Origin of the sequence: Larsenimonas rhizosphaerae (genome assembly GCF_023700005.1) — a bacterium.
Lineage (GTDB): Bacteria > Pseudomonadota > Gammaproteobacteria > Pseudomonadales > Halomonadaceae > Larsenimonas > Larsenimonas rhizosphaerae.
This window is the reverse complement of the sequence record NZ_JAMLJK010000001.1, coordinates 576,715-769,265: the sequence shown is the minus strand read 5'-3', so window position 1 is coordinate 769,265 and position 192,551 is coordinate 576,715. Positions and strand designations below refer to the sequence as shown.

182 protein-coding genes and 2 tRNA genes (1 of these 184 running past the window's edge) are annotated in these 192,551 nt (G+C 58.7%); 81 read left to right on the top strand and 103 right to left on the bottom strand.

What is annotated here, in order from left to right:
* The coding region (locus NAT21_RS03445; protein WP_250935733.1) for a VCBS domain-containing protein at positions 1-1,233 on the bottom strand (1,233 nt) is incomplete at its 3' end.
* A gap of 300 nt (positions 1,234-1,533) precedes the next feature.
* A complete protein-coding gene (gene fabV / locus NAT21_RS03440) occupies positions 1,534-2,721 on the bottom strand; it encodes an enoyl-ACP reductase FabV (RefSeq protein WP_250935730.1) in 1,188 nt (395 codons plus the stop codon).
* Positions 2,722-2,860: 139 nt separating this feature from the next.
* Here fabV and NAT21_RS03435 point away from each other — a divergent pair, with 139 nt between their 5' ends.
* On the top strand, positions 2,861-3,265 hold the full coding sequence (locus NAT21_RS03435) for a DUF7079 family protein (RefSeq protein ID WP_250935728.1): 405 nt from the start codon (positions 2,861-2,863) through the stop codon (positions 3,263-3,265).
* A gap of 46 nt (positions 3,266-3,311) precedes the next feature.
* On the opposite strand, the gene NAT21_RS03430 is transcribed toward NAT21_RS03435, so the two are convergent.
* The 3 genes from NAT21_RS03430 to ybiO all read right to left on the bottom strand — a co-directional run bounded on the left by NAT21_RS03430 (position 3,312) and on the right by ybiO (position 9,529).
* Positions 3,312-5,042 carry a methyl-accepting chemotaxis protein gene (locus NAT21_RS03430; RefSeq protein WP_284732651.1) on the bottom strand — a complete coding sequence of 577 codons (1,731 nt, stop codon included), beginning with the start codon at positions 5,040-5,042 and terminating at the stop codon, positions 3,312-3,314.
* 218 nt (positions 5,043-5,260) lie between these two features.
* The gene (locus NAT21_RS03425) at positions 5,261-6,982 is read right to left on the bottom strand and encodes a methyl-accepting chemotaxis protein (protein WP_250935723.1); all 1,722 of its coding nucleotides are present in this window, start codon (positions 6,980-6,982) and stop codon (positions 5,261-5,263) included.
* 177 nt (positions 6,983-7,159) lie between these two features.
* Positions 7,160-9,529 (bottom strand): mechanosensitive channel protein, encoded by a 2,370-nt coding sequence (gene ybiO / locus NAT21_RS03420; RefSeq protein WP_250935721.1) that lies wholly within the window; start codon positions 9,527-9,529, stop codon positions 7,160-7,162.
* A 243-nt stretch (positions 9,530-9,772) separates the two neighbouring features.
* Between ybiO and NAT21_RS03415 the strand changes: the two genes are divergently transcribed.
* Positions 9,773-10,960 carry an NAD(P)/FAD-dependent oxidoreductase gene (locus NAT21_RS03415; protein ID WP_250935719.1) on the top strand — a complete coding sequence of 396 codons (1,188 nt, stop codon included), beginning with the start codon at positions 9,773-9,775 and terminating at the stop codon, positions 10,958-10,960.
* Positions 10,961-10,988: 28 nt separating this feature from the next.
* Here NAT21_RS03415 and NAT21_RS03410 read toward each other — a convergent pair whose 3' ends face one another.
* A complete protein-coding gene (locus tag NAT21_RS03410; protein WP_250935716.1) occupies positions 10,989-11,474 on the bottom strand; it encodes an NUDIX hydrolase in 486 nt (161 codons plus the stop codon).
* A 69-nt stretch (positions 11,475-11,543) separates the two neighbouring features.
* Positions 11,544-12,182: a LysE family translocator gene (locus NAT21_RS03405; protein WP_250935713.1), complete on the bottom strand. Its 639-nt coding sequence runs from the start codon at positions 12,180-12,182 to the stop codon at positions 11,544-11,546.
* Positions 12,183-12,578: 396 nt separating this feature from the next.
* On the opposite strand from NAT21_RS03405, the gene NAT21_RS03400 reads away from it, so the two are divergent.
* Entirely contained in the window at positions 12,579-12,875 is a 297-nt protein-coding gene (locus tag NAT21_RS03400; RefSeq protein ID WP_250935711.1) for an ElaB/YgaM/YqjD family protein, read from the top strand.
* A 54-nt stretch (positions 12,876-12,929) separates the two neighbouring features.
* Here the strand turns inward: NAT21_RS03400 and NAT21_RS03395 are convergent, their stop codons facing one another.
* The 3 genes from NAT21_RS03395 to NAT21_RS03385 all read right to left on the bottom strand — a co-directional run bounded on the left by NAT21_RS03395 (position 12,930) and on the right by NAT21_RS03385 (position 16,553).
* Positions 12,930-13,448 (bottom strand): lysozyme family protein, encoded by a 519-nt coding sequence (locus NAT21_RS03395; protein WP_250935709.1) that lies wholly within the window; start codon positions 13,446-13,448, stop codon positions 12,930-12,932.
* Positions 13,449-13,947: 499 nt separating this feature from the next.
* A complete protein-coding gene (locus NAT21_RS15565) occupies positions 13,948-15,792 on the bottom strand; it encodes an acyltransferase family protein (protein ID WP_250935707.1) in 1,845 nt (614 codons plus the stop codon).
* Positions 15,793-16,466: 674 nt separating this feature from the next.
* Positions 16,467-16,553, bottom strand: a tRNA-Leu gene (locus tag NAT21_RS03385).
* 112 nt (positions 16,554-16,665) lie between these two features.
* Here NAT21_RS03385 and queA point away from each other — a divergent pair.
* The 5 genes from queA to secF all read left to right on the top strand — a co-directional run bounded on the left by queA (position 16,666) and on the right by secF (position 22,092).
* Positions 16,666-17,718 (top strand): tRNA preQ1(34) S-adenosylmethionine ribosyltransferase-isomerase QueA, encoded by a 1,053-nt coding sequence (gene queA, locus NAT21_RS03380; protein ID WP_250935705.1) that lies wholly within the window; start codon positions 16,666-16,668, stop codon positions 17,716-17,718.
* Between the two features lie 10 nt (positions 17,719-17,728).
* The gene (tgt, locus tag NAT21_RS03375; protein ID WP_434084395.1) at positions 17,729-18,850 is read left to right on the top strand and encodes a tRNA guanosine(34) transglycosylase Tgt; all 1,122 of its coding nucleotides are present in this window, start codon (positions 17,729-17,731) and stop codon (positions 18,848-18,850) included.
* A 76-nt stretch (positions 18,851-18,926) separates the two neighbouring features.
* Positions 18,927-19,265, top strand: a complete 339-nt coding sequence (gene yajC, locus NAT21_RS03370) for a preprotein translocase subunit YajC (protein ID WP_250935701.1) — start codon at positions 18,927-18,929, stop codon at positions 19,263-19,265.
* A 60-nt stretch (positions 19,266-19,325) separates the two neighbouring features.
* Positions 19,326-21,176, top strand: a complete 1,851-nt coding sequence (gene secD, locus NAT21_RS03365; RefSeq protein WP_250935698.1) for a protein translocase subunit SecD — start codon at positions 19,326-19,328, stop codon at positions 21,174-21,176.
* 10 nt (positions 21,177-21,186) lie between these two features.
* Positions 21,187-22,092 (top strand): protein translocase subunit SecF, encoded by a 906-nt coding sequence (secF, locus tag NAT21_RS03360; RefSeq protein ID WP_250935696.1) that lies wholly within the window; start codon positions 21,187-21,189, stop codon positions 22,090-22,092.
* 153 nt (positions 22,093-22,245) lie between these two features.
* Here the strand turns inward: secF and NAT21_RS03355 are convergent, their stop codons facing one another.
* On the bottom strand, positions 22,246-23,049 hold the full coding sequence (locus NAT21_RS03355; protein WP_250935695.1) for an inositol monophosphatase family protein: 804 nt from the start codon (positions 23,047-23,049) through the stop codon (positions 22,246-22,248).
* A 172-nt stretch (positions 23,050-23,221) separates the two neighbouring features.
* Between NAT21_RS03355 and NAT21_RS03350 the strand changes: the two genes are divergently transcribed.
* From NAT21_RS03350 to der, 14 genes are all read left to right on the top strand, one after another.
* Positions 23,222-23,989, top strand: a complete 768-nt coding sequence (locus NAT21_RS03350; protein ID WP_250935694.1) for an RNA methyltransferase — start codon at positions 23,222-23,224, stop codon at positions 23,987-23,989.
* Between the two features lie 25 nt (positions 23,990-24,014).
* Positions 24,015-24,866, top strand: coding sequence for a serine O-acetyltransferase (gene cysE / locus NAT21_RS03345; protein ID WP_250935693.1), 852 nt, complete (start codon positions 24,015-24,017; stop codon positions 24,864-24,866).
* 64 nt (positions 24,867-24,930) lie between these two features.
* Positions 24,931-25,398, top strand: coding sequence for a Fe-S cluster assembly transcriptional regulator IscR (iscR, locus tag NAT21_RS03340; RefSeq protein ID WP_250935692.1), 468 nt, complete (start codon positions 24,931-24,933; stop codon positions 25,396-25,398).
* Between the two features lie 26 nt (positions 25,399-25,424).
* Positions 25,425-26,570, top strand: coding sequence for an aminotransferase class V-fold PLP-dependent enzyme (locus NAT21_RS03335; protein WP_250935691.1), 1,146 nt, complete (start codon positions 25,425-25,427; stop codon positions 26,568-26,570).
* A gap of 44 nt (positions 26,571-26,614) precedes the next feature.
* The gene (locus tag NAT21_RS03330; protein ID WP_250935690.1) at positions 26,615-26,941 is read left to right on the top strand and encodes a HesB/IscA family protein; all 327 of its coding nucleotides are present in this window, start codon (positions 26,615-26,617) and stop codon (positions 26,939-26,941) included.
* 161 nt (positions 26,942-27,102) lie between these two features.
* Positions 27,103-27,531, top strand: coding sequence for a nucleoside-diphosphate kinase (ndk, locus tag NAT21_RS03325; protein ID WP_250935689.1), 429 nt, complete (start codon positions 27,103-27,105; stop codon positions 27,529-27,531).
* Positions 27,532-27,599: 68 nt separating this feature from the next.
* Complete coding sequence (gene rlmN, locus NAT21_RS03320; protein ID WP_250935688.1) at positions 27,600-28,736, top strand: dual-specificity RNA methyltransferase RlmN; 1,137 nt, start codon at positions 27,600-27,602, stop codon at positions 28,734-28,736.
* A gap of 81 nt (positions 28,737-28,817) precedes the next feature.
* Positions 28,818-29,558 carry a tetratricopeptide repeat protein gene (locus NAT21_RS03315; protein WP_250935685.1) on the top strand — a complete coding sequence of 247 codons (741 nt, stop codon included), beginning with the start codon at positions 28,818-28,820 and terminating at the stop codon, positions 29,556-29,558.
* Positions 29,555-30,484: a RodZ domain-containing protein gene (locus tag NAT21_RS03310; RefSeq protein ID WP_250935683.1), complete on the top strand. Its 930-nt coding sequence runs from the start codon at positions 29,555-29,557 to the stop codon at positions 30,482-30,484. Before NAT21_RS03315 ends, NAT21_RS03310 begins: the two co-directional genes overlap by 4 nt.
* A gap of 6 nt (positions 30,485-30,490) precedes the next feature.
* Positions 30,491-31,609: a flavodoxin-dependent (E)-4-hydroxy-3-methylbut-2-enyl-diphosphate synthase gene (gene ispG, locus NAT21_RS03305; protein WP_250935680.1), complete on the top strand. Its 1,119-nt coding sequence runs from the start codon at positions 30,491-30,493 to the stop codon at positions 31,607-31,609.
* 43 nt (positions 31,610-31,652) lie between these two features.
* Positions 31,653-32,948 carry a histidine--tRNA ligase gene (gene hisS, locus NAT21_RS03300; protein WP_250937966.1) on the top strand — a complete coding sequence of 432 codons (1,296 nt, stop codon included), beginning with the start codon at positions 31,653-31,655 and terminating at the stop codon, positions 32,946-32,948.
* 22 nt (positions 32,949-32,970) lie between these two features.
* Complete coding sequence (locus NAT21_RS03295) at positions 32,971-33,627, top strand: YfgM family protein (RefSeq protein ID WP_250935677.1); 657 nt, start codon at positions 32,971-32,973, stop codon at positions 33,625-33,627.
* Entirely contained in the window at positions 33,624-34,772 is a 1,149-nt protein-coding gene (gene bamB / locus NAT21_RS03290; RefSeq protein ID WP_250935675.1) for an outer membrane protein assembly factor BamB, read from the top strand. The genes NAT21_RS03295 and bamB overlap by 4 nt, the downstream gene beginning before the upstream one ends.
* A 147-nt stretch (positions 34,773-34,919) precedes the next feature.
* Positions 34,920-36,329 carry a ribosome biogenesis GTPase Der gene (gene der / locus NAT21_RS03285; RefSeq protein WP_250935673.1) on the top strand — a complete coding sequence of 470 codons (1,410 nt, stop codon included), beginning with the start codon at positions 34,920-34,922 and terminating at the stop codon, positions 36,327-36,329.
* Here the strand turns inward: der and NAT21_RS03280 are convergent.
* From NAT21_RS03280 to NAT21_RS03265, 4 genes are all read right to left on the bottom strand, one after another.
* Positions 36,326-37,963: a diguanylate cyclase gene (locus NAT21_RS03280; RefSeq protein ID WP_250935671.1), complete on the bottom strand. Its 1,638-nt coding sequence runs from the start codon at positions 37,961-37,963 to the stop codon at positions 36,326-36,328. The genes der and NAT21_RS03280 overlap by 4 nt on opposite strands.
* Positions 37,950-38,342 carry a response regulator gene (locus NAT21_RS03275; protein WP_250935669.1) on the bottom strand — a complete coding sequence of 131 codons (393 nt, stop codon included), beginning with the start codon at positions 38,340-38,342 and terminating at the stop codon, positions 37,950-37,952. Before NAT21_RS03275 ends, NAT21_RS03280 begins: the two co-directional genes overlap by 14 nt.
* Complete coding sequence (locus NAT21_RS03270; protein ID WP_250935667.1) at positions 38,339-42,115, bottom strand: response regulator; 3,777 nt, start codon at positions 42,113-42,115, stop codon at positions 38,339-38,341. The genes NAT21_RS03275 and NAT21_RS03270 overlap by 4 nt, the downstream gene beginning before the upstream one ends.
* A 134-nt stretch (positions 42,116-42,249) precedes the next feature.
* Positions 42,250-43,092 (bottom strand): ATP-binding protein, encoded by an 843-nt coding sequence (locus tag NAT21_RS03265; RefSeq protein WP_250935664.1) that lies wholly within the window; start codon positions 43,090-43,092, stop codon positions 42,250-42,252.
* Between the two features lie 96 nt (positions 43,093-43,188).
* Here NAT21_RS03265 and NAT21_RS03260 point away from each other — a divergent pair, with 96 nt between their 5' ends.
* Positions 43,189-43,995, top strand: coding sequence for a M48 family metallopeptidase (locus NAT21_RS03260; RefSeq protein ID WP_250935662.1), 807 nt, complete (start codon positions 43,189-43,191; stop codon positions 43,993-43,995).
* On the opposite strand, the gene aroE is transcribed toward NAT21_RS03260, so the two are convergent.
* From aroE to NAT21_RS03235, 5 genes are all read right to left on the bottom strand, one after another.
* On the bottom strand, positions 43,985-44,836 hold the full coding sequence (gene aroE, locus NAT21_RS03255; protein ID WP_250935660.1) for a shikimate dehydrogenase: 852 nt from the start codon (positions 44,834-44,836) through the stop codon (positions 43,985-43,987). The genes NAT21_RS03260 and aroE overlap by 11 nt on opposite strands.
* 121 nt (positions 44,837-44,957) lie before the next feature.
* On the bottom strand, positions 44,958-45,881 hold the full coding sequence (hemF, locus tag NAT21_RS03250; RefSeq protein WP_250935658.1) for an oxygen-dependent coproporphyrinogen oxidase: 924 nt from the start codon (positions 45,879-45,881) through the stop codon (positions 44,958-44,960).
* Between the two features lie 130 nt (positions 45,882-46,011).
* Entirely contained in the window at positions 46,012-46,569 is a 558-nt protein-coding gene (tsaC, locus tag NAT21_RS03245) for an L-threonylcarbamoyladenylate synthase type 1 TsaC (RefSeq protein WP_250935656.1), read from the bottom strand.
* A gap of 63 nt (positions 46,570-46,632) precedes the next feature.
* Complete coding sequence (gene dprA / locus NAT21_RS03240) at positions 46,633-47,754, bottom strand: DNA-processing protein DprA (protein WP_250935654.1); 1,122 nt, start codon at positions 47,752-47,754, stop codon at positions 46,633-46,635.
* On the bottom strand, positions 47,751-48,818 hold the full coding sequence (locus NAT21_RS03235) for a hypothetical protein (RefSeq protein ID WP_250935652.1): 1,068 nt from the start codon (positions 48,816-48,818) through the stop codon (positions 47,751-47,753). The genes dprA and NAT21_RS03235 overlap by 4 nt, the downstream gene beginning before the upstream one ends.
* A 171-nt stretch (positions 48,819-48,989) precedes the next feature.
* Here NAT21_RS03235 and def point away from each other — a divergent pair, with 171 nt between their 5' ends.
* From def to trkA, 6 genes are all read left to right on the top strand, one after another.
* Positions 48,990-49,496 carry a peptide deformylase gene (gene def, locus NAT21_RS03230; RefSeq protein WP_250935650.1) on the top strand — a complete coding sequence of 169 codons (507 nt, stop codon included), beginning with the start codon at positions 48,990-48,992 and terminating at the stop codon, positions 49,494-49,496.
* Positions 49,496-50,455, top strand: coding sequence for a methionyl-tRNA formyltransferase (gene fmt / locus NAT21_RS03225; RefSeq protein ID WP_250935648.1), 960 nt, complete (start codon positions 49,496-49,498; stop codon positions 50,453-50,455). The genes def and fmt overlap by 1 nt, the downstream gene beginning before the upstream one ends.
* Entirely contained in the window at positions 50,452-51,750 is a 1,299-nt protein-coding gene (rsmB, locus tag NAT21_RS03220; protein WP_250935645.1) for a 16S rRNA (cytosine(967)-C(5))-methyltransferase RsmB, read from the top strand. The genes fmt and rsmB overlap by 4 nt, the downstream gene beginning before the upstream one ends.
* Positions 51,751-51,774: 24 nt before the next feature.
* Complete coding sequence (gene pncA / locus NAT21_RS03215; protein WP_250935643.1) at positions 51,775-52,401, top strand: bifunctional nicotinamidase/pyrazinamidase; 627 nt, start codon at positions 51,775-51,777, stop codon at positions 52,399-52,401.
* A 21-nt stretch (positions 52,402-52,422) separates the two neighbouring features.
* Entirely contained in the window at positions 52,423-52,629 is a 207-nt protein-coding gene (locus NAT21_RS03210) for a dodecin (RefSeq protein WP_250935641.1), read from the top strand.
* Positions 52,630-52,748: 119 nt separating this feature from the next.
* Complete coding sequence (gene trkA / locus NAT21_RS03205) at positions 52,749-54,122, top strand: Trk system potassium transporter TrkA (protein WP_250935639.1); 1,374 nt, start codon at positions 52,749-52,751, stop codon at positions 54,120-54,122.
* A gap of 83 nt (positions 54,123-54,205) precedes the next feature.
* Here trkA and NAT21_RS03200 read toward each other — a convergent pair whose 3' ends face one another.
* The 5 genes from NAT21_RS03200 to NAT21_RS03180 form a co-directional block, all read right to left on the bottom strand.
* On the bottom strand, positions 54,206-54,493 hold the full coding sequence (locus NAT21_RS03200; RefSeq protein WP_250935637.1) for a putative quinol monooxygenase: 288 nt from the start codon (positions 54,491-54,493) through the stop codon (positions 54,206-54,208).
* Positions 54,494-54,525: 32 nt separating this feature from the next.
* The gene (locus NAT21_RS03195) at positions 54,526-55,152 is read right to left on the bottom strand and encodes a LysE/ArgO family amino acid transporter (RefSeq protein ID WP_250935635.1); all 627 of its coding nucleotides are present in this window, start codon (positions 55,150-55,152) and stop codon (positions 54,526-54,528) included.
* Positions 55,146-55,919 carry a tRNA-uridine aminocarboxypropyltransferase gene (locus tag NAT21_RS03190; protein ID WP_434084385.1) on the bottom strand — a complete coding sequence of 258 codons (774 nt, stop codon included), beginning with the start codon at positions 55,917-55,919 and terminating at the stop codon, positions 55,146-55,148. Before NAT21_RS03190 ends, NAT21_RS03195 begins: the two co-directional genes overlap by 7 nt.
* Positions 55,916-56,839: a bile acid:sodium symporter family protein gene (locus NAT21_RS03185; RefSeq protein ID WP_250935633.1), complete on the bottom strand. Its 924-nt coding sequence runs from the start codon at positions 56,837-56,839 to the stop codon at positions 55,916-55,918. The genes NAT21_RS03190 and NAT21_RS03185 overlap by 4 nt, the downstream gene beginning before the upstream one ends.
* Before the next feature lie 63 nt (positions 56,840-56,902).
* Complete coding sequence (locus tag NAT21_RS03180) at positions 56,903-57,625, bottom strand: SIR2 family NAD-dependent protein deacylase (protein ID WP_250935631.1); 723 nt, start codon at positions 57,623-57,625, stop codon at positions 56,903-56,905.
* 149 nt (positions 57,626-57,774) lie between these two features.
* Here NAT21_RS03180 and NAT21_RS03175 point away from each other — a divergent pair, with 149 nt between their 5' ends.
* From NAT21_RS03175 to NAT21_RS03165, 3 genes are read left to right on the top strand one after another with little or no spacing between them, the layout of a single operon-like run.
* Complete coding sequence (locus tag NAT21_RS03175; protein WP_250937964.1) at positions 57,775-58,548, top strand: pseudouridine synthase; 774 nt, start codon at positions 57,775-57,777, stop codon at positions 58,546-58,548.
* 12 nt (positions 58,549-58,560) lie between these two features.
* Positions 58,561-59,361, top strand: coding sequence for a tRNA cyclic N6-threonylcarbamoyladenosine(37) synthase TcdA (tcdA, locus tag NAT21_RS03170; RefSeq protein WP_250935629.1), 801 nt, complete (start codon positions 58,561-58,563; stop codon positions 59,359-59,361).
* On the top strand, positions 59,358-59,594 hold the full coding sequence (locus NAT21_RS03165; protein ID WP_250935627.1) for a DUF1653 domain-containing protein: 237 nt from the start codon (positions 59,358-59,360) through the stop codon (positions 59,592-59,594). The genes tcdA and NAT21_RS03165 overlap by 4 nt, the downstream gene beginning before the upstream one ends.
* 74 nt (positions 59,595-59,668) lie before the next feature.
* On the opposite strand, the gene bfr is transcribed toward NAT21_RS03165, so the two are convergent.
* The 5 genes from bfr to lptF form a co-directional block, all read right to left on the bottom strand.
* Positions 59,669-60,166: a bacterioferritin gene (gene bfr / locus NAT21_RS03160; RefSeq protein WP_250935624.1), complete on the bottom strand. Its 498-nt coding sequence runs from the start codon at positions 60,164-60,166 to the stop codon at positions 59,669-59,671.
* Positions 60,167-60,388: 222 nt separating this feature from the next.
* Positions 60,389-60,589, bottom strand: coding sequence for a (2Fe-2S)-binding protein (locus NAT21_RS03155; RefSeq protein ID WP_250935622.1), 201 nt, complete (start codon positions 60,587-60,589; stop codon positions 60,389-60,391).
* Between the two features lie 298 nt (positions 60,590-60,887).
* On the bottom strand, positions 60,888-62,408 hold the full coding sequence (exaC, locus tag NAT21_RS03150) for an acetaldehyde dehydrogenase ExaC (RefSeq protein ID WP_250935620.1): 1,521 nt from the start codon (positions 62,406-62,408) through the stop codon (positions 60,888-60,890).
* 177 nt (positions 62,409-62,585) lie between these two features.
* Positions 62,586-63,647, bottom strand: coding sequence for an LPS export ABC transporter permease LptG (lptG, locus tag NAT21_RS03145; protein ID WP_250935617.1), 1,062 nt, complete (start codon positions 63,645-63,647; stop codon positions 62,586-62,588).
* Complete coding sequence (lptF, locus tag NAT21_RS03140) at positions 63,631-64,722, bottom strand: LPS export ABC transporter permease LptF (protein ID WP_250935615.1); 1,092 nt, start codon at positions 64,720-64,722, stop codon at positions 63,631-63,633. The genes lptG and lptF overlap by 17 nt, the downstream gene beginning before the upstream one ends.
* A 204-nt stretch (positions 64,723-64,926) precedes the next feature.
* On the opposite strand from lptF, the gene NAT21_RS03135 reads away from it, so the two are divergent.
* The 4 genes from NAT21_RS03135 to NAT21_RS03120 all read left to right on the top strand — a co-directional run bounded on the left by NAT21_RS03135 (position 64,927) and on the right by NAT21_RS03120 (position 68,837).
* The gene (locus NAT21_RS03135) at positions 64,927-66,429 is read left to right on the top strand and encodes a leucyl aminopeptidase (protein ID WP_250935612.1); all 1,503 of its coding nucleotides are present in this window, start codon (positions 64,927-64,929) and stop codon (positions 66,427-66,429) included.
* Between the two features lie 115 nt (positions 66,430-66,544).
* Positions 66,545-67,639 (top strand): branched-chain amino acid aminotransferase, encoded by a 1,095-nt coding sequence (locus tag NAT21_RS03130; protein ID WP_250935610.1) that lies wholly within the window; start codon positions 66,545-66,547, stop codon positions 67,637-67,639.
* Positions 67,640-67,650: 11 nt separating this feature from the next.
* A complete protein-coding gene (locus tag NAT21_RS03125; RefSeq protein WP_250935608.1) occupies positions 67,651-68,397 on the top strand; it encodes a glucose 1-dehydrogenase in 747 nt (248 codons plus the stop codon).
* An 8-nt stretch (positions 68,398-68,405) separates the two neighbouring features.
* Complete coding sequence (locus NAT21_RS03120; RefSeq protein WP_250935606.1) at positions 68,406-68,837, top strand: DNA polymerase III subunit chi; 432 nt, start codon at positions 68,406-68,408, stop codon at positions 68,835-68,837.
* Positions 68,838-68,843: 6 nt separating this feature from the next.
* On the opposite strand, the gene NAT21_RS03115 is transcribed toward NAT21_RS03120, so the two are convergent.
* Positions 68,844-69,746 carry a LysR family transcriptional regulator gene (locus NAT21_RS03115; RefSeq protein ID WP_250935604.1) on the bottom strand — a complete coding sequence of 301 codons (903 nt, stop codon included), beginning with the start codon at positions 69,744-69,746 and terminating at the stop codon, positions 68,844-68,846.
* A gap of 132 nt (positions 69,747-69,878) precedes the next feature.
* Here NAT21_RS03115 and NAT21_RS03110 point away from each other — a divergent pair, with 132 nt between their 5' ends.
* The 4 genes from NAT21_RS03110 (at position 69,879) to NAT21_RS03095 (ending at position 74,979) form a co-directional block, all read left to right on the top strand.
* Positions 69,879-70,325, top strand: coding sequence for a PACE efflux transporter (locus NAT21_RS03110; protein WP_250935602.1), 447 nt, complete (start codon positions 69,879-69,881; stop codon positions 70,323-70,325).
* A gap of 230 nt (positions 70,326-70,555) precedes the next feature.
* Entirely contained in the window at positions 70,556-73,393 is a 2,838-nt protein-coding gene (locus tag NAT21_RS03105) for a valine--tRNA ligase (RefSeq protein ID WP_250935600.1), read from the top strand.
* Between the two features lie 165 nt (positions 73,394-73,558).
* A complete protein-coding gene (locus NAT21_RS03100) occupies positions 73,559-74,269 on the top strand; it encodes a phosphatase PAP2 family protein (protein WP_250935599.1) in 711 nt (236 codons plus the stop codon).
* Complete coding sequence (locus tag NAT21_RS03095; protein ID WP_250935598.1) at positions 74,266-74,979, top strand: phosphatase PAP2 family protein; 714 nt, start codon at positions 74,266-74,268, stop codon at positions 74,977-74,979. The genes NAT21_RS03100 and NAT21_RS03095 overlap by 4 nt, the downstream gene beginning before the upstream one ends.
* A 1-nt stretch (position 74,980) precedes the next feature.
* Here NAT21_RS03095 and NAT21_RS03090 read toward each other — a convergent pair whose 3' ends face one another.
* Together NAT21_RS03090 and gloA are read right to left on the bottom strand one after the other, a co-directional pair.
* A complete protein-coding gene (locus tag NAT21_RS03090) occupies positions 74,981-76,069 on the bottom strand; it encodes a GGDEF domain-containing protein (protein WP_250935597.1) in 1,089 nt (362 codons plus the stop codon).
* A 247-nt stretch (positions 76,070-76,316) separates the two neighbouring features.
* On the bottom strand, positions 76,317-76,760 hold the full coding sequence (gene gloA / locus NAT21_RS03085; RefSeq protein ID WP_250935596.1) for a lactoylglutathione lyase: 444 nt from the start codon (positions 76,758-76,760) through the stop codon (positions 76,317-76,319).
* A 111-nt stretch (positions 76,761-76,871) separates the two neighbouring features.
* Here gloA and NAT21_RS03080 point away from each other — a divergent pair, with 111 nt between their 5' ends.
* A complete protein-coding gene (locus NAT21_RS03080; RefSeq protein WP_250935595.1) occupies positions 76,872-77,279 on the top strand; it encodes a DoxX family protein in 408 nt (135 codons plus the stop codon).
* 132 nt (positions 77,280-77,411) lie between these two features.
* Positions 77,412-79,628: a TonB-dependent siderophore receptor gene (locus NAT21_RS03075; protein WP_250935594.1), complete on the top strand. Its 2,217-nt coding sequence runs from the start codon at positions 77,412-77,414 to the stop codon at positions 79,626-79,628.
* 80 nt (positions 79,629-79,708) lie between these two features.
* Here NAT21_RS03075 and NAT21_RS03070 read toward each other — a convergent pair whose 3' ends face one another.
* Positions 79,709-80,377 carry a uracil-DNA glycosylase family protein gene (locus NAT21_RS03070; protein ID WP_250935593.1) on the bottom strand — a complete coding sequence of 223 codons (669 nt, stop codon included), beginning with the start codon at positions 80,375-80,377 and terminating at the stop codon, positions 79,709-79,711.
* 122 nt (positions 80,378-80,499) lie between these two features.
* Between NAT21_RS03070 and NAT21_RS03065 the strand changes: the two genes are divergently transcribed.
* Together NAT21_RS03065 and NAT21_RS03060 are read left to right on the top strand one after the other, a co-directional pair.
* Entirely contained in the window at positions 80,500-81,555 is a 1,056-nt protein-coding gene (locus NAT21_RS03065; protein ID WP_250935592.1) for a metal-dependent hydrolase, read from the top strand.
* A 73-nt stretch (positions 81,556-81,628) separates the two neighbouring features.
* Complete coding sequence (locus tag NAT21_RS03060) at positions 81,629-82,546, top strand: LysR family transcriptional regulator (RefSeq protein ID WP_250935590.1); 918 nt, start codon at positions 81,629-81,631, stop codon at positions 82,544-82,546.
* 18 nt (positions 82,547-82,564) lie between these two features.
* Here the strand turns inward: NAT21_RS03060 and NAT21_RS03055 are convergent, their stop codons facing one another.
* Positions 82,565-84,205 carry an ATP-binding protein gene (locus NAT21_RS03055; protein WP_250935588.1) on the bottom strand — a complete coding sequence of 547 codons (1,641 nt, stop codon included), beginning with the start codon at positions 84,203-84,205 and terminating at the stop codon, positions 82,565-82,567.
* A 3-nt stretch (positions 84,206-84,208) separates the two neighbouring features.
* Positions 84,209-84,919: a winged helix-turn-helix domain-containing protein gene (locus NAT21_RS03050; protein ID WP_250935586.1), complete on the bottom strand. Its 711-nt coding sequence runs from the start codon at positions 84,917-84,919 to the stop codon at positions 84,209-84,211.
* A gap of 626 nt (positions 84,920-85,545) precedes the next feature.
* Between NAT21_RS03050 and NAT21_RS03045 the strand changes: the two genes are divergently transcribed.
* Positions 85,546-88,422 (top strand): ribonucleoside-diphosphate reductase subunit alpha, encoded by a 2,877-nt coding sequence (locus NAT21_RS03045; RefSeq protein WP_250935584.1) that lies wholly within the window; start codon positions 85,546-85,548, stop codon positions 88,420-88,422.
* Between the two features lie 89 nt (positions 88,423-88,511).
* Positions 88,512-89,606 (top strand): ribonucleotide-diphosphate reductase subunit beta, encoded by a 1,095-nt coding sequence (locus NAT21_RS03040; protein WP_265896296.1) that lies wholly within the window; start codon positions 88,512-88,514, stop codon positions 89,604-89,606.
* A 177-nt stretch (positions 89,607-89,783) separates the two neighbouring features.
* Here the strand turns inward: NAT21_RS03040 and NAT21_RS03035 are convergent, their stop codons facing one another.
* The 3 genes from NAT21_RS03035 to trpB are packed head-to-tail and all read right to left on the bottom strand — an operon-like array spanning position 89,784 to position 92,223.
* Positions 89,784-90,119 (bottom strand): I78 family peptidase inhibitor, encoded by a 336-nt coding sequence (locus NAT21_RS03035; RefSeq protein ID WP_250935581.1) that lies wholly within the window; start codon positions 90,117-90,119, stop codon positions 89,784-89,786.
* Positions 90,120-90,154: 35 nt separating this feature from the next.
* The gene (trpA, locus tag NAT21_RS03030) at positions 90,155-91,006 is read right to left on the bottom strand and encodes a tryptophan synthase subunit alpha (protein WP_250935580.1); all 852 of its coding nucleotides are present in this window, start codon (positions 91,004-91,006) and stop codon (positions 90,155-90,157) included.
* On the bottom strand, positions 91,003-92,223 hold the full coding sequence (trpB, locus tag NAT21_RS03025; protein ID WP_250935579.1) for a tryptophan synthase subunit beta: 1,221 nt from the start codon (positions 92,221-92,223) through the stop codon (positions 91,003-91,005). Before trpB ends, trpA begins: the two co-directional genes overlap by 4 nt.
* Positions 92,224-92,382: 159 nt before the next feature.
* On the opposite strand from trpB, the gene NAT21_RS03020 reads away from it, so the two are divergent.
* Positions 92,383-93,261, top strand: a complete 879-nt coding sequence (locus tag NAT21_RS03020) for a LysR family transcriptional regulator (RefSeq protein ID WP_250935578.1) — start codon at positions 92,383-92,385, stop codon at positions 93,259-93,261.
* On the opposite strand, the gene NAT21_RS03015 is transcribed toward NAT21_RS03020, so the two are convergent.
* From NAT21_RS03015 to NAT21_RS02990, 6 genes are all read right to left on the bottom strand, one after another.
* Positions 93,236-94,912, bottom strand: a complete 1,677-nt coding sequence (locus NAT21_RS03015; protein ID WP_250935577.1) for an amidase — start codon at positions 94,910-94,912, stop codon at positions 93,236-93,238. The genes NAT21_RS03020 and NAT21_RS03015 overlap by 26 nt on opposite strands.
* Positions 94,913-95,097: 185 nt before the next feature.
* Complete coding sequence (locus tag NAT21_RS03010; RefSeq protein ID WP_250935576.1) at positions 95,098-95,349, bottom strand: helix-turn-helix domain-containing protein; 252 nt, start codon at positions 95,347-95,349, stop codon at positions 95,098-95,100.
* A complete protein-coding gene (locus tag NAT21_RS03005; RefSeq protein WP_250935574.1) occupies positions 95,349-97,631 on the bottom strand; it encodes an FdhF/YdeP family oxidoreductase in 2,283 nt (760 codons plus the stop codon). Before NAT21_RS03005 ends, NAT21_RS03010 begins: the two co-directional genes overlap by 1 nt.
* Positions 97,632-97,657: 26 nt before the next feature.
* Positions 97,658-98,437 carry a formate dehydrogenase accessory sulfurtransferase FdhD gene (locus tag NAT21_RS03000; RefSeq protein WP_250935572.1) on the bottom strand — a complete coding sequence of 260 codons (780 nt, stop codon included), beginning with the start codon at positions 98,435-98,437 and terminating at the stop codon, positions 97,658-97,660.
* 104 nt (positions 98,438-98,541) lie between these two features.
* The gene (locus NAT21_RS02995; RefSeq protein ID WP_250935570.1) at positions 98,542-99,429 is read right to left on the bottom strand and encodes a LysR family transcriptional regulator; all 888 of its coding nucleotides are present in this window, start codon (positions 99,427-99,429) and stop codon (positions 98,542-98,544) included.
* A gap of 2 nt (positions 99,430-99,431) precedes the next feature.
* Positions 99,432-100,097 (bottom strand): HAD family hydrolase, encoded by a 666-nt coding sequence (locus NAT21_RS02990; RefSeq protein ID WP_250935567.1) that lies wholly within the window; start codon positions 100,095-100,097, stop codon positions 99,432-99,434.
* Positions 100,098-100,291: 194 nt separating this feature from the next.
* On the opposite strand from NAT21_RS02990, the gene NAT21_RS02985 reads away from it, so the two are divergent.
* The 5 genes from NAT21_RS02985 to NAT21_RS02965 are packed head-to-tail and all read left to right on the top strand — an operon-like array spanning position 100,292 to position 105,783.
* Positions 100,292-101,518, top strand: coding sequence for an isochorismate synthase (locus NAT21_RS02985; RefSeq protein ID WP_250935565.1), 1,227 nt, complete (start codon positions 100,292-100,294; stop codon positions 101,516-101,518).
* Positions 101,515-103,206 (top strand): (2,3-dihydroxybenzoyl)adenylate synthase, encoded by a 1,692-nt coding sequence (locus NAT21_RS02980; protein WP_250935563.1) that lies wholly within the window; start codon positions 101,515-101,517, stop codon positions 103,204-103,206. Before NAT21_RS02985 ends, NAT21_RS02980 begins: the two co-directional genes overlap by 4 nt.
* 25 nt (positions 103,207-103,231) lie before the next feature.
* Complete coding sequence (locus tag NAT21_RS02975) at positions 103,232-104,107, top strand: isochorismatase (protein ID WP_250935561.1); 876 nt, start codon at positions 103,232-103,234, stop codon at positions 104,105-104,107.
* A 21-nt stretch (positions 104,108-104,128) separates the two neighbouring features.
* Positions 104,129-104,992 carry a siderophore-interacting protein gene (locus NAT21_RS02970; RefSeq protein ID WP_250935558.1) on the top strand — a complete coding sequence of 288 codons (864 nt, stop codon included), beginning with the start codon at positions 104,129-104,131 and terminating at the stop codon, positions 104,990-104,992.
* Entirely contained in the window at positions 104,989-105,783 is a 795-nt protein-coding gene (locus NAT21_RS02965; RefSeq protein WP_250935557.1) for a 2,3-dihydro-2,3-dihydroxybenzoate dehydrogenase, read from the top strand. Before NAT21_RS02970 ends, NAT21_RS02965 begins: the two co-directional genes overlap by 4 nt.
* Before the next feature lie 24 nt (positions 105,784-105,807).
* Here NAT21_RS02965 and NAT21_RS02960 read toward each other — a convergent pair whose 3' ends face one another.
* The 3 genes from NAT21_RS02960 to NAT21_RS02950 all read right to left on the bottom strand — a co-directional run bounded on the left by NAT21_RS02960 (position 105,808) and on the right by NAT21_RS02950 (position 109,165).
* A complete protein-coding gene (locus NAT21_RS02960) occupies positions 105,808-106,419 on the bottom strand; it encodes a YqaA family protein (protein WP_250935556.1) in 612 nt (203 codons plus the stop codon).
* Between the two features lie 126 nt (positions 106,420-106,545).
* Positions 106,546-108,723 (bottom strand): TonB-dependent siderophore receptor, encoded by a 2,178-nt coding sequence (locus NAT21_RS02955; protein ID WP_250935555.1) that lies wholly within the window; start codon positions 108,721-108,723, stop codon positions 106,546-106,548.
* 310 nt (positions 108,724-109,033) lie between these two features.
* Positions 109,034-109,165: an entericidin A/B family lipoprotein gene (locus tag NAT21_RS02950; protein WP_250935554.1), complete on the bottom strand. Its 132-nt coding sequence runs from the start codon at positions 109,163-109,165 to the stop codon at positions 109,034-109,036.
* Between the two features lie 117 nt (positions 109,166-109,282).
* Here NAT21_RS02950 and NAT21_RS02945 point away from each other — a divergent pair, with 117 nt between their 5' ends.
* On the top strand, positions 109,283-109,723 hold the full coding sequence (locus tag NAT21_RS02945; RefSeq protein WP_250935553.1) for an HIT family protein: 441 nt from the start codon (positions 109,283-109,285) through the stop codon (positions 109,721-109,723).
* Between the two features lie 23 nt (positions 109,724-109,746).
* On the opposite strand, the gene NAT21_RS02940 is transcribed toward NAT21_RS02945, so the two are convergent.
* Positions 109,747-110,112 (bottom strand): hypothetical protein, encoded by a 366-nt coding sequence (locus NAT21_RS02940; RefSeq protein WP_250935552.1) that lies wholly within the window; start codon positions 110,110-110,112, stop codon positions 109,747-109,749.
* On the bottom strand, positions 110,109-110,663 hold the full coding sequence (locus NAT21_RS02935; RefSeq protein ID WP_250935551.1) for a hypothetical protein: 555 nt from the start codon (positions 110,661-110,663) through the stop codon (positions 110,109-110,111). Before NAT21_RS02935 ends, NAT21_RS02940 begins: the two co-directional genes overlap by 4 nt.
* A 113-nt stretch (positions 110,664-110,776) precedes the next feature.
* On the opposite strand from NAT21_RS02935, the gene NAT21_RS02930 reads away from it, so the two are divergent.
* Both NAT21_RS02930 and NAT21_RS02925 read left to right on the top strand, forming a co-directional pair.
* Positions 110,777-111,925 (top strand): glycerate kinase, encoded by a 1,149-nt coding sequence (locus NAT21_RS02930; protein WP_250935550.1) that lies wholly within the window; start codon positions 110,777-110,779, stop codon positions 111,923-111,925.
* Positions 111,926-112,006: 81 nt separating this feature from the next.
* Positions 112,007-112,483, top strand: a complete 477-nt coding sequence (locus NAT21_RS02925; protein WP_250935548.1) for a Dps family protein — start codon at positions 112,007-112,009, stop codon at positions 112,481-112,483.
* 72 nt (positions 112,484-112,555) lie between these two features.
* On the opposite strand, the gene tal is transcribed toward NAT21_RS02925, so the two are convergent.
* Both tal and NAT21_RS02915 read right to left on the bottom strand, forming a co-directional pair.
* Entirely contained in the window at positions 112,556-113,506 is a 951-nt protein-coding gene (gene tal / locus NAT21_RS02920) for a transaldolase (RefSeq protein ID WP_250935545.1), read from the bottom strand.
* 391 nt (positions 113,507-113,897) lie between these two features.
* Positions 113,898-114,722, bottom strand: coding sequence for an ion transporter (locus NAT21_RS02915; RefSeq protein ID WP_250935542.1), 825 nt, complete (start codon positions 114,720-114,722; stop codon positions 113,898-113,900).
* A gap of 120 nt (positions 114,723-114,842) precedes the next feature.
* Between NAT21_RS02915 and NAT21_RS02910 the strand changes: the two genes are divergently transcribed.
* From NAT21_RS02910 to NAT21_RS02900, 3 genes are all read left to right on the top strand, one after another.
* Positions 114,843-115,157, top strand: a complete 315-nt coding sequence (locus NAT21_RS02910) for an FxsA family protein (protein ID WP_250935540.1) — start codon at positions 114,843-114,845, stop codon at positions 115,155-115,157.
* Positions 115,158-115,289: 132 nt separating this feature from the next.
* The gene (locus NAT21_RS02905; protein WP_250935538.1) at positions 115,290-116,282 is read left to right on the top strand and encodes an LLM class flavin-dependent oxidoreductase; all 993 of its coding nucleotides are present in this window, start codon (positions 115,290-115,292) and stop codon (positions 116,280-116,282) included.
* 237 nt (positions 116,283-116,519) lie between these two features.
* A complete protein-coding gene (locus NAT21_RS02900) occupies positions 116,520-118,382 on the top strand; it encodes an EAL domain-containing protein (protein ID WP_250935536.1) in 1,863 nt (620 codons plus the stop codon).
* A gap of 13 nt (positions 118,383-118,395) precedes the next feature.
* Here the strand turns inward: NAT21_RS02900 and NAT21_RS02895 are convergent, their stop codons facing one another.
* Genes NAT21_RS02895 through NAT21_RS02885 form a run of 3 tightly spaced genes read right to left on the bottom strand, consistent with a single transcriptional unit; the run spans position 118,396 to position 122,160 of the window.
* Positions 118,396-120,552 (bottom strand): TRAP transporter permease, encoded by a 2,157-nt coding sequence (locus NAT21_RS02895; RefSeq protein WP_250935535.1) that lies wholly within the window; start codon positions 120,550-120,552, stop codon positions 118,396-118,398.
* 27 nt (positions 120,553-120,579) lie between these two features.
* A complete protein-coding gene (locus NAT21_RS02890) occupies positions 120,580-121,089 on the bottom strand; it encodes a DUF1850 domain-containing protein (RefSeq protein ID WP_250935534.1) in 510 nt (169 codons plus the stop codon).
* A gap of 6 nt (positions 121,090-121,095) precedes the next feature.
* Positions 121,096-122,160 (bottom strand): TAXI family TRAP transporter solute-binding subunit, encoded by a 1,065-nt coding sequence (locus NAT21_RS02885; protein WP_250935533.1) that lies wholly within the window; start codon positions 122,158-122,160, stop codon positions 121,096-121,098.
* A gap of 336 nt (positions 122,161-122,496) precedes the next feature.
* Here NAT21_RS02885 and NAT21_RS02880 point away from each other — a divergent pair, with 336 nt between their 5' ends.
* On the top strand, positions 122,497-123,021 hold the full coding sequence (locus NAT21_RS02880) for a hypothetical protein (protein ID WP_250935532.1): 525 nt from the start codon (positions 122,497-122,499) through the stop codon (positions 123,019-123,021).
* Between the two features lie 23 nt (positions 123,022-123,044).
* On the opposite strand, the gene NAT21_RS02875 is transcribed toward NAT21_RS02880, so the two are convergent.
* The 4 genes from NAT21_RS02875 to NAT21_RS02860 all read right to left on the bottom strand — a co-directional run bounded on the left by NAT21_RS02875 (position 123,045) and on the right by NAT21_RS02860 (position 126,240).
* A complete protein-coding gene (locus NAT21_RS02875; protein ID WP_250935531.1) occupies positions 123,045-123,902 on the bottom strand; it encodes a D-amino-acid transaminase in 858 nt (285 codons plus the stop codon).
* A gap of 32 nt (positions 123,903-123,934) precedes the next feature.
* Positions 123,935-124,915 carry an N-acetyl-D-Glu racemase DgcA gene (dgcA, locus tag NAT21_RS02870; protein ID WP_250935530.1) on the bottom strand — a complete coding sequence of 327 codons (981 nt, stop codon included), beginning with the start codon at positions 124,913-124,915 and terminating at the stop codon, positions 123,935-123,937.
* Positions 124,909-125,910, bottom strand: coding sequence for an N-acetyltransferase DgcN (gene dgcN / locus NAT21_RS02865; protein WP_250935529.1), 1,002 nt, complete (start codon positions 125,908-125,910; stop codon positions 124,909-124,911). Before dgcN ends, dgcA begins: the two co-directional genes overlap by 7 nt.
* Positions 125,911-126,084: 174 nt before the next feature.
* Positions 126,085-126,240 (bottom strand): hypothetical protein, encoded by a 156-nt coding sequence (locus NAT21_RS02860; protein ID WP_250935528.1) that lies wholly within the window; start codon positions 126,238-126,240, stop codon positions 126,085-126,087.
* Positions 126,241-126,454: 214 nt separating this feature from the next.
* Between NAT21_RS02860 and trhO the strand changes: the two genes are divergently transcribed.
* Positions 126,455-127,378 carry an oxygen-dependent tRNA uridine(34) hydroxylase TrhO gene (gene trhO / locus NAT21_RS02855; RefSeq protein ID WP_250935527.1) on the top strand — a complete coding sequence of 308 codons (924 nt, stop codon included), beginning with the start codon at positions 126,455-126,457 and terminating at the stop codon, positions 127,376-127,378.
* Positions 127,379-127,430: 52 nt separating this feature from the next.
* Here trhO and glnE read toward each other — a convergent pair whose 3' ends face one another.
* From glnE to NAT21_RS02835, 4 genes are all read right to left on the bottom strand, one after another.
* Positions 127,431-130,316: a bifunctional [glutamate--ammonia ligase]-adenylyl-L-tyrosine phosphorylase/[glutamate--ammonia-ligase] adenylyltransferase gene (glnE, locus tag NAT21_RS02850; protein WP_250935526.1), complete on the bottom strand. Its 2,886-nt coding sequence runs from the start codon at positions 130,314-130,316 to the stop codon at positions 127,431-127,433.
* Positions 130,317-130,467: 151 nt separating this feature from the next.
* Entirely contained in the window at positions 130,468-130,899 is a 432-nt protein-coding gene (locus tag NAT21_RS02845) for an OsmC family protein (RefSeq protein WP_250935525.1), read from the bottom strand.
* 73 nt (positions 130,900-130,972) lie between these two features.
* Complete coding sequence (gene tpx / locus NAT21_RS02840) at positions 130,973-131,476, bottom strand: thiol peroxidase (protein ID WP_250935524.1); 504 nt, start codon at positions 131,474-131,476, stop codon at positions 130,973-130,975.
* A gap of 125 nt (positions 131,477-131,601) precedes the next feature.
* Positions 131,602-131,976, bottom strand: a complete 375-nt coding sequence (locus NAT21_RS02835; protein ID WP_250937963.1) for a diacylglycerol kinase — start codon at positions 131,974-131,976, stop codon at positions 131,602-131,604.
* A gap of 165 nt (positions 131,977-132,141) precedes the next feature.
* Here NAT21_RS02835 and NAT21_RS02830 point away from each other — a divergent pair, with 165 nt between their 5' ends.
* On the top strand, positions 132,142-133,122 hold the full coding sequence (locus NAT21_RS02830) for an acrylyl-CoA reductase family protein (RefSeq protein WP_250935523.1): 981 nt from the start codon (positions 132,142-132,144) through the stop codon (positions 133,120-133,122).
* A gap of 15 nt (positions 133,123-133,137) precedes the next feature.
* On the opposite strand, the gene NAT21_RS02825 is transcribed toward NAT21_RS02830, so the two are convergent.
* The 5 genes from NAT21_RS02825 to NAT21_RS02805 form a co-directional block, all read right to left on the bottom strand.
* Positions 133,138-133,959 (bottom strand): undecaprenyl-diphosphate phosphatase, encoded by an 822-nt coding sequence (locus tag NAT21_RS02825; protein ID WP_250935522.1) that lies wholly within the window; start codon positions 133,957-133,959, stop codon positions 133,138-133,140.
* 130 nt (positions 133,960-134,089) lie between these two features.
* On the bottom strand, positions 134,090-134,959 hold the full coding sequence (locus NAT21_RS02820; RefSeq protein ID WP_250935521.1) for a universal stress protein: 870 nt from the start codon (positions 134,957-134,959) through the stop codon (positions 134,090-134,092).
* A 14-nt stretch (positions 134,960-134,973) separates the two neighbouring features.
* Positions 134,974-136,461, bottom strand: coding sequence for a SulP family inorganic anion transporter (locus NAT21_RS02815; protein WP_250935520.1), 1,488 nt, complete (start codon positions 136,459-136,461; stop codon positions 134,974-134,976).
* A gap of 455 nt (positions 136,462-136,916) precedes the next feature.
* Positions 136,917-137,510: a Yip1 family protein gene (locus NAT21_RS02810; RefSeq protein ID WP_250935519.1), complete on the bottom strand. Its 594-nt coding sequence runs from the start codon at positions 137,508-137,510 to the stop codon at positions 136,917-136,919.
* Between the two features lie 258 nt (positions 137,511-137,768).
* Positions 137,769-138,605, bottom strand: coding sequence for an inositol monophosphatase family protein (locus NAT21_RS02805; RefSeq protein WP_250935517.1), 837 nt, complete (start codon positions 138,603-138,605; stop codon positions 137,769-137,771).
* 132 nt (positions 138,606-138,737) lie between these two features.
* Here NAT21_RS02805 and NAT21_RS02800 point away from each other — a divergent pair, with 132 nt between their 5' ends.
* Complete coding sequence (locus NAT21_RS02800; protein ID WP_250935514.1) at positions 138,738-139,217, top strand: DUF2501 domain-containing protein; 480 nt, start codon at positions 138,738-138,740, stop codon at positions 139,215-139,217.
* A gap of 81 nt (positions 139,218-139,298) precedes the next feature.
* Here the strand turns inward: NAT21_RS02800 and NAT21_RS02795 are convergent, their stop codons facing one another.
* Positions 139,299-139,445, bottom strand: a complete 147-nt coding sequence (locus NAT21_RS02795; protein ID WP_250935512.1) for a hypothetical protein — start codon at positions 139,443-139,445, stop codon at positions 139,299-139,301.
* A gap of 266 nt (positions 139,446-139,711) precedes the next feature.
* Here NAT21_RS02795 and NAT21_RS02790 point away from each other — a divergent pair, with 266 nt between their 5' ends.
* From NAT21_RS02790 to NAT21_RS02770, 5 genes are all read left to right on the top strand, one after another.
* Positions 139,712-141,214 (top strand): OmpA family protein, encoded by a 1,503-nt coding sequence (locus NAT21_RS02790; protein WP_250935510.1) that lies wholly within the window; start codon positions 139,712-139,714, stop codon positions 141,212-141,214.
* Positions 141,215-141,244: 30 nt separating this feature from the next.
* Entirely contained in the window at positions 141,245-142,801 is a 1,557-nt protein-coding gene (locus NAT21_RS02785) for a hypothetical protein (RefSeq protein ID WP_250935508.1), read from the top strand.
* The gene (locus NAT21_RS02780; RefSeq protein ID WP_250935505.1) at positions 142,798-143,643 is read left to right on the top strand and encodes a hypothetical protein; all 846 of its coding nucleotides are present in this window, start codon (positions 142,798-142,800) and stop codon (positions 143,641-143,643) included. Before NAT21_RS02785 ends, NAT21_RS02780 begins: the two co-directional genes overlap by 4 nt.
* Before the next feature lie 117 nt (positions 143,644-143,760).
* Positions 143,761-144,678 (top strand): EamA family transporter RarD, encoded by a 918-nt coding sequence (gene rarD / locus NAT21_RS02775; protein WP_250935502.1) that lies wholly within the window; start codon positions 143,761-143,763, stop codon positions 144,676-144,678.
* Positions 144,679-144,915: 237 nt separating this feature from the next.
* Complete coding sequence (locus tag NAT21_RS02770) at positions 144,916-145,998, top strand: GGDEF domain-containing protein (RefSeq protein WP_250935500.1); 1,083 nt, start codon at positions 144,916-144,918, stop codon at positions 145,996-145,998.
* 6 nt (positions 145,999-146,004) lie between these two features.
* Here NAT21_RS02770 and NAT21_RS02765 read toward each other — a convergent pair whose 3' ends face one another.
* On the bottom strand, positions 146,005-146,229 hold the full coding sequence (locus NAT21_RS02765; protein WP_250935498.1) for a DUF2835 family protein: 225 nt from the start codon (positions 146,227-146,229) through the stop codon (positions 146,005-146,007).
* A gap of 271 nt (positions 146,230-146,500) precedes the next feature.
* Between NAT21_RS02765 and NAT21_RS02760 the strand changes: the two genes are divergently transcribed.
* On the top strand, positions 146,501-147,103 hold the full coding sequence (locus NAT21_RS02760; protein WP_250935496.1) for a LysE family translocator: 603 nt from the start codon (positions 146,501-146,503) through the stop codon (positions 147,101-147,103).
* Positions 147,104-147,112: 9 nt separating this feature from the next.
* Positions 147,113-147,853: an AraC family transcriptional regulator gene (locus NAT21_RS02755; RefSeq protein WP_250935495.1), complete on the top strand. Its 741-nt coding sequence runs from the start codon at positions 147,113-147,115 to the stop codon at positions 147,851-147,853.
* A gap of 140 nt (positions 147,854-147,993) precedes the next feature.
* Here NAT21_RS02755 and NAT21_RS15620 read toward each other — a convergent pair whose 3' ends face one another.
* Positions 147,994-149,052: an SDR family oxidoreductase gene (locus NAT21_RS15620; RefSeq protein ID WP_250935494.1), complete on the bottom strand. Its 1,059-nt coding sequence runs from the start codon at positions 149,050-149,052 to the stop codon at positions 147,994-147,996.
* Positions 149,053-149,154: 102 nt separating this feature from the next.
* On the opposite strand from NAT21_RS15620, the gene NAT21_RS02745 reads away from it, so the two are divergent.
* Positions 149,155-150,093 carry a LysR family transcriptional regulator gene (locus NAT21_RS02745; RefSeq protein ID WP_350355149.1) on the top strand — a complete coding sequence of 313 codons (939 nt, stop codon included), beginning with the start codon at positions 149,155-149,157 and terminating at the stop codon, positions 150,091-150,093.
* 282 nt (positions 150,094-150,375) lie between these two features.
* Here NAT21_RS02745 and NAT21_RS02740 read toward each other — a convergent pair whose 3' ends face one another.
* From NAT21_RS02740 to NAT21_RS02730, 3 genes are all read right to left on the bottom strand, one after another.
* Entirely contained in the window at positions 150,376-150,765 is a 390-nt protein-coding gene (locus tag NAT21_RS02740) for a hypothetical protein (RefSeq protein WP_250935493.1), read from the bottom strand.
* Positions 150,766-150,804: 39 nt separating this feature from the next.
* Positions 150,805-151,335 (bottom strand): GNAT family N-acetyltransferase, encoded by a 531-nt coding sequence (locus tag NAT21_RS02735; RefSeq protein ID WP_250935492.1) that lies wholly within the window; start codon positions 151,333-151,335, stop codon positions 150,805-150,807.
* Between the two features lie 64 nt (positions 151,336-151,399).
* On the bottom strand, positions 151,400-151,960 hold the full coding sequence (locus NAT21_RS02730) for a GNAT family N-acetyltransferase (protein ID WP_250935491.1): 561 nt from the start codon (positions 151,958-151,960) through the stop codon (positions 151,400-151,402).
* A 194-nt stretch (positions 151,961-152,154) separates the two neighbouring features.
* On the opposite strand from NAT21_RS02730, the gene NAT21_RS02725 reads away from it, so the two are divergent.
* Positions 152,155-153,315, top strand: a complete 1,161-nt coding sequence (locus NAT21_RS02725; protein ID WP_250935490.1) for a GGDEF domain-containing protein — start codon at positions 152,155-152,157, stop codon at positions 153,313-153,315.
* Positions 153,316-153,644: 329 nt separating this feature from the next.
* Here NAT21_RS02725 and NAT21_RS02720 read toward each other — a convergent pair whose 3' ends face one another.
* From NAT21_RS02720 to NAT21_RS02710, 3 genes are all read right to left on the bottom strand, one after another.
* Positions 153,645-154,715: a hypothetical protein gene (locus NAT21_RS02720; protein WP_250935489.1), complete on the bottom strand. Its 1,071-nt coding sequence runs from the start codon at positions 154,713-154,715 to the stop codon at positions 153,645-153,647.
* Between the two features lie 104 nt (positions 154,716-154,819).
* Entirely contained in the window at positions 154,820-155,440 is a 621-nt protein-coding gene (locus tag NAT21_RS02715) for a hypothetical protein (RefSeq protein ID WP_250935487.1), read from the bottom strand.
* 564 nt (positions 155,441-156,004) lie between these two features.
* Positions 156,005-157,219 (bottom strand): MFS transporter, encoded by a 1,215-nt coding sequence (locus NAT21_RS02710; protein WP_250935485.1) that lies wholly within the window; start codon positions 157,217-157,219, stop codon positions 156,005-156,007.
* An 88-nt stretch (positions 157,220-157,307) separates the two neighbouring features.
* Between NAT21_RS02710 and soxR the strand changes: the two genes are divergently transcribed.
* A complete protein-coding gene (gene soxR, locus NAT21_RS02705) occupies positions 157,308-157,739 on the top strand; it encodes a redox-sensitive transcriptional activator SoxR (protein ID WP_250935482.1) in 432 nt (143 codons plus the stop codon).
* A gap of 50 nt (positions 157,740-157,789) precedes the next feature.
* Here the strand turns inward: soxR and NAT21_RS02700 are convergent, their stop codons facing one another.
* Positions 157,790-158,221 carry a carboxymuconolactone decarboxylase family protein gene (locus NAT21_RS02700; protein ID WP_250935480.1) on the bottom strand — a complete coding sequence of 144 codons (432 nt, stop codon included), beginning with the start codon at positions 158,219-158,221 and terminating at the stop codon, positions 157,790-157,792.
* 202 nt (positions 158,222-158,423) lie between these two features.
* Here NAT21_RS02700 and NAT21_RS02695 point away from each other — a divergent pair, with 202 nt between their 5' ends.
* On the top strand, positions 158,424-158,960 hold the full coding sequence (locus NAT21_RS02695) for a DUF3237 family protein (RefSeq protein ID WP_250935478.1): 537 nt from the start codon (positions 158,424-158,426) through the stop codon (positions 158,958-158,960).
* Between the two features lie 19 nt (positions 158,961-158,979).
* Here the strand turns inward: NAT21_RS02695 and NAT21_RS02690 are convergent, their stop codons facing one another.
* The 5 genes from NAT21_RS02690 to NAT21_RS02670 form a co-directional block, all read right to left on the bottom strand.
* Positions 158,980-159,195, bottom strand: a complete 216-nt coding sequence (locus NAT21_RS02690; protein ID WP_250935476.1) for an AlpA family phage regulatory protein — start codon at positions 159,193-159,195, stop codon at positions 158,980-158,982.
* 263 nt (positions 159,196-159,458) lie between these two features.
* Positions 159,459-159,935, bottom strand: a complete 477-nt coding sequence (locus NAT21_RS02685; protein ID WP_250935474.1) for an SMI1/KNR4 family protein — start codon at positions 159,933-159,935, stop codon at positions 159,459-159,461.
* 525 nt (positions 159,936-160,460) lie between these two features.
* Positions 160,461-160,691, bottom strand: a complete 231-nt coding sequence (locus NAT21_RS02680) for a hypothetical protein (RefSeq protein ID WP_250935472.1) — start codon at positions 160,689-160,691, stop codon at positions 160,461-160,463.
* A 337-nt stretch (positions 160,692-161,028) separates the two neighbouring features.
* Positions 161,029-161,105, bottom strand: a tRNA-Arg gene (locus NAT21_RS02675).
* A 57-nt stretch (positions 161,106-161,162) separates the two neighbouring features.
* Positions 161,163-161,849, bottom strand: coding sequence for a type 1 glutamine amidotransferase domain-containing protein (locus NAT21_RS02670; RefSeq protein ID WP_250935470.1), 687 nt, complete (start codon positions 161,847-161,849; stop codon positions 161,163-161,165).
* Between the two features lie 182 nt (positions 161,850-162,031).
* Here NAT21_RS02670 and NAT21_RS02665 point away from each other — a divergent pair, with 182 nt between their 5' ends.
* Positions 162,032-162,712 (top strand): DUF4396 domain-containing protein, encoded by a 681-nt coding sequence (locus NAT21_RS02665; RefSeq protein ID WP_250935468.1) that lies wholly within the window; start codon positions 162,032-162,034, stop codon positions 162,710-162,712.
* A 201-nt stretch (positions 162,713-162,913) separates the two neighbouring features.
* Entirely contained in the window at positions 162,914-164,332 is a 1,419-nt protein-coding gene (locus NAT21_RS02660) for a sugar porter family MFS transporter (protein WP_250935466.1), read from the top strand.
* 73 nt (positions 164,333-164,405) lie between these two features.
* Here the strand turns inward: NAT21_RS02660 and NAT21_RS02655 are convergent, their stop codons facing one another.
* The 6 genes from NAT21_RS02655 to NAT21_RS02630 all read right to left on the bottom strand — a co-directional run bounded on the left by NAT21_RS02655 (position 164,406) and on the right by NAT21_RS02630 (position 170,456).
* Positions 164,406-165,287, bottom strand: a complete 882-nt coding sequence (locus tag NAT21_RS02655) for an oxygenase MpaB family protein (RefSeq protein ID WP_250935464.1) — start codon at positions 165,285-165,287, stop codon at positions 164,406-164,408.
* A gap of 1 nt (position 165,288) precedes the next feature.
* The gene (locus tag NAT21_RS02650) at positions 165,289-166,023 is read right to left on the bottom strand and encodes a FadR/GntR family transcriptional regulator (RefSeq protein ID WP_250935462.1); all 735 of its coding nucleotides are present in this window, start codon (positions 166,021-166,023) and stop codon (positions 165,289-165,291) included.
* A gap of 246 nt (positions 166,024-166,269) precedes the next feature.
* On the bottom strand, positions 166,270-167,031 hold the full coding sequence (gene madM / locus NAT21_RS02645; RefSeq protein WP_250935460.1) for a malonate transporter subunit MadM: 762 nt from the start codon (positions 167,029-167,031) through the stop codon (positions 166,270-166,272).
* A gap of 12 nt (positions 167,032-167,043) precedes the next feature.
* The gene (madL, locus tag NAT21_RS02640) at positions 167,044-167,454 is read right to left on the bottom strand and encodes a malonate transporter subunit MadL (protein ID WP_250935458.1); all 411 of its coding nucleotides are present in this window, start codon (positions 167,452-167,454) and stop codon (positions 167,044-167,046) included.
* A gap of 85 nt (positions 167,455-167,539) precedes the next feature.
* Complete coding sequence (locus NAT21_RS02635; RefSeq protein WP_250935456.1) at positions 167,540-169,081, bottom strand: malonate--CoA ligase; 1,542 nt, start codon at positions 169,079-169,081, stop codon at positions 167,540-167,542.
* A 25-nt stretch (positions 169,082-169,106) separates the two neighbouring features.
* Positions 169,107-170,456 (bottom strand): malonyl-CoA decarboxylase, encoded by a 1,350-nt coding sequence (locus tag NAT21_RS02630; protein WP_250935455.1) that lies wholly within the window; start codon positions 170,454-170,456, stop codon positions 169,107-169,109.
* Between the two features lie 165 nt (positions 170,457-170,621).
* Here NAT21_RS02630 and NAT21_RS02625 point away from each other — a divergent pair, with 165 nt between their 5' ends.
* On the top strand, positions 170,622-171,290 hold the full coding sequence (locus NAT21_RS02625) for a GntR family transcriptional regulator (protein WP_250935454.1): 669 nt from the start codon (positions 170,622-170,624) through the stop codon (positions 171,288-171,290).
* Positions 171,291-171,319: 29 nt separating this feature from the next.
* On the opposite strand, the gene NAT21_RS02620 is transcribed toward NAT21_RS02625, so the two are convergent.
* The 5 genes from NAT21_RS02620 to NAT21_RS02600 form a co-directional block, all read right to left on the bottom strand.
* The gene (locus NAT21_RS02620) at positions 171,320-172,897 is read right to left on the bottom strand and encodes an aldehyde dehydrogenase (NADP(+)) (RefSeq protein WP_250935453.1); all 1,578 of its coding nucleotides are present in this window, start codon (positions 172,895-172,897) and stop codon (positions 171,320-171,322) included.
* A gap of 67 nt (positions 172,898-172,964) precedes the next feature.
* Positions 172,965-174,296: a glucarate dehydratase family protein gene (locus NAT21_RS02615; protein ID WP_250935452.1), complete on the bottom strand. Its 1,332-nt coding sequence runs from the start codon at positions 174,294-174,296 to the stop codon at positions 172,965-172,967.
* A gap of 145 nt (positions 174,297-174,441) precedes the next feature.
* Entirely contained in the window at positions 174,442-175,356 is a 915-nt protein-coding gene (kdgD, locus tag NAT21_RS02610; RefSeq protein ID WP_250935451.1) for a 5-dehydro-4-deoxyglucarate dehydratase, read from the bottom strand.
* Between the two features lie 277 nt (positions 175,357-175,633).
* A complete protein-coding gene (locus NAT21_RS02605) occupies positions 175,634-177,295 on the bottom strand; it encodes a BCCT family transporter (protein WP_250935450.1) in 1,662 nt (553 codons plus the stop codon).
* 126 nt (positions 177,296-177,421) lie between these two features.
* Complete coding sequence (locus NAT21_RS02600) at positions 177,422-177,622, bottom strand: hypothetical protein (RefSeq protein ID WP_250935449.1); 201 nt, start codon at positions 177,620-177,622, stop codon at positions 177,422-177,424.
* A 126-nt stretch (positions 177,623-177,748) separates the two neighbouring features.
* Between NAT21_RS02600 and NAT21_RS02595 the strand changes: the two genes are divergently transcribed.
* On the top strand, positions 177,749-179,395 hold the full coding sequence (locus NAT21_RS02595) for a dihydroxyacetone kinase subunit DhaK (protein WP_250935448.1): 1,647 nt from the start codon (positions 177,749-177,751) through the stop codon (positions 179,393-179,395).
* Here the strand turns inward: NAT21_RS02595 and NAT21_RS02590 are convergent.
* Positions 179,392-180,588 carry an MFS transporter gene (locus NAT21_RS02590; protein ID WP_250935446.1) on the bottom strand — a complete coding sequence of 399 codons (1,197 nt, stop codon included), beginning with the start codon at positions 180,586-180,588 and terminating at the stop codon, positions 179,392-179,394. The two genes, NAT21_RS02595 and NAT21_RS02590, sit on opposite strands and share 4 nt — an antisense overlap.
* Positions 180,589-180,756: 168 nt before the next feature.
* Here NAT21_RS02590 and NAT21_RS02585 point away from each other — a divergent pair, with 168 nt between their 5' ends.
* The gene (locus NAT21_RS02585; RefSeq protein WP_250935444.1) at positions 180,757-181,560 is read left to right on the top strand and encodes a DUF1206 domain-containing protein; all 804 of its coding nucleotides are present in this window, start codon (positions 180,757-180,759) and stop codon (positions 181,558-181,560) included.
* Positions 181,561-181,655: 95 nt separating this feature from the next.
* Positions 181,656-182,699 (top strand): nitrate- and nitrite sensing domain-containing protein, encoded by a 1,044-nt coding sequence (locus NAT21_RS02580; protein WP_250935442.1) that lies wholly within the window; start codon positions 181,656-181,658, stop codon positions 182,697-182,699.
* A gap of 48 nt (positions 182,700-182,747) precedes the next feature.
* Here the strand turns inward: NAT21_RS02580 and NAT21_RS02575 are convergent, their stop codons facing one another.
* Both NAT21_RS02575 and NAT21_RS02570 read right to left on the bottom strand, forming a co-directional pair.
* Positions 182,748-185,078, bottom strand: a complete 2,331-nt coding sequence (locus NAT21_RS02575; protein WP_250935440.1) for an ATP-dependent DNA helicase — start codon at positions 185,076-185,078, stop codon at positions 182,748-182,750.
* Positions 185,075-186,724: a VRR-NUC domain-containing protein gene (locus tag NAT21_RS02570; RefSeq protein ID WP_250935438.1), complete on the bottom strand. Its 1,650-nt coding sequence runs from the start codon at positions 186,722-186,724 to the stop codon at positions 185,075-185,077. Before NAT21_RS02570 ends, NAT21_RS02575 begins: the two co-directional genes overlap by 4 nt.
* Positions 186,725-186,890: 166 nt before the next feature.
* Here NAT21_RS02570 and NAT21_RS02565 point away from each other — a divergent pair, with 166 nt between their 5' ends.
* On the top strand, positions 186,891-187,163 hold the full coding sequence (locus NAT21_RS02565) for a hypothetical protein (RefSeq protein WP_250935437.1): 273 nt from the start codon (positions 186,891-186,893) through the stop codon (positions 187,161-187,163).
* Between the two features lie 44 nt (positions 187,164-187,207).
* Here the strand turns inward: NAT21_RS02565 and NAT21_RS02560 are convergent, their stop codons facing one another.
* Positions 187,208-187,579 carry a hypothetical protein gene (locus NAT21_RS02560; RefSeq protein WP_250935436.1) on the bottom strand — a complete coding sequence of 124 codons (372 nt, stop codon included), beginning with the start codon at positions 187,577-187,579 and terminating at the stop codon, positions 187,208-187,210.
* A gap of 121 nt (positions 187,580-187,700) precedes the next feature.
* Between NAT21_RS02560 and NAT21_RS02555 the strand changes: the two genes are divergently transcribed.
* Positions 187,701-188,012: a hypothetical protein gene (locus tag NAT21_RS02555; protein ID WP_250935435.1), complete on the top strand. Its 312-nt coding sequence runs from the start codon at positions 187,701-187,703 to the stop codon at positions 188,010-188,012.
* 86 nt (positions 188,013-188,098) lie between these two features.
* Here NAT21_RS02555 and NAT21_RS02550 read toward each other — a convergent pair whose 3' ends face one another.
* The 5 genes from NAT21_RS02550 to NAT21_RS02530 all read right to left on the bottom strand — a co-directional run.
* Positions 188,099-189,388: an Nramp family divalent metal transporter gene (locus NAT21_RS02550; protein ID WP_250935434.1), complete on the bottom strand. Its 1,290-nt coding sequence runs from the start codon at positions 189,386-189,388 to the stop codon at positions 188,099-188,101.
* 288 nt (positions 189,389-189,676) lie between these two features.
* Positions 189,677-190,417 (bottom strand): tRNA (guanosine(46)-N7)-methyltransferase TrmB, encoded by a 741-nt coding sequence (trmB, locus tag NAT21_RS02545; protein ID WP_250935433.1) that lies wholly within the window; start codon positions 190,415-190,417, stop codon positions 189,677-189,679.
* A gap of 23 nt (positions 190,418-190,440) precedes the next feature.
* Positions 190,441-191,241, bottom strand: coding sequence for a thiazole synthase (locus NAT21_RS02540; RefSeq protein ID WP_250935432.1), 801 nt, complete (start codon positions 191,239-191,241; stop codon positions 190,441-190,443).
* Between the two features lie 47 nt (positions 191,242-191,288).
* Entirely contained in the window at positions 191,289-191,489 is a 201-nt protein-coding gene (thiS, locus tag NAT21_RS02535) for a sulfur carrier protein ThiS (RefSeq protein WP_250935431.1), read from the bottom strand.
* Positions 191,490-191,591: 102 nt separating this feature from the next.
* On the bottom strand, positions 191,592-192,551 hold the 3' portion of the coding sequence (locus NAT21_RS02530) for an alanine/glycine:cation symporter family protein (RefSeq protein ID WP_250935428.1). Its footprint extends 507 nt past the window's final position; only the last 960 of its 1,467 coding nucleotides appear in the window; its start codon lies off the right edge, out of view — the gene reads right to left on this strand; it ends in the stop codon at positions 191,592-191,594.

The following is a 192,551-nucleotide window of genomic DNA, read 5'->3' as shown; positions in this document are numbered from 1 at the left end:
GGTCTGCACGCCGGTAATCTCGGCGGCATCATCCGTGCCGTTGATCGTGACGGTGACGGTCTCGCGATCGCCGCCGGCGGTGATGACGGTAAAGGTCTCGGTCAGTGTGTTGCCGTCGCCCAGCGCCTGAACGTCGCCGTTGGTGTTGTCGAGCATGTAGGCCCAGTTGCCGGCCTCGTCGATCGCGAAGTTGCCGTAGGCGCCGGTGGTGTTCGGTTGGGCGACGAACGTGGACTCACCCGCATCGGGGTCACTCACGGAAAGCGTACCGCTGGTCGTCAGCACCGTATCTTCGGCCACATCGCCGGTCTGTACGCCGCTGATGGTAGCTGGATCATCGGTGCGAACCACCGTGATGTTGTCGTTGGCCGAACTTGTATTGGCATTGACGTCAGTAGCCGTCACCGTAATCGACAGGTTATCCAGATTCAGGTCATCATTATTGATGGCGTCAACACCCGCCTGAGTCAGCGTGATGTCTCCCGTTACCGAATCAATGGCAAGATATCCCGCCCCATTATCGGACAATGCATAAGCAACCGGGCCACCATTGGCTGCCGTTGAAGAAGCAGTACCGATGCGCTGACCAGCCACCACACTGTCTTCCACAAGAGGATCGAGAGATAAAACAGGGATGGAGGGACCGGTGTTTTCTGTATTGTCCGCACCAATCTCCACGAATGTATCGTCGGTATTTTCAGTATCGTCTGCACCGGTATCCGCGACTGCATCGTCTGCGTTTTCAACCGGAGCATTACCGGCATCGCGCTCGGTGATGGTAGCTGACGAGCCATTATCCGCTGCATAGGTATACGTTGCCGCTTCTTCGCGACCTTCCCTGGATATTCCAAATGGCTGTGAAAAACCGCCCTCTTCACCACCGCCGGTATCACCGCCTGCCTCGGCACCCGCTGCGGGGCCTTCCTGTACGAGCGTGGGGTCATCCCCTCGAGCAATGGCAGCCAGCAGCTCTGCTACATCACTGTCTCCTCCGGGAATGGAAGGATTGATGATGTCCTGAGCTTCCAGCACCGTGGTACCGTCCACCAGTGACAGCAGCACTTTCTGTCCTGCGGCAACATCCAGCACCGTGCCATCTGCAAGCACCATACGGGCGCCATCAGGGGCGAAAAGCAGCGATCCGGTTTCCACCGATGCGCCGGAAATAATTACCTGGCGAGGATCAACGGTGAACAGGGCGCCATCAATGCGTTCAATGGTGATGTTAGCCATAAGGAATCCTCTCGAGGCAGGGATGGAATGACATGCAAGCAATCCGGTTCAGGAAGCGATGCCTCCCAGCACCCATTTGAAACATTTTGTTACTTTTTTTCATTAAAAAAATTAACACTATTAGTCTAATGCTTCACTACTTCAAAAAACCAGATACTGACATTTTTTACGCCACTCAATCTGTAAAAAACAGTACTTTAACGCCACATGAAGGGAGCGTAATGCAGGCGATTACGTTTTATATCGACAAAAAAACGCCGACCTGTCGGTCGGCGTTTGAAAAAGAGCGAGCCTGGAGGACTAAAGTGTTACAACATCGAAATCGATGTCGGGGTTAACATCCGCGTCATAGTCAACATCGTTGCGCTCAAATCCGAAGAGCTTCAAGAACTCGCGCTTGTAATTGGCATAATCGGTCACCTCAAACAGGTTGTCATCGGTCACTCTGGGCCACAGCGCCTTGCACTCATTCTGTACGTCGTCACGAAGCTCCCAGTCATCCAGACGGAGGCGGTTCTGGTCATCCGTTTCGATGGGGCCCTCGGCGTACAACCGTTCACGGTACAAACGATTCAGTTGATCGATGGTGCCTTCATGGAGCCCTTTCTCCTTCATGGTCTGATACACCATGGAGATATAAAGTGGCATGACAGGAATAGCCGCGCTGGCCTGGGTAACGACGGACTTCAGTACGGCAACGCGTGCACTGCCGCCGATTTTTTCATCAATGGCCGCTGCGGCCCGATCGAGGTCTTCCTTCGCCTTGCCCAGCGCCCCATGCCAGTAGATCGGCCAGGTAATCTCGGTACCGATATAGCTGAACGCGACAGACTGCGCGTTATCGGCCAGAACACCCGCCTCATCCAGCGCCTTGATCCAGAGCTCCCAGTCTTCGCCACCCATCACGGTAACAGTGTCATCAATCTCTTTTTGTGTGGCAGGCTCGACAGACGCCTCAATGATACGATCCTTGTTGGTATCGATCGCAGTTGAGGTATACGTCTCACCAATCGGCTTGAGCGCAGAACGAACCACTTCACCGCTGTCAGGAAGCTTTCTGACCGGTGAGGCCAGGGAATATACCACCAGGTCTATGGGCCCCATGTCCTGCTTGATCAGCTCGATGGCTTTCTCACGAGCTTCGTGGGAAAAGGCATCACCATTGATCGATTTACTATAGAGCCCTTCTTCCTTGGCAAATCGGTCAAAGGCAGCCGAGTTGTACCAGCCGGCAGTCCCGGGGCGAGTCGGCGTACCGGCCTTTTCAAAAAAGACGCCCAGCGTGTTGGCACCATATCCGAAGGCAGCGGTAATACGCGCAGCCAGGCCATATCCGCTTGATGCCCCGATAACCAGCACATTTTTGGGACCATCGTTGCGTACGCCCTGCTTTCGGGTGGCCTCGATCTGTTCCTGAACATTCTTTTCGCAGCCAACAGGGTGCGTCGTTGTGCAAATGAAACCGCGAACTTTGGGTTGGATGATCACGCTGAACCTCGTTATCTGATCATTGAACGGAAGCCCTCATTGAGGATCCCGGTTAATGGCCGGTATTTTAGCGGCAAAGGGCGTATTGTGTCCGGAACCGGCCTACGCTTCAATTTTTCATGCTGGATGGATGTTGCTCATGATCGACCGTGCCACGCTACTGGCTTCCCGACAAACACTCTGGCTGTCGCTCACTCGCCTGTGGCTGGACAGTGAACCAGGTATCAGGGACTACGAACAGATGGCTGAGGAAATCCTTCGCCATGACTATACGCATAAACAGCTTGAATGGATTTATCGCATCGAAATGGCTCCTGTCATGGTGAAGTATCAGGTATCCATAACCCAGGGCTGGAAACAGTTTGAAGCACAGCGCATTCTTCCGCCGCTGGTTCGCCACACGGAACGACTTACCCCGATGAAACGCCGCTTCTGGCTCCTGTTTTCAGGGCTGACCACCTCACTGTCCCGCCACCGATGGGTAACACTGATGCAGGAAGTTCAGCACCAGCAAGCGATGGCCACCAGGGATATCGACACATGAAAAAGCCCGCTCAAGGCGGGCTTTTTCATGTCACAGCCATCACTATCTAGAATGTTTCCCAGTCATCATCACCGGCAGCCACCGGCTGAGGCGAGGATTTTGAAGATGTTTTGGCTGGAGCGGCAGCCCGCACGGGCGCTGGCTTTCTGGTACCAGTAGATGCAGAGGGGCGAGGCGAAACACTTTCCGAAACAGGTGCAGGAACCACCCTTCCCTGCGGCACATCGTGCTGATGCGTTCGGAATACAGCGACCTGCCGGATCAGCTGATCGGCCTGCTCCCTGAGGCTATGACCGGCAGCAGCAGACTGCTCAACAAGTGCCGCATTCTGCTGTGTTACGCCGTCCATCTGGGAAATGGCCAGATTGACCTGTTCAATGCCTGATGCCTGCTCTCGCGTGGCATGATTGATTTCGCCAACGAGGCTATTGACCTGGTGAGCACTGGCCAGAAGCTCTTCGAGGGTTTTTTCGGACTGCCCGACAAGCACCACGCCGCTTTTGGCCTTCTCGACATTCTGCGCTACCAGACCACGGATATCCTGCGCAGCCGTGGCTGAACGAGTTGCCAGATTCCGCACTTCAGACGCTACTACGGCAAAGCCTCGACCCTGCTCACCGGCACGGGCTGCTTCAACCGAGGCATTCAATGCCAGCAGGTTGGTTTGAAAGGCAATGCTGTCGATCAGCCCGATAATATCCTCGATACGCGCGCTGGAATCATTGATTTCGTTCATTGCCTTGCGGGTACGACCGATGGCTTCACCACCTTCACGGGCCTGATTGTTCATCTGCTCGACCAGAGTTGACATGCTGTCCATGCTGTCACTGTTCTGGCGCACGGTTGACGTCATCTCCTCCATGGAGGCCGCCGTTTCCTCAAGGCTGGCAGCCTGCTCCTGAGTCCGGCTGCTCAGGTCATCGTTACCGTTGGAGATTTCGCTCACTGCACTATGCACGGATTGTGTACTTTCACGTACACCGTTGACTATCGAGACCAGTCGCGCCTGCATGCCCTTCATGACGTTGAGCAGCTGGCCGAACTCATCTTCACGCTTGATGGTAATACTGCGCGTCAAATCGCCCTGTTCAATGGCAGCGGCAATGTCCTGGGCCTGCGCAAGCGGCTTCAGAATGCTGCGTACCAGCCAGACACCCATTACAGCCGAAAGCACAAGCGCCAGCGCAATTGCGCCAAAGATCAGCCTGGACAGGAAAACATAATCTTCCTGGCCGGCCTCGTAATCCGCCTTGATGGAAATATCATCCTGGGCAGCCATGGCATCCGACGCTTCAACAAAGCCTCGATAGGCGGGTGAGACCACGTTGTTGCCAATATCGGTGGCCTGATCAAAGTCACCAGCCCTCATCAACCCGATGACCTTTCCATAGGCGCCCCAGAATTGATCAAGATTGGACTGCATGTCCTGCTTCAAGGGCACAGGCCTATCAGAAGCCTCGGCCAGTGCCAGGTAACGCTGCCAGGCGGCCCGGGTGTTCGTTTCCATCTCCTGAATCACCTGTTCAGCACGGTCAAATCTGGCTTCATCGCGATACCCATATGCCGCAAGCACTGCAATACGTGCCTGAAACAGATCAGTGGTAATGGCACCCATCGTTTGCTGCTTTTTCATTTCAAATTCGTAAAGGTCCTTCCTGCTTTCATTGCTGGCTTCAAGACATAACTCGGCCAGCACAGCCACTGCCGTAAGAAGAATGGTACTCACGGCCAGCGTTAGTACGAGCCTGATTTTCACACTTTTGTTGAGTCCCAGCATATCGTGCACCGCCGTTATCGTTTAAGTATCGTTGACCAGTTGATTCAAGGAAATGTCATCCCGCTGATGAGTTATCGGACCATCCGAAACAGTCTTTACATCGAAAATGGAAAATGTTAGCCAACTACTTTGAACGAGACGCCTCGATAAGAAAAAATGCTATAAAAACCAAAAAAATAGCCGCCCGTGGGCGGCCATGAATAGTTTCGATTACGGGTTTAAAAGGTTTCCCAGTCATCCTGACTGGCCGGTACGCTACGTTCAGGTGCCTTGCGCGGCGCATCGGGAGCGGGTCGACCTGGCGCATCATGCGTGCTTGTGGAAACAGCACGTTCGGAGCTTGCCCTTTCAGGCACCACCCTGTTCGGAGATGGCGTTAACTGCTCATCATCAATCCTGAAGAAATCGATCAATTCACGCAGGGCCTGCGCCTGCTCGGACAATACCTGGCTGGACGCCGCGGCCTCTTCCACCAGTGCCGCATTTTGCTGGGTAATACCATCCATTTCGCTGACAGCGATATTGATTTGATCGACCCCCTGAGACTGCTCCCGACCGGCTGCGGCCATTTCACTCATAAGATCATTAACGCGCTCGACATTCTGGACGATCAGCTTCAAGGAACCTGAGGTCATTTCCACCTGCTCCGCGCCCTCCTGCACACGCCCCACGCTTTCAGTGATAAGCGAACGTATCTCCTGGGCGGCCGTGGCCGAGCGATTCGCCAGGATACGCACCTCGGAGGCAACCACGGCAAACCCACGCCCCTGCTCACCTGCTCGCGCAGCCTCTACCGAGGCATTGAGGGCCAGCAGATTGGTTTGAAACGCAATATCGTCCATGACACTGACAATCGATACGATCTGATCACTGGATTCACGGATGGAGCCCATCGCCGACATCGCACGTCCCACGACCTTGTCACTCTCGCGTGTCTGACTGGTCACGTCCTGCACCAGTCGCTCTGCCTGGCGTGTATTTTCACTGTTATGACGGATTGTTGACGTGATCTCCTCCATCGAGGCAGCTGTCTCCTCCAGGCTGGAAGCCTGCTCCTGAGTCCGGGTACTCAATTCGCTGCTGCTGGAGGCCACTTCATCGGAGATGGCGGCGACGGTGTGGCTGCTCGTTCTCGCTGAACGAATGATATCTTTCAACCTTGCCTGCATATCGACGAGCGAATGCAGTACACGGCCGAATTCATCCTGGCCCCGTGCGGCGATCCGGTAGGTCAGATCACCCTCGGCGGTTGTACGAGCGGCCTGCTCTGCGTGCATCAGAGGTCGTACAATGCTTCGAATCAACCACCCTCCCGCCGATGCACACAGCAGCAATGCCAGCAGGCAAACCACCAGAATCACATTGCGCTCGGTGTGAAAGCTCTGTTCGGCATGCTGATAGGACGCCTCTATATCCAGATTGTTGAACGCAATCATGTTTGTTGCCACTTCCTGTAACGCGATATAGAGACCGGTCTGGTCGGCGAGCCGTGCAGCATCCTGTTCGACAGCACTCTCATCACCGGCCAGAACATGCTGCGTTACCGTTGCAAAGTTATCCCAGTAACGCTCCTGAAGAGCCTGGAGCTGCTGCACATCCTTCGATTGGCGGCGCGCCGGCGAGAGCGATGCAAGGTACTTGTCCAAAAGATCACTGAAGGCTCGCTGGTCCTGTTGTCCGCGCGTCTCAAGCTGCTTGATGGCACTGTCATTATCGGCATTGATGGCGCCCAGCAGCATGATGTGTGCATCCTGCATTTTGCTCTGAAGACTGGATACAAATTCGATGCGTTTTACATCCGTGTGATAGACATGATCCAGATCCTTCATGACATTGCTCATTCCCCACACACCGGCCCCACCCACAATGACCATGATGGCAAGCGTGACACCAATCACGGTGTAAAGACGTACCTTGACGCTGCGGTTCAAAAAATTCATGTGTTGTCTCCAGGGCCCGGGAAGGTAGTCCAGCGCCTTCATGATCCGTTGCTCATATTATCGAGACTATGGGTATCGGCAGACCGGACCTGCAGTGAATGGCTGTCGGGTACTGCTCATAAAAAAAGCCTCGACCCGGAGGTCGAGGCTTTTAGCGCCACGCTCTGACGAAGCGACTCAACGGTCGCCGGCGTCTCCAGCGTCATCATTATCTACATCCGGCATGCTGTTGCGGCCGGTAGTTGCCGTGGGTTCCGTAGAGGCGCTCTCTTCATCTGAGGAGGCCTTTCTCTCGGAGGCATTTATCACCTTTTCACGCTGCAGCACGCGAATATTGGCGGGTGGTGCCTTGCCGTCATGATCCTCGCCAAAGTACATGGTGAGATGCGGGAACGGAATCTCGATACCCGCAGCGTCGAAATGCTTTTTCACCAGGCGATTGAAGGCACGGCCCAGTGCCCACTGCGTTCCGGGAGTGGTCTTGATCATGATCCGGATATTGACGGAACTGTCCGCCAGCGCAATGACACCCGGCACCGTCATGTCTTCCATGATGTTGCCGCTCTGCGTTTCGTCTTCCTTCAGCTCCTTGAAGGCGTCCTGCAGCTTCTCTATGGCAAAGTCCACATCCTCGCGATAGGCAATACCGTATTCACCAACGTGATAGGCAAAGTCACGCATGTAGTTGGATACGACATCCACCGAGGAAAAAGGCACGACATGATAAGTTCCGGACAGGTCACGGATGCCGACAGACCGTATGGTCAGACGTTCGGCTGTACCGGTAATCCCGCCGGCGGAAACCACATCCCCGGTATTCATCGCATTTTCAAGCTGAATGAAGACCCCGGTAATGACGTCCTGTACCAGCTTCTGCGCCCCGAAACCTACCGCAAGCCCGACCACACCGGCACCGGCAATCAAGGGCCCGATATTGATGCCGATCTGCGAGAGCACAATCATGATGGTCATGACGGCCAGCGCAATGGCAATGGCATTTCTGAACAGTGACAACAGGGTCTTTTCGCGTGCACTGGGCATGCGACCGTTATCACCAGGGTTCAGACGATGCTCGATAAAGCTGGCAAGGCCCGTCCATACCAGTGCTGCGATGAGCAGAATGATAGCCACATGAATGATCATGCCGATTGTATGCTGGCCTGCATCCGATGCCATCCAGCCTGGCAGGTCAAAGGCCTTCCACGCATCCATGACAACCAGCAGAACCGCGATCAGCAGCAGGGCACGTACAGCCTTGAGCGCATTGGGCACATAGGCGTTGAGGCGCTGCTCCAGCTGCGGCAGGCGCTGCCCCAGATTATTGGGAAGCTCAAGACGACGGCTCAATACACGCGTAATCATGCTTGAAATCAGCATGCCAAGGCCTACGGCAACCAGCGTCTGAAGTGTCGCTCTGGCCATGAAGGGCAGGGCCTGCTCAGGATAGACCTGACTTATGATCAAAAGTACCGTGAAGTACCCGATGGCAAACAGGTGCCATACCTTGCCCAGAATCCGCATAAGAATACCGAAGGCCCCCATGGAGGCGGCGCGGGCGCGGGTTTCAAGGCGTTGCTGCAGGTCTCGTCGATTGCCCAGAATGACTGTCAGAGCGTAAACGTACGCTACAACCATGATCAGCATATCAACCAGACGAGCCAGCGAGGGCGATACCATCCCTTCAACAAATGGAACGGCAACCATCATGCCGTAACCTACCAGGCCGGCAAGAATAGCCAGAAACCGGTTCCAGTAGCGCGCTACGCCCGAATCCATGTCGAACAGGCGAAGGCCATCATAGCGAGAGGCAAAGACCATGCGAATCAGGGCCTTGATCACCTCAACCATGGCAAAGGCATTGATGAACAGGGACTGATAGGTACCAATGCTGGCCTTGTCACCCGCCGCAAACAGCCCCAGCGCATACCCGACCACAAAGGCCAGTGCGATAGCCACCAGATCAAGTACCAGACACAGGAGCACGGCGCCCAGCCGCTTCAGGACACTGGAGGCGCCCTGCTCGGAACATACCCAGGCATCAGCCCGTCGAAACAGCGGGCTGATGGCCCGACGTAACAGGAAAAAGGCCACGATAGTGCCGCCGATGACGATTGCCAGACCAACCATCTGACCAGCCAGCCTGCCCCAGTCGGCCCCCTTTCCATCGGCACCGTCACCAATCGAGGTGATAGCGTCCCAGGACCCGGTCACATTGGCCGCGAGCGACTCGGCAAAGGCTTGCGTCGTATCAGCCACTTGGCGGGGCAGACCACCCAGCCCTCCATCCTCGTCTTCAGCGGCGGCCTTGTCCTGAGCCACCTCGCCGGACTTGTCACTGCCATCAGCGACCTGACGAAGCTGCTTGATCAGCTGCTGGCGTGTTTGATCATTTTCAAGCATGTCCGCCAGAGCTGCAGCATCCGGGCTGGCCGAATCCTGTTCTGCACCGGCGGGGGCAGCATGAGCGATGGGGACGGATAAGCACAGAACTGCCATCATCATGGCGAGCCAGCGCAGAATACGTGGGTAAAAGCCGTTCAGGACCACGCAACCACTCCTTTAATCATGTGGACGAAACCTCCTTGTCAAGCCGCCTGGCACATATACCGCCAGAGGCCACCCAAGCAAAACAGGGTACCTTATCCTGACGAAAAATCCCCCCCTGTTAAACACCTTGATCTCTTCCGGGCATTCCTGTTGATGACTTGCTGCGCTCTTCCTATGGTTAAACCCGGATACGGGCTCAGGGAAATGGCCCGCCTCACTCTCGATACGACTCAAGGAGCGAGCATGAAAGACACATGCGATTATCTCATCATCGGCGGCGGCATGGTCGCAGCCACTACCGTCAAGGCGATCAGGGAAAGGGACACGCACGGCTCGATTGTCATGCTGACAGAAGAGCCCCAGGGGCCGATTGCCCGCCCGGCACTCTCCAAGAAACTCTGGACCGATCCGGACTTTACTCAGGAAGATATCTGGCTGCTGTCAGATGACGATAACGTCGCGCTCCATACGCGCACCGTGGCGACAGCCCTTGACCGGCAATCACGGACAGTCACTACGCAGGAGGGCGAAACCTTTGCATACCGCGCGCTGCTGCTGGCGACAGGAGGCACGCCCAATACCCTGCCCGGCCTTTCAGCCAGCCCGGAAGTTCTTTATTTTCGAAGCCTGAACGATTACCAAACGCTGAGAGAGCACGCTGCCGCTAAAAAAAGCATGGTGGTGGTCGGTGGCGGATACATTGGTTTCGAGCTGGCCGCCGCGCTGGTTCAGCAAGAGTGCAAGGTTACCCTGATCACACCGGACGACACCCTGGGTGCCGCCTTGTTTCCGTCTGAATTTGCCAGTCATTTTGAAGACACCTTCACCCGGCACGGCGTTACGGTCATGACTGGGTGTGAAGTAACCGAGGGCACACAGGATGACGGCGGCGTCACGGTCACTCTGGATAGTGGCGAGACCGTCCATGCCGAAGTACTGGCCGCCGGACTCGGCATTTCGCCCAACACACAGCTTGCAGAGCAGGCCGGGCTTGAAGTGGAGGATGGCATAGTCGTCGATGAGCACCTGACCACCAGCGACCCTCATATCCTTGCTGCGGGCGACGTTGCCAGCTATCCGGACAAGCGAATGGGCCGACAGCGAGTAGAGCATGTGGATAATGCCAACATGATGGGGCCGGTAGCCGGTCATAACATGACAGGGAGCACCGAGCGCTATACCCATACGCCCTACTTCTATTCCAATGTGTTTGATATCAAGTTTCAGGCGGTCGGCCTGGCAGACAGCCGCCTTGACGTAATCGAGGACTGGAAAACACCGATGCAGGAGGGCGTGCTTTACTATCTGGAGGGCGATCAGCTGAAAGGTGTCATGCTGATCAATCTGGAAGACCGTCTGGACAAGGCACGTGCGTTGCTCGAGTCGCCGACAATCACGGACAGCAAGACACTATCTGGAGCGCTGCATTAAGGGGCCACAGGCATCAGAGGCCTACCTATCAAAGAGCCTGCCTGCCCTTCAGCGGGCAGCTCTCCTGACGCAACCACAGCATCAATGCTTCACGACTATCCGGAGTGACATGTTCACGAGTGAGCACCGTTTGGATATCGAGCCATTCAACGTGCGTTACCTCTTCCGGCTGAGGGGTAATCTCCCTTTCCCAGCGCAGCCAGTACACGGCACCATGCACGTTCAAGGGCGGATAACAGAACTGTCCGACCGGGTTCAACTGCCCGGAAACTCCAAGCTCTTCACTGGCCTCCCGCGCTGCGCCCACATGGCAGGTCTCCCCTGCTGCAACAACGCCACCGGCACATAGATCCAGCATGCCGGGAAAGACGTCCTTGTCATCGGTTCGATGCTGAACACACAGCTCATCCCGTCGATTGATCACAAATACGTAGCTGGCAAAATGCCAAAGCCTCAAACGACGAAGCATCGCTCTGGACGTCGAACCGCAACATGCGCCCAACGAGGTAGCCAACTGTACACGCTCCCCTGCAGCACGCCTTGAATACACTGACACGTAATAGATATCCTTTTCTGACCTGCCTTACAGTGGCCCGACCATCATGAATGTATCCAGAAACACGCCGGCCGCCAGAGCAAGCAACACCCAGCCTGTCAGCCGGTCTATCACGGACTCCCGCTGACGCAGCCAGCCAAGCGGCCGAGGACGCGACAGAACCAGCGCCACCATGACGTACCAGAGGCCATCAATAATCAGGGCGGTGAGGACAATCGTCGCGCGATCGCTCGTAGTTGAAGTCGGATCGACAAACTGGCTCAACAACGCCAGAAAAAACACGATCAACTTGGGGTTGGCCAGTGCAATGCATATCCCATCCTTCCAGGGGGATGGGTCAACCGTGGCTGGCACGGCCGTGGCATCAGTAGCTGATGGTTGCCGAGCGGCGCTCAATGCCTGCACCCCAACCCATGCCAGATAGCACGCGCCCAGCAGTGACACCCCCTGATACAACATGGGCCACTGCTCAAACAGCCAGCCGATGCCAGCCACGGTCAGCAGAGCATATGCTCCCACACCCAGTGCATGTGATACTGCTGCCATCATACCGCGGGATGCCCCACCCTTGAGGGTGTGTCGCAAGACCATGGCCAGGCTGGGTCCTGGCGATACCGCCCCCAGGCTACATACCACGGCCAGAGGCAGCCACTGCGTCAGTGTCATTGTTCACCGAAAGAAATTTGAAAATAAACATCGTGGGGATGGATACCCCCTGCCTTCTTCACAGGAACTACTAGACAAAAAAAAGCGGTTTGAAAGCAAGCTTTCAAAACCGCCAAAGGGCCATTCTGCCGACAGGCAGGTGATCAACACCTGCCTGTTCAGATTCGTCATATCCAGACACGAAAATGATTAACAACTACTAGTACAAAAATATTAATACATTAGAAAAATTACAGCAGTCCACCTGCATATGCACTTTTCTTTTCATGTCTTTTTGAAACAATATGTAAATACCTCTGAAGACTGGGCAAAGGCCCCTGTTCAGGGCTACGCTATGAGCCAGTCATGACATCATGACCGGATTTTTTTATCCCCCATCCGTCAGGAGGACACTCAATGGGTATATTTCGCTCTAGCCGCGATCGTCGTCGAGCCATGGAACGCTGGCATGATGAACTGGCCTCAGGCACGGAACGGTCACGTCATCGCCTGGAAGAACTGGGCAGCGATGCCAGTGAGCACCTTGGCCGCGCGCGCGCAAGGCTCGGAACTGATGGCCGCCGTGCCTACGAATACGGGCAGCGCCGGGCATATGATCTTGACCGTCATGTCCATGACAACAGCTGGTCCTACATCGCTGCAGGAACTGCTGCAGGCTTGATTGCCGGTATTCTTTTGGGCCGCCGCCGCTGATTGACCGGATTTACTACGTATAAAACCCGCCCTGCGGCGGGTTTTATCCTTATGCTACTGCGTAATGTCAGAAAGGCTTTCGAGTCCTTCAATCAATGCCATACATTCTTCCCGCTGCTGATCTCCCCATGCCGGCCCACTCGCAATGAACCTGAGCCGACGGGCGCACAGTGCCAGCACCACCCTTGAAGGCTCTTCTGAATGCCAGGCTTGCCTGAGATGGGCACCAATCCAGCCATCGGCACGCATCCCCAACGCATCCTGTAGTAACCGAAGCGCATTATCAGCACCGATCGCCAGCGCGGTATCAAGATAAAATACTGCAAGCTCAACCGGCATTCCCTCCATATCCAGAGGCACCCAATACCGGGAATAATAAGCATGAAAGATATCCGGCCGGCTTAACTGCGCCAGACTCAGATGCGGATGAAAACAGGCATAAAGGCCGGATTGGCATCCCTTCAGTTCCCCCTGCCCGAGTTGAGCGCCCGTCCAGTGCATGGCATTGCGATAATCTGCACGAAACCCTTTCCTGAACCCAAACAAACGTTCCGCCGTCTCTTGAAAGGACATTGACGTCTCCTGCATCTCAGCGTGTTAAAGGTATGACAGGGCGCCATACCAAAGCTGTAACGCTAAAAGACGAAAAAATTAATTATAATTAGAGTACACCATTATTTAGTACCACAAATCGGGCAATCAACTGCACCTTCCGATATCAAGGGAAATTCACAAAATCAGTTAAAACTCATGTGCAGGAAAAATCACGGAGCCGCTGTATTCAGTCATGGCAGTGAAGTCGTGCGGTTACCGCATACTGACAGGGAACGTTAAATTCACATGAACCGACAGAACCGGATAACCCATGTTAATTAAAGGCGAGAGCGAGACAGTGTGTACTACCACATCAAAAAGGCCCGAAAACACGTAAGGATCCGATGGAAAAGAAAGCATATAAAGCAACGAAGAAATGCGAAATGAAAAAGATGGATCAACGCTGGTGCATAAATACTGAATAATAAAAAGCGCCAGTGTTTTCACACTGGCGCCGAGATATGAAACACAAAATGTCTTACAAAAGAGGAACTACATAGTTTTTGGCAACAAACCGGGAAGCTTCAACAGTCAGATGTCCATAATCAAAGGTTATAAGACTATCGCCCACCCTCGCCCGACAGCTTAAATGACCTCTGTCATTGGTAAAACACAGGTGATCCAGCATATCGACGAATACAAAATCATCATTTTTGGCATGCAGCGCTTTCAGATAGTTATTACTGTCGATCAACGATCGAGTAAATGTAAAGTCTGAAATATATTTCTCACCCATATGCCTTGTAACATACGCTTGAGGCAAGGACGGTTCCCATTGTGGGAAGGGGCCCATTATAATTACACGAGGCACACCCATATCATGCAGTCTGGAAACCGTTTCACTCCAGTCAACACTCTCATGATGAGAAGCAGCACCCAGTATGACAACTTCAGGCCTGGCTTTCATGATGGCCCTGTAGGCCATTCCATTTGAATAATCACACCCCTGATCAAACCGGTCCGATCCGTTTCTTTTCATGGTAAAGGATGGCGGACAACCGGATGAGGTCAATTGACTAAAAGGCATGCCCTTTGGCATTTCGTAACGCAATCCCGTCGACAGGGACCCCATATGTGAATCGCCCCACAGGAACACACCGCCTGTAGTTGAACTGATACAGATATCATCCACCTGCGGCTTGCCGGTATCACGCATCTGCAATGAGGCATTACATTTATTGAATAATCCGGTCGGATCCATCTTGTAATTATTATAAGAGGTTATGAACTGGTTTCCCGCATCATTGGACCTGTCCCTGATATCAAAATGGCCATTATTCATATATACAATACCCGCAGCGCCCAACGCTGCCAGCCACAATGCCAGCATCGCTTTTCCTGACGCCTTTCGCTCGACAAACATGTTGGACAACATACCCAATATGATTGATAAACCTATCAGCAAAAGGCTGTTAACGGCAGTGATGGCCATATAGCTATACATGTATACAACCAGCGGCCAGTGCCACAGGTAAATCGAGTAGGACCAGGCACCCAGCTTCTGAAACAGGACATTTCCCGTTATCAAACTGTCATTGCGCTGTGCCTGAAGAACAAAAAAGGCACCCAGCACAGGCAGAGCCGCCAGATAGCCCGGCCATGGGTTTTCTTCGGATACCAGAAAACAGGAAATAATGATCAACGCCAGACCGACCCACTCCAGCGGCTTTTTCCACTTCTCTCCTGAGCTGAAGGGATAAAGGCAGGCCACCCCCCCGACCATCATTTCCCAGGCCCTGGTAGACAGCAGGAAATAAGCCGCATCAGGTGCTCTTGACGTAGCAACGGCACAAAAGACAAATCCTGCCACAGCCCCCAGCAGGATGATTACTCTTGTTGCCCCTGCCGACATCAGCTTTCGCAGGACAACAAGTACCAGGGGATAAATTATATAAAACTGCCACTCAACGGATAACGACCAGGTATGTAATAACCACTTCTCATGGGAAGAGGCATCAAAGTAACCTGACTCACGCCAGTAAATGATATTTGAAATAAATCCGAGGGAGGCAATAATGTGTTTTGATATGGTCTTGTAGACCACATCGTACTCAAAAAACCAGCCGAATAATGCAAGTGCCAAACAAAGCACGGCCAGAGCGGGTATTATCCTGTCTGCACGTGCCTTGTAAAATTTCCAGAGGGAAAAGGTCTGGCGATCGATCCCCCTGAATATTATTCCGGTCATCAAAAATCCGGAAATAACAAAAAACACATCAACACCAGCAAAGCCGCCCGGCACCCAGAACGAATTAAAATGGAATAAAACAACAGCCATTACTGCAATGGCCCTTAGACCATTTATGTCCTTCCTGAATTTCACGGTATTTTCCCTGAACCTGAAGCATAACTTATTCTAAAGAAATGACGCATTGGAGCAATACAATAAAAGACTGAGTTCAAAGTATTAGAAAATAAACACCCGATATCGCCAGGATTTTTTTTTGAAAATATGTTATGGAAAACAGCCTTTCAAAAAAGATCGATTGACCCTTGCTGCATGTTTATCTTTTTATTCAACATCTTGGGCATGAAAAAGGTATCAGCGCACTCATTCATATAAGAAAAACCCATATACACATCGATATAAGCCCGCATCCCTGTCGACTGAGGTGCTCGCCAGGATAAATGTAGAAATTGATCGCATCTGAAGAGGCATATCCAAAAATCACACAAAAGGATATTAGATAAGCAGGATTAATAGTTGCGTGCGAAGTATATGGAAAGCCCGTTGATATATCGAGGCTAATACGCACAGCGGCATGACTTTATCGCACTCTCGTGCCAACGATCAGCGCATTAAATACAGGCAGTGACCCGGCGCGAGGGACGCAATAATCCTGCGACACCGAGCGGTCTGCAGGGCAGCGGATCGAGAATATTCAAACAAGGGGAGCGTTATCGCTTGAGAGGCAAGGCCAACAAGCTGGCAGGGAATCTGCACTGGCAGCCTGAAACAAAAAAATCGCCTTGATGGCGATTTTTCAGATTCATATCTGGTACCGGAGGTCGGACTCGAACCGACACGGGGGTTAGCCCGGGGGATTTTGAATCCCCTGCGTCTACCAATTTCGCCACTCCGGCATATGAGGACGGAGCGTATTATACGGGCATTGAGCCCCGCGTCAATGACTTGCGCGCGAGAGGCAGGTATCATGGCCCTCCTTTTTAATGCCGGATGATGCACAGGCCTTTCATGCAGCGCGCCGATTTCCAGTTTGACCTCCCTGATGAATTGATTGCCCGTTACCCCAGCGAGCAGCGAACCGATTGCCGCCTGCTTTGCCTGGACGGTGCCAGTGGCGATATTGATCATCGCCACTTTGAAGAAATCCTCGACCTGGTCGAGCCGGGCGACCTGCTGGTATTCAACGATACGCGTGTTATCCCTGCCCGCCTGTTTGGCCGAAAAGCCAGTGGTGGCAAGGTTGAAATGCTGCTGGAGCGCCCCCTGGACGCTCACACCGGGCTGGCGCACCTTCGCTCCAGCAAGTCTCCTCGCCCAGGCACGCACCTCCTTTTTGAAGGGGGAATAGAGGCTGTTGTAGAGGGCCGGCGTGACGCACTTTTCGAGCTGCGCTTTCTGGGTGATACGCCCCTGGTGGAACTGCTTAACCAGCACGGCCACATGCCACTGCCGCCCTATATAGAGCGAGAGGACGAGCTCGGCGATCGCAGCCGGTATCAGACCGTCTATGCTCGCCATGACGGAGCCGTTGCCGCACCAACTGCCGGCCTGCATTTTGATGAGGCCCTGATGGCGCGCCTGGCACATCAGGGGGTAAATACCGCCTATGTCACCCTGCACGTCGGCGCGGGCACCTTTCAGCCGGTACGGGTCGACAACATTCAGGACCACCAGATGCACAGCGAGTGGCTCAATGTCAGCCAGGCAACCTGTGACGCCGTGGCCGCCACGCGCGCCAATGGTGGCCGCGTCATTGCAGTGGGTACAACCAGTGTTCGATGCCTTGAAAGCGCCAGCAGGGAAGATGGCACCCTTGAACCATTTCAGGGAGATACCGCCATTTTCATTTATCCCGGGTATCAGTGGCACTGCGTTGATGCGCTGATCACCAATTTTCACCTCCCTGAATCCACACTGCTGATGCTGGTCAGTGCCTTTTCCGGTACGGCAGCCGTCAAACAGGCCTATCAGGCGGCGGTTGAACAGGGCTACCGTTTCTTCAGTTACGGTGATGCCATGTTCCTGACCCGAGCCCCCAAGGAGTCTCCTTCTCATGCGTGACCAGTGCGACATGACGTTTGAAACATCGGCCACGGATGGCCGCGCCCGGCGCGGCCGTCTGACTTTTTCCCGTGGCACGGTTGAAACACCGGCCTTCATGCCGGTAGGTACCTATGGCACCGTCAAGGGGATGTCCCCTGAGCGAATCAAGGCCATCGGTGCTGAAATCATACTCGGCAATACCTTTCACCTGTGGCTTCGCCCAGGTACGGAGGTCATCGAAGCACACGGTGATCTTCACGACTTTGCCCAGTGGGACAAGCCGATCCTGACCGATTCCGGTGGCTTCCAGGTATTCTCGCTGGGCGAAATGCGCAAGATCACCGAACAGGGCGTCCATTTCAGATCACCAGTTGATGGCTCAAAGGTTTTCATGGGCCCCGAAGAATCCATGGCCATCCAACGCTCACTGGGCTCGGATATCGTCATGATCTTTGACGAGTGCACGCCCTACCCGGCCACGCATGACGAGGCAGAACGCTCGATGGAGCTGTCACTTCGCTGGGCAGAGCGTTCGAAGAAAGCCCATGGCGATTCTCGTGCGGCGCTGTTCGGTATCGTACAGGGCAGCATGCACCGTGATCTGCGCGAACGCTCGCTCAAGGCCCTTGAAGCCATGGACTTCGACGGCCTGGCCATCGGAGGCCTGTCGGTAGGTGAGCCGAAGGAAGAGATGATCAAGGTGCTCGACTACCTGCCCGACATGATGCCGGCCGATAAACCGCGCTACCTGATGGGCGTCGGCAAGCCCGAGGATCTGGTTGAGGGCGTACGCCGGGGTGTGGACATGTTCGACTGTGTCATGCCGACCCGCAATGCACGTAACGGCCATCTGTTCACGGCGGATGGCACTGTCAAAATTCGCAATGCACGCCATCGCCATGACACGTCACCGCTGGAAGAAGGCTGCGACTGCTATACCTGCCAGAACTTTTCAAGAAGCTACCTTCACCACCTGGATCGCTGCGGTGAAATGCTGGGCGCGGAGCTCAATACCATCCATAACCTGCGCTACTATCAGCGGCTGATGGCCGGTTTGCGCGGGGCTATTGAAGCGGGTACATTGTCGGACTTCGTAAACGAGTTTTACACGCGACGCGACCTGCCGGTACCGGCACTGGCTTCGACCTGAAGCCGGCGCGACGTTCCAACTGCGGGCCCGACACTGGTCGGCCCCTGTTTCACCATGCTCTTGAAGAGGACTTTCCATGCTGGACTACCTGATCTCCACAGCTCAGGCGGCCGACGGCGGCGCGGGCGCCGGCGGCGCGGGCGCCATCGGCCAGATCGTTATGCTGGTCGGTTTCGTGCTGATTTTCTATTTCCTGCTGTGGCGCCCCCAGTCAAAGCGGGCCAAGCAGCACAAGAAACTCATTACCGAACTTTCCAAGGGTGATGAGATCGTAATCGGCGGAGGCATGGTAGGTCGTGTCAACAAGGTAGGCGAAGAGTTTCTAACTCTGGAAGTTTCCGAAGGCGTTGAAGTCAACGTTCAGAAGAACGCCGTCGCTGCGGTCCTGCCCAAGGGCACCCTCAAGTCTCTGTAAGCCTGAAGGGCCGGTCATGCCGGCCCTCCTCGATCCGTCAGCAACCAGGACAGAGCCCCGATGCTCAACCGTTATCCCATCTGGAAGTACCTGATTGTACTTCTTGTGCTTGCCGTGGGCTTTATCTATGCCCTGCCCAACCTGTACCCGGAAGACCCGGCCATCCAGATCAGCGGCGAACGCGGCGTCAAGGCCATCAGTCAGCAGAATATAAGTCAGGCCACCAGTGCGCTTGAGCAGGCCGGTATCGACGTCAAGGCCACCGAGATCAACCAGGGTAGCGCCCTGATTCGCCTTGAACATGCAAACCAGCAGCTTTCGGCCAGAAGCGTTGTCACCGATGCGCTTGGTGAAGGCTATGTGGTTGCCCTGAACCTGGCAGACTCCACGCCGGACTGGCTTCGCGCCATTGGTGCCAAGCCCATGAAGCTCGGACTGGACCTGCGTGGCGGTGTTCACTTTCTGCTGGAAGTCGACATGGATGCCGCTGTCACTCAGCGCATGAATGTTGATGCCAGTGCCATGCGTGAAACCCTGCGTGATGAACGCATTCGCTACCGCGACAACAGCGTTCGCGACCGGGCCATCACCTTCTCGTTCCTCAATGAAGGCGAGCTGGAAAAAGCCGAAGGCGAACTGCGCTCCCAGTACAATCAGTTCGAATTCACGACACGGCAACAGGGGCGTGAGCACCAGCTGGTCATGACGCTGACGGACAAGGCCGTGACCGATATCCAGGATTACGCGGTCAAGCAGAACCTGACCACCATCCGAAACCGTGTCAACGAGCTGGGCGTATCCGAGCCTCTGGTACAACGTCAGGGACCAAGCCGCATCGTGGTTGAGTTGCCCGGCGTTCAGGACACGGCAGCCGCCAAGCGCGTGGTGGGTGCAACAGCCAACCTGGAGTTTCGCCTTGAAGCCCCGGCGGATGCTCAGGCCAGTGAAGTGGAAACGTTTGGCTTCCGGAACGACCCCTCGCGCAAGGCCAACCTGTCCAATGATGTCATCATCACGGGTGACAGCGTGTCCAGCGCCAGCCAGGGCTTTGATCAGAATGGCCAGCCTCAGGTCAACATCAATCTGGATGGCCCGGGCGGCTCAAAGATGAATCGCGCCACTCGCTCGAACATCGGCAAGAACATGGCCGTGCTCTATATCGAGCACAAGAGCCGTACTCGCACGGTGATGGAAAACGGCAAGCAGGTCGAAAAGCGCACGCCGTATACCGAAAAGGGCATCATCAGTCTGGCAACCATCCAGAGTGCGCTGGGCAACCGCTTCCGCATTACCGGACTTGACTCTCCAACGGAAGCCTCTGAACTGTCGCTGCTGTTGCGTTCCGGCTCGCTGGCTGCACCTATCTACTTTGCGCAGGAACGTACCATCGGGCCAAGCCTTGGGCAGGAAAACATCAACCGGGGTGTTCTGTCGGTCGAGGTAGGCCTGGTACTGGTCGTCCTGTTCATGCTCCTGCGCTACAAGGCCTTTGGCCTGATTGCCAATACATCCCTGGCCATCAACCTGAGCCTGCTGATTGCTGCCATGTCCCTGCTGGGAGCAACACTGACGCTGCCGGGTATTGCCGGTATCGTGCTGACCCTCGGGATGGCGGTGGATGCCAACGTACTGATTTACGAGCGCATCAGAGAGGAACTGCGAAACGGCATGAGCCCTCAACAGGCCATTCACGCCGGCTATGAGCGCGCCTTCACTTCGATTCTTGACGCCAACATCACCACCCTGCTGGTAGCGCTGATTTTGTTCTCGATCGGCACCGGGCCCGTAAAAGGGTTTGCGGTCACGTTGTCACTGGGCATTCTGACCTCGATGTTTACCGGCATCATGGTGAGTCGTGCCATTACCAACCTCACGATCGGCGGAAAGTCGCTGAAAAAACTCTGGATTTGAGGAGACGGTAATGACAAGTTTCGATTTCATGGGCAAACGGGTGGCGGCCTTTGTCGTCTCCATCCTGCTCACGCTGGTCGCCATTGGCACTTTGGCAGTTCAGCACCTTAATCTGGGGCTGGATTTTACCGGTGGCACACTGGTGGAAGTCAGCTACGACAAGGCACCTGAACTCGATGTGGTTCGGCAGTCACTGTCTACGGCGGGCTATCAGGATTTTTCGGTGCAGACCTTCGGGGAGGCCAACGACATCCTGGTGCGCCTTCAGCAGAAGTATGACCAGAGCGTCGGAGACAGTGTAACCAGTGCCCTGAACAATGCTGACAACCCGGTCAGTCTGGTACGCGCCGAATTTGTCGGTGCGCAGGTCGGTGACCAGCTCCGCGACCAGAGCGGCCTCGGCATGCTGGTCGCCCTGGGTGTCGTCGCCCTGTATGTTGCCTTTCGGTTTCAGTACAAGTTTGCCCTTGGCGCACTGCTGTCACTGGGGCATGACGTCATCATCCTGCTCGGCGTGTTCTCTCTGTTCAAGATCGAGTTTGACCTGACAGTGCTGGCAGCCGTGCTGGCGGTCATTGGTTACTCGCTCAATGACACCATTATCGTTTACGACAGGATTCGCGAGAACATCCGCAAATCCCAGACCAGCGATATGCCAAGGATCTTCAACAACGCCATCAATCAGACCCTGGCACGTACCCTTTCGACCTCGGGCACAACCCTGCTGGTACTGCTGGCGCTGTATTTCCTTGGCGGGGACATGATCCACAACTTCTCGCTGGCGCTGATCATTGGTGTCGTACTGGGTACCTTCTCGTCAGTATACGTGGCATCTGCCCTGCTTCTGGTTTTCAAGCTGCAGCGCGAAGACCTGATTCCTGCCAAGAAGGAAGCCGTCGACGACGAGCTGCCCTGACTGAAAAGCCACTGACAGGCTCATGGCCCTGCCGACATGTCTTTCCATGTCGGCAGGGCGTACGCCGCTTTCCCCCTCCAGCGTCCTGCGAGACCAGGAAACAGACACAAAAAAGCCCGGCCAATTGGCCGGGCTTTTTTGTGTCATATCCGCTCAGGTACGGATCAGGTGCGGCTGAATCTGTCTGACCAGCTGCTTGTAGAGCCGCGCACCGGAAGCCATCAGGGCACCATCCACTTCAACCTGTGGAGCACCGTTCGGAGCACCAATCAGTGCACCGGACTCCTTGAGCATCAGCTGACCGATGGCCAGTTCCTGCTCGTCGATTCCCTGCACGATGGCAGCATCCACGCGACCGGAAGAGACTTCGGCAATATCAAGGATCGGACAACCAAGGGTACGAATAACCGATGCCTGCGCACCAAGGCGCTGAGTCATGACCATGTAATCCGGGAAATAGCGCTGACGCACACGCATTTCCGGCAGACCCAGCGCAATTCGCGCATTATCGGTGGAGACGGCGTTGCTTACTCGCATCCGCTTGCCGTTGTAGTGAGCACCACGACCACGACTGGTGATGTATTCGTCATCGGTAAACGGGCTGATAATGACGGCATGTTCCGGGCGCCCCTTGAACAGGCACACCATGGAAATGGCACAACCGGTCGCGTTGATCGACAGGTTTTCATACCCGTGGAAAAGATCGATCTTCCAATGGTAGTCAGCGCCTTCGCCTTCACCATCCTTCCAGGGAATATAGCGACCACTGATACCGTGCAGCGGATAGCCCTTGGCAAACTGCCGGGCAATCTGTTCTTCGATGAAACGGGCCGTGTCGGCGAGGAGCGTATCCTCGGACTGGGTTTCACGAGCAATGTCCAGGCGGTCCCGGACACGATTAAGCTGTTCAGATGCGCCGCGCAGTGCGCGCAACGCGAATTGGACCATAGGGTGCATGATCAGGCCTTGAGCGGTGAAAACAGGATGTTAAAGAACCCGGCGATTCTATCAAAAAAAGCGCTCTACGGCGAGCATGTCTCGGTGCAATAGATACGCGATGCGCGGTCAGGCGGCGTTGACCATGCTAGAATGCCTCCTTTTTACAGCACGCCAATGGTAGCCTGACACCATGCTTGATCGTATTCGCATAATTCTGCTGGGAACCAGCCATCCCGGCAACGCCGGTGGTGCCGCCCGCGCCATGAAGACCATGGGGCTGAGTGACCTGGTTTTCGTCAATCCCCGCTGTGAACCCGTTGAAGGTGAAGCCATCGCTCGCTCATCGGGGGCCGAAGATATCCTGCACCAGAGCCGCACGCTGGATAATCTTGATGATGCCATCGGCGACTGCACCCTGGTGGTGGGCTGCAGCGCCCGTTCGCGAACGCTCCCCTGGCCCATGATTTCCCCTCGCGAGCTGTCAACACGGCTTCCGCGTGAAATCATGCGTGACGAAGGCGAGCCACAGGGTCGAGTGGCCATCCTGTTCGGTCGCGAGGACTCCGGGCTGACCAATGACGAGCTGCAGCGCTGCCACCTGCATGTGCATATCCAGGCCAACCCGGAATACAGCTCACTCAACCTGGCCGCCGCCATTCAGGTCATAAGTTATGAATGCCGTCAGGGCATGCTGGCCGCCGAAACGTCCGCGGACAGTGGCAGTGAATACTTCGGCGTCGCCTGGGACCGCCCCCCGGCCGCTCAGGAAGATGTGGAGCGACTGTTCGTGCATCTCGAACAGAGCATGATTCGTTCGGGATTTCATGACCCCGCCATGCCCCGCCAGCTGATGGCAAGAATGCGGCGCATGCTGATGCGTACTCGGCTTGATGACATGGAGGTCAACATCCTTCGCGGCATGCTGAGCTCCTTTGACAAGTTTACCCCACCTCGCTGAAATGCCATTGCGCAGGAACATCGACATGCTGTCACAGCTCAAGGAAGACATTCAAAGCGTGTTCTCGCGCGACCCGGCAGCCCGCACCACCTTTGAGGTGCTAACCACGTATCCGGGACTTCATGCGGTCATGGCACATCGCGTTTCTCATGTAATGTGGACACGCAACTTCAAGTGGCCCGCCCGCGTTCTCTCGACGCTGGCACGCTGGATTACCGGCATAGAGATTCATCCGGGAGCGACAATCGGACGGCGTTTTTTCATCGACCATGGCATGGGTGTCGTGATCGGCGAGACAGCCTGCGTCGGTGATGATGTCACGCTCTATCACGGCGTAACGCTCGGAGGGACAACCTGGAACAAGGGCAAGCGTCACCCGACACTGGGCAATGGCGTTATCGTCGGTGCCGGCGCCAAGATTCTGGGCCCCATCGAACTGGGTCACAACAGTCGGGTAGGCTCCAATGCGGTAGTGACCAAGGATGTACCCGAGGGCGCTACGGTGGTCGGCATCCCAGGCCGCATCGTCAAGACGCGCCAGGAAACCGATCCACCCTCCAGTGAAGATGAAGTGCGTCGCAAGGCCATACAGGACAAATTCGGCTTTGATGCCTATGGCATCGGCGAATCCATGCCGGACCCGGTAGCACGCTCCATGCATGCCATGCTCGATCATATGCATGCCATGGATCAGCGCATGGATCAGATGTGCAGTGCCCTGCGTCATATTGATGACAGCTTTCGTTCCGGCGACATGCCGCACCTTGACCGTGCAGACTTCATCGCGGTGCTGGATGAACTTGATTATCCCTGCGCCCCTCGACACGACGTCCCACCGGATGGGGAAGCGTCCACGACATCCCCCCCCGAAAAATAGTTGACTAATCCACTCGGGATTAACACAATAACCTGACTTTTTCAGGGTTATTACAGGAAATGCCATGCGTCTCACGACCAAAGGGCGGTACGCCGTTACGGCCATGCTGGATCTTGCGATTCGCCAGAACCAGGGCCCCTTGAGTCTCGCCGACATTTCAAAACGCCAGGAAATTTCCCTATCCTACCTGGAGCAGCTGTTCTCCAGGCTGCGCCGACAGGGACTGGTCAAAAGCGTCCGCGGCCCGGGCGGTGGCTATCTACTCAACCACGCCCCCGCCGATATTACCGTGTCAGCCATTATTGATGCCGTTAACGAATCAATCGATGCGACCCGCTGTCAGGGGCTTGGCGACTGCCATCATGGCGACACCTGTCTGACACACCACCTGTGGTGCGACTTGTCCGAGGCAATCCATGACTTTCTCGATGGCATCACGCTGGGAGAACTGCTGGATCGCCGCGAGGTGCAGCAGGTAGCACAGCGTCAGATTGATGACACGCCCCAACCACTGACCATCACGTCAGCCTGACAGGCTTATCACACAGGGTTCCTTTCATGACAGCGCCGTTGATTTATCTGGACAACGCCGCGACCACCCCGGTTGACCCCAGGGTAGCGCGCCTGATGATGGACTTTCTGACGGAGGATGGCACCTTTGCCAACCCCGCCTCCCGAAGTCACATGGCCGGCTGGCTCGCCGAGCAGGCCGTTGAAGGCGGGCGACGCCAGGTCGCGGATACCATCGGTGCCGATCCACGTGAAATTGTATGGACGTCCGGGGCGACAGAAGCCGATAACCTGGCACTGACCGGATACATGCGAGCCCACCGTGACAAGGGTCACCATCTGGTGACCTCATCCATCGAGCACAAGGCCGTGATTGATACGGCCATGGCACTCGAAGCTGAAGGATTCGAAGTGACCTGGCTTGCTCCGGATCACGAAGGGCGCATCTCTCCTGAATCGGTACAAAATGCCCTGCGCAGCGATACCACACTGGTATCATTGATGTCAGTCAACAATGAACTGGGCACCGAAAACGACCTGATGGCCATCGGCCGGATCGTCCATGCCCACGGCGCAGTATTCCACGTGGACGCGGCTCAGGCGGTCGGCAAGACTCCCATTGATGTTCAGCATCTGCCAGTGGACATGATGTCGCTGTCAGCCCACAAGGCCTACGGACCCAAGGGCATCGGTGCCCTGTTTGTACGCAGGGGGCTTCAGATCGAGCCACTGATTCACGGCGGTGGCCATGAGCGTGGCATGCGCTCGGGCACGCTGCCTACCCATCAGATTGTCGGCATGGGTGAAGCGTTCAGACTGGCCGGTGAAGACTATGCGCGGGATCATGATCACCTGCACATTCTGAATGCCCGGTTCCGTGAGGGGCTGGCGGCACTGACCGGCACTCACGTTCATTCACCGCTGATGGGCAGTGTGCCCAACATCATCAATGTCGGTTTCAAGGGGGTCGAGGGCGAGTCACTCATCATGGCGCTCCGCAAGCTGGCCATCTCCACCGGTTCGGCCTGCAATTCAGCAAGCGTGGACCCGTCCTATGTGCTGACCGGCATCGGCGTTCCTCGCGAAGATGCACTGGCCTCGATCCGCTTCAGCTTCGGCCGCTTTACCCGAGAGCAGGATATCGATAATGCGCTTGCTGAACTGTCGCATGCACTGACTACACTACGGGCATGAACAATGCCCCACTTTCTCACTCACAGGCTCACCGGGAGGTGAACATGGCCCGGATCGGAATTACCACTGCCGCTGCCAGGCAGATCAATACTGTCCTTGATGAACGCGGAAAAGGCCTCGGCCTACGTGTCAACGTCAAGCCCAGCGGTTGCTCAGGCTACAGCTACGTGCTCGATTTTGCCGATGACACCCAGCCCGACGAACACATGTTCGAAGAACATGGTGCCAGGGTATTCATCGGCGATGAAGCACTCACTATCCTCGACGGAACGGAAGTTGACTACGTCAACGAGGGACTGAACCGGTTTTTCAAGTTCAATAATCCCAATGTCAAGGACGAGTGTGGCTGCGGCGAAAGCTTCAGCGTATAGCACCGCTCCCCGCAGGCAGTGCAAGGCGCCGGGCAAGTCGCTATAATGCCGCGTCGCGCGCAGACACTGTCTGCTGTTATCTGACATGGTGCGCCGTCATCGAACGACGCACATGCTCGTATTGTCCCAGGACATCCATTTTATAAAACAGGAGCCTTATCATGGCTGTTGAACGTACACTTTCCATCATCAAGCCTGACGCCGTTGCCAAGAATGCCATCGGTGAAATCTACGCGCGCTTCGAAAAGAACGGCCTGCGCATTGTTGCAGCCAAAATGATGCAGCTGAGCCAGGCTCAGGCCGAAGGCTTCTACGCCGAGCACAAGGAACGTCCGTTCTTCAACGACCTCGTTGGCTTCATGACGTCCGGCCCGGTCATGGTTCAGGCGCTTGAAGGCGAAAACGCCATCGCTACAAACCGTGAACTGATGGGTGCCACCGATCCGCAGAAGGCTGACGCCGGCACCATCCGCGCCGACTTCGCCCAGTCCGTTGAAGCCAACGCCGTTCATGGTTCCGACTCTTCCGAGTCAGCTGCACGTGAAGTAGCCTTTTTCTTCGAAGACGGCGAGATCTGCTCGCGCGGTTAATCTGTCGAAGAATGCACTTCTTCCCAAGTGGCGACGCAAGTCGCCACTTTTCTTCCTGTGATGACCCGATGCCCATGACAACTTCAGCTACCGCTCCTTCACGCACCAACCTGCTGGGCCTGACCAGGCGGCAGATGGAACAATTCTTCATTGATATGGGGGAAAAGAAATTTCGCGCCACCCAGGTCATGAAGTGGATCCATGCCGAAGGCTGTGACGACTTCTCTCTCATGACGAACCTGTCCCGGGGATTGCGTGAAAAGCTTGAGGCCGTTGCTGAAATTCGTGCGCCCGGCATTGTATATGAAGGCCAGTCAAAGGACGGTACCCGCAAGTGGGTACTGGAAGTCGGGGATGGAAGCTTCGTTGAGACGGTTCTGATTCCTTCGGAGAACGGGCAGCGCCGTACGTTGTGCGTATCCTCCCAGGTTGGTTGCTCACTGGACTGCAGCTTCTGCTCAACCGGCAAGCAGGGTTTCCAGCGAAACCTGACCAGCGCAGAAATCATCGGTCAGGTCTGGGTCGCGACCAAAAGTGGTGGCGGACTCAAGGACTCGACACACCGCCCGGTCACCAATGTGGTCATGATGGGCATGGGTGAGCCACTGCTCAACTATGAACCGGTAGTCGCATCCATGCACCTGATGCTGGACGACAATGCCTATGGTCTGTCGAAGCGTCGAGTTACCCTGTCAACGTCCGGCGTCGTCCCGATGATTGACCGGCTTGGCGATGACATCGAAGTCAGCCTGGCCATTTCGCTTCATGCCCCGTTCGATGAACTGCGTAACACGCTGGTCCCCCTCAACAAAAAGTACGATATCCGCACACTGCTGGATGCCTGCAAGCGCTACCTCGACAAGTGCCCCGGCATTCACATGATCACGGTCGAGTACACCATGATCAAGGATATCAATGATCAACAGGAGCACGCCGAAGCACTGGCGACATTGCTCGACGAACTGCCCTGCAAGATCAATCTGATCCCCTTCAACCCGTTTCCCGGATCAGGCTATGAAAAGCCGTCGCGCAATCAGATCATGCGGTTCCAGAAATGGCTCTTCGAACGAGGTTATGCGGCCCCCGTCCGCATGACACGTGGCGATGACATTGATGCCGCCTGCGGCCAGCTGGTAGGACGCGTCAAGGATCGTACGCGCCGCCAGGAGCGTTATATAAAGACATTGTCCATTGATGCAGGCTAGCACCGCTTGACTTGCGGACCTGTCAGCGCTTTTATGAACATGTATTCATACCAACGACTGACTTAACCTGGTGGTATTTTAATGATTCGGCACCGACGCCTGCTTACCCGGCTGATGATTACTGCCGTCAGCGCGGTACTGTTGATCGGCTGTGCACACCAGGGGGCCCTTACGCAGGAAAGTACGTCGGAGGCCGCCGCCGGGGCCTATACGGATCTGGGGCTTGCCTATCTGAAGCGCGGAGATGTCAGCCGAGCCCGTCAGGCGCTGACTCATGCCATCGCGCTGTCACCAACCGATGCCAACGCCCTCCAGGGGATGGCCCTTCTGTCACAGCGTCAGGGCGATTCGGCCCTGGCCGAGCAGTATTACCGGCAGACGCTCGCCGAAGCGCCGTCCATGACTCAGGCGCGGAACAATTACGCCACCTTTCTGTTCAGACAGCAGCGCTATTCCGAAGCCTGTGATCAACTCGAGCGTGCCTCCGCAGATACGGAGTATGCGCGGCGCGCCCAGCTCTATGCCAACCTGGGCCAGTGCCGACTGGCCACGGGACAGCTGGACCAGGCCGCGACCAGCCTTGACCGGGCCAGAACCCTCGACCCACGCTATGCTCGTACCTACCTGCTTGAAGCACGCCTCGCGCAGCGCCTGGATAACAGGGCCGCTGCACAGCAGGCCGTGCGCCAGTACCAACGGCTCGCCGGTGTGGACCAGGAAAGTCAGTCGCTGCTTGATGAACTTCAAGGTAAACGGCTCCAGACCGTATCGCCCCAGACACCCGTACCGGCCCCCATAAATAACAAGGACACTGCTGAATGACTGAGCGCCACGACACCCCGATCCAGGACACCCTTCACATGCCGGGCACACTGCTGAAGGCAGAGCGCGAACGTCAGGGGTTAAGCGTCGACACCGTGGCGCGAAAGCTGAACCTGAAGCCGTCGCTCGTGGACGATTTTGAACGTAATCAGTTCGACAAGGTTCAGATAGCAGCCTATCGCCGCGGCTACCTGCGCTCTTACGCCCGTCTGCTCCATATGGACGAAGCCATCATTGTGGATGCGCATGACCGTCAGTTTGGACGTGAGGATGCCAGCACCCCTCGCGCTGCCCCCATCCAGACCATCAAGCCGCGAAGTGGCCGGCCGGGGCGGCTGGGCCGCATCGTCTTCCGCCTGTTCACCCTGCTCGTCATTGCAGTACTGGCAGGGCTGACCCTGGTATGGTGGCAAAGCCGCGACAATACCCCGGACGTTACGGACGATGGCGTCGACACAACGGCCCTGCCTGCCTCTGAATCGATCACTCAGATACCCACGCCAATCGAGATACCGGATACGACGGCACAGGTGTCCCCTACCCCGGAACAGCAGGACACCGCGCCAACCACTGAACCGGCGACCCCGGCGACCGAGGAGACTGCTCCATCCACGCCGGAAGTGGCTGACAGCGCAACGCCTGATACCTCATCAGCCCCAGTCGCGACCGACGCTGACACGGCCGTACCGACCCTGGCCATGTCCTTTGCTCAGGATTCCTGGGTTCGCATTACAGACAGCAGTGGTAAAAACGTCATCAGTGGCCTTCAGACTGCCGGGACGACAGCACAGGCCGAAGGCACACCTCCATTCAGGTTAACCATTGGCAACGCCAGTCATGTTACTCTGCGTCTAAACGGCGAGCAGGTTAACCTTGCCCCCCATACACGCAGCAACAATGTCGCCAAATTCACTCTGAATCAGTAGAAGACCATGAATAACCAAACACCGATCATTCGCCGGGTATCGCGGAAAATTCATGTCGGTTCCGTTCCGGTCGGCGGCGACGCCCCGATTTCGGTTCAGAGCATGACCAATACCAATACCCTCGACGTGGATGCCACCGTCGATCAGATCGAACGCATCGCCGCCGCCGGCGCCGATATCGTTCGGGTCAGCGTCCCCGACATGGACTGCGCCGAAGCGTTCGGCAGGATCAAGAAGCGGGTCAGCGTACCGCTGGTGACCGATATCCACTTCGATTACCGTATTGCCCTGCGCGTCGCCGAGCTGGGTGCAGACTGCCTGCGAATCAACCCGGGTAACATCGGGCGCGAGGATCGTGTCAAGGCAGTAGTGGAAGCGGCCCGAGCCAATGGCATTTCCATCCGGATCGGCGTGAATGCAGGCTCTCTGGAAAAGGACCTGCAGAAAAAATATGGCGAACCAACTCCGGCCGCCCTGGTCGAATCCGCGATGCGTCACATCGACTACCTTGATCGCCTGGATTTTCAGGACTTCAAGGTGTCACTGAAAGCCAGCGATGTCTTCATGGCAGTAGAGGCCTATCGCCTGATCGCCGATCAGATCGAGCAGCCCCTGCACTTGGGCATCACCGAAGCCGGTGGCCTGCGTTCGGGCACCGTCAAATCCTCGGTAGGCCTTGGCATGCTGCTGATGGACGGCATCGGCGACACCCTCCGCGTTTCACTGGCGGCTGACCCGGTAGAGGAAATCAAGGTAGGCTTCGATATTCTGAAAAGCCTCAAGCTCAGAAGTCGGGGAATCAACTTTATTGCATGCCCCAGCTGCTCGCGGCAGAATTTCGATGTCATCAGCACCATGAATGCCCTTGAAGAGCGTCTGGAAGATGTCATGACCCCCATTAATGTGGCCGTGATTGGCTGCGTGGTGAATGGCCCGGGCGAAGCCAAGGAAGTAGATCTGGGCCTGACCGGTGGCAGCCCGAACAACCTGGTCTATATCGATGGCAAGCCAGCCAGTAAACTGCGCAACGACCATCTGGTCGATGACCTGGAAAAGCTGATTCGTGACAAGGCCGCTGCCAAGGAAGCCGACATGGCCCGGCTGATCACCAGCGACGGACAATAATCTTCAACCGGCCCGCCACCGGCCGGATCTGGTTCAGGAGTAGATTTTGAGCAAGGTACAAGCCATTCGTGGCATGAATGACCTTCTGCCGGAGCAGTCCCCGCTCTGGCAGTATTTTGAAGGACATATCCAGGCATTGATGAGCCGCTACGGCTATCAGGAAATACGCACCCCTGTTCTTGAACAGACGTCGCTGTTCAAACGCTCCATCGGCGAAGTGACCGACATCGTCGAAAAGGAAATGTATACCTTCGATGATCGCAGCGGAGACAGCCTGACGCTGCGTCCGGAAGGCACCGCTGCCGTAGTGCGAGCAGCCATTGAAAACGGGATGCTGCACAACCAGACCCAGCGCCTGTGGTACACCGGTCCGATGTTTCGTTATGAACGTCCCCAAAAGGGCCGGTATCGCCAGTTCCATCAGGTCGGTGTCGAAATCTTCGGTCTGGATGGTCCCGATATCGATGCTGAAGCCATTCTTCTGACAGCACGGCTATGGAAACAGCTGGGGCTGAATGAGCACGTAACGCTTGAACTGAACTCGCTGGGCTCCAACGAAGCGCGCAGTGCCTATCGTTCACTGCTGGTGGATTATTTTACCGCTCATGAAGACCAGCTCGACGAAGATTCCCGGCGGCGCCTGACCTCCAATCCACTGAGGATTCTGGACAGCAAGAACCCGGCCATGCAGGACCTGATCGAAGGCGCTCCTCAGCTGCTGGAGCACCTTGACCGTGAGTCGCAGGACCATTTTGAATCACTGAAACGCCTGCTTGATGCCGCTGGTATTGCCTACGTTATCAACCCGCGCCTGGTGCGTGGGCTGGATTACTACAATCGCACCGTATTCGAGTGGACCACGACAGCGCTGGGCAGTCAGGGTACCGTCTGTGCCGGCGGGCGGTATGACGGCCTTGTCGAACAGCTTGGTGGAAAGCCCACCAGGGCCGTGGGCTTTGCCATGGGCATCGAACGTCTGGTGCTTCTGCTTGATACGCTGGGACTCGTACCACCTGAGTTGCATCACAACGTGGATGTCTATTTGATGGCCATGAGCGATCACGGCCAGTCGCAGGCACTGCTGCTGGGTGAGACATTGCGTGATGCCCTGCCCGGTCTGAGAGTACAGGTGCATTGCGGAGGCGGCAGTTTCAAGAGCCGAATGAAGAAGGCCGACCGCAGCGGTGCATCGCTGGCCCTCATTCTTGGCGAAGACGAGCTGTCCGAACATACCGTAAGCGTTAAATACCTGCGCGACGACACCGACCAGACCACGCTGGATCAACCGTCACTGGTGGCATTGCTCACCGAACGGTTCCCGGCCGCTACCGAGCACTGACAGCCCGGACAAGGAGCCCCCTGTGGTTGATGAAGTACGAGATGACAGTGAACAAATCGACGCGTTCAAGCGCTGGTGGAAATCCTCCGGCAGCTCGATCGTGGTGGGTGCACTGCTGGCCGGCATTGCCGTATTCGGCTGGAAATACTGGCAGAGCCATCAGGAAAGCCAGGCTGCGGCCGCTTCAGCCCGTTATCAGCAACTGATTCAGGTGGTCGGTCAGTCCACCAATGAACAGGCGCGTGGTGAAGCCAACACGCTGATTGACCAGATCCTGCAAAAGGATGACGGATCACTCTATGCCGAGCTGGCGCGACTGATTCAGGCCCGGCTGGCCGTGGATGATGGCGAACTTGACAGTGCCCGCAGCATTCTCGCCGATGTAGTCTCAAACAGTGATGACAACTACGTCACGCAGGTAGCGCGGCTGAATCTGGCACGCCTGCAGTTGGCTGCACAGACACCCGACAAGGCCATGTCAACGCTTGAGAACGTCACTATAGACAGTCTGAATGCACAGGTGCTGGCACTTCGCGGCGACATCTGGAAGGCTCAAGGGGACGCCGACAAGGCGCTTTCTGCCTATCAGCAGGCCCAGAAGGCCGCCACCGACAGTGACCAGCCCATCTTCGGACTCCAACTGAAAATCGATGACCTTGCGCCCAAGGAGGCCCCATGAGCCTGACTCGCCTGATTGCGCCGGCGGCGCTGGTTGCCCTGCTCGCCGGCTGTGCCGGTAACCCGCCCGAAAACCCGCCGACACCGCTTAAGGACATCAGCACCAGCGTGTCATTGAACACGGTATGGGCAGAAGGGGTCGGTAGCCTGGGCCGCGCGCGCTACCCGATCTCACCGGCCCTGGGCGGCGGCATGATCTATGCCGGCAGCGCCGAAGGCCACCTTGAAGCCATCGACACGGCCTCTGGTGAAGTGCGGTGGGAAACGGACCTGGATTATCACATTTCCAGTGGCCTGACTCTGGATTCGGGCAGGCTGTACTTCGGTACCCGGGACGGCCATATCCTCTCGGTGGACGCCACCAATGGTGATATTGCATGGAAAAGCAACGTTGCCAGTGAAGTGCTTGCCCCTCCGCAGCTCAACAGCGGCCTTGTCGTCACACAGGGCATCGATGGCACGCTGACGGCTCTGGATCGGTTTTCCGGTGAACAGAAATGGCTGTATACCGCCTCGCAGCCGGCACTGACGCTTCGGGGCACGGGTACGCCCCGTACGATCGAGCCGGTGACCTTCGCCGGGTTTTCGAATGGTCGCCTGACCGCCTTTGACAACCGCAGCGGCGCGCCACTCTGGAGCCAGCAGATTGCCGTTCCCAGGGGCCGTACCGATGTCGATCAGCTGGTGGATATCAACGGCCAGCCGCTTCTCACCAAGGATGGTCGTCTGTTTGTCACCAGCTACAACGGCAGGATCGTCGCCCTGAATGCCCGGAACGGGCAACCGATCTGGCAACGTGACGAGTCCAGCTACACGACGCCCTTGCTGGCCGGTGACTACCTCTTCACGATCAATGACAAGAGCGACATCCTCGCGCTGGACGCCAAGTCCGGGCAGGTCATCTGGCAGACGGACGATCTGCAGGGCCGCAAGCTCAGCGCACCGGCCCTGATCGATGGCAAGCTCGCAGTAGGCGATTACAAGGGATATGTTCATGTGCTGGACGCCCGCAGCGGCGAACTGATCGGCCGTGACAACATCGGCGGAGACGGTATCAGCGTCGGCCTTCTCAGTGACGGGCAGCATCTCTATGCCCTGAACAATGATGGCACCCTGGTCGCCTATACGCTCAAGGCGCGCCAGTAATCAGGCAACTTCGGCCATTCTGATATCAGGATGGCCGGAGCCTTTCCCTCTTGGCCCGGATTTGCGGTATCATGCCGCCATATTATCCAGTTGTGCCATATCCTTCATGCTTTCAAGTCAGTCACGCCAGCGTCCCGTCGAGGCCCCATGAATCCTGTCATCGCTCTAGTTGGCCGCCCCAACGTCGGCAAATCTACCCTGTTCAACCGCCTGACCCGTTCGCGGGATGCCATTGTGGCCGATTATGCCGGGCTGACCCGCGACCGACACTATGGTAACGGCAAGCTGGGCAACAAGCCGTTTACCGTCATTGATACCGGCGGGATCAGCGGCAACGAGCAGGGTATCGATGCTGCCATGGCCGAACAGTCCCTGCTGGCCATTGATGAGGCTGATATCGTCTTTTTCATGGTGGATGCCCGGGCCGGCCTTACACCGGCAGATGAGGCCATTGCCAACCACCTGCGCATGAACCAGAAAAAAACATGGCTTGTCGTCAACAAGAGTGATGGCACGCAGGAAGAAATTGCCACGGCCGAATTCTGGACCATGGGTCTGGGCGACCCGGTAGCCATTGCCGCCGAACATGGCCGTAACGTCACTCAGCTGATCGAGCATGTGCTTGAGCCCTACCCAGAGCTTGATGACGAAAGCCTGCACCCGGAGCTCAATGTCGATCAGGGAATTCGTATCGGCATTGTCGGCCGGCCTAATGTTGGCAAGTCGACCCTGGTCAATCGGATGCTGGGCGAGGAACGGGTGGTAGTCTATGACCAGGCAGGCACAACGCGCGATGCCATCGAAATCCCCTTCGAGCGTCGCGGCAAGCCTTATGTCCTGGTGGATACGGCCGGTATCCGCAGGCGCAAGAATGTCAGCGAAGCCGCCGAAAAGTTTTCCATCATCAAAACGCTTGATGCCATCAAGCAGTGCCACGTGGCAATAGTGGTACTGGATGCGCGTACCGGGCTGGTCGAGCAGGACATGCACCTGCTGGATTATGTTCTCGAGTCAGGCCGCGCCCTTGTGCTGGCCGTCAACAAGTGGGATGGACTGGAAAGTGACGTGAAGGAAAAGATGCGCGCCGAGCTGAAGCGCCGTCTGGGCTTTACGGACTACGCAGACATGCACTTCATTTCGGCGCTCCATGGCACAGGTGTGGGCGACCTGTATACCTCGGTCAATAGTGCCTTCAAAAGCGCCACATCGCGATGGTCAACCAATCGTCTGACCACCCTGCTGCAGGATGCGATTACCGAGCATCAGCCGCCACTGGTTCGTGGTCGGCGAATCAAGCCACGCATGGCGCACCAGGGCGGTACGAACCCGCCGATCATCGTGGTACACGGCAACCAGGTTGATGCTCTGCCCGATGCCTACAAACGGTTTTTGATCAATACCTTCCGTAAGGTCCTCAAGGTTCGCGGCACACCGATCCGGTTTGAATTTCGCACGAATGACAACCCGTACGATCACCAGAAGAATGACAGTGATCGAGAAAAGGCCAAGTCACGTGAACTGGCCAAGACTCGTGAAGCACGCCGCAACCGCCGTTAATCCGTCGGTTCACTGACGCACACCTTGTTACGTCCGCCGGTCTTGGCCTGATACATGGCCTGATCGGCGATCTCAAGCAGCACACTGCCCTCTCCGCTACTGGCGGTTGTGGCAATGCCGGCACTGAACGATACGCGAAAGCTTTGCTCCCCCGAAACACAGTCAAGCTGACTGAAATTCATCCGTATCTCATTGAAGATACGCGCAGCATTTTCCGCATCACAGTTCGGCAGAATCGCCACAAACTCCTCACCGCCATAACGGCCGACCGTATCGACCTTGCGCAACCGCCGCCGCAGCAAATTGGCCAGCAGCCGAATGACATAATCCCCGGTGGCATGCCCATAAGTGTCATTGACCGACTTGAAGTGATCGATGTCGATCATGACCACACTGGCGGGCTCACCACTGCGCTGTGCACGTGACACCTCAATATCCAGCTGTTCCTTGAGCGCCGCATGCTTCATGAGTCCGGTCAGCCCGTCACGCTCCAGCGCCTCGCTGAGCTGTCGGGAACGCTGAGAGCGCACCTTGACCGCATTGATCAGATCCAGATCGCTGATGGGCTTGGCCAGGAAGTCATCACCGGCCTGCCGCAGCGCCACCGTTCGCCGATCCTGATCGGTTTCTGCCGAAAGATAGATGATCGGTACCTTCAGCCAGTCGTCATCCAGCCTCAGCACCTGCGCCAGCTCCGGTCCACTGCAGCCTGGCATGTTGATATCGACGATGAGAATATCCGGCATATGATCATGCAGGGCAGCCACGACCATGGAGGGCGTGTTCACGACCCGACTGTCGATACCCGCGGCCTGCAGCACCAGTCGAAAATGCTCGGACAGCTCGACGTCATCATCAACAATGACCACACGATACGGGTCCTGGGTATGGCGTGTGGCCAGACGGCGCAGGCGCGCCTCCAGCCGCGGGATATCGATCGGATAGGTAAAGTACCCCTGAGCACCACAACGCACTGCATGCAAACGTCGCTCGAAGGTATCGAGCCGGTTGAGCTGAATCAGCGCCGTGGGAACATCATCGCGGCTGATATAAGCGCGGAGCGACATGGTCAGCACATTCTGATCGGCCACCAGTACATCCGGAGCAGGAGACATCGACAGAATGTCCCCCGCCTCTGCAGCAAATCGGATGGCATAGCCGAATCCCTTCAGCGCATCTGCCATGTGCTCGCCTTCATGGGTGGAAAGCCCCAGCAGTACCACGGTCACTGCGGCATCGGTATATTCAGAGCCGGCATCAAAGTCGATACGCGGCGGCGTGTCGCCGTCGGATGCAGCCTTGTGCATATGCCCTATCAGCGCCCGAAGCCGCGCCCGGATCATCTCCAGCGCTTCCGGCGCCACATCGTCAGCACGCTTCAGCCAGATCTGCGTCTGCTGCTCCATCTCTCGACAGGCCGCACCCACCTCTGTCCAGCCGAATGTTCCGGCAGAACCTGCGATACGGTGCAGCGACTGACACAGTGAGGCCATCATCTCCCGGTTGCCCTGCTCCGCCAGCATCGCTGTCGTACAGCGCTCCAGATCGACAAGATCCTCGGCCAGTCGATGCTTGTAGCTTTCCTTGAGGTTGGCAAGCTGCTGCTGAACCAGCGATGCGTCAGGTGTCGCCATGAACGTTCTCCCATACTGCCCGCAGCCGCTCTGCCAGCGTCATGGGGTCAAAGGGCTTTTCGAGCACATCCACGGCACCCAGTGCCCGGTACTGCTCCACTTCTGCCGGCTGAATCCTGGCCGTCATGAAAACCACCGGGATGGATGCCAGCGCCTCATCCTGCTGCAGGTGCTTCAGGGTCGTTGGACCATCCATGTTGGGCATCATGACGTCCATCAGAATCAAGTCCGGCCTGAAGGTTGCAAGAACGTTCAGCGCATGCTGACCGTCGTCACAGCCTGTCACATTGAATCCCCCTACCGTCTCAAGGGCCACACGTGCAACAGCCTGGATGGAGGGATCATCTTCGACGTGTAAAATAGTATCCAGAGGTTTCACTGTAGGCTTCCTTTTTGAATAGACCGACCATCAAGGATCTGTTGTAGCGTCTGCACAAAGGCTTTATTGGAGATACGCGACTTCGCCAGCGCCCCCTGCACTATCGAACGCTGCTCCGCGGTTATTTCATTGCCGGAAAGCACCACCACCGGCGGTGGTTTTTCCAGGGAATTGATCATCGACATCAACTCCCAGCCGGAACCATCCGGCAACCCCAGATCCAGAAGAACAAGATCATATGTAATGCTGCCAAGCCTTTGACGTGCCTCCTGCAGGGTCTGCGCCACATCCAGTACTGCGATGTCGCGGCACATGGCTGAAATGACCTGGTGCAGGTCACTGTCATCCTCGACATGCAGAATGCGGCCCATGGCCTGACCTGGCGTGATTACGCCTCGCAGCACGTCCAACAGCATGTCCTGGTCAATGGGCTTGCTTAACCAGCCCCGCGCTTCAACGCCACTGGCAAGCTTCAATTCACCGTTGGACTGATGCGCCGAAATCACGATGACCGGCATATCACACTCAGGATCCATCTCACGCAACTGGCGCATGACTTCCTTGCCACTGAAATCCGGCAGGATCATATCCAGCGTCATGGCATCAAAGCGCTGCTGGCGCAGGCGGTCCAGCGCCGACTGACCACTGTAGGCCGTTTCTGCGTGGAACCCCCACTTCTCGACCAGCTGCTTGATAAGCCAGGCGGTATCCGGGTCATCCTCCACGATCAGGACCAGTGGCCTGTCGCCTTCCCGCGCCCCGTCAGCCGATGACAGCTCCGCCAGCCCTGCAGGCATCGCATCCTGATGGATCGGCAGCTCAAAATAGAAGGTGGAACCCTGCCCCTCGATGGAATCAAATCCGACACGGCCTTTCATCCGCATGATCAATTCACGCGTGATGGCAAGTCCCAGCCCGGTGCCACCTTTCTTTTTGGTATTGGAGCTATCTGCCTGGGTGAATTTTTCAAACAGACTCGACTGAAAGGCTTCCGGTATACCCGGCCCCTTGTCACGCACTTCAACCCGGACACCCAGTGCACAGGGCACAACCCCCACCGTCACCTGACCTGACTCGGGAGAGAACTTGATGGCATTGGACAGGAAGTTGGACATGATCTGCTGGAACCGGCTCGCGTCCACGGCCACCTCACAGTCAAGGGTTTCACCGACACACAACGTGATGCCGAACTTGTCGGCATAGCCACCATTATCCTTCAGGGACTGCTCGACCAGAGGCATCAGAGGCTGCTGTACGACGTCAAAGCGCATCTTGCCAGCGACCAGCTTGTCCATGTCCAACAGATCGTTGATCAACAGGTTCAACCGATTGGAATTGCTGTAGGCAATGTCCAGCATGCTCTTGAGCTGGACCGGCAACTCACCGAAGGCTCCGCCGGTAACAAGACCCAGCGAACCGGAAATGGAAGTCAATGGCGTACGAAGCTCATGACTGATGGTCGATACGAATTCGTTCTTCATTCGTTCGATACGCTTTTGCTCACTGATGTCCTGGGCCAGTGACAAATAACCGGTAGGGACGCCTTCCTTGTCACAAATCGGTGAGATGGAGAGGCTGACCATGATTTCATCGCCCTTTGCCGTGATGCAGGTCCACTCGGTGACATCGACATGACCGCGGCGCGGTTTTTCCAGCAGCACCGAGGACAGGGACACGCTCTCGCCCAGCTCCTCTTCCAGTGCGGCGCGATAATGCTCCAGCTCATCGGGTACATGAAACACATCCTGAGGTTGCTGCCCCAGTATTTCCTGTGAGGAGTAGCCCAGAATGCGCTCGGCACCGGTATTGAACAGGTTGATACGCCCATCCAGATCCATCGCCATGATGGCGACGCTGGTCGAGGCATCGATCAACGCCTCGAGACGCTGTCGATCCTGCTGTACCTGCTCTTCGGTCTGCTTCTGTTCAGTCACATCATGCATGAAACCATGCCAGGTGGTACCGCCATCCATGTCCCGCTGTGGTGACGAGCTGCCGCGTACCCAGTGAACACTGCCATCGGCATGAGTGACACGAAACTCGGTATTCCAGCGTGACAGATTCAGGCGGGACTCCGTAATGGACTCGATAATGGCCTCCAGATCGTCCGGGTGAACGATCTCAAAGACCTTACCGGCATCAAAGCGGACCTCCTCGGGCGTCACCTGGTAGATATCCTGAATGCCTTCACTGCTGTACGGGAAGGAAACGTGCCCATCGGGATCTTCCCGGTACTGATAAAGCGTGCCCGGCACGTGCTGGCTGATACGCGCCAGTCGCGTCATTAATTCATTACGCTCGCTTTCTTCATTCATCGCATTGATCGTGGCACCAACCCAGCGCGACAGGGCCAGCATGAACTCTTCCTCTACCTGATCAAAGGGCGTGCTGCGCGCCTCGCCACTGGAAAAATTGAGCGTGCCATAACGGAGCCCCCCTACCCACAGCGGCACCCCTATATAGGCCGTGACAAGCATTTTCCGGTGACAGGGGTGATCGGCGTACGGGGTGTTGTTTGCATCATTGAAAGCCAGCATCGTGTCCTGTTCGAGCGTCAGGCAACAGAAGGTATCGGCCGTACTGAAGCGCATGCCGTTTTCGAGGGCACCATCCCGGGATTGCTGAAAACGCACCAGGTATTCATCGCCGTTGATACGGCTGACAATGGCGTTGGGCATCTGCAGGAAATTACAGCCAATGGCCAGGGCATGTGCTACGCGCTTTTCTGTATCCAGGCGACGGTTGGCAGATATTTCATTGAGCGCTCGCAGTGCCTGTGCCTGGCGCTCCAGCTGTTGCTGGACGTGCATCATCTGACGCCGCGTCGCCTTGCCATAAGAGAAGATCAGCAGTAAAAGGCCAAATTCCGTCAGCAATAGCCCAATGATCCAGCGACCCGCTGTCTGCCACTGATGTCGCTCATGCTGTCGGGCCTCATCGGTAATATCTTCCCACAACAGCAATCGAACACCCGGCGTATCGGCAAGCTGGAGACTACCGGCCAGCAACGTGCGTTCATCAAGGTCAATCACGCGTTCATTAATGCCTGGACGTTGAGATGCACGGTCCTCGAACTGCGTCAGAATCCGCGAGCCCGTTGCAGCCGGATTCAGCAGCGTTCCCTGGGGTCCGATCAAGACAGCACCCAGCCCCAGCTCACGGGCCCTGTCCTTCAAAAGAGCAGAGACTGAATGGGTCAGTGCCACATAACCGTGGGCGGGTGTATCAGCCGAGGTGGCTGACGATGATCGAAGCCGGTCTACTGCCGTCATCAGAAGAGCCTGCTGCCCCAGCCGCATATCGATCACTGGCGCCTTGTCAGGCATGTTGGAGCGTATGTACGTCCTGGAGGTGAGCGCCATGTCCGGCGCACCGCGCTCGATAAGAAGGGTCTTGCCATCACTGCCAATCAGTGCCAGATGGCCGATGTCACCCAACGACTGGTAGTGCGTCATTACCTGAGCCAGTTGGGCCTGTATTTCCGGCAGCGTGCTGCTGGTGGAGGATAGCGGCAGGAGTCGTTCGAGCAGCGTGTCAAGGGTCGGGTCAGCCGTCACCACGGCGACCTGATGTTCCAGATCAGCCTTCATGGTAATCAGCGCCTGCTCCATGGCACGGCGCTGGAACTGGCCTTCCTTGTTCAGCGCATTGAACCACTCCTCATCGCCGTGCTTCAACGAGGCCATGAGCATATAGCCAAAGAAGGCCGCCAGAATAAGTGCGCCGGCACCAGCCAGAATGCCAGGCGAACGAAGGTCCCGAATTCCTTTCATCTGCATCATCCACAGTCCAATTGGAGTAGCTATCGGCTGTGGATGACCTTAATACACCTTTCGCACATGCAAATGGACAAATAAAGGCTAATAGCAGTGCATCATTGGCCATCGCCCTGTAGACAGAATACCTTTCATTCGCTGAGCCACTGCGCCGCAAACTGCCATGCAGCCCGACCGCTGCGAACGCCACGTTGAGTGGCAAAACGCAGTGCCGCCCTTTCTGCTTCATCCCCCCATTCGCTGCCCAGCTCGGTAACCCAGTACCGGCAGGCCTCGAGAAAGGTGGCCTGATCAAAGGGATAGAAACTCAGCCAGAGGCCGAACCGATCGGACAGGGATATCTTCTCTTCAACGGCGTCACCGTGGTGAAGCTCCTGACCCACCACTTTGGTCGCCTGGTTATCCTCCATTGACTCCGGCAGCAAATGGCGACGATTGGACGTCGCGTACAGCAGCACGTTCTCCGGAGGGCCGGTCAGCGTCCCGTCAAGTACGCTCTTGAGCGCCTTGTAGGCATCATCACTGCCTTCAAAGGAAAGATCGTCACAGTACACGATGAAGCGCCAGGGCTGATCACGCAGCTCATTGACCAGTGCCGGCAGACTGACCAGATCATGGCGGTCCACTTGAATCAATCGAAGCCCGTCCGCCCCCAGGTCATTGATCAGGGCACGCACCAATGACGACTTGCCGCAACCTCGAGCGCCCCACAAGAGGGCATGATTGGACGGACGTCCGGCCATGAAGGCTCGTGTATTACGCAGGAGTGCCTCGCGCTGACGCTCGATGCCCACCAGAGACGCCATGCTCAGGCTGTCACGTGGTGAAACCGGCACCAGATAGCCCCCCAGAGGATGACGCACCCACAATGCCGCGGTATCGGATGACCAGTCGATCGGAGGGCGTTTGGGGGGCAGAAACGGCTCAACACAATCAAGTAGCTGCACTAACCGGGTAACCAGGGCGTCGTTCATGATGTATTTCCTGACAAGAAGTTTGACCCTGCGTTACAGGGCCGTAAGGTATGATACTTCTGCGATCTTATTCTGCCACTCAAGGAATCAGAGGGTATGCGTCATACTACATGGAAGCATGCAGCGCTTGGCTGCCTTGTCGTAATGGGTCTTGCAGGCTGCACTACGTCGCCACTGGGACGCTCACAGCTATCCCTTTTTTCTGCAGACAAGCTGGATCAGATGGGCCAGCAGAGCTTTGAAACCTACCAAAAGAAACTGCCCGAGGTACAGGGCCGGACGCGCCAGTACGTGGAGTGCGTTGCCGATGCCATTACCGAGCAGGTCAACAGCAAGGACGCACCGAAAAAATGGAACCTGGCGGTATTCAAAAGTGACCAGGCCAATGCGTTCGCCCTGCCCGGAGGCTATATCGGTGTCTACAGCGGCCTGCTGAATGTGGCTGAAAATCAGGATCAGCTGGCAGCGGTTCTGGGCCATGAGGTATCTCACGTGCTGGCCCATCACGCCAATGAACGGGTTTCAACCCAGTCCATTACCCAGTCAGGGCTGAGCGTGGTTCAGGCGGTGGCCGGTCAGGGCGGCGAACAGCTGGCCACACTGCTGGGTGCTGGCGCCCAGTACGGTGTACTGCTGCCCTTTTCACGAAAGCAGGAGTCCGAGGCCGATCTGCTGGGACTGGACCTGATGGCCAAGGCCGGCTTCAATCCACAGGCCAGTATTGCCCTGTGGAATAACATGAAGGCCAGCGGCGGGCAGCAACCGCCGGAGTGGATGTCGACTCACCCCGGCAATGATCATCGTATTCAGGACCTTCAGGGCCGCATGGCCAGTGCTCAAGCGCTTTACCAACAGGCGAAGAAGGCCGGGCGCACACCGAACTGCAACCGCTTCAGGCCCTAGGCGCCTCGGCATCAAGTGACGCGGTCAGGGCCTGCCGAATGGCTTCCCTGACCGGGCCGGTGTCCGGATGCACACCGCGCCAGGTCATGAAGGATTCCGCAGCCTGCTCCACCAGCATGCCCAGCCCGTCCTCACATCTGGCCCCCTCTCTGGCTGCCCAGTCCATGAATACGGTTGGGGCAGCTCCGTACATCATGTCATAGGCCAGGGTGTCAGGGGTCAGGCGGACGCCGGGCAGGGCCGGCAGTGCTCCGGCAAGGCTGGCACTGGTACCGTTGATGATGACGTCAAAATTACCGGTTACCTCATCGAAATGTCCGCCAGTGACTGCCGAGGCGTCCGACCGCCCGAAGGCCTCACTCAACAAGCGCGCCTTGTCCGGCGTACGGTTGGCTATCACCACTTCCCGTGGCATTTCATCCAGCAGTGGGCCAAGCACACCACGCACGGCACCGCCCGCCCCCAGAATCAATACCCGCCCACCGTCAAGGCGTGCGCCGAGCCGAATCAAATCACGCACCAACCCGACGCCATCGGTGTTATCCCCCAGGACAGTACCATCGGGCATCAGCTTGAGCGTGTTGGCAGCACCGGCACGGGCGGCACGGTCCGACAACTGATCCGCCAGCCGCCACGCCGCTTCCTTGAACGGCACCGTGACATTGGCGCCCTGCCCGCCGGCCTCGACAAAGGCCTGCCAACCGGTCAGGAAGCCATCGGGGCCAGGGTCGCGGGCCTCATAATGCACCGCCTCACCGGTCTGTGCTGCAAAGGCGGCATGCAATGCCGGCGACCGGGAATGATGAATGGGATGGCCAAAAACGCAGTACAGATCACTCATGGCATAACTCTTGATGGTGGCAGCATAAAGCCGTCACATTAGCATGTCTCACGGCAGCAAGAAGGAGGGCCGGCATTGCCGACCCCTTTTTCATTGCCACAGGTGCTTCCTGCTACCGGACTCAGCCGTCTGCTTCACCAAGCCAGTCCCGGGCATGCAGATAGTCCCGATACAGGTGATGCTCTGCGGATGCTTCATCCGGCGCCCAGTGATAGCGCCATTCCGCCATGGGGGGCATGGACATCAGGATGGATTCGGTACGTCCGCCACTTTGCAGCCCGAACAGGGTGCCCCGGTCGTATACCAGATTGAATTCCACATAACGCCCTCGCCGATATGCCTGAAACGCTCGCTCGTTCTCACCGTAGGGTTCATTGCGGCGCGCCTCGACAATGGGCAGGAACGCATCAAGAAAGCAATGGCCCACGCTTTGCTGAAAGGCAAAACAGGTCTCGAAGCCCCATTCGTTAAGGTCATCGAAAAACAGGCCGCCCACCCCGCGCGTTTCATCCCGATGCTTGAGATAAAAATACTCGTCACACCAGGCCTTGAACCGGGGATAGACCTCTTCACCGAACGGATCGCAGGCAGCCTTGCAGGTACGGTGCCAATGCAACACATCTTCATGCACCGGATAATACGGCGTCAGGTCCACGCCTCCGCCAAACCACCATACCGGGTCTTCGCCTTCCTTTTCGGCAATGAAAAAGCGGATATTGCCGTGGCATGTCGGCACATGGGGATTGTGGGGGTGCAGTACCCAGGATACTCCGGTCGCGTGAAAGCTGCGTCCGGCAAGCTCGGGCCGCGCCGCAGTGGCTGATGCAGGCAGCTGATCGCCACTGACATGAGAAAAATTGACGCCGCCCTTCTCGAACAGGGCACCGTTTTCAATAACACGAGTGCGTCCACCGCCGCCGGCCTCGCGGGCCCAGGCATCTTCGCGAAACTCGGCGCCACCGTCGGCGTCAGACAGCTGCTTGCACATGCGATCCTGAAAGCCCAGCAAAAATTCCTTTACGTGATCGAGATAGGCGTGGGACATGAGGCGGTCCTTGATTCAGTGGCCGGATAACAGAGTCGGGGCGCTCGGCCCCTGTGTCGAGCCATTGTCCGTGATCCTGTAGGCAACGTCAGCCCGCTCACCTGTTTTTTAACGTGAAAGATTGCCGCACTCAGCGAAGGACCCGGCCTGTCAGCAGGTCCTGAATGCGGCTGGGCTCGTGTCGACCACCCAGCGCGCCATCAAGAATGGCCAGTGCCGGTGCATGCCCCAGCTGGGTCTGCACATCATCACGCGTCATGCAGGGGGGGCGTCCGGCCAGATTTGCCGAGGTGGATACCAGTGGCCCGCCAAAGGCATGACACAGGGCCTGTACCTGAGGATGATCCGTCACCCGCAGTGCCACCGTGGCATGATGGCCACGAACCAGGGGGTGGGCACGACCGTTGTCCGGTACCAGAAACGTGACCGGGCCCGGCCAGTAAGCCATCAGCGTATCGTGCAGCGCCGGATCCAGCCCATCAAGCCAGGGCGCACACTGTTCTACGCTGGCAGCAATCTGGATCACGCCCTTGGCAGGGTCACGCGCCTTGAGCGCCAGCAGGGCTTCAAGGGCAGCCGGGTTATCCGGATCACACCCCACGCCCCAGACGGCTTCCGTCGGGTACGCCAGCACACCACCCTGGAGTAACCACTGTACCGCCTCATCAAGATTGACCACATTGGCCATCAGTTTTCTCCTTCACTATCCCGGGATATGCCCGTCTGCGAGCGGCCTCATGATACGCCGCACTCAGAGGGTACGCACCCAGCCACCGGCGGCCTGCCCAGCACGACCTTCTATTTCAAGCATCAACAGCTCACTGGATACCTCGCCAATCGCGCGACCGGTCTGCTCGATCAGGGTATCGATGGGCACGGGCACCTCGCCCAGCAGCGCCAGCAGGCCTACCGCTTCCTCCGGCGCCGATACAGCGCGGGTTGACTCTACCGAGTCCACCAGCGTCAGCGGCAATTCATCGAATATTTCTTCCGGTGTGCAGGTCAGGCGGGCCCCCTGCTGAATCAACCACAGGCACCCGGCCGCCTGAGGGTTCGACAGGCTGCCTGGCAGGGCAAATACATCACGGTTCTGCTCAACAGCCATCCGGGCACTGACCAATGACCCGCTTTTAAGCGCCGCCTCGACCACCAGCACGCCCATGGCCAATCCGGTAATGATTCGATTACGGCGCGGAAAGAATTGCGGGCGCGCCATCACCCCCGGCGGATGTTCGCTGATCAGTAATCCGCGCTCGGCAAGCAGGCGGTCACGCAGGACCTGGTGCTGCCGGGGGTACAGCGTGTCGATACCGCATCCGAGCACCGCAATGGTTTCACCTCCGGCGTCCAGCGCCGCCTGATGCGCCAGTCCATCGATCCCCAGCGCCAGACCGCTGACAATACACAGCCCTCGTCCGGCCAGAGCATGACTGAAATGACGAGCATTACGGCTGCCTTCACTGGTCGGCTTGCGCGTCCCGACCACTGCCAGTGCCGGGGCTGACAGTAGCCCGACATCTCCCCACACCCACAGCAGGGGGGGCGGGTCGGCAATTTCGTCCAGCAGGGCTGGCCAGTCGGGATGACCGGGATGAATGACACCCCGGTGGGGGCCCTGATCGCACCAGGCCAGCAGTCTGGCGGCCTGAGCCCCTGCCCGACTTTGTTCACCATGTGCCAGATACTCACGCAATGCCGGTTGAGCCGCGACCGGCAGCGCTGCAAGCCAGCCCTGAGGCCAGGCTGGCTGTTGTTCCCGCAGTCGATATAGTCGCCGCGCTCCTACCTCAGGCAGCAACGTGAGCACCAGCCAGTCCAATGCAGTGGCCGGTTGCACAGGCAAGCTGTCCCGCTCCCACATATCCAGCATCATGGCAGGGAACCTCCTGTCGGTGAGGCGACCGGGGCCCCGTCGCTGATCGGGCGATTGCTTGACACCACCAGCCCCAGCGCAACAGCCGGGAATACCTGAAACACCACCAGTCGACCGGCCAGCTCTCCCGGCAGCACTACGGGTGTATCACTGCCTGGCAGCGTAACGGCCTCGGGGCGCGAATAAAGACTCAATACCTGGCCTGGCGCCAACCCTTCCTGACTGCCGCCATCGACCAGCACAATATCGCGACTACCGGCGAGCGTACTGGCCTGCGGCAATAAAGACAGCCGACTTCTGAAGCCCTCCGGAGCCGGCTGCAAGCGAAGTTCGGCGGCGGCATCAAGCGCCGGCAGGCGGGCTTCCTGTGCAACCAAGGTGGTACGGTCAACCGGCCGGGAAGCTTCAAGTATCCTCAACACGGCCAGCCCCTGATGCATGCGCTCGACCCGGGCGCGGCCGGTGCGCTCGATCAACTGTTCACCACGTCCAGCCAGCAGGCCGGGATAGCCGCCGGGCTGATACAGGGAAACCTCTTCGCCAACGGCCCAGTGGCCGCGAGCATAGACCCGGCTACCGGCACCGCTGATCAAATGCTCTCCTTCATCAGCCAGCACCGACGGCAACCGACGGCGCTGGGCCTCATCCATCAGACGAAAGGTACCCAGAAATGCATCGATCTGTCGGCGCGGCACCACCGTCACGACATCACGCTGAGGGATGCGGCGCATCGACGGTGACAGGGTAATTACTCGCTGACCGCGCACCAGAGTCAGGGTCGGCACACCATCCTTTTGTTCCAGCCGAAGCTGGTCACCGGGATAAAGCCTGGGAGGATCACTGAACTCGGGATTACGGGCCCACAGGGCACGCCACGCACCGGGGTCGTCAAGGTAACGTGCCGCCAGCGAATACTGGCTGGCCCCGTCCGGTACGATCAAATGGGTCGGAGCATCCGGCTTCAGGGTCACGGCATGCACCGGTGCAATCATCACACCGGCCAGCGCAAGGCCGACGCCCCAGATCCGGACGCGCTTCAAACGATGTAAACAGTTCAGGGTCATGAGAGTGCCATCACAAGGCGCGCACGCCGGTTCCGTTCGACGCACGCCCACATTACAATAGGCACAACGCCAACGCTCAAGGTCTGCCGAATCACCCCGGCAACTCCTGCCTATTTACGGCGGGGAACTTCCCGACCTTGAAGCCACTACTTTCTTGAACGGTACCTGCCCATGGCTCTGTTAGACATTCTGGAATACCCCGACCCGCGCCTTCGCACCAGGGCCGCGCCGGTGGAACAGTTTGATGATGAACTTCAAAAGCTGATCGATGACATGTTCGAAACCATGTACGACGCTCCAGGCATCGGCCTGGCCGCCACCCAGGTCGACCAGCACCGTCGCCTGGTCATCATGGATGTCAGCGAAGACAAGACCGACCCGCGCGTATTGATCAACCCGCGTTTTACCCCGATCGGCGATGACATGGAGCCGCTACAGGAAGGCTGCCTGTCCATCCCGGACTCCTATGTCGAAGTGCCGCGCTACCTGAAGGTCAACCTGGAAGCGCTGGACCGCCACGGCAACCCTTACGAACTGCAGGCCGAAGGGCTGCTGGCCCACTGCATTCAACACGAGCTGGACCATCTGGAAGGCGTATTGTTCGTGGATTATCTCTCGCCGCTCAAGCGCGAGCGCATCAAGAAGAAGATGATCAAACGCCAGAAGCAGTCAAGCTGATGCCTGATACCCTGCGAATTGCCTTTGCCGGCACACCGGACTTTGCTGCAGAGAGCCTGAAGGCCCTGCTTGCCAGCCGCCACGATGTGGTCGGCGTATGGACCCAGCCGGATCGCCCTGCCGGACGGGGACGAAAACTGATGCCTGGCCCGGTCAAGGCACTTGCCCTTGAACACGGCCTCCCGGTACACCAGCCCCTGTCACTCAAACATCCCGAGGACAGGGCAGCCCTGAGCGAACTGGCGCCGGATATACTGGTTGTCGTGGCCTATGGGCTGATTCTGCCGCAGGCCGTGCTGGACCTGCCTCGCCTGGGCGCCATCAACGTTCACGCCTCCCTGCTGCCGCGCTGGCGCGGGGCTGCGCCGATTCAGCGCGCCATCGAAGCCGGCGATACCCACAGTGGCGTCACCATCATGCAGATGGATGCCGGGCTTGATACCGGAGCCATGCTGATCAAGACCACCACGGCACTTGATGAGCACACCACCGGTGGCGCATTGCATGACAGGCTGGCTGCCGACGGTGCAGGCGCCCTGCTCGAGACCCTGGAGCAACTGGTTGCCGGCACGGCACGGCCGACCCCTCAGCCCGAAGATGGCGTCACCTATGCCCACAAGCTGTCCAAGGCTGACGCACGGCTGGATTTCAGTCAGCCTGCGGCCCACCTTGCCCGCACCATCAACGCCTTCAATCCGTGGCCGGTAGCCTGGACCACGCTGGGTGATGACACCCTTCGGCTCTGGCAGGCCCGCGCCGAGGCCCATGATTCCGGCCTCACGCCAGGCACCCTGCTGGAAGGTGATCGGCAGGGCCTGCGCATTGCCTGTGGCGAAGGAACCCTTGTGGTCACCCGCGCCCAGCTGCCCGGCGGTAAACCGCTGCCGGTACAGGACCTACTCAACAGCAAGGGCGAGCGCTTCACGCCCGGCACTCGACTTCAAGGATGTACTTCATGAGCCAGGCACGTGTTCAGGCTGCCCGTACGCTTGCCCAGGTCCTCAGGGGCCAGGCCTCCCTGGCCGCCATGACCACGGTGGATCTGCCACCGCGTGATCACGGGTTCTACAAGGCGCTGTGCTTCGGCGTATGCCGAGAACTGCCACGGCTCGAGCATCTGGCCGGCCAGCTCCTGAAGCAACCGTTCAAGGTCAAGGATCAGGACATTCAGGCGCTATTGTTGCTGGGCCTTTATCAGCTTTACTACATGCGAGTGCCTCCCCATGCGGCAGTAGGCGAGACCGCCGGGGCCGCACGTACCCTCAAAAAGCCCTGGGCAACCCGCGTGCTCAATGGATGCCTGCGCCGGGCGGACCGGGAACGAGACACGCTGCTCGCCGCTGCCGATCAGGACATGGAAGCCTCGCTGCGCCATCCGGCCTGGCTTGTCGACACCCTGAAGCAGGCCTGGCCTGCTCACTGGGAAACCATCGTGGCAGCCAATAACGAAGCGCCTCCGATGACACTTCGGATCAACGCTCGCAGCGATCAGACCCGCGACGCCTACCTTGCCAGACTGTCCGAGCAGAGCATTGATGCCACGGCAACGCCTTTTTCCAGAGACGGCATCACCCTTGCCGTGCCCTGCGATGTGGACAGCCTGCCCGGCTTCGAGGACGGTGATGTCAGCGTTCAGGATGAGGCAGCCCAGCTGGCCGAATCCCTGCTGGCCCCCCACCTGAGCGAGAGCTGTCATTTTCTGGATGCCTGCTGCGCCCCGGGCGGCAAGACTGCCCACCTGCTCGAGCGACACGCCGGCCTTAACATGATCGCTCTGGACAATGATGGTGCTCGTCTGACCCGGGTCAGCGATACCCTGACCCGGCTTGGGCTCGAGGCCGAGTTGTGTGAAGGCGATGCCACCACTACCGACTGGTGGGATGGCACTGCCTTTGACGCCATCCTGTGTGACGCACCCTGCTCGGGCACCGGCGTCATTCGCCGCCACCCCGACATCAAGCACCTGCGTCAACCGGAAGATCTTACCGGACTGGCGACCCTCCAGGGCGAGATGCTCGATAGCCTCTGGAGCACCCTCGCGCCGGGTGGCGTCCTGCTGTATGCCACCTGTTCGGTGATTCCGGCCGAGAATGCAACTCAGATCGACCGGTTCCTCGCACGCACCGCCTCGGCCTCGGCCCTGCCACTACCTCTTGAATGCGGCGAACCCGCTGGTGCAGGCCGCCAGCTGTTTCCACAGACCGGTGGTCACGACGGCTTTTTCTATGCGCTGCTGCACAAGGCAGCCAACTAGGCCATTGCCATACAGGAGGCCCTCATGAGCCATGAACGTGCGTTGATTCTTGTTGATGTTCAACCGGACTTCATGGCGGGAGGGCCATTGGCCTGCCATGACGGCGAGGCAGTCGTGGCAGGCATCAATGCCGCCATGAACAGCGGCCGGTATGGCCATATCGTGGCAACCCAGGACTGGCATCCGGCAGGTCATCTGTCGTTTGCCGAGCGCCACCCTGGAAAGGCGCCCTTCGACACGATGATGCTTCACGGCGAATGCCATACCCTCTGGCCGGCTCATTGCGTTCAAGGCACCCCGGGGGCCGCCATACATCCCGGCATTGATCAACGCGCCATCGATGTGATCATCCGCAAGGGAACACACCCCGAGATCGACTCCTACAGCGCCTTTCGCAACAACACGGGCCCCGATGGTCAACGCCGGAGCACCGGCCTGGCGGGATGGCTTGAAGCTCGCGGCGTTCGCGAGGTCTACCTCTGCGGGCTGGCTCGGGATGTATGCGTACTATGGAGCGCCGAAGACAGTCGCTACTTGGGTTTTCAAACACATGTGCTATGGTCATTGACACGCCCCGTGACGCCGGAAAGCGATCAGGCAATCAAAACACGGTTGCAGGCCGGCGGCATCACGGTGACGGACAGGGATTAATACTGACGCAAGGAGCGCCACATGAGTGACCACGTTTACAAATCCGTAGAATTGACCGGTTCATCCACGACCAGCATCGAAGACGCGGTCGAGCGTGCGCTTGAAAAGGCACGCCAGAGCATTGATAACATGCAGTGGTTTCAAGTGACCTCCACTCGCGGCCATATCGAAGATGGCAAGGTCGGTCACTGGCAGGTCAGCATCAAGGTCGGGTTCACTCTCGAATGATCTGAAAGGGGCGCCACACGGCGCCCTTTTTAACGCCTGATTTTTCTCATCTGCTTTCGCATTGCTCGCCTCGCAACACCCCGTTACCATGAGCGCCTTGTCACGGGATACAACGCTCCATGAAAATCATTATTCTCGGTGCCGGTCAGGTCGGCGGTACGCTGGCTGAACATCTGGCCCATGAAGACAACGACATTACGGTTGTCGATACCGATAATGACCGCCTGCGGGATCTGCATAACCGGCTGGATATCCGTACCATTCTCGGCCCCTGCTCCTACCCGATGATCCTGCGTCAGGCTGGCGGCGAAGACGCCGACATGCTGATTGCCGTTACCAGCTCCGATGAAGTCAATATGGTTGCCTGCCAGGTGGCCTACAGCCTGTTCCGCACACCCACCAAGATCGCGCGTGTGCGCTCCACAGCCTACCTGACCCGCAAGGGCCTGTTTTCAAACGACGCCATCCCGATTGACGTACTGATCAGCCCGGAACAGGTGGTCACCAACCATATTCGTCGCCTGATCGAGTATCCCGGTGCACTGCAGGTGCTGGATTTCGCCAACGGGCTGGCGCAGCTTGTTGCCGTCAAGGCCTTTTATGGCGGTCCGCTGGTGGGACAGGAGCTGCGCTTTCTGCGGCGCCACATGCCGAATGTGGATACGCGGGTCGCCGCCATTTACCGGCGCAATCGACCAATCATCCCCCGGGGCGACACCGTTATAGAAGCCGATGATGAAGTCTTCTTCATTGCGGCACGCAAGGACATCCGTGCTGTCATGGGCGAGCTTCGAAAGCTTGAACGCCAGTTTCGTCGGGTAATCATCGCCGGGGGGGGGCATATCGGCGAGCGGTTGGCCGAAACGCTTGAGCATACCTATCAGGTCAAGATCATCGAACAGAGCCTCTCCCGATGTACAGCCCTGTCTGAGGAGCTTGATCGCACCGTGGTCCTGCATGGCAGCGCCACCAGCAAGCAGCTGATGGTCGAGGAAAATATCGAGGACTGCGATATCTTCTGCGCACTGACCAACGATGATGAAGTCAACATCATGTCATCAATGCTGGCCAAGCGACTCGGCGCCAAGAAGGTGATGACACTGATCAACAATGCCGCCTATGTCGATCTGGTTCAGGGCGGTGAAATCGATATCGCCATCTCCCCGGAACAGACCACCATCGGCAGCCTGCTGACCCACGTTCGGCGCGGCGACATCGTCAATGTGCACTCCCTCCGGCGCGGCGCAGCAGAAGCCATCGAAGCCATTGCGCACGGCGATCATCGCTCATCGCGGGTAGTGGGCCGAGCTGTCGAGGACATCGAGCTGCCTGATGGCGTCACCATGGGAGCGATCGTACGAGGCAAGGAAGTGCTGGTTGCACACCACGACCTGGTGGTTGAAACCGATGATCACGTCATTCTCTTTGTGGTCGACAAGCGTCGCATGAAGGAGGTCGAGCGCCTGTTCCAGGTCGGGCTGTCCTTTTTCTGACCCGACGCCCGCCACGACGAACCCGGTCTTCACCCATGAAAAAAGGGCCCTTTCGGGGCCCTTTTTCCAGCGTTTTCTGCCGACTAGATCAATACATCCAGCACCTGGATATCTACACTCACCAGCTTGCCCTTGAGGGTACTCATCAGTGTCTTGTAATGGGGAGTCTGCTCGTGCGCCTTGAGCGCGGAGCGGTCCTTCCAGCGCTCAAGCATCACGAACAGGGAGGAATTATCCTCATCCCGGCTCAGCACGTACATCTCGCAGCCGGCGTCATCACGTGATGGCGACACCACATCGCGGAGCGCCTTTTCAACCGTTTTCTCGTGGGCTTCTTCGGCCTCAATGGTGGCAATCACCGTTATACTCATGTCCACCTCCCTGAAAACACGTTTTTGAAACATTATGTCAAAAGGGGATCGTCCCACACTTCATACCCCAGGCGCCATGCCAGCCACCACATAATCACCGCGATCATCGCATCAATTACCCGCCAGGCAGCCGGCCGTGCCAGCACCGGCGCCAGATAACGAGCGCCCTGACCCAGTGCAAGAAACCAGACCAGCGAGGCCAGCATGGCCCCGCCCGAAAACCACGGTTGAAGCGGCAAGGGCAATCCTGCCGTCATGCCCCCCAGCAATACCCAGGTATCAAGATAGACATGCGGGTTGAGTAGCGTGACGCCGGCCAGCTGCATGACCAGTGCCATTCGGGAGGATATTCCGGACCTCGAGGCTTCCAGAGCCGCAGGAAAAAATACCCGTCGCCAGGCCAGCAGACCATATAGAAACAGCACCATGGCAGCGACGAGATTCATGCCCAGCAGCCATGATGCATGACGCGACAGCCAGGGGCCCAGACTTAGGGCTCCGCTGGCAATCAGCAGGATATCCGCACCGGCACAGCATCCGATCGCCAACCCTACGTGACGCCGCAACAGTCCCTGCTTCAGCACCAGCGCGTTTTGCGGACCAATGGCCACGATCAGACCGAGTCCGGTCAGGAACCCGTGCAGTAACGTCGTCAGCATCCGTTCTCCCTGTTGTCGGCGTTAGTGCAGCACTCCTGCAATGCCGTCAAACGGCGCATGGCCGGCGTAGGTCGCTCGATCAATTCGTAACGTCGGCTCGCGGCGTAACTGTCGTTGAAAACATCGAAATAGTCATCCAGACGCACCGAAGCCACCGTATCACCGCTTTTTTTCAGTAATTCGATGGCCACCTCCACCGTACACAGATGAGCGCTCGAAGCGGCCTTTCTAAGCCGATAGCGTGTCAGCCGCGCCGTATTGAGTGGTAATACAGGAAGGCCGCTGAGGTAGGTACTTCGACGAAACATGCGCCGCGCCTGACGCCAGGTACCATCCAGCAGAATGAACAGGGGTGTTTTACCGCCGTCGAAGGCAGCATCAATGGCGGTATCATCAATCACGCGGTCGGCATAATCCGGCTGATCATCGGGAAAGATGATCATGGGTGCCATGGCCGGGTCTTCCAGCAGGGCCATCAGGTCCGGGTCATGCTCGGTACGCGACCAGGTGAAAACCTGAGTGTCCGGCAGGCAGTCCTGAATCAGGCGTCCGGTATTGGTGGGTTTGAGATGCTCAAGCCGATGCATCAGCACCACAAAGCGCGCTCGACTGTGGGTCAGTACCCGAAACGGGCAAAGGCAGTTGAGCGACGGCAGTCGACAGCCCTCACACCGAACCACAAAGCTGCCTCTGGCCTTGAACACGCCCGCACCGGGCATATCCGGTTCAAGGGACGCAGAACCATCGACAGGCGAACCATCACTCATCGCTCGCCCCCCGGCACGGCACGGCGTTTCCAGTAGCCCGCCAGCAACGAGCCTGAAATATTGTGCCACACCGAAAACAGTGCTCCGGGCAGGGCTGCTCCCGCCGAAAAGAACTGGCTGGCCAGCGCTACGGCCAGCCCCGAATTCTGCATTCCGACCTCGATGGCAATCGTACGACACGTTCGCTCATCCTGCTTCATCAAACGCGCCGCACCATACCCGCCCAGCAGACCGGTAAGGTTGTGCAGGACCACCGCCAGCGCCACCAGCGGGCCCAGCGAAAGAAGTCGGCCGGCATTCAGCGCCACGACAATGGCGATGATGGCCACAATGGCAATCATGGCAATCGTGGCGAGCGCTGGCTCCGCACGTCTGATATGTCGCGCGGCGATATGATGCACCACCAGACCGGCCACGATCGGCAGGATGACCAGCTTGCCGATCGACAACAGCATCGATACCACTGGCACGGCAATGCTTTCCCCCATATAAGCCCAGACCAGCAGCGGCGTCATGCCGATCGACAGCAGCGTCGACACCATGGTCATGCTGACCGACAGGGCCACATTGCCTCCGGCAAGCCAGGTCATGACATTGGAAGCCGTTCCACCGGAAGTAGCACCTACCAGCACCATGCCGATGGTCAGTGCCGGTGACAGCCCCAGCACATGAGAAATGCCCCAGGCTGCCAGCGGCATCAGGGTGAACTGCAGACACAGTCCGATGCCGATCGGTAGCGGTGATTTAAGCACCCTGGCAAAGTCATCCTTTGAAAGCGTCAGCCCCATCACGAACATGATCAGCGCCAGCAGTGGCTGAATCGCCGGTTTGGCGGACACGAACAGGGCAGGAAAAAAGGCAGCGATAACGGCGAGCAGAATGGCCCACACGGGGAACAGGCGGTTCAGGGCTTCAAACATGAGGTTTTCCGGCAACAGAAGCAAACAGGGAAAGGCGTCACTGATCCGACGCCACAGGACACACTACTGACCGCGGGCGGGCTGCTCGAAAACACGGTGCGCGATGAAATGCTCGACCAGCTCCGGCACGATCTCCGAGGCCTTGCCGGCCATCGGTATCGCATCCGTTCCCCGGGCAAGCGCGACGGCATCAGGGTCAATCACCATGCGTGTTACATGGGCAGGAGCCTCATCCAGAAGCGCCGCCGCCGGCATGACCGACAGCGATGTACCAATGACCAGCACCCAATCCGCATCGGCCATGATATGGCAGGCCGTATCATAAAGCAGAACCTGCTCACCGAACCAGACAACGTGCGGCCGCAGCTGGTAATTGTGATCGCACATATGGCCGATTTCGATGGTCTCCTCCCCCCGCAACCGGTACAGCAGGCGAGGGTCCACTGAAGAACGGGCCTTGCCGATGTCACCATGCAGGTGCAACACATCCCGTGAACCGGCACGCTCATGAAGGTCATCAATGTTCTGAGTCACGATACTGACGCGGCAGTTATGCCGCTCAAGGCGGGCCAGCGCCTCATGCGCCGCATTGGGTTGCGCCCTGCGGACCTCGCGGCGACGTTCGTTGTAAAAGGCCAGCACCCCTTCAGGATCGCGTTCCCAGGCTTCGGGGGTAGCCACGTCTTCAAGGCGATGTGACGCCCAGAGCCCGTTATTGTCACGAAACGTACTGATGCCACTTTCGGCACTGATACCGGCACCGGTAAGCACAACAACATGGGGCATGATTGGCGGACCCTCTGGCATGGCGTAGACTCGCGCGATCTTCTCATCGGCGTAATGTAAGGTGCATAAAGAGTGCCATTAAACCCGGACAAGGTAAAATGCCGGTCAATACCTGCTGCCCGCCACTGTGCCCCTGGACCCTGTTGCCCATGATATCCCTGCCGGTCCTTTACCAGGACGATCACCTGGTCGTCATACACAAGCCTTCCGGCGCGTTTGTCCATCGCAGCGCGCTTGATCCCCACGTCACCGAGGTAGTGCTTCAGACCCTGCGAGACCAGCTGGGATACTGGGTCTATCCCGTTCATCGTCTTGATCGCCCCACCTCTGGCGTCATGGTATTTGCGCTGTCTTCCGGAATCGCACGCCATCTGGCAACGCAATTCGAGCAGCGCACCGTCGACAAGCGCTACCTGGCCGTGGTCCGCGGCTTCGGCCCGGTGTATTCCCGCATCGAGCGCCCTCTGAAGGAGGAGGATGGCAGGCGACCCAAGGCAGACCTGCCGGCACTGGAGGCAGTCACCACAGTGCGTCGGCTGGCTGAAGTGGAATGGCCGGTCAAAATCGAGCGATTCAACACCACACGCTACAGCCTGATGCAAGCCTGCCCGCACACGGGGCGACGCCACCAGATTCGCCGCCATCTAAGCCATGCAGGCTACCCCATCATTGGCGATGCCAAGCACGGCAAGGGGGTTCATAACCGCTATTTCAAAGACCACCTCGGAGCCGGACGACTGCTGCTGGCCGCCACGCACCTGGCCTTTGACCACCCTGTCAGGCCGGTTCGGCTGAGCATTCAGGCTCCCGTGGCAGAGGACATGGCCGCGCTGATGACCCGCTTTGGCTGGTCATCCCACACCGGTCGCCATGATGTGCGAGAATGCTCGCCTTCTTTCGAACCGCTATCATTTCAGGATTGATGTCGCTTTTTCATGGATACCGATTACGATTTTCGCTTTGGCGGCATTCGCCGCCTCTACGGTCAGCGTGCCGTTGAGCAGTTCAGGCAGGCCCATGTGGTTATCATCGGCATTGGCGGGGTGGGCAGCTGGAGCGTCGAAGCACTGGCCCGCTCCGGCATCGGACGGTTGACGCTGATCGACCTTGACGATGTCTGCACCTCCAACATCAACCGACAGCTGCATGCCCTGGATGGCACGGTGGGCAAGCCCAAGGTAGAAGTAATGGCAGAACGTGCCCGGGCCATTTTTCCGGGTATCGAGGTCATCACCCAGCATGCCTTTGTCACTGCGGCCAACCTGGATGACAAACTGCCCGAAGAGGCGGACGTTATCATCGATGCCATCGATAACGTCGATGCCAAAAGCGCGCTGATCAATTTCTGCCAGAGGCGCCGCCAGCCGCTGGTGGTTACCGGAGGCGCAGGCGGCCTGATTGACCCCACCCGCATCAAGGTAGCGGATCTGACGCGCACCGAGCACGACCCCCTGCTGGCCAAGGTGCGCTATCAACTACGACGTCAGTACGGTTTCAGCCGTAATCCCAAACGCCGTTTCGGCGTGCGCTGCGTTTACTCCGACGAACAGCGGCGCTACCCCGATGGCGCTGGAGAGATCTGCGCCAGCAAGGCCGGTCTTGGAGACAGCACTCGCCTCGACTGCGCCTCGGGATTTGGCGCCGCCACCTTCGTTACCGGCAGCTTCGGCTTTACCGCCGCTGCCCAAGCACTGGAAATGCTGGTTCATGCCGCCCACAGGGAGATAACCCCATGAGTTCACCGATACGGCCGGTTCCCGGCATTTACCAGCATTACAAGGGCCCTCAATACGAAGTTATCGGTCTGTCCCGGCATAGCGAAACCGAGGAGGAACTGGTGGTCTACCGAGCACTTTATGGAGACTACGGATTGTGGGTGCGCCCGCTGTGCATGTTCACCGAGACGGTGGAGGTGCAGGGTGAGCCCCTGCCCCGCTTCCAACTCGTCAAGGCCTTCACTGATGGCTGAAGCCGTGTCAGCCCCGTCGACCGGACACAAAAAAGCCGCCCTTCAAAGGCGGCTTTTCGACCGGCAGTAGCAGCTTAGCTGCCGCCTTCTTCACGGTCGTTGGCAGGATTCATCTGCTTGGCATGATAGTTTTCGATGCCAACCTTCTTGATCAGTTCAAGTTCGGTCTCGATGATATCGATATGCTCTTCTTCATCAGCCAGAATCTGCTTGAGCAGGTCATGGCTGACCCAGTCTTCAACAGATGCACAATACTTGATTGCCGCAAGCAGGTCCTTGTGACCGGTATATTCGGCAGCCAGATCGCACTTGAGCATTTCCACGGTATCTTCACCGATGCTCAGCTTGCCCAGATCCTGAAGGTTGGGCAGGCCGTCCAGAAAGAGAATGCGTTCGATCAGCAGATCGGCATGCTTCATTTCTTCGATGGATTCTTCATATTCCCATTTTGCCAGACCTTGCAGACCCCAGTTGCGATACATGCGGGCATGCAGAAAATACTGGTTAATGGCGACAAGCTCGTTGCCAAGGATGGTGTTCAGATGATCAATAACCTTGGGATCGCTTTTCATGAATCTATCTCCTCACTGTTCTGCTTTAGTTATATAACGGCTGGCCACAGGGCCGTCCATCCGTTCAATGAGGGTAGTATCAAAGATCCAGAACCAAAATTCGAGCGTTTTTTAAACTTTTTTAACCGTGGTTTAAAACTGAAAATACGAACAATTCGTAGTGCTTCATATTGACGCAGTCAACACTGCTCGCAATACACCGTCATCAGCCGGATCGTCAGGCTACACCGCATACCCCAGCCCAAGATCCGCATATTTCTGTGCAAGTGCATCATCGACAATACCCTTGGCTGTACAGGCACACTTGCCGCACTGCGTCGCGCATTCAGTCTTGAGCCGTACGGCCCGCCAGCTATCGGCCCCGTCTTCGACAGCCTGTTTCAGCTGACGGTCACTCACATTCTTGCACAGGCATACGAACATGGTCTTCCTCCAAAACCGGAAAGCCAAATGTAAATAATTCGCATAACTGATTGCAAATAGAAAAAGGACTGATTCAGTCCTATTTTCCATTGATAAAAACTATTCGGCGGATCAAATGGCTCAACTGCCTGTGTTGCTGACGGGTCGTCTGCATGCCGATACTGTCGAAAATGCCCGGTCACTGGCCGGTCCATGTCTGTGGCCCGGCCCTTTCAGATAACCACCTTCCTGTGAAACAGGGCCTGTAGAGGCGAACAAGGGGAGCCGGGCTCCCCTTGAAATTCCACATGTGAAAGAACTAGTAAAGACCGGCAGGGCTACGGTCATAGGAGATCAACTGACACTTGACCTGCTGATAGTGCTCAAGCATCTGCTTATGGGTTTCACGTCCGATGCCGGATTTCTTGTAGCCGCCAAAGGCAGCATGCGCCGGGTACTGATGGTAGCAGTTGGTCCAGACACGACCGGCCTTGATCGCGCGCCCCATGCGGTAGGCTCGATTGAGATCGGTTGTCCAGACCCCGGCACCAAGCCCGAACTCGGTGTCGTTGGCGATCGCCAGCGCCTCGGCCTCATCCTTGAACGTGGTCACCGACAGGACCGGTCCGAAAATCTCTTCCTGGAAGACACGCATGTCGTTTTTGCCCTTCATCATGGTGGGCTGTACGTAAAAGCCGCCGGCCAGATCACCTTCCAGAGTGGTCTTGTCGCCGCCAATCAGGAATTCGGCCTTGTCTTCCTGGCCGACCTTCATGTAGGACATGATGCGGTCAAACTGCTCCTTCGAGACCTGAGCCCCCAGCTCCGTGTCCGTATCCAGCGGGTCCCCCTGTTTGAGGGTTCTGGCGCGTTCCAGCGCACGCTCCATCAGGGCGTCGTAGATGTCTTCCTGAATCAGGGCCCTGGAAGGACAGGTACATACTTCCCCCTGATTGAGAAACGTCATCATCAGTCCTTCCACGCACTTGTTGATGAACTCTTCACCATGGTCCATTACGTCGGAGAAATAGACATTGGGTGACTTGCCCCCCAGCTCAAGGGTAACCGGCACGATCCGCTCGGCAGCCTTGCTCATGATGATACTGCCGACCGGCGTCGAACCGGTGAACGCCAGCTTGGCAATACCCGGGTGCGAAGCCAGTGCGTCACCAGCCTCTTCACCCAGGCCATGTACCACATTCAGCACGCCGGCAGGCAGCAGGTCCTGAATCAGCTCAAGCATGACGCAGATCGAGGCCGGCGTTTGCTCCGCAGGCTTCAGCACCACACAGTTACCCGCAGCCAGCGCAGGCGCAATTTTCCACGCCCCCATCAGCAGCGGAAAATTCCAGGGAATGATCTGCCCCACCACACCAAAGGGTTCATGGTAGTGATAGGCCACCGTATGCTCGTCAATTTCGCTGATGCCGCCTTCCTGTGCACGAATACAGCCTGCAAAGTACCGGTAGTGGTCGATCATCAGCGGAATATCAGCCGCCAGACATTCACGAATCGGCTTGCCATTATCCCAGGTTTCCGCCACGGCCAGCATTTCAAGGTTCTGCTCGAGCCGGTCTGCTATACGCAACAGGATATTGCCACGCTCAGCCGGCGCCGTTTTGCCCCAGGCCTCGGCAGCACGTTCGCCGGCCTTCACGGCGCGATCAATATCGTCACTGTTCGAGCGTGGCACTTCACAGAAGACCTTGCCCGTCACCGGCGACACGTTATCAAGATACTGGCCGGATGCCGGTGCTACCCACTCCCCACCGATAAAGTTCTCGTAGCGCTTTTTAAAGCTGATCATGGCGTCAGCGTTGCCTGGGTGTGCGTATTTCATGCTGTTCTCCAAAGGTCAGGGTAAACGGGTCGGTCTACCCGAAATATAACGTCCCCTTTTACTTTAGAAACAAGCAGCCACCTTGTGCAAAACGCGTTTGGTCGTATGGTGTATTGGCATAAAAAAGAGCACGATTCGCCGCGCGAATTCGTGCTCCTTCATCACCTGCACCCGGTACTACCCTGTTCGTCTCAGCATCAGCAGCCCAATGATGAAGCACAGCGCCGTAGGCAGCAGCACCGCCCAGATGGGTGAAAAGCCGAAGATGGTAGACGCCGGCGCCAGCAGGTCCTGCAGGTACTTGAAGACCAGCCCGGTAATGATGCCGTAAAAGACCCGCGTCCCCGCCGCCACGGTACGAAGTGGCCCGAAAATGAAGGACGCTGCCACCAGCACCAGTCCGGCGAGCATGGCCGGCTGCAGCAGCTTCTGCCAGAAATAAAGCCATGTCGTGCTGGCCTGCAGTCCCTGGTCGTTCAAATAACGGCCGTAGCGCCACAGGTCCACCATCGACTGACTTTCCTTCTTGTTGATGATCAGCTTCAACAGAGCAGGCTTCAGCTCGGTATCCCAGTCGGCCTGTGCTTCATGGTTGACCACCGTGCCCTTGTCGGAAAAGCGGGTACGACTTACATCCTGAAGCTGCCAGCTGCCTGAGTGGTAGGTTGCTCGGTCGGCATGGGTGGCCTCGACCAGCCGGTTACCGTCGAACCGATAGCGATTGACGTTGATGAGGGTGCTGTCACCCTGGATGGAACCGAAATTGTAATAACTGTTCCCCTCACGCTGCCAGCCACCGTCTTCGGTGACCACATGACCACGCCCCTGTTGCAACTGATCACGCCATGATGCTGCAAACTGCTCGGTATGTGGTGCCACCAGCTCACCGGTGGCCATGGTCACGAGTATCACCAGGCCCAGCGGTTTCATGACACCCCAGATAATACGCACCAACGACCAGCCGGCGGCTCGCATGATGGTCAGCTCATTGCTTGACGCCATGGCACCAAGCCCCAGCAATGCACCCAGCAGCACACCGACCGGTGCGTACTCGTAAAATCGGTATGGCAGACGAATCAACAGGTAAATCAATACCTGAAAGGCACCGTAATCGCCTTCCACATCACTCAGGTCATTGATGTAGGTGATAATGAAATCCAGTCCCAGAATCAGCAACTGCACCACCAGCATGGCGGACAGCACATTCCGGGCAATATAGCGATCAAGCTGCTTGAACACGACGACGCCCTCCTGGCCGGCCACGCATGAACAGCCATAATCCGATCAGAAAATAAACCAGGTGAATGGGCCACATGCCGATCCAGGCCGGCAACTGACCAGCCCCTATCGCATTCTGGGCAGCCAGTAACAGGCTCAGATAGCTCATGTGCAGGATGATGGCCGGCACCAGCTTGGCAAATCGGCCATGACGCGGATTGACTTTCGACAGTGGCAGGGCAATCAGGATCAGGACCGGAATCATCACGACCAGGCTGACACGCCACTGCAGCGCTGCCATGCTCTTGTCCGTTCGGTCAGCCATCAGCGCCGACGTGGACTGAAGCTCCACATCGTCGAGTTCTGCACGCAGGCTTGACCGTTCCTGCCGCACACCGTAGGTATCGAACGTGAGACGATCACCTGCCGGCTGACCGGGTGTCACCGCGTAACGCTCGCCCGTTGAAAGCACCAGAAAGCGTGAATCCGTCGTGTCATCGTTCACCTGAAAACCATGGTCGGCGTGAGTGACTATCTGCTCGGGTGCCATGCCGGGACGCTTTCTGGTTTCTGCAATGAAGACATTATTGAGCATCGAGCCGTGATCGGTAATCGAGGAAGTATATACGGTGCGATCTCCGATCTCCTGAAACCGGCCCGGTGACAAGGCGCTGAAATCTGCCTGTTGCTGCTGGTTCTTGAGCAGCTGCTCATTCTGGGACAACCCGGCCGGCGTCAGCCACAGGGAACACAGGGCCACAATGACAGCGACCAGCGCACCAGGCAGCAGCGTCACCGACAACAGCTTCTTGTTGCTGACGCCGCAGGCCGTCAGCACCGTCATCTCGCTGTTGAGATACAGCTGTCCATACGCCAGCAAAACGCCCAGAAACAGCGCCAGCGGCAGTACCAGCTCGATAAAGCTCGGCAGGTGGTATGCCATCAATGTACCCAGCAGCCGGGCGGGAATATCACCATTGGCTGCGTCGGTAAAATAGCGAATAAACCGGCTACCCATGATCACCAGCAACAATACGCCGGCGACGGCAGCCATCGTTGCCAGGATCTCGCGGATCAAATAACGAAAAACGATCAAGCGCTGACTCCCTTCATGACTCTCGAGCACCACCGGTACCCGGGTTGTACGACGTCGCAGACGGCGTTACGTTCACCCATGCAAAGCCGCCGGCCTTTGCGTACACTTATATACATCCAGCCAGGCGACAAACGATCGTACGTTATAGCCTATCGTCGATCCGCATTATCGCGAATCCCTCTTTCCTTGTCTTGTGGAGACACCATGGATTTTCCTGTTCTCACCGTAAATCCGGCCAAAACCGAAACTGACTGTATCATCGTCCCGGTCTTCAAGGACGGCCCGTTACTCTCGGCCACCGACAAACTTGACGATGCCAGCGAACGTCTGATCGGTCAGTTGATCGAGCGCGGTGATTTCGAGGCAGACCCCGGTCACACCCAGTTGCTGCCGTTTGCACCGGGCCTCAATACCGACCGGCTGCTGCTGGTCGGTTGCGGTACCACCGACAGGATGACTCCGGCCGTATTTCGCAAGGCCCTCGATGCGGCACTGGCTCACGCCCTGACCCTGCGCATCGATAATGCTGCCATTGCATTTACCGATATCGAACTGGCAGACCATGACATCACCTGGAAGGCGCACGCGATTGCCGAAGCAACGCTTTACGCCCTTTACCATTTCGATGACTACAAGATCACCAAAAAGACCCGGCCCACGCTTGAGCAGATGCAGGTACTGTTGAGCGATTCCAACCAGAAGGCAAAGGCAGAAGCCGGGCTGGCCCGCGGCAAGGCCGTCGGTCAGGGCATCAATCTGGCACGCCAGCTGGGTAACCTGCCAGCCAATATCTGCACACCACGCTACCTGGCAGAGCAGGCAGAAGCGCTGGGGCGCGACAGCGCCCTGAACGTTACCATTCTGGATGAACAGGAACTGGAAAACCTCGGCGCCGGTGCCCTTCTGGCCGTAGGGCGCGGCAGCGAAGAACCCTCTCGTCTGATCATCATGGAATACCGGGGCGCCGGCAATGAGGAAGCCCCGCATGTTCTGGTCGGCAAGGGCATTACCTTTGATTCGGGTGGCATCTCGATCAAGCCGGGTGCCGACATGGATGAAATGAAATTCGACATGTGTGGCGCAGCCAGCGTCTTCGGCACCATGAAAACCCTGCTGGAAACCCGACCGGCCATCAACGTGGTCGGTATCGTGGCCGCAGCGGAAAACATGCCGGATGGCCGAGCCTTCAAGCCAGGCGACATCATCAAGACCCTGAAGGGGCTGAGTGTTGAAATCCTCAATACCGATGCAGAAGGCCGCCTGGTCCTGTGCGATGCATTGACCTATGCAGAACGCTTCAATCCGGCCAGCGTGATCGATATCGCCACCCTGACCGGCGCCTGTATTGTGGCACTGGGCGACCACGCCGCCGGATTGCTGTCCAACGATGATGACATTGCACTGGACCTGCTGGAAGCCGGCGAGCAGGCGTGGGACCGCGCCTGGCACCTGCCCTTGTGGGATGAATACCAGAGTCAGCTCGACTCCCACTACGCAGATCTTGCCAATATCGGCGGCAAGAAGGCAGGCACCATAACCGCGGCCTGCTTCCTCTCTCGCTTCACGGACAACTACCCCTGGGCGCATCTGGATATTGCCGGCGTCGCATGGAACGGCAAGAAAGGAGCCACCGGTCGGCCGGTCGGGCTTTTGAGCCAGTACCTTTTCAACCGGGCCGAGGAAATTGCCCAGTTCAACGAAGAATGATTGATCTCGCCGCGCCCCTTTCCGGGCGCGGCGTGCCTGTGTCATTCTCATTTTGTTGGCTAGCAGCCTAATCTCTTCACCACCTGTACATTCGGATATCAGGGAGAATCGTTCAGTGAGCACTCAAGGGTTTTACGTCCGTCCCACCACCTGCGCCACCGAGGCCGGTATTCGGGACAAGATTCTGGCCAACCCCGGATTCGGCAGTTATTTTACCGACCACATGGCACACGTCCGCTGGACAAAAAACGGTGGTTGGGAGCCGGGTGAAATCGTGCCCTATGGCCCGATCATGCTGGACCCGGCAGCTTCGGTCCTGCACTACGCCCAGGAAATATTTGAAGGTATCAAGGCCTACCGCCATGCCGATGGCAGTGTCTGGACCTTCCGTCCCGAAAAGAACGCCGAGCGCTTTCGTCGCTCCGCGCGCCGCCTCGCGCTGCCCGAGCTCGATGACGACACCTTCCTTGGCTCGGTCAAGGCCCTGGTCGGACAGGACAAGGCCTGGGTCCCCACGCCCAAGGACGACACCGAGGAATGCAGCCTCTACATTCGCCCATTCATGATCGCCAGCGAGAAGTTTCTCGGCGTCAAACCGGCCAAACTGGTGGACTACTACGTCATCGCCTCGCCGGCCGGCTCCTACTTCAAGGGCGACCTTGACGCCGTCTCCATCTGGCTGTCCCAGAACTACAACCGAGCGGCGCCAGGCGGCACCGGCGCGGCCAAGTGTGGCGGCAACTACGCCTCCTCGCTGGTCGCTCAGCAGGAAGCCGAAGCCAATGGCTGCGCCCAGGTCGCGTTCCTCGATGCCGTCGAAAACAAGTGGATCGAAGAGCTTGGCGGCATGAACCTGTTCTTCGTCTACAAGGACGGTCGCATTGTCACTCCGGAACTGACCGGCACCATTCTGGAAGGCGTGACCCGTGACAGCATTCTGCAGCTTGCCCGGGAAGAAGGGCTGACGCCCGAAGAACGGCGCATCAGCATCGATGAGTGGCGCGATGGCGTGAAAAGCGGCGAAATCTCTGAAGTCTTCGCCTGCGGCACCGCTGCCGTCATTACCCCGATTGCCGAACTGGTCACGCCGGAAGAGCGCATCGCCGGTGGCAGGCAGACCGACATCGCCTCCACGCTTCGCAGGAAGCTGCTCGACATTCAGTACGGTCGTGCCGAAGACCGGCACGGCTGGCTCACTCAACTGGCATAAGCGAGATCCTCATGGACAAGGTCATGCTGATTACCGGCGGAAGCCGCGGTATCGGCGCCGCCACCTCCTCCCTGGCCGCGCGCCAGGGATATCGCGTAGTGATCAATTACCGCAGTGACAGAACCAGCGCCGAGGCGCTGGTTGATACCATCACGCGCGAAGGTGGCACTGCCATTGCCGTTCAGGCCGACATGGCGCACGAAGCCGATATCGTGGCCCTGTTCGATACGGTCGACCGTGAGTTCGGACGCCTGGACGTGCTGGTCAACAATGCCGGTATTGTCGATCAAAAAAGCCGTGTCGAAGACATGAGCATCGAGCGGATCGACCGAATGATGCGAATCAACGTCACCGGGCCCTTCATATGTGCCCGTGAAGCCATCCGTCGCATGTCCACGCGTCATGGCGGCCAGGGCGGCGCCATCATCAATGTCTCATCGGCAGCGGCCCATCGTGGCAGCGCCAATGAGTATATAGACTACGCAGCCTCCAAGGGTGCCATTGATACCTTCACTGAAGGCCTGGCGAAGGAACTGGCCGGTGATGGCATCCGGGTCAATGGGGTGCGCCCCGGCGTGATCGATACCGATATTCATGCCAGCGGCGGCAATCCGGACAAGCCCACGACATCAGCAGCCAACATCCCCATGGGGCGTGCAGGCAGGGCCGAGGAAGTGGCACACGGCATTCTCTGGCTGGCCAGCGATGAAGCCTCGTTTACCACCGGGGCCCGTATCGATATTGACGGAGGCGTTTAAGCCCCCTCATGACGCACATCGACTTTTATATCCTGTCACAGACAACGCTCGATGGTCGGCTGGCCTTTGCCTGCCGGCTGGCCGAGACCATCTTTGCCAAGGGATACCGGCTGCATGTTCACTGTGAGGATGAAGCCATGGCCCGTGACATGGATGAGCGTCTCTGGTCATTTCGGCCCGACAGCTATGTCCCCCATGCGCTGGTGGTCGAACCGCTGACGCCCGAGGCACCGGTCACCCTGGGCTGGAACCATGAACCACCGCCAGGCGTGGATGCCCTGCTGAACCTCCACCCTGACATCCCGGACTGGTTTTCCCACGTTGAGCGGGTGGCCGAAATCATCAACCAGCATCAGGAGGTACTGGTGGCCAAACGGGCCTGCTGGCAGACCTATAAATCACGCGGCTACCCGGTCAAGGCACACCAGATCAAGGGTTGAGCATGATCAGCCCCGCTCCAGAGCGACCGGCGGCGCCAGGGGCTGTGTCAGGAAGCGATCTCGCAGCCAGCTTCCTGCCACACCCAGCCCTCGGCCGGCATGCCAGCCAAGCTCCAGCGCCACCCAGCGTTCAAGTGCCGGGGCAGTCAGGGTGACCAGCGACGGACGCGCCGGTGACGCCGCAATCACATGATCGGACATCAGCGTCCAGCCTACCCCGTGCTTGACCAGCTCAAGCATCACGAAGTGGCTTTCAACCCACCACACATCCGCGCCAATGCGCTCGGCCAGACGTGAGCCCGGCTGACCACGCGTGGCCACGATCAACTGGCGGTGCTGCTTCAGACAGTCAGGCGTCACGCTTTTCTCTTCGGCCAGCGGGTGTGTCTGACCACACACCAGCCGTAGCGGCACGCGGCCGATCGGACGGGTCTCAAGTGCCGGAAACAGAGGCTGCGGGCGGCAGATCACCCCCAGATCCGCCTGACCGGAATTCAGCATGCGCCCCACATCCTCCAGCAGTGGAAAATGCATTTCAATTTCGACGCTGGGAAACTGACGAGCAAAATCCTGCATCAACCCACCAATCAGATGTTCGGGATAAAACTCGTCAATGGCCAGGCTCAAGCGTGGCTCGATATGCGCTTCAAGGTGGCGCGCCACCCCCAGGAAACGCTCTCGCTGGGCCAGCACGCTTCGTGCCTCGGCCACCATACGTGTCCCACCAGGCGTCAGTACCGGCAGGCGAGCGCTGCGATCAAAGAGTGTCAGCCCCAGATCGAGTTCCAGGTTGGCCACGTGTGTACTGATCAACGACTGTGCCTTGCCCAGACGTCGCGCGGCCGCCGAAAACGAGCCGGTATCCGCCGTGGCGACAAGGGCACTGAGCTGTTCAAGCGTTGGGGTCATGGCGCGCTTCCGGGACAGGGAGTGGCTGACGATACATGGCATGAACCATCACTGAAACAGATGGTATCCAACTTGGTTTTGGCACTTTCATGGATGATAGTACGCCGTATCACTTACCGGAAGCTCGACACCATGCGCACTACCCTTGACCGTATTCGCCACGCATTGATGTTTGAAATCATCGGCCTGTTGATCGTCATGCCGCTGGGACACCTGCTTTTTTCATTGAGCGTCGGCCATATGGGCATGGTCGGAGTGATCAGCGTCGTGGTGGCCACCGTCTGGAACTACTTCTACAACCTGGGCGTGGATCATGCACTCAAGCGCTTGCGCGGCCATGTTCACAAGACCGTACTGATGCGGGTGGCTCATTCCATCTGCTTTGAACTGGGGCTGATCTGCGTCCTGCTGCCATTGATTGCGCTTTATCTGGGTCAGACGCTGACCGAGGCCGCACCACTGGTTACCTCGCTGGCCGTCTTCTATGTGGCCTACGCCTTGATCTTCAACTGGGTTTACGACGTAATCTTTCCCATCCCGGACAGCTCGACACACGGGGCACCAGCCACTCAGGCCTGAGGGCGTTCGATACCGGGACCAAAACGGGCGCGTTGACGATGAGTATCCGCGCCCGTTACCCCCCTGCCGGCCAGATGACCTCGCCACTCAGCCTGTTGTTGTCGCTGCTCGCCCCTTGCCGATGACGCCTCCCCCCTCCAGGCGCTATACTCCCCGCCATCCCTCATTTTGCCACTCACAACAGAGCAGCTCTGCACCCTGCACCCTGCTCTATGCTATCGAGTCAGTACATGGACAAGACCTACCAACCCGAATCAATCGAACGCCGCTGGTATGACCAATGGGAAGCCGATCAGCGCTTTGCTCCGTCAGGCCAGGGCGCGCCGTTTTCCGTCATGATTCCACCACCCAATGTGACCGGTAATCTGCACATGGGCCATGCGTTTCAGGACACCCTGATGGATACCCTGATTCGGTTCAAGCGGATGCAGGGCAACAATACGCTGTGGCAGGTAGGTACTGACCACGCCGGTATCGCTACCCAGATGCTGGTAGAACGCAAGCTGCAACACGAAACCGGCCAGAGCCGCCATGACCTGGGACGCGAGGCCTTCACCGACAAGATCTGGGAATGGAAGAACGAATCCGGCGGCCACATTACCCGTCAGCTTCGTCGCATGGGGGCCAGCGTCGACTGGAGCCGTGAGCGCTTCACCATGGACGATGGCTTTTACAAGGCGGTGCAGGAAGTCTTCATTCGCCTTTACAACGACGACCTGATCTACCGTGGCAAGCGGCTGGTCAACTGGGACCCGACGCTGCATACCGCCATTTCCGATCTTGAAGTGGAAAATCGCGAACAGCAGGGCCAATTCTGGCACTTCCGCTACCCCCTGGCCGATGGCGTGACGACTGATGCCGGTGACGATCACCTGATCGTGGCCACCACACGTCCGGAAACGCTACTGGGCGATACCTGTGTTGCAGTCAATCCGGCGGATGAGCGCTATGCCTCGCTGGTCGGCAAGTACATTGATCTGCCGCTGGTCGGCCGACGCATTCCGGTGGTCGCGGACGAACACGCCGAAATGGACAAGGGCTCGGGCTGTGTCAAGATCACCCCGGCGCACGACTTCAACGACTACGCCGTCGGCAAGCGCCATGACATGCCGCTGATCAACGTGTTCAGCAAGGATGCAGCGATTCTGACGCAGGCCGACATCTTCACGATGGACGGCAAGCCGTTATCCGACATCGATGCCACGTTGCCCGAGGCTTATCACGGCCTGAACCGTTTCGCGGCCCGCGAGAAGCTGGTGGCCGACATGGATGCGCTTGGCCTGCTGGCTCAGGTCGAGACCATCACCAACACCCTGCCCTATGGCGACCGCTCCGGTGACGTCATCGAGCCGCTGCTGACCGATCAGTGGTTCGTGGCCGTCGAAGAACTTGCCAAACCAGCCATCGCCGCTGTCGAGAATGGTGATATCCAGTTCGTGCCGAAAAGCTACGAGAACATGTATTTTGCCTGGATGCGCGACCTGCAGGACTGGTGTATTTCCCGCCAGCTATGGTGGGGCCACCGTATTCCAGCCTGGTATGATGCCGATGGGCACTTCTATGTAGGGCGCAGTGAAGCGGAGATTCGCGACCAGCATGGTCTGGGCGATGACGTGGTCCTGACCCAGGACGACGACGTCCTTGATACCTGGTTCAGCTCCGGACTCTGGACCTTCGGCACCCTCGGCTGGCCGGAAAAGACGCCGGAACTTGAAACGTTCCACCCGACCGGCACACTGGTAACCGGCTTTGACATCATTTTCTTCTGGGTCGCCCGAATGATCATGATGACCCTGAAGTTCACGGACCAGGTCCCCTTCAGGACCGTCTACGTTCACGGTCTGGTACGGGACAGCCAGGGCCAAAAGATGTCGAAGTCCAAGGGCAACGTGCTCGACCCGATCGACCTGATCGATGGCATCGAACTCGATACCCTGCTCGACAAGCGTACCGGTAACATGATGCAGCCACAGAAGGCCAGGGCGGTCGCCAAAGCCACCAAGGCCGAATTCCCGGATGGCATCGAGCCTCACGGCACGGATGCCCTGCGTTACACCTTCCTGTCGCTGGCCTCGACCGGACGCGACATCAAGTTCGACATGGGCCGGCTCGATGGCTACCGCAACTTCTGCAACAAACTGTGGAATGCAGCGCGTTATGTCCTGATGAATACCGAAGATCAGGACACCGGCGCTGGCGGTGGCGAGGTTGAGCTGTCACTGCCCGACCGCTGGATCATTTCCCGGTTACAGCAGGTTGAAGCCCAGTTGACGCGCGCGCTGGATGAGTACCGCTTCGATCATGCCTCCCAGGCCCTTTATGACTTTGTCTGGAACGAATACTGCGACTGGTATCTGGAACTCTCCAAGCCGGTACTGTGGGATGAGGAAGCCGAGCCGGCAGCCAAGCGTGGCACGCGCCGCACGCTGGTACGGGTGCTGGAAGCCATTCTGCGACTGGCCCATCCGATGATGCCGTTCATTACCGAAGAGATCTGGCAGCGTGTCGCCCCGCTGGCCGGTGTCGAGGGCGACTCCATCATGATCCAGCCCTGGCCGGCAGCCGATACAAACCGGGTCGACGATGAAGCCACCGCCAGCGTCGAATGGCTCAAGGGCGTCATTGTGGCAGTACGAAACATTCGTGCCGAGAAGAACATCGCCCCGGGCAAGCCGCTGGACGTGTTGCTCGACAAGGGCAGCGATGCCGACCGCCAACAGCTTGACGCCAACCGGGTCTTTTTGACCAAACTGGCCAAGCTGAGTGATGTGCAGTGGCTCGACAGCGCACAGGAGCCGCCCGTATCAGCGACCCAACTGGTGGGGCATATGGAAGTGCTGGTGCCCATGGCCGATCTGATCGACAAGGATTCCGAGCTGGCCCGTCTGGACAAGGAGATCAAAAAGCAGGAGGGCCTGATCGGCGGTACCGAACGCAAGCTTGGCAATGAGGGCTTCCTTGCCAAGGCACCAGCAGTCGTGGTCGAAAAGGAACAGGCCAAGCTGGCCGATTTCCGTGATGCCCTGGCGGCACTGGTCAGCCAGCGTGAAAAGATTGCCCGCCTTTAAAACAGCCATCCCTTGATCAGCAAACGGCCGCCTTGTGCGGCCGTTTTTTGTGACCATCCACGCAGAAACTGCATACCTAACTTAACACAATGTTAAAAAACACTGTTCTGTTTCGGTATATTGCCTTATAGTAGTCTTACCTCAGACTTAACAGATACGTGCGTCATGAACATACCCCGCATTTTCTGCCTCAACGCATCAGGGCTACTGCTCGTCACCAGCTGGTGGATACCTCAGGTCACGCTCTGGACGACGCTGGATGACAGCGTGTTCTGGTTCTTCAACCACTTTATTACGCTGGATAACCCTCACTGGGATACGGTGCTGGCGGCACTTAACAGCCGTCGCTTCGATCTGGCGATCATCGCCGGCATGCTGGCCATCATGCTATGGGCCTGTCTTCGCGATCAGCAGCGTGGATGGCAGCGCTGGGTGGGCATCGGGATGACAATGCTGATTACCGCCGGACTGATGAATGAAATCGTACGTCACCTGCCGATTCATCATCCAAGCCCTACCCGGTTCTTTCCGGAGGCGTCACTGGTGTCGGATTTCGTACATTTTGCGACCAAGGACAGCGCCGGCAACAGCTTTCCCGGTGATCACGGCATCATGGCCATGATCTTTGCCGGCTTCATGCTGAGTTTTGGCGACCGAGTAACACGATTGGCCAGCATCGGGCTGGTAACCTGCGCCATCGCTCCTCGCATCATGGTCGGAGCACACTGGCTGAGCGATGTGATGGTCGGATCCCTGTCACTGGCGCTGTTGCTGCTGCCCTGGGTACTGTGCACACCACTGGCGAGCCGAACAAGCCGTTGGATCAGCGCCGGTTTGACACGATGGATGTCGCCAGAAAAGGGAGATGTCTCATGACCCTTGCCCGAATCCTGTTGTGTAACGTGCTTGGCGCCCTGCTGGTATTCAGCTGGTATCTGCCCCAGTTGACCCTCTGGACCACCGTGGACGACAGCATCTTCTGGTTTTTCAACCAGTTCATCACCCTGCGTCACCCGGACTGGACCATGATACTGGCGCTGCTGAACACGCGTTTCTTTGATGCCGCCGCCTTTGGGGTCATGGGGATACTGTTTGTCCTGGCCATGAAGCATGATCCCTCACCGAAACGAGGGGTCAAGTGGACAGGCATCGGGGTTGTGATGCTGCTGACCGCCGGATTGCTGGCGCTGTTCACCAATGATGGCATTCAGTATGGTCACGCGAGCCCGACGCTCTTTTTCGCCGAGGCACATCACCTGACCGATATCGTATCGATTCCGGCCAAGGACAGCGCGCACAACAGCTTTCCCGGTGATCACGGACTGATGCTGATGGTGTTTGCCGGCTTCATGCTCAAGTTTGCGTCACGCCGGCTGGCTACATTGAGCGTCGCGCTGGTCGTATTGCTGAGCGCGCCACGCATCATGGTCGGCGCGCACTGGTTCAGTGACGTCTATATGGGATCACTGGCCATCGCCCTGATCGTGCTTCCCTGGTGGCTGGGTACGCCGCTGGCGTCCACCTTGACGCAGGCATTCGCCAACCGATTACAGCATATTATTCGACGCCTGCACCTGCACCGCTGAGTCAGGTGACAGACGCTACTGGCGTCGTCGAAACAACCCGATTGCGCCCCTGATGCTTGGCAGCATACAGCCGCTGATCTGCCTGCTCGATAACCGCCGCCAGCCCCTGAGGGTGATGTTCCGAGCAGGCAACACCAATGCTTACCGTGACATTGACCGGCTCTCCCTGAGGCAGCACACAGGGGCTGCGCTCGATCTTCTGTCTCAGGCGCTCTGCGATGAATACCGCGCCTTCAATCGACAAGTCCTGCAGTAAAATAAGAAACTCTTCCCCACCGACCCGGCCCAGGGCATCGCCATCACGCGTACTATGCTTCATGCAGCGGGCAAGATGGCGCAACACCTCATCGCCACTGGCATGGCCACGCGTATCATTGATGGATTTGAAGTAGTCAACATCGAGCAACAGCACCGCATATTGCCCTCCCATGCGATGGTAGCGTTCGCCTTCTGCCAGCACTCCGCGCCGATTCAATATATCCGTCAGGGAATCACGGGTAGCACTGTGTCGATACTGTTTTTCCAGCCGATTGGCCACACGCCCCACGTGGTACATGACCAGCCCGACCAGCGCACATACGGCGATCAGATTCAGCAACTGCAGTGTCTGGCGAAGCTCGTAAGGCAGGGGCGACAACGGCAATGAAGACTGTACCGAAAAGATCGTTCCTACCGTAACCAGCAGAAATCCCGTCGAACAGACACACTTGAGCGCCAGCGGAAAATCGGCAATGAAGACCAGAACCACCGCCAGTACCGCCACGATGCTGAACCCGCTTGCAATGCCGAAATAAAGGGTAGCCGCCAGCGCCTGCCCCAGCAGGGCCGCCGGAAGAAGCACCACGGATATATCAATGAAGCCCCGACGCAGCGCGAACAGGGATATCAGAAGCAGAAGCACACTACCCAGCCCGATCCCGATCATGACCGGTTGTCCCAGCACACCATAGACCGGTACATAAAACAGCAGGCAGGCACCCAGTACGACCAGATGCAGCCGCGCAAAGATCTCGAAATAGCGGCCATTTTGCGTCGAGGCGTTATCCGGCACCTCCAACAGCCACTGGTGAAACCGGTCCAGTATGTTCATACCGATCATCCTTGATCGCTCTCGCATCGAAAGCAGTGTCCGTAATAGTGCGCAGGCATCACATGGACCCTGCAGGCATGACGCCCCGTTAAACGTAGTCAAATACGGCCGGACAGGCGCCAGCTGAAGGGAGAGCATGCCGCCCTGTGGTGGCAACCGGTGTGTGAAGTGGAGTGGCGGGGCACATCGGCGCGACGAACACGCCGCACCGATGACAGGTTTCGGGCCAGGGATCAGCCCTGGCAGCTTACCAGCTGCCGGTATTTTCCATGCTGTCCCAGGGTGCGGCCGGCGCCTTTGCATCGCCCTTTTGCAGCAGCTCGATGGAGATGCCATCCGGTGATTTTACAAAGGCCATGTTTCCGTCGCGCGGAGGCCGATTGATGGTCACGCCGTTATCCATCAAATGCTGGCAGGTGGCGTAGATATCATCCACTCGGAAGGCCAGGTGACCGAAGTTGCGTGCACCGGTGGTCAGCTCCTCCGGATCCCAGTTCCAGGTCAGCTCCAGTTCCGGTGCGCTGTCCTGCTCGGAACGGGCGACATCTTCATCAGCCGCCAGAAAAATCAGTGTAAAACGCCCTTGCTCGCTTTCCTTGCGACGCACTTCCTTCATGCCGAGCAGGTCGCAGTAAAAGTGCAGCGACTGATCGATATCGGTAATCCGGACCATGGTGTGCAAATATTGCATACAATTTCATCCTTAACGTGGTAGGCAGGGCCAGTGTATTGCACTGGCCTGCAGTATGGAACAATGGCACAGTATCTGCCGCCACCTGTGCGGCTTTTCAAGGAGCACCCCGTGTCTCTCTTCGCTTTTGCCAATGACCACACCGGCCGGTTGCTGTTGCGACTCGGGATCGGCTTCACCCTGCTGCTGCATGGCGTGGCCAAGGTGGGGGAACATGCCGTGCTGTCGGATATCGCCACCCACCTGCAGCAGATACACCTGCCCGGCTGGCTGAGCCATGGCGTGTTCGTGGGCGAAATCATTGCCCCCATCATGCTGCTGCTGGGTTTTCAGACCCGTCTGGCGGCAGCGCTGGTCATCATCAACATGCTGGCCGCGCTGGGCCTTTATCATCTCCCTCACATCCTTACGCTGACGTCTCATGGCGGCTGGCGAATAGAGCTTGAAGTCATGTGGCTGTTCGGCGCCTTTGCCCTGCTGCTCATGGGCAGCGGGCGCTACGCGATTCGGCCCGACTGAAACGCTGTCTATCACACGTGTAAAGTCTCGCCAGCCGGTGTAAGATTGCCCACCAAATGATATTGACTATCAATAAGATTCGCATTAGCGAACTTCTTCTTATACGGCATTCCTGCAAGGAACGAGACAACCATGTCATCATTGCCCTACATCCATGCATCGACCGGCAGCTCTCTATTACTGAGCGCCCTGCTCGGCACGTTGTCGTCATCGACACTGGCCGACGAGAACATCACTGCGATAAAGGCTGATCCAGCTGCACAGACCGGCGCTCAGCGCCTGACCGTGACCTCGAGCCGGCTGTACGATGCACTCGGCCCGACCGAGGGCTACACCACCAACACCAGCCTCAGTGCAACAAAGACCGATACACCACTTGTTGAAACTCCACGCTCGGTCTCGGTGGTGACCCGACAGCAGATCGAGGATCAGGGCGCCGAGTCGGTTCAGCAGGCGCTTCGCTACACGCCCGGCGTTTTTGCAGGCGGTAGAGGGGCTGGCGCAAGCCGATACGATTTTGTGACCCTGCGCGGCTTCGGGGGCACAAGCAGTCTCGACACGACCTACCTCGACGGCCTGAAACTGCTCGGCGATGCAGGCGCCTACAACACACCGCAAATCGATCCTTATTTTCTGGAGCGTGTTGATGTCTTCAAAGGGCCGAGTTCGGTGCTCTATGGTCAGAATCAGCCCGGTGGACTGGTCGCCCTGACCAGTAAACGACCACACTTCACGCCCTACCGCGAACTACAAGTCACTGCCGGCACCAACGGCAAACGCGCCGTTCGCTTCGATATTGGTGGTCCGGTCGATCATCAGCGAACCGTGGCCTACCGGCTGGTCGGGCAGGCAGATGCCTCGGATACCATGTATCACCACAGCGCGCGTGAGCGTTATACCCTTGCGCCGTCGGTGACATTTGAACCTGACGCCGATACTACGCTGACCCTGATGGCCTACCTTCAGCACGACCCCGCCAGCGGGTTCTATGGCTTCGTTCCGGCAGATGGCACTCTTCACGATCGCAACGGCCGCACCATCAGTCGTCACTTCTTCGATGGCGAGCCGAACACCAATCGGTTTGACCGCTATCAGCGGATGGTGGGCTATCACCTTGAACACCGCCTCAATGAAGCGCTCACGGCGCGCCAGAACTTTCGCTATCTCTCGATGGATATCGATTACGACCAGATCTATGCCCGCACCTTTATTGATGACAACAGCGATCGGCTTGAACGCGGTGCAGCCCGCTCCAATGAATCACTGAACGCCTATGCCCTCGATAACCAGTTGCAGTTCGACATCACCACCGGCCCGGTCGAGCACACCCTTCTGGCCGGGCTGGACTATCAGCACAGTCGGAATACGGGCACCTGGCAATTTGGCTCTGCCAGTACGCTTGACGCCTTTGCGCCGCGCTATGGCACGCCAAACATCGAATACGGCACCGCGACAAGATGGCGCCACAAGGTGGAGCAGACCGGTGTCTACCTGCAGGATCAGCTGGCCATTGGTGGATGGCGCCTTAGTCTGGGCGGGCGCCAGGACTGGACCCGAGCGACCAGTGACACGCGCAACACAGACACCAGCTCCCGCGATAATCAAAGCCAGTTCAGCGGCAGCGCAGGCCTGCTCTACGCTTTCGATAATGGCCTGTCGCCCTACCTGAGCTATTCGGAATCCTTTAACCCGAATACACGCTCAGACGCCAACGGCGATATTCTGGGGCCAACCGAAGGTCAGCAGTATGAAGCAGGCATCAAATATCAGCCGCCTGGCACTCAGGACCAGTACACCGCCTCGCTCTACCGACTGACGCAAACCAATGTCGCGGAGGCCGCCGACGTGCCGGCGGGAACAGCGACCTATTACGAGCCCATCGGCAAGGTGCGCACTCACGGCGTGGAGCTATCGGCAACAACTCACCTCACCAGCCAGCTCTCTCTGCTGACTGCTTATACCTACACCGACATGGAGTATGTCAAAACCAACGACAACACCGAGGGCAACACACCCTATGAAGCACCGCGACACATGGCCTCGGTCTGGGGAAGATATGATATCGAGAAAGGGCTGTTGAAAGGGCTGGAGGTGGGGGCCGGCATACGCTATGTCGGCAGCAGCTGGGCAGACAACGAAAATACCACCCAGGTAAGCGCCCACACGCTGGTCGATGCCATGCTCGCCTACGACCTTGGGAGGTTGACCCCTGACCTGTCCGGAGTCCACGCCCGCATCAATGCGACCAATCTGCTGGATGAGATCTACGTTTCTTCCTGCACCAGCCTTCGTAACTGCTACTACGGTCAGGAGCGTAGCGTTATCGCCACCATCAGCTACCAGTTCTGACCACCGTCTGACATTCGCGGCGTTTTCACGAAAAACGCCGCGTTCTGCTGCGCATCATGTCTTCAAGGAGCCGGCAGCCGCTATAGCGTCATATCATCCAGGCTCAATTCCACCTGATCGAGGCGCTGTTTCAAAAGCGCCGGAAAACGGCGGTACCAGACCTGATTGAGCGGCGAGGGATGCGGCAGCGGATAAAGCGTGAAGGATCGCCGGTTGCCCTGAGCATCATCCAGCACTACCTCACAGTGGGCCTCGAATCGGTCATCCCGCTTCCAGAACGCCGCCAACCGATCCCGCACCTCTTTCGATTGATCGATACCGAACCAGAAAAACGCCTCTCGCCCCAGCGTAACAAGCGTGGTGCCCTTCCACTGCTGGAGCAGAAGTTCACGGACCAACGGGTGAAATCGACGTTTGACCGCCATCGACCAGGCCTTGTTGCCGACAGGCTTATACGGGACCGTGTTAGCCCAGAAGACATGTTTCCCCACATCTTTTGAGGCGTCAAAATCAGGCATGGCTTCATGATAAAGGTGCTCATGAAGCGCCCGGCGTATCAGCTGGCCGCCGGCCCCAATGAACGCCTCACCGTATCTCACCTCATCGCGGCCCGGGTCCCGTCCGAAAAACCCCACACGCAGATCACATCGGCCCATGCCGATAATCGGTACCAGTGGATCCTTGTCATGGCGATGATAAACCGCCTCGTCGATGCCGTTCGTCTCAGCGGCGGCGTGTCGAAAACGCACGGTGAGTCCTTCTGAAAGCGCCATGGGGGATATGCCATCAAGTCGTTGAAAATAACGAGTCTAGTCCAACATGACCCTGCTAGGCTGTCACCATTCCCCGACACGATGGTGAAGACCAGCTTATGGATTCGATCACACAGGCGGCGCTGGGCGCCACCCTAGGCGGCGCCGTGCTCGGCCGCCCGCTGGGCAGAAAGGCCCTCATCGGAGGTGCCCTGCTCGGGACGCTTCCGGATATGGATGTTCTGATAAGCCATGGCAGCGCCATTGCCGACTTCACCGGTCATCGCGGGTTCAGTCACTCTCTGCTGGTTCTGACCGTGCTGGCCGCACTGATGACCCTGGGGCTGTCACGCTGGCGACGAACGCGCCATATCCCGGCCCACCTGTGGTGGTGGTTCTGTTTTCTACCCTTGATCACCCATCCATTGCTGGATGCCCTGACCGCCTACGGCACACGCCTGTTCTGGCCATTGAATTCACCGCCCATTGCCCTTGATACGCTTTTCATTATCGATCCGCTGTATACACTACCGTTGCTGCTGGGGGTATTGATCACGCTCGTTCGTCCCTCCCTTCACCGAAGCGTGGTCATCGGTCTGGCACTGTCCACCCTGTATATGGGATGGGCCATTACTGCCAAACAGATCATCAGGGCCAGCATCTCACCCGTTTTGATCGACCACCGCTGGCAACAGGCCGACCGCTTTATTCAACCCATGCCGATGACGACATTCCTGTGGCGCGTCGTCGTGCTGGAGGGCGATCGGCGCCATGAAAGCTATGTCAGTATTTTTGATGACGCGCCGCCTCGGTTTGATACGTTCAGACGTTTTCCGGAGAACGCCGTGGCGGCCACACACTGGCCGGAAGCGCGCCGGTTGCTCTGGTTTACTCAGGGGAGACTGATGTTTCGTGCACAGGGAGACCAGCTGATAGCCACTGACCTACGCATGGGGCTGCCGGGGCGCGAAGCGTTCCGCTTTGCCATTGCCCGCCGGGATAACACCCATTGGACACCAGTGGACTCTACGCAGGCTCAGGGGCCTGGCTACAGTGCAGACCAGTTGTCACGGGTCTGGCAACGCCTGTTTACGCCCGGTGCTCTCTGCCCGGCCACCTATGCTCCCCCCGCGCTGGTGATCGAGCGACAGTGCCAGCCGCCTGCCGACCGATGACGATCTCTGACAACACCCTGTTCATGAGTAATAATCAGCAGTGATCACTCCCGAATGAAAAAGGTTCACTAATATGCTGGAGCTTCGCCATCTACGCACTCTGGTGGCACTGAGAAATGCCGGTTCGCTGGTCGATGCAGCCGAGCGGGTACATCTGACTCAATCAGCACTGTCTCATCAGATCAAGGATCTTGAGGACCGTCTGGGCAGCCCTCTTTTTTTTCGCAAGACCCGTCCGGTCAGGTTTACACCGGCGGGGCAGCGCCTACTGACGCTGGCCGATCAGGTAATGCCGCAGTTTCGGATGGCCGAGCGCGATATAGCGCGAATGGCGGGCGGAGAAGAGCGTGGCCGGCTGCACATGGCCATTGAATGCCACAGCTGCTTTCAGTGGTTGATGCCGACCATCGATCAATTCCGGGATCACTGGCCGGATATCGAAGTCGATATCCCAAGCGGCAATGCGTTCGACCCGTTGCCAGCCCTCGCCCGTGGTCAGCTGGATCTGGTAATCACCGCCGATCCACAGCCACTGCCGGATGTGCATTACGAGCCGCTTTTTCGCTACGAGGGCCTGCTGGCTGTTGCCAAGCAGCATCCCCTGGCAAAGCATGCGTTCATTCAACCGAAGGATCTTGCCAGCCAGACGCTGATCATTTATCCGGTGGAGCACACTCGGCTGGATGTGTTCACGAAATTTCTTACCCCTGCCGACGTGCATCCCAGGGAAATACGCACCGCCGAGCTGACCATCATGATGATGCAACTGGTCGCAAGCGAACGTGGAGTCTGTGCCCTGCCCAACTGGGCCATGACCGAATATCTGGAACGGGATTACATCAAGGCGCGTCCAATGGGAGAAACAGGCCTGTGGGGGACGCTGTACGCCGCCGTACGACGGGAACTGATGGAACATCCCTGGATGACTGACTTTTTAAGCACGGCGCGAGACACATCATTTTCGGTGCTTTCGGGCATTCGCCCGACCTGACGGTCGGGCTGTTCGGCTTCAGCTCTTGCGAGGCCGCGTCGATGACATGTCAGGCAGGTCACCGGTGTAGGTGGGAATTTCAATGGTAAAGCGCGCGCCGCTCAAGGTGGGCGCATCCCCTACATACACATCACCCTGGTGCCAGAATACAATCTTCGACACGATGGCAAGCCCCAGCCCATAACCGCCGGAGCGTCGCGCCCGGCTATCGTCAAGCCGCGCAAACGGCTTGAAGATGCGCTTGCGATCACGTTCGGGAACCCCCGGGCCATCATCATCGACATGAAACTGAACCCGGCCATCCTTCTGCTCAAGGGATACTTCAATGCGCTCCCGACCGTGGGCACAGGCATTACCTACCAGATTCTGCAGGGCACGTTGCAGATAGCGCTCATCAGCCGCGACCAGCGGCGCCTCGAAGCAGTTATTGACCAGCGTCAGCTCGGCATGCAGCGGTTGAAGCGTATCGATTACTCGCTTGACCACGGCCTCGCTGTCCACGTCGGAAATGGTCAGCGGCACCCTGCCATCGCCGGCGCTGTCGAGGCGGGCATAGGTCAGGATTTCATCAATCAGATTATCCAGCGCTTCGATGTCTGCATCAATTTCGGCAATCTGACGCTTGATCGACGGCGACTCACTCATGTCATCGACCATCTGGATCGCAAAGCGAATCCGAGCCACCGGCGTTCTGAACTCGTGTGACACCGCCCGCATCAGATCCTGCTGCGCAGACAGGACTACCTGCACCTGAGAGGCCATGTCGTTGAAGGCATGGCCCAGCTGGCCCAGATAATCGTTGGAATTGACGTTGACTCGAGTATCCAGATGACCAGCGGCCAGACGTGACGCTGCCTTTTCAAGCCGCTTCACCCGCACCTCGACCCGGCCGACAATCAGGTAAATGGTACCTGCCAGCACCAGCAGCATACCGATCATCAAGATGGCAATGGTCGCCGTCGGAATGGGCTCAAAGGGATGAATGGGGCCGGCAGTAATCCATCGACCGTCGGAAAGCTGGGCAAACAGGCTGATAAAGGGGCGGTCCGGCGCAATGCTGATCACGACGTTACCCGCATTGAGCTGCTCGCCCTGCGCCACACTCAACCCGACCGGGGTGCCGCTGCCCATGCCCATGGGCAGTGCACTGGCATCACGCAACTGCTTGAAGCGGTTTTCGCGCTGTTCGGTGGGCACTTCCTCAAGCCAGCTTCGCAACAGTGACATCAGCTGTTGGGGCTGCTGCTCACTCAGCCCACTGAAGTGGGCTACCAGCACCTGGTCGGACCCCTTCATTGATCGATAAAGGCGCCAGCCCGACTCACCTTCCACACGGGAGGCCAGCACATGCTGACGACGCAGGCGCCGTCGATCCCAGTAATCCAGCATCAGGGTTTCGGAATCGGACAGCGCCAGCCCCATGCCGAGAGAGGCCTCGTATTCGCGCAACCACTGATCGCGGTCGTCCTCCGGCTGCTCGCGTACCATGAAGGCCAGCAGTGCCATCGGGGCACTGGCCAGGTTTTCACGATACTGCTGGGCACGCATATCGTTGACGAGCGACACCCCCACCAGGCCGAGGATGAAAATCACCAGCAGGGCGGCAAAGATCGCCAGGTAGACATGGAGGAATACACCTCCCCGAGAGGACTGCCTCATCAATCAGAAATCCTTGACGAACAGATAGCCCTTGCTGCGGACGGTCTTGATCCGCTGCGGATGGTGCGGGTCATCACCGATCTTGGGCCGGATGCGCGATACACGGACATCGATGGAGCGGTCCTGTCCGTCATATTTGATGCCTCGCAGGGCAGAAAAGATTTCCTCGCGAGTCAGTACGCGGCCGGCATTGGAAGCCAGCAGCCACAGCAGATCGAACTCGGCACTGGTCAGATCGATGCGCTCACTGTTGAGCCATGCTTCGCGCGTGCCGGAATCGATCACCAGATCGCGGAACTCGATACGCGCATCGGAGCCGCTGGCTTCCGGAATGTCGGACCGGCGCAGCAATGCACGCATGCGGGCAAGCAGAACCCGCGGAGGAACCGGCTTGGGCACATAATCATCGGCCCCCATCTCCAGACCCAGCACCTGATCCATGTCGTCGGTGCGAGCCGTCAGCATCAGGATAGGGCCTGAATACTGATCGCGTACGCGGCGGCAGATGGACAGACCATCTTCGTTCGGCAACATCAAATCCAGAATGACCAGATCCGGGCGAAGCGCCAGAATGCGCTCTACCCCGTTGGCTCCATCATGCTCGACACTGACCTTGAAGCCGTTGCCTTCAAGGTACTCACAGGTCAGGGAGGCCAGACGTTCATCATCTTCGATGATCAGAATATGATCCTGGGCGGTGTTCGTGGTATCCAAGGAGCAATCCGTCCAATGGTTAACTAATAGAAAAAACCGGCGACAGCCATCTTGCCTTTCGTCAGCTGTCACCGAGCATATTCATGCCGGATAACAACATCCATGACTGCACTTATAGCGCCATCATAGCTGATTCCGTTCTTGTAACGTGAGTCCCACGTTATCAAATACACGTTCAATAAACCATTTGAGGCACTTCTGCATACACGGTGGATGCGAAAGCCCTCAAAAAGACCTGGCGTTACTCAGACCATTCCTTAAGAAAAAGTTCTTTTTTCAGTGTACTCAAGCCATCAAAAATCTGGCGTCGGCAGGCCCTCCCCACAATGCGGATTATCCCCTTGCCGCAACCCCCGGCCACGCCTCGCCCCCTGCCTTTTTACACACAGGTTTACCCACAGGAAGACACCATCCAGCACCCCGAACACGCTCTTGATAGGATCACGTTAATGGCTTATCTTGTGCCCACAGATTCAAAAACCCCTACATATGGGGTTTGAACCATTTTTTGCTTTCTCCGTCAAGCCCCTGTTTCCCCGTACCTTCAAGCGTTTTGTCGCACAGACAGCGCAGGCGCGGCGTGGCGAGAAATAACCGGTACATCTTGTACATATAAAGGTGAGTCCATGAGTTCGACGCTGTCAGAACAGATCAACGATATCGGCATCGAGGATGTCCAGGCACCGAAGCATTTCCGCGTCATCAAACGCGGCGGTGATGTGGCCGAGTTTGATACGGCCAAGATTTCGGTAGCCGTCACAAAGGCCTTTCTGGCCGTTGAAGGTGACAATGCGGCAACCTCTTCCCGCCTGCGCGAACAGGTGCGCGAACTGACTCAACAGATCGTCAGCGCCTTTTCACGCCGCATGCCCGATGGTGGCACGCTGCATATCGAGGATATTCAGGACCAGGTTGAACTGGCCCTGATGCGCTCGGGGGAGCACAAGGTCGCCCGTGCCTACGTTCTGTACCGTGAAGAGCATGCCCGTCAGCGCGCCTCACGCGCCCAGGGAATTGACAAGCCGCATCCCACCATCAATGTGACTCAGCCGGACGGCAGCCGTCAGCCGCTGGATCTGGGACGTATCGAAGTACTGGTCACCGAAGCCTGCCGCGGACTCGAGAATGTCGAGATCAAGCGCGTGGTCGATGAATCCCTCAAGAACCTGTACGACGGCGTGACCGCCGAAGGTGTGGCAACGGCGCTGATGATGACCGCGCGGATGCTGGTCGAGAAGGAGCCGAACTATACCTTCGTGACCGCTCGCCTGCTGCAGGACAACCTGCGCCGTGAAGCCCTGTCCTTTCTCGAAGTGGCGGATGAAGCCACCTACGGCGAAATGGAAGCCCTCTACAAGCCGGCCTTTCAGGCGTATATCGCCCGCGGTATCGAGTTTGAACAACTTGACCCCAAACTGGCCGAGTTTGACCTCGAGCGCCTCGGCGACGCGCTGAACCATGAGCGTGACAGTCAGTTCACCTATCTGGGCCTGCAAACCCTCTATGACCGGTACTTCCTGCACCGTGAAGGCGTTCGCTATGAACTGCCGCAGGTCATGTTCATGCGCGTGGCCATGGGGCTGTCGCTGAATGAAGCGAACAGGAATGACAGCGCCATCGAGTTCTACGAGCTGCTTTCAAGCTTTGACTACATGGCCTCCACGCCGACGCTGTTCAACGCCGGCACGGTCCGCAGCCAGCTGTCGAGCTGCTACCTGACTACCGTACCCGACGCGCTTGACGGCATTTATGGCGCCATCCGTGATAACGCCATGCTCTCCAAGTGGGCCGGCGGCCTGGGTAACGACTGGACGCCGGTACGTGCACTGGGTTCCTACATCAAGGGCACCAACGGCAAGTCCCAGGGCGTCGTACCGTTTTTGAAAGTGGTCAACGATACCGCCGTCGCCGTCAACCAGGGTGGCAAGCGCAAGGGCGCCGTCTGTGCCTACCTTGAAAGCTGGCACCTGGACATCGAGGAATTCCTCGAACTGCGCAAGAACACCGGTGATGACCGTCGCCGTACCCATGACATGAATACCGCGAACTGGATTCCGGACCTGTTCATGAAGCGGGTCATTGAAGATCAGGAGTGGACCCTGTTCTCTCCTGCCGACACCCCGGACCTTCATGACCTGTATGGCGCGGCGTTTGAAAAGCGGTTTGCCGAATACGAGGAAATGACCCGGACCGGCCAGCTCAAGCTCTTCAAGCGGGTCAAGGCCAAGGATCTCTGGCGCAAGATGCTGACGATGCTGTTTGAAACAGGCCATCCGTGGATTACCTTCAAGGATCCGTGCAACCTGCGCAGCCCGCAGCGCCACACCGGAGTCGTGCACTCGTCCAACCTGTGTACCGAGATCACCCTGAATACTTCCGTGGACGAGATCGCCGTCTGTAACCTGGGGTCTGTCAACCTGGCCGTTCACATCGTTGACGGCAAGCTTGATTCCGAAAAACTGGGTCGTACGGTCAGAACCGCTGTTCGCATGCTCGATAACGTTATCGACATCAACTACTACGCCGTGCCGCAGGCCAAACGCTCCAACTTCCGTCATCGTCCGGTAGGTCTGGGCCTGATGGGCTTCCAGGACGCCCTTTACAAGCAGGGCATCGCCTACGCTTCCGAGCAGGCCGTCACCTTTGCCGACCGCTCGATGGAAGAGATCAGCTACCACGCCATCAAGGCGTCAAGCGACCTGGCCGCCGAACGCGGATGCTATGAAAGCTACGAGGGCTCTCTCTGGAGCCAGGGCGTACTGCCGATCGATTCACTCGAAATGCTGGTTGAAGAACGTGGCGAGCAGTACATCCAGGTCAACCGTGATCAGACCATGGACTGGACCAGCCTGCGCGAGACCGTCAAGACACAGGGCATGCGTAACTCCAACGTCATGGCCATCGCGCCGACGGCCACCATTTCCAACATCTGTGGCGTATCCCAGTCCATCGAGCCGACGTATCAGAACCTGTACGTCAAATCGAACCTGTCCGGCGAATTCACGGTCATCAACCAGCACATGGTCAATGACTTCAAGGAAGCGGGCCTGTGGGACGAAGTCATGGTCAATGACATGAAATACTTCGACGGCAGCGTTCAGGGCATCGACCGGGTTCCCGACGAGCTGAAGGCTCGCTACGCCACCGCGTTTGAAGTCGAGCCGAAATGGATCGTGGAAGCAGCGTCCCGTCGCCAGAAATGGATCGATCAGGCTCAGTCCCTGAACCTCTACATTGCAGGCGTATCCGGCAAGAAGCTGGATACCACCTACAAGATGGCATGGGCCCTCGGCCTCAAGACCACCTACTACCTGCGCGCCCAGGCAAGCTCACGGGTCGAGAAATCCACCCTCAAGGGCACTGATGGCAAGCTGACCGGCGTCAAGGTACCGCAGGCAGAGGCAGCGCCCAGTGCGCCGTCCCCGCAGGCAGAAGCCCCGCTGGGCTCTGCACCGCCGCTGGCCTGTTCCATTGATGATCCGGACTGTGAGGCCTGCCAGTAAGGCAGTCCTCTCCCGGCAGGTCTCCCCTGCCGGGTTTACCTCATTAAAAGCTGCCGGCCATGCCCGGCAGGGCAAGCAAGGAGCGTTTCATGCAAGCGACCACGACCGACGATCAGATCGATACCACCGGGCTTGGCAATATCGTTGCCGGCGCCCAGCGCATTGATGCCAGCGAAAAGGCCATGATCAATGGCCGCAGCGACGTCAATCAGCTGCTGCCCCTGAAGTACACCTGGGCCTGGGAAAAGTACCTTAACGCGTGCAACAACCACTGGATGCCTACCGAGGTATCCATGCAGGCCGACATCGCGACCTGGCGTGCGCCGATCAACAGCCAGCACGGGTTGACCGAAGACGAAGTACTGATGCTCAAGCGCAACCTTGGCTTTTTCGCCACGGCGGAATCGCTGGTCGCCAATAACATCGTGCTGGCCATCTATCGCAACATCACCAACCCCGAGTGCCGCCAGTACCTGCTGCGCCAGGCGTTCGAGGAAGCGATTCACACGCATACGTTCCAGTACATCTGCACCTCGCTCGGCCTTGATGAAGGCGAGCTGTTCAACATGTACCGTGAAGTACCGGCCATCACTGAAAAGGATGCCTGGGCACTGCAGTACACCCAGAACCTGGAAAGCAATGAATTCCAGACTGGCACGCCGGAACGGGATCAGGCATTTCTGCGTGACCTGATCGCCTTCTACGTCATTTTTGAAGGCATGTGGTTCTACACCGGTTTTGCCCAGATCCTGTCACTGGGTCGGCGCAACAAGATGGTGGGCATCGCCGAACAGTACCAGTACATCCTGCGCGATGAATCCATCCACCTGAATTTCGGTATCGACTGCATCAACCAGATCAAGGTCGAGAACCCGCACCTGTGGGATGAGGCATTCCAGGAAGAAGTACGTGGCATGCTCAGAAAGGCCTGCGAACTGGAAGTCGCCTACGGTCGTGAAACCATGCCTCGCGGCATCCTCGGCATCAACGCCGAGCTGTGCGAGGAATACATGCACTTCATTACCAACCGTCGTGCCGAACAGATCGGCCTTGCCCCGCTGTATCCGGAAGTGGACAACCCCTTCCCATGGATGTCTGAAATCATCGACCTGCCAAAAGAGAAGAACTTCTTTGAAACACGGGTCACCGAATATCAGACCGGCGGCGCACTGAGCTGGGACTGATCGGGCATTCTTGAGCTCGTTCTCCCGTCCAATCGACAACGCCCGGTACGCCGGGCGTTGTCGTGAGACGGCAATGCCTTGTTCATCCTGTGAAAGTGCTGGCTGCCTGACATACAGCACACGGAAAAACGCCCCGCACTGCGGGGCGTTTTTCATGGACGTTCGGCAGAAAGGCACTCAGCCGCAGGAAAACCGGCTGATGAGCTCGTTATCGATCGTGATATTGAGTCGATCAGGATCATACTCCTGCGTTACTACCGTATCAGGACGCAGCATTCGATAAGAAGTCGCGCCGCTGTCATCCACAATCGTCTGACGTGCATCAGGCGTCAGAGGCTTGCCGACCAGCGCATCCAGCCGGTCGGTTGAACACCTGACCTCGGGGACAGTATGACTGGTGGCCGTGTCCGTCGCTGATTCATTATCGGACACCGGTGAATTGCCGAATAATGAGCAGCCTGACAGGGCCATCCCCAGCGCGGCCACATAAAGCCCCTTTTGAAACACTCTCATGGCAGACTCATCTCCCTGATCGTCAAATGTCCGGCTTATCCGGTGTGGCGGGCACCACGTACGCCTTCAGCCAACTCGGCCGTCAGCGCATGTACAGCCCTGATCGCGTCTTCACGCGTAGCGGCCTGCTCAATGCAATTGACCAGTGCCGAACCCACGACCACACCATCGGCTGCGCGCGCGACATCGGCCGCCTGCTCGGAGGTCTTGATGCCAAACCCTACCGCTACCGGCAAACGGGAATGCAGTTGAAGACGTGCGACCGCACGCTCCACCGCTTCGCTCGAGGCCGAACCGGCCCCCGTCACACCAGCCACTGACACGTAATATAAAAAGCCGGATGTGTTTTCCAGTACCTTCGGCAGCCGTGCATCGTTGGTGGTCGGCGTGGCCAGGCGAATGAAATTCAGCCCATATTCGGCCGCCGGCAGGCACAGCTCGCTGTCGTGCTCGGGAGGCAGATCCACCACGATCAGCCCATCAACACCCACGTCCCTGGCCTCGCGCAGAAATGCATCCACGCCAAAACGATAAATCGGGTTGTAATAGCCCATCAGCACGATCGGGGTATCCTGATCGTGTTCACGGAACCTGCGTACCATATCCAGCGTTTTATGCTGGTCCTGACCGGCCTTCAAGGCACGCTGCGCCGCCTTCTGGATGGATGGGCCATCAGCCATCGGATCCGTGAACGGCATGCCCAGCTCGATGATGTCGGCCCCGGCGGCGGGCAGTCCGTCAAGAATGGCCTGAGAAGTGGCCGTATCGGGGTCGCCCGCGGTCACAAAGGTGACCAGCGCAGCGCGATTCTGCTGTTTCAGCGCCTCGAAACGACGCGTAATGCGAGACGTTACTTCAGCGTGTGTCACGGTGGCCTGCTGGCTCATGCGTTATCTCCTTTTTCCATCGTCTCACCCAGATAATGCGCCACGCTCATCATGTCCTTGTCACCACGCCCGCTCATGTTGAGCACCATCAGGTGGTCCGACGGCAGTGACGGCGCCCGCTTGACGATCTCGGCCAGGGCGTGAGCGGTTTCAAGCGCCGGAATGATACCTTCCTTGCGGCAGCACAGCTGGAAGGCTTCAAGTGCTTCGCTGTCGGTAATCGATACGTACTCGACCCGGCCATTGTCCTTCAGGTAGGCATGCTCCGGCCCGATGCCCGGATAGTCCAGCCCGGCCGAGATGGAATGAGCGTCCTTGATCTGACCATCATCATTCTGCAGCAGGTAGGTACGGTTGCCGTGCAGCACGCCCGGCACCCCACCATTCAGACTGGCTGCATGCTCGCCGGTCTCGATACCGTGCCCGGCCGCTTCAACACCGATCATGGCAACGCTGTCGTCATTCAGAAACGGATGGAAGATCCCCATGGCATTGGAGCCACCGCCGATACAGGCCACGATCGAATCGGGCAGACGCTGTTCCTTCTCAAGCATCTGATCACGGGTTTCACGCCCGATCACCGCCTGGAAGTCACGCACCATGGCCGGATACGGATGCGGGCCTGCTACCGTCCCGATGATATAGAACGTGCTGTCAACGTTGGTCACCCAGTCGCGCAACGCTTCGTTCATCGCATCCTTCAGGGTACCGGTACCGGAGGTCACCGGAATGACCTCGGCACCCAGCAGACGCATGCGAAACACGTTCTGCTGCTGACGCTCGATATCCGTCGAGCCCATGTAGATCACACAGTCCATGCCAAACCGTGCCGCTACGGTGGCCGTTGCCACGCCGTGCATGCCGGCGCCGGTTTCGGCAATGATGCGGTTCTTGCCCATCCGCCGTGCCAGCAGGATCTGGCCGATACAGTTATTGATCTTGTGCGCGCCGGTGTGGTTGAGCTCTTCACGCTTGAAATAGATTTTTGCTCCGCCCAGATGCTCGCTCAGCCGCTCTGCGTAATACAACGGGTTGGGCCGACCAACATAGTCGCGCTGAAAGTAGGCCAGCTCTTCATGAAAGGCCGGATCCTGTTTGGCAGCGTCGTAGCAGCCCTGAAGCTCGAGAATGAGCGGCATCAGGGTTTCTGCCACAAACTGGCCGCCAAAATCGCCGAAAAAGCCGTTGTGGTCCGGCAGGGATGCCAATGCGGTCATGAAATACACTCCAGTATTCATAAATATGGGTACAGCATGGCACAGTGGCCTTGAAATAAAAGCGAAGTTTTATCACTGACAGGTTAAAAAAAATCACCTATTTTACGAAGCAATGCGTGGCCTGGAGCCACACTCTTCAAAAAAACTGACGGACATGCCATGCCTTCACTGCCTCCTCTCAATGCACTGCGCGCCTTCGAAGCCACGGTGCGGCTTGGCAGCGTCAAGGCCGCGTCCGACGCCCTGCATGTCACTCACGGGGCGGTCAGCCGCCATCTGAAAACACTGGAAGCCCATTTTGGCTGTGCCCTGCTGGTGCGTGCCGGGCGTGGCCTGCGACCGAGCGCCGAAGGTATCCGCCTTTACGAAGGAGTGCATCGCGGGCTGACACAGCTTCAGGAAAGCTGTGACCAGCTATCGCTTGAACAGACCACACGCCCGCTCGTACTGCGCTGCCCGGGCAGCTTTCTGGCCCGATGGCTGATCCCTCGCTGGGAAGCGCTGAAGGCAGACGTGCCGGATATCGATGTTCAGGTCGCACATCAGGAGGACGCCGCGTCACCGGCCCACCGCCCACAGGAAACCTCTCTGCTGTTTATTGATACCCTGCCGGAGGATGCCCGCATCAGCCCCTTGCAGGCAGAATGCATCGGGCCGGTCACCACTCCGGCGCTGGGCGAACAATGGCAGAAAGTGCCGGCCTCTGCGCTTTCCGGCACGCCCCTCCTTTATACTGCGTCACGCCCGTCGGCCTGGCCCCAGTGGGCCTCGGCCTGTGGTGTCGATCCTGACAGCCTTGTCTATGGCCAGGGGTTTGAACATCTCTACTACCTGCTGGAAGCGGCAACCTCCGGGATCGGCATGGCCATCGCCCCCAGGCTTCTGGTCGAAGATGATCTACGGGCGGGTCGGCTGGTGGCCCCCTGGGGCTTCGTTGAAACGCCAGGACAACTGGTACTGTGGTCGGGCGATCAGGTGCCTGCCGCTCGCCATGATGCCCTGACCCACTGGTTCAGGGCGGCGCTGTCGTCGCAATGACCTGTGAGCGCCAGCCGGTGGAAAGGGGAAGGTCCGGTGTCCAGCGCGGCGCAGGAATCGCCTGCTCAAGCGGTGTCGCCAGCTGAAACAGCGTCGTTTCCTGAAACGGTCGCGCCAGCAGGGATACGCCCATGGGCAGCCCGGCCGTGGTCATCCCCATGGGGAAGGTGATTTCCGGAAAACCACTGACCGTCGCCAGATAGGCCATCGGCTCATGGGCGACCGTGCGACATTCAAAGCCTTTTTTACCTGCCGGCGTACGGGGATATGCCGGACAGTCTCGCGTGGGAAAGGCCAGAGCGGTGACATCAGCAGTATCCATCAGCTGGTGCAGCTGTCTGCGAAGAGCCGGCAGTCGCCAGGAAACATCGTCCAGATAGTTGGGCGACGCCGTGGCATGTCGATTCAAAGTGGCCTCCATGCCACGAATACGCTCCGGATTGACCTGGCGATGGGGATGAACACGGTTGTTTTCCTCGCATCGCTTGATGATATTGCTCATGTCCGGCGGCCCCCCGGTCACCTCCTCACTGAGAAACCGTTCCACGCCGGGACGAAATTCAGCGTTTTGCACCGGCGCGATAACGCTGGCCCACAGATCGCCGAATGCGGCCGGCAGGCTAATCGGGACGACGGTAGCGCCCTGCCGTTCAAGCCGCGCCACAAACGTCTTCATCGCCTGGTCTACCTGCTGGTTGGCACCGCCAATGCCGCTGATGACACCAATACGCTGGCCGGCCAGTGCGGTCCCGGCCACCGGATAATAACGGGTCGACGTGTTGTCGGGAGCCAACTGGGTTACCTGATCCCCGGGATCCCGCCCGGCCATGACCTGCGTGATCATGGCACTGCCGCTCACGGTACGAGTAATCGGCCCCGGGGTATCAAAGGACGGCGACAACGGCAGAATACCGCTGCGGCTTATCAGCCCGATCGTGGGCCTGAGCCCGACCAGCCCGGTCACGCTCGCCGGGCCGCGCACCGATCCTTCGGTATCCGTGCCGATGCCGAAGGCTGCCAGATCAGCGGCCACACCGGCGGCCGGGCCACTGCTGGAGCCTGATGCGTAGCGGTCCGGGTTATAGGGGTTGCGCGTGGTACCTCCCAGCGAACTGTACCCTGGCTTGCCGAACGAGGAAGCAAATTCGGTCATGTTGCCCTTGGCCAGCACGATGGCCCCGGCCTTTTTCAGGCGCGCCACCAGCGTGGCATCCTGCCGTGGCATGGCATTACGCAGCGCCACCGAGCCCCCGGTGGTCGGCAACCCCTTGACGTTGATATTGTCCTTGACGATGAATGGCAGCCCGGCCAGTGGCCCTACCGGCCGCCCCTCACTGCGCGCCCTGTCGATCCGGCGCGCCCGGGCAATGGCATCCGGGTTGACCCGCAGCAATGCATTGATGGCCGGGCCGTTGTTTTCAAAGCGATCAATGCGCCGCATGTAAAAACGGACCAGTGCTTCGGCGCTGATCCGTTGGTCATCCAGGGCCTGTTTGAGTTCCGGCAGGCTTTTTGAGGCAGGAGAAAATGTGGACGCGGCATGCGCTGCCGGCAGGGCCACAGACAATAAAAACGCCAGTGCGCTGCTCGCAAGGGCGAACCGTTTCGTGACATGCGCAACTCCTCGGCTGCGTCCTGAAACCATGGCCATGGATGCCCCCGATAATGGATGTCTCTCGGGCGCTGTTATGGTTGAAGTTGACGCCCGCTATCGAAGCTTAACCACGCAGGCGGGCGCGTTGACCATAAACCATATGCTAATAAGACACGATTTACCGGAAGCAGGCCCGCCATGGCGGGCTGTTTTAAATTGTTTGCAAATGAAACGCCCGGTTATCAGGGGCTTTCAAGGAGGGTAAGTCGCATGCCCGGGCTGCGGCCGGATGAAGGCTCGCAAGCTATCCATCCAGCCTCTTCCAGCCGAGATGCAGACCGCCGAACCAGTGCATGCTCCAGCGCCATCCTACGGGCCAGGGTACCAGTGGCCTGGGGCGAACGTTCGGCCAGCAGTGCAAGAACCAGCCCTTCGAGCGCGTCCACGCCGTGGGCTGCCACGATGCGGCCGGCCTGATCGATCAAGTCATCCATCAGGCCAGACGCCGGCTGCGCTCAAGTCGAATCGCTACCGATTTCGAATTCGGGGTATTACTGCGCACACCGACGCTATCAAGCGGAATCAACGGGTTGGTTTCCGGGTAGTACGCCGCGGCACAGCCTGCCGGGGTGTCATAGCGCACCACCTTGAAGTGGTTGGCGCGGCGAACCTGGCCATCACTGTCATCCCCGATCAGATCCACAAATTCGCCCGCCTCGACGCCCAGTCGTGTCATATCCTGCTCATTGAGAAAGATCACCTGGCGTTGCCCTTCCACACCCCGATAACGGTCGTTATAGCCGTACACCGTGGTGTTGTACTGGTCATGACTTCTCAATGTCTGAAGGGTCAGCCAGCCGGTGCGCTCGCGCATCTTCTGATGAAGCACTTGTTTCGGCAGGGCGGCCGCACTGAATCGGGCCAGACCGGTGCCCGTCGGAAACATGCGCTCCGCACCGGGATTGCCCAGCCAGAATCCACGCGGCTCACGAACGCGCTGATTGAAGTCGTTAAATCCTGGCACCACGCCGGCAATATGCTCACGAATCACATCATAGTCTGCCCGCAGTGATGCCCAGTCGACCACCTCGTTCCCCAGCAGCCGCTCGGCAACCTGAGTCAGTATCTCGACTTCACTTCTAAGCGCCTTCGACGCCGGCTTATGGATACCGCTGGACCCGTGCACCATGCTCATCGAGTCTTCTACCGTAATGAGCTGTGCCTGGCCATCGGCCTTGCGGTCCACTTCAACCCGGCCGATACAGGGAAGAATCAACGCATCCCGGCCAGTGACCAGATGACTCCGATTGAGCTTGGTACTGATGTGAACGGTCAGGTTACAGCCGGACAGCGCCTGTTCACAGACCTCGGAATCCGAGGTAGCACGAGCAAAGTTGCCGGCCAGCCCAATAAAGACCCTTGCCTTGCCATCGCGCATGGCACGAATCGAATCCACCGTATCCACGCCGTGCTCACGCGGCATGGGGACGCCGTAATACGCCTCCAGTGCATCCAGAAAGCCCGGGGAGGGTTTTTCATAGATACCCATGGTGCGATCACCCTGCACATTGGAGTGCCCCCGCACCGGGCAGGTGCCCGCCCCAGGCTTGCCGATATTGCCTTTCAGTAGCAGAAGATTCACCAGTTCACGAATCGTGATGACCGAGTGCTCATGCTGGGTCAGCCCCATGGCCCAGCAGAAGATGGTCGCGCTGGAGCGCATGTAGACCTCGGCGGCACTGGTGATCTCATCGCGACTCAAGCCGGACTGGTCTTCAATGTCCGCCCAGGACGTGGCTTCGACCACCTGCTGCCAGTCTGCCAGCCCATCGGTATGGCGAGCGACAAAGTCATGATCGATGACATTACCCTGCTGGGCGTCCCGCTCGAACAGCACCTTGGCCATGCCGCGTGCAGCAGCCATGTCGCCGCCAAGTGCCGGGCACAAATACAGCGAACTGATCTGACCACTGCCGGCCCGCGCCATTTCCAGCATGCGCTGCGGGTCAGCGAAGCGTTCAAGCCCACGTTCCTTCAGGGTATTGAATGCCACGATCTCGCAGCCACGGTCGGCCGCCTCACGCAGCGTTCCCAGCATGCGGGGGTGGTTGGTTCCCGGGTTCTGCCCGAAGGTAAAGATAGCCTCGGCCTGTTCGAAATCCTCCAGCAGCACGCTGCCCTTGCCGGAGCCCAGCGCATCTTCAAGCGCCGCACCGCTGGCCTCATGGCACATGTTGGAGCAGTCCGGCATGTTGTTGGTGCCATAAAGCCGAGCCAGTAACTGGAAGACCCAGGCTGATTCATTGCAGGCCTTGCCGGAGGTGTAAAACAATGCCTCGTTGGGGTCATCCAGTGCCCGGAGGTGATCGGCCATCAGGTCATAGGCAGCTTCCCAGCTGATCGGCTCATAGTGATTCGTGTCAGCGTTATAGCGCATGGGCGAGGTCAAACGCCCCTGATCCTCAAGGCGGAAGTCGTCCCAGCCCTTCATCTCACTGACGCTGTAACGGGCGAAGAAACGTGGCGTCACTCGCTTCGCCGTGGTTTCCCAGGTCACGGCCTTGACGCCGTTTTCGCAGAACTCGAACGATGAGCCGTGTTCCGGGTCGCCCCAGGCGCAGCCGGGGCAGTCAAATCCATCGGGTTGATTCAGCTTCAACATTGCCCGCACATTGGTCACCGGGGCTCTGCTCTGAAGCAGGAAGCGGCTGACGGATTTCAGCGCTCCCCAGCCGGCGGCCGGGTGGTGATACTCGAACGTGCGTTCCTTGCTCATGAAGGCTCCTGAAGCAGATCTCCGCATTATCTGCGGAATAGTGAAGACGGTGTACGCCCTCGACTCAGCAACTGAAGGCGCTGGCCGCGGTGGCAGCACACCAGATTGAGGCCACACAGGCGGGCGGTATCCACCGCCAGAGTCGAGGGGTGTGAAAGTGTTCCAAGTGTTGTCATGCCGGCACGCACGCTTTTCTGAATCAGTTCAAGGCTGCAGCGGCTCGACACCAGCCCGGCAGCCGGCATGACACCGGCCTGCAATCCCTTGCCGATCAGCTTGTCCAGCGCGTTGTGCCGACCAATGTCCACGCCGGTCACGATACTGCCCCCAGGGTCCAGGCCCAGCGCCACATGAAGCCCTGGGCGGCTGGCCTGATCCAGCGCCTCGAACAGGCGATGCCAATCGGCCATGGACGGCAACTCCGACGGAGGGAGCTGACGCAGCCCCTCGAACATCAGGCCTTCATCAGCCGACCCGCAGCGGCCGCAGCTGCTGGTTGAGGCGCCAACCCGACGACGCTCCATGGCCTGCTCCGCCAGATGAGGCGCCATGGTGAGCTGCACCCGAAGGCCATGACGCAGCGGCGATTGATCGACACGCTCTATCTGTGAGATGCGACTTATCAAGCCTTCACTAAAGGCAAACCCCACCGCCCAGGCCTCAAGGTCGACCGGCGTTGCCAGCACCGAGGCAAAGGCCATGTCATTCAGGGCAAGCGTAATGGCCTGCTCCTCCGGGCCCTTGAGGTCGGTAGCGGGCATATCGGTTGCCCATTCATAGTCGGTAAATTCGGTGCGGGACGTCATGACGGAACCTCACTCGGCCAAACCACCGTGCCGGCAGGCACACGTGGTAATTGAGTCACAGTGTATGGAGAGAATGATATGCAGGCTAATGGAAAACGACGATACTATGATAGACACCGTCTATCATTGAAGTCCGCCAGGGCATCGAGAACGGCCTGCAACCGCCTCGACTGCCGATGGGCACGCTTCCAGAGCAGCCCGAGCCGGGCAGGATGCGTCAGAGCGGGCAAGGGCCAGGTCACAAGCCCCTCAAGCGGCAGGGCACTCACAAGTCGCGCTGGCATGACCGCGATGGCCTGGTCCGTGCGCAGCAGGGCCGCCAGAAGCGCCAGTGACCCCGCTTCGACAACCGCTTCTACCGCCATGCCCTCCTCTTCGAGCCGGCGACGCACCAGAGAATGGTGCTGCATGTCACCGGTCAGCATGTAGAGCGGATGATGGGCCAGCGTGGTCCAGTCCGGCGGGGTCTTGAAGGACAGGCCGGCGGCAGCCATCAGCACGTAGTGCTCCTCGAACAGCGGTCGGGCCACAAAGGGCTCGGCCGCCGGCACGTCCAGATACCCGAGCGCCAGTGCTATCTCGTCATCGGCCAGCGCCTGCATGAGCGATACGGTAGTGTATTCCCGCACGCGAAAACGCAGGGCGGGAAATCGGCGACGAAGCTCCGGCAGCAGCGTGGCCATGTCTCCCAGAGCCGATGGCACCAGCCCGAGGGATAACCAGCCACTTGGCCCCTGGGCAGGGTCAAGCTCGGCATGCAGTTCGTCGAATTCCGCCAGAATGCGTCGTGCATGGAGCAGAACGCGCTGCCCTTCCGGTGTAAATCCTTCAAAACGGCGGCCGCGGCGAATCAGTGGGGTTCCCAGTTCCGTCTCAAGCTGCTTGAGACGGGCTGAAAGGGTCGGCTGGGTCACATGGGCACGCTGTGCTGCGCGCCCGAAATGCCGCTCCTGAGCAAGAGCGACCAGAAACCTGAGCTGGCGATGATCCATGGTCAGCTCACACGATTGGCCTGAATCCAGGCGATGGCCGCCTCAAGATCATCCACCACGGCCACCGCGCCATCGAAATCGTGCTCACGGGAATAGGCGTTGGGAATGGCGATGACCTCGACGCCGGCGGCAACTGCCGAGCGCACGCCGTGGGACGTATCCTCAAGGGCAATGGCCTGCTCCGGAGCAATATCCAGCAACGCCAGGGCCCGCAGGTAGCTGGCCGGATGGGGCTTGCTGTGCTCAACGTCCTGACGTGCCACCAGGCATTCAAAATGACGGTGCAGATCGTGCTGCGACAGGATCGGGGCAATTTCGTCATGGCCACTGCCGGTCACCAGTGCACACCGAAGCTGCTGCTCACCGGCCCATGCAAATGCCTGATGGACACCAGCCATCAAGGGCACCGGCTCGCGGGCAAATCGGGCCGTGGTCTCCGCGGTCTTGCGCCTGATCAGCGCCTCGGCACGCTCATCGATATGGGGATGGCACTCCAGCAGGTATTCCACGCTGGTATTCACCGGGTTACCGGAATAATGCCGACGATATTCCTCTTCGCTGATCACCACATCAAACGGCGCCAGCACCTCATTCCATACCACGCGGTGCACGCTTTCCGAATCCACCAGCGTACCGTCACAATCAAACAGAAGTGCCTTGAGCGCCATTTCCAATCCTTTCGCGGGGAAAATAAACCTGTGTCCCTACCTTAGCATGCCCCTGGCATGGATGGCGGCCGGACCGTCTGCTGGCGCCACATGGTAAACTCAATACAAATGATTTTGATAACTCTTATCATTTAGAATAAGCTGTGGTCACCCAATGCCCGGTCGAGGCGCATGTACTGAAGGGAGAAGACCGCATGAGTTCCGCACTTGTAGACGATGGCGCGACCGAAACGTGTGATGCCATTGACCCTGTCACGGCCTATCGCGCCAGGGATTTCCTGTTTTGCTCATCGCACCATACGCTGCACGCCCGAGGGTGTCTGATCAATGCCCAGAGTAATCGCCCGGCGTCACCGGACGTGCTTGATGCGCAGGCGACCACCCTGTTTGAAAAGGCGCGCCGGCGCGGTCAGTCCAACCCGATCATCGTGGGCGCCCTGCCCTTTGATGTCAGCCAGCCCGCCCATCTGTACGTGCCGGAATACTGGAGGCGGAGCGCCGCACCCGACGCGGCCGAGCGCCAGGCTCTGGTGCGCACCCCGGTCGCATTGACGGTCAGCGAGAGTGCGCTGTATCCGCGCCCTCAGGGCTACCGGGAGGGGGTGAAACGTGCACTTCAGGCCATGGCTGAAGGCCGGGTCGACAAGATTGTTCTCTCGCGCACCCTTGAAATCAATGCCAGCACCCGGGTCGATCTGCCGCCGCTGATGAAACGGTTGATTGGCGTCAATCCGCACGGCTACAGCTTTGCCCTGCCACTGACGCCGGACCAGCCCGATGGCGCACCACCCCATGCCTTTATAGGCGCCAGCCCGGAACTGCTGGTAAAAAAGGAAGGCACACGGGTTGTCGTCAACCCACTGGCAGGCTCCATCCCTCGCCACCGGGACACGGCGGAAGACCAGCAACGGGCCGAAGAGCTGGCCGTCTCGGAAAAGGATCTGCACGAACACAAGGTCGTGATCGACGCCATCCTTGAGGCGCTGACCCCCTATTGCAGCAGCATGACAGTGCCGGAGGGACCCAGCGTCATCAGCACCGACACCCTGTGGCACCTCTCGACCACCATTACCGGCGAGCTCAGGGACCCCGCCGTCAGCTCACTGGCCCTGGCGGCGGCCATGCATCCCACTCCCGCGGTATGTGGCCACCCCCGCCGCGAAGCCTATCGCGACATCAATGCCATTGAATCCTTCCATCGTGGCCACTTCGGCGGCGCAGTGGGGTGGTGCGACAGCGACGGCAATGGTGAATGGTCGGTTGCGATTCGCTGCGCCGATGTACATGACACCCATGTCCGACTGTATGCCGGCGCCGGTCTGGTGCCAGGCTCTGACCCGCAGAAGGAACTGATCGAAACCGGCACCAAGCTGCGCACCATGCTCAATGCCATGGGGCTGGAACATCTGGATACCGTATGAACACCTCATCGCCACTGATTGCCGCGGACCTGGACACGATTTACCAGAAGTCACCGGATTATCCCGAAGACGCCAAGGCCCGTTACCGCGACGCTGGCCTCTGGACCGACATGACCCTGGGCAATTTCCTGCGTGAGGGTGCAAGGAGATTTGCGACCCGCCCGGCCATTGTCGAAGGAGGCACACGCTGGAGTTACAAGGCGCTGGATCATGAAGTGGACCGGCTGAGCTTTGGCCTGCAATCCCTGGGGCTCCTGAAGGGTGATCGCGTGGTTTTGCAGCTGGCCAATCGGGCCTCGATGATCATGACCACACTGGCCTGCTTTCGACTGGGCCTGCTGCCGGTATTTGCCCTGCCCGCCCACCGAAGCCATGAACTCATTCATTTCTGCACGGCCTCCGGGGCACGGGCACTGATCACCATGGCCGACCAGGTGGCCGGCCAGCCCGATGTAGACTTCCGGGCCCTCGCCCGGCGGGTCATACGCGCATGCCCCGGGCTTGAGCATGTGCTGATTGATGGCACCCCGGAAGAATTCACGTCACTGGACAGCCTTTATCAGGATACGCCCGCCGTGGCTGACTGGCCGGCGGTCACGGCAGATGAGCTGGCCTTTTTCCAGCTGTCCGGCGGTACCACCGGGCTGTCGAAGCTCATTCCGCGTCGCCATCAGGATTATCTCTACAGCATCCGCGGCAGCATTGAACCCTGCGGTATCAACGAGCACACCGTGTATCTGGGCGCCCTGCCGCTGGCGCACAACTTCCCCATGAGTTCACCGGGATTTCTGGGCGTACTGTACGCCGGCGGCTGTGTGGTCATGGCTCCAGCTCCGACACCTGACCACTGTTTTCCGTTGATCGAGGCTGAAGGGGTCACCCATGCCAGTCTGGTACCGCCGCTGGCACTGCTGTGGCTGAACAGCCTGCCCCAGTACGCCCACCTTGACCTGTCATCCCTGCAGGTGCTTCAGGTCGGTGGCGCACGGTTCAGCGCCGAAGCAGCACGACGTGTGAGACCTGAACTGGGCTGCACCCTGCAGCAGGTCTTCGGCATGGCCGAAGGGCTGGTCAACTACACCCGGCTGGACGATGACCCGGAAACGATTGTTCGCACTCAGGGCCGCCCCATTTCCCGCCTGGATGAAGTCCGTATTGTCGACGCAGCCGGCCGGCCCGTGCCGGATGGCACCCCGGGGCTGCTTGAAACCCGTGGGCCCTACACCATTCGTGGCTACTTTGATGCCCCGGCCCATAACGCGGCAAGCTTTACCGACGAGGGGTTTTATCGTACCGGCGATGTGGTCTCGCGCACCTCCACTGGTTATCTGATCGTGGAAGGCCGCGACAAGGACCAGATCAACCGGGGCGGCGAAAAGATCTCCCCGGAAGAAGTCGAGAATCTGTTGCTGGCCCATCCCGAGGTACATGACGTCGCTGTGGTCGGCATGACCGATGCATACCTCGGTGAGCGTCCCTGCGCCTTTATTGTGCCCCGCGGTGACGCAACGCCCAGGGCAGGCGAACTGGCGCAGTACCTGAAGGACACGGGTCTGGCCACCTACAAGGTGCCGGATCGTTTTCGCATCGTTGAGGCCTTCCCCGAAACCCGCGTTGGCAAGGTCAGCAGAAAAGTGCTGCGCGAGCAGTTGAAGGACACCTACGCCACCCCTCACGCCTCGGCATGACCCGAGACCGGAACAAGGACGCATCATGACTATTCCCGCGCTGCCCTCCTACGCCATGCCGACTGCCGATGAGGTGGCCGCCAATCGCGTGGACTGGTGCATTGACCCGAACCGAGCCGTACTGCTGATTCACGACATGCAGGACTACTTCATCGACAAGTATGACCGCACCCAGGCACCGATCCCGGCACTGATTCAGGCCATCGGGGAATTGCGCCGCGCCGCGGACCTGGCCGGCATCCCGGTGGTCTATACCGCCCAGCCGACCGACCAGCCCGACAGCGACCGCGCCCTGTTGAACGACTTCTGGGGCCCCGGCCTTCCCGGCGCGCCAGAGCAGGTGAATGTTGTCGACGGCCTCACCCCGGCCGACCACGACACGGTATTGACCAAATGGCGCTATAGCGCCTTTCAGCGCTCACCGCTGCGCCAGATGATGAGCGATCAGGGACGCGATCAGCTGATCATCACCGGCGTCTATGCCCACATCGGCTGCATGGCCTCGGCCCTCGAGGCCTTCATGCAGGACGTTCAGCCCTTTTTCATCGTGGACGCACTGGCTGACTTCTCTCGGGAAGAGCATCTGATGGCCATCAACTACGTGGCCAGGCGCTGCGGTGTCAGCCTTGACCGACATACCGCCCTGGCCGCCATCGGCCAGCCTGCATCACATTCGGCCCCTGACACACTGGGCTGGTTGCGTCAGGAAGTGGCACCGCTTATCGAGCAATCTCCCGAGGACATCGACCCGGACGACAACCTGCTGTTCATGGGACTTGACTCCATGCGCATGATGACTCTGGCCGAACAGCTCACCCGCCAGGGTCGCCCGGTGTCCTTCATGGCCCTTGCAGAAAACCCGACGCTCAATGACTGGGTCGCCCTGCTGGACGCGGCCTGATCCTGTATTTCTGGAGCATTCATGACAACGATCACATCTCCGTCTCCGGCACCTGGTGTCCGAGGCCCCAGGGGAAAAAAGAAACCGCCACGCCTGCTTGATGTACTCAGCGTGACCCGGCTGACGCCCAGAATGATGCGAGTGGTGCTGGGAGGCGAAGCTTTGGCTGGATTTCCGGACGACGCACCGGGTGGCCACATCAAGGCCTTCTTTCCCCGGGACCATCAGCACGAACCCAGTCTGCCGACCCTGACCGCCGATGGCCCGGTCTGGCCGGCGGCCGAAGAACGTCCGATTACCCGAACCTACTCGGTACGCCACATGGACTGCGAGCGCCAGGAACTGGCGATCGACTTTGTACTGCATGGTGATGACGGCCCGGCCTCGCGCTGGGCGCTGTCCGCCACGCCGGGAGACCGGCTGGGGATCGCAGGGCCCGGCGGCCCTCTGCCCCTGCTGAAACCGGCCAGCCGCTATGTGCTGGCCGGCGACCTCACCGCCGTGCCGGCCATTGCTGCCCTGCTCGAAGCCCTGCCGGAAGATGCCACGGGCGATGTCTTCATCGAAGCCGTGGACCCGGCCGATACGCTCCCTCTGGCCCACCCGGAAAGCATTCAGGTGCACTGGCTGTATCGGGAAACACTGAGCGCGGGCGAGTCCCCCCTGCTGATCAACGCCGTAAAGGCGCTGGGCATCACTGATCCGGAGGGCCTCTTTGGGTGGGCCGGCGGTGAAAACAGCGCCGTGCTGGCCATCAGGGAGTATATGCGCCACCAGCTGGGCATGAGCAAAACGCAGGTCTATGCCGTGCCTTACTGGAAGGATCAGTTCACCGAAGAGCGCTACCACGAGGAGCGCCACCGCATCATGGATGACGCCTTATGACACCGTCGCCTGACACTGGATTTGCCGAACGTACAATCGTGGTCAGTGGCGCAGCACAGGGAATCGGCCGCAGGCTGACCGAACGCCTGGTCGCCGCCGGCGCCCGGGTAGCCGCCCTGGACCACGATGACGCGGCACTGGCTCACATGGTGACCGCCCTTGAGGCCGGCGACAGGCTGAGCACCCATCACGTCGATGTCGGCCGGTCAGCGGACGTCGAGGCCGCTGTCGAAGCGGCCGCACAGCAGCATGGACAGCTGGATTATCTGGCCTGCGTGGCCGGCATACTGCAGATGGGCCGGTTGAGCGACCTGAGCGACGAGCAGTGGCTGTCGACCTTTCGTGTCAACACCGATGGCGTGTTTTACCTGTCTCGCGCCGTTGCCCGGCGCATGATGGCGCAGCAGGCCGGCGCCATTGTCGTGGTCAGTTCCAACGCGGCGTCCACTCCCCGCATGGGCATGGGCGCGTATTGCGCTTCCAAGGCAGCCACGACGCAGATGATGCGCTGCATGGGGCTTGAACTGGCCGAGCACGGCATTCGCTGCAACATCGTCTCACCGGGTTCGACCGATACCGACATGCTCAAGGGCATGTTTTCCCACCCGGAAGACCGCGAGCGGGTTATCAAAGGCTCACTGGCTACCTTCAAGACAGGCATACCACTGAACCGGATCGCGACGTGCGATGATATCGTTGATGCCATCCTGTATCTGCTGTCGGATCAGGCCCGGCACATCACCCTGCATGACCTGCGGGTCGATGGCGGTGCCACTCTCGGCCAGATCTAGCGCGGCCAGATCCAGCCCGTGCTGTCAGAAGGGTCGGTGCAGGTGCGCAAGTACCCAGTACGCACCAACACCCGCCACCAGCAGCACACCGATCCCGCCGGCAAGCCGGCCATGGCGGTGACAGAACGTCACCGCCGCCTCCCCACCAAAATAGATCAGCAGTGCCAGGCCAAAGAACCGTGCTCCACGCCCAAGGGCACAGGCCAGTAGAAACCAGACCAGCGGATAATGCGCAGCGCCTGCACCCAGCAATGCGATCTGAAACGGAATAGGCGTAAAGGCGACCATGGCAATCGCCCAGAAGCCATGATCACTCATTTCCTGAACGAAATGCGCGTAGCCGCCGCTGGCACCGGTCATCGTCAGCAGTGAGTGCCCGAACCCGTCCATCGCCCAGGCTCCGATGCCGTAGCCTGCCAGTGCTGCCAGCAGGTTACCCGCCAGCGCTATACCGGCCAGCATGAAGCCTCGCCGGGGCCGCGCCAGCATCCACGGAATCAACAGTGCATCAATCGGCAGGGGCAGAATCAAAATCTCGAAGGCCGCTGCCATGAACAGCAGCCAGTGCGCCCTGGGCGAATCAGCGCTGTCTCGCAAGCGCTGCAAGCCGGCCTGTGCCCACGCCTTGATCGTCATCGTACAAGAGATCTCTGTTGCGTGTACGCACCGGTATGGCGCATACAAAAACGCCCCGGCAGTGGCCGGGGCGTTTGTGATACCACGCAGACTCATGGGCAGCAAGCAGGCTGCCCCGACGACCGGTTAAAAGTCGTAGCGCAGGGACGCCATCACGTTCGACGGGGCACCATACATGTTGAAGGTGCCTGTTGATCCGACACGCTCGTAATAGGACTTGTCGAGAATGTTGTTGAAGTTCAACTGCCCCTTGAACCTGGGCGTGAAATCGTAACCCACCATGGCATCAACAACAGCGTAACCCGGTGCATTAACATCCTGACTGGAACTGAAGTCACTCATGACCGTAACGCCACCGCCGATGTGAAAACCGTCAAGCGTGCCACTGGTAAAGCCATACTGGGTCCACAGATTGGCCATGTTCTTCGGCATCAGCAGGAAGGTTGCATCGGTGTCGCCACGCTCCACATCGGTGTCCATATAGGTGTAGCCGGCAATGATGTCCCAGTTGGGCAGCGGCGAGCCGGTGACCTCGAACTCGGCGCCCTGAATCCTGCGCTTGCCGATGGGGGCCGAATAGGTCTCACCCGGCACACTGGCAGCGTAGTTGTCATCATAGAGACGGAAGGCGCTGATACGGGCGTTCAGATCGCCGTCAAAGTAACTGCCCTTGACGCCGACCTCGTACTGGGTACCCTCACGCGGCTTGATCAATTCACCGCTTGAGCCGGTTGCGCTCTGAGGCTTGAAAACCTCGGAATAGCTGGCGTAGAGCGAATGATGGCTGTCGACGTCATACACCAGCCCCGCGTAGGGCGTGAATCGTGCATCGTTGCTACGACGACCTACCGAGCCATCATCATTATTGGTGACCCGCTGGTCGTAGGAACTGACCCGCCCGCCTGCAATCAATGCCAGCGGTTCAAACGGTCGGAAGGTCAGCTTGGAGTACAGGCCATATTCTTCGAGTGTCGTGCGCTGATCAGTAACGCGAATGCCGGGCCGCTGTGAGCTCAGGAAGTCGATTTCGCTGATGTTTCGAATCTCATCGAACGAGGTGGTGCCCCCCAGGGCAGCCCCGGAGACACGAGCACGGGCGGTATCGGTTTCATAGCGTTTATAGTCAGTCCCGACCACGAATTCACTGACATTGCCGAAGGTCATGAAGGGCTGACTATAGCTCGCGTCCATTGTCAGCGATTGCTGATCGATGTCACCTGCCGTACCACGCGGTTCAAAGGTGCCGTTCTGGTCAACGCCATTGCCACCGAAAATGTAGTTATAGTCTGCGGAGCGATCAGAATAACGTGCGGCAAACCGTCCGTACCCGCCATTGTCAAAGCGGTGAGTCAGCTCGGCAATGTAGTCATTGCTCTGCATGGTAAAGCTGTTCCAGTCCGCTCCGGCAAAAGTCGAGCGAGTGACATCAAGCAGGTTGCCGTCTGCATCCGTCGGCAATCCATTGTTGACCACGATGTCCTTGTGCTGACGTAAAAATGCCAGCCCCAGCGTGGTAGCGTCATCGAGGTCAATGTCGAGCGCGCCGTAGAATGTCTGGCGCTTGTTGTCATTGTCGTCAACGAAGCCATCGGAACCATTATTGCTGACAACCATACGCCCGCGCACACGACCGGCCTGATCGATCGGGCCGGACAGGTCAACCTCCTCATAGTGCTGATTCCAGCTGCCATAGCGGCCGGTCACATGCCCCTGAAAGGTATCGGTGCCGCGCTTTCTGACCAGATTGACGATGCCACCCATCTCGCTGGTGCTGTTGAACAGGCCGGAAGGCCCCCGCATGATCTCGACCCGATCGAACGCCGACAGGTTCGGCACCGTACCATTGATGCTTGCCATCGGCGCAGGCAGACCATCAATGTTGTATTCGTCATACTCATAACCACGCGCGTAGATCGACGAACGTCCTTCATCGTTGGACAGCACACGCATGCCTGGCGTCCGCTTTGCCAGCCCGTCAAGAGAGTCGAAATTCTGATCATCCATTGCCTCGCGCGTCACGACGCTGACCGACTGGGGAATGTCGCGAAGTGCCGCCGGCGTCTTGGTGCCGACCGTGGCAGCATCTGCGGTATATCCCCCGTTTTGCTCGGTGGATACCATGTCGTACAGGCGATTGCCCTGAACCGTGATCGTATCCTGACGATCAGCGGATGCCGTGGCCGTCGTCGTGGTGACTTCGGCAGCAGAGACCTGAAGCGCGATGGATGAGGCAGCAAGCCCAACGGCAACCGCCAGAGGCGTGCGGGCCGGATGAAACGGACGACGGGAAGATAGTGAACGCATGAGTAATCCTGAATAGACCCTTGACTGGCCACTGTGATCCCTTGCCGGACGTGTCCTGGCAAGTGTGGGCCATGTTTATCGTTGGTACCGGAAATGTGTCGTCGAAAGGCAACAGGCCGACAACGCGAACAACATTAAAAAGAATGATAAACATTATCAAGTGAAAATAATGAACAAATGCCTGTTTTTATTGTCGGGGCAAAAAAAGGAGGGAGCGTCAGGTATGTCCACGGATATCAAAGAGGCAGGTACAGGCAGATGAGCAAGCAAACCGACGCTGCTCAGGCAGCGCCGGGAACTGACAGGTCAGTTATTCAGAAGCGTTCTGAATGGCCTCGCCACCGTCTTCAATATCCTGACCGGCACCATTCATGGTGTTACAGCCGCTCAGTGCAACGGTAGACAGCGAGGAAACCACCAGCAGCATCAACAGTTTTTTCATCGAATACACTCCTTTGACAACGAATGGAAAACAAGGCCACATGCATCCTGTGCCTTGCATGAGCCTGGCAGATTACGCTGAAAATACCATCACATCCCTTGTCTTCCGGAGCATGCCATGGCCCTGTTCACCCTTGACCCCCGACTTGCCGCCGACACTCACCTGCTTGGGCGGATCTCCCTGACGGATGACCTCCCCTGCCAGGTGAGATTACTGGATGATGTTCGCTACTCCTGGCTGGTACTGGTGCCCGAGCAGCCGGAGTGCACCGAGGCCTTCGATCTGCCGGCAGCGGGATGGCTCTCGCTGATGGAATACACGGCCCGGTGGTCAAGAATACTCAAGCAGCATCATGGTGCCGACAAGATCAACATCGGCGCACTCGGCAATGTCGTCAGCCAACTGCACCTGCATCTGGTCGTACGGCACCGCACCGACCCTGCCTGGCCGGGCCCGGTATGGGGCCACAGCACTGCCGTGCCCTATACGCCGACACAGCTTGCCGAGCAGAAGAACATCATGTGTCGCTTGCTGATTCCTGATAACCAGACCACATGACATCGCATGGCGGCTGCAAAAGGCTAGGGCGCATCAAGCCGAGCGCCGGTGTCATCAAGCAGCCGTGCCAGCGAGGGGGCGGCAATGGGCTGATGACCATGCTGCCCCTCAAGCATCAGACGAGTGGCCCCGGCCTGCCTGGTGCAGTGCGCCGATACCTGCCAGGGCGGCCTTGCAGCAAGCTCGGCACGCAGTTCACATAGATCGACATTGGCATGCGGCACCGTAAACCCTCGCATGACAAGGGCTGTACCCAGGGCGCTCAGTACGGCATCCGGCGATGCATTGTAGCTACGTTCGGCGCTCACTGGCTGAATGCGAGTCGTGGCGCAGCCAGCCAGCAGTGACAGGCCCAGCAGAACCGGCATGATTCCGAGGCAGGTTTTCATGGTGCTTCCCCGCTGGTGGTGCTGGCGGTAACAGACAAGTCGGCCTGCAGCTGATTGAAAAACGGTACACAAAACGATGGCCTCGCCAGCGCACGGGCATCAATCGGGTAGTTTTGATCCGACATGACCGTACTGCTCCGCGCCAGCAATACTTCGCCGCTGCTTTCCCAGAGCGTGACCGCCTCGATTCGCCGGGGGTCTCCCCGGAACACCTGCCATGGGTCCCCCGAAAGGCTGCCATGCAGGAATGGACCGCCCACAACGCCTGCATTGACGGCACCCAGCCCAGGCATATCGATCACCCGCGAGGCGCTGACCAGCCCCAGGGCCACGTCGGTTTCACCCACATCATAGTGATGTCGCTCGAACAGCCGGCCTGCGGCCTTCATCCAGTCAGTAGTCGTGCGGTCAGGAGGCAGCGCCATGCGGCATTGCGGTGCCATGCTGCCTGTCGTTGCTGCCAGCGGGTCGGTTTGAGTCACGGCGCACCCGCCTGTCAGTAATACCAGCCCCGGCATGAAAAGTGCCGTCAGCCATCTGGCCCTGTACATGAGGCATTCCCTCGTGTGATCACACCGCGGATAGACAGGTACATCCTGGCACAGGGTGCTAAGGTAAACCGTACACATTTTGTTCTCTCCTGCCCTTAACAGGTGACCTGCCAATGATCATTCTTGCCCCGGACAGCTTCAAGGATGCCCTGAGTGCGCGCGACGCCGCTCAGGCCATGGCCAGCGGTATACGCCGTGTTCAACCCGAGGCAACCCTGCTGTGCTGTCCGATGGGAGACGGTGGCGAGGGCACCCTGGATGCCATCATCGCAGCCACCGGCATCGAACGCCGCATAACCACCGTGGTCGATGCGCTGGGCCGACCGATCGATGCGGCCTGGGGCTGGAATGAGGCCGAACAGACAGCCATCGTTGAACTTGCCGAAGCCGCGGGCCTGCAACAGATCGCACCCGATGAGCGTGACGCCCGGCACACCACCACCGAGGGGGTAGGCCTGTTGATCAAGGCGGCACTGGATGCCGGAGCACGCCATCTGGTGCTGACCCTGGGAGGAAGCGCTACCAATGATGCCGGCAGCGGCATGATGCGCGCCCTGGGGCTTGAGCTTCTGGATGATGCCGGCACTCCCCTGCCCCCCGGCGGCTCAGCGCTGGCACGGCTGGCACGGGTCAATACCGACCATCTGGACCCACGCCTTGAAAAGCTCACCGTTCAGGCCGCCGTCGACGTCAACAACCCATTATGCGGCCCGCAGGGGGCCAGCGCGGTTTTCGGCCCCCAGAAAGGGGCGGATGCCGATACCGTCGCCGAACTGGACAAGGCACTGGCCCACTTTGCCGAACAGCTAGGCCCCTTCAACGGCCCTGACCACGCCAATACTGAAGGGGCCGGCGCGGCAGGAGGCATGGGCTTTGCGGCACTGGCGTTCCTGAATGCCACCCTGGTGCCCGGCATTGAACTGGTCATGGCTCAGGTCAACTTCGATGAGGCGCTGTCGGATGCTTCACTGGTGATTACCGGGGAAGGACGCGTGGATGGCCAGAGCCTTTCCGGCAAGACCCCTATCGGCATCGCTCGCCGCGCACGTGATGCAGGCGTCCCGGTCGTGGTACTGGCAGGAAGCCTCGGCGAGGGCTGGACTGCCATCCATGACGAAGGCGTCACCGCCACCTGGGCCCTGTCAGACCGCCCCATGGCACTTGAAGAAGCTCTGGCGCGCTGTGCAGAGTTGCTTGCTGATCGAAGCGAGGCAGTCTGGCGATTGTGGCAACAGGCTGCCCGTGGCCAGAACAGGCAGTAAACGCCGGCCAGGCACGTCCGCGGTTGAAAAACGCGCGCATGACAACCATGTTGGATGTATTACCGACGCAAGGAGGACACCATGTCTGATACCAACGCCATTGGACTCCAGTCAGCCAATGCCAATCGACTGGCTGAAAAACTCAACGAGCTGCTGGCCAACTATCAGGTCTTTTACATGAACGCTCGCGGGTGTCACTGGAACGTCAAGGGTCCCCAGTTTTTCGAGCTGCATAATCAGTTCGAGCTGATATATACCGATCTGCTGACCAAGGTTGATGAGATCGCCGAACGCATCCTGACCCTGGGCTACACTCCGCTTCATGCCTACAGCGATTACGCCCGCCTCAGTACGGTAAGGGAAGTGACTAACGTGCACGATGCCGCCCAGTGTGTTCAGACCATGCTCGATGGGCTTTCCACACTGCTGCAGATCCAGCGGGACGTCCTGGATACCGCCAATGACGCCGATGACGAAGGTACGGCGTCACAGGTCAGCGACTATATCCGCGAGCAGGAAAAAACCGTCTGGATGCTGTCGGCCTATCTGGGCAAGTAAGTGATGTACGGCGCCCTGGATGCATAAAAAAAGCCCCGCTGTTGCGGGGCTTTTTACGCTTGCCATCTGCCGTTACAGCAGTTTGGCAATCTGCTCTTCCAGCGTGTCCTGGTCTGCCGCGAACTTGCGAATGCCCTCGGCCAGCTTGTCATTGGCCATGGCATCTTCGTTATGGGCAAATCGGAATTCGCTTTCGGTAATGCGTGGCAGGGTTTCAGCGCCCTTGCCTTCGTCAGAAACCTTGCGTTCAACCTTGCCTTCCGTCGCGCTCAGCTCTTCAAGCAGTTGCGGCGAGATGGTCAGCCGGTTGCAACCGGCCAGGGCCAGAATCTGTCCGGTATTACGGAAGCTGGCGCCCATGACCACGGTCTCGTAGCCGTAGTCGCTGGCATACTGACAGACGTTACGCACGAACTTCACACCTGGGTCTTCCTCGGCGGTATAGTCCTTTCCGGTTTCCTTCTTGTACCAGTCGGTGACGCGGCCGACAAACGGCGAGATCAGGAACACACCCGCTTCAAAGCAGGCTCGTGCCTGAGCATCGGAGAACAACAGGGTCAGGTTGCAGTTGATGCCTTCCTTCTCCAGAGATTCCGCAGCACGAATGCCTTCCCACGTGGATGCCAGCTTGATCAGTACGCGATCCTTTGACACACCCCGTTCTTCGTACAGCTTGATCAGGTGATGCGCTTTTTCGATGCTTGCTTCAGTATCAAAGGAGAGTTTGGCCGACACCTCGGTCGAAACGCGCCCCGGTACAATCCCGGCAATTTCACTGCCGATGGCAACCGCAAGATGATCTACCGCAGAGGCGATCTGCGCATCACGGTCGCTCTCTTCCTTCTTGACTCGCTCAATGACGTCCTTGATCAGTGGCTGATAGCTTTCCAGATCAAACGCCTTGAGAATCAGGGAAGGATTGGTCGTGGCATCCATGGGCTGATATTTACGAATCGCATCAAGATCGCCGGTATCGGCTACCACATGGGAAAGTTCCTTCAACGCGTCCAGTTGCGTTGCCATATCAAGCCTCCAAAAGATCAATATCCGGGGGTTTTCCCGGCAAAACATTCCGACACGCGAAACCACCGTGTCAGACGACTCGTTCCAGCATAGCGTTTTTGCAGGCAAAATCGATAACTGAACACAATGGATCGGAACAAATTGTATTCGGGGCAGCTGCGTCAAACGCTCGCAGCCGCACACATCACATTAACTAGACATATCTAATTAAATACTATCTAATACTTTTGCCTGCAAGGCATTATAAATGATCAGGACAGCGAGCCAGAGAGGCCTTTGCTTCAGGAATGGAAGCCGTTGTTCAGGGAGCGGCACTGCCAGGGAAGGCACCTTTCAATGCTATCCATCCGGATAGCTTCATGTTCCGCCTTCACTCCTTCGACCTGCATGCTCATGGGTCATCCCTTGCCGGTGACCGAGGCCTGGCTTCATTTTCTCCGGCCTCATCAGACAGTGCGCTTCGATTATCCAGCGATGCTCGCAAACCGGCAATTTCATGTCGCATTTCCTCCATTTGCCGATTGAGATGACGCATCATTTCGCGCTGGGCTCGCTGCTGCCGGTCAGCATCATCGTTTTCGTCCGCAACAAAAAGCGACCCGATATAGGCCGCAAAGCTGCCGAACAGCCCTACCCCGCCAATCATTACAATTACAGCCACGATACGCCCTCCCAGCGTCACCGGGTAGTAATCGCCATAGCCTACCGTGGTGATGGTCACAAAGGCCCACCACAGGGCATCTTCCGCAGTATTGATACGACTTTCAGGCACCGGCCCCTCGATCAGCAGCATCGCAATGGCGCCGAAGGCCACCAGCAGCACTGTCGCCGTGGCTGCCGTGGCAAATACACCTTCGGCCCGGTTGCGAAACACCACATCAATAACGGTCTGAATGGATCGCAGCGCCCTGATCAATCTGAAAATCAGAATAACCCTGAAGACACGGGCCGCCTGGAACTGCCCCATGACCGGCACACTGGCCAGGAGATCAATCCAGCCCCACTTCATGTAACGAAGCTTGCTTTCCGCACGATAGAAGCGCTGGCAAAAATCGATGAAAAAGAAAAAACACACCAGATAATCGAGATAACGCAACAGTCGCTGCATTTCCGACGAAAGGTGGAAAAATGTTTGTGCGCCCAGTGCCAGAAGCACATAGAGCGACAAAAACAGCAGGAATATCTGAAATGGGGTAATACGCTCCCGTTGATCCACGTGTACCTCGCTGTTGTCATGTTCAGACTTGATCGAGCCTGAAACCCCGAGTGGCAAAGGAACGGATCAAGCGTAGGGTAGTCAAAGTATCTGACACATCCGTATTGGAGTGGTAAATCAATGATCGATCCGCGTAATAATCATGCCTGGCAACGGGCCGAAGCGCTCAAGTCACGCATGAATCAGCATGCCGGTCAACGCAGCCATAACCCGCTCAAGGGCGTGCTTGTCTGGTTAAGCGTCGCCGCATTGATGGTGACAGGACTGTTCATGGCGTCCATTCTTCTGCTGGTCGGTCTGGTGACCCTGCCGTTCCTGCGTCACCGGATCAAAAGACAGACGAACACCTTTTCCGGCACATTTTACGAACATCACACCGGCACGTCCCGCGATTCCCACCGAATCATTGAAGGCGACTATCAGGCCCGGCCCTGACATGACCTGAATCATGAGCATCCTGCGGGATGCTTTTTTATTATCTGACCGGCTGCCGACCGCTTGCGATAAGGGCCTTTCACCCCCACATTGTAAGCAAGCTAACATTTAAAGCAGGCACACGAGGCAGTCATGACGACACTCTCCGAGGTTACACTTTCAGTACTGGACCTTGCTCCCATTCGAAAGGATGGCTCGATTCGGGAAACCCTTGATAATACGGTCACGCTTGCTCAAACCGTCGAAGCGCTTGGTTACCACCGGTTCTGGATGGCTGAGCATCATAATATTTCAGGCATTGCCAGTGCAGCGACCTCGGTACTGATCGGTCATGTGGCAGGCCAGACCAGCACCATGCGTATCGGCTCGGGGGGCATCATGCTGCCCAATCACCCTCCGCTGGTCATCGCCGAGCAGTTCGGCACGCTGGCCACACTGTATCCGGACCGCATTGACCTGGGCCTGGGTCGGGCACCCGGCAGTGATGGTGTGACCATGCAGGCGATGCGTCGCCACCCCCGTGCCGGCGTGGATGACTTTCCGGAACAACTGGCGGAGCTACAACGCTATCTTGGGGATGCCTCGCCCGGCCAGCGCGTCCAGGCCGTGCCCGGCCAGGGAACGCATGTACCGATATGGCTTCTCGGATCCAGTGGCTACAGTGCCCAGCTTGCTGCACGGCTGGGGCTGCCCTTCGCCTTTGCCGGCCAGTTTGCGCCGGGATACATGCACGAGGCACTGCGTCTTTATCGGGAACAGTTCCAGCCCTCCGAGACCCTCAAGGCCCCGTGGGCGATGCTGGGAATTCCGGTACTACTGGCCGATACCGATGAGCGCGCCCACTGGCTTGCGACTACGCAACAGCAGAAGTTCCTGAACCTGATGAGGGGCCAGTCCACGCATCTGCTGCCGCCAGTGGATAACATGGACTGGATGCCCCACGAACGCATGGCGGTGCAGCAGAACCTGGGCGCTACCATCGTGGGCTCCCCGGATACCGCACGGCAGCAGCTGGACAGGCTTCTGGAGGAGACCGGCGTCAACGAGCTGATGATCAACACCGATGCCTACTCACTGGAAGACCGTCTGACCAGCTATCGCCTGCTCGCCGAACTGCAGCAATGACGCCATGGATACAAGAGTGCAGGCCCCGCTATCAGGGCCTTTTTTCATTCTTTACAGCACACTTTCTCATTCCCTTGAGGTGCTACTTTTTTACAGCTTTTTGATTAAACTATTCTAATTAAATAGACACCTGCCGATAACACCGTAACGGCAGCCGTCTGCTCGATATCAGCTTCGGTCACCGTGCTTCATCACGGCGCGGCCTGCCTGATGGATAAACAGGATAGAGGCTTCGTCATGACTTCTTGGCTTACTGAACTTCCCATGAGCAAGGACCCTCTCATGCGACTCGACAATGGCGCCGTTCCGGCCGTACCACATGAACATGAGGCGGCACGACTCAGCGAGCTGAAGGCTCTGTTCGTGCTTGATACGCCGCCTGAGCAGCGATTTGATCGGTTGACCCGTCTGGTAAGCCGTACCTTTGATGTCCCTATTGTTCTGATCTCCCTGATTGACGAAGACCGACAGTGGTTCAAATCCTGCGTAGGGCTTACCATCACCGAGACCCACCGTGACCTGGCGTTCTGCAGTCATGCGCTCCATGAAAAGGACGTCATGGTCATCGAGGATGCCCTGCAGGACCCTCGCTTCGTCGCCAACCCGCTGGTCACCGGGCCACCCAATATCCGCTTTTATGCAGGCGCCCTGATCCGTTCCACCAGCGGCCTGCCGATGGGTACCCTGTGCCTGATTGACGATATTCCAAGACGCTTGAGTCCTCACAAGCGTGATTTGCTTATCGAGTTTGCCCACTTCGTCAGTAGTGAGCTGAACCACGATGTGACCCTGGCCAATGAGCAGACCGAGTCCAAGCTGCGCAACTCGCTGGACCCGCTGACTCATTACCTGCAACCCGGTAACTTTGAAAAGCGCATCAATGACTATTTCAGGCTGGCCGAAACCCAAAGCGCCCACTATTCGCTTGCCATGGTGCAACTACCCACACTGAAACAGGTCAGCGCTCGTTACGGCATTGCAGAATCCACATTGGCTCTGGTGGAAGTATCACGCCGATTACGGCACGCCTTCAGAGGCCACGGTTTATTGTTTGGCCGTATCAAGGACGACACGCTGTGTGTGTTTTTTGAAGCACCAACTCAAAAGCACCGGGAAAAACTCATGAATCGGGCCGCTGACGAGCTGCATGCACGCCATGAAGGCACAGCCGACGCCTTTGACTGCCCACCGCATATCAGCTGGCTGGATGACTGCCGCCTGTTCGATGATGCCAGCGCCATGATGGTTACCATTGAGCGCGCCATGAAGGAAGATGCTGCCGATACCCCCTCACTGCATCTGCTGGACACCGATGAGTATCGTCAGCCGCTGATACGCTCGGTAGCCATTGCCCGGCGCTTGCCAACGGCGCTCAGCAACAGCGAACTCTACCTGCACTATCAACCCATTCATGACCTCACCAGCGACACCGTGATCGGTCACGAAGCCCTTTTGCGCTGGTACGATACCGACCTTGGGCAAATTACCCCGATAGAAATACTTCGGGCAGCACAGGAGCGCCGACTCGAAGAGCAACTGGATCGGTGGGTGCTGAGCCAGGCTGCTACCCTGCTGCTGAAGGCTCGTCAGGCCGACCCACCCACCCTGCCCATTACCGTTAATCTGGGCAGCGCCTGGTGCATCCAGCCGGATTTCAGCGATGCCGTTGTCAATCTGCTCAATCGCCACGGCGTCCCACCGCACTTGCTGGTCTTCGATATTCCGGAAGATGTCATGGCTGGTCGTGACGCGATCCTCTATCGCAATATCCGCGCACTATCCACCATTGGCATCCGCTTCATGCTGGACAACTACGGGCGGAACTACTGTGACCTGCTGGGATTGATGGACCTGCCCATGGCCGGTATCAAACTGCATCAGGACTGGAAAACAGCCATCGGCCCCAGCACTGACGTGCAGCGGCACAAGCTGGAAGCGGCGGTTGATATCGCTCGTCGCGCAGGCTGGCGCATTTGTGCCAAGGGCATTGAAACCGTTGAGGAATACAACGACTTCAAGGCCCTTGGATGCCACGAGGGTCAGGGCTTCTGGCTGGGCCGACCGGCCGCTTACGATACCCTGCAAGACCTGTCAGGGTAGTGCGAAAGGCAGCCTAGCCAGGCTGCCTTTTACCCATCAAAAACAATCCACCCAGTACAGCAATACCCAGCATATCGGTCGGCCAGCCGGGATACATCAATGCCAGGGCGCCGATTGCGGCCAGTACCCGGCCGCCCCATCCCAGTGCGCGCCTGAAATACCCTTCCACGGCGATGGCCAGCATCAACACACCCAGCAGACCACTCAGCGCTACCCAGATCACGGAGACCACACTGGCATCTATCATCAGCATGCTGTGGGCGAACACAAACATGTACGGAACAACGAAGCCGGCTACCGCCAGTTTCATGGCCTGTACGCCAGTAGCATTTGGTGACCCGCCGCTGATCCCGGCACCGGCATAGGCAGCCAGGGCTACGGGGGGCGTCAGATTGGCAAAAATACCGAAATAGAACACGAACATGTGCGCCACGAACATGGCGGTATCACTGCTGCCCGCCAGTTCACGGAACAGCGGCAGATTAAGCAGGATCGGTGCCGCCATGGTGCTGGTAATGATGTAGGTAGGAATACTGGGCAGCCCCATCCCGAGCACGATGGATGCCACCATGGTCAGCATCAACGTCACCATCAATTGAAGCATCGGCCAGGCAATATGGCTGCCCAGCTGAACCACTGCATCCGCCGCCTCAAGCGCAATCCCGGTCAGGGTAGCCACCCCTACGATAATCCCGACAGCCCCACAGGCAATCGCCACAGGGATGGCGTTTCTGACCCCCTCGGTCATGGCATCACGACATTCGTGAACATCCATCACCTCAGCCACTAGCCCGAGCCGGGCACGTACCAGGTTGATGACCACCGGCACCACGATAAAGGCAAAGAGCCACCACCGGTCTGTCGAAAACGATGGCAAGGGCTGACCCGCCAGCACCGCCTGCCACAGGGGCTCAAGGATGAGCAGAGTCAGGATGGCCGACAATCCGATCAATACACGTGGAGTCGCGCAGATCAGAATGGTCGCGGCAATGGACCAGAAGGCGGCAAAGAAAGGCGCGCGCCCCTGAAACAGCAATAGCATCAGGACGGCCATGGGCACCAGAAGATGCCCTCGGGCCACCAGCACTTCACGTACAGGCGTCAGTTCACTGCGAGGAATACCTTCCAGGCCGTTGCGAGAAGCACGTAGATGCACCTGGAACAATACGCCCGCGTAATAAAGCAGGGCCGGAATAATGCCGGCCAGTATGACCTGGGTGTAGGGGACAGAGAGAACTTCCGCCATGATGAACGCTGCCGCGCCCATGATGGGTGGCAGAATCTGCCCCCCCACGCTGGCCGATGCCTCGACGGCACCGGCAAAATTGGCCTTGTAGCCGGTTTTTTTCATCAATGGGATCGTAAAGGCCCCGGTGGTCACCACGTTGGCGATGGCCGACCCGTTGATGGACCCAAGAAAGCCGCTGGCGAGTACTGCCACCTTGGCCGGCCCACCGCGAGTATGCCCTGCCACCGCCAGAGCCAGATCATTGAACAGCTGGCCCAGGCCGGACTTGCCGAGAAAGGCCCCGAACAGAATGAACAGCATGATATAGCTGGCTGACACGGCAATGGCCGTCCCGAGCAACCCCTCGGTAATAAACACCAGATGCGATACGATTTGACGCCCCACCGCCATCACGATGTTCTCATTGAGGGCCGGATAGAACGACAGTTTGGCGTAGATACCATAGCCCAGAAAAAAGACAGCCAGCAGGGTCAGCCCCCAGCCGGTAACGCGACGCGCAGCATCGATCACCAGCAGAATGGCCACTATCCCGACGACCATATCCAGACTGGTAATGCGTCCAGCCGAGGCAATGACACGGTCAGAAACGACCAGCATGTAGACACCAACACCCAGTGCCAGTACCGCCAGCAAGGCATCGCTCCAGGGCAGGCGGGTACGGTCACCGCGACGCGTGGCGGGATAAAGCACAAAGGCCAGCCCCAGCAGCGTATACAGGTGAATACTGCGCTGCGCTACATCCACCAGCGGGCCGGAAAAGGAGGTGTATAGATGAAAGAGCGCCAGCAGGACGCTCAATATCATGACTATATTCGAAATCGTACGGGGCAGGTCGTGGCGAATCGCGCTCTCGCGATCAAGCTGCTCCAGGGTTTTCTTTGCCAGCTCTTCATCAACGGCTGGTGGTGAAGGAGATGTCATGCAGCGGCTCCTTGCCGAAATGAAACATCAGGAAGATTCAAGTGACCACAGCGGCCGAAGCAGTGCTGCCAGATAATGCCCGGGCGGGGCATTGACTGTCTGAATATGGATTACCGCATCACGCCCGGACACGTCGAGCGACCAGGTGTCACCTGCCTGTTGAAACAGGTAATGCTCCCGTGGGGCGGCCTGGATATACAGGGGGTCGACACGACGATGCAGGCCTCGCATCACCACCCAGCCATCTTCAAGTGTCGTGTGATCCCCCGCCTGAGCCGGAACCCCGGCGCCGAAGGTCTTGAAACGCGTCGAAATCACATACAGGCTCCGACCTTCTACCCTGAACGTTTCCTCCCAGGGTTCCTTTTCGACCGAATGAGTCCAGCGAACCTGGAAGGTCGAGCCCTCCCCGGCATGAAAGGCAAGCCAGGGCGTGCCCTGATGCGAAACGACCACCATCTGTACCGGCACCAGCATTATTGCCAGCACCAGCACGCTCATGGCCGTAGCCAGTACCCAGAAACTCAGGCGGCGCATGATGGATTACTGCGCTGCGTCGTCCTGATCGGATGACTCCTTCAGCGTATCGTAATAGGCCTGAGCGCCCGGATGAACCGGCAGCACCAGATTCGCATCAAGCTCAGCAGGATCAACCTGTTTCAACGCACCGACGGACACCTTGTCACTGCCCAGGTAATCATGGAAACGGTGGGCAAGCTCTCCGGCGACCTTGTCGTTCATGTCAGCCGGCACAATCAGCATGTTCCGGATGGCAACCGTATCGACCTGCTCACCCAGGTTGTAGCGCTCAGGAGCATTGGCAGGAATCGTGTACTGCTGATAGTAAGGATACTTCTCAAGCAGGCGGTCAGCGACATCACCGGTCACCGGCACGAAAACAATATCACTGGACTGCATCAGGCCGGTAATGCTGCTGTTGGGCACGCCTGAAGTGAAAAAGGCCGCGTCCAGGTTACCGTTACTCATTTCCGTCACGCTGTCGGCATACCCGGTGTGACTGACCCTGGCAAGGTCACTTTCCTTGATGCTCGCTGCTTCAAGTACTTTCTGGGCACTCTGCTCCACACCGGACCCCACCTTGCCGACCCCGACCCGCTTGCCTGTCAGATCTGCAATGGTTTCAATACCACTGTCACGCGTGGCCACCAGCTGAACCACGTTGGGATAAAGGCCGGCCAGTGCCTTGATATCGGCAGGCTGTCCATCGAACTGTCCCGTGCCCTTCATGGCATCGTAGGCCACGTCACTCATGACGATCGCTATCTGGTTCAGCCCATCGGTAATGTTATTGATGTTTTGAACGGATGCTCCGGTCGATACCACCTGTACGTTATCAACCAAGTCGCTGGCCTCGAAAACCGTCTTGAGCGCTCCGCCAATGGGGTAATAACTTCCGGAGGTGCCGCCAGTACCAAAGATCAGATTGACCGGTTTAACCTGTTGATCGGCGGAAGCAGTATCGGCCGTACCTTCGGTGCTGCTTCCACCAGCGGCACTCTTGTCGTCATCACCGCTTCCGCAGCCGGCAAGCGCCACCGCCAATACACCTGCTACCGCCCAGCCTGTCAGGCCTGTCTTGTTCGCCATTGTGCAACCCCTGATATTTTATTGTCGTGATGGTAAATCAGCCTACCCCGCACCCTGGGGAGAGGCCATGACTATAACAAGCTACTTTAGTCGAATATAAGAATTAACATAGCGCAACTTCACGACGGCATCCTGAAACCAATTGCCACAATTGGGCTGCCTTGTTATCCCTTCTCGGGCATAGAGGGGGCTGGTGTCGTTATCGTCCCGGCTTTAAAATGAACCTCTACTCCAGATGAGTATCCATGAAGTAATCGTCCTGACTGCTTCGTGACGATCCTCACCGGACCTATCAAGATGTCCGTCCATTTCCCGACATGACACTGGATTTTCTCCATGGCAAAGCATTTCATCCGCGTGATGCCGATTCTTGGCCTGCTTCTGATGACGGCCGGCCTTACCGGCTGCGCTTCCGGTCTGAGCGAGCAGCAGCAGCGTGAGTACGCCATTTACAAGGAACGAGGTCAGGCCCGTGTCGTCAAGGACCCGGACTCCGGCGCCATTCTGGGCATGCTGCCCGGAGGCGGTTCCTGGTATACGGGCAATTACGGGGCAGCAGCGCTCAATACCGCGCTGTGGCCGCTATCGATGCTCTGGGACCCGGCCAACGGCTATAACGCAGCCACCTCGGCCAATTATCTGGCCACAAAATCCTGGCTGCAGGAGCAACAGAGCAAGGAAACGGCCAGGCTCAAGGACCGGCGCAAAAAGGGTATGGTCAATGAAAGCCAGTACCAGCAGGAACTTCAGAAGATCAAGGCCAAGTACATTGTCAGCCCGATGAATCAGATTTCAACCGGCGTTGTGGCCACCCCTGAAAGCACATCACGCAACCTGGTCAGCAACTCAACCAGACAATGAGCCCGAGGGGTGGCCCCCTTTGGTTATTCTGCCTGCCTCAGGCTTTCCTCGATGTAAAGGGTCCGCAGCCGTGCAGCAACGGCGCCGGGCCTTCCATTGCCCAGCGCCTGTCCATCAATGGACACCACTGCCGTCACCATGGAAGTGGCCGAGGTCATGAAGGCTTCCTGCGCCATGCAGGCTTCTTCCGGCGTAAAGGCACGCTCCTCGATGACCAGCCCGACGTCTCTGGCCAGCCGGAGCACCGCAGCGCGGGTAATGCCATGCAGAATATCGCTGGATAGCTCACGGGTGACAAGCCGTCCATCCCGGGTCACGATAAAGGCGTTACTGGAAGAGCCCTCCGTGACCAGACCATTTTCGACCAGCCAGGCATCATCGGCCCCGGCAGCTCTGGCCGCCATCTTGGCCATTGATGGATACAGCAGTTGTACGGTCTTGATGTCCCGACGCCCCCAGCGCAGATCAGGCTGAGTAATGACGTGCGCGCCTCGATGAGCCAGCGGGCTGTCGATTACGGCCTTCGCCTGGGTAAACAGAACCAGGGTGGGCGGCGTTTCCGAACCGGGATAGGCAAAGTCCCGGTCAGCCACACCCCGGCTGAGCTGAAGATACACAAGCCCTTCCCTGAGTGCGTTGCGCCGGACCAGTTCCTGATGAACATGCAGCAGTTCATCATTATCCAGCGTCTCCGGCATCGACAGGGCCGTCATCGAGCGACGTAACCTGGCAAAGTGGCCTGGCGTATCCACCAGTCGCCCTTCAAGCACCGCACATACCTCATAAACGGCGTCGCCCATCAAAAACCCACGGTCAAAAATCGATACCGTGGCCTGATCCTCGGCAAGGTACTCGCCGTTGACATAAACAGTGCGTGTCATGGTTTCAAGCCTTGTAGTTCCGTCATCAATCACTAGCCCCACAGCGCACGAGCGGCGGGATGAATGCCCTGCGCATCAAAATGCATGCCATGTGCCCGGTCCTCGGCCAAAAGCAGCGGACCATCAAGGTCCACCACACGGGCCCCCTGAGCGACCAGCAACGCCGGCGCCATCGACAGCGATGACCCAACCATGCACCCGACCATGACCTCGAAGCCCGCCGCCAGAGCCGCGTCTCGCAGGCCCAGCGCTTCGGTCAGTCCACCGGTCTTGTCCAGCTTGATATTGACGATGTCATAACGCCCTGCAAGCGAAGCCAGCGAGTCGCGGTCATGACAGGATTCATCGGCGCATACCGGCAACCACCGCTCAAGCCGTTCAAGCGATTCGTCATCGCCTGCCGGTAGAGGCTGCTCGACCATCTCGACACCCAGCGCCACCATCTCCGGCGCCAGACGCTGATAATCCTCAAGCTGCCATCCCTCATTGGCATCGATGATGATACGCGCATGAGGGGCGCCTTCCCGAACTGCTCTCAGGCGCTCAAGATCCCCTTCGCCCCCCAGCTTCAGCTTCAACAGGGGCCGGTGAGCATGGCGACGCGCCTTGTCATACATTACCTCCGGAGGCTCAAGGGACAGGGTATAGGCGGTGATTTCGGGTCCGGGTGCAGACAGCCCCGCCAGCTGCCAGACCGGCCGGTCCTGCTGTTTGGCTTCCAGATCCCAGAAGGCACAGTCCACGGCATTTCGAGCGGCTCCGGGCGGCAGACGCTGCTGAAGGCCATGGCGGTCCAGCCCGGCCCTCAAGGCATCGGCCAGCCCGTTGATGTCGTGGATGACGCTTTCGACCGTCTCGTCATACCGAGCGTAGGGAACACACTCACCGCGTCCGGTATGGGTGCCGTCACTCAAGGTCACGGTCACCACTCGCGCATGGGTGCGCGAACCACGGGAGATGGTAAATGCTTCAGCCAGCGGGAAGATCGTTTCCTCGGCCGTTACTGTCAGCATGCCAGCAGGGCCTCCGCCAATCGCGCGGCACCATGCCGGAACGGATCGACACAGGGCATCTTCATTCGCGTCTCAAGTTCCTCGAGATAGGCCGTCGCCTCTTCATCGCTGAAGGCCGCAGTATTGACGGATACACCAATCACCTGACACGCCGGATTGACGATCCGTGCCAGGGGCAGCGCCACCGCCATGAGCTGCTCAAGGGTCGGTAATTCATAGTGAGGCAATCCGCGCATATGGGTGCGGGTCGGCTCATGGCACAGCACCAGAGCATCCGGCTGGCCGCCGTGGATCAGGGCCATGGTCACGCCGGAAAAGGACGGATGATACAGGCTGCCCTGACCTTCAATGATATCCCAGTGCTCCGGCGTATTGTCCGGTGCCAGCCATTCTACGGCGCCGGCCATGAAATCCGCCACGACGGCATCCAGAGGCACCCCCTGCCCGGTGACCAGAATCCCGGTCTGACCGGTAGCCCTGAAGTCAGAAGGTACATTGCGGGCCTTGAGTGCCTTGTCGATGGCAAGCGCAGTGTACATCTTGCCGACCGAGCAATCGGTACCGACCGGCAGGCAACGCTTGCCTGTCCGCTTTTTACCATCACCGATCGGATAGCTGACCTGAGGCACCCGCACATCAAAAAGCGCCACCTGATGCCTTGCAGCGGCATCGACAAGGCGGGGTTCATCGGTCAGCAGGTTGTGCAGGCCGGAAGCGATATCCATACCGGCGGCCATGGCCTGTTCCAGCACATCCAGCCACCGCTCGGAGATCACGCCACCGCGATTGGCCACCCCGATGACCAGCGTGCGCGCACCCTGTTCGACGGCCTCCGCAATGGTCATGTCCGGCAGACGCATATCTGCCTGACATCCCTCGAGTCGAAGCTGACCGAGAGCATGCTCGGGTCGCCAGTCCCTGATCCCCTGCGCCACCTTCGCAGCCAGCGGATCAGGCGCATCACCCAGAAACAACAGGTACGGGGTCTTCAGCATATTCAGTGCTCCTGAAACAATGTCATTGTCGTTCTTGTTCGGTGAAGGGCCTTTCCCGAGCCAGACCCGAAGGGCATCTCATGAAGATAGCCCGATCGAAGCAGCACGGGAAAGGGCTGTTCCGAAAAAGCATTTCCCCTCCAAACAGGGAACCTGCGCCCGGGGGTGCCAGTACTAGCGCCGCCGAGAAAGCCCCGCTCCCATTCGACGCACCAGGGCGGTAACGCGAGCCGGCGAGGGCATGGAAACCAGTGCCATGAAAATACCAAGTATCGAGAACACCCCCATGATGGCGAGGATGACAACCCCCATGGATTCAAAAAATGACATGACTTAACCTTCTGAATTAAATGTTATTTTATATATTGATAATACTAGGCTCATCCATAAGTTCAATACACGCCCATCTGCCCACATGTCTGCGACATGCCGCCGCTTGCCATACCGCCCATGGCCGATAAACTAGGCCCTCCGGCGAGCTGGCCGGTCATATCGATCACTGTTCTGGTCCGTCCTTTACGCGGATGACCACTGGAGACATTTCATGAGTTCACCTGTCATCGTGGCGGCGATGTATAAATTCGTCACCCTTCCGGATTTCAACGCGCTGCGCGCCCCTCTTCTGGAGGAAATGAAGTTACATGACGTCAAGGGAACGCTGCTGCTTGCCGAAGAAGGCATCAATGGCACCATTGCCGGCACGCGAAACGGCATCGATGCCGTACTGGCCTGGCTCAGAAGCGACCCGCGCCTGGCGGATCTGGAGCACAAGGAATCCACGTGCGACGAGCAGCCCTTTTATCGCACCAAGGTGAAGCTCAAGCAGGAAATCGTCACCATGGGCGTGCCACAGATTGACCCCAACCGTCGGGTGGGCACCTATGTCGATGCCCATGAATGGAATGACATCATTGCCGATCCCGAGGTACTGGTGATCGATACGCGCAATGACTACGAAGTATCCATCGGGTCATTTGAAGGTGCCGTGAACCCGCAGACCAAAACCTTTCGCGAATTCCCCGACTACGTGAAGGCGCATTACGACCCGGAAAAGCACAAGAAGGTCGCCATGTTCTGTACCGGCGGCATTCGCTGCGAAAAGGCCTCGAGCTATATGCTGGGCGAAGGGTTTGATGAGGTTTACCACCTCAAGGGGGGCATCCTTAAATACCTCGAAGAGGTGCCCCAGGAAGAGTCACGCTGGAACGGCGACTGCTTTGTGTTTGATAACCGAGTGACGGTCAAGCATGACCTGAGTGAGGGAGAATTCGAGCAGTGCCACGCCTGCCGAATGCCGATTTCAGTAGAGGACCAGCAAAGCGAGCACTATCTTCCGGGCATCAGCTGCCCCCACTGCTGGGACAGCCTGCCGGAAAGCAGCCGTGAACGCGCCCGCGAACGCCAGAAGCAGATTGATCTTGCACGCCAGCGCAATGAGCCGCACCCGATCGGCCGCACTCAGGGCTGATACCTGCCCGCATCAGAAAAAGGGCCCCTGCCGGGGCCCTTTTCAATACAGGTCATACGTTGTCCGGCTCCATCCAGCGCTGCCACAGCCGGGCGACGGCTCGACGGTGCTCATCAAAGCCTTCACTGGATGTCATTTCACCGGCCTTTGACAGCGCCTGGCGATGCGTTTCTGCCCGGTAAGCCAGATAGGCATCGCGCAATATCGCCGCTTCCTCCTGCGAAATCTGACCACAGGACTCCAGCGTTTCGATCAGCCGTATATTGTCGGTGTAGGTCAGCAGCGCTTCACTCTCATGGCTCAGGGCCAGCACGGCATACTGATTCAGGAACTCGATATCGACCAGCCCCCCCGGGTCCTGCTTGAGGTGAAAACGCCCTTCTGCCTGGTCCTTGCTGCTGCCCGCCAGATGCGTCCGCATCTTGTGACGCATTTCAACCACTGAGCGACGCAGCGCAGGAAGATCACGCGACGTCGACAGTATTTCCCGCCGCAGGCCATCAAAACGCTCAAAGAGCTCTCGATGTCCGGCCACCGGACGTGCCCGCACCAGCGCCTGGTGCTCCCAGGTCCAGGCCTGCTGACGCTGATATTCGGCAAAGGCATCGAAGGTAGATACCAGCAGCCCGGAATTGCCCGATGGCCGCAACCGCATATCCACTTCATAAAGCGCCCCGGCCGGCGTAATGGCCGTCAGCAGATGAATGATCCGCTGTCCGAGACGCGTAAAGAACACGGGGGAGTCGATGACTCGCGGCCCGGGTGTTTCCGGTCGAAGCGACGGCTCGAACAGAAACACCAGATCAAGATCCGAGCCATACCCCAGCTCGATTCCCCCCAGCTTGCCATAACCGATCACGGCAAAGCGTGGCCCACCCTCGTGGCCAGTCGGCACACCATGCTTTTGAATCAGGCTGCGCCAGGCCATCTGAATGACCGCCTCAAGCACCACTTCGGCGATATCGGTCAGGCTGTCGCTGACATTCATTATGCCGTGTACCCCGGCCACGTCTCCGGCAGCGACGTGCAATACCCGGGCATGTCGGAAATGGCGCAGCGCTTCCAGCAGCGCCTCTTCATCCTCGGCAGGGATACGCGCCAGACTCTGACGCAACTCATGCTCCAGCGAGGTTCGGCTCGGCCGACTGGTCAATAGCGCCGGTGACAACATCTCATCAAGCAGCATCGGATGACGCGCAATCTGCTCCGCAATCCAGGGGCTCGCAGCACACAGCCGAACAAAGTGATTGAGGGCATCCGGGTTTTCACGCAGCAACGACAGGTAAGCCGTGCGTCGAAGTACCGATTCCACCAGGGGCAGCACACGCTCCAGCGTGCTGGAAGGCGCATCGGTCGCCGCCACCTGAGCCAGCAGGGCCGGCATCATGGCATCCAGTCGCTCAAAGGCCACGCGCTGCATATTGATCACGGCACGGGAACGACGCAGGCGATTCAGACGGTGCACACCATTGGCCGGATCCTCGAAGCCACTGCGCAACAACAGTGACCGGGCCTCCTCCTCCTCCAGACTTTCTTCCCACAACGCGCGCCACTGGTCGAGCGGAATATCACTGTCCTCGTGCTCGTGCTCCTCGTCATCAGGCGCGGCGACGACGGCATCAAAGTGATGGCGCACTCGAGTACGGACCTCGTCCAGTGCCGCCAGAAAGGCGCGCCAGTCAGGACACTTCATCGCGCGGGCCAGACGCAATCGGGCCAGATCATCCTCCGGCAGGGTCTGGGTCTGCTTGTCCTGCTGGGCCTGCAGGGCATGCTCGGCATTACGCAGAAACACATAATCCCGTGTCAGTTCGGTCATCACGGCCTCGGGCAGTAGCTCAAGCGCGGCCAGCTGGCTCAGGGCATCATGAAGAGAGGGGGTCTGCAGGCGGGTATCCCGTCCGCCACGAATCAGCTGGAAGGCCTGAACGATAAACTCGACTTCCCGAATTCCGCCACGCCCCAGCTTGATGTTATCGCCGATATTGCGCCGCCGTACCTCACGGTTGATCAATGCCTTCATTTCCCGGAGCGAGGCGATGGCGCCGAAATCGATGTACCTGCGGTATACAAAGGGTTTCAGCATCATCAAAAGACGCTCGCCGGCGGCCAGATCGCCGGCGACCGGGCGGGCCTTGAGCAGGGCATAGCGCTCCCACTCTCGCCCCTGATCCTGGTAGTAACTGGCCGTGGTGCTGAAAGGATTGACCAACGGGCCGCCTTCGCCCAGCGGGCGCAGGCGCATGTCCACCCGAAACACAAAGCCATCGGCGGTCACCTGGTCCAGTGCGGCGATCAGCTTTTGCCCCATGCGAGTAAAGTATTCCTGATGATCCAGCTGACGGCGACCACCTTCGGTAGTGCCGCGGTGCTCAAAGGCAAAGATCAGGTCAATGTCGGAGGAGAGGTTGAGTTCGCCGGCGCCAAACTTGCCCATGCCCAGCACCACCAGCCGAGGCCGCTCCCCCGACTCATCGGCCTGGGGTCGCCCCCAGCGAGGTACACAGAGCTGCTCAAGCCATGTCAGCGCCTGCTCGAGACAGACTTCGGCCAGCGTCGTCATGGCCTCGCCGGTAGCCCAGGCACCGGCCTCACCGGCCAGATCCCGCCAGATGATGCCGATCTGGCGCTCACGGCGAAACCGGCGCAGCACGCGATGAAGCCCGGGCTCGTCGCTTGCCTGCTCGAGCGCATCAGACAGTCGGGCAGTCATGGCATCACGGGAAAGAGGAGCTTCCCACTCACCGGTCTCCCCCAGCACGCGAAGCAGATCCGGTTCACGCCGTATATGATCGGCCACCCAGGGGGACAGGACAGCGACCTGCTTCAATGCCGTTCGCTGAGTGCGAGGCAGCCAGGCATCTATCTCGGAAGGCAAGGCATCCATGACCGCATCAACGTCCTGTTCCAGACGTGCCTGCAACTCGGCATCCGACATTCTGTCCTCCTGATATGAAATCCAAGCGCGTCCATCTATCCGGGCTGGACAGACATACCCTTTTGTATGTTCCTTTTACCACGCTACCTGATGATCCGGCATAAAAAAACGCCCCGACAAGGTGGGGCGTTTTTGAAATGCCTTGTGATGATCACGACACCAGACGCGCGTCCAGAGTGATATCGGCATTGAACAGTTTCGATACAGGGCACCCGGCCTTGGCCTTGTCAGCCGCGGCCTTGAAGTCATCTTCACTGGCGCCGGGCACGCTGGCCTCGGTGTCAAGATGCACTGCCGTGATGGTAAAGCCATCATCCTGCTGTTCGAGCGTCACCGTCGCCTTGGTCTTGATGCTTTCCGGCTCGAGCGAGGATTCACCCAGAATCATCGACAGGGCCATGGAGTAACAGCTGGCGTGGGCCGCACCGATCAGCTCTTCCGGGTTGGTACCGGGCTGGCCTTCAAAGCGGGTATTGAAGCCGTAGGGATTGTCCTTCATCGCACCGCTTTCGGTGGAGACGGTTCCCTTGCCCTTCTTGAGACTGCCCTGCCAGTGTGCAGATCCTGATTTCTTGATGCTCATGCTTCCTCCGTGAAGTATCCGGTATCAAGTAACCTGTAAAGCGTAGCCAAATGCGCCGCGTTCGCCAGTCCGACTAGCCGTTGAGAGCCGCCAGGGCATCTTCATAGCCGGGCTCGGCCTTGATCTGCGGGCATAATTCGCTATAGAGCACGGTATTTTTTTCATCGAGAACGATCACACCACGCGCACACAGCCCCGTCATCGGGCCATCGGCAATGAGCACACCATGGTGTTCAGCAAATTCGGGATGGCGAAACGTCGATAACGTCTTCACGTTCTCAAGCCCTTCGGCACCGCAAAAGCGGGCTGCCGCAAAGGGAAGATCGGCAGATACCACCAGCACGACGGTATCAGCAAGCGAGGAAGCCTTCTGATTGAAGGTCCGCGTCGAGGTAGCACACACTCCGGTATCCACGCTCGGGATAATGGAAATGACCTTGCGCTGCCCCTCGAAGTCAGCCAGCGATACTTCGGCAAGGTCCTGACCGGTCAGGGTGAAATCCGAGACCTGCTCGCCCTTTTCCGGGAAATGACCTTTTACACTGACATCTGTATCGCCCAGTTTTACCTGACTCATTTCATGCTCCCCTGAGGGCATGGTGCCCCGTTGGTAATGGATCGACCGATGGGTCGGACATCAAGCGTGGCACAGGCAGACGGCACCTCGCCAGTACCGATCGCAACAGGTTCGCACTACAGGGCCTAGACCCAGCCCAGACGCACCAGCAGCAACCCGCCCCAGACCAGCCCTGCCAGCAGGGAAGAGGTCAGTACCGCCGCCGACCCCAGATCCTTGGCCCGGCCGGACAGTTCATGCTTTTCAAGCCCGATACGGTCCACCACGGTTTCGATGGCAGAGTTCAAAAGCTCGACGGAAATCACAAACAGGGCACTGGCCATCAGCAGCATCCACTCCGTAGGTGTGCGACCGATCCAGAAGGACAGCGGAAACAGCACCGCCAGCAGCACAAGCTCGAGACGAAGCGCCGCTTCGTGGCGCCAGCCCGCGGCCAGCCCCTGCAGGGAGTAACGCGTAGAGTGCAATAAACGGCCAAAACCGGTGTGTTGGGGTTTCATTGAAGGCATGGCATGAATCACGGCAATAGGAATGAATACAGCGCAGTCCATCCCTGTAACAACAGAAAATGGCGTACGCAGCTTGAACCATCCTAGCAGAGGCCCGCCTCAATAGACTATTGTCGTGTCGTTGAGCAGTTACACAGGCTACCGATGGAGAACCCCATGTCTCGCGCCATGATGATCCACGAAGATGAACCCCGCCTTCGGCTGACCCACCCGGATACGCCCTCTCCTGCCCAGGGTGAGGTCGTGGTGGATATCGAATACTCCGGACTGAATTACAAGGATGCACTGGCCCTCACCGGCGAAGGACGCATCATTCGCCAGTACCCGCTGATTGGCGGCGTCGATGCCACGGGTATTGTCAGGGAAAGCCGGGATGAGCGCTTCGCGCCCGGTGATCGCATCATCGCGACAGGCTGGGGGATTGGCGAGCAGCACAGCGGTGGATTTACCACCTGCCAGTGCTTCAAGGGCGACTGGCTGGTGCATTGCCCCGATACACTGTCACCCGAAAATGCCATGCTGGCCGGCACTGCCGGTTTTACGGCCATGCAGGCGCTGACAGCGCTTGAGCACGCCGGAGTAACGCCGGCTGACGGCCCGATGATAGTCACCGGTGCCACCGGCGGCGTCGGGCAGTGGGCCGTTCTGTTACTGGCTCAGGCAGGTTTTGACGTACATGCCGTGACCGGCAAGGCCTCGCAGCACGAATTACTGAAGGCACTGGGCGCTACCGAGGTGATCGACCGGCACGGCTTCACCGAGAAATGCCGGCCACTGGACAAGGCCCGCTGGGCAGGCGGCGTGGATACCGTGGGCGGCGTAACCCTGTCGGCCCTGCTGTCCAGAATAAAGGACAATGGCGCGGTGGCGGCCGTGGGCCTGGCCGGCGGCATGGAACTCAACATGACTGTGGCCCCCTTCATTCTTCGCGGTGTATCCCTGCTGGGCATCAACAGCGTGTCGGTCCCCTTCGAACAGCGTCAGGGCATCTGGCAGCGTCTGGCAGGCGTTGACGCCTCACTTTATCAGCCGCTGCATGCCGGCACGCTATCGCTTGAGGAACTCGCTCCCACGGCCCGCCGCATGATCGACGGTGAAACCCTGGGCCGCTACTTGGTCAACCCGGGGCAGGCGTAGCCGCGTCAGCATCTTCTACCAGGAAAGATGCAGCATGGGGGCGAGCAGCAGTGCGCCCCCGAACAGGATGCGGTACCAGCCGAAGACCGACAGCGAGCGGGACTCAACAAACCGTACCAGCAGGCGTACTACCACCAGCGCACTGATGAAGGCAGAAATCAGCCCGACCACAATGGCAGCCATGTCATTGGTGGTAAGGCCGCTGTGATACTTGATCAGATCCAGCGTAGTGGCACCAAGCATCGTCGGGATAGCCAGAAAGAACGAATATTCGGTGGCTGCCTTGCGGGACATTTTCGACAGTATCCCCCCGACAATGGTCGACCCGGAGCGAGACGTCCCCGGAATGACGGCAAAACACTGCGCGACCCCGACCGCCAGCGCCTGTCGCCAGTGCATGTCGGCCGCATCTTCCGTCGTTCTCCGCGTGGCAAAGCGTTCGGTCAGAATGATCACGACACCGCCAATCACCAGCATGGTGGCGACCACCGTCGGCCTGAACAGCACGGCCTGAATCTGGTCGATGAACAAGAACCCGATCACGGCCGAAGGCACAAAGCCGATAATGACATTGCGAATGAACCTGAGAGAGACCGGATCACGCTGGATAGCGCCGCGGCACGTGGTAATCAGCCGCTGATGATACACCCAGAGAATGGCCAGAATGGAACCCAGCTGAATCACCACATCGAAGACCTTGTTACTGCCGGCATCAAAGTTCAGCAACTGCCCGGCCAGAATCAAATGGCCAGTACTGGATACCGGCAGAAATTCGGTTACGCCCTCGACAATGCCCAGAATAAGCGCCTTGACGAGGTGCAGGGTATCCAGTGTCATGCGTTGTGCTCCGTTGGTCATATATGTTCAGGAGCAGGTTATGACTACAGCCTTAAGATTTTATTCAGTTCAAAAATAAAAAAAGCGCTCACGGCACAGGACCGGAGCGCTTTTACTCATTACTACAGGTCTAACGCAGCACAAGCAGCGGAATCTTGGTCCGCTGAATCATGGTGGTTGTGGTGCTGCCCACCAGGAGGTGACGGATCCTGGAATGTCCGTAGGCCCCCATGACCGTCATGTCGATGGCATTGTCCTCGACGTAGCGGGTCAGCACCGACTCGATGTCATCGCCTTCCCGCACGGCACAGGTAGTACGGATGTCGGCGGCGCTCAACACCTGTTCAACCCAGGGCAGCCCCTTCCGCGCAGCCTCCGAATCCACACCCACGGTTACCACATGTACCCGGGCATTGCGAAACAGCGGGCTCGCGGCCAGTTTCTGAATTCCCTTGCGGGTCGATGCGCTGTTATCAAAGGCAAACATGATTTCCTTCGGGGCCTTGAACGCATCCCCCGTGGCAATCAGCACCGGGCGATGCACGGCACGCAGCACCCGCTCCAGATTGGAACCCAGATGGCCACTGGCCGATGTGGGATGGGCATCTTCACCACGCTTGCCCACCACCATCAGGCGAACGTTCTGCTCAAGCTCACTGAGCGTTTCCACCAGCTCCCCGTGACGCTGCAGCGAGCTCACCGTCTCGACACCATCGGCACGTGCCAGGTCCACGGCAGCGGCCAGCATCAGCTTGCCCTGTTCACGTGCCACCTTCGCCCGCTGCTCATCCAGCGACACCAGATGGCTCAGCAGCTGCTCACGGGCACCCAGCCCGATATTGCCGCTGTGATCGGAGCCATCAATGGCCTGACGTTCACGATCAAGTACATGCAGGAAGGTCAGCGGCGCTGACAGTTCGTTGCCGGCCCAGCAGGCGTAATGGCATACCAGTTCAGCAAAACGGGACCCGTCAATGCAGGCCATGATCTGTTCAGACATGAAAGACGCCTTCTTCAGTGTTCCATGGGTTTGTCGAGTGCATCGGGTTTATCGTGAGTGCCCAGTCGATCAACCAGGGTCTGGCTGGCCTTGTTGAGCCCAACGACCGTGACATCATTGCCTTCCCGGCGGAATTTAAGCACGACGTTATCCAGAGCATCCACGGCAGAAATATCCCAGAAATGGGCCTGACTGACATCGATATTGACCCGTGACAGCGACTCCTTGAAATCAAACTCGGCGGTAAATGCTTCGGTCGAGGCAAAAAATACCTGGCCGCGTACCTGATAATGCCGCGTCTCGCCATCGTCATCCAGCGTGGATGTCACACTGAGGTAACGTGCAATCTTGTTGGCAAAGAACATCGCAGCCAGCAGCGTCCCGACGATGACGCCGATGGCCAGGTTATGCGTGGCGACCACCACCGCTACCGTGGCGAGCATGACCACGTTGGTCGTCCATGGTTTTTTGGGAATATCCCGAATGGAGCCCCAGTCGAAGGTACCGATGGATACCATGATCATGACCGCCACCAGCGCTGCCATCGGAATCATCGACACCCAGGGGCCCAGAAACACCACCAGAATCAGCAGACCGACACCAGCCACCATCGTAGAAAGGCGGGTGCGCCCCCCGGATTTCACATTGATCACGGTCTGACCGATCATCCCGCAGCCTGCCATGCCGCCGATGAATCCTGTGGCGATATTGGCAATGCCCTGCCCGCGGCATTCACGGTTCTTGTCACTGCCGGTATCTGTCAGGTCATCCACGATAGTAGCCGTCATCATGGATTCCAGAAGGCCTACCATCGCCATGGTCAGCGAATACGGAAGAATGATGAGCAGCGTTTCAAGATTGAACGGAACGTCAGGAATCAGGAAGGTCGGCAGGCTGTCCGGCAGCTCACCCATATCGCCCACCTGGCGAATATCCATGCCCATCACCGCCGCCAGAACCGTCAGCACCACAATGCACACCATGGGAGACGGAATGACCTTGCCGATTTTGGGCAGGTAGGGAAACAGATAGATAATCCCGAGTCCGGCCGCGGTCATCCAATATACCGTGACCGGCACATCAGTCAGCTCCGGCAGCTGCGCCATGAAAATCAGAATCGCCAGCGCATTGACAAACCCCGTCACCACCGAGCGGGACACAAACCGCATCAGCCGTCCGAGCTTAAGGTATCCGGCCAGAATCTGAATGACCCCGGTCAGAAGGGTTGCCGCAAACAGGTACTGAAGGCCATGGTCGCGCACCAGCGTGACCATCAGCAGCGCCATTGCGCCTGTCGCCGCGGAAATCATGGCGGGCCGACCGCCGGTAATGGCGATCACGACCGCCATGGAGAAGGACGCGTACAGGCCCACCTTGGGATCAACGCCTGCAATAATGGAAAATGCGATCGCTTCAGGGATCAAGGCCAGTGCGACGACAAGACCCGAAAGCACGTCATTACGCACATTGGAAAACCAATGTTGTTTTAATGAGCCAATCATTGTTTCTATCCGGATTATTTGATTTATAGCCGTGTAGTCCGACCGCTCGCACCATGAAGGAGCCAGGTCACGAGTATTGCAGCGTTGCGTTGGACGTTACTACACAAGGAGACGTCGTGCCCGCATTACAGGACGACAAAAAGCACCGGGAGGCACTCGCTTCCCAGAGGGGGGGAAAGCGCTAGGGCGGCACGGGCCGGCCGGATGTCACTGTGACGCGAAAGGGCATAGAAGCAGATCCGTTCTGGAAGGTTGCCGAGGCCTGAAAGACAGTCGTTTCAAACCGGCGCACAGTCTATCAGCCCTGCCGGCCGAGTGCATTCCGGATTTCCTCCCCCGGGATACCGGTTGCAGGCGGTTTCTGCCTTTGGTACCTGTCAATCAGTGCCCCGTCCCTGCCATCTCACCCATGAAAAAGCCCCGGTACACCGAGGCTTTCATGACCCACCTCATGCTCAGGAAATCATCGCGGCCCCATACCCCCAAAGAACGACGGTCAGCGCCAGCAGCGCTTCCAGCACCAGTACGCCCACTGCCATGGTCGTGCTGAATACCAGCATGCTTTCCTTGCGGGTGATGTTGAAAAAGGCCGGCAGGCCGACATACAGCAGATAGGCGGAATAACAAAGCCCGACGACGACGGCCAGAGAACACAACCATACGATCGGATACAGCGCCACGACACCGGCGACAAACATCGGGGTCGCGACATAACCGGCAAAGACAATACACCGGTTGCGGGTTGGACGGGTTGGAAAATGACGGGCGCTCCAGTGAAGCACTGTACCCATGAATGCGACGGCCAGCAGTATGGCCAGGTAAAAGGTGACGGCCAGGGCAATGGCACTGCCCATGCTTAACGCCACTGCGCCCCCCTCGCCGAAATTCCATCCGACCGTAGTCGTACCGATCAGTGAACAGACGACAGGAATCAGCGCCATGATCAGCACATGGCTGACATACAGCTGAGTGACGGAATCGCCTTCATGCTCTATCTGACGCCACTCCTGATTTGGATGGGCCAGCAAACCCCAGACATGATGAATCATGAGACACCCCCTGCAGGTTGTTACGACCGCCCCGCACGGCAAACGCCCTCTGACCGCACCGCGACCGTGCCGAAAAGTATAGAACGTCCTGACGGAAAGTCAGGCGCCCGGCCAGTCGTCTCGTGCCGCATGTTCACCCCTTTATTCCATCACCTTCCAGGGTTCTGCCGACAAATCAATCAGTAACGATTCATATAATGCGCCAGCAGGCGCCGGCATATTTCTCGGAAAAATCCGGCGACCTGTCAGTCGGACGTATCAGGTGCGATGACGATCAAACAGTGCATCACGCACTGCATGCCAGGTCGCTTCATCCGGCGCGCACAACAGCCCGCCACTCAGTTGCGTTGGCCGATACGGGGTACCGTCCAGATGCGCGCTGTAACCTCCAGCCTCCTTGTGCAGCAGCCACCCGGCGGCATGGTCCCAGGGCATCAACTTGTTGTAGAAAAGAACCTGACTGAACCCCTGAGCAGCCTGACGATAATCGTGTGCCGCGCAGCGCAGCAGTTGAATCATCCCCAGCGCCGACAACCGGCCGTTCACTTCGCTGCGCTCGGGCTCGGTCAGCGAGCCGGTCGAAATCATGCCGACCAGCGTATTCACCTCGCCGCCCTCACCCACCGACAGGGGCACGGAGGTACCCTCCTCGTCTTCAAGCCAGGCGCCTTCACCCTCGAGTGCATAGGCGATATCACCGCATACCGGGTCCATGATGACACTGCCAATCACCTGCCCCTCGGAGGTAATGGCCGCCATGACCCCAAACACCGGCAGGTTGGTGGCAAAGTTTCGCGTGCCGTCGATCGGGTCGACAATGAACGCCAGCGGCGCATCGGCTATACGCTCAAGCAGGGACGGGTCGCGCGTTGCCTCTTCCTCGCCAATCACGATACCTTCCGGAAAGGCCGCCAGCAGCTCCCGGGTGATCAATCGCTCGGCAGCCTCATCTCCTTCGGTGACCAGATCAAAGATCGAGCTTTTTTCCTGAACCTGCTGCCGGCTTAAATGTCGAAATCGCGGCATGATTTCCTCGACGGCCGCCTGGCGCAGAATGGCGCCTACCTGGTGAAGCTGGTCGCTGGTTATCTTCATCGTGTACTCCCTGTGACGGGCTTGATTGGTCAAACCCGGTATGTATCTTCACAATAGTGCCCCGTCGGCCGCGTGCCGGCACCCTCATTTACGCAGTGTCGCCGTTACCGCGCTGCCTCCCGGGAGAATGTCATGTCCACGCTTTCACGCATCGCGCTTACCGCCGCCCTTACCGTGGCTATCCTGCCTGCAGCCCAGGCCAACAGCCTGACAGAAATGGGTAACAAGGCCTCCAGCATGCTTTCCGGCCAGTCTGCCGGCGCGGAAACATCCAGCGGTCAGGGCGGTGCGGCCAGCCTGCTGAGCAACCTTGGCAGCGGCAACTTCAACTTTGCCAGCCCACAGAATGTGGCCGGTGTGCTGGGGTATTGCCAATCCCAGGGCTATTCCAAAAGTGCCACCGATACCGTCAAGGACAAGCTGATGAACAGGTTCGGCCTTCAGTCCACGGAAAACACCGACACCAGTGAAAGCTACCAGCAGGGGCTTGCGGGATTGTTGAAAGGCGAAAACGGCCAGGCCTTCAGCCTGTCGAGCATCAAGGGCAAGCTGGGGAAAAAGGCCTGTGGCATGGTGACAGATCAGGCCGCGTCTCGTCTGCTGGGCATGTAAGCCCGATGACATGAACAACGCGCATGAAAAAGCCCGCTCAGGCGGGCTTTTTCATTATCAAACAGTGCGGGAGCGCGTGCCTCACTCTTTGGACGCGCGCTTCTTGTTTTTACGAATGAAATAAAGCGTGCCGAAAATCGCCGAGAAAAAAAGCACATAAGCAAATACCAGCCCGCCCTGTAATACCCAGCGATAGGCATCATAATTGGCTACAGCGTCGCCGTTCATTGCGCTCTCCTTACTGATCCGATAAGCATTCCCGACCGGGAACAAGAAATAGCTTCATCTTCCTTTAGCCTACCGACTATACCCGCCGACGTCACCTCTTCGAAGTGACAATTGGCCGCCCCAGAGGCAGTCACGCGCCCCTCGCCGTGGATTGCGGTTCTTTCGCTACTGATTGGCAGGCAGCGTGAGTTGAAGCAGATAATCGTTTCACTTAAAGTCTCGCATCATCTTGATTCACTACATAATAAATATCTTAGGGAACAGCCATGAAAAAGCCTCTGGTAGCGATCTCCATGGGTCCTCTGCTGCTGAGCGGGTGTGCTTCCATGCAGGATAGCTGGGACTCCGTTTCCGAGTATGCCGGCCGCGCTACAGGGGCAACATTGGGCGCTGGACTCGGATACCTGGCCTGCCAGCATAAAAGCGATCTTGAGAAAGCCGCCTGCATGACCGTTGGTGCTTCAGCAGGCTGGGCCATCGGCAGCTGGGTCGATGACAGACGGCAGGCTGTGGAGGACGCAGCACGCCGCAACAACATGACGGTGGTCTATCAGGAAGTGAATGCGTCACCAGCCTCGGGCGATGAAAAAGGACTGAGCGCCACCATCAACGACAATCAGATGTTTCCTTCGGGCTCATCCCGGCTGACACCCCGTGCCCGGCAAGCGATGTTGGATATCGCCCGCGCATACAAGGATACCCCTCAGAAAATCCTGATCATCGGCCATACTGACTCAAGCGGTTCGGGCGCCCTTAATCAACGTTTGTCCGAAGCCAGAGCACGTACGGTAGCAGCATTGTTCAGCACTGCTGGCATTGGCAAAAGCCAGCTTTATTATCAGGGTGCAGGGCTGTCTCAACCGATAGCAAATAACGATACAGATGCAGGCCGTGCCAAGAACCGGCGCGTTGAAATTGTCGAGATCACCTCTGAGCAGTCACTGACTCAGTACTCAGAGCATCGCCAGAGGCAATTATCAAACCTGAGCTATTCCACCCTGCACAACAGCGAAGCAGAAACACGTGCACGCAAAGCCAGTACCGTTGCCAGCATACCCTCATCAACACCTGACAAGCCACGCACCACAGAGGACACGGCACACAGCAGACCGTCCAGCACTGCCCCCGAATCGACCGTTACTGCACGCCCCGCTTCATCACGTGAAACATCTTCCTCCCTGCTGGCCCTGGGCGGACAACCGGTCGGCACGGCAGACCTGTCGCTTTATGATAATTTCAGGCTGGCTGGGGCTTCATCGCTATTAAAGCGACTGTCACCCATCGGTTCTGCCAACGCCGACACACTTTCACGTCTTCAACATGCCTGCTATATGGACAATTACCGCCCAAGTGGCGAGATACGTGCACTTTCCAGCGGAAAGTCCATTAAGCACGCCGCGACAGACTACCTGCGAGGCCTCAATCAAAGCGTGTTTGTAGCGCAACTTGAAAACAGCATGGTCGGTGTCGGCCCAGTGGCCATACTTCGGGACTACACCCCGGCCTCAACTCCTTCTGTTTATATTTATAAAAAAGCCGGCGCCCGCAAGGCCGACTTCAAACTGGCTACTCACGTCAACGTATACGAAGGGGATAATCGCATTCTGTATCGCGCGTTCGTCGATCAGGCCGATGCTCCCGTGCAGTGCCTTGACCTGGTATTTGACCGGGAGGGTGGGAATCGCGCTCGCGACGGACAGCTTTTTTATCAGGGCTCTCAGGGACTTATGACCACCCGTTACCAGCCGGCTCGTCCAAAGCGCCATTAATTTTAATCCGAACTCAAACAAGGGCATGAAATGAACGAGCTGCTTTCAATGATCAACAGCTACCGTATTATTCTTGGCGCGCTGGCCGTGCTGATCGTCACAACGCTGTTGATCCGGCATTACTGGGATCAGGTCAGCTTTTTCTGGCTGCGTATCTGGTGCGCTGTCCCGTTGGTTGGCAAGGTCGCGTCACTGGCCAGAAACAGCCGCTCTTACGACAGTGAGAAAAAGTGGTTCAGTAGTGAAACCGATCTTTGCAGCCATTTTATTCAGCATCTGGAGGACCGCGAAAAGGCCAGTCCTGGATTTTTCATCAAGTGTCAGCGGTATTTAAACAAGGTACAGGAAACCGGCCGCCGCAATTTACCCATGGTGGGCTGGCTGTTGATCATTGCCATGGTTTTTGTCGAGGCCATGGGATTTTCCTACGTACTGGCCGGATGGACCATCCCAGGGGCCAGTGAAGCCCTTCAGCAACAGGGCGCCATCGGTATTGCCTTTCTTATCTCTACACTGCTGGTTTATCTCACGCACAAGACCGGCCACGAACTCCACCGTAATCGATTGATCAGCAAAGCCAATGCCTGGTCAGCCAACCGTACCCAGGCATTGATTCCAGACCTTAAAATCAGCCTGGATAATAACGATGCCGACGACAGTGCACCCAACCATCAGCAATTGATCAACCGATTGGATACCAACGGTACGGTATCTTCCAGTTGGGTTATTACCATCATTACCGCCGTTTTCATCGTTGCCATCGCAATTGGAGCAACCTATGTGCGCGGCCAGGCACTGGACGAAATGCTTTCCAGCCAACAGATGTCAGCCTCCTCAAATACGGGTGGCTATGAAGATCCCTACAGCAATACCGCGCTGCCCGATGAGCTTTCAGATATTCAGCAGGCCGCCGATCAGCAGGCCCAGCAGAGCATGGTAGATCACCAGCGTAAAGGCGGATGGGGCACCTTCATTGTGCTGGCCTGTATTTTTGTCTTTCTGCAGATCATGGGCATCATGCTCGGCTTCTTTACCGGCTTTGCCGGCAAGGAATCAGCCAATGCCCGCAGCTACATTGGCCGCTTTCGAAGCAAGGAAGAATTTACTGCCTATCATGAGCGCCAGCGCAACAAGGTCGGACACATCGCGCAGAAGCACCTATCAAGCCTGCAACAGAAAATGCTGAAAAAGGCCCAGAAACATAATATCGATGGTGAAAGCACCCAACTCCTTCTGGAGGCCAGCAAACGCACTTTTCAGGCCTACGCTGAAGAAAAGGAAGAGGAAGCCCTGACTGCTCGCGAGCGCTATCACCATGGCCAACAACGGCGCGCCAGGCTACAGACCGACACCGGCTCAGCAACACCGGATGCCCCTCAGCATGAAGCATCGGAAGTTGCTGCCCCTACAAAGGATGACGGTGATAATGAGCGTCGGGAGAAGATTCGCCGTCGCCTTGAAGCTGAACGGGCTCGTAAGGATGCCGAGGCCAAAGCCCTGAAGGTGTCCCGCCAGCAGGAAGACGACGATGCCTACGAAGCTCGACTGCGACGTGAAATGGGCCTGGATGACGGAGAAACATCATGACCTCAGGCTGGCGACTGGGCACTGCGTTATCAATGCTGATATTGACCACAAGCCTCATTGCCGTTGAGGCGCAGGCGCGAAATGACATCCCGAGTTGTTATGGCACCCTCGGTGCAGATGCCCCACCGATCTCTCCATCGGAACGTTCCCTTTTTGTCATTATCGACGAAACCGTGCACGCCGATAAGCCTTTAAAACAGGCATTTGCACGCAAGGCAATCAGGTTTATCGGCCCTGGTGACGAGCTTCACGTGCTCAAGTTTGGCGCCTATATCGACAATCATTACACCACTCAGCCGTTTGAAGGGCGGATCGATCCAGCAGTGACTGAATCCCAGCGTTACGCCATTTCCAAACGCTCGCTGAGCAAGTTTGATACTTGCCTTTATCGCCAGGCCGGTTTTGTCAAAAAACGACTCGCAGCAGCTATCACGGATAACTTTGGGGACGGGGCCACCGACATTCCCAAAACCGAACTGATCGGCAACCTATCGATACTTGGCCGTCTGGTCGCACGCAGTGATGCCAATGAAAAGGTAGTACTTCTTTTTTCCGACATGCTCGAGAACTCTGACATCACAAGTTTCTATCATCGAGGCCAGGTCAAGAGAATCACACCGGAAGAAGAGCTTGAGAAGCTGAAGGCATCCGGTATTGAAAGCGACTGGGGCGGAGCCAAAGTGTACGTGATGGGTGCAGGTCTGGTAGCCGACAATGCAAAAGCATACCGAAGCCAAACCACCATGGACGCGCTCGAAGACTTCTGGCACGACTATTTCACCCACAACAATGCGTCTCTTGCAGGATGGGGCACGCCCATGCTGCTGATTGACCTTCCCTGAGTGAGCCAGCCGGCCGGTAATGCCTCCCGGCCCGTCATTTAGGCTACGCTGTCAGCACTCCACCCCTGACGATGTGCACATGGGCGCCAGGGCCTGACCGACATTTCGGATGCACCAATGCCTCATTCCTCCCCCTCCAGACCACTGGCCGGGCTGACCGCCGGCTTCAGCTGCTTTTTACTGTGGGGCGCCCTGCCGCTTTATTTTCACCTGATCGGCAGTGGCGTCTCCGCGTGGGAAATCCTGCTGCAGCGCATGATCTGGGCCGCCGCCCTGCTGACCCTGTTCATTGTCGTGACCGGACGGATGGGGCCGGTGCGCGAGGCCCTCGGTCAACGGCAACTGGTCCTGACACTGGCGGTCACTGCCCTGCTGATCAGCTGCAACTGGGGCACCTTCATCTGGGGCGTCACCCATCAACATATCGTGCAAACCAGCCTTGGGTATTACATCAACCCACTGCTGAACGTGATACTCGGGCTGGTGTTTTTCAAGGAACGCCTGAGGCCGATGCAGATCGTTGCCATTTTGCTGGCAGCCGTGGGGGTCATGATCATGATCATCGGCTTCGGGAAGGTGCCGTGGATTTCGCTGATGCTTGCAGCCAGCTTTGGCCTTTATGGCATGCTGCGCAAGAAACTCGACGTGGGCAGTATCACCGGGCTTTATATCGAAACCATGCTGCTTCTGCCCTTTGCCCTTATGTGGCTGGGCTACCTGTACCAGCAGGGAGATGCCGCCTTTCTGCTGCAGGACCGCCTGACCGACACCCTGCTGATCGGCTGCGGCCTGGTAACCATCATCCCGCTGGTTCTGTTTACCATGGCCGCGCATCGGCTGAAACTCAGCACTCTGGGGTTGATTCAGTACATCACGCCGACCCTTCAACTGCTTACCGGCGTACTGATTTTCGGTGAAGCCTTTACTCACGACAATGCCATCACCTTTGCCTTCATCTGGGCCGGGCTGATGCTTTATACCCTTGATATGCTCTATGCCAGCCGTCCTTCAGGACGAAAGGCCCCCGCCCAATAGGTGATGCCTCTATCACACTCACGGACTCGATAGCCCTGGGTTATCGAGTTCGCTCTGTCATTCCTTTTTATGCAATAACACGCGCCAAAAGTGCGGCTCGGCACAATGCAGACTTACAACCTCTCGTAAAGAAGTGTAATTTAAGGTGTCCTGAAGTCACTATTTAACGTGCATTATTTACACACACCGCAGCACGTTGAGGACACGCGGTATTACCCTTTCGGGAAGGCAGGCTGGATGGACAAGGTACGTGGGTTGAACGATGGAATTCATCAAAGACACGTCATTCAGGGATTGCTGGTGATCACCATTCTGATCGATGTCGTTGCCATATTTTTTCATGCAGACAGGCAGCTATGGCAGATGGTCATCATCAATCTGGTGATGCTGGGTTACTGTCTGGCCTTTCTGGCCTGTCTCAGGCAAACCGCTCACCTGCATCGGTGGGCGCTGGGCTATGTCCTGTTATTCGTGACCGTGACACTGGACGCCTTTTACCTTACCCGCTTTCAGACCGGGGGCGGTGTCTGGATCATCCTGTTTCCGCTCACGTCCTATCTCCTGCTGGGCAAGCGCACCGGCGCCCTGGTCACGGCGCTGTCCGTCACTGCCGGGCTGGGCCTTTTCCTGTGGATCGACAACAGTGATTACCACTACGGCAGCCTTGCCAACCTGACGGGCTCCGCGGCTGTGAGCTGGGCACTGAGCCATCTGTACGAAACCCGCCGTGTCAGAACCATCGATCAGCTTCAGCATGACGCCTGGCACGACCCGTTGACAGGCCTCTACAATCGTCGTCATCTGGCACAGGCCTTTGACCGCGCATGCGATATTCATGATGCCTCGGGCTCCGGGTTTGCCCTGCTGGTCATGGATATCGATCATTTCAAGCGCATCAATGACCGCCATGGCCACGACGTGGGAGACCAGGTACTGGTCACCACCGCCTCGCGCATCCAGGAACACCTGTTTGATAATGACCGGGCCTTTCGTATCGGCGGCGAAGAATTCTGCCTGCTGCTGTTTGATACGCATGCCCTGAATGCCCGACAGATCGCCGAAGCCATACGTGCGCACCAGGCATCGCCCTGCATCATGACAGGCAAGGGCCCGCTGGAATCCACCCTGAGCATTGGCATTGCCATGTGGCCCGATGACGGACGTGCCCTGGATGACATTCTGCGTACGGCGGACATGCGCATGTACGACGCCAAGCAGGCCGGCCGTAACCGGGTTGTGGATGCCAGTGGCCCCGCCCTCACCTCCACGTACCCTTCCCCGGTGGCTCGCGGCGCATCCCGAGGCGGCGCCGCCACGTAATCCGGCTTATCCCGCTACCCGTATCAGGGATTCAAACCGGCCTGACGGATTGAAGGTCAGCCGGTAGATGCCATGTACCCCCTGCGGCCCCACCACCCGATGCAGCGCCCGCGCGGGAAACTGTACCCGTCGCCCATCCATGCTGCGGGCATGCACCACCTGCGCTTCACCGGCGTAATACTCCCGGCATTGCTCCACTGACAGGGACAGCGAGATATCGATGCTGGGCATTGCGCTCCCCTTTCTGAAAAATAATCGACGACTTGAGCAGGCTGCTGCCAGGCCATGTCCGGCACATGCCCGCAGGCCAGTGTACCCGGCCTCGATTATTTCCTGATACGTGAAAAAGGACGGTGTTCAACACAATACGCGTCGTTTCCACACATCATGGGGTGCGCTTACGCACCCGGCCGCCCCCAACGCGCGGCAGGATCGTTCAAGACGCCTTCCCTCTTGCCGCCTTACCCTGCCTGCTGATGACAACTACCGGATGAGGTCGGGCATGGAGATCGTACTGTACGCATTGACGGTGATGTACACCCCCGGGCCGGTTAACCTGCTGGGTCTGAATGCAGGGCTGACCTCACGCTTCAAGGAGGTATGGGGATTTTTCGCAGGGGTGGCGCTGGCCATATTCTGCTGGTTTGCCGTCATCGGCTACGCCGGGCAGCAGCTCATCGTTCAGGGGCTGATGCCCTGGATTGCCCTGGCCGGAAGTGCATATATTCTTTACCTGGCATGGACGGTATTCAGGGCCACACCGCCCGATACCGTGAAAGAGCATCCGGCCCCACGAGCGCTCGGGTTCCGAGACGGGCTCCTCATGCAACTGTTGAACCCCAAGAACACCCTGCTGGTTGTCCCGATCACCACGGTCATGTTTCCGGGACGAGGCATTACCGATACCTCGCTGGTACTCTGGTCACTGGCCATCTCACTGGGCGGTGGGGGTGCCCCCGCCCTTTACCTTGCGGCAGGCAAGGGAATCGGCGCTCGCATCACCGAGACCAGGTACATTCGGCGCTGCAATAGCGTCATGGCCGGGCTACTGGTCGTCGTGGCCCTGTTGATGCTGTGCGATTACGTCATTCTTCCTGTGCTATAGGCCCGAGCCATGACCACAACACGATCTGACTGGTGCGTTCAATCGCCGCTGGCGCATATCGAACGAATCGAAGCCCGCTTTCAGGGCCATGCCTACAGCATGCATCGGCACGACACCTACGCCATCGGCATCACCCTGCAGGGAATTCAAAGCTTTCACTACCGCTCGACCCACCTGAGCAGCGTGCCGGGCACGGTGATTGTGGTACATCCGGATGAGCTTCACGACGGCCATGCCGGCGATGAGCAAGGATTCCAGTACCGCATGCTGTATGTGCGCCCGGCGCTGATTCAATCCATTCTGGGCGGGCGCTCCCTGCCTTACCTGGAAGGTGGGTTATCCCGCGATCCGCGGCTGGTTCGCGCCGTGCAGGCCCTGTTGAGTGACATGACGCACGCCACCTGTGCGCTGGAAGAAACGGATGGCCTGTTCGATCTGGCCATGGCGCTGGACGCCACCGGTGATACAAAAGCGCCCAGGACGCGCCAGTCGATCAACCACACCGCTGCCGAGCGGGTTCGCCAGTATCTGGATGCCCACTGGCAGGACAACGTCAGCCTTGAACTGCTGGAAACCCTGGCCGACCGGGAGCGCTGGTCATTATCAAAGGATTTTCGCGCCCTGTTTGGCACCAGCCCCTACCGCTACCTCACCCTGCGACGGCTGGACCATACCCGGCAGTTCATCGCCGAGCAGGCGTCGCTGTCCGAAGCCGCCTTTCGTGCAGGCTTTGCCGATCAAGCCACATGAGCCGCGCCTTCAAACGCGCCTTCGGCATCACCCCCGCCCGATGGCAGAAGCTGATCACGCCACGTCAGCAGGGCACCATCCACGAAAAGGCCCGCCCCTCATGACAATGGGCGGGCCGTTCAGTGCAAAACCGTGGGCGATTACGGAATCACCTTCTCCGCCCGCAGCCGGGTGAAGAGGTCGAAAAAGGCCGCCCGCGTCTCACGAAACGCATCAAAGCCGAAGTCACGGCATTTGACGATATCGTTCACGCACTCCTGCTCGCGGCCAAGGTCAGCATCGGTGTGCCACCAGGAGGCGAGCTTCGTCACGTCCGATTCGGCCAGACCGTGCTGCTCGGCAATCCTTTCCCATTCGGGCTCAAGACCGGCCATCTGCTCTTCCAGCGGCTGCGGCGTTTCGGGGCAATCTGCCACCTCGAGGCCGAAGAACTCACCGAGTTCCTGCCACATGCGACGCCAGCGGAAGGTATCCCCATTGACCGTATTGAATGCCTGATTGTGCGCGCCCGGTGTCAGCGCGGCCCACTCCATCTGACGAGCCAGCAGCAGCGCATCGGTCATGTCGGTCAGCGCGTTCCACTGCAGCTGCGAACCGGGGAAGACAAACGGCTTGCCGGTGGCCTTGCAGATCGAGGCGTACACCGCCAGGGTGGTGCCCATGTTCATCGCATTGCCGCGGGCATGGCCGATCACGGTATGCGGGCGGTGCACGTTCCAGGCAAAGCCGTATCTGCCAGCGGCTTCGATCATGATGTCTTCCAGGGTGTAGTAGAAGTTCTCCCCCGAGACCCGCGGAGCCGATTCACGAAACGGCGTTTCAACCCGGCCGCTGCCGTAGCTTTCAAAGGACCCCAGATACTGCTTGGTGCCGGTGACCAGCGCCGCATGCACGAGCCTTTCCGGGTCCAGCGCGGAGAACAGGTTATTCATCATCGCGCCATTGGCCTCGACGTTTTCCTGCTCGGTATCGCGCCGCGTCCAGGTGCAATAGAACACATGGCTGACCGGCAGCCCCTTGAGGGCCCTGGCCGTGGCATCGGCATCAAGCAGATTCGCCGATACCGGAATCACCCCCGCCTGCTGTGACGGCGTGCGCGACAGCCCGTATACCGTCCAGCCACTGGCGACCAGATACGTGGCCAGATTACCGCCGGTAATGCCGGTGGCACCTACGACCAGTGCGACTCCTGTCTGCATGTTCAAGCTCCCGTGCTCATTCATTGATGAGGGGGAGTATGGCCCTTGCATCCTGTTGTCGAAATCGCACATGCTGCAAATGATTATTGCACCAGGCGCAACATGATGGATCTCAACGCATTACGTACCTTCGAGCGGGTCGCGGCCACCGGCAGCTTTACAGCGGCAGCGCGCCATTTTCACCGGGCCGTCTCCTCCGTATCGCGCCAGATCAGCGCTCTGGAGCAAAGTCTTGGCGTTCGGCTGCTGTACCGGCATACCCGGGCAGTGACGCTGACCGAGGCCGGCCGGCAGTACTACGAGCAGATTCGCGGCACCCTCGAACAGCTCGACCAGGCCACCGAGGCGCTGAAAAGCCCGACGCTCGAACCTTCCGGCACACTGCACATCAATAGCCCGGTGGCCTTCGGGCGCCATCAGGTCGTGGGGCTGGTGCGCGGATTTCACGCCCGCTACCCCGCCATAGGCACCGAACTGCTGCTGACCGACACCATGACCGACCCGGTGCGCGAAGGCAGCGACATCACCTTTCGGGTCGGGCGGCTGGCCGACTCCTCACTGATCGCCCGGCCACTGGCCCCCATGCACTATGTGGTCGCCGCTGCCCCTGCCTACCTGGCCGAGCACGGCACACCGGATACCCCTGACGCGCTGCAACACCATGACTGCCTGCTCTATCAGGGGCAGATGGGCCGGCAGCGCTGGTACTTTGAATCCCCGCAGACACACATCCCCCAGGCTCATGAGCTGACCGGCAGCCTTTACAGCAATGACGCCGACAGCCTGCTGCAGGCCGCCCTGCTCGGCCAGGGCATCGTGGCCTTTCCCACCTGGCTGATCGGCCAGGCCCTGGCCACCGGGCAACTGGTGCCCCTGCTGCGCACGTGGCGCTGCGAAGTGGTGCCGGAGCGCCGCATGATTCATGTACTGACCACCGACGGACGGCTGCGCACCCCCAAGGTACAGGCCTTTTTGAACTACCTTCAGGACACCATCGGCGACACGCCGCCCTGGGATCAATGGCACGCCCCCGCCACCTGAGCCCTGCTTCACACCGGCCTCATCACACGGCCCTGGCCCGCCCTCCAGCGAAACAGACACCACCAGGGCCATGCATGCCTGGCGCCTGGCCCTCGCGTTAACAATCCCTGTCCGGAACACACCAAACCGAACAGAAGCTTATCCATTTCAGACAATACCGAAGCGCATTCCTGCAAGACTGAAAGGGCGCAACCAAAGCGCCCACGGGCAGCCATTTCCCAGGGCATGTTCTGATGACCGGCACGCAGCGGAGGCTTCATGAAATTCACATCGCTTCTTTTTTCAACACTCCTGGTGGCCTCGGCGCCACTCATCAACATGACCGTCATGAATCACGCTCAGGCCCAGGGGGCGGGCACCGAGACCGGTACGGCCCTCCCTCACGGGGACAGCCACGGGGCACAGGGTCACGATGGCAGTGACGGCGGACATGGCGGTGCCGGTGGCCGTGGTGGAGATGGGGGCAATGGCGGTGCCGGTGGCCGTGGCGGGGATGGCGGTGACGGGGGCAATGGCGGTGCCGGTGGCCATGGAGGAGATGGCGGCGACGGCGGACATGGCGGTGCCGGTGGCCGTGGTGGAAACGGCGGTGCCGGATGGGCAGGAGCCGACGGCACGCCAGGTCAGAATGGTGCCCCGGGGCAGGATGGCCGCGATGGCACCAATGGGCATGACGGATAAGGCCCCGCACGTACCACCTGCATGGGCGGGCTACACGGCTGGAGTACTGGCCCCCGGCGCACTCCATTCCTCGGCGGTGATCGCGTAGCGCTCGTGATCCCGCCACTGCCCGTCAATATAGAGGTAGCGCGGTGAATAGCCTTCCAGCCGAAACCCCAGCGCGGTGACCAGCCCCACCGAGCGCGCATTGGCCGGCTGAATGTTGGCTTCCAGCCGATGAAGCCGGTGCGTCTCAAAGGCGCGCGATATCACCGCCCCCAGCGCCGCCTTCATCAACCCCCGGCCCTGGTTCGGGGAAAAGGCGTAGTAACCAAGGTACGCCGACTGAAGCGCCCCGTGCACCATGTGGTTCACATTGATGCAGCCCACCAGAGAGCCATCCCCGGCCCGGGCCAGGTAACTGCAGTGCGCATCCGAGCCATAGCGGCGCAGGTACTCGACGTACTGCTCCCGCGTGCTCGGCGGGCTGACCCAGCCCGCCAGCAGGGCCTCACTGCGGCGCACTGCCGCCAGAAACGCGGAGGCATGCGCCGGCCCGGGATGAAATATTTTCACGGTCATCATCACAGCCTGTGTGTGAACATGCCGGTGTACCCGGCCAATAAACGAAACAGGGCAGCCCGGTTCATTGCCCGCCCTTTCCCTGCGAGGGGCTGACGCCTCGTTCAGAGGACTGCCACTGCCGCTGCGTCAGCCGATAGACCCGCACGGTACGGTCATGAAACGGCTGAAGCTCGAAACTGCCGAACCCGACCTTCCCGACCACCTTCTGCGAGGCCACGTGATCAGGTGCAATGATAGCCACGACCGAAGCACACTGCTTACGGCCGAAGGCATGATCAAGTACCGCAGCGGCCGCCTCGGACGCCAGGCCCTGCCCCCAGTAGCGCCGGGCAAGCCGATACCCCAGGCTGATTTCCTCCACGCCGGCCACGTGCTCGGGCCCGATGCCACAAAACCCCACCAGTGCCCCATCGCGCCTGTCCTCCAGCGCCCAGGGGCCGAAGCCGTGGGCGATATAACCGGCCAGGCACTCCTCGACGAAGTGTCGGGTGGCGGCTTCATCGCACACGCCCCTGACCGAGAACGTCATCACGTCAGGGTCACTCAGGATGTTCGTCAACGCCGGCACATCCTCCAGCACCAGAGGCCGTATCACCAGCCGTGGTGTCTCGCATATCGGCATCATCTCCTCCGTGCCTGTCTGATTCCCTGCGTTGCCTCATGTAACGCGCTACCCAGTCGATAATGAACAGGTAGTGAACGCACGATGGTACCAGCGCCGGCCCGACAGGTTTCCGCGCGTAGACGCCACGGCCAGCCGCCAGTCATGAGCATGGAAGGCACGAGCCCCTTTCGTGCGTTATACAGGGTAAACCGATGATAAAGGTGATCAGAAAATGCTGGTCTCCGGGAGTGGCAGGCAACCCGGGAAAGCTGCGCCGCCAGATAGAACTGTGCAACCAGCTGGGGCTTTTCTGCGCAACGGCCACCCTTCCGTACCAGCTTTTCTATTACTTCCATGGTTACGCCATGTACCGCGGCGTGTTTCTATCCAATAGTGTATTCATCGTGTTTTATCTATCGGTGCTGCTGCTCAATCACCTGCGCTGGCATACCACCGCCAGTAACCTGCTGCTGCTGAACAGCGTGACCCAGTTGTTTGTCGTTACGTCCTTTGTGGGCACGAATACCGGCGTCAGCCTGTTTTATTTCAGTTTTGCCTCCGTTGTCATCTTTCTTTACCAGAACCTTCGCAAATGGGCCTATACCGCCATCATGGCGTCCATCGGCCTGCTGTATCTGCTGTTGCAGTTTCTCTACCCCGGCGAGGAGGCCTTGACCCCGGTTCCCCCACCCTGGCGGGAAATAATGTACGGCGGCAGTGTGACCGGCGTTCTGCTGCTTTCCGGCACGATTCTCTACCTGCTTCACCGGGAAGTGAGCCGGGGCGAGGAAGAGCTGACCCTGAACAACCAGTACCTGGAAGCCCTGAGCCATACCGACGCCCTGACCGGGCTGGCCAACCGCCGCGCGCTGGACAAGGCCCTTGAGCGGGAGTGGTCCCGGCTTTCACGGTATTCCGGGGTGCTGACCGCCATCATGTGCGATGTAGACCACTTCAAGCGCTTCAATGACTACCACGGCCACGACGGCGGCGACCGCTGCCTCCAGCAGATTGCACGCGTGCTTGAAGGCATGCTCTCCCAACCGCCGGACCTCGCCGTGCGCTACGGCGGGGAAGAATTTGCACTGGTGCTGCCGGGCACAAACGCACAGGGGGCGCGCCTTCTGGGCGAACGGCTACGCAGCGCCGTCGAGCGCCTGCGCATTCCCAACAAGGGCCTTGGTGAACACGCCGTGGTGACCGTGAGCATCGGGATCTCGAGCATCGAGCACACCGACATACACCCCAACACCGACACCCCCAAACAGCTGCTCAAGCGAGCGGACGAAGCGCTGTATCAGGCCAAGGCCAACGGGCGGAATCAGGTGGTTTATCTACCGTATCAAGGCTTGGCTTATCGGAAGAGCGAGTGATGAGGAAGGGGGCGGCAGGGGGCTGGCAAGAAGTGGCAATACATAAATATTATAACTAAGTTGAAGAGCTATGGTATTTAATATTAAGCCGAACCAGGACTATAAAATAGTTTTATACCGTTGAATTAAAAGGGTAAAAATATTTGAAATCAAAAAAATATACTCAAAAGTATACCATTTACTCATGAAATGCCCCAACTGCACCTGCTCTGTCCTCCTATTATATGATGGAAAATATTTATGAGGCTAGAGTCCGTCTACGGCTAGAGCAGGTATAACGCTTGGCTGTGGAATTGCATTAAGTGCAGTGCAATGCATACTTTTATTTTTTAAACTTCCTGAGCATAGACGATGACTCGCTCTCTCGATGCATCCTCTAAGTAATCGCTGTAAAGCTTGGTTAACTCTGTATAAGTCATATCACGAGAGCCAATCTTTCCATTATTGAATAAAAATTCAAAAACTTCACTCGAAAGCGATATTTCTTTAATTTTATCGTACTCAAGTTTTTTTGCACCGCGATCGCTAAGCGTTGCACATTCGTTAATTTTGCATATTGGAAGATGCTCTCCAGTAGAGAGAAACTTCTGATCGGCCTTTTGCAGTTTGTCTGTCGGCCTAATAAATGCTGAACAGCAAGGAAACCTATACCCATGATCATTCTTCGCCGACTTACATATTTCCTTATTGCACAGGAAAGTTTTCATCTTATCAATTTGACCAAGCATGCGTTCATCAGATAGATATAACTTCCGATTTTTCCAAATCTTATATTGCACAGCTACAACAGAGGCCATTTCATTTTTAGGGTGATGTCGCTCATAAATCAAATCAGCCCCGGTGATATGTTCTACCTTATCAGGATGAAGTACTCTCAGCCTTAAAACTCTACCGTTTGGTAGTTCAAAATCTCTACACCCGCGATCATTAGCAATAGTGGGAATAACCCTTGAAACATTATATGCGTCTCTAAAGATCAATTGATTCTCACTATGATCCTCCGGGTCAAGCTCTTTCTTAGACTTGTAAAATTGAGCAAGCTTCCTCTTTAACTGATCGACTTTTTGTTCGTTTCTTTGGGCTGTAGCTATCGACAAAAGACCCTCATACACAACGATATCCAAAGATACTAAATTAAAAGGGGAGATGTGCTTTTTATCTCTAATAGAGCATAGCTCAGCCTTTTGCCTGTACTCTTTTGTCGTATCACTTTCTCTTTCTCTTTTTAGCAGACTAACTTCATCTCCAAGCAATTCGGGATAAATCTCCCCTCCAAGCTGCAAGGCATTATCATAAGTAGATTTTACCATATCGCCTCCGGAGGCGATTTTAGCTAACCCTCTAAATGCATTTAATGAAATCCACTCTGCATTTAATCTATCAATATTTTCCGTTGTCATTTAGTTTCTCAAAGCCGGCAAAAACAACAATTTCAGCAAATTAATGAAGCAGAGCGCAGTAACACTCAGCCTCATATATTAACCAACAAAAATTATAGATAAACTCAGTTCTCCAACCACTTTTTTGTCTGTTCGATCAGCTCATACATGGTCGTATGACTTCTTTTGGCAAATCCGGACCAATAAGTGACACCGGACATAATTTTAAAAGTCAGATGAACTGTATTACGCTTACTCCGCATACTATTTAGATTTTGTGTGAGCTGTGCATCAATTATCCCAGACTCTTCTGCAACCTTGATTCTCCATTCAAATGTCGTTTTATTTACTGAAATCAAAGGGTTCGCATTATTCCAGCTCATTAGCCGACTTTGTCGAGTATCAAAAAATTGGTACTGCTGACCATTGATCCGATTGCTTTTATAGGCTTGGACAATAATATCGGCTAGCAAAGCTTCGCAAATCGAAGCGTAGTCAATTATTTGGGCCCTAACGTGGGCATATTGCTCTTCCTGCCTTGCCAACAATGCTAAGCCAAGCTTATAAAGCCACCTCGCTCCATAAAGTGTTTCTGACAAAGATTTTTTAATATCTTGGTCTTGAACATGTGAAAACTCATCACTCTCAAGCTCAGAAGTAGTTTTTATATCTTTCTTTGCAAATTCTGCCATTGCATCAATTAGCACTTGGCCGAATTGCTCTTGGATTTTTTTTATTAGCCACATAATTTCCTCTTAAAGTGCTAACTGGTATTAGGTAGCACGTGCATTTAATATTTCAGCATCGCAGCCTATAACAGCTTGATTTAGTTTCGACCAAGGATGTCAAATAGCATTGATGAAAGATCTTGCCCCTTTATCTAAAATTCTGCTTTGGGTCAAATACTGCCAAATTTATAAATTGAAAGTTGCACAGTTCTATACACTTAGTTTTCACCCAAGACGCTCTATCGACTCCCCGCCCCGCCTGCGCGCTAAATGGGTCGGTTTTATTGCACTCTTACAGATAGCACTAGACCGCCCCACTACTGGGCTGCGTGGCGGTTTGGGGGCGCAGATTCGCTTGTGATTCCCTGCACACTCGAGCCCCATCACACATACGCACCCAATGCCATCGGCGAGCGGTGTTTCATCCTTAAGCTACCCCTTTAAAAATTTACACTCAATTACACAAAGGGTGATTAACTGCTCTTTGGCGGCGGTGCATTGCCGCAGGCGGTCTATTCAAAAAACGCCGTGCAAGTGCGCGGCGGTTGGATTAGTGGGGCAACCAGTCATAAGGCTGCTTCTTTACGCAGCAACCGCGGCGCCGAGGGAGTGGGCGCGACGCGCCACGCGGTCGTTATCAAAGCGCAGCGCCAGCCCCATCAGCCCGAGGAACACGCCGCCGAGCACCAGCCAGGCGGGCTGGAAGCCGCCGAGAGCGTCTTTCATAACACCCGCAACGAGCGGCGAGAGTGAGGCGATCACGTAGCCGATGCCCTGCACCCAGGCGGTGAGCTGGCCGGCGGCGGCCGGGTCATCGAGGTGATCCATCGTGATGATGAGACTCATCGGGAACAGCCCACCGATGCCAAGGCCGATCAGCGCCGTTGCGAGCCAGCCGGTGGCCTGGGGCATCAGACCGAGCAGCAGAAAGCCGGCCACCGCAAGACCAAGCACGGTGAACAGCACAGGCCGCCGATCCCCCATCCGCTGGGCCAGCGCTGGAAAGAGCAGCCCGGCGATAACCTCAAGCACCGTCAGCCAACTGAGCGCCAGCCCGGCTTGCGTCGGCGGCCAGCCAAGGCTTGTGAAAGTCGGCGGCACCCACGCCAGCACGCAGGTATAGCCTGCGGTACCTAGGCCGAAGAAGGTGGCCAGCGCCCAGAACCGCGGCACGCGGGCTACCTGTCGAAGGCTAAGCCGGGCGCTCGAGCGCTCCGGCGGCGCGGGCATGAGCGCCCGGCGGCCAAGCCACACGGCAAGCGCCACAACCGCCGGTACACTCCAGAGCGCAAGACTTCCCTCCCAGCCGATCCAGTGGCTGAGCGCGGGGGTCAGAAATGATGCCAGCGCCGCACCGCCCATGATGGCGGCAATATAAAGCCCCATCACCAGCGGCGTTTTCACGCCCGCCGCATGCTTGATGATGCCGGGCAGCGTGGCCTGAATGAAGGCAATCCCGATGCCTGCGCCAAGGGCGCTGATCATCAGGCCGGCCTTGCCAAGCCCGAGCCAGTGCAGGGCATCGGCCAGCGCAATGGCGGCCAGCGCCAGCGCGATCACCCCGCTCATGCCCAGCCGGCGCACAAGGACTGCGTTCACGAAACAGCCAAGACCCATCGCCAATACCGGCAGCGTGGTCAACAGGGCGATTTGGGTGAAGGTAATGGCGACATCAGCGCGAATTGCCTCGACCAGCGGCCCAAGGGCGGCCATCGAGGGGCGAAGGTTGAGGCCAATCAAAATGACGAGAAGACAGGTGCCGAACAGACGGCGCGACGATGATGAAGACAGGCTCACGGTTAAACTCCCGGATAAATGCAGTGATTGCTCGATGCGTTGGCGCGCCCTACTGTGAAACCTCGAGTTCACTTGAGGTCAAGCGATCATGTCAGACCGTCGTATCGATCCGAACAAGCACGCGCTGAGCGTGGGCGAGGTTGCTCGCCGCAGCGGCATTCGGGTCTCGACCGTGCATTACTACGATACCGAGGGGCTGATACGAAGCTGGCGCAGTCCGGGCAACCAGCGGCGGTTTTCCCGCGATGTGCTGCGGCGCGTCGCCCTGATCAAGGTGGCCCAGCGGGTCGGGGTGCCGCTGGACGAGATCCGCGCGGCGCTTTCTGTGCTGCCGGAGCACCGCGCCCCGACCAACCCGGAGTGGCAGGCGCTGTCGCGCCAGTGGCGCAGCGTGCTCGATGAGCGCATCGACGGGCTTTTGATGCTGAGGGATCAGATGGACGACTGCATCGGCTGTGGGTGCCTGTCACTGACCCAGTGCCCGTTGAGAAACCCCGGCGACATCGAGGCCGAGCGTTGAACTCAGGGAAGCGCACCGGGCGGCCGTGCCGCCCGGTGCAGGTGCCCGCCCTACTGGCGCATGCCGATGGCGAGGCGGTTGTAGGCGCTCATCAGAGAGACGGCGAAAGTGAGGTCACTGATCTCGGCATCAGAGAAGTGGGTCTTCAGCGGCTCGAAGTCCTTGTCGGCGGCGTGGGAGCCGGTGATGTTCACCAGCGCCTCGGCCCAGCCAAGCGCGGCGCGTTCGCGCTCACTGAACCGGGTACTGACCCGCCAGCCGGCGAGGCTATCGAGCTTGGCGTCAGGCACGTTTTTCGCCCGCAGCGCGTCGGCGTGCATCTCGAGGCAGAAGGCGCAGCCGTTGATCTGCGAGACGCGCAGGTACACAAGCTCGATCAGTTCCTTGCCGAGGCTGCTGTCATCGAGGGCTTGCTTGGTGGCACTCAGCCCCTTGTAGGCGTCCGGGGAGAGCGAGGCGTACGGCAGGCGCGGGGTAGACATGGCAAGGCTCCTTCAGTGAAGAATGCGATTGAATACGAAGAACGCAGTAAAGCTTAAGCGCAGGTACCGGGGCGGACGCAAGTACGGGTTTGCCAATACTGGATACTGGTGCGCCGGGTAACTGCGGTAGGTTCAGAGGTGGCGGGGCCTTTGGCCCTGCGACGGCATTACCTCAACAACAACACAACAGAGGCACTTCCGAATGAAAACATTGACGCTTCTTCTAACCCTGGTGCTTGCCATGACGAGCTTTAATGCGCTCAGTGCCGAGAAAAATCCGAACCGGGACAACCGGCTGGAAACCCGGTTCGTGTACGAGTCTCGTGTGACCATTGACCCGAACCGCGCAACGGTCGGCCAGAGCAAGTACGGCGAACGCGGCATCGTCTGGATCACCGGCGGTGACGTAAAAGGCCCGAAGATCAAGGGCAGCGTGCTGCCCGGCGGGGGCGATTGGCAGCTCGGCCGCCCGGATGGCGTGCTTGATCTGACCGCGCGTTACGCGCTCAAGACCGACGACGGCCACATTATCGTGGTGACCAACAAGGCCCTCATTGATCGCCGCCCGACGAAGGAAAACCCGGAAAACGACTACGTGCGAAGCGTGTTGAGCTTCGAGGCCCCGATCGGAAGCCCGTACGAATGGATGAACAAGTCGGTCTTTTTGGGCACGGTCGAGCGTGGCCCCAACTTCAAGGAAGATCCGGCTGTAATTATTCGCGTGTGGGAAGTGCTGTAAGACGGGTTTAGGAACACCGTTAACCCCGCTCGCCATGGAAGAACGGACAGGCGACGCTGTTATCGCCAATCGGGACTGGGGCTGGGAAGGTGCCATCACTCACACCCTTATATATCGATGAGCGGCTTTTGCCTGTCTTGAGCTCCACCTCTCGGCGGCGCAGCAGACGGTTGCCAAGCTGGATCCGCTCGACGTGCTGGTAAGCGCCGGTGTTGGAGTGTGTTGATGCCGTCATGGGCGTTTCCTGTCGTTGTTGGTTCGAGCGGCGCAGGTGCCGCCGGGGACAGGATCAGCTTGCCAAGGGATGGTGGGGACTTCGAGCGGCTGCCGTTGTAAAACCGGGGTTTTACAATGAAATACAACATTCATTGTCATCAGGGTACAAAAAAGCCGCTGCGATCTATCGAAAGCATCGGCTCAAGGCTGATTAAGAACGCCAAATCGACTGAAGCTTTCAACGTAGTTGGAACGGTACCGGTTGAACATTCACCATTTTTGTTAAAGGGAAGACCTGATCCGGTCTAGGAAGAAAACGCCAAAATCCTTGAATAACACCTCGTTCTTATCGAGGTTTTCTTCTTCTGAGGCACTCGGCCACCAGATAATGACAGGGCATTCCTTGTCATCTGAAACGCGTCCACAATCGAGTGAGTAATATGAGCCATCACCTCCAGCGCTCACAACAACCAGGCGAGAAGGCAAGTTGGAATCTACTCGCTCACGAAGTGTTAACCATATGGCGTCAGGGATACCAGAATTGGAAAAATCAGGTCCAATAACGCCATAAAACTCGTGCCCTGCAATATCTCCACAGCCAAATGACAGTAAAAAATCTCTGTAGCTTGGCGGAAAGACGATGCCTAAGGCCTGCTCCGCAGCTTCAATGAGGCTGGCTGGCTTTTTTCCTTCGAGATCAATCTCGAAACCATGTTCAACAGCTAAGTCGATCCCTTTAAAAACATCGATCAAGGCCATGTAGTGTCCTATAAAAAGCGCCTTGGATAGCCGGCTCTCATCGGCTTGTATAACCACAAAACGTCAGTTGGTATGAGAGTGCAGGCAAATCCGCCATCCGGACATCAGTACTGAACCGCTTATCGCAGTCAGGAGGCACGCAATCAAGATAAACCGTTTTGCGGTTTCTGGAGATACGCCGACTGGAGCGAATCCGTAGATTGCTGCCACACCCAAGGCAGGTAAAACCTAACCCTGGTGGGTTTCTGTCTGGCCTATGCCCGTAAATATTGGATAGATTCTTGCGCCAGAAAGGCCACTGATCGTAAGTGTTTCTCGATAACCTGGAGCGGGATGTCTGTTCACTCTGATAAGCACGCACGGGCTTTATAACCAGTTCGGCCTTGAGACGTGAGCTACATCCATGCCCGCCGCATCGTAACAAGACCAGGTCGTGGTTCTTTCCGAGCCTGCCTATGTATGTAATCAACATCAGGGCGCCACAATCGCAGCATTTTTCACCTGGCCCATGCATTTTCAGGATGCCTAACCGGTTGAAAAAAGCCTGTCTGCCCAGGCCTGCATCATGGCGGGGCGTTGTTCGAGAGCCATATGCTCGGGATGGGTATAAACGCCCTGAATGCCCGGTAGCTTGTGCGAGAGCTGCATCTCGATCCACCCACCGGGGCAGCCCATTTCCTTCAAACCGGTGGCCACGGCGTGACATGTACCATGCGGTACATGGCGGCCCTCGAATCCCATACGCTTCAAAGCCATGCCAAAAGTCATATACGAGATGATTTTTGATGCGTTGTTGCGACCTGGAAACAGATGAGGGTAATGGCCAGAGATTCGCTTGATGCGATGAAGAGCTGCGATAGCCTGTTGAGGAAGGGGCACCTTATCACCTGGCCTGGTTTTCTCTATCTGGCGGGCAGTTAGGGGCATGAGTGGTATACCGAACTTTTTCTAACAGGACAATAGGCCAGAAAGTATACCGGGAGTATGCCAGATTCGGTAGGAATTGCTCGGAACGCTCAGGACATAATCCAATGAAATTCTCTTCATTTTCATCGTCTTACTGGAACGTTTTGGATTGGTTTGGAAGGGTCAGTGGCGCCCGAGGCAGGATTCGAACCTGCAACCCACGGCTTCGAAGGCCGTTGCTCTATCCAGTTGAGCCACTCGGGCGAGGCGCACAGTGTACCGGGGATAACGCCCCGACACAAAGTGCCGGGGCGTTGAATATTACTTGATGGCCGCGAGCAGCTTTTCCGCCACGGCTTCAGAACTTGCCGGGTTCTGGCCGGTAATCACCAGACCATCCTGCACGGCGTAGGGGCTGAAGTCGTCCACCTTGTTGTACTCGGCGCCGCGCTGTTTAAGCTCGTCCTCGAGCAGAAACGGCACCACGTCGGTCAGGCCTACCGCGGCTTCCTCGCCGTTGGTAAAGCCGGTGGCCTTTTTACCTTTCAGCACGAACTCGCCCTGTGCGTCCTTGATGTTCAGGAATGCCGCCGGGGCGTGGCATACCGCGGAAATCGGCTTGTTCTGAGCCAGAAAATCCTGCAGCAGGGCTATGGATTCGCTGTTGTCGGTCAGATCCCACAGCGGGCCATGGCCGCCGGGATAGAAGACGGCGTCGAATTCATTGGCCGATACGCCGCTGAGCGGTTCGGTCACCTTGATCAGCTGCTGGGTTTCCTGATCGGCATAGAAGCGGCGGGTAGCCGTGGTCTGTGCATCCTCGCTTTCGCTGTTCGGGTCGATCGGCGCCACACCGCCTTTCGGCGTAGCCAGCGTGATGGCACAGCCTGCATCCAGAAACGCATAGTACGGAGCGGCAAATTCCTCGGCCCAGAAGCCGGTCTTGTGGCCGGTATCGCCCATCTGATCGTGTGAAGTCAGAACCATCAAAATACGTGGTGCACTCATGAAAAGTACTCCTTAAGGGGTGAACTGTTCGTAGAGATGGTAGCTCAGCGCGGCAATATCAACCCCCCGCGCCTGAAACCCGGGAGTAACACCAGGCTTGCGCTGCGGGCCAAGGGCTTCTAAACCATGATCTGACTTTCACCCGGACTCGTCATGACAGACACGACAAGGAGCGTCATATCATGCCCCCCGTTATCGCCTGGTGCCTTGTTGCCTCAGGCCTTGTAACCGCCACCGCCATTGCGGTGGATATCGCCAGACGTCCCCAGCACATGAAGGTCATGAACGTGACCTGGCCGATCACGGGCCTTTACATGCCGGTGATCGGCTGGTGGGCCTATACCGCCATGGGCCGTGCGCCCACCCGCAACCAGCAGGGCCACCACGACAACCACGGGCATCATCACCATCACGACAGCAAGCCGAAGTGGCAGGGGGTGTTCGTTTCCGCCACGCACTGCGGCGGCGGCTGCACGCTGGGCGATGTCATTGCCTCCCCCATCGCTACCCTGACGGCCTTTTCCCTGTTCGGCTCGGCCATGGCCGGCCATTTTCTGCTGGCGTTCCTGTTTGCCTATGCCTTCGGCGTGCTGTTTCAGTACCTGCCGATTCGGGCCATGAGCGATCAGCCTCCCGGTGCGGCATTACGCGATGCCATCAAGGCCGATACCCTGTCGCTGATCGCCTTTCAGGCGGGCATGTACCTGTGGATGCTGATTGCTACCCCCCTGTGGCTGGGCGAGATGAACGCCTTTACCCCCGAATTCTGGGCGATGATGCAGATCGCCATGCTGGTGGGTTTTTTGACGTCCTACCCGGCCAACTGGGTGCTGATCAACAAGGGCATCAAGCACGCCATGTAAGCCCGTGCGGCACGGGTTACCCACCCTGCCGATGGCGCTGACCGCAGCACGGGTGGCCTGATGACAGGCCACCCTCCTTTTTTTCTAAACCAATAGTCTAATTGGCATGGTGGTCACGGCGACAATTCATTAGGCTGGCGTGGTTTATAAGAGAAGACCGTTCCAGCGCTTTGCTGAAACGATTCAGCACAAGGAGTAAGCATGTCTACGTCAGCCAGCGCGCGCCCTGCACGGGGACCGCGGGGAAAATTTCTGGTCATCCTGGTGTCGGTAGTGGCCGCGCTCGGGGGCCTGCTGTTCGGCTATGACACCGGCATTATCGGTGTGGCACTGCTGGGGCTGTCCAAGCAGTTTGTGATGGACGATACCACCAAGCAGCTGGTAACCGGCGCGATTATCTTTGGTGCCATTTTCGGGTGTCTGGGCACAGGCCCGCTGTCCGACAAGCTGGGGCGTCGGCGCTCCATCATGCTGCTCGGGCTCATGTTCATTGTCGGCTCCCTGCTCTCGGCGCTGGCGGAAAGCGTTGAAATGCTGATTCTGGCGCGCTTCATTCTGGGCCTGTCGGCCGGTAGCGCCACCCAGATCATTCCGGTGTATATCGCCGAGGTCACCCCGCCCAAGCACCGCGGTAAACTGGTGGTGATGTTTCAGATGATGGTGGTGTTCGGCATTCTGGTGGCCTATTTGACAGGCTTTGCCCTGGGCGATGACTGGCGCTGGATGTTCGGTCTGGGCACGGTGCCGGCCATTGTGCTGATACTGGGCATGCTGGTACTGCCGGAAAGCCCGCGCTGGCTGCTGGGCAAGGGCCGCGAGGAGGAAGCCTTCAGCGTGCTGGAACGTGTGCGTGAAAGCCACGAGGGCGCCCGGAATGAAATCAACGAGATCAAGGAAATTTCGGCCCGCCCGGAAGGTACCTGGCGTGACCTGTTCAGTGACTGGGTGCGTCCGGCACTGATCGCCGGGTTCGGGATCGCGATGTTCTCCCAGATTACCGGCAACAACGCCATCATCTATTACGCCCCGACCATTCTCAGTAACGCGGGCCTTGATGAAAACGCCTCGGTACTGGCCTCCATTGGCGGTGCGGTGCTGATCAACATTTCAACCATCTTCGGCATTCTGATGGTCGATCGCATCGGCCGTAAGCGCTTTTTGCTGTGGATGGTGCCCGGGTCCATCGTGGCGCTGATCGTGATGGGCTTCCTGTTCATGGATGGCGCCCCGACCTCGACCACATCCCAGTGGATTCTGGTGGTGTGCCTGGCCCTTTACATGGCGTTCAACTGCAGCTTCGGGGTCTGCCTGTGGCTGATCAATGCCGAAGTCTATCCGCTGTTTGTGCGCGGCAAGGGCGCAAGCGTGGGGGCGTTCAGCCACTGGGTGTTCAACCTGCTGGTAACCCTGACAACGCTGACCCTGATCAATGCGCTGGGAACGTCCGGCACGTTCTGGCTGTACGCGGCCATCTCCACACTGGCGCTGGTCTTCGTGGTGCGGTATATCCCGGAAACCAACGGCCGCTCGCTGGAGCAGATCGAAGCCGATCTCAAGGCCGGCACCTTCTTCCCGAAGGATCGACGCCACAAGGCCTCACCGGCCACCTCGCACAGCTGACAGCGATGATGTTCCGGTACGAAAACAGCGCCTTCGGGCGCTGTTTTCGTTTCCGGCGTTCATCCCGTGCACGTCAGGCTGCAGGGCCATGAGGGCCCTGCGCAACACGGGCCTCGGCCCGCGCCCGGGCACCATCCTGCACGGCCCAGCGCAGTACCGGGGCCACGCCACGAATACCGCCACGCACCATCGCCTGCTTCCACGGCCCGGGGGCAATCCCCAGTGTCTGCTGCGCCCACACCGGCAGCAGGTCCACGCCGGCCCACAGAAAGAGGTTGTACCCCAGCCCCACTGCGCCGAACTGTGCCCGGCTTTCAAACAGCAGCCTCACCACGTCATGGGTGCGCTCATCCACGACCAGCGCCGGACGCATCCGTTCCAGATACGCGTCGATGGCCTCGGCCGTTTCCGGCACATCAACGGCACCAAGGCGGTAGGCGGTCAGTGCGCTTTCACGGTAGTAGCGGTCCTGCTCTTCCCGGGTCAGGTGCTTTCGGTAGTAGCGCAGGCAGGCGGTCAGAAAGCTGCGCGCCTCGGCCACATGCACCCAGGTCAGGAGGGCCGGATCGTCTGCCCGGTAGAAACGTCCATCGGTGTAGTGGCCCTGTACCTGACGATGAATGGCAATCACCCGGTCTATCAGACGATCCGCGGCCGCGGTGGGGCCAAAGGAGGTCACCGCAATGAACTGGCTGGTGCGGCGCAGCCGGCCGAGCATGTCTTCGCGAAAACTCGAGTGATCCCACACGCCGGCAAGCGCCAGCGGGTGCATCATCTGAAGGAGAAGCGCTGAAATGCCGCCGCACAGCATCGCGGTAAAGTCACCGTGCACGCGCCAGACCATGGAATCCGGCCCGAACAGGCCAGGATCGCCTGGCGGTGTGGCGTAATCCACCCCGCCCAGCGACAGCCCGGTCAGGCCGTGAATGCGCTGTTCAATCAGCCGGCGCACCATGTCAGCGGGTCTGGTAGGCGCTGTAGGTGCGTGTGGCCCGCTCCAGATGCTGGTTCATGGCATTGCGGGCGCCCTGCTCGTCCCGGGCCAGAATGGCCTGCAGGATACGGCCATGTTCCTCGCCCACCTGGGCCAGATACTGCCGGGCGGCCACCGGGTCTACATCGGAATCCAGCAGTTGCGCCCGGGGAATGGCGCCGGTGTGCAGCGGCTCGTAAAACGCGAGCAGAAACGGGTTATGGGCTGCTTCAATGATGGCGTGGTGAAAGAGGTAATCCTCGCTGCGGGCCAGAGAGGCCTCCCCTTCTGCGGCAATGAAGGCGCGGTGGGCTTCTTCAAGCGTCATGGCATCGGCCGACGTGTGGCGCCGGGCCGCCAGCGCCGCGGCCTGGGGCTCGATGGTCAGCCGCAGTTCCAGCACATGCAGGATATCTTCCACCGTGGTGGCATTGATGCGGCGCGCCGGAAAGGCCTGCTCCGGGGCCTTTCTGAGTACCCGCGTGCCCACGCCACGACGGGTTTCGATCAACCCCATCGAGCGCAGGTGGGCAATGGCTTCACGCACCGCGGTGCGGCTGACGCCGAACAGGTCACACAGCTCGCTTTCCGTTGGCAGCTTGTCCCCCACCGCAATCCGGCCCTCGCAAATCAGGGCCTGTAGCTGTTGTGCGATCTGCCCCGACAGCGATTGCTGATTGGCCACCGGTTTGACCTGCCAGGCTGAAATATCGGCCATTGCTTCCTCCTGAGACATGCTCGGCGTGCCCGCTGTATGGTTGTCATACAAACTGTAAATCACCATACCCTGCCCGCCGTGAAAGCGCATCCCCCACCATAGTCCGGCGCATCTGCTGCCCTTCCGGCCGGCTCATGCTGTCGTCTGGACGATAGATACCCAACAAAAACGGCATGAACCGAAGAACGGTTCATGCCGAGATCCTTCCCGCTGGCAGCGGGGGTTACCGGGCTGACGGCATGGCCCTTACACCAGGGCACTCACCGCCAGAAACAGCACGGTCGGGGCCAGCAGAATCCCCAGCCCGGTATAGAAGGTGGCGGTCATTGCCCCGTAGGGCACCAGGCGGGCATCGGTGGCGGCAAGCCCGGCCGCCACGCCACTGGTGGTGCCGATCAGGCCACCGAAGATCATCGCCGAGCGCGGATTATCCAGCCCGATCCATTTGGCGGTCAGCGGGGTAAAGATCATGGTGAGGATAGACTTGACCAGCCCGGCCGCGATGGACAGGGCAATCACCTCGGAACTCGCGCCCAGGGTGGCGCCGGTTACCGGGCCGACGATATAGGTCACGGCACCGGCAGCAATGGTGGTGATATCAACGGCGCTGGTGTAGCCAAAGCTCACCGCCACCACGGCCCCGGCCACAAAGGAAATCAGCACCCCGGCAAACAGGGCAATGACGCCACGCACACCGGCCTGCTTGATCTCCTGAAAGCGTACCCCGTAGGCGGTGGCAATGATGGCCAGATCACGCAGCATGCCGCCGCCCATCAGCCCCAGCCCGGAAAACAGGGTGACATCCGCCAGGCCGTGCTTGCCGCCGGTCATCACGCCGCCCACCCAGGCCAGCGCCAGACCGACAAGAATGGCAATGGCTGACCCGTGCAGCCGCCCTCGGGTAAACCGCTTGCTGACCCAGTGCGCCAGAAACATGGTCAGACCGATCACGGCGAAGGCCGCAATCAGGTGATACTTGTCAAACACCGTCATGATGGAATCGTTCATGGCAGGATATCCTCAGTGTGTGCGGCCGGGCGCTGGAGAGGTCGTGCTGGCGTCACCCGACGGCAGCGGCTCACGACGATGACCGGTCAATACCGGCACCAGCAACAGCCCGAGCGCCATGGCCAGCGCGCCGGCAAGCAGCGCCACCAGCCCGCCACTGAACGCTGCCGCCACGTTCTGGCTGGCCGCCATGGCGACCACGATCGGGATGTACATGGCGTTCCAGAAGGTAATGCCCTGCTCGGTACTTTCCGGCAGGTGGCCGCGCTGCTTGAGAATGCCGGTCACCAGAATCAGCAGCAGCATCGCGATCCCGACGCCACCGAGGTTGGCATCGATGCCCAGCAGGGTGCCGAGAACGTCCCCGGTTACCAGTCCGACCAGCATGCAGCCGGCCAGCAGTCCTACACCGTAAATCACCATGAGTATGTCCCCATCATCATTGTTGTTGTGCCGGGCCGGCCACGAGTGCAGCCGGCAGGGCCATTGTGGTGTGGTGAATCAGGTACTACTTGTCATGTACCGCAGTGCCGGTCTGATACAGATCGGCATGCGCCTCGCGCAGCAGGTTCTTCTGCACCTTGCCCATGACATTGCGCGGCAGTGCGTCCACAAACACCACACGCCGGGGCTGCTTGTAGCGCGCAAGATGCGGTGCCAGTGCGGAGGTGATGTCCTCCTGAGTGACCTCGGCCCCCTCGTTCAGGACCACGGCAGCGGCCACGCCCTCGCCCAGGTCCGGGTGAGGCACGCCGATGACCGCAGATTCCCTGACGCCTGGCAGCTCATCGATGAACTGCTCGATCTCCTTCGGGTACACGTTGTAGCCGCCGGAAATCACCAGATCCTTGTCCCGGCCGACAATGTGCAGGTAGCCATCGTCGTCGAGCATGCCCAGATCACCGGTAATGAAAAAGCCATCCGCACGAAACTCTTCCCGGGTCTTTTCCGGCATCCGCCAGTAGCCCTGAAAGACATTGGGGCCGCGAACTTCCACCAGCCCGTTCTGCCCGGCAGGCAGCTCGGCGCCACTGTCACGGTCAACCACACGCACTTCGCTGCCCGGCAGCGCGAACCCGACCGTGCCCGGCCGCCGCTCGCCCTCATAGGGATTGGACGTATTCATGTTGGTTTCCGTCATGCCGTAACGCTCCAGAATCATGTGACCGGTACGGGCATGAAATTCCCGGTGGGTTTCAGCCAGCAGCGGCGCCGAACCGGAAATGAACAGCCGCATGGCAGCGGTGCTGGTACGGTCAAGGCCGGGCTGGTCCAGCAGGCGGGTATAAAAGGTCGGTACGCCCATCAGCACCGTGGCCTGCGGCATCAGCGACAGCAGCGCCTGGGCATCAAAGCCCGGCAGCAGGGTCATGGAGGCCCCCGCCGTCAGAATGATATTGCAGGCCACGAACAGGCCATGGGTATGAAAGATGGGCAGCGCATGCAGCAGATGATCATCACGGGTGAACTGCCAGGTATCCACCAGTGCCTGGCTGTTGGCAGCCAGATTGCGGTGGCTCAGCATGGCGCCCTTTGAGCGGCCCGTGGTGCCGGAGGTATACAGGATCGCCGCCAGATCATCAGCGCCCATCTCCGCGATGGTTCGATCCGGTGCTTCGTCGGCAACCTGTGCCATCAAACTGCCACTGCAGTCATTGCCGAGGGTTTCCACATGGGCAACGCCGTGTGCCTCGGCCAGCGCGCGATGACTGTCGCGCCGCGCCGGGTCACACACTACCAGGCGGGGCTCGGCATCCTGCAGAAAGTACGCCACCTCGTTATCGGTATAGGCGGTATTGAGCGGCAGATAGACCGCTCCGGCCCGCAGGCAGGCCAGATACAGCATCAGTGCCTGGGCACTTTTCTCAACCTGCACCACGACCCGATCCCCCTGGGCCACTCCCAGCCGGCGCAGCACACCGACCATTTTCATGGCCGTGTCCTGCACCTCCCCGTAGGTATGGGTATCACCTTCGAGGGTGGCCATCAGCACCTTGTCCGGTTGCTGATCAAAATGCGTCTGAAACTGTAGATAAAGATTATGATTCACAATTCATCTCCTGAGATAAGCGGTATCAGGCCTTGTCCCTGCTGCGGGTAAAGCGTTGCTGGCCCTGTTTGGCCGCACGCCGAACCTCGGAGGAGCAGGCAATGGTGCCTTCGCGACTGAACGCTTCGTGATTTTGTTCAATGCGGCCGGGTTCATAGAGGTAATTCACCATGACGCCATGGGACTGCTGGCGCCCCTTGACGGAGGTATCCCCAGGCCAGTTGATGCGGTGAAGACGTGCCCCGTTCCCCAGATGAAATCGCGCGACCGGATCAGCCGGCGCGCCGCGGCGCCTGGCATCCAGCAGGTAATGGCCGGCCAGGGCCGTCACGTCGGAGGCCATCTTGCTGCGGGAGGCCTTGTCATCAAGCCAATCCTCGGCTTCCAGCCGCTCCAGCACATCGCTGCTGCCGGGCAGGCCACCCTCGCTGCGGGTCTGGTCCAGCCATTTGCGAAGCCCGGGCACCGGAGACAGGGTCACGAAGTTCTCAAGCTGCGGCAGTTCACGCTGCAGTTCCTCGACCACCTGCTTGATGAGGAAGTTACCGAAGGAAATACCTTTAAGGCCCGCCTGACAGTTGCTGATGCTGTAGAACACCGCCGTGTCGGCATCCTCCGGTGCCACGTGTTCATCACTTTCCAGAATCGACTGGATGTTGTCGGGGATGCCACGACACAGGGCCACTTCGACAAAGATCAGCGGTTCATCCCCGGTGGCAGGATGGAAAAACGCGTAACAGCGCCGATCGCCCGGGTCCAGCCGCTGGCGCAGGTCGTTCCAGTCGTGAATGGCGTGCACCGCCTCATACCGGATGACCTTTTCAAGCACAGCGGCCGAGGTATTCCAGTCGATGGCCTCCAGCATCAGAAACCCCCGGTTGAACCAGGAGGCAAACAGGTGGGCAAAGTCTGCATCGAGGGGGGCAAGCTCCGGGTGGTCCTTCAGCATGGCCAGCAGGTCCGAACGCATCTGGACCAGTTCATAGGTGCCCCCAGGGCACTGGTTCAACCGCCGAAACAGGGACTGCCGACGCGGCTCGCAGGCACTGCCAAGCGCCTGAAGGGCCGTGTTGTCTTCCGTCTCGCGGTAGCGTGCGTAGGCGGCATGAATCGCGGCCGGATCCGCGGCATACTGATCCGCCAGCAGGTGAAAGAAGGCGCGTTGCTGCTCGGTATCCAGGGTGCGATAGGCGGAGAGGGCCTGCCGCGCAATCAGAATACGGGAGGCTTCACCGCCATGGTGCATCAGGGTGTCACAGGCGGATTCCAGCCGGGCCAGACCGCTCTCTTCCCGTCCACTCTGTCTACTGACGAAGACCCCATTCTGGCGCGCCTTGGCTTCAAGGCTCGACAGCAGTTCCTGCAGAAAACTCATGTTAACGTTCATGCTCTATCTCACCCCCGGTAAGCGCGATCGACACGGCACGCCAATGCCACTATTTAACCCTCAGAATCAGCCTTTTTATATTCTTCAAAATGATATGTTGTATACAACAATCAGCCTGCACCGTCGGGGTGTCAACATGGGAGAAAGTCTAATATGTCTCGGATACCTCAATCGCAGCGCCTGCGCGACCAGCTCGAAGACGCCATTGTGGAGGGGCTTTATGCGCCGGGAGACCGACTGGATCCCGAGGCGCTGGCCAGTGAATACCAGTGTTCGCGCACGCCTGTCCGTGAAGCGCTACAGCAACTGGCCACGACCGGCATGGTGGAGGTAAAGCCGAAAAGGGGGACCTTCGTCGCACGACTAAATGTCATGGAGGTGGTCGAGCGATTCGAGGTGATGGCCGAGCTGGAAGGCATGTGCGGGCGTCTGGCGGCGCGACGCATCACCTCTGATGAGCTGACGGCACTGGAAGCCGCGCACGAGGCCTGTCGGCAGGCCCGTGATGCCGGTGACAGCGACGAGTATTACTACCGTAACGGGGTTTTCCACGAATGCATTTATACCGCCAGCCATAATGACTTTCTGGCTAAAGAGGCACTGCGACTGCATGCCATGCTCAAGCCGTATCGGCGGCTTCAGCTGCACGTGCGCAACCGGGTGAAGGATTCATTTGATGAGCACGAGCGCATCGTTCATGCGCTGCGCAGCGGCGATGCCGAGACGGCCCGCCGTGAACTGATGGATCATGTCCGCCTTCAGGGCGACCGCTTCAATGACATGGCAGCCTCCATACAGCGGCTGCCCCCGCCCCGGGCCTGATGCCCGGGACGAAGACCATGCCGCGTTGGCTAGCGTTCGCGACGCCCGTCCACCAGACGATCAAGCCCCAGCGGGTTAACGTCCCTGAGCGCTTCCGGGCGCAGGACGTCCGGCAGGTTCTGGTAGCACACCGGGCGCAGGAAACGGTCGATGGCGGCTGTACCCACGGACGTGGTACGCGCATCGGACGTGGCCGGGAACGGGCCGCCATGCACCATGGCATCACAGACTTCGACTCCGGTCGGCCAGCCGTTGACCAGAATACGGCCGGCCTTGCGTTCCAGCACCGGCAGAAGGGCCTTGACGTCCTGGGTGTCAGCCTCGTTCATATGCACCGTAATGGTGAGCTGCCCTTCAACCTGCTCGGCCACCTGTCGGGCTTCATCTAAGCTGTCGCATTCAACGATCAGCGAGGTGGAACCGAACACTTCCCGAGACAGCGCCTCATCGTTGATGAAGTGCTGCGCACTCGTCGCGAATAGCCCCGCCTGGCAGGCGTTTTTACCCTCGCTTGCCGGGCCCTGGCCCAGTCGCTCGGCCTTATCGGAGGCGTCCAGCGCCTTGACCGCCTCGACGTAGGCATCGTGTATGCCCGGCGTCAGCATCGTCTGCGCCGTGGCGCCATCAAGCGCTGCCACGGCAGCGCGCTTGAAGGTATCAAGGCCGTCACCCTTCACGGCAATGACCAGCCCCGGATTGGTACAGAACTGACCGGCATTCATGTTCAGTGAGCCGATGAACGCCTCACCAAGGGCCTGCGCCTCGCTTTCAAGCTTGTCGGCCATCAAAAACACCGGATTGATGCTGCTCATTTCCGCATAAAACGGAATCGGCTCGGCGCGCTGTTGCGCGGCCTTCCACAGCGCCAGCCCGCCGCTGCGCGAGCCGGTAAAGCCGGCCGCCTTGATACGCGGATCACTCACCAGCGCATGACCAATGTCGCGACCAGCGCCGTAAAGCAGCGAGAACACACCCTCCGGCAGGTTGCAGCTGGCCACCGCCCGCTGGATCGCACGACCAACCAGCTCGGACGTACCGGGGTGCGCACCGTGCGCCTTGACCACCACCGGACACCCGGCCGCCAGTGCCGAAGCGGTATCACCGCCGGCCACCGAGAAGGCCAGCGGAAAGTTGCTGGCACCGAAGACCGCCACCGGGCCAAGGCCGATATGGCGCTGGCGCAGATCGACACGTGGCATTGGCTCGCGGTCGGGCCTGGCCGGGTCCACGCGCACATCGAGCCACTCGCCATCACGCACGACACGGGCAAACAGACGCAGCTGGTTGCAGGTACGGCCGCGCTCACCGTTCAACCGCGCTTCCGGCAACCCGGTTTCAAGAGTGCCACGCTCGGTCAGCTCATCACCGACGGCCTCGATTTCATCCGCGATGGCTTCCAGAAAGCGCGCCCGATCCTCGAGCGAGGTCTCCCGGTAGGCATCGAAGGCAGCCCAGGCCAGTTCACAGGCCCGGTCAACCTCATCACGGGTGCCGCCGGGATAGCCGGGCTCAAGAGCCTCGCCCGTGGCTGGATTGATCGCATGGACAACCTTCTGACTGCCCTTGACCGCCGTCTGGCCGATGAGTAGTTCCCCAGTCAATTGCATACTGCCTCCGCTAGTGTGCATGGATCCTTTCCATGAAAGGTGTGCATGGACGTCTCTCCATGAAGTCTCAATCCCGAACAAGCGTCGGACGCTTGGGATCGAACTGCCAGCCATCAATCAGGTATTGCATGGCCATGGCGTCATCGCGCTGGCGAACCTCCAGCGAATGATAAAGTCGGTTCGCAGCCTCAATCTGCGCCTTGTCGATCGTGATGCCAAGCCCGGGGGTCGTGGGTACCGAGATCCTGCCGCCCTTGATCCGGAATGGCTCGGTGGTCAGACGCTGACCGTCCTGCCAGATCCAGTGGGTATCGATTGCGGTGATCTCGCCCGGGCACGCCGCGGCCACATGGGTCATCATGGCCAGCGAGATGTCGAAGTGGTTGTTGGAGTGCGAGCCCCAGGTCATGCCCCATTCGTTGCAAAGCTCACCCACCATGACCGCGCCCTGCATGGTCCAGAAATGGCAGTCAGCCAGCGGGATGTCCACCGCATTGAGCGCGACAGCGAACTGAAGCTGCTTGAAGTCGGTCGCGATCATGTTGGTGGCGGTGGGAAGCCCCGTACGGCGCTTGAACTCCGCCATGGTTTCACGGCCGGAATAGCCCCTTTCCTGACCACAGGGGTCTTCAGCATAGCTCAACATGTGTTTGATGGGATTCAGCGCCTTCACCGCCTGATCGAGCGTCCAGGCGCCGTTGGGGTCAAGCGTGAGCCGCGCGTCGGGAAAGGCCTCGTACAGCGCGCGGATGCAATCGGCCTCGGCCTCCGGGCTCAGTACGCCGCCCTTGAGCTTGAAGTCCTTGAAGCCGTACCGGGCATGCGCCGCCTTCGCAAGCCGCACTACCGCCTCCGGCGTCAGCGCTTCCTGACAGCGCACCACATCCCAGTCATCGCGCGGTGATTCGGGCGGCTTTGGATAGGGCAGATCCGTCTTGTCCGGGTCGCCCAGAAGGAACAAATACCCAAGCGCCTCGACTTCGTCGCGCTGGCGCCCGAGCCGGCCGAGCAGATCCGCTACCGGCAGCTCGACGTGCTGGCCGTAGAGATCGAACAGCGCTGATTCGATGGCGGTCAATACATGCACCGCCACACGCAGATCGAACGTCTGCCGGCCACGCTCTTCCGGGCCGTTGCCCTCTAGCCGGGCCTTGCACTGCGTCAGCACCTGGCGGAAATCACGCAGGCTCTGGCCCTCGACCAGGTCTCGGCACTGCTCCAGTCCGGCCAGAATGCCCTCACTCGAGGGAATCTCCCCCACGCCGGTGTTGCCGGCGCTGTCTTCCAGCATCACGACACAGCGAATGAACCAGGGGGCGTGGCCGCCGCTCAGGTTCAAAAGAAAACTGTCGTAGCCGGCCACCGGCGTAATGGTCATGCGGGTCAGCGTGGGAAACATGAATAACTCTCCAGAACAGGTCGATCAACGTTGGCATGCAGGGCAGCTCGGCGATTTCAGACTCCATGCGCCCTGAACGTACACACGAGTGGATGGTGTCGTTTCATGATGTACGCCTGTACACATTGCAGGTTCGAGGTGGAGCTTACCGGGCCACGTGGTCGATCAGCGCCTGAAGGCGTTTCGTCTCGTCCGCGGATGGCATCGTCAACGGCGAGCGCACATCACCGCCTGAATGACCGACCAGCGCGGCACCGGCCTTGACCAGGCTGACCGCATAGCCCGGGCAGGTATCGCGCAGCTGCACGAACGGAATGAAGAACTCGCGCGTCAGCCGCGCCACCGTGGCTGAATCTCCGGCACGCAGCGCCTTGTAGAACGACACCGCCATCTCCGGCACGAAATTGAACACTGCCGAGGAATAGGTGTTCACCCCGATGGAAAGATAGGCCTCTGCAAAGATTTCAGCAGTCGGCACGCCACCGACATAGACCAGGCGGTCGCCTACGGTCTTGATGATCGTGTTGAGCGCCTGAATATCGCCCCTGCCGTCCTTGACGCCGATCAGGTTCGGGCAGGCATCGGCCAGCGCCTTGACCGTCTCGGCCTTCATCAGGCCATTGGCCCGGTTGTAATAAATGACGTTGAGGGCGGTCGAGCCACACACCGACCGGGCGTAGTCGAAAAGACCCGACTGCGGGCACTCGGTCAGATACGGCGGCATCAAGAGAATGCCGTCGGCGCCGGCCTCTTCAGCGATGCGCGCGTACTGGCGCGCCAGATGCGCGTTCATGCCGGCGCTTGCAATGACCGGCACCCTGCCGTTGGTGGCCTCGACCGCGATCGTCACGATCTCGCGGAACTCATCAAGCGACAGATTGAAGAACTCGCCGGTGCCGCCAGCCACGAACAGGGTGGAAATTTCATACTTGAGCAGCCACTCGATACGGGCGCGATAGGACGCCGCGTCGAAGTTGCCGTTTGCATCGAAGTCGGTGACCGGGAAAGAGAGCAGTCCGTCGCCAACCGCGCCGGTAACCGCCTGTCTGGAAAACGCCATGGCTCGCCTCATTGATTATTCATGGAACATACGATGATGGTGAAGGCAATTTGTCATACATCATACATTAAAACCCATTAGACCATGGCTTATGAGACCAAGGTGACAACCTTCCCTTATTGCTCCTGCCCTTGCGTGCAACCGCCTGAAATAAAACCTGTTTAGACGCGCCTCGGCACCGATGCACCTTGAAACACGCGCACAAGAAAGGCGGCCCGAAGGCCGCCTTTTTCATACGTGGCGCGCAAGACACGCGCCGTGAGCGCTCATCGCATCATTACTTCGCGCGCGGCTCGGACATCAGCCCCTTGATCACGCCAAAGCAGCCCACCAGCAGCACGATGGCAAACGGCAGCCCGGTCGTGATGACCATGGCCTGCAGAGCCCCCAGACCACCGCCCAGCAGCAGGGCGATGGCAATGACGCCACTGATCAACGCCCAGAACACGCGCTGCGAGGTCGGTGCATCGATCTTGCCACCGGCTGTGATGGTATCGATGACCAGCGAGCCGGAGTCGGCAGAGGTAATGAAGAACACCATGATCAGCAACACTCCGACCAGAGAGGTCACCGTCTGCCACGGCAGATGACCAAGCATGGTAAAGAGCTTGAGCTCCAGCGCTGCATCAGCCACATCCGCAAGGCCTGCATCCACCTGGAAGATGGCCGTGCCGCCAAAGATCGTCATCCACAACGCGCAGACAATCGTGGGCACCAGCAGTACGGCGATCAGGAACTCGCGTACGGTACGGCCACGGCTGACACGTGCGATGAACATGCCCACGAACGGGGACCAGCTGATCCACCAGGCCCAGTAAAACGCCGACCAGGACTGGCTGTAATCAACATCCTCGCGGCCGAACGGCATCGACAGCGCCGGCAGATAGGTGGCATAGGCATAGAGGTTATTGAAAAACCCGGTAACCAGTTCCATCGTCGGCCCGGTAAACAGGATGAACAGCAACAGGGCAAATGCCAGTGCCATGTTGAGTTCCGACAGGTGCTTGAGGCCCGCGTTGACACCCGCGGCAACCGAGCACAGGGTCACTGCCGTGATCCCGACAATCAGCAGCACACGTGTGAGATCAGTATCCGGCACACCGAACAGGAAGTGCAGTCCGGCCGCGGCCTGCTGCGCCCCCAGCCCCAGCGAGGTGGCCAGGCCGAACAGGGTGGAAAAGACCGCCAGGATATCCACGATATGGCCCGGCCACCCCCAGATGCGCTCACCCAGTACCGGGTAGAAGATCGAGCGCATGGTCAGCGGCAGCCCCTTGTTGAAGGAGAACAGTGCCAGTGCCAGCGCAACCATCGCGTAGATCGCCCAGGGGTGAAGCCCCCAGTGCAGCATGGTGGAAGCCATGCCGAGCTGACGCGCTGCGGCCTCATCGCCCATGGCACCGCCCAGCGGAGCGCTATCGACACGGACGCCATTTTCAAACGAGGTACCGCCCATGGCCGCCGTATAATGCGAGATCGGCTCGGACACGCCGTAGAACATCAGCCCGATGCCCATACCGGCAGCAAACAGCATGGCGAACCAGCTGATATAGGTGTGGTCGGGCCTGGCCTCGACACCACCCAGCCGTACCCTGCCCAGCGGGCTGAAGATCAGCCCGACGGCAAGCACCACGAAAATCGCGGTCGAGAGCATGAAAAACCAGGAAAGATTGGCCGTCAGCCAGTCCCGCATACCGTTGAACAGCGGCTCCATCTGCGACTGCATGGTCAGTGTGAGCACTACAAATAACAGCACCAGTAGCGATGATATGCCGAATACCTTGCCGTGCAGATCCACGTTGAACAGCACGCGGCCCTGAAAATTGTCCTGTCCGATGACATAATCGGTATCGATCATGTTGGAATCGCCCGTGGGTGCCGGTATCCCTTCGCCGGCGTCGGCCTCATCCTTTTTTTCGTTATCCGATGTACGCGTCAAAGTCCTTCTCCATCGTTGTCTTTCATCATGAGTAACGTTTTCGTCCCTGCAGCCATCTCTCATCAACGACATGAGTGGTCAAACGCGTGTAATCCGGAGTGGGTCCGGCGTATTCCGGGGGGCGGGTCAGAAGGGGCGACGCGGTGAAATGGCTGGTGCGGTAGCGTCCACGGCATACGACGCGATGGCATGCCGCTGCGAATACCTCGCCGCACCGATGCATTTCTCCAGTGGCCGAGCGAGTCGGCTGGCGTCCTCATCCATGACCTGACCAGCGTTGCCCGGGCGCGCCATGATAAAGGCATACACCGCGATAGCAACCGACAATGACCACCCTGTCCATCAGGCCAGACCGATGTAAACAGGCCTTCCACCAAAGAACACGTTGTAAACGCGCATCCATGCCGGTTTGCGCGCTACCCTGTAACGACACTCATCAATGCAGGAAGACCGATGAAGCGCTTTTACAATGACGCCGATGCTGTTGTCGATGAACTGCTGGCAGCAGAGGCGCACCTTCGCTCTGTTCGACTATCGACCCATGCCAGTGGCATGCGCATCATGGTGCGCGCCGACTGGTGTCGTAACGAACAGGGAGCAGACAAGGTGGCTGTGCTCTCCGGAGGGGGCGCAGGTCATGAACCCGCGCATGCCGGATTTGTTGGTGAAGGCATGCTGACAGGGGCGGTATCCGGCAGCATTTTTGCCTCGCCCAGTGTCGAGGCCGTACTGGCGGGGATTCGGGAAGTCTGTGGCACGGCCGGCTGCCTGTTGATCGTCAAGAACTACACCGGAGATCGCCTGAACTTCGGCCTGGCTGCCGAACGCGCCAGACTCGAAGGACTGAAGGTGGAAATGGTGATCGTGTCCGATGATATCGCGCTGGACGATGTGACCCAGCCCCGCGGCATTGCCGGCACCGTTGCCGTGCACAAGGTGGCGGGCTATTACGCCACCCAGGGGCACTCCCTTTCGGAGGTGGCACGCCTGGCAGAAGACGCTGCCGGCCGACTGATGTCGATGGGCATGGCGCTGGAAGGCGCCGCCCTGCCCGGTCAGACACGTGAGGAACGACGCCCCGAACTGGGGCTGGGCATTCATAACGAAACCGGCGCCCGGGAGGTCAGCCCCGACAATGCCCGCGATGCCCTCAATCTGGTGCTCTCACCGCTGCTGGAGGCGATGGATGCCCGGCACGGCAAGCGCGTTCCGCTCATCGCCCTGCTCAACAACCTGGGCTGCTGTTCCAGTCAGGAGATGAGCACGCTGACCTTTGACCTGCTCGATCAGCTGGGACCGGAGCGGCTACCCATGCTGATCGGCCCGGCGCCGATGATGACCTCGCTGGACATGCACGGCTTTTCCATCACCCTGCTGCCGTTCGAGGATGATCTGGCCACCGCGCTGAGCGCCCCTTCCACGGCTCCCGGCTGGCCCGGCATTCGTCATGTGACGGCACCGGCCTGGTTCGAGCCGGACACACGCGATGAACAGCGCGCCCTTTACGATAATGCGCCACAAAATGATGCCATGACGGCCTGCCTGAACAAGGTGCTGGTGGCCATCGGCGAGTCACGGGAGGCCCTGGATGAGCTGGATGCCAGAACGGGGGATGGCGATGCCGGCAGCAGCCTGAAGGAAGGCGTGGATGCCATTCAGAAGGCTCTCCGGCATCAGCGTCTGCCGGCTGACAACTGGCCGGCACTGCTGGCCGGCATCGGCGAACTGCTGGCGCGTGACATGGGCGGGTCCAGCGGCGTGCTGCTGTCCATCCTGTTCACGGCCAGTGCCGCCGAACTGGCCAATAACGACGACTGGGCGCATGCCCTCACCCAGGGTGCCAACCGCATGCAGACCTATGGCGGCGCACAACCGGGGGATCGCACCATGATGGATGCGCTATGGCCGGCCATCAAGGCGCTTGAACAGGGCAAGGGGCTGGAAGGCGCCGCCCGTGCAGCCCGCGAGGGAGCCGAATACACCGCCACGTTGGCAAACGCCGGTGCAGGCCGGTCGTCCTATGTGCCGGCCGACCGGCTGGAAGGCGTTATCGATCCCGGCGCGGAGGCCATCGCCAGAGCGTTTGAAGCGCTGGTTTAAGCCGTGTCGTGGCGGCCCTCACGCGAGGGCCGCCCGGCCATCCCTGCAACCGCCGCCGCCAGCGCCAGTCCGAGCCCCAGCAGGGCAACGCCATTCCATTCAAGGTGCTGGTACGCCCACGCAGATGCCAGAGAGCCTGCGGCGCCCCCCAGAAAATAACAGGTCATGTAGCCGGCATTCAGGCGATTGCGGGCAGCCTGATCCAGCGAATAAATCAGATTCAGATTGGTAATGTGGACCGCCTGAACGGCCAGATCCAGCAGGATGATGGCCAACACCAGAATGGCCAGTTCATGGGGCGCCCACCACAGCAGGCCCCAGGCCAGTACCAGCAGAACCAGCCCGCCCAGAGTGGTCTGATGCCCGCGCCCCTGGTCCACCAGATGACCGGCCTGACGTGCGGCCAGCGCACCGGCAGCGCCTGCCAGCCCGAAAAGCCCAATGGCGGCATCGCTGTAATGATAGGGTGCGCTCGACAGCAGGAAGGCTACCGAGGTCCAGAGCGCACTGAACATGGCAAAGCTTAAAAACCCCAGCAGGGCACGCTGGCGCAGCAGGCCATGTTTCACGAACAGATGGCCGATAGAGGCCAGAAGTGCCGCATAGGACATGCGGGTCTCGCTTTTATACGACGGCAGGGCGCGATACAGCACGGCAGCATTGATCAGCATCAGGATGCCCGCGACCCAGTAGACCGTTCGCCAGCTCCCCAGACTGGACAGGGTGCCGGACACGGTCCGGGCCAGCAGGATGCCCAGTAACAGGCCGCTCATGACGGTACCCACTACCCTGCCCCGCTGCTCCGGTTCCGCCAGGGTGGCGGCAAAGGGCACCAGCACCTGCGCCACCACCGAAAAAATACCGGTGAGTGCCGTGCCGGCCAGCAGTACCGGCAGGCTGTCGGCATTGGCACTGATGAACAGGCCGGTCGCGGCCAGAAGCATCATGACGCCGATCATGTTCCTGCGATCCAGCAGATCGCCCAGAGGCACCAGAAGCAGCAGGCCGGCCGCATACCCCAGCTGCGCCACGGTCACGATGATACCGGCACTGGCAAAGGACAGCCCCAGCTGATCTGCAATCGTATGAAGCAGCGGCTGGGCATAGTAGTTGCTGGCGACCGCTACACCGGTGGTAATGGCCATCAGCAACACCAGCGGTGCACCGAGCCGATAGGACGGGGGCGGATTCATGAGGGGGTCTCTGTCGGTCGTAGGAGGGGGCCATGTTAGCTAAACTCCCACCAGCCGCAACCGGCTCTCATGAAAAACTGCGCAAGCCCGACACTCCCGGGCGTAGTAACATCATGCATCAAGCGCGCCGCAAGAAGCGTCCATGCGCATCATATACAGGGAATTGTAATGAACCATACAAGCGGCAACACGCAGCGAGGCGTCTCGCTGGCAGCACGAGCCGGATACACGGCCAAGGGCATCGTCTACGTATTGATCGGCGGGCTCTCCGCCATGGCTGCCTTCGGTCTGGGTGGGCAACGAGGCGGCGCCTCCGAAGCAGTGACACACATGGCCTCGAAAACACTGGGAACGACTCTGATGGTGGTTCTGTCCATAGGCCTGCTCAGCTATACCGCCTGGCGCATCATTCAGGCGGTACTGGATTCCGAAGACAAGGGCAACGGCCTGAAAGGCATTCTGGTACGCACGGGCTTTGTCATCAGCGGGCTCACCTACGCTACCGTCGCATGGCGCTGCATCAACCTGTTGATGCAAAGTGCCAGCTCCTCCTCAAGCACCTCCCAGCGCACGGCCATGGTCATGCAGCACCCCGGCGGGCTGATTGCCATCGGTGTTCTGGGCATTATCGTGGCGCTTGTCGGCCTGCGTCAGTTTCAGCGCGCCATCAAACGCAGTTACCGCAAAAGCTGGCATACCGAAAAGATGCCGGAACATCAGCTCAGGATCGCTGATGCCATTGCCCGCTGGGGGCTGTCGGCCCGCGGCGTGGTCTTCCTGATCATTGGCGGATTCCTGTGCCTTTCAGCACTTCATACGGACCCAAGCCAGGCCAAGGGGCTGGGCGGTGCGCTGACAACCGTGGCCCAACAGCCCTTCGGCCCATGGCTGCTGCTGGCCGTCGCGCTGGGGCTTATCGCCTATGGCGGGTACTGCTTTGTGAATGCCCGATACCGCACGACCAGCGCCTGACACCAGGACAGGACTCATCCGTGCTAAAGCTACCGGTATAACCTGCGATAACATTGCTATCGGGTAATTCCTTCGCCACATCGGGCCACGCCATCATGGAACGCTTCACTTACTCGCCCTTCCGTCTGGCCATTGCGGCTGGGCTTGCAGGGTCCGGAGCACTCCTGGTGGCCTTCCTCTTGTTCAGTGCCCTTCAGCAATGGCGCATTACACATCAGGCAGGCCATGAGCTTCAGCTCGCCAGGCTGACCATGGCCGGCAGTGAACTCGTGCATCAACTGCAGCGCGAGCGTGGATTATCTGCAGCCGTACTGGGTGATGACAGCGCCACACTGACCCGGCAATTGACGCGCCAGCGTACAGCGACCGACGAAGCCCTCTCCCGCTGGCAGGCAACCTACACTTCCCTGCGTGATGCACTGCCCGAATCGCTTGAACATACCAGCAACGACATGATGCACCAGCGCCTGGATGCGCTTGGCAGCACGCGTGAACTTGTCGATGCCCACCACTACGAGCTGGATGGGCTGCTTCGTTACTACACCGAGATAAACCGCCATCTGATAACTGATCTGAAGGACGCCTCCACCCATACCGATGACATCATGATCAGGCGCCAGTGGCTCAGCTGGTACAGCCTGGCCCTGCTCAAGGACGATGCCGGCCTTGAGCGCGCCCTGGGGGCCTGGGCCTATGCCAACGATGCCATGCCGACGGCACAGTTCCGCCGTTTCATGTCGCTGATCCGGCAGCAGAGCAATTACCTCTATGCCTTTCGCATTCAGGCCTCTCCCGCCATGGTGCACAGTGGCGAGGCTGTGATGGAGGCCGTCAATGAACAGGACATCGAGGCCGAACGAGACTGGATTGTGCGCCAGGCGGGCCATGGCGGATTCGATCGCGATCCCTCCCGGTGGTTCAGCCTTCAGACCACCCGCATTGATCACCTGCACACCCTGGAAGGCCGGGTATTTCATGCGCTGAAAGACACCCTTGATCGCCGCGATGCTGATGCCGAACACGCCCTGTGGTCTCTGGCTGCTGCCAGTATTGCCCTGACCGCCGGCCTGATGGCTGCCGGTATCTACCTGTGGCGGCGTCGACACCAGCTGCTGTGCCGACAGGCCCCTGACGACTGATCCATCGAGCAGTCCTGCCCGATCACCCACCGCACCGCGACGCTCTGTTCATTCAGGGTCGTGACGTCCCAGCTCCCACCATGTCGGCAACAGCGCCTGCACCTCGGCCCGGTCAAAGCGGTCATCCATCAGATGAATGACGCCGGTATCCTCGGGCGTTCGAATCACTCGCCCGGCGGCCTGCACCACGCGCGTCAATCCGGGGTACAGGTACACGTAATCGTAGCCATGACCCAGGTACTGATCGAGCCGTCGGCGCATCGCTTCATTGACCGGGTTAACCTGAGCAAGTCCCAGCGTGGCGATAAACGCTCCGATCAATCGCGTGCCGGGCAAATCAATGCCCTCGCCGAAAATGCCGCCCAGCACCACAAACCCGATCCCCTGCCCGCCTTCCTCGAAACGAGCCAGAAAGGCACTGCGGGCGGACTCGTCCATACGGGCGTCCTGCGCCCACACCGGGATGGATGGAAAGGCCTGCATGAAGGCCGCCCGCGCGTCACGCAGATAGGCATAACTACTGAAAAAGGCCAGATAATTGCCGGGCTGCTGCATGAACCGATCAGCCATCACCCTGGCCATTGGTGCCAGCGAGGCTGCCCTGTCGCGGTAGCGCGTTGATACATGTCGCTCCACATGCACCTGCAGTTGTCCGGCGGTAAAGGGGGACGCTACCGAGTGGTATGTCGCCGTTTCAAGCCCCAGCAGGCGTCGATAATAGGCCGCCGGGCTCAGGGTGGCAGAAAACAGCACCGCAGACCGGGCCGCCTGCCAGCGAGGGGCCAGCAGAGCGGCCGGCAGCACACAGCGAAGGCTCAACCGGGTATCACGATATCGGCCACGCGCCGGAGTGATAACCTCAAGGTCCGCCATGAAGTGGTCTTCGTCAACGCGCTCGGCCAGGCGAATCAGGTGCAGTACATCGAAGTAAAGGTTCAACAGGTCACTGTCCAGCGGCAATGGCGAGGTCGCCATCATCTCGGTCAGCGTCGCCGAGATTCCTTTAAGGGCTCGAATCATCCCGGTGGGCAGTGCCTTTAGCTCACCATACTCGGCAGGCGTTGCCTCCGTACGCTCATCTCCCAGTACCGTTCGGTTCAGAGCCAGCCATTGCCGCTGCAGGCGGTCCATGTCCTGACGCAGAGGGGGCGTGGTCTGACGGCGCACCGCGCGAAATCGATGTTGATCCAGATGGGCGGAATACATGCCCCGCACGCGATCGACCAGGTTATGCGCCTCATCCACCAGCACGCCCACCTGCCAGCGTTGTTGCCGCGTCAATGCATGAAGCATGGCACTGAGATCAAAGTAATGATTGACGTCGCCAATGATGACATCCGACCAGCGCGCCATCTCCTGCCCCAGATAATACGGGCAGATACCGTGCGTCAGGGCCTGAGTACGCAGGGCCGGACCATCCAGCAGCCCGGTCTGCGTTGCACAGGCCTGGCGCGCGGCCGGCAGGCGATCATAGAACCCTTGCGCCAGTGGACAGGAATCACCGTGACAGGCCAGATCAGGATGCTCGCAGGCCTTGTCTCGGGCGCGCAGTTCCAGCACTCGCACCGGCACCCGGTCGGCGGCCCCCAGCGCAGCAAGGCCATCCAGCGCCAGCTGCCGACCGGTCGTTCGCGCCGTCAGAAAAAAAACCCGATCCAGCCGGTCCGGCATGGCCTTCAGCATGGGAAACAGTGTGCCCAGGGTCTTGCCCAGCCCGGTCGGGGCTTCCAGCAGGGCATGACGCCCCAGATGGGCTGCCTTGTATACGTTCTCGGCCAGTGGGCGCTGGCCGGGGCGAAAATCTGCAAAGGGAAAGGCAAGCGTTGTCAGTGCCTGATCACGTGCGGCGCGATGCGCCAGCTCCTGATCGGCAAAGGCCTGAAAGCGTGTCACCTCATCGATGAAGAAATCATCGAGGGCCTCGGCACTCCACCACTGCTCCAGCCGGGTTTCCTGCTCGGTGGCAATATCGAAGTAAATCAGTACCACCTGCATGCCATGAAGCGCTCGCGCCCGACAGATCAGAGCGGCATAGACACATGCCTGGGCCCAGTGCAGTGCCCGCTGATTGGCCGGCATGGCATCCAGTGCCCCGCGGTGGGTCTTGATTTCCTGCACTTCCGGCCCGTGCGGGCCCTGCATGTCAATGCCGTCACAACGCCCGCTGACCTCTACCCGACCCGACCGCGCCGACAGGGTAACTTCGGCTTCGAACGTCTCGCCTCGTCCGGCCGCCACCCGCTGATGCCCCTCTACCCCCTCCTGCGCGGTCGGTGAGGGGGTAAAGCGCAGATCCAGATCGCCGGTACGTGCAGTAAAGTCACACAGGCTTCGCACCGCGACCCGGTAGGGTGATGCCTCGATACCAGGCTCGCTCATGGATCTCCCTTGTCGCTGTCATCCCAGCGAACATGGCACACCTCTGCCGGTAGATCGTGCCGGGCAAATACCGCCAGCCAGCGTTTCTGGTTGTCCTGCAACCGATCCCCGGGCCCCTTGACCTCGATCATTCGATAGCGCTGCTTCGCCGGCTCGAACTGAATCAGATCCGGGAAGCCGGCCCGGTTGGCCTTGATGTCGTGCAAGAGTCGCGTGAATATCAGTTTCAGATGCGCTGCCGGAATGCAGGCAAGGGCAAGGTCCAGCACCTGGTCAGATAGCCCCCATACGACAAAGGGCGACTGCAGTCCGGCCTTTTCTGACCGCATCCGGGCAATCCAGTCCATATACCGGCCATCCTCCAGACGCGCCAGCGCCTGATCAAACAGCGCCTTTCGCCGATGTACAAAATCCGGGCGAAACAGATCGGCCGGCCCATGATGAAAGGGGTGAAAGAACGCCCCCGGCATCGGCGCAAACAGGGCGTCCCAGCAAAGCAGGCCAAACAGGGTGTTGAACAGGGCATTTTCAACATAAACCACCGGCGCATCCGGTGTGGTAAAGGCCTCGGCCACCGCACGTTCCACCGAGGCACTGCGAGGCAGTGTCACTGTGCAGGAAGGCGTCGCCGGTGGTGGCGCATCCGGTACCAGCACATGCCCCAGCCGTTTGGCCAGCCGGGGGCGAAGGCGCGCCAGTTGCTGTGCCTCCGCTTCACTGATGGGGGCTGCCCACGCTGTATCCGCCAGAACCCAGGCGGCCTGGGGGTCCTGTTTTTCAAGCAGGCGCAACCGGCGCATTCGCGCCTCACTGTCACCACTTTGCTCAAAGGCGGCCAGTGCGGTCTCCGTTTGCTGCTGTCGCTGCGCGGCAAGACCCAGCTGATACAGCAGCCGGTCCCGCCGCCCGGTCAACCAGGCGTTATCTGCGGCCACCTCGGGCACACTGGGCAATAATGCATTGGGGGATTCACCGGCATCCAGCGCCTCACGCTGGGTACTCAGGGCCAGATAAAGATCGATATCGGCCCGGCAGTGAAAGGCGCGCGCCGCCTCTGGAAAGGCGACTGTTTCAAAGCGGTAAACGCCCAGCTCGGCCAGCACGAATTCTGACCAGTGCTGCCGCAGGTTACCGAAGAACATCAGGCGTAGACGCAGCAGGATCTCACTGCAGGTCAGGGTGTAAAGCGGCTCGGTCGTGGCCGACGCGCACCAGTGATCAAAGGGAGCCGGGGCCATGCCGCACCGTGCGATCAATGCCTCAACCCGGTCGCCCTTGCTGCGGCCAGTCACTCCCTCCCGGCGCGCCAGCGTACTGACATCGGCACTGCTCATCAGCGGAGCAGCCTCGGGCAGTGACAGGGCAACGTTACGGACCACCAGGCCCTCCTCAATCAAGGGTGCCACCGCGGCGGCGGTCGATCCGATTTCCGGGTAGTTCAATCGATGGTGACGAAAGTGATCACCCTTGCGCATCGCCATGCGGACCAGCAGCGCCCGGGCTGATTCCGGCAGGTCATGAAAGGCGGTAATGAACGCGGCTTCAGCGCCTTCCAGCAGCGGTGCATAGCGCGCCGTCAGCCAGTCGAGCACAAAACAGAAATTACGCAGGTAATAATGGGGGTCGTCCAGTACCGGGCGAGACATCGAGACCTCATGGCGGCGGCAAAAGCACTGAGCAGATATACAGCAGTCTACCCTGCCTTGCCGTCGCGGCCAAACGTCGCTCCCCTCACCGGGCCGGGATTTGCTACATTGGCACCCTCTGACGGTTTATCCTTTCTACTGCGCTTCAACCACCCAGGATGTTTACGTGAACGAGCCAACTTCTCCTCCTCGCCAGAAACGTGGCTGCCTGATGCTGATGCTCGGCGCCGTGATTTTCGTGGCGATTGTCTACACCATTCTGATTTATCTGATTCGCGCCAATCAGACCCCGGAACAGCAGGCCAATGAACGTCAAACCGTAACGCGCTGCTTTGATCGGCTGGAAACGGCGGATAACGACGCGCAAAGAGCCTCGATTCGTACCAGTTGCGAGGAGATGGCCGAGCAGTATCAGGACAAGTACAAGGAAGCCCCGTAATACGGGGCTTCCAGACGAGCGTGACAGACAGTTGCTGACCAGGCTCAGTTGGGCAGGCGGTCTTCGTCGTCCTCGGCATCCGAGGGCGTCACCGCGCTCATGTCATCGTCATCATTGAAATCAAGTGACTTGATATTACCTTCGATACCCTCGGCATCGGCATCGGTAACTTCCAGCTCGTTTTCAAGCTGGCGCTCCTTCTCTTCCAGCAGCGCCTCGTCCCGGTCACGACCGCCGGTAACGGCCATACTGGCCTCGTCCTCGAATTCCTGAGGAAGCTGCTCGGCATCCATGGTATCTGCCGTGCCGTTCATGGCGTCTCCCTGAACGTCGTCATCGGACGCGGTGACAGGCGGCTCATAATCGATATCGGTTTCTGAAAGCGGGGGTTGTGGCGTTGAACGTTGCTGTGCCATGAAGTCCTCCTTGTCGCGTTGGCAAATGCACCGCGTAAAGTGTAGGCCATGAAACTTGATTCTGGACGAGAATCCGGTTTCGACCCATCTTTCAGGTATTTCCTGTTCGCGGAGACCCGACATGACCGCTTCCCTCCCGTGCCTTGTCGCACTTGTCCTGGCATCATTGATCGTCGGCGTATCCCCTGCCCTGGCCGAGGTAACGCCGTCTTCCATGCAGCAAGGCGATACACGGGCCCAGGCGCAACAGCGGTTGAAGGCACGACAGATCGATAGCCAGCGCACCCGGGTTGAACGTCAGGCACGTGATCTGCACCGTGCTGAACGACAGGGACGGGAAAAGGCCACCGGGGAAAGAATGAGGCTGCGGCGGGAACAGCAGACCCTGCGCACCGAGAAGAACAAGGCCGACAACGTCGCCGGTACCCGATAGCAGGCATAAAAAAACCCGTGGCAACAACCACGGGTAACGCACATTAAAACATGACCTTCATTTTATCGACCGCTTCCGGCCGGACTTTAGAAAAGTGTTTGCTGCAGCAGGAAAACATTCAGGGCAATGATGACAGTGGCAATGGTCCAGGCCGCGAGAGTAGTCAGACGATGATTGACCAGCGAGCCCATCAGTGCCCGATTGGAGCAGAAAAGCAGCAGTGGGATCAGTGCGAAGGGAATCCCGAAGGACAGGACGACCTGGCTCATTACCAATGCCGTGGTCGGGTCTACACCGGCAGCCAGAATGCCCAGAGCCGGCACCATGGTAATCAGTCGACGCAGGTACAACGGAATACTGATCTTCAAAAAGCCCTGCATGACCACCTGCCCGCTCATGGTCCCGACCGATGAGCTTGAAAAGCCACTGGCCAGTAGACCTACTCCAAACAGAATGGCTGCCAGCGAGCCGACATGACTATCAAGTCGGGCAAAGGCTCCTTCAAGTGTCGTGATCGTGACATCACTGCCGAAGAACAGGCCGGCAGCCATGACCAGCATCGCGCCATTGATGAACCCGGCCACCCCCATCGCAATCAGGATATCGATGAATTCGAAGCGAAAGATGCGCTTGCGCTCCTCTTCCGAGCGGCCGACGACCCTACGCTGGGTCAGGGCTGAATGCAGGTAGATCACATGCGGCATCACGGTAGCCCCCAGAATGCCGGCCGCCAGCATGACGCTGTCGATGCCCTCGAACCGGGGTACGGTCAGCCCGGTCAGCAGGGCGGCGCCATCTGGTTTGGCTACAAAGACTTCATAACTGAACGCGACGACCACAATGCCCAGAAGCGCTGTAATACCGGCTTCAAGCGGCCGAAACCCCCGCCGCTGCAGTTCAAGCAGCGCGAAGGAAAATACCCCGGTAATGACTGCGGCGGGAAACAGGTCGATCCCGAACAGCAGATGCAGTCCCAGCGCCCCACCGATGAACTCGGCCAGGTCGGTGGCAATGGCAATGATTTCAGCCTGCACCCACAGCCCCCAGGTCACCAGACGCGGAAAGCGCGCCCGACATACCTCGGGCACGTTCATGCCGGTAGCAATTCCCAGCTTGGCCGACATGGACTGAATCAGAATGGCCATCAGGTTCGACACCAGCACGACCCATAACAGCAGATAGCCGTAGGTCGAACCAGCCTGAATATTGGTCGCGAAGTTGCCTGGATCAATGTAGGCCACGGAAGCGATAAAGGCCGGGCCAAGAAAGGGCAGTAATCCCTTGATGCCGCGCTTGTTGCCATCCAGCGCCGACTGGGCAGCGCGCATGGCACTCAATTCGCCGGGGAGGTAATCGGAGGAGGAATCATTACTCATGAACATGCATGCCTTGCTGGAGAGTCTTTCGCGGGAAATACCCCGGTGCACAAATTAAACCATGGTTAAAAACTGTGGCACAAGTGAAGATTCCGGTACGCGAAGCGGGCTGCCCCGTTGCAGAAACACTTATCAGGCACTTACGCGTTAAAGCTCAAATTTTACTTAAAATAACAAGGACTTTGAAACGCTTGTGTTACGCTCGAATACGATGAGTTGTGAAGCCTCATCGTATTCTTTGCACAACCGATTGGCCGTCTCGAAACTGGGGCGGCTTTTTTTTGTCTGTTACTCGGGCTGCGTCCCCGTCTGATTGACGTAAATCAGATCCCACACGCCATGCCCCAGACGCTCCCCACGCTGTTCAAACTTGGTCAGGGGCCGAAACTCGGGTCGAGGCACATAGACGCTACCTTCCGGTGCCGTGTTGGCAAAAAGAGGAGAGGCTTCCATTACCTCGGCCATGTGCTCGGCATAGGCCTCCCAGTCGGTCGCCATGTGAAAGCGGCCCTCAGGCTTCAATACCCGCGCTACCCGCGCCAGAAACTCCGGCTGCACGATACGGCGCTTGTGGTGCTTTTTCTTCGGCCAGGGGTCAGGGAAGAAGAGCTGCAGCGTATCGATGCTGTCTGCCGGCAGTGCTTCATCCAGCACCCGCAGTGCATCCTCGCGAAAGACCCGCAGATTGGTCAGGCCGGCCTTGTCAGCTTCATCAAGCAGCTTGCCCACACCGGCCACGTGAACCTCGATGCCGATAAAGTCGGTATCAGGATGCGCCATCGCCTGCTCGAGCAGGGATCCCCCCATGCCAAACCCGATCTCCACCACGCAGGGGGCTTCACGGCCGAACAGGGCCTTCAGGTCAAGCCGCCCCTGGGCCAGCTCGAGGCCCAGACGGGGAAAGACCTCTTCCACACCACGGGCCTGGGCGACCGTCATCCGGCCGCCGCGCAGAACGTAACTCTTGATTTCCCGGCGCGGCGCGCCAGTGTACGGGATATCGGTCCCGGTGCCGTTCGAATCATTCATGCCTGCTACTCAAAACGATATATTCAGGCGTTGATACGCCCTTCAGTGGGAGAAGATGCCCGGGCCAGGGTGCGGCGCGGCATACGCTCGGCAAGCCAGGCATTACGACCGGCCTCCACCGCCTGGCGCATGGCACGCGCCATGACCACCGGCTGCCGGGCGTGAGCAATGGCGGAGTTCAGCAGCACGCCGTCGCAGCCCAGCTCCATGGCCAGCGCCGCATCCGAAGCGGTCCCGATCCCGGCATCCACCAGCACCGGCACGCGCGCATGATCAATGATCAAGGACAGGCTATGCGGGTTCAACAGCCCCTGCCCGGACCCGATCAGCGAGCCCAGCGGCATGATGGCGCAGCAGCCCATGGACTCGAGTTCCCGCGCCACGATCGGGTCATCGCTGGTGTAGACCATGACGTCAAAGCCATCATCAATCAGGGTGCGTGCCGCGCTCAGGGTTTCCATGACGTTGGGGTACAGCGTGTGCTCATCACCCAGCACCTCAAGCTTGACCAGGTTATGGCCATCCAGCAGTTCACGGGCGAGCTGACAGGTACGCACGGCGTCACGGGCGTTAAAGCAGCCGGCCGTATTGGGCAGGATGGTATAACGCGTCGGCGGAATAATATCCAGAAGGTTCGGCTCATCGGGATTCTGGCCCAGATTGGAGCGACGCACCGCCACGGTCACGATTTCAGCACCACTTTCGGTAATCGCATCACGCGCCTGGTCGAAGTCGCGGTATTTGCCGGTGCCTACCAGCAATCGGGAGTTAAAGGTCCGACCTGCGATGGTCAGCGGCGCATCCAGCCGAGTTGACTCGGTCATGAGACTCTCCAGTAATAGCGTTGATGTCCGGCAATAAAGAGTGGCGTTCAGCCGCCACCGATGGCGTGTACGATTTCAACCTGGTCGCCGTCGGCAAGCGTAACGTCGGCGTGGGTAGAGCGTGGAACAATGGATTCATTGAGTTCAACGGCAACCCGTTTGCCGGCAAGTCCCAGGGTGTCAAGCAGTTCGGACACGGTTCGCGTGTCCTCGAGGTGCTGCCATTCACCGTTAATAAGCAACTGCATGATGGGTTTCCTGTTCCTGAGCCTGAAGCAGGCCGCGCCAGTATAGCGAAAAGAGAAAGGGCGAGCACATGGCCCGCCCTCTCACCGTCCGGCCATCAGGACTTACCAGACGTCCTTGTTGTAGTCACCGGCACCCCGGGACAACTGATCAAGCACCTTGCCCTCGAACTCGGGCTCACGAACACCCGACTTGCGCTGGCGCTCGTAATCCTTCAGCACAAGGAACGCCACCGGCGCCAGCAGGATAATGGCAATCAGGTTGGTGGTGGCCATCAGCCCCATCGCGAAGTCGGCAAAGGCCCAGACAAAATCAAGCTGTGCCACGGAACCGATCATCACCATGGCCAGCACGGCAATGCGCAGGGCATTGATGGCGAACGCGGGCTTGCGCTTGAACAGATACCCGATGTTGATTTCGCCGTAGGCATAGTTGCCGATAATCGAGGTAAAGGCGAACAGGAAGATCGCAACAGCAATGAACCAGGTACCGAACACGCCCAGGTGATCACCCATGGCCTGCTGGGTCAGGGTAATACCTTCGATTTTCTGGCCCGGGTTGCTGGTCATCAGCTGATCGTAGACACCGGACAGCAGAATCACGACCGCCGTGCAGCTGCAGATCACCAGCGTATCAACAAACACACCAAAGGACTGCACAAGCCCCTGTGCAGCCGGATGCTTGACGCTGGCCGTTGCTGCCACGTTGGGCGCCGAACCCATGCCTGATTCGTTGGAGAACAGACCACGCTTGATGCCGTTTTCCATTGCAATCTTGATGGTATATCCCACTGCGCCACCGACGGCCGGGCCGTAACCGAAGGCACTCTTCACAATCAGCGCCAGCATGTCGGGCACCTGACTGATATTGGCAAACAGAATGAACAGCGCCACCAGCAGGTAGGCAATGGCCATGACCGGTACGATCTTTTCTGCCGTACGTGCCACGGATTTGACCCCACCGAAGATGATCAGCGCCGTCATGGCAACCAGAATGACGCCGGTCAGCCAGGTCGGAATACTGAACGCCTGCTCCATGCTCTGGGCAATGGTATTGGCCTGGGC

Bases quoted from the DNA above. Each gene is read 5' to 3' on its own strand.
- NAT21_RS02685 (WP_250935474.1), bottom strand. From the start codon at position 159,935: ATGGCCTTGATCGATGTTTTTAAAGGGATCGACTTAGCTGTTGAACAT.
- NAT21_RS02540 (WP_250935432.1), bottom strand. From the start codon at position 191,241: ATGACCGAGTCAACTCGGCTGGATGCGCCGCTGACCATCGCAGGTCGG.
- bamB (WP_250935675.1), top strand. From the start codon at position 33,624: ATGAGCCTGACTCGCCTGATTGCGCCGGCGGCGCTGGTTGCCCTGCTC.
- NAT21_RS02955 (WP_250935555.1), bottom strand. From the start codon at position 108,723: ATGCGTTCACTATCTTCCCGTCGTCCGTTTCATCCGGCCCGCACGCCT.
- tsaC (WP_250935656.1), bottom strand. From the start codon at position 46,569: ATGGCCAATGTGGTCAATCTTGATGAGGCGGTACAGTGGTTACTCCAG.
- NAT21_RS02795 (WP_250935512.1), bottom strand. From the start codon at position 139,445: ATGAACGGCGACGCTGTAGCCAATTATGATGCCTATCGCTGGGTATTA.
- NAT21_RS02810 (WP_250935519.1), bottom strand. From the start codon at position 137,510: ATGATTCATCATGTCTGGGGTTTGCTGGCCCATCCAAATCAGGAGTGG.
- NAT21_RS02690 (WP_250935476.1), bottom strand. From the start codon at position 159,195: ATGACGGCATCAACACACTCCAACACCGGCGCTTACCAGCACGTCGAG.
- NAT21_RS15620 (WP_250935494.1), bottom strand. From the start codon at position 149,052: ATGCAGACAGGAGTCGCACTGGTCGTAGGTGCCACCGGCATTACCGGC.
- secF (WP_250935696.1), top strand. From the start codon at position 21,187: ATGACAAGTTTCGATTTCATGGGCAAACGGGTGGCGGCCTTTGTCGTC.
- gloA (WP_250935596.1), bottom strand. From the start codon at position 76,760: ATGCAATATTTGCACACCATGGTCCGGATTACCGATATCGATCAGTCG.
- NAT21_RS03330 (WP_250935690.1), top strand. From the start codon at position 26,615: ATGGCCCGGATCGGAATTACCACTGCCGCTGCCAGGCAGATCAATACT.
- NAT21_RS02580 (WP_250935442.1), top strand. From the start codon at position 181,656: ATGGAACGCTTCACTTACTCGCCCTTCCGTCTGGCCATTGCGGCTGGG.
- NAT21_RS02815 (WP_250935520.1), bottom strand. From the start codon at position 136,461: ATGATTGGCTCATTAAAACAACATTGGTTTTCCAATGTGCGTAATGAC.
- NAT21_RS02550 (WP_250935434.1), bottom strand. From the start codon at position 189,388: ATGAGTAATGATTCCTCCTCCGATTACCTCCCCGGCGAATTGAGTGCC.
- NAT21_RS02720 (WP_250935489.1), bottom strand. From the start codon at position 154,715: ATGACAACGGAAAATATTGATAGATTAAATGCAGAGTGGATTTCATTA.
- NAT21_RS02985 (WP_250935565.1), top strand. From the start codon at position 100,292: ATGAGTTCCGCACTTGTAGACGATGGCGCGACCGAAACGTGTGATGCC.
- NAT21_RS02570 (WP_250935438.1), bottom strand. From the start codon at position 186,724: ATGTCTCGCCCGGTACTGGACGACCCCCATTATTACCTGCGTAATTTC.
- NAT21_RS03155 (WP_250935622.1), bottom strand. From the start codon at position 60,589: ATGTTCGTATGCCTGTGCAAGAATGTGAGTGACCGTCAGCTGAAACAG.
- NAT21_RS02745 (WP_350355149.1), top strand. From the start codon at position 149,155: ATGATGGATCTCAACGCATTACGTACCTTCGAGCGGGTCGCGGCCACC.
- NAT21_RS02725 (WP_250935490.1), top strand. From the start codon at position 152,155: ATGATAAAGGTGATCAGAAAATGCTGGTCTCCGGGAGTGGCAGGCAAC.
- NAT21_RS03435 (WP_250935728.1), top strand. From the start codon at position 2,861: ATGATCGACCGTGCCACGCTACTGGCTTCCCGACAAACACTCTGGCTG.
- NAT21_RS03415 (WP_250935719.1), top strand. From the start codon at position 9,773: ATGAAAGACACATGCGATTATCTCATCATCGGCGGCGGCATGGTCGCA.
- NAT21_RS03400 (WP_250935711.1), top strand. From the start codon at position 12,579: ATGGGTATATTTCGCTCTAGCCGCGATCGTCGTCGAGCCATGGAACGC.
- NAT21_RS03015 (WP_250935577.1), bottom strand. From the start codon at position 94,912: ATGGCCATGGTTTCAGGACGCAGCCGAGGAGTTGCGCATGTCACGAAA.
- NAT21_RS02660 (WP_250935466.1), top strand. From the start codon at position 162,914: ATGTCTACGTCAGCCAGCGCGCGCCCTGCACGGGGACCGCGGGGAAAA.
- madM (WP_250935460.1), bottom strand. From the start codon at position 167,031: ATGAACGATTCCATCATGACGGTGTTTGACAAGTATCACCTGATTGCG.
- NAT21_RS03110 (WP_250935602.1), top strand. From the start codon at position 69,879: ATGCGCACTACCCTTGACCGTATTCGCCACGCATTGATGTTTGAAATC.
- NAT21_RS02665 (WP_250935468.1), top strand. From the start codon at position 162,032: ATGCCCCCCGTTATCGCCTGGTGCCTTGTTGCCTCAGGCCTTGTAACC.
- NAT21_RS02555 (WP_250935435.1), top strand. From the start codon at position 187,701: ATGACCGCTTCCCTCCCGTGCCTTGTCGCACTTGTCCTGGCATCATTG.
- NAT21_RS02945 (WP_250935553.1), top strand. From the start codon at position 109,283: ATGGCCCTGTTCACCCTTGACCCCCGACTTGCCGCCGACACTCACCTG.
- NAT21_RS02700 (WP_250935480.1), bottom strand. From the start codon at position 158,221: ATGTCTACCCCGCGCCTGCCGTACGCCTCGCTCTCCCCGGACGCCTAC.
- NAT21_RS02760 (WP_250935496.1), top strand. From the start codon at position 146,501: ATGGAGATCGTACTGTACGCATTGACGGTGATGTACACCCCCGGGCCG.
- kdgD (WP_250935451.1), bottom strand. From the start codon at position 175,356: ATGGCGTTTTCCAGACAGGCGGTTACCGGCGCGGTTGGCGACGGACTG.
- NAT21_RS02995 (WP_250935570.1), bottom strand. From the start codon at position 99,429: ATGGATCATCGCCAGCTCAGGTTTCTGGTCGCTCTTGCTCAGGAGCGG.
- NAT21_RS03180 (WP_250935631.1), bottom strand. From the start codon at position 57,625: ATGCCCCATGTTGTTGTGCTTACCGGTGCCGGTATCAGTGCCGAAAGT.
- NAT21_RS02820 (WP_250935521.1), bottom strand. From the start codon at position 134,959: ATGTCTGAACAGATCATGGCCTGCATTGACGGGTCCCGTTTTGCTGAA.
- NAT21_RS02740 (WP_250935493.1), bottom strand. From the start codon at position 150,765: ATGCCCATTGGTGCCATCGCGGCCATCCTGCCCCGGGGCACCATTCTG.
- NAT21_RS03175 (WP_250937964.1), top strand. From the start codon at position 57,775: ATGATATCCCTGCCGGTCCTTTACCAGGACGATCACCTGGTCGTCATA.
- NAT21_RS02670 (WP_250935470.1), bottom strand. From the start codon at position 161,849: ATGAGTGCACCACGTATTTTGATGGTTCTGACTTCACACGATCAGATG.
- NAT21_RS03315 (WP_250935685.1), top strand. From the start codon at position 28,818: ATGATTCGGCACCGACGCCTGCTTACCCGGCTGATGATTACTGCCGTC.
- tgt (WP_434084395.1), top strand. From the start codon at position 17,729: ATGACGTTTGAAACATCGGCCACGGATGGCCGCGCCCGGCGCGGCCGT.
- NAT21_RS03280 (WP_250935671.1), bottom strand. From the start codon at position 37,963: ATGGCGACACCTGACGCATCGCTGGTTCAGCAGCAGCTTGCCAACCTC.
- NAT21_RS02885 (WP_250935533.1), bottom strand. From the start codon at position 122,160: ATGGCGAACAAGACAGGCCTGACAGGCTGGGCGGTAGCAGGTGTATTG.
- NAT21_RS03165 (WP_250935627.1), top strand. From the start codon at position 59,358: ATGAGTTCACCGATACGGCCGGTTCCCGGCATTTACCAGCATTACAAG.
- NAT21_RS03425 (WP_250935723.1), bottom strand. From the start codon at position 6,982: ATGAATTTTTTGAACCGCAGCGTCAAGGTACGTCTTTACACCGTGATT.
- secD (WP_250935698.1), top strand. From the start codon at position 19,326: ATGCTCAACCGTTATCCCATCTGGAAGTACCTGATTGTACTTCTTGTG.
- NAT21_RS02965 (WP_250935557.1), top strand. From the start codon at position 104,989: ATGACACCGTCGCCTGACACTGGATTTGCCGAACGTACAATCGTGGTC.
- dprA (WP_250935654.1), bottom strand. From the start codon at position 47,754: ATGATGCTGGATATGTGGGAGCGGGACAGCTTGCCTGTGCAACCGGCC.
- fmt (WP_250935648.1), top strand. From the start codon at position 49,496: ATGCCTGATACCCTGCGAATTGCCTTTGCCGGCACACCGGACTTTGCT.
- trmB (WP_250935433.1), bottom strand. From the start codon at position 190,417: ATGAATGATTCGAACGGCACCGGGACCGATATCCCGTACACTGGCGCG.
- trkA (WP_250935639.1), top strand. From the start codon at position 52,749: ATGAAAATCATTATTCTCGGTGCCGGTCAGGTCGGCGGTACGCTGGCT.
- NAT21_RS02835 (WP_250937963.1), bottom strand. From the start codon at position 131,976: ATGAAACCCCAACACACCGGTTTTGGCCGTTTATTGCACTCTACGCGT.
- NAT21_RS03195 (WP_250935635.1), bottom strand. From the start codon at position 55,152: ATGCTGACGACGTTACTGCACGGGTTCCTGACCGGACTCGGTCTGATC.
- tpx (WP_250935524.1), bottom strand. From the start codon at position 131,476: ATGAGTCAGGTAAAACTGGGCGATACAGATGTCAGTGTAAAAGGTCAT.
- ndk (WP_250935689.1), top strand. From the start codon at position 27,103: ATGGCTGTTGAACGTACACTTTCCATCATCAAGCCTGACGCCGTTGCC.
- NAT21_RS02615 (WP_250935452.1), bottom strand. From the start codon at position 174,296: ATGTTTCCCACGCTGACCCGCATGACCATTACGCCGGTGGCCGGCTAC.
- tcdA (WP_250935629.1), top strand. From the start codon at position 58,561: ATGGATACCGATTACGATTTTCGCTTTGGCGGCATTCGCCGCCTCTAC.
- NAT21_RS03310 (WP_250935683.1), top strand. From the start codon at position 29,555: ATGACTGAGCGCCACGACACCCCGATCCAGGACACCCTTCACATGCCG.
- NAT21_RS03005 (WP_250935574.1), bottom strand. From the start codon at position 97,631: ATGAGCAAGGAACGCACGTTCGAGTATCACCACCCGGCCGCCGGCTGG.
- NAT21_RS03045 (WP_250935584.1), top strand. From the start codon at position 85,546: ATGAGTTCGACGCTGTCAGAACAGATCAACGATATCGGCATCGAGGAT.
- glnE (WP_250935526.1), bottom strand. From the start codon at position 130,316: ATGTCGGATGCCGAGTTGCAGGCACGTCTGGAACAGGACGTTGATGCG.
- NAT21_RS03120 (WP_250935606.1), top strand. From the start codon at position 68,406: ATGACGCACATCGACTTTTATATCCTGTCACAGACAACGCTCGATGGT.
- NAT21_RS02845 (WP_250935525.1), bottom strand. From the start codon at position 130,899: ATGAGCATCAAGAAATCAGGATCTGCACACTGGCAGGGCAGTCTCAAG.
- NAT21_RS03270 (WP_250935667.1), bottom strand. From the start codon at position 42,115: ATGAAAGGAATTCGGGACCTTCGTTCGCCTGGCATTCTGGCTGGTGCC.
- NAT21_RS02830 (WP_250935523.1), top strand. From the start codon at position 132,142: ATGTCTCGCGCCATGATGATCCACGAAGATGAACCCCGCCTTCGGCTG.
- trhO (WP_250935527.1), top strand. From the start codon at position 126,455: ATGAGTTCACCTGTCATCGTGGCGGCGATGTATAAATTCGTCACCCTT.
- NAT21_RS03185 (WP_250935633.1), bottom strand. From the start codon at position 56,839: ATGTTTGAAGCCCTGAACCGCCTGTTCCCCGTGTGGGCCATTCTGCTC.
- NAT21_RS02765 (WP_250935498.1), bottom strand. From the start codon at position 146,229: ATGCCCAGCATCGATATCTCGCTGTCCCTGTCAGTGGAGCAATGCCGG.
- NAT21_RS03010 (WP_250935576.1), bottom strand. From the start codon at position 95,349: ATGGATGACTTGATCGATCAGGCCGGCCGCATCGTGGCAGCCCACGGC.
- NAT21_RS03265 (WP_250935664.1), bottom strand. From the start codon at position 43,092: ATGAACGACGCCCTGGTTACCCGGTTAGTGCAGCTACTTGATTGTGTT.
- NAT21_RS02905 (WP_250935538.1), top strand. From the start codon at position 115,290: ATGACGACACTCTCCGAGGTTACACTTTCAGTACTGGACCTTGCTCCC.
- NAT21_RS03430 (WP_284732651.1), bottom strand. From the start codon at position 5,042: ATGCTGGGACTCAACAAAAGTGTGAAAATCAGGCTCGTACTAACGCTG.
- NAT21_RS03075 (WP_250935594.1), top strand. From the start codon at position 77,412: ATGTCATCATTGCCCTACATCCATGCATCGACCGGCAGCTCTCTATTA.
- NAT21_RS03210 (WP_250935641.1), top strand. From the start codon at position 52,423: ATGAGTGACCACGTTTACAAATCCGTAGAATTGACCGGTTCATCCACG.
- NAT21_RS02560 (WP_250935436.1), bottom strand. From the start codon at position 187,579: ATGGCACAGCAACGTTCAACGCCACAACCCCCGCTTTCAGAAACCGAT.
- NAT21_RS02975 (WP_250935561.1), top strand. From the start codon at position 103,232: ATGACTATTCCCGCGCTGCCCTCCTACGCCATGCCGACTGCCGATGAG.
- NAT21_RS02930 (WP_250935550.1), top strand. From the start codon at position 110,777: ATGATCATTCTTGCCCCGGACAGCTTCAAGGATGCCCTGAGTGCGCGC.
- NAT21_RS03040 (WP_265896296.1), top strand. From the start codon at position 88,512: ATGCAAGCGACCACGACCGACGATCAGATCGATACCACCGGGCTTGGC.
- exaC (WP_250935620.1), bottom strand. From the start codon at position 62,408: ATGAAATACGCACACCCAGGCAACGCTGACGCCATGATCAGCTTTAAA.
- NAT21_RS03060 (WP_250935590.1), top strand. From the start codon at position 81,629: ATGCTGGAGCTTCGCCATCTACGCACTCTGGTGGCACTGAGAAATGCC.
- rsmB (WP_250935645.1), top strand. From the start codon at position 50,452: ATGAGCCAGGCACGTGTTCAGGCTGCCCGTACGCTTGCCCAGGTCCTC.
- NAT21_RS03000 (WP_250935572.1), bottom strand. From the start codon at position 98,437: ATGACGTCCCGCACCGAATTTACCGACTATGAATGGGCAACCGATATG.
- NAT21_RS03035 (WP_250935581.1), bottom strand. From the start codon at position 90,119: ATGAGAGTGTTTCAAAAGGGGCTTTATGTGGCCGCGCTGGGGATGGCC.
- NAT21_RS02770 (WP_250935500.1), top strand. From the start codon at position 144,916: ATGGACAAGGTACGTGGGTTGAACGATGGAATTCATCAAAGACACGTC.
- NAT21_RS03200 (WP_250935637.1), bottom strand. From the start codon at position 54,493: ATGAGTATAACGGTGATTGCCACCATTGAGGCCGAAGAAGCCCACGAG.
- NAT21_RS02895 (WP_250935535.1), bottom strand. From the start codon at position 120,552: ATGACATCTCCTTCACCACCAGCCGTTGATGAAGAGCTGGCAAAGAAA.
- cysE (WP_250935693.1), top strand. From the start codon at position 24,015: ATGCTGTCACAGCTCAAGGAAGACATTCAAAGCGTGTTCTCGCGCGAC.
- NAT21_RS02735 (WP_250935492.1), bottom strand. From the start codon at position 151,335: ATGACCGTGAAAATATTTCATCCCGGGCCGGCGCATGCCTCCGCGTTT.
- yajC (WP_250935701.1), top strand. From the start codon at position 18,927: ATGCTGGACTACCTGATCTCCACAGCTCAGGCGGCCGACGGCGGCGCG.
- ispG (WP_250935680.1), top strand. From the start codon at position 30,491: ATGAATAACCAAACACCGATCATTCGCCGGGTATCGCGGAAAATTCAT.
- NAT21_RS03355 (WP_250935695.1), bottom strand. From the start codon at position 23,049: ATGCACCCTATGGTCCAATTCGCGTTGCGCGCACTGCGCGGCGCATCT.
- NAT21_RS02940 (WP_250935552.1), bottom strand. From the start codon at position 110,112: ATGAAAACCTGCCTCGGAATCATGCCGGTTCTGCTGGGCCTGTCACTG.
- NAT21_RS02630 (WP_250935455.1), bottom strand. From the start codon at position 170,456: ATGAGTTTTCTGCAGGAACTGCTGTCGAGCCTTGAAGCCAAGGCGCGC.
- NAT21_RS03190 (WP_434084385.1), bottom strand. From the start codon at position 55,919: ATGAGTGATGGTTCGCCTGTCGATGGTTCTGCGTCCCTTGAACCGGAT.
- NAT21_RS03135 (WP_250935612.1), top strand. From the start codon at position 64,927: ATGGATTTTCCTGTTCTCACCGTAAATCCGGCCAAAACCGAAACTGAC.
- trpA (WP_250935580.1), bottom strand. From the start codon at position 91,006: ATGAGCCAGCAGGCCACCGTGACACACGCTGAAGTAACGTCTCGCATT.
- NAT21_RS03395 (WP_250935709.1), bottom strand. From the start codon at position 13,448: ATGTCCTTTCAAGAGACGGCGGAACGTTTGTTTGGGTTCAGGAAAGGG.
- NAT21_RS02715 (WP_250935487.1), bottom strand. From the start codon at position 155,440: ATGTGGCTAATAAAAAAAATCCAAGAGCAATTCGGCCAAGTGCTAATT.
- NAT21_RS02875 (WP_250935531.1), bottom strand. From the start codon at position 123,902: ATGACACGCACTGTTTATGTCAACGGCGAGTACCTTGCCGAGGATCAG.
- NAT21_RS02590 (WP_250935446.1), bottom strand. From the start codon at position 180,588: ATGAATCCGCCCCCGTCCTATCGGCTCGGTGCACCGCTGGTGTTGCTG.
- soxR (WP_250935482.1), top strand. From the start codon at position 157,308: ATGTCAGACCGTCGTATCGATCCGAACAAGCACGCGCTGAGCGTGGGC.
- NAT21_RS02935 (WP_250935551.1), bottom strand. From the start codon at position 110,663: ATGTACAGGGCCAGATGGCTGACGGCACTTTTCATGCCGGGGCTGGTA.
- def (WP_250935650.1), top strand. From the start codon at position 48,990: ATGGCTCTGTTAGACATTCTGGAATACCCCGACCCGCGCCTTCGCACC.
- aroE (WP_250935660.1), bottom strand. From the start codon at position 44,836: ATGAGTGATCTGTACTGCGTTTTTGGCCATCCCATTCATCATTCCCGG.
- NAT21_RS02680 (WP_250935472.1), bottom strand. From the start codon at position 160,691: ATGGCTTTGAAGCGTATGGGATTCGAGGGCCGCCATGTACCGCATGGT.
- NAT21_RS02755 (WP_250935495.1), top strand. From the start codon at position 147,113: ATGACCACAACACGATCTGACTGGTGCGTTCAATCGCCGCTGGCGCAT.
- NAT21_RS03125 (WP_250935608.1), top strand. From the start codon at position 67,651: ATGGACAAGGTCATGCTGATTACCGGCGGAAGCCGCGGTATCGGCGCC.
- NAT21_RS03350 (WP_250935694.1), top strand. From the start codon at position 23,222: ATGCTTGATCGTATTCGCATAATTCTGCTGGGAACCAGCCATCCCGGC.
- NAT21_RS02780 (WP_250935505.1), top strand. From the start codon at position 142,798: ATGACCTCAGGCTGGCGACTGGGCACTGCGTTATCAATGCTGATATTG.
- NAT21_RS02890 (WP_250935534.1), bottom strand. From the start codon at position 121,089: ATGCGCCGCCTGAGTTTCTGGGTACTGGCTACGGCCATGAGCGTGCTG.
- NAT21_RS02900 (WP_250935536.1), top strand. From the start codon at position 116,520: ATGACTTCTTGGCTTACTGAACTTCCCATGAGCAAGGACCCTCTCATG.
- thiS (WP_250935431.1), bottom strand. From the start codon at position 191,489: ATGCAGTTGCTTATTAACGGTGAATGGCAGCACCTCGAGGACACGCGA.
- hemF (WP_250935658.1), bottom strand. From the start codon at position 45,881: ATGTCCCACGCCTATCTCGATCACGTAAAGGAATTTTTGCTGGGCTTT.
- NAT21_RS03405 (WP_250935713.1), bottom strand. From the start codon at position 12,182: ATGACACTGACGCAGTGGCTGCCTCTGGCCGTGGTATGTAGCCTGGGG.
- NAT21_RS03235 (WP_250935652.1), bottom strand. From the start codon at position 48,818: ATGACCCTGAACTGTTTACATCGTTTGAAGCGCGTCCGGATCTGGGGC.
- NAT21_RS02595 (WP_250935448.1), top strand. From the start codon at position 177,749: ATGAAGCGCTTTTACAATGACGCCGATGCTGTTGTCGATGAACTGCTG.
- iscR (WP_250935692.1), top strand. From the start codon at position 24,931: ATGCGTCTCACGACCAAAGGGCGGTACGCCGTTACGGCCATGCTGGAT.
- NAT21_RS02625 (WP_250935454.1), top strand. From the start codon at position 170,622: ATGTCTCGGATACCTCAATCGCAGCGCCTGCGCGACCAGCTCGAAGAC.
- NAT21_RS03115 (WP_250935604.1), bottom strand. From the start codon at position 69,746: ATGACCCCAACGCTTGAACAGCTCAGTGCCCTTGTCGCCACGGCGGAT.
- NAT21_RS03065 (WP_250935592.1), top strand. From the start codon at position 80,500: ATGGATTCGATCACACAGGCGGCGCTGGGCGCCACCCTAGGCGGCGCC.
- NAT21_RS02990 (WP_250935567.1), bottom strand. From the start codon at position 100,097: ATGGCGCTCAAGGCACTTCTGTTTGATTGTGACGGTACGCTGGTGGAT.
- NAT21_RS02800 (WP_250935514.1), top strand. From the start codon at position 138,738: ATGTCCACGCTTTCACGCATCGCGCTTACCGCCGCCCTTACCGTGGCT.
- NAT21_RS03020 (WP_250935578.1), top strand. From the start codon at position 92,383: ATGCCTTCACTGCCTCCTCTCAATGCACTGCGCGCCTTCGAAGCCACG.
- NAT21_RS03055 (WP_250935588.1), bottom strand. From the start codon at position 84,205: ATGAGGCAGTCCTCTCGGGGAGGTGTATTCCTCCATGTCTACCTGGCG.
- tal (WP_250935545.1), bottom strand. From the start codon at position 113,506: ATGGCAACGCAACTGGACGCGTTGAAGGAACTTTCCCATGTGGTAGCC.
- NAT21_RS03260 (WP_250935662.1), top strand. From the start codon at position 43,189: ATGCGTCATACTACATGGAAGCATGCAGCGCTTGGCTGCCTTGTCGTA.
- NAT21_RS02960 (WP_250935556.1), bottom strand. From the start codon at position 106,419: ATGACGATCAAGGCGTGGGCACAGGCCGGCTTGCAGCGCTTGCGAGAC.
- NAT21_RS02880 (WP_250935532.1), top strand. From the start codon at position 122,497: ATGGCAAAGCATTTCATCCGCGTGATGCCGATTCTTGGCCTGCTTCTG.
- rlmN (WP_250935688.1), top strand. From the start codon at position 27,600: ATGCCCATGACAACTTCAGCTACCGCTCCTTCACGCACCAACCTGCTG.
- rarD (WP_250935502.1), top strand. From the start codon at position 143,761: ATGCCTCATTCCTCCCCCTCCAGACCACTGGCCGGGCTGACCGCCGGC.
- NAT21_RS02910 (WP_250935540.1), top strand. From the start codon at position 114,843: ATGATCGATCCGCGTAATAATCATGCCTGGCAACGGGCCGAAGCGCTC.
- dgcA (WP_250935530.1), bottom strand. From the start codon at position 124,915: ATGCTGACAGTAACGGCCGAGGAAACGATCTTCCCGCTGGCTGAAGCA.
- NAT21_RS02860 (WP_250935528.1), bottom strand. From the start codon at position 126,240: ATGTCATTTTTTGAATCCATGGGGGTTGTCATCCTCGCCATCATGGGG.
- der (WP_250935673.1), top strand. From the start codon at position 34,920: ATGAATCCTGTCATCGCTCTAGTTGGCCGCCCCAACGTCGGCAAATCT.
- NAT21_RS02785 (WP_250935508.1), top strand. From the start codon at position 141,245: ATGAACGAGCTGCTTTCAATGATCAACAGCTACCGTATTATTCTTGGC.
- NAT21_RS03100 (WP_250935599.1), top strand. From the start codon at position 73,559: ATGAACATACCCCGCATTTTCTGCCTCAACGCATCAGGGCTACTGCTC.
- NAT21_RS02825 (WP_250935522.1), bottom strand. From the start codon at position 133,959: ATGACACTGGATACCCTGCACCTCGTCAAGGCGCTTATTCTGGGCATT.
- bfr (WP_250935624.1), bottom strand. From the start codon at position 60,166: ATGAAAAGCGATCCCAAGGTTATTGATCATCTGAACACCATCCTTGGC.
- NAT21_RS02925 (WP_250935548.1), top strand. From the start codon at position 112,007: ATGTCTGATACCAACGCCATTGGACTCCAGTCAGCCAATGCCAATCGA.
- NAT21_RS02790 (WP_250935510.1), top strand. From the start codon at position 139,712: ATGAAAAAGCCTCTGGTAGCGATCTCCATGGGTCCTCTGCTGCTGAGC.
- NAT21_RS03335 (WP_250935691.1), top strand. From the start codon at position 25,425: ATGACAGCGCCGTTGATTTATCTGGACAACGCCGCGACCACCCCGGTT.
- NAT21_RS03090 (WP_250935597.1), bottom strand. From the start codon at position 76,069: ATGAACATACTGGACCGGTTTCACCAGTGGCTGTTGGAGGTGCCGGAT.
- trpB (WP_250935579.1), bottom strand. From the start codon at position 92,223: ATGACCGCATTGGCATCCCTGCCGGACCACAACGGCTTTTTCGGCGAT.
- NAT21_RS02980 (WP_250935563.1), top strand. From the start codon at position 101,515: ATGAACACCTCATCGCCACTGATTGCCGCGGACCTGGACACGATTTAC.
- NAT21_RS02950 (WP_250935554.1), bottom strand. From the start codon at position 109,165: ATGAAAAAACTGTTGATGCTGCTGGTGGTTTCCTCGCTGTCTACCGTT.
- NAT21_RS03105 (WP_250935600.1), top strand. From the start codon at position 70,556: ATGGACAAGACCTACCAACCCGAATCAATCGAACGCCGCTGGTATGAC.
- NAT21_RS03095 (WP_250935598.1), top strand. From the start codon at position 74,266: ATGACCCTTGCCCGAATCCTGTTGTGTAACGTGCTTGGCGCCCTGCTG.
- NAT21_RS02695 (WP_250935478.1), top strand. From the start codon at position 158,424: ATGAAAACATTGACGCTTCTTCTAACCCTGGTGCTTGCCATGACGAGC.
- madL (WP_250935458.1), bottom strand. From the start codon at position 167,454: ATGGTGATTTACGGTGTAGGACTGCTGGCCGGCTGCATGCTGGTCGGA.
- NAT21_RS02730 (WP_250935491.1), bottom strand. From the start codon at position 151,960: ATGCCGATATGCGAGACACCACGGCTGGTGATACGGCCTCTGGTGCTG.
- NAT21_RS02650 (WP_250935462.1), bottom strand. From the start codon at position 166,023: ATGGCCGATATTTCAGCCTGGCAGGTCAAACCGGTGGCCAATCAGCAA.
- dgcN (WP_250935529.1), bottom strand. From the start codon at position 125,910: ATGCTGAAGACCCCGTACCTGTTGTTTCTGGGTGATGCGCCTGATCCG.
- NAT21_RS02655 (WP_250935464.1), bottom strand. From the start codon at position 165,287: ATGGTGCGCCGGCTGATTGAACAGCGCATTCACGGCCTGACCGGGCTG.
- NAT21_RS02970 (WP_250935558.1), top strand. From the start codon at position 104,129: ATGACAACGATCACATCTCCGTCTCCGGCACCTGGTGTCCGAGGCCCC.
- pncA (WP_250935643.1), top strand. From the start codon at position 51,775: ATGAGCCATGAACGTGCGTTGATTCTTGTTGATGTTCAACCGGACTTC.
- NAT21_RS02575 (WP_250935440.1), bottom strand. From the start codon at position 185,078: ATGAGCGAGCCTGGTATCGAGGCATCACCCTACCGGGTCGCGGTGCGA.
- NAT21_RS02585 (WP_250935444.1), top strand. From the start codon at position 180,757: ATGAACCATACAAGCGGCAACACGCAGCGAGGCGTCTCGCTGGCAGCA.
- NAT21_RS02805 (WP_250935517.1), bottom strand. From the start codon at position 138,605: ATGAAGATAACCAGCGACCAGCTTCACCAGGTAGGCGCCATTCTGCGC.
- queA (WP_250935705.1), top strand. From the start codon at position 16,666: ATGCAGCGCGCCGATTTCCAGTTTGACCTCCCTGATGAATTGATTGCC.
- NAT21_RS02620 (WP_250935453.1), bottom strand. From the start codon at position 172,897: ATGCAATTGACTGGGGAACTACTCATCGGCCAGACGGCGGTCAAGGGC.